A 224,891-nucleotide genomic window follows, 5' to 3' on the forward strand; every position below is an offset into this window, starting at 1 on the left:
GTTCGATGCGAAGGCCGCAGCACTCTCCGTCCTCGAAGCCATCGGCGCACCTGCGTCACGTCTCATGGTCTTCTCCGATCCTCTGCCGGGCTACCACCCGACCCGATCGGGGCAGCTGCGGCTTGGTCCTAAGAACACCCTCGCAAGGTTCGGTGAGCTCCACCCCTCTGTGGCCAAGGCCTATGACCTGCCCGGTCGCACTGCGATCTTCGAAGTCGAGCTCGATGCCGTCCCGCCTGCCAAGAACAAGGGCGCGACCAAGCCAGCCTTAGGTCTGCCCGAGCTGATGCCCGTGCGCCGCGACTTCGCCTTCCTCTACCCGGCCGAGAAACCTGCGAGTGATCTGGTCAAAGCGATCCAGGGCGCGGATAAGGCGCTGATCGACGATGTCCGCCTCTTCGACGTTTATGTCGGCAAGGGCGTCCCTGAAGGCCAGCGCTCCCTCGCCATCGAAGTGGTGCTCCAGCCCAACAAAGAGACCCTGACGGACAAGGACATCGAGGCGGTTTCCGCCAGGATCGTCGCTGCCGCCGAGAAGCAAGGAGGCAGCTTGCGCGGCTGACAAGCTTGCGCTAGCTGCCCCTCCTCAAGCCGCATTAGCTCAGGTGGTAGAGCATCTCATTCGTAATGAGGAGGTCGCTGGTTCGAGTCCGGCATGCGGCACCATTCGCTTCCGGTCGCGCAAAGCGCGATCAAAAGGTCCGGGGGACCTTTTCAAGGAAGCGAATGCCCCGGCAGGGGCTGTCCTCCGCTTCCCCTAGAATAAGTTGTTGTCTGCCTCGCGCGCGAAAGGCGTGGCGACTCTTTACGCGAAGCATTTCCTTGCGGCCGCGTGTCCATCAGCGACCCTCCGTAAGAAGCGGCCCCCATCCCTTAACGCGTTCGTTGACGCCTTCACGCCGCATTCTAGGCAAAATGTGGGGAGAGCAGGCTTTTTGCGGGCGCTCAGCCAAAGCACAGCCCCGATCATGCCTCAGATAGTACTTGAACCGGGCAAATGAGGCAGGGCCTTGGCTAGCGGCCCGACTCTGAAAAAGCCACGTTTTCAGATATCAGTATTTCTCCCGAAAAGAGACAGATTATTTTCTGGTCTATTTTGGAACAGACGCTGAAAACCCAAGAAATACACCGAAAATTCGAAGATATTTCTTTCTAGGTTAACCGCTGTTAGTCAAGTTTATTAGAACGATTTTACGAGACTTCGCCGCAATCTGTGCCCCGGGAACGAACCAATTCCGAGGGGAATGACTATGTGGCGTAAAACACTGCTCACCACCGTCGCCGGCGCCGCCATCGTGGCCAGCCCTGCACTCGCACAAGCAGAAGAGCCGCGCTTTGAACCACGCTTTGGAGACATCCAGGCGTTCAGCGGCGACTTCCACGCCTTCTACCTCGACATCTCTCCCTTCATGGGGGACCTGCAGCCGTTCATGGGTGACATTCAGGCCTTTGGCCGGGACTTCCACCCGTTCCTCGGCGACATCACGCCTTTCTACGGCAGCGTCAGCCCGCTCTGGGGCAATATCGAGCCTTTCTGGGGTGTCGATATCCAGCCCTTCGCCGGTGACCTTCATGCCTTCTGGGGCGACCTGACGGCCTTCCGCCTCGATATCCAACCCTTCATGGGCGACATCCAGCCGTTCTTCGGCGACATCCACGCGTTCGAGGACAACCTCCGCAACATCGGCGACTACTGGGCCGCTGCCGGTCCGGCATGGGGTGAGATCTACGCTGAGTGGACCCGCCTCCGTGACGCTGGTGCCAGCAAGGCCGAGTGGGAAGACTTCGAGCGCAACTATCTCGACCCGTTCTTCGCCGAGGCTGAAGCGGTCTGGGGCGATGCCCTTGGCAGCAAATGGAACGGCACGCTCAAGGACCTGCTCGACGAGTACGGCATCGACCTGCGCCGTGAGCAGAACATGGCCAATGTCGATGGCGCGACGCTGTCGGAGTTTTTCCTCGCCTATTACGACAGCCTGATGGCCACCGCAGGGATCGACATGGTCGATCACTGGATGCCGATGATCAACTGGCGCCCGTCCATTACCCAGGACCAGGGCATGGGTGTCGGTGCCGACATCGGCCTGATCGACGCGCGCATTCTCCCAGAAGAAACCGCGATCGAGTACATCCAGCAGGCTGGCGGTCACGAGGGTGCGCCGAGCATCCACGGCGCTGCAGTCGCGAGCATCATGGCCGCTCGCCATGATGGCCAGGGTGTGATGGGTATCGCACCTGGCGCTACGGTCCACGCCTACAACCCGTTCGATCACACCGGCACGGCAAGCGCGAGCGATGTTGCGCAAGGTGTCCGCGACCTCGCCCACCGCGGCGTTGGCGTCATCAACATGTCCCTCGGTGTCCCGGGCTATACCCTGCACCAGGACATCGCCGACATGCTGACCACGCCGAACCTGTCGAGCGTCGAGGGTCGTGTCGTCATCGTCACCGCGGCTGGTAATGACGGTGTTGCTCAGACCGACGACATCGACTGGGACCACCGCGGCATCAGCCACGAGAGCCTCCTCGTTGTCGGCTCGGTGGGCCTGACGGGTGAGATCTCGAGCTTCTCGAACACGCCGGGCACGGCCTGCATCAACGTTCGCGGCGGTGACTGCGGCGTCGGTGAGCGCCTGATGGACCGCTTCCTGGTTGCACCTGGCGAGCTGATCCTCGTTTCGGACAATGCCGGCGGCACGACCCGCGCTTCGGGCACCTCGTTCGCAGCACCGATGGTCACAGGCACGATCGCGCTCATTCAGGACTACTGGCCCTGGATGAACCGCCACGCTGAAACCACCGCCGACATCATCCTGCAGACCGCCACCGATCTTGGCGAAGCAGGCGTCGACGAAGTCTATGGCCACGGCCTCCTCAACGTCGAAGCGGCCCTGTCGCCGCTCAACTTCAACGACCTCGTCATCTATCTCGATGATGGCGTTAGCGGGTGGAACAACACCGCTGCCGTGGACCTCGCAGCCGCTGCGATCGATCCGGGCCAGCTTGATCTCTGGGAAGCCTCGGGCGCATCGATCTACGCCTACGAGTTCGTCGGAGACACGTTCCGCGACTTCGAAATTCCGCTCTCGACCCTCCTTCACGGCCAGCAGGGCATCTTCGAGAACTACCAGCGTCACGTGCAGCGCCAGATGATGCAGTGGGCCAACAAGTCTTCGCAGCACATGGCTGCAACCCAGACCCTGGCCGCGAACGACTTCTGGTCGCTTGAGTTCACCCAAGACGGCACCACCCAGGGCGGAGGCATGCTGACCTTCACGAGCCAAGACCGCGGCATCCGCATGGTCGCCGGTCTCGGCAACCAGATGCAGGGCCTCTCGACCGTCAACGGCTTCGATGGCGTCAGCGACTATGAAGTCACCACCGGCGGCGCGAACCCGATGCTGGGTCTCGCTTCGGGTGGCGGCTACGCAGCCCTGTCCTTCGAGCTCGACAAAGCGCTGACCATGACCTTCGGGTACACCGGCACGCCGCTGGAGCAGGTCCAAGTCGACCAACGCACGGGCCTCGAGATGGATGGTGATGCTCTCTTCGGCCGCCGCGATGCCCTCGCAGCAACGGCAGAGCTCGCCTTCCAGGCCACCGAGAAACTGCGCGTCGGTGCGGCTGTCACCAGCCTCAACGAAGAGCGCTCGGCGCTTGGCTCGGCTGGCGCAGGTGCCCTTTCGATGACCGAAGACGCCCTGACCACGGGTCTCACCATGTCGGCCGTCTATGACCTAACCAGCCGGATCAGCCTCGCTGCCAGCGCCACGGGTGCCCGCACGAACGAGACGGATACGGCGAACGGTGGCCTTGGCGTTGCCGATCAGGGCCTCGACAGCTCGGCCTTCCAAGTGAAGGCGGACGTCTTCCGTCTCCTCTCGGAGCGTGACCGCCTGACCCTCTCGGCCGCCCAGCCGCTGCGTGTCGAGGACGGTGCCATGCGCTTCACCTCGGTCCAGGTCACCGACCGTACGACCGGCGATACCGGTCTCGCCAGCGACGACTGGCAACTGGGTCAGGGTCCCCGCCATCTCGCCTTCGAGGCCGACTATTCGGTCAGCTCCGAAGACAATCGTTGGCAGCTTGGCGTCTATTCTCGCTTCGACCTTAACGATGTCGATATCCAAGGGCGCTTTAATGAGCTCTCCGCCGGAGCCCGCATTGCGGTGACCTTCTAAGCGGACCTTGAGGGAACGAGGCACATGGTCGGACTGAGAGCCATACGGCGGGGGAAGCGCTGCGTGATCGCGCTCACCCTTGCGTGTGCCCTCGGCCCGGCCATCGCTTTTGAAGGGAAGGCTCCGGAGCAGCCCTCCGAGCCTTCCGCGCTTGAGCAGAGCTTCGATGACCTGATCGCCACGGCCAAGACGTCCATGATGGGCGCTCCGTCCGAGGCCATGACCGCCGCCGAAGCCAGCTACGCCATCGCTTCCAGCATGACTGGCGAGCAGCAGACCGTTGCCATGGCGACGGCACTTTGGCTGAAATCCGAAGCCGCCATGCGGGTTGGCCAGCCAGAAGAGGGCCTGAAGGCCGTTCGCGAAGGTCTGGCGCTTTTGGAGAATGTCGAGGGCGAAACTGTCCTCAAGGCCGACCTCACCCTGTCGCTTGGCCGGCTTGCGGGACGCCTGTCCCAGGCCAAGCTCGCCGTGACGAGCTTCTTTGAGGCCCACGAGCTTTTCGTCGAAGTTGGCAATGCCCGGAAGGAAAGCCTCGCGCTCCAGTCGCTTGGCTCGATCTACCGGGACGCCAAAAGCTACGACAAGGCGATCGAGTTCTTCCGCCGCGCCGCAGAGGTCTATCAGGGCGACGACATTGTCCGCCTGTCGATCGAGAACAATGTCGGCAATATCCTTCGGGATACGGATCGCTACGACGAGGCCCGTCCCTACTTCGACCGGGCCCTCGCGATTGCCGAGGAAATGGGCAGCGACATCCTTGTCGCCCGTGTGCTGACGAACATGGCTCAGCTGGAGCTTGAATCGGGCCGTTATCAGCGCTCCCACGACCATGTGGACCGTGCCGCCAAGCTTCTCCAGACACCCGAAGGGAAGCATTGGGCGCGGTTCGTCCTCGCGACCGATGCCGATCTCGCGCTGATCGCTGGGCAGGATATGTCAGCCCTCGCCTCAATCGAGCAGGCGCTCGACGGCGTTGCCCTTGGCGAGACGACTATGTCCTTCAAGGAGGTCCACGAAACCGCCGCGCGCGTCTACGCAGCCGTTGGCGAGTGGGAGAAAGCCTTCATCCACCAGCGCCACTTCAAGCGTCTGTCGGACGAAGCGCTTTCCATTGCCGCCTCGTCAAACCTTGCTCTTCTGGGTGCTGAATTTCAGTTTGCCGAGCAGGAGCTCGCGATCCAGCGCCTGCGCAATGAAAAGCTCGAAAGCGCCGCGAAGCTGAACGAAGTCGAGGAACGTCAACAGACCCAGCAGTTCATCATCACGAGCGGCAGCCTTGTCATCCTTCTGGTGCTTGGTGTCGTGGCCTTTGTCCTGCGAACCCAGCGCAAGGTCGCCGGCATCAACAACGAGCTTTCCACCACCGTCGAGCAGCTCAGCACCGAGATCGAGCGCCGCGAGAAGATGGAGCAGGACCTCATCGAGGCCAAGGAGAAGGCAGAAGATGCCGACCGGATGAAGTCGGCCTTCCTTGCCACCATGAGCCATGAGCTCCGCACGCCAATGAACGGCATTCTGGGCTTCACGGAAGTCCTTCTCGGCTCCGACCTCAGCGATGAGCAGCGTGAGCAGGTGGAAATCATCGACCAGTCCTCAGGGTCGCTTCTGACGCTGATCAACGATATTCTCGACCTGAGCCAGCTGGAAGCCGGCAAGTTCAACCTGCGTGAGGGCGATTTCGACCCGCGGGTGACGGCAGAGAACGCCGTGAAACTCCTCCGCGCCAAGGCGCAGGAGAAGCATCTCGACCTGGTGGTCTCGATCGGCAGCGACGTTCCGGTCAAGGCCTATGGCGACGAAGACCGCCTGCGCCAGATCCTCCTCAATCTTGTCGGCAACGCCGTGAAGTTCACCGAAAAGGGTGCGGTCTTCCTCGAGGTTACCCGCGGTGAAGCGGAGGGATCCCTGCACTTTGCCGTGCGCGACACGGGCGTCGGCATCCCGCAGGACAAGATCGACATTCTCTTCGACCGCTTCAGCCAGATCGATGGCGAGCTGACGCGCAAGCAGGCGGGCTCCGGCCTTGGCCTTGCCATCTGCAAGGAGCTGACCGCCGCCATGGGTGGCGACATTGGCTGCTCCTCGATCGAAGGCAAAGGCAGCACGTTCTACTTCACCGCGAAGCTTCTGACGGACACGGATGAAGCACCTGCGGACAGGCCGCTCGAAGGCCAGAAGGTCTTCATCCTCGACAGCTTCAACCAACGCCGCGAAGCCATCGTCGACATGGCGAAACGCACAGGCGCAGAGCCCGTCTGCTTCCGCACCCGCGCCGACGCAGCCGCTGGCCTCAAAGAGGTCATGGGCAAAGAGGACGCCCCCGTCGCGGTGCTGATTGGCGACGCCATCGAGCATGACGACACCAGAACCTGGATCGCCAATCTCCAGGTCGAGGGCATCCTCGATGCTTCTAAAACCATCGCCTACGGACTGATCGACCAGCGCCTCGCGGACGTTGCCGAGATCATCCTCGAGCAGCCGATCACGGACCGCAATGTTCGCGCGGCGGTCCTGAACGTCGCTGGCGAGGCCGCACCGAAGCGCGCAGCGACGCCTGCAGGCTCAGCCATGGGCTCAGGCGCTATCGCCACCGTCGATGACACGCTTGCCCAAAAGAAGGTCCTCGTGGTCGACGACGTGGTCGCGAACCGGAAGCTCGTGGAGTGCATCCTCAAGCAGCTGGGCGTCACCTGCGCCTTTGCGGAGAATGGCCAGGAGGCGATCGAGCTCGCCGGGACCGAAACCTTCGGGATTATCCTGATGGATGTCTACATGCCCGTAATGGGCGGCATCGATGCGGCAAGAACCATTTCCAGCGGACATGGCCCCAATGCCAACACCCCGATCTTCGCGCTGACGGCTTCGGCCTCGCTTGAGGAACAGGGCGAGGCGCGCAAAGCGGGAATGCGCGGCATCCTGACGAAACCGCTCGACGTGGCAGCGCTCAAGAAGACCGTGATCAGCTGCCTCAAGGGCGAAGACGCTGCGGGCACGAAGGCGGCCCCCAAAACGGCCTGACCCCAGCTTTTTCCTTGCATTGCGGACGAACCGGCGCCTAGCTGCTGCATCGCAGAAGAGCGACAGCATTTTTACGAAGTTTTGCTCTCCTGCGCGTGGTGTTTCTACGAAAGAGAGAGGTCAATGCGCCGTTTTCCTGCCCTTGAGGGTCTTCCGCCTTACGTCTTCGCCGAAATCAACAGGCTCAAGGCGGCGGCAGCGGCGGCGGGTCAGGACATTCTCGACCTCGGCATGGGCAATCCCGACCTCCAGCCGCCGCGGGTGGTGCTTGAAGCCCTGAGCGAGGCCGTCGAGCGCGAAGACGCGCACCGCTATTCGGATAGCCGCGGCATCCTCGAGCTGAGGCAGGCCAAGGCGCGCTACTATGAGCGGCGCTTCGGCGTGAAGCTTGATCCTGAGACAGAGATCATCGCGACGCTTGGCTCCAAAGAGGGCTTCGCCACCCTCGCGCGGACGATCACCGCGCCGGGCGATACCGCGCTCGTGCCTGCGCCGTGCTACCCGATCCACGCGTTCGCCTTCATCATGGCGTCAGGCGCGGTGACGGGCCTGCCTGCGCATCCGGGTGACGAGCTTCTGCGGGCCGCAGAGGAAGCCATTCGTATGGCTCCCCGGAAGCCCATTGCGATGGTGCTCAACTATCCTTCGAACCCGCTGACCGTCACAGCGGACATCGAGTTCTACCGCGAGGCCGTGGCTTTCGCGAAGAAGCACGACATTCTTCTGTTGTCTGATCTTGCGTACTCGGAGATCTATTTCGGTGACACACCGCCGCCTTCGATCTTCGAGGTGGAGGGTGCCAAAGACATCGCCGTGGAGTTCACCTCCATGTCCAAGACGTTCTCGATGGCTGGCTGGCGCCTGGGCTTTGCAGCCGGCGCCCCCCACGTCATCGGCGCGATGGCCAAGGTGAAGTCTTATCTCGACTATGGCGGCTTTGAACCGATGCAGCACGCCGCCATCCGCGCCCTCGACCATTCCGAAAGCGCAGGCGCAGACGTCCGTGCACGGTACGAATCTCGTCGTGATGCGCTGATAGCAGGCTTCGCCGACGCCGGGGTCGATGTGCCTGCACCCGATGCGACCATGTTCGTCTGGATGCCGCTGCCTGAAGACTTCGAAGGCGGGTCTGTCGCGTTCGCCGAGCATGCACTCAAGACGGTCGGCGTGGCCGTAAGCCCCGGCGTGGGCTTTGGTCCGTCTGGTGAGGATCACATGCGCCTCGCCCTGATTGCCGATGAAGACCGCCTGCGCGAGGCAGCAGGGCGGCTGGCTGGCCTTTATCCCGCCGCCGCCAAGCCCCGCATCGTCAGCAACGGCTAGGCGTCAGCGCCAGGGCACGACCTTGTTCTCTACGTCGTGCCCGACATCCGCGTGGCCGAGAAACGGGATCTCGCCGCACGCACAGTGGGCCCTGACAATTTCCTCTGCCGTCTGACCAAAGTCGATGTCGTTCTCGGGCACCATGTTGATCCGGCCGAGCTTCAGCCCCTTCACGCCAGCCAGCCTCCCGCTGGAAAATGCCGTGAAGAGCATGCGGTCGATCGCGTAGAGATGCTCATCCACCTCTTCAATGATGAGCGTGCGGCCATTGAGGTCCGGGAGGTAAGGCGTCGCCACGAGCGATGCAAGAACAGCAAGGTTCAGAACGACCGCTGGCTCTTCCGCTTGCCCGCTCGACAGGAACATCAGGCACTGTTCGATGGCCTTCTCGCCCCCATCACGAAGAACGTCGCCAAGCATAGAGCCGTGTACGGAATGCCCAATGCCATTCCTATCAAGAGCCGCGAGCAGATAGCCGCCATCGCTATAGCCAAGATAAGTCTTGGCCTCCGCCGCTTCCCCGAGCTGAGGGAGAACCCGGTCGAGGATCCGGCAAGCGCCATACCCTCCGCGTGCAAACCATATGGCATCAAAGCTTGGATCGTTCGCCGCACTGACAAAGGCGTCGGCGCGCGCCTGATCGCTTCCGGCAAAATGGCCCTCCGCAAGGAAACACCGGGGGTCGATGACGAGCTCGACACCCGCCTTCCGGGCGAGCGCCTCGACCTCTTCGGCTGCCTCCTGAGGCAGCGAACGGCTGGGGGCAACGACCGCGACCCGCATCAGCCCTGCTCGACCCGTGCAAGGAGCTCATGAGCGAAAACCGTGAGGCTGTCGTCACGCGCGCCCATGACGACAAGCGCCGAGCCCGCGCCTCCTCTCGGCGTGAAGCCGGAACGCTCCTCCGTATAGTGCGCATCGCGGCCAGCAGCGGCGATGGCCTCGACCATGCGCTCCGCATCATCAGTCTTGGTTACCGTGCCGCCGAAGAATGCAGGGCGCGAAACCGTCAGCCTGTCTTCAGACCTCAGGGCCGAAGCGAAAGCCTCCTCATAAAGAGACCGGAAGCTCTTGAGGGGCCCATAGCCGTGGGGCTGGTAATAGATATCGAGCTGCCCGAAGTGATGTGTCAGTGCACGGATGGATGCCGCGATCTTATCGGGATTATGGGCGAAGTCATCGATGACCGTCACGCCCTTGGCTTCCCCGATTTGCTGGAGCCGGCGCGCAGAACCACGGAAGTCCGACAGCGCCTCGCAGGCCTCGGCCACCGAGACCCCAAGCTCACGCGCCGCAGCGATCGCCGCCAGCGCATTGCCGACGTTGAAGGCGCCAATAAGCGGCATACGGAGCGCCGAAGTCTCCTCACCCGCGACGATGTCCGCCTCGAGCCCTCCGGCAGTGCGCGCGACGTTCCGCGCGAAGATGTCGGCTTCACCCTCAAGGGAGACCGTGACCGCCTTCCCAGGCGGAAGCGCTTTGGCAATCACGCGCACGGGCTCGCTATCGATGCCGAGCACCACCTTGCCGGAACGCTCGGCGAACCCTCCGAAAAGCTCTTTCAGCTCGGCCATAGGCTTGTGGTCTTCGGAGACGTTGAGAACGACGCCTACGGAAGGATCATAGCGAGCAATCGAGCCATCGCTTTCGTCGACCTCGCAGATAAACGGCCCTTCTCCCCGTTGCCAGGCAGAGGCACGGCCTTCCGTATCAAGATTGTTCAGCATGGGCGCGCCGTTCACGACCGAAGGTGCGCACCCTGCCTTGGTGAGGATATGCGCCAGCATGGCGGTCGTGGTGGACTTGCCGCTGGTGCCTGCAATCCCGCAGCTCACGGTGGCCGCGTTGCAGGTCTCCGCCAGAAGCTCCGCCCGGATCATATGGCGAAGGCCCATGGCCCGCGCCGCCTCGACGTCGGGGATGATCGCTTCAACGGCAGAAGAGGTGACGAGGATCTGGTCCTCTGACCTGATGCCTGAGCCGTCCTGCTTGTAGGTCGTGATGCCCGCTTCGTTCAGGCGCTTTTCGACCTCGGGCGCCCTGCCCTGGTCGAAGGCGCGGTCAGACCCCTCGACCGCCGCACCGCCTGCATGAAGGAAGCGCGCGAGGGGCAGCATGCCACTGCCACCAATGCCGCAGAAAAAGTACCGGCGCTCAGCCATCTGGAAACTCCCGTCTGAGCCGTGAGAAAACTTCTCTCAGGATCGCGCGCAAGGTCAATGATCAGGTTAAAAAGCTGCGGCGCCACCGCCTCAGACCGGTCGACATGCCCGGCGCGAAGGGACCGCACCGGCTTGCCGCAAGAAACAGGAAAATGGCGGAGATGGACGGAGAGACTCCAGACCTCGCCTCCCAAGCGACCGACGGGTCGCTGGGCGGCCAGCCCGCCCCATCGGAGGGCCTCTGGCCCGCGAGATTAAAAATGGCGGAGAGAGAGGGATTCGAACCCTCGGAACGCTTGCGCGCTCAACGGTTTTCGAGACCGCCCCGTTCGACCACTCCGGCACCTCTCCACGGGAAGCGGCGTGACTAAAGGAAGGTCATGGCGCTTGGCAAGGGGGATAATCGCTGAATCGTGCCGCATCCGGCGCTTGGAACGACCGTGCTTTTGCGCCTATGGGGAAGGCATGAAGCATTTTCGTCTCGTCGCCAGCGCCCTGACCGTCCTTTTCCTTGCTGCATGTGCGAGTTCGGGGGCCTACAAGGCCGCCGACGGTAGCAAATACGGCTATACGGACCAGCGGGTTGAGACAGGCCGCTACCGCGTCACCTACACGGCGCGCTCCGCGGAAGTGGCCGAGAACGGCGCCCTGAGGCGCGCGGCCGAGATCACGCTTCGGGACAACTACTCCTATTTCACCGTCGTCAGCCGCGATCTTGATCGCCGCAGAACGGGCGGCGGCTCTTCGGTCGGCATTGGCGGTTCCACCGGCTCGCGCAGGACAGGCGTCGGCGTTGGGATCAATGTCCCGCTCGGCGGCGGCGGCGAGGACGTGACCGTCCGGATGGAAATCTCGCTGGGCAAGGGCGACAAGCCCCAAGGCCCGCAAAGCTATGACGCGCGCAGCGTCCTCGACAATCTCCGCGGCTGAACCGCCGCCCTGTTCTTGTAGGGATTAAGACCACCATGGCCATGGCCGATACCTTCGTTCTCTTCGGCGCGACGGGCGATCTCGCACGCCGGATGCTCTTCCCATCCCTCTATTTTCTCCACGCCGAGGGCCATCTCGAAGAGAAGACACGCATCATCGCCTGCGCCCGGTCGGCGCGGGAGAAGCAGGCCTTCCGCGAGGAAGTCGCCGCCATGGTCTGCGAGCGGGCCGATGGCGCGCAAAGCGACGTCGTGGAAGCCTTTACCAAGCGCATCCACTATCTCGCGATCGATGTGACGACGCCCGAGGGCTATGGTGAGCTCGCCGCAGCGATCAGAGCCGATGGCGGGGGCAAGGAGGTGGTCTTCTACCTCTCCACCTCGCCCTCGATCTTCGGCGAGGTCTGCCGGGGTCTCAAGGCACAAGGCCTTTCCGAAGCGCCCCACCGCTGCGTCGTCGAGAAGCCCATCGGCTACGACCTCGAGAGTAACATCCGCATTAACGAGACCGTCGCCCAGTCCTTCTCTGAGGAGCGGACGTTCCGTATCGACCATTATCTTGGCAAGGAGACGGTCCAGAACCTCATCGCCCTCAGATTCGGCAACCGGATCTTCGAGCCGCTCTGGAACTCCGAGACCATCGAAAGCGTCCAGATCTCGATTGCGGAAACCCTGGGCGCGGAAGGTCGTGGCGGTTATTACGACGAGTACGGCGCGATGCGAGACATGATGCAGAACCATCTGGTTCAGCTCCTGTGCCTTGTCGCGATGGAGCCGCCTTCAAGCCTTTCCGCTGAAGCCATCCGCAACGAGAAGGTGAAGGTCCTTCGCAGCCTCGCTCCGATTACAGAAGAAAACGTCGAGGCCAAGACCATTCGGGGTCAGTATACGGAGGGCTTCGACCCGGACGGCGGCAAAGCCGCCTCCTACAAGGCCGATGTCGAGAACGAGGAGACCGACACCGAGACTTACGTCGGCGTCGCGGCGGAGATCCAGAACTGGCGCTGGGCGGGCGTTCCCTTCTACCTCGAGACCGGCAAGCGTATGGCGGAGCGGAAGACCCAGGTGGTCATCGCCTTCAAGCCCGTGCCGCACTCGATCTTTGGCGGTGATGCGAGCAACAATGAGCTGCACATCATCCTTCAGCCTGAAGAGCGCATAACGCTGCAGATCATGAACAAGAAGCCCGGTATCTCCGCAGACGGAATGCCGCTCGAAGAACTTCCGCTGAACCTGTCGCTCGTCGAGCGCAACAATGGCGCCCGCCGGCGCATCGCTTACGAGCAGCTGATCCTCGATGCACTGACCAACAACCCCTCCCTCTTCGTCCAGCGGGACGAGCAGGAAGCGTCGTGGAAATGGATCGACGCCATCGCCAAGGCATGGAGCGACCGGGGCGTCAGCGCCAAGCCCTACCGCGCAGGCACCAATGGTCCGTCTGCAAAGCATGTTCTGACCGAAAGAAACGGGCACAGCTGGTATGAATGATCTCACCACCTTCGACACCCGCGTGACGCTCATCGAGCGGTGTGCTGAACACCTCGCTTCCGCTATCAAAGCCGCCATCGAAAAGAACGGCGTCGCGCGCGTTGCACTCTCAGGCGGCAGCACGCCGGGGCCGGTCTACGAGCTTCTCTCCCGCGACAACAGCGTCGACTGGCCCAAGGTCGAGGTCACTCTGGCTGACGAGCGCCTGACGCCCCCGGGCCACGAAGCCAGCAACGAGACGCTGGTGCGGAAGACCCTTCTCCAGAACGAGGGCGCGAAGGCGAGCTTCTTCCATCTGGACGATCAGCGAGCTGACTTCCCGAAGCTCGATGTCGTCTTTCTTGGCATGGGCCCGGACGGTCACTTCGCCTCGCTGTTTCCCGGCGCGGCGGAGCTCCCTGCCGCCCTCGCTGGCGATGCGCCTGATGTCATGCGCGTCGTCCCTGACCCCATGCCCGCCCACGCACCGTTCGAGCGTGCGACCCTGTCACTCCGCGCGATCCTCGAGACACCGACGCTCCTTCTCGCCATCACCGGCGACGAGAAGCGCGCCGTCTTCGAAGAGGCGCAGCAGCCGGGGCCAGCCGAGGAGCTTCCTATCCGTGCACTCCTCCGTGCCGAGCACCCAAACCTCTCCATCTACTGGGCACACTGAAGATTCCCGAAGGAGGCCATCATGGCACTCACTGTCGCTGATATCGTCCGCCGCATTGAAGAGCGCAGCAAGGACAGCCGCGCCGCCTATCTCGAGAAGATCAAGGCCATGTCCGGCAAGCCCCGGCGCGAAGGTCTCGCCTGCGGCAACCTCGCCCACGGCTTCGCAGCAGCCGAGGCAGGCGACAAGCTCCGCATGCGCACGGGCGGTAAGAACATCGGCATTGTCACCTCCTATAATGACATGCTCTCCGCCCACGCTCCGTTCAAGGACTATCCCGACCAGATCAAGGACGCTGCCCGCAAGGCTGGCGGCACGGCTCAGGTCGCAGGCGGCACCCCCGCCATGTGCGACGGCGTCACCCAAGGGCAAGACGGCATGGAGCTCTCGCTCTTCAGCCGCGATGTCATCGCGATGGCCACCGGCGTTGCCCTGACCCACGATATGTTCGACGCAGCCCTCTGCCTCGGCGTCTGCGACAAGATCATCCCCGGGCTTCTGATGGGTGCATTGAGCTTTGGCCATCTGCCGATCATGATGGTCCCGGCGGGTCCCATGACCTCCGGCCTGCCCAACAAGGAAAAAGCCCGCATCCGCGGCCTCTACGCGCAAGGCAAGATAGGGCGCGACGAGCTTCTCGAAGGCGAGATGGCGTCCTACCACAGCCAGGGGACCTGCACCTTCTACGGCACGGCGAACACCAATCAGATGATGATGGAGATGATGGGCCTGCACCTGCCCTCCGCCGCCTTCGTCAATCCGGGCACGCCACTGAGAGAGGCCCTGACGCGCCGCGTGGCCGAGCACGTCCTGACCATGGATGAGGACCGCGCCCTCGGCCATATCGTCAGTGCAGGGAGCATCGTCAACGGCATCGTCGGCCTTCTGGCGACAGGCGGCTCGACCAACCACACGCTCCACATCCCCGCCCTTGCACGCTCGGCTGGCGTCATCCTCACCTGGCAGGACTTCGCCGACCTCTCCTCGATCGTGCCCCTCCTCGCGCGGGTCTATCCGAACGGCGCGGCCGACGTGAACCACTTCCACGCGTCAGGCGGCATGGCCTTCATCGTGCGGGAGCTCCTCGAGAACGATCTTCTGTGCAATGACGTCATGACGGCGATGGGTCCCGGCATGGAAGCCTACACCCGCGAGCCCTTCCTCGATGGCGACGAGGTCGTCTGGAAGGCTGGCGCCACGAAGAGCCTCAACGAAGATATCCTCCGTCCCGTGAGCAAACCCTTCGCGGCGCAGGGCGGGCTTAAGCTCCTCAAGGGCAATCTTGGGGAGAGCGTCATCAAGGTCTCCGCCGTTGACCCGAAGAACCGCAAGGTCCACGCGCCTGCCGTCGTGTTCGAGGACCAGGACGACTTCCTCACCGCCTTCAAGGCTGGCGAGCTCGAGAAGGACTTCGTCGCCGTCGTCCGCTTCCAGGGTCCCGCCGCCAACGGCATGCCGGAGCTCCACAAGCTCTCGCCTGCTCTGGGCGTTCTTCAGGACAAGGGCTTCAAGGTCGCCCTCCTCACCGACGGCCGCATGTCGGGCGCCAGCGGCAAGACCCCTGCTGCCATCCACGTGACGCCCGAGGCCCTGCGCGATGGCCCCATCGGCAAGGTCCAGGACGGCGACATAATCCTTCTCGATGCGGAGGAAGGGAAACTTGAAGTCGAGGCCGACCTTTCAGGCCGCGAGCAGGCCCGCCACCAGCGCAACAGCCATGACGGCCTCGGCCGCGAGATGTTTGCGCCGCTCAGGGCTGCCGTCAGCCCGGCCAATGAAGGTGCCTGCACCCTCTTCGGTTAGTCCGCTTCCGGACTTTTACGCTTGAGAATGACAAAGGCGAGGATCGCAACCAGCGCTCCCGCCACCACATTCGTCGCGGCGATTGCGAACCATGCGGCCCAGGGCGGACCAAGCGTGGTCGCCAGCCAGACCGCAGGCACGTAGAGGACAAAGCTCCTCAGGATCGTGAAGAAGAGCCCGACCAGCGCCCGGTCGATCGCATTGAACGCAGCGCTCGCATTGATGACGATGCCGTAGCCACCAAGGCTCAGCCCCACCACGACGAGATAGCTCTGGGCGATGTTCTGGACGACGCTATCGTCCGAGAACAGAGCAACCAGCGGCTCTGCCAGGAAGAAAAAGCTTGCCCCAAGCGTCAGGCCGCACAGCACCACGAAGATGAACGTGTCGCGCATCGCAGCGCCTGTCCGCTCCGGCTTCCCCTTGCCCCAGTTCTGCCCTGCCACCGGGCCGATGGCGCTCGACAAAGCCAGCATCGGGATCGTCGTCATGGTCTCGATCCGGGTCGCAACGCCAAAGGCCGCCACCGCCTCGTTGCCATAAGCTGCAAGGAACGCCGTCACCACGCTCATGGAGAAGGGGTTGATCATGTTGCTGCCCGCAGCAGGGGCACCAACCTTCAGGATGTTGCCTGCGGACGTTATGAAGCCCGAAACGCTCGGCAGTTCGAGGGTAAGTAGCTTCTCACGAAAGATCAGCAAGCTGAGCGCTCCGGCGAGCATAGCGATCCGCCCGCCAAGCGCCGCCCATGCCGCACCCTCAACTCCCAGCTCCGGCACGGGCCCCATCCCGAAGATAAAGACCGGGTTCAGCGCGACGTTCACCAGCGCCGAGAGGACCATCATGGCGCTTGGCCCTGTGCTGTCACCATTCGCGCGGATGAGACCCAGCCCCACCATAGGCACAGCTAGCAGCGGTACACCGATGAACCAGATGCGCATGTAGTCGACGATCATATCGAGGACCGCGCCCTCCGCCCCTAAAAGCGCAAAAAGCGGTCGCGCGAGGACGAACCCCGCCGCTGCCACGAGCGACACGATGACCAGGGAGAGGATCAGGCTCTCTGTCGCGAGGCGCTTCACCCGCTCGGTATCGCCCCTGCCGATGGCGCGGCTTGCGACCGACGTCGCACCCGCCGACATGCCGATGGCGAGGCTGGTGATCGTCAGGACGACAGGGAAGGTGAAGCTGATCGCCGCGAGCTCATCGGTACCCAGCTGGCCGAGGAAGTAGGTATCAGCGAGGCTCACCGACAGAACCGCCGCAACCCCCACCACCATAGGCAGGCCAAGCCGGGCCAGGTGCCCTGCGACCGATCCTTCGGTCAGATCACGAGACGCCACGGACGCTGCTCCTCACATGGTTGGAGGCTCTAGGTATGCCTTTTTGAGGACCGAACCAATCAGCGAAGGCTGCATGGCAGTTTTGAGCCTTGGTGTCAGGCCGCTTCCTCGGAGATCCATTTCTTGATCTTGGCGAGGATCGCGTCCTGGCGCAGGGGCTTGGCGACATAGTCGTCCATGCCTGCCTCACGGCAGCGCTTCTTATCCTCTTCCATCGCATGGGCAGTCGCTGCGATGATCGGTACACGGCCAAAGCTGGTCTCGCGCTCATAGGCGCGGATGGCCTTAGTCGCCTCAAGACCGTCCATCTCCGGCATGGAGACATCCATGATGATGAGGTCGGGACGCTCTTCCTTGAACTTCTCGACGGCGATCTTGCCATTGTCGGCAATCTCGATCTCGAAACCGAGACCCGCAATCATGTTGGTCACGACGAGCTGGTTCACGCGATTGTCCTCAGCGATGAGGATTTTCAGGCCGTTGCCAGCAGGCGTCTGGGCCTTCGGCGTATCCTGTTCATCCTTACCCGGAACGGTGGCGTTGCCCTTCTCATCGAGGCGGCCCTTCTCGGTGAGGGTCTTGGCCTGCTCGGTACCGGCCGCGACCATCGCTTCACTGACGGCCCGGACGAGCGGCTCGATGCGGTAGGGTTTGGAGACAAAGGCAGTCAGGCCGTCATCGCGGGTCGGCTGGCCGATCTGGGAGGGCGATGCCATGACGACGATCGGCTTGCGGCTTGTCGCTTCGTCCTCACGCAGAGCATTGCAGAACTCGTCGCCAGTCATATCCGGCAGGTCATAGTCGGAGATGATGATGTCAGGCTGCGGGCTGCGTTTCATGATCTGCAGCGCGCGCTTCGCGTTGGTCGCGGTATCGACCCGCGCACCCCAGGAGCTGACGAGCTCGTCGAGGACATTCCGCGTCTGGTCCTTGGCGTCGATGACGAGGACCGAGAGGCCTTCGAGCGCATCGGACGGCAGGTTGATTTCGACGCCGCTGTCGGCGACCGACATGCGGACCTCGAAGGAGAACGTCGAGCCCTCGCCTTCGATGGATTTCGCCTGGAGCTGCCCACCTGCAAGCTCGATGATCGAGCGCGAGATGGAAAGGCCAAGACCCGTCCCCTCATAGCGGCGTGCGGAGGAACCGTCGGCCTGCTCAAACTTTTCGAAGATGCGCGGCAACTTCTCTTTCGAGATACCGATGCCCGTGTCCGTGACGGCGAGATAGATCCGGGCCTTGCCCTGCTTGACCTGGCCGTCAACGTCGATCCGTACACTGCCTTCTTCGGTGAACTTCACCGCATTGCCGACAAGGTTGGTAATCACCTGGCGGATACGGCCGCCATCACCGACAAAGCTCTCAGGCAGGTCGGGATGATAGCGAACGACGAGCTCGAGCTTTTTCTCTTCAGCTGCGCCCGCGACCAGGGAGACGACATCGTCGATGGCCTCACGCATGTTGAAAGGCGCGTTGACCAGCTTGAACTTGCCCGCCTCGATTTTCGAGAAGTCGAGAATATCGTTGATGATCGTCACGAGGCTGACGCCCGACGACATGATGACATTGGCCAGGTCCTTCTGGCGCGACGACATCTCCGTCTGGAGGAGAAGCTCGGTCATCCCGATCATGCCGTTCATCGGGGTACGGATCTCGTGGCTCATATTGGCCAGGAACTCCGATTTGGCCCGGCTCGCCGCCTTGGCCTTCTCCGTGGAGAGGAAGAGCTGCTCGGTCCGCTCACGGACGGTCTCTTCGAGGGTCGCGTCACGCTGGGCGATCTCGGTCAGCATGGCGTTGAAGTTCTCGCTCAACCGGCCAAGCTCGTCCTCGGACCGCTTGTCGACGCGCTGGCCATAATCCCGCTCGCCGCGCACGGCCTGCATGGCCTCGTTGAGCTTGGAGACAGGTACGGTGACGAAGTTCGCCACCAGCCTTGCGAGGATCCAGCTCACTGCAAAGGCGAAGAGGACGACGACAACGGAGAGCCGCTGGTAACGCGATACCCGCTCCTCCAGACGCTCGCTCGACACCCTTACCTGCAGGGCGCCGATCACTTCGCCGTCCGAGGTGACAGGGGTCTGAACGGCAAAGGCTCCGGGAAGTGATGCGCCAAGCACCCTGTCCACCGGCAGGTCGATCGGCGCGCGCTCAACGCTCAGCGGCAACGCAGGGCTGATGTAACGCCCACGGACGAAACCGTCCTTGTCGACGACGTAGGCGGCCTGGATATCCGAGACGCCCTTCAGGCTCTCAAGGTTCCTGTTGATCGTCAGCTCGTCCTCAAAGACCAGCGCTGCGGAGACATTGGCCGCGGTAACCTCCGCAAAGCCGCGGCGGTCGCGCAGCAGCTCCTTGCGGAAGGTTTGGGTCTCAAGGACCACAAAACCTGCGTAGGATCCGATCAGGACGACCACGGTCGACACCATGATCGCGATCGTCACCTTCCAATAAAGAGGGAGCTTGCCGAGAAACGGAGGGATCACTGGGATGCCTCCTGCGCCATGGCGAGCAGCTGGGCGCTGACGGTCAGCGGATGGTCGATCACCGTCTGGCGGTCGATCACGATCGAGAATCGGCCCGGCGTCTGGCCGATCTCCACCACACCGCCAAGCATCGCAAAGCCCGGCTGGGGCGAAATCGTCAGGACCGGGCGAAGCTTGAGGCCCGCCACCGTCTGGGGATCAGCAAAACCGTTCGAGAAATAGACGAGGTGGCACGGCCGCGCGATCAGGAGCGACGGCGGCACCGCATGAAGGCTTACCGGCTTTTGTCCGACGGTCTTCTCTTCGAGGCTCACGAACCGGCCGAAGGCGGGATCATCATCCCTGAGGCAAATCCTGAAGGTCTGTCCGAACTCAGCGGAAGCGGGCCATGTGGTGAACCGGGCGATCTTGAGGACCACCGAACCGGGGTCGTCCTGGGCGTGGGCGGGCTGGAGGGCGAGGAAAAGCAAGCCGAGCGAAAGGCTTATCCCGCGAAGGACGCGCAAGGCAGCAGGTCCGCTGCGGATATCGCTTCTCATGCCCTTCATAGGTGCCTTCGCCCCTTCCCAGCCGGAACACTAGGGCAAAGTCGGTGAAGCTTTGCCTAAGGGCCTGTGCTTCTTGGTTAATCTGGGGTGAAAGCAGAGAGGCGAAAGCCCTGCAATTTCTATGACCGAAGGAGCGGCTTGCCGCCGATCCTCCTAATTCTGGCGCTGCGGCGTTTACGAATCCGCCATTCCGCTAGCTGTTGGCAAGATGCCCTCGAACGCGCAAAAGCCGATTAACGATAAACACATCCGAGGAGACCCCATGCACAAGAAACTTCTCTCCGCCCTCCTTGTGGGCACCGCCATTCTCATGCCCCTCGACGCTTCGGCGCAGCGGGCCACCAAGGCCAATGCCGAGAAGTTTCTCAGCGAAGCCGAGGAACGCCTGTCGGAGATCGGCGAAGAGGCCTCGCGCATCGCATGGCTCCGGGCGACTTACATCAATTACGACTCGAGCTGGCTCGAAGCGAAGATCAGCGCCGAGTACACCGAACTGGCTGTGGAGCTGGCCAATGAGGCAAGCCGCTATGACCGCATCCGCGGCAAGCTGACCCCTCAGCAGGTCCGCAAGCTCGACATCCTCAAGCAGTCGATCACCCTGCCCGCCCCGACCACCGATGGCGCAGCAGCGAGGCTGGCTGAGATCACCACCCGCCTCGACAATACCTACGCCACCGGCACCATCGAGCTTGACGGCGAGACCATCCCCCAGAACCGCACCGAGACCCTGATGCGTGAGCTGAAGGACCCGGCGAAGCTCGAAGAAGTCTGGACCAAGTGGCGCGAGAATTCGAAGCCCATGAAGGACGACTATATCGCGATGGTCGACATCGCCAATGAGGGCGCGCGCGAACTTGGCTATTCCGACCTCGGACAGATGTGGCGTTCGAATTACGACATGGACCCTGACGCCTTTGCCGAAGAGGTCGACCGCCTCTGGGGCCAGGTGAAGCCGCTCTATGACAATGTCCATTGCGCGGTGAAGTATGAACTCAACGAAGCCTATGGCGACGATGTGGTGCCGCTGGACCAGCCAATCCGTGCTGACCTTCTGGGCAACATGTGGGCCCAGCAATGGGGTTCGATCTACGATCTCGTGAAGCCGTCGGGCATCGAAGCCGAAGGCGTCGACCTCGACAAGCTTCTTCAGGAGGCTGACTACACGCCGCTCAAGATCGTCGAGACGGCGGAAGAGTTCTTCACCTCGCTCGGCTTCGATGAGCTGCCTGAGACGTTCTGGGAGCGCAGCCAGATCACCAAGCCTGCCGACCGTGACGTGGTGTGCCACGCCTCCGCGTGGAACCTCGACGATGTGGACGACATCCGTATCAAGATGTGTACGGAGGTCAATGCCGATGACTTCCAGACCGTGCACCATGAGCTGGGTCACAATATCTATCAGCGTGCTTACAATATTCAGGATCCGCTGTTCCGCAATGACCCGAATGACGGCTTCCACGAGGCCATTGGTGACATGGTCGCCCTGTCGATCACCCCGGCCTACCTCCAGCAGATCGGCCTTCTCGACGAAGCGCCTTCAGACGATGCAGACCTTCCGATCCTGATGCAGAAAGCCCTCGACGGTGTGGCGTTCCTGCCCTTCGGCCTGCTGGTCGACAAATGGCGCTGGCAGGTCTTCTCCGGCGAGCTTCAGCCCGATGAGTGGAACGAGGGTTGGTGGGCCCTGCGCGAAGAGTATCAAGGCATCCGTCCGCCCGCTGAGCGTCCTGCCGATGCCTTCGACCCCGGCGCGAAGTACCATATCCCGGGCAACACGCCTTACATGCGCTACTTCCTTGCCCGCATCCTGCAGTTCCAGTTCTACAAGGCCGCCTGCGAGCAGTCGGGCTGGGAAGGTCCGCTTCACCGCTGCTCCTTCTACGGCAACGAGGAAGTCGGCACGCGGTTCAACGCGATGCTCGAAAAGGGCAATTCGCAAGCCTGGCAGGACAGCCTCGAAGAATTCACCGGCACCCGCGACATGGACGGCTCCGCCATGGTCGAGTATTTCCGTCCGCTGATGGATTACCTCGATGAGGCCAACAAGGACCGCAACTGCGGCTGGTAAAACCCAAGCCGGGTTCGCGACTTAGGCGAGCCCGGCACCGCCACCCCTCGCGCAAACAGGTGGCGATTTTATACAATCCGCATGCGCCATCTCCCCACATATTGAGCTCAGGAACGAACCGGACGTGGCGCTAGGGCGCGCGTCTCTTGGGATGGGGACTACTGATGAAAGCGATCCTTTCGATCGCCGCCTCTGCTGCGGCCATGATGACGGCTGCCCATGCGGCCACTTATACCTACGAGATCAACGGGCAGTTCGCCTCGTCTTGGTCGGTCAGCAACCTCAACGGACGCGCTCCGATTACGGGGGGAACGATCGAGGGGATCATGACCCTCTCCGATGACGGGATGGGCGGCTATGACCTTGTCGACTGGGCCTTCGACGTCACGCAGCCACTGATCCACGTGGACGATCGCGATGTCGACTATGACCCGACCAGCGCCGACATCGCGCCGGGAGCAGCCGGCCAGTTTCCCGGCTATTGGGTGAAGTCCGTCGGCACCAGCGGCGCGAGCATCGCAAGGTTTCCTCAAGGCGTGGTGCCCCAATGGAACAATGCCAGCGTCGCAGGCAGCTACAGCACCATGAGCATGAGCTTCGACTGGACGAGCGTGGGTGACAGTGCACTGAGCGTCGTCATGACGGAGACCTACGGCAACTGCCGACCAGGCTTCACTTTCTCTGGTCCCTTCAGTGCCTGTACCGGCGTCTCGGGCGGTCAGGGCGGCACCTTCGCATTCAGCCTGCAAGGGGACCAGTCCGCCGTGCCCCTGCCCGGCGCAGCAGCACTCATGGCTGGCGGCCTCGCAGCATTTGCCGCACGCCGTCGTAAGACTGTCTGATGACTGAAAGACGAGGCAACCGGTACTGCTATCGGTTGCCTCAGAACATCTGACCTACAACTGATCTGTACCCAGCGTATCACACGCGGAGATATCTCGCGCGCGGTACCCGGTCGTGAACCAGCGCTGGCGTTGCTCGGACGTGCCGTGGGTGAAGCTGTCTGGCACCACCCTGCCGCCAGAGCGGCGCTGGAGCGTATCGTCGCCGATGGCCGCCGCGGCCCCTAGCGCCTCTCTGATATCACCGGGATCAAGCTGGATCTGCGTCCGGCCAGCCCAGACACCGGCGAGGCAATCAGCCATCAGCTCGAGGCGTACGGAATATTCATTGCGGTCCGCCTCGCTCCGGGCGGAAGCCTGCTGGCGGCGCACCTGGTCCGAGATTCCGGTGACGTTCTGGATGTGGTGGCCGACCTCGTGAGCGATGACGTAGGCCTGGGCGAAGTCGCCCGGCGCGCCGAAGCGCTGGCCGAGTTCGTCGAAGAAGCTCGTGTCGATATAGACCTGGCTGTCTGCGGGGCAGTAGAAAGGTCCGACCGCTGACGTTGCCGAGCCGCAGCCGCGAGTCGTCACGCGGCCCGCGAAGAGGTTCAGCACAGGCTCGGGGTAATCGCCTATCCCCTCCTCGCGAAAGACCTCGGTGAAGACATTCTCCGTGGACAGAAGGACAGCGCCGACAAGCTGGTCATATTGCGAGGTTTGGGGCGCGGATGCCCGCTGGGTCCCGCCGCCCGAGCTCAGAGGATTGATGCCGATCGCCTGCAGCGCGAAAAACCCGATCCCCAAGACGACGAGCCCGCCAATCCCGAACCGGCTCATCACCATGCGGATCAGCACGAACATCAGTCCGGCACCGCCGCTGCCCATGCGGCTGCCGCCCTCGCCACGCCGGTTCCTCACATTGCTGGACTGGCCAAAATCATCGAGACGCATGGCGGCTCCTCCTCTTCGCGCGGGGTCTTAACACGCCGGAGGCCAACCCGGTTGCCTCTAACGCAGCAGCTCCTGCCGGATCTTGAGCGACTTCGACGCCACGGAGATCTCCCGCAGGAAGAAGAGGATCCCGAGGAGCAGGAGCCCCATCGTCACGGCAAAGATGAGCGCAATGACGCCAGCCACGCTGAACGGCAGGAACTGTTCAATGAAGAGGAGCGGCACCATCAGGCAGATGAAGAGACCCGACGCCGAGGTCGCATAGATCGCCCGGTTCGACTGGCGCATGCGCTTTCCGAGAGCGATCAGCTCCTCTCGGTGCCGAGCAATCTCATCAGGATCGGTATCATCGACCAGGAGGTCCTCGAGCGTCCGCGCCCTGTCCACGACCCGGCCGAGCCGCGCGGTCATGACATTGAGCATCCCACCGATCGCGACCAGCAGGAAGATCGGGCCGACGGCGAGGGTGATGGCCTCGGTAATGGTGGGCGTGTCCATTCCTCACCCCTGCTGAGGAACTCCGCGGGAGGCAACCCTGTTCTCTCAGTGCAACAACCTGCGGAGGGCCCCATGGCCAACGATAATTACCACGTGACCTCCGGCAATGACGGCGGCTGGGACATCAAGCGCGAGGGCGCGAGCCGTGCCTCGGCGCATTTCGAAAGCCATGACGCCGCCCTCTCCAAGGCGAGAGAAATGGCCGGCCGACAGGGCGTGCGCCTGATCCTCCACGATGAGGAAGGCCAGATCACAGCGAATGAAGCGCCGGAACCGCCCATCGCGGCGAATGATCCGAAACCGCTCCGAAAGCGGGTTTTCGGACGCCTCGGCAGACTCTTCTCGCGTAGCTCGTAACTGCTGAAGGGCATTGACGATTTCCCCGGTTCCGCGAGGCTCCGGGGATGCGTTTTATCCTCGCCGCTCTGACGGCTGCTATCTTCTGGGTTGGCTCTGCGCTGGCGGAGTATCCCGGCGGTCTCGCTGACTATTATGAGGGCGCGCTGACCATCGACGGGACGCCTGTCGCGGTCAGTGTCTCTTTCTCGGAAGCCGACGATGGCGCGCTCACAGCCAAGACAGTGATCGCGGAGTGGATTACCTATGACCTCGACCCCGATCCTGTTCGGCTGACTAAGACAGGCGTTGTGATCGAAGGCTTCTACGGCGGTGACGCTGTGCTGCAGAGGGACGAGCGTTTCGGGCAGCTGGTAGGCACCATCGAGAACGAGACGCGGGATATCCGCCTGCACTTGAAGCCTTTGCCTGCTCCTCCGCCGCCAGCGTTCACTGAAGAAGCCGTGACGTTCACGAGCACCGATGGGGTGGATCTCAAGGGCATTCTCACGGTGCCGAAGTTCGGAAAGCGCCATCCAGCGATCATCCTTTTCCACGGAAGGGGCTGTGGCCGCCGCTCCCTCGGTGAGGCGCGCTTCTACGCAAGACGCGGCATGGCGGCCCTCACCTTCGACAAGCGCGGCAGCGGGGAAAGCGGCGGGAGCTGTCAGGATGCGACCCACGCCCAGACCGTTGCCGACGCAGCCGCAGCCCTCTCCTTCCTCGCGTCCGACCGCAGGATCGACCGCCGCCGGATCGGCTATCGCGGCATCTCCGCAGGCGCATGGACCTCGCAAGCCCTCGCCGAGCGGGCCGCGGAGAAGCGGGCGCTCCCGGACGCAGCCTTTGTCATCACCTGGATCGGGCCCTCGACGTCGATCAGGCAGCAACAGCTCTCCTCGGCGGAGACCTATGGCCGGTTGGCCGGGCTTGGGGACGAGGAGATCGCCCTCGCCCAAGAAGCGGTGCGCCTCCTCACCGACCCGGAAGTCCCTGATGGTGAGGCGGAGGAACGCCTCCTCGCCATCCGGGCGCGCGCAGAAGAAGATGGCTGGCTGAGCGTCATGTTCGCTCCCGATGATTTGCCCGACGGTCCCGGGAAGCTCGGCGCGTCCTTCCTCAAGAAGTTCCGCTACGATCCCGAGGGAGCCTTCGGGGCCCTGGGAGAGACGCCCTATCTCGGCGTCTTTGGCGAGACCGATCAGATCGTGCCGCTCGAGGAGAATCTGGAGGCGCTCAAGGCGGCCTTTGAGGGAAGCGATGCGCTGACCATCGTCACGATCCCGGGCCTTGGGCACCAGATCGAGCATGGCGACCTCGAGGCAGCGTTGCCCGATGGCACCAGCTTCCTGAAGATCGACACCGTCGAGCCGGGCTATCTCATCGCGACTCAAGCCTTTCTCAGGCGGCACGGCTTCATGCCCTTATAGCGTGAACAAGCTTTCGCTTGCGCAGTGCACAAAAATCGGTACGGCCCCGCCATGACCGAACAACTGCGCAACATTGCGATCATCGCCCACGTCGACCACGGCAAGACGACCCTCGTCGACGAAATGCTTCGCCAGTCCGGCACCGTTCAGGCCCACCAGGACATGGCCGAGCGCGCCATGGACTCAGGCGACATCGAGCGTGAGCGCGGCATCACCATTCTCGCGAAAGCCACCTCCGTCCTCTGGGACAAGGGTGAGAACCCCGTCCGCGTGAACATTGTCGACACCCCCGGCCACGCCGATTTCGGCGGCGAGGTGGAGCGTATTCTCTCGATGGTCGACGGCTGTGTCCTGCTGATCGACGCGGCTGAGGGCCCGATGCCCCAGACCAAGTTCGTCCTGTCGAAAGCACTCGCCCTCGGCCTCCGCCCGATCGTCTGCCTCAACAAGGTCGACCGTCCGCAAGCCGATCCCGACGCAGCGCTCGACGCAGCCTTCGACCTCTTCGCAGCGCTCGGCGCTTCGGACGAGCAGCTGGACTTCCCGGTCCTTTACGCATCAGGCCGTGATGGCTGGGCCGATGACGAGGAAGAAGGCAAGCGCGAGAACCTCGATCCCCTCTTCGAGCGGATCATCGCCCATGTCCCGCCACCGCCGGTGGCTGATGATGCTGACGAGAAACCTTTCCGTATGCTGGCGACGACGCTGGAGGCTGACAGCTTCCTCGGCCGCATCCTGACCGGCCGTGTCGAGCAGGGCATCGCGAAGCCGGGCATGACCCTCAAGGCGCTCTCCGCCGACGGCAGCGAGATCGAGCGTGTGCGGATCACCAAGGTCCTCGCATTCCGCGGCCTTGCCCGCCAGCCGATCGAGGAAGCACGTCCGGGCGATATCGTCGCGATTGCCGGCTACCAGAAGGCGTCGGTTGCCGACACGCTTTGCGACCTGCCCGTGACCGAGCCGCTGGACGCCCAGCCGATCGACCCGCCGACGTTGTCGATCCGTGTTGCCCCTAATGACAGCCCGCTGGCTGGCCGTGAAGGTGACAAGGTGCAGAGCCGGGTCATCCGTGAACGCCTCTTCCGCCAGGCCGAAGGCGATGTCGCGATTCAGGTGACTGAAAGCGCCGATGGCGACGCCTATGAAGTCGCAGGCCGCGGTGAGCTGCAGCTCGGCGTCCTCCTTGAGAATATGCGCCGGGAAGGCTTCGAGATGGCTGTCTCGCGTCCGCGCGTCGTGACCCGCAAGGACGAGAGAGGCCAGGTCCTCGAGCCCATCGAGGAAGTGACCATCGACGTCGATGAAGAGCATACTGGCGCGGTCATCGAAACCCTGACCCAGCGCAAGGCTGAGCTTGTCGAGATGAAACCCTCCGGGGGCGGAAAGACGCGGATCATCCTTCACGCACCGGCCCGCGCCCTCATCGGCTATCACTCGCAGTTCCTGACCGATACGCGCGGTTCGGGCGTCATCAACCGCGCCTATCTCGAACATGCTCCGCACAAGGGACAAATCGAGGCGCGCCGTAATGGCGCCCTGATCTCCAACGGGGACGGCGACAGCGTGACCTATGCGCTGTGGAACCTCGAAAGCCGGGGCATCATGTTCATCGGCGGCGGCGAGAAGGTCTATAAAGGCATGATCATTGGCGAGAACGCCAAGCCCGATGACCTCGACGTCAACCCGCTCAAGGCCAAACAGCTGACCAACATCCGCGCTGCAGGCAAGGACGAGGCCGTGCGCCTGACCCCGCCCAAGCGCCTCTCGCTTGAAGAAGCGATCAGCTATATCGGCGATGACGAGCTTGTCGAAGTGACGCCGCAGAACATCCGCCTGCGGAAGATCGAGCTCGAGCCCCACATGCGCAAGCGCCGTGCGAAAGAGGCTGCGGCCTAGGAATAGGTGGTCGCGAGCACAGCTCCGATCGGGACTGATGCGATCAGTCCCGTGAGGGCAGCGCGCGGCCATCCAGCCTTCTCCGAGAGCAACGCTCCGTAGAACCAGCAGCTCATCAACGCGCCAAACACGATCACGAACGGCTCGAAAACGCCGTTCGTGCCGCCCTCACCGAAGAGCCTCGATAGCGGCTCGGAAATGGCCGTCGCAAAACCGATGGCAAAGATTGCATAGAAGCCTGACCGAACCGCGGCGGTGAGCTGCCAGTCAGGCACCCGCGTGATCTTGCCAGCAGCGAACGCGAACATCCCGATGCTGATCGCGGCGAGGAACAGCGGCAGGATCAGCGCGGCGATCTTCCAGACATTCCCATCCTCGGCTGCGGTGCTCACCTCGGTTCCGATGCGGGTCATCGCCCCTCCCCCATCGGCCATGAAGATGGCCGCGCAGAAGAGGCTTGTCAGCGTACTGATGAGAAAGAAGGCGCCCGGCGCAAGGAAGGCTCCACGCCGCCCTTCAGGCTCGATCGCGGGGATCATCCGCCCCAGAACACGGGGCCAAAAAACACAGGCAAGGACGGTAGGCAAAAGCAGCAGAACCGCCAGGGCAAGCTGGGTCGCTGTGCCGTCGATGACGCCGAGGGTGCGCCTGCCGCCGTCTTCGGTGGGCGGATCTTCGTCGATCATAAAAGGATCAGCTGCCTGCGTAGGCTTCCATCATCTGCTCACGGAAGGTGGAGATGATATTCGGCCATTTGCCGAGACGAGCCGAGATATGCTCGCCCGTCACGCCGCCGGTGAGGTCGATGACATAGTCGACGCCGATCTGGTCGGAGCCTTCAAGGACGTAGGCGCGACCGTTCTTGTTGCCGTCATTGAAGCTGTTGACGATGCGGAAGTCGCGGTCGGTGATATCCCGGCGCATTTCGAAATTCGCAAACATGACGAGCTGCTGGCAGGCCTTCGGCCGACCGCCGCATTCGACAGCGCGGACGATGAAGATGACGCCATCGGCGTTGCCCGTGGCCACCGGGTCGCCGGTTTTCGCGTCCTTGCTCATGGTCGGGTTGAGGCCAGCCTCGGCCAGCACCTGTTCGATGTCGGCAGCCGTCATAGCCTCCTTCACCGGGCGCAGGTCCTGCGCCGATGCCGTGCCGACAAGCCCGAAAGCGAGAAGAGAAAGAAGAAGCCCGCGCATGATGTTGCCCCTGAGAATTTGGTAAAAGGAGGTTGCCCCGAAGAGCCGCGGAAGTCCACGCCTGAAGAAAAACGCCTGGAGGTGTCGATCGCGCTGCGTCTCACCCGTCACGTTGGTGAGCCAGGTGATAGGCTCGGCAACGCAAGGAAGGGGTTTTCCCATGCAATATCTGCTGATGATCTTCGAGGACGAGGCGCACATGCAACGCTCGGTCGAGGAGAAGGGCTTTGAAGCCTATATGGCGCCGTGGATGGCCTACACTGAAGAGATGGAGAAGGCTGGCGTCATGGCCGGGGGCAATGCCCTCGAAATGGCGCATACCGCGACGACCGTTTCGGTGCGGGATGGAAAGCGCACCATTCAGGACGGGCCGTTTCTCGACATGAAGGAGCAGCTCGGCGGCTACTATGTGCTCGACGTTCCGGGCCTCGATGAGGCGATCAAGTGGGCTGAAAAATGCCCCGCCGCGAAGTACGGCCATATCGAGCTGCGGCCTATCACGAATTTCGACGACTGATGACGGTGCCGACGGAGAAGCTGGTGGAAGCTGCGGCGCGCGAAGGGCGTGCCCGGCTTCTTGCCATCCTCTCCCGGCGGACCGGGGATCTGGCGGCGGCGGAGGATGCGCTGCAGGCTGCGTTCTTGAAGGCGCTGGAGAGCTGGCCGGAGTTGGGCGTCCCCAGAGTCCCTGATGCCTGGCTGCTGACCGCCGCCCGCAATCACCTTACCGATGGGTTCAGGAAAGAGAGCGTCCGAGCCGGGAAGGAAGAGGCGATCGTCCTCCTCCTCGATGAGCTTGCGGAGGCTTCCGCGAAGGACGGTCTGCCTGAGAGGCGGCTTGAGCTTCTCTATGCCTGCGCCCACCCCGCCATCGATGAGCAGGTCCGCCCGCAGCTTGTTCTCAACACGGTGCTGGGCGTTCCTGCGGAGGACATCGGCCGGTGCTGGCTCGCCTCGAAGAGCGCCATGGCCCAGCGGCTGGTCCGGGCCAAGGCGAAGATCAAAGCATCGGGCATCCCGTTTGCGATCCCCGAGCCCTCGGAGCGCGAAGAGCGGACGGCTTGCGTCCTAGAGGCGATCTACGGAGCGCTCACCATTGGCGGGGAAGGCGGCGCGCTCGCCGAGGAGGCGGCCTACCTTGCGAGCCTGTTGAGCCGCCTCCTGCCCAATGATCCCGAGGCCGCAGCGCTCAGGGCTTTGAGCCTCTTCGTCCTCGCGGTCAGGCCTGAGGAGGGCGAACCCTTCCGCCCACTGAGCGAGCGGGACCCGGAGGGGTGGAATTCCGAAGCCATCAACCTCGCGGACAATATCCTCGTGAACGCGGCAAGGGCGAGAAAGCCCGGCCGCTTCCAGCTTGAAGCGGCCATCAGCTCAGCGCGGATCGCGCAACTAAGGGATGGCAGGGACACATGGGAGCAAGTCCTCCACCTCTACCGTCGCCTCATCGACCTCGCCCCCAGCCTCGCGGCGACGTGCGGTTACGCTGCCGCGTTGATGGAGGCGGGACGGAACGACGAGGCTGCGAGCGTTCTCGCTGGGATGGATCTGGACGGCGAAGACTTTCCGCCCCTGCTCGTGGTGCGCGCAGAGCTGGCGATCAGGCAGAGAGAGCCCCGGCAGGCAAAGGTGTTGCTTGAGAAGGCAGCGCATCTGCGGGCGGGCCATCCCGACGGCGCCCACCTCTCCGCCCGCGCGAGAGACCTTCAATCCTGAGCTGCCACCGGCGCGCCCATCACCACGAGGCCGCTCAGATCCCCGAAATCGTGAGCCAAATTCAGTTTCGCGTGACATCTCCCGTAAGGTTTTGTGGAGACCCCGGGTGGCAGAAGCACCGCCAAGCCAACTTCGACCATTGGAGGTTGCCGCTTCCTCTTGCCGCTTTGCACCCAAGTGGTGCATTGGGTATCGCACAACGCGGAGTGCTCATGTCCGAATCTGTTCGCCAAGTTACCTTCATACCCGGTGAGAACGCGCCGGTTTCCCCGCACCTTCAGGTGTGGAAGTTCACCTGGACCATGGCTGCGTCCATCTCGCAGCGTATTTCCGGCGTCGGCAATGCCATCGGCATGCTGCTCCTGACCGCGTGGATCACGTCCGCCGCGATCTCCGAGAGCGCTTTTGATGCCGTCAGCGGCTTCCTCGGCTCGCCCATCGGGATCGTGCTGCTCGCTGGCTTCACGGCGAGCGTGATGTTCCACATGCTCAACGGCCTTCGCTACCTCGCCATGGATTCAGGCAAGGTGATTTCGAAGGAAGCCGGCAACGTCACCTCCGCGCTGGCCTATATCGGTGCCGTGGTCCTGACCGCCGCGATCCTTTTCGCAGGGTTCAGCTTCGCAGGAGGTGCAAACTGATGGCTTCCGCAGCGACCAAGCATTTCATCCGCCAGCGCTTCACCGCTATGGTGCAGGTCCCCCTCACCGTCTGGCTCGTCATCTCCGTCATCACCATGATCGGCGCAACCCGCGTCGAGATGCTCGAATGGGTCTCGACCTGGTGGGTGGCAGCGCTTCTTGTCACATGGTTCCTGTCCGTGCCGCTCCACATGTCGATCGGTATCGGCGACATCATTGACGACTACATTCACAAGAAAGGCTCGCGCTCGGCGCTCAGCCTTCTCAACTCCATCTACGCACTTGCGATCGGTGTGGTCGGCGTCTTCGCCGTGATTGCCATCGCGTTCATCGCCTAAAACGAGGTACCCTGAGTATGTCCGCGACCATGCCGACTTCTTCCTACGAGATTGTCGATCACGCCTATGACGTTGTTGTTGTCGGCGCTGGCGGTGCTGGCCTGCGCGCCACCCTCGGGGCGGCGGAAGCCGGCCTCAAGACGGCCTGTGTGACCAAGGTCTTCCCGACCCGCTCGCACACCGTCGCAGCGCAAGGGGGCATCTCCGCTTCCCTTGGCAATATGGGCGAGGACGACTGGCGCTGGCACATGTTCGATACCGTGAAGGGTTCGGACTGGCTGGGTGATCAGGATTCGATCGAGTATCTCTGCAAGAACGCTCCGGCTGCCGTTTATGAGCTTGAGCACTGGGGCGTGCCATTCTCGCGGACCGAAGAGGGCAAGATCTACCAGCGCGCCTTTGGCGGCATGACGAAGAACTTCGGCGAAGGCCCGGTGCAGCGCACCTGCGCCGCCGCGGACCGGACCGGTCACGCGATCCTTCACACCCTCTACGGCCAGTCGGTCCGTCAGCAGGCTGAGTTCTTCATCGAGTACTTCGCCCTCGATCTCATCATGGATGGCGGCGAGTGCAAGGGCGTGATGTGCTGGAACCTGGCCGACGGCACGATCCACCGCTTCCGCGCGAAAATGGTGATCCTCGCCACGGGCGGCTATGGCCGCGCCTATTTCTCGGCCACCTCGGCCCACACCTGCACCGGCGATGGCAACGCCATGGTCCTGCGCGCAGGCCTGCCGCTTCAGGACATGGAGTTCGTGCAGTTCCACCCCACCGGCATCTACGGCGCGGGCTGCCTGATCACCGAGGGTGCCCGCGGTGAAGGCGGGTATCTCACCAACTCCGAAGGCGAGCGCTTCATGGAGCGCTATGCTCCGTCTGCGAAGGATCTCGCGTCCCGCGACGTTGTCAGCCGCGCCATGACCATGGAAATCCGTGAGGGCCGCGGCGTCGGCAAGGATGGCGATCACATCCACCTCAACCTCAACCACATCCCGGCGGAAACGCTGGCCGAGCGACTTCCGGGCATCTCCGAGACCGCAAAGATCTTCGCAGGCGCCGACGTCACGAAGGAGCCGATCCCGGTGATCCCGACCGTCCACTACAATATGGGCGGTATCCCGACGAACTATCACGGCGAGGTCCTGACCAAGGTCGACGGCAATGCCGACTCGGTCGTTCCGGGCCTGATGGCCATCGGCGAAGCGGGCTGTGTCTCCGTGCACGGAGCGAACCGTCTTGGTTCGAACTCGCTCATCGACCTCGTGGTCTTCGGACGGGCCGCTGGCCTGCGCTGCAAGGAGATTGTTGATCCGTCCACGCCGGTTCCGGACCTGCCCAACGGCGCAGGCGACAAGTCGCTCGATCGCCTCAACCGCTTCCGTTACGCCGATGGCGGCACCGGCACGGCCGAGCTTCGCCTCGAGATGCAGAAGGTCATGCAGAACAACGCTGCCGTCTTCCGCACCGGCGAGGTCCTGAAAGAAGGCCAGGAGAAGATCCGCAAAGTCTATGGCGGCGGTGACGACATCTCCGTCAGTGACCGGACGATGGTCTGGAACACCGACCTCGTCGAGACGCTGGAGTATGACAACCTCATCGCCCAGGCGATCGTCACCATCGACTCGGCTGCGAACCGCGAGGAAAGCCGCGGCGCCCACGCCCGCGAGGACTTCCCCGAGCGCGACGACGACAAGTGGATGAAGCACACCATCGCCTGGTTCGAGAACGGCGAAAGCGACATCGACTACCGCCCGGTCCACACCTGGACCCTGTCGAACGAGATCAGCTACATCGAGCCGAAAAAGCGGGTGTACTGATCTTTTGCCTCACGCGCCGGTGGCGCTCCGGCGGGGCGGGCCTGACCGGCCCGGACACCCAACTGGGTGCCTTCGAGCGGAGAAGTCGTTTCGGCGCGTAGCTCACATTATAGCCCCGCTTCGGCGGGGCTTTTTCTTTGGTAAGTTGGGTACCCTTGGCGCTCGGCGCCGTTCTCGTTAGTCTCGCAACTCAATCACATGAGGGATGCGCCATGCTCTCCGTCCTGCTTCTTGCTGCTGCCATGACCACCCAGGCTGCCGATACCGGCGATGCCTACCGCGCGTGCGTGGACATCAAGCGCAGCCGAGCTCGCCTCGCCTGCTACGACGAGGCGGCCAGCAAGGATGCGGTCCTGATCGCTGAGGCGGAAGCGGTAGCCGAAGAGGCCCGCCTCGCAGCAGAAGCCGCCGAGGCCGCAGCACAAGCTGCTCGGGTTGAGCAGGCAGCGACGAGCCCGGCACCCATCACCACGCCGGCCCCCAACATCGAAGACGAAGACCTCGCCGCAGCTCAGGCACGCGCCGCTGCCGCGGAACGCCGGGCCCAAGAGGCCGAGAGAGAACTGCAGGAAGCGCGCGCCCGCGCCGACAAGATCGAGCGCGACAACACCCCCATCCCTTCGCAGTTCACCGCTGGCGTCGACGCCATCGGCTTTGGCCCCTCCGGCGAGATGATCCTCCTCCTCGACGATGGCATGGTCTGGCGCCAGATCCGCGCCGACGGGACGATCCCCGAGAAGAACGCGCGCTTCGTGAAGCAGGTGAAGGTGACCCAAGGGGCGCTCGGCAGCTGGCGCATGAAGCTGATGCCGCTCAACAAGACGATCAAGGTGCGCCCGCGGGAAGACTGACCTTTCGCGGCGCCTCCGTGGCTGGTAACCCCTCGCCCGCGGAGTAACCGAAGAGCGCCATGGCCACGCCCCAGATCAGCTGCCCCCTTTGTCAGCACCCTGACAGAAGCCTCGCTGCCAGCTGGAGCGACTGGGAGGCGAGCCTCGATCACCGCGAGGATGGCCCGATGCGCCTCGAGGCTGGAAAGGCCTGCGGCGTGGCAGACGATGCGCCGGACCTGATGGAATGCGAGGCCTGCGGCTCGGTCGGCATGAGCCTCATCCCGACCCGCGACCAGCTGGGCCAATTCTACGCCAGCTACCACATGACCGGCGGTTTCGTGGACAAGGCGAAGAAGAAGGTGGCCCGGGCGAGAAAGCGCCTGAGGCTCCTGAACCTCCTCGCGCCGCGCCCCAAGGACGGCCCACGGCGGTTCCTCGAAATCGGCGCCTCGATCGGCACGGCAGCCGAGGCGGCCCAGCGGTTCGGCTTCGAAGCCCATGCGGTGGAGATCGACAGCGATGCCGTGACGCGCGGCAAGGGCCTCTTCCCGAAGGTCAGCTTCACCGAAGGCCGCCTCGAGGATGTCGATGGAGAAGGCCGCTTCCACCTTCTTTATGGCGCCGAAGTGATCGAGCATGTGCGCGATCCCGGCGCTTTTCTCGACCATTGCCGGAGGCTCCTGGTGCCCGGCGGCATCCTCTACATGACGACGCCGGACTGTGGGCACAGGCTACGGCCGAAACCTCTCCTCGATTGGCATTCTGTAAAGCCGCCTGAGCATATCAACCTCTTCACCAAGAAAGGGATGGCGGCGCTCCTCTCCGCCCATGGCTTTGCGCGGCACATGCTTCCGCCGCACACAAAGCCCGGCATGAGGATCATCGCCTGGCGCGGCTGAGACCTTCGTAGGGGGCGCGATCATTCGCCCTTTGCAACGCAGCCGCGAAAGGCGTATCTGCCCTTCCAAACACAGCGTTATCAGTGCGGAGCCGCATCACCCATGGTCGAACTCACTCTTCCCCGGAACTCCAAGATCAGCGGAGAGGGCAAAAAGTACGAGGGCAAGGCTGGCGACAGCGCCGAGATGCGCACCGTCAACATCTACCGCTACGACCCTGACAGCGGCCAGAACCCGCGGGTCGACAGCTATAAGATCGACGTCAACGGTATTTCGATGGTGCTCGACCTCCTGATCAAGGTGAAGTCGGACCTCGACCCCACCGTCGCCTTCCGCCGCTCCTGCCGCGAGGGCGTCTGCGGTTCGTGTGCCTTCAATATCAACGGCAAGAACGGTCTCGCGTGTACGACCGGTCTCGATGAGCTCGGCTCGGGTGACATCAACATCTACCCGCTGCCGCACATGCCGGTGGTGAAGGACCTCGTGACGGACCTGACGAAGTTCTACGAGCAGCACGCAGCGATCCAGCCCTTCCTCCAGTCGGACGATGTCCCTGAAGAAGAGCACCTGCAGAGCCCTGAAGACCGCGAGCATCTCGACGGTCTTTATGAGTGCATTCTGTGTGCGTCCTGTTCGACGGCCTGCCCCTCCTACTGGTGGAACGGCAACAAGAAAGCCGAAGGCCAGGAAGACCAGGAATATCTCGGCCCGGCGGCGCTCCTTCAGGCCCACCGCTGGATCAAGGACAGCCGCGACGACAAAACTGACGAGCGGCTCGCCCAGCTGGACGACACCTTCAAGCTCTACCGCTGCCACACGATCATGAACTGCGTGCAGGTCTGCCCGAAGGGCCTGAACCCTGCGGCTGCGATCTCTGAGATCAAGCGCATGCTGGTCGAGCGGTCGGGTCAGAAGGTGACCTAAAAGCGCCCGCGCTTTTAGGTCATCCCGGACTTGATCCGGGATCTATCAAGCGCAAACGCGTTAGGCATTGGACAGACAAGGGGGCTACGGCCCCCTTTTTTCTTGTCTGGGCATCGGCCCGCCCCGGGTGGCGTCTTGGGCAAGGAAGGCTTACGGGCGATCGCATGCGCTCGCCTTTTCTCCTCGTGACCCTCGCCGTCATGCTTGGCTGCATCCTTGATGCGTTGGTCAAATATGTGACGCTGGAGACAGCGCTCCTGACGATGACGGCGTGGCGCTTCATCTTTGGCAGCATGATTGCCGGCACCGTTTTCAAGCTCAGCAGGCAGCCCTTGCCATCGCTCAGGGCCTGGCGGTTTCACATGATGCGCGCCGCGATCCAGACGGTGGCGGTGCTCAGCTTCTTCTGGGCACTGACCCAGCTCGGCCTGGCGGAAGCCACCGTGCTCGGGTTCACGGGTGCACTGATGATGCCGTGGGTCGCCAAAGTCATTCTCGGTGAGAAGGTCGCGCCGCTGGCCATTCTTGCGGGACTTCTTGGTTTCGCAGGGGCAGCGATCGCCGTGAGCGCCGCCCCTGACGGAGCGCCCGCCGATGGTAACCGTGTGCTCGGCAGCCTCGCTGCGCTTCTCGCAGCACTCACCTATGCGGTGGCCGTGGTGCTCCTGAGGCTCAGGACACGGAGCGATACGACGGAGGCTCTGGCCCTCTTCAACAACACGCTGCCTGCAGGGATCTTCACGGTTGCGCTTGGTGCGTCGGCGATCATCGGGCAGCCGCTCGCGCCGCTCCTGCTACCGGCCAGCGCCCTGCCCTATGTCATTGCTCTCGGCTTCGTGGGCTTTTCGATCTGGTGGTTCATGTCCTTAGCCTACCGGGATGCCGAGGCGCAGCACCTCGCGCCGTTTGAATATCTCGCGCTGCCGATGAGCGCTGGGCTCGGCTACGTATTCTTTTCAGAGGTGCCGGGCTGGCAGCTTTATATCGGCGCACTGATTATTATCGGTGCCTGCCTCGCCGTTGTCTTCCAAGGCTACTTCAGCAAGACCAAGCGGCCCGTGAGCGACATCCTGACATGACAAAGGGGCCCGGAGGCCCCTTTGCAACTCGCGATCCTTCTTCGGGGATTAGAACGGGTTGAGGTCACGCTTCGGCGTGAACTTGATGTACTCGACCGAGACGCCAGCCCGCGCGCCAATGCCCGAGCGGAGCGGAACGACGGTCACTTCGCCGTTCGACATGGCCTCGCCGCCGACACCGCCGACGAAGTAGACATTTCCGCCGCCACCGGGGAAGCGTTTGAAGATATTCTCCGTAGGCCCCAGATTGTAGACGGGGATGAAGACTTTCGAGGCATCGCCGCCAAGGTCGAAGCCAAGGCTCGGGCCCTGCCAGTAGACCTCCACCGGTGCCGTGTTCGGGCGGTAGAGGAGGCCCTTGCCATAGGTCACGCCGACGCCGACCGCGCCGCCGACTTCCTCACCGGCGATGAAAGCCTGGGGGCGGTCTTCGCGGGCGAAAAGGTTGTCGACCACCTCAGCCATCTCGGCGGAGAACTGGCCGAACGCGTCCTCGGCCTCATCGACAAGGGTCACCTTGCGATAAGTCGGGTACTGAAAGTCCGTGCTGACTTCGGGCCGCGCGACGGGGCTTGCCGCCGTCTCGACGGTCGCCTGATTGCCGACGCTGGAGCACGCGGTGGTGGCGAGAAGCGCTGCGCCGAGGGCTGCTGCGCTGATCATTTTCGTGGGCATGTTGCCTCCCTATCTGCGGCATTCTGGCCGCGGGGTGATACTTGGCGCATCAACAGCCGTGTTGAAGTGTCCTCCCGGAAAGGCGGGATCAACTTGTCTTGAGGGCCCTTAACAGCATGGCCGGATCGGCATTGCCTCCCGACAGCGTAATGGCCGTCGTCCGGCCCTTGGTGGGCACCTTGCCTGTAAGCACCGCCGCCAGCGCCACGGCGCCGCCGGGTTCGACGACTGTCTTGAGCTCGGTGAGTGCAAAGGCCATTGCGGCCAGCGCTTCCTCATCGGTGACCGTGACGGCCTTGGCATCAAGGCTCCTGAGGATCGGCAGGGTCAGGTGCCCGGGGGTCTCCACCAACAGTGCGTCGCAGATGGACCCGCCTCGCCGTGTGTTGGTCTCGAGCTGCTCCGACGCCAGCGAGCGGGCCATGTCGTCAAAGCCTTCAGGCTCCACGACCACGATCTCGCAGTCGGGGTAGGCCTCCCGCACCGCTAATCCCATGCCTGAAGCGAGACCTCCGCCCGAGCAGCAGACGATAAGCTGGCCGATCGGCTCCGCTGCCTGCTCGGTGAGTTCGAGCCCGGCGGTGCCTTGCCCGGCGATGGTCAGGGGGTGGTCGAAGGGCGGGATGAGCTTGGCGCCGCGTTCTTTTGCCAGCCGACCGGCGATCTCTTCTCGGCTTTCGGTTTCGCGGTCGTAGAGGATGACTTCGGCCCCGTCCCGCGCGGTCCGCTCACGCTTCGCCTCGGGAGCGTCGGCGGGCATGACGATGGCGGCAGGGACGTCCGCGAGCTTCGCGGCCCGCGCGACGCCCTGGGCATGGTTGCCCGAGGAATAGGCAACGACGCCGCGCGTCTTCTCCTCCTCGGTCAGGGACAGGACGTGGTTGAGCCCGCCGCGCAGCTTGAAGGAGCCTGTGCCCTGGAGGTTCTCGGCCTTGGCGAGAATCCGCCCGCCTGCCGCTTCGTCCAAGGCAGGCGCGGAGAGGACAGGCGTCCTGACAACGCGGCCTGCGAGGCGTTTCTCGGCGGCCCTGATGTCTTCGATTGTCACGGAGGCGTTGTCAGCCATGCCAGCGGTCCCTAACAGCGCGCGGAATGGCGCAGACACTCGACCAATATCAGGCGCTTCTCAAGAGCGGGAAGCTGCGGGAAGATCCGGCCCAGAGGGAGGCCGCTGAGCTCCTCGGCAGGCTCGAAGACCGTCTGCGTACGGAGAAGCGGCGCAGCCTTCCCTGGCAGCCGCCGCGCGAGGCAGGCGGCATCTACCTCTATGGCGGGGTGGGCGCAGGCAAGACCCTGCTGATGGACCTCTTTGCTGACCATGCGCCTGACCTGCCGACGCGGCGGGTCCACTATCACGTGTTCATGGAGGAGATGCACAGCTTCATCGCAGGCTGGCGTGACATGGGCGAGAGCGAACGCAGGCGGCACCCTGCCCGTGCGCGGCGGTCGAGCCTTGACGATCCAATCCCCCACGCGGCGAAGCAGGCTTTTCAGCAGGCAGAGCTTTTGTGTCTCGACGAGATGCAGGTGACAGACATTGCCGATGCGATGCTCCTCGGGCGTCTCTTCGAGCAGTATTTCACGCGGGGCGGCACGCTGGTCGTGACGTCGAACCGCCATCCCACTGATCTTTACAAGGACGGCATCAATCGCGAGCTGTTCCTGCCCTTCATAAGCATCATCCAAGAGACGCTTGAGGTCCATGAGCTGGCAGCCGCAGAGGACTACCGCCTGTCAGGGCTCCAGAAACACGGGCTCTATTTCTCGCCGCTCGGGCATGAGGCTGACACGGCGATGGACCGGGCGTTCGAAGCACAGCTGATGGGCAAGGATGCTGTTCCTGACAGCCTGACGGTGCACGGACGGACAATCCCTCTCGACAGGACAGCAGGCGATGTTGCGCGGGCGAGCTTCTCGGAGCTTTGCGAGCGGCCTCTGGGCGCAGGGGAGTACCTTACCCTCTCACGGCGCTTCGCGACGGTGTTCCTTGACCGCATCCCGCTGTTGAGCCCTGAGAACGCCGATGCGGCGAGCAGGTTCCGTACACTGATTGATGCACTCTACGACCATCGCTGCAAGCTCGTGTGCTCTGCCGATGCCGAGCCTGACCAGCTTTACGCATCAGGCAAGCTGGCGTTCGAGTTCGAGCGGACGGCAAGCCGGCTCTTCGAGATGCGGTCTGAGGACTACCTCACCCAGTCCCACAGGACGGACGAGGACTAAGCCTAGAACGGCGAGACCAGGAAGAAGGGCAGATCCTCGCCCCGCATGGTGCTCATCATCAGCCAGATGACGAAGACGGCGTAAGCGGCGGCGACGAGCTTCACCAGCCACGCGCCAAGATCCCCCTTGATAATCCGTGACAGGACAAACCCGACGGCAGGCACAAAGTGCAACGCGTGGGTCGAGAAGAAGTGCGCAGCCCTGAGGTCCCCGCCCTCGACCCGCCAGCCGAAAAAGCCCTTGCCGTAGCCTGTGATCGATCCGCCATAATCGTTCATCGGGCTCGTCAGCGGAAAGGCGACGATGATGGTCAGAAGGAAGGTGATCAGGAGGCCCCATCCGATCGACGAGGCGAAGACAGGGTTCGGCATCTCCCGCTGGGCCCTCAGCACACAGAGCCCTTCGGTTAGGGAGCCGATCAGGAGCACGATCGCGAAGAGGCCTGAAAGCGGATAAAGGATCGTGTAAAGACCACCGTCAAAATTGAAGTGCGAGCGGATTCCCTGCGCCCCGGCTGACCACAGCCATGCGGACTCGAAGATGATGGCGATGGCCACAGCCGCGACGGTGGCCTTGAAGGCGAAGCTCTGCCGCGCCTCCTCCCGCATCCAGCGGGTGAAGAAGGCGAGGGTCAGGAGATAGATGCCGAGGGATGTGTTGAACTTGATCGACTTAACCCAGTTGCCCTGGCCGTCGACCAAGCGGTCATCGAAATATTCGAGCCCCATGAAGACCGGCACGCTTGCGAGCAGCAAGAAACCCAGGACCGCATAGACCGGCTGCCGCCTGTAGAGTTCGCGCATCGATCATCCTCCCCCTGCAAGAGGGAAGATGATTTGTCGCAGGCAGTCGCGCAAGCCCTTAGGCTTGCTGGCGCCGCTTCCTGATGAGCGCTGCGCCGCCGAGGAACAGGAGCCCCGCGGCAGGGACCGGGATGGCGGCCGTGTCCATGGCCTCGACCGAGACATTGTCGATCAGCGCCAGGGGCCCAGTTGTGCGGTTGATGATCCGCAGGACCGTCGAGGTGCCAAGCGCCGTGAAGGTCGCAGTGCGGGCGTTGTAACCCTGGCTGCCAAAGATGCCGGACAGACTGAGAGCCTGGCCATCGATCTCGACGGAAATGTCTCCCAGAGCGTTATCGATGCTGAAGGCGTATTCCGCACCGGCCGTCGTGGAGAGGGTCTGGCTGATCGTGCCGAAGGGTGAAGAGGCGGAGAGCGATGTCAGGTCGACAAAGGCCTGACCCGAGCTCGGCTGAATGCCGTCGGTGGTATTCTTGCCCCAGGCGACCTGCGCCTCGGCCGTCCAGCCGGTCATATTTGTGTCGCCAGGATTGATGACGTCATAGCCGGCGACAGTGTTGACGTGGTTGCCATCCTCGAAACCGCCATTGGTCACGATGTTGGCGTGTGCCAGACCGAAGGCTGCGCTTACGGATGCTGCGGCCAGTAGAAGTGATTTCATGAGACGTCCCCCTTGGATCCAAGGGAAACTCGTTCAAATCTAACGAAAAGTCCAACCTCTTTTTACTTTTGGTTTACGTTGTTCCTGAGGCAGGAGTCTCTTTGGCACCTTAGCGGCTGCGATCCAGCACTGGAGAAAAGCCGCCCATAATCATGCGCTTGCCGTCGAAGGGCATGTTGGCGATTTTCTCGTCCTTCATCCGTGGATCGTCCATCGCCGATTTCATCGCCTGATCGCGCACCTCTTTTGAGGGCCATTCGAGCCACGAGAAGATGATCGCCTCGCCCGCCTCGCGCTTCACCGCGAGGGGCATGGACGTAAGCTCTCCGTCCGGCACATCGTCTTCCCAGGCCTCCACATGGCGGAGGCAGCCATGGTCCAGGAAGACCTTCGCGACCGCCTCTGCGTGCTCGATGAACTCCTGCTTCCGCTCCTTTGGAACAGAGGCCACAAATCCGTCCACATACGTCATGTCTGTTCTCCCATATGGGCTGCCTCAAGGGCGGCGATGTCGAGTTTGAGCGTGCGCAGTCATCTCCGAGCCAACCTTGCTTTTCGCGGCCCTGAACCTGCTCAGTTCCCAGAACCTGCGCGGCAGGGCGTCGCGGGTCCAGCAGCCTTGGCAGCCCACGCCTTCGCATGCGCACCCGCCTTCTGGACATTCGGTAAGGTCGCCACTAGCGTCCGGCGCTTTGTGGCAGGGCCCCGAAGGAGCGGCACATCATGGATTTTGAAGCGCTAATCAGGGCTGCGAACGGTTTCGTCTGGAGCCAGTTCTTCCTGCTCCCGCTCCTCCTCGGCACCGGCCTGTTCCTGACGGTCGGCCTCAAGTTCATGACCGTGCGCAAGCTCGGCTATGCTTTCTCGGAGCTCTTCCGTAAGCGGTCGGGCCAGAGCGCGGGCGATGTCTCACCGTTCGCGGCGCTGATGACCGCGCTCTCCTCCACCATCGGTACCGGCAACATCGCAGGCGTCGCGGCCGCTATCGCGATCGGCGGTCCGGGCGCTGTCTTCTGGATGTGGATGACTGCCATCTTCGGCATGGCCACGAAGTATTCCGAGGGCGTCCTTGCCCTCCGCTACCGGGAGAAGGACGCCAATGGCAACTTCGTCGGCGGCCCCATGTATTACATCAAGAATGGCATGGGAAAGGGCTGGGCATGGCTTGGCGCGACCTTCGCCATTTTCGGCGTCCTCGCCTCTTGGGGTACGGGCGCGCTCATCCAGTCGCAGTCGATCTCGGATGCTGTCCGGGAGACCTACGCTGGCAGCCCTGACGGCGCGCTCTACGGCCTGATGCCGGTGATCCTCGCGGTCGTCCTCGCGCTCGGCGCAGCGGCCGTGATCCTTGGCGGCGTGAAGCGAATTGCAGGGGTTGCCTCGAAGCTCGTGCCGATCATGGCGATTGCCTATCTTGGCGCAGGGCTCCTCGTGATCGCCCTCAACTTCGACCAGGTCCCCGAAGCCTTCAGCCGCATCTTCGCCCGCGCCTTCGGTATCGACGCGGCAGGTACTGGCATCTCGATCGGCCTCCTGATGCTCGCCATGCAAAAGGGTGTAGCACGCGGCATCTTCTCGAACGAAGCGGGCCAAGGCTCGGCGCCGATTGCGCACGCGGCAGCCCAGAACAAGGACCCGGTGAACCAGGGCATCATCGCCATGCTCGGCACGGTGATCGACACGCTGATCGTCTGCACGATCACGGCGCTGATCATCCTGACCTCCGGCGTTGTTGGGGACAGCTGCCTGCCTTCGACGATCACCCTGGAAGTCTTCCAAGCCGATGGTCAGCCTGCAGGCTGTGACACTGGCGCGCCGCTGACCGTGGCGGCCTTCGATGCGACGCTGACTGGCATCGGCAAGCACATCGTGACCCTCGGCCTTGTGGTCTTTGGTTTCACGACGATCCTTGGATGGAGCTATTACGGTGAGCGCTGCTGCGCCTACCTCTTCTCCGAGCGTTCGGTGGTGCCGTTCCGGATCTCGTGGATCTTGGTCGTCTTTGTCGGCGCGCTCTCGATCGCCTTCGAGGGCTCGGTGGCGAACATCGTCAACATCTTCTGGCTGGTGGCCGATACGCTGACAGGCCTGATGGCGGCGCCGAACCTCGTGGCGCTGATCGTCCTCAGCCCGGTCATCTTCAAGATGACCAAGGACTACTTTGCGGCGAAGGCGGAAGGCTCAACGGCAGACGCCATTGCCGCAGCGAAGGAGGCCTCCGAAGAGGTCTCGCCGCTCGGCAAGGACTAAGCTGAGGGAAAAAGCGACCTCCGCGTGTTAGTGGAGGTCGACGGTCAGGGGCTGTTTGGCTCGGCGTCGCTCGTGCTTGCGCAGGAGCTCGCGCCTGACGAGCGCCACGTTGCGCTTGTTGGCCTTGAAGGCGACGTCGAAGAGATCGCCCAAGAGCGGGACCGAGCCGATCACCGCATCGAGCGTTGTGTTCATCAGCATGGTCAGGAGCGTCCGCTTGCGCGCACCCGCCCTCGCTGCCTCGGCGATAAGATAGCCCGAGATGCCGAGCGCTGCCGCGTCGCCAACCACCGGGACGAGGCCCAGGATACTGTCGAAGCCGAAACGGATACCGAGGAAGCTGAACCTCGAGTCGAGAAGCGTCGCGATGTGATCAAGCCGCTCGACCTCTTTCGGGAGCGGATCAACGACCTCGGCGCGACCGCGGCCGGAGCTGCGGAACGTCCGTCCCGAAACACCTGGCCGCGCGCTTCTTTCCAGAATGCCCTGCCGCATCAGCATGCTGACCTTAGCGGGTCAGGATGATGTAGACGGCGTGGATGACGCCCGGGATGTAGCCGAGCAGCGTCAGGACGACGTTGATCCAGAACTGGACGCCAAGGCCGACCTGAAGGGCGACGCCGAGCGGCGGGATGAGGATCGAAAGGATGATGCGAAGAATGTCGGCCATGTTTTGCCTCCGTGGGTTTCTCACGGGGACCAACGGGCAGGCTGGCCGCTCTGTTCCTCAAGAAACTTCGCATTTGCGTGGGTGCGCCCCGAAGGGAGCGCCCATCCGGGCCTGATCAGAAGGCGTATTGCCAGCCGATCTGGGCGGTCAGGTCGGTCTCGAGTTGAGGGCCGTTGAGGTTGCGGTAGAGCGGCAGACCGATCTCCGCCGCGATGCGGTGCCCCCGAACAACGCCTTCCTGACCCGCATAGTTCACGCCGAGGAAGACCTCGACGGTCTCCCCTCCGAAATTCGCGGGATCGGCCGTCTGCACAGGCGCAGCGATAAGTGGATCCTGCCCGTCAATGGCGCCTTGAGAGACCCCCTTGAGGCGCAGAAAGCCTGCAAGCGCATGGCTTTGCGCAAAGCCCAGCCAAGCCGTCACCTCGGCCCGGTCGCCAAGGGTGTAACCCTCGTCAATGCGGCCCGAGCGGACGGTCCCTGAGACCTGAGCGCCCCAGGCGATCTTGTCCCTGCGGTCACGGTAGGTGATCCCCGGTTTGAAGTCCGTGGTGCCTGACCCGAGCTGCATCGGGTAGGGAAGCCGCGGTTCCGGCCGCATACCCATCGGCGTCAGGATCTGGTCGGTCTCCTCAATGGAGCCCGTGGGGAAGCTGACCCCGAGATTGAGGTTCAGCTGGAACTCCTCCCGCGCGCCATCGTCGATGCCGATGATCGCAGCGAGGGTCGTATCGCCAAACCCAGCCGTTTCGGTCTCGAAATTGCCAAGCTCGGCCCGGCCCATGCCCCCTTGGAAGGTCACATGGTCCATGGAGTTGGTAAGGTAGCTGCCCATCGCCATGACGTGATGCGGTCGGTGAGGCCAAGCATGGCGCCGACCATATGCATGTCCATGGTCATCTCGAGGGGCACGACCCGCAGCGTCGGCGGCTGCATGGGCTGACCGAAGAAGCGGTTGGGCACCGTCGTGGCGATCTCTTCGGGAGAGAGGGGGTCGTTGCCTTCGCGGTTGCCCTCCATCTCCATGCGCATGAAGCGGTAGGAGACCATGACCTCGCCAGCCTTGTGGCGGTGGTCGGCCATGACGCCGATAGGCGCATGGTCAGCGGCGTGGGGCCCGTCATGGGCGAAGGCGGGGTTGAGGGTCGGCGCGAGGGCCGTCGAAGCAAGCGCGAGGGCTGCGACAGAGAAGCGTTTCATGGGTTGTTCCTACTGGTCGAATGATCGTTCGGTTGGGAGAGATCAGACGATGGCAGGTGGTGCCCTCGAAGGCGGGGCGCGCCAGCTCCAGTCGATGAACGCCCGCCTGGCCGAAGGCGGCAGGCGTGTTTCCGAGCGGAAAACCCGCTTCGGGAGAGACACCGCGCTTCTCAGGAGCGCCTCGGTAACGGCCGGGACGCAGTCGCCGCAGCAAAGTTCGAGGATTTCCTCCTCAGGCTCCTCGCCAAGATCGAAAGGCACCTCAGTGACATGCCCGCCGGAGCAGAGCGTCACCATGGGCGTTTCCGGCGTGAAGGAAAGGCGCAGCTCTCCCCCCGTCAGCCCGACAAGGACCGCCGCGAGAAGAGCAATACGGCGAATGGCGTTCACGGCCCGCTCCCTAGGCGAGGACATTGACCCTGCCTAGGTGCGGTCAGGCCCGTGCGGTGTCGGTCAGGCCTTGCGGAGGCGGCTCCTGACGCTTGCCGCACCGAGCGCGGACAGGAACAGGAGCGCCGCGCCCGGAACCGGGATCTGGGCCTGGGCCGCGATGAAGTCGTCGAGGGAGACCTCCTCACAGCAATCGCCATCGGTTTCGGGGCCCTCGAAGAGGACCAGCCTGACGATCGGGCTCGAGGCGAGGATGCCGAAGAAATAGGGATCGCCTTCCACCGCATTGTCCGGGAAGAGATCGAGCGACGTGGACATGCCGTCGGCAAAGCCGATGACGACTTCGATGGGCCCGGGCGTATCGGGGTCGAAGGACCTGATGTCGAAGCCGAGCGCGGTGTAGCCGAGCTCCGATACGAGCGAATAGGAGAAGACCTCATCATTGCGGCTCTGCCCGAACATCGACTTGTTCGAACCGAAGACCGTCAGCTGGCTGCCAGACGTTCCGGCGAAAAGATCCGGCAGAATCTGGGCGCCGAGAAGATCGTCGCCATTGTTGAAGGCGCTGAAATCCTGAAGCGTCAGCGGCGCGCCGCCAAGGGCCGCAAGGAAGCCCGCCTGGTCCCCCTCATAGGTATTGAAAACGGCTGCGTGGCCGGTGGTGGCCAGCATTCCGGCGCATGCAAGGCCGGTGAGTAGTGAGCGCATGATTTCCCCTCCAATTGCTCTTGCCTGAAAGGTTAACAGGCCAGGACAGGCACCAAGATCACGAGCCGGTGCGCGGCTGCGATTGAGCGGAAATGCGACTGCTGCGCGGTTTGACCGGGAGCAATTGAGTTCGCCGCTTCCCCCGGTTAGACGCGCCGCACAACAGATCACTTCCCAGCCAAGGAGACCCCAATGGCCCGCAACAAGATCGCCCTTATCGGCTCTGGCATGATCGGCGGCACGCTCGCCCACATCGCTGCCCAAAAAGAGCTCGGCGACGTCGTCCTCTTCGACATCGCTGAAGGCATCCCCGAGGGCAAAGGCCTCGACATCGCCCAGTCCGCTCCGGTCGACGGCTATGACAGCCGCCTCAAGGGCACCCAGGACTACAAGGACATCGAAGGCGCCGATGTCTGCATCGTGACCGCTGGCGTCCCGCGCAAGCCGGGCATGAGCCGCGATGACCTCGTCGAGATCAACCTCAAGGTCATGAAGTCGGTGGGTGAAGGCATCGCGAAATACGCACCGAACGCCTTTGTTATCTGCATCACCAACCCGCTCGACGCGATGGTCTGGGCCCTTCAGAAGTTCTCTGGTCTGCCTACGAACAAAGTCGTCGGCATGGCTGGCATCCTGGACAGCTCGCGCTTCCGCATGTTCCTCGCCGAGGAGTTCAATGTCAGTGTCGAGAGCGTCACGGCCTTCGTCCTTGGCGGCCACGGCGACACGATGGTCCCCTCGCTCCGCTACTCGACCGTCGCAGGCGTTTCGCTGCCGGACATGGTCAAGCTCGGCTGGACCACTCAAGAAAAGCTCGACGCCATTGTCGACCGCACCCGCAAGGGCGGCGGCGAGATCGTCGGCTTGCTGAAGACCGGCTCGGCCTACTACGCTCCGGCCGCCTCGGCCATCCAGATGGCTGAGAGCTACCTCAAGGACAAGAAGGTCGTCGTTCCGTGTGCGGCTTACCTCGATGGTGAGTTCGGCGTGAATGACCGCTATGTCGGTGTGCCGATCGTTATCGGTGAGGAAGGTGCCGAGCGCATCCTCGAGATCGAGTTCACCGAAGAAGAAAAGCAGATGTTCGAGCACTCGGTCGCAGCCGTCGAAGACCTCGTCGAGGCCTGCAAGAAGATCGACCCAAGCCTCGCGTAAGGCGTTCAGTTATTGGACGGAAAAGGCCGCCTCCGGGCGGCCTTTTTCTTGTGGCGCCTTCTGTCCGATTGACCTTGCCTCCAGACGAGGCACATTCCCGGGCATGCGTATTCTCGGCACAGCCCTCCTCGCCCTCACCCTGTCCGCCTGTTCAGGTCCCGAGCTACTCAACATCGTTGCGCCCTCGCTCAGCGGTCAGTGGGAGAAGACGACCGATCTCGCCTATGGCGAGCTGGAACGCCACCGGTTCGACATCTACACGCCCACCGAAGACGGCCCGCACCCGGTCCTCATCTACGTTCATGGCGGCTCGTGGAATTCAGGCTCCAAGGATGACTATCCGTGGCTCGGCCGGAGGTTCGCGGCAGAGGGCTATGTCACGGCCGTGATCAACTACCGGCTCGCGCCTGAGTTCGGCTATGAGGACTTCATGGCGGATACGGCGAAGGCCGTTGCGTTCATCCATCAGAATGCGGAGCAATGGGGCGGCGATCCTGAACGCCTGTTCCTTGTCGGGCATTCTGCAGGTGCTTACAATGCCGTGCAGGTGGCGCTCGCGCCGGAGTTCCTCGCAGCCGAGGGCAGCTCTCCTGCCATCATCGACGGCGTTGCAGGCCTTGCGGGACCTTACGACTTCCTCCCTCTCGACGGGCCAGCCACCAAGGCAGCCTTTGGCGTGGCCGAGGACCTCGATGCGACCCAGCCCGTGAACCGGGTCACGGCGGACGCCCCGCCCATGCTGTTCCTTCACGGCGACAAGGACACGGTGGTGAGACCTCGGAACTCGACCCGGATGGAGGAGCTCTTGAAAGCCCAAGGCATCAAGACGCGCTCGGAGATCTATGAAGGCGTCGATCATATCGGCATCATCGTTGCCGTACCGCTGAAGGGGCGTGCGCCAGTGGTGAAGGATATCAACGACTTCTTCGGCCAGACGGACTGACCCCGGACTGCAAACTTGACCCGCGCGGCCAGTGTGCAAACTCCTCTGCCATGAGAGCTCTCCTTCTTGCCGCCGCCGCCAGCCTGTCCTTCGCCCACGCCCAAGGCATCCCCGAGGACGTCAAGGAGACGGCTGACATGCTCATGCGCGCCGGGCTCGAAGACCGGGTCGGCTATGAGACGGTCGAGGACCTGACGACCGAAGTCGGTGCGCGGCTGGGCGGTTCGGAAGCGGAAGCCCGCGCCAGGGACTGGGCCGTGGAGCACCTGAAGGAACTCGGCTTTACCGATGTGCGGGTCGAAGAGTTCACCATGCCCTACTGGGAGCGGCGCTATGAGTATGCGGCGATCGAGAGCCCCTTCCCCCAGGAACTGGAGATCATTGCCCTTGGTAATTCCGTCGGTACACCGAAGGGTGGCCTTTCCGGCGAAGTCGTCCGGTTCGAGACTCTCGATGACCTGATCGAAGCGCCGATGGATGATGCGCTGAAGGGGAAGATCGTGTTCGTCGACGAAGGCATGACCCGCACCCAGGACGGCTCTGGCTACGGCGTGGCTGTCCGTAAGCGTTCGGGCGCTGCCAATGAAGGGTCGAAACGCGGCGCGATCGCAGCGCTCATCCGTTCTGTCGGCACGGACAAACACCGCTTCCCGCATACGGGCGGTATGCGGTATGCGGAAGATGTCGAGCCCATTCCCACGGCGGCCCTGAGCTTCCCTGACGCGGAGCAGCTCACCCGCGCGCTGGAGCGGGGGTCGGTGAAGGTTGGCCTCGACCTTGCCGTGAAGACCAAACGCCAGGTGACGAGCGGCAACGTCATCGCCGATATTAAGGGGCAGACGGACGAAATTGTCGTCATTGGCGGTCACCTTGATAGTTGGGACCTTGGCACCGGCGCCGTCGACGATGGCGCAGGCATCGGCATCACCACCGGCGCAGCCAAGCTGATCCTCGATCATATCGAGGAGACTGGCGAGCAGCCGCTGCGCACGATCCGCCTCATCTATTGGGGTGCTGAAGAGGTCGGCCTCCTTGGTGCGCAAGCCTATGCCGAGCAGCATGCTGACGAAATGGACAAGCACGCCTTTGCTGCCGAGAGCGACTTTGGTGCGCGCAAGATCTGGAAGCTCGACACCCGCTTTGGCGAGGACAAGCTTGGCCTCGCGCGTGAGATGGTCCGTGTACTGCTGCCATTAGGCGTCGCGCCCGGCAACAACATGGCGACAGGCGGTCCTGACGTCACGCCGCTGAGGGCGCGCGGTGTTCCTGTGGTGACCCCGCGCCAGAACGGCTGGGACTATTTCGACCTCCACCACACAGCCGACGACACGTTCGACAAGATTGATCCGGACGAGCTGGCCCAGAACGTCGCGGTCTACGCAGCGATGACTTGGATGGCGGCCAACACCCCCGGCGGATTCCGCGCCGAACCTGCCGCAACCGCATCCGAATAAACCTGTCACAATAGGCAGCTAGGAGGCCGCCATGAAGATCAAAGCTCTCGCCGCCGCCCTCCTCGTCGCTGCCTGCGCCAGCCAGACCTATGAACCGCGGGTTGCCACCGAACTGCCGTTTGGCGGTGCGGAGGTTCCCCGGTCCGGCGCGCGTATGCCTGCAGAGGATGCCGTCCTGACGCGCATCCAGTTCGGCAGCTGCCTCAAGCAGGAAGACCCGGCGCCGATCCTGGGCGCCATGATCGCCCGTCGGCCCGACCTCACGGTGTTCCTCGGCGACAACGTCTATGGCGATGTCCGGGACATGGATGATCCGCTGATGCCTGAGCTCGTCGGCGCCTACCGGACCCTCGGCGCGCGGCGGGATTTCCAGTCACTCCTCTCGGTCAGCCCGGTGTTGAGCACATGGGACGACCATGACTATGGCCGGAATGACCGGGGCGGCGAGTTCCCGCTGAAGGAAAATGCGGAGGTCCTGTTCGAGGAGTTCTGGAACCTGCCCCAGGATGATGTCCGCCGGGCGCGGCAGGGGGTCTATACCTCAGAGACCTTTGGCCCCGAGGGGCAGCGCGTACAGATCATCCTCCTCGACACCCGCTTCTTCCGGAGCGCCCTCACTCGCACCGATGAGCGCAATGCTCCGGGTAAGGAACGGTATATCCCGAGTGACGATCCCGACCAGACGATGCTTGGCACGGTTCAGGAGCGCTGGCTCGGTGAGGTCCTCGAAGAGCCTGCAGATCTTCGCATTCTCGTCACGTCGATCCAGCTCATCGCTGATGGTCATGGCTGGGAGGCCTGGGCCACGATGCCTGAGGCTCGGGACCGTATCTATCGCCAGATTGCTGCGGCGGGTACGGACAATCTCATCGTCATCTCGGGCGACCGGCACCTTGGCGGCTTCTATGAGCGCGAGCTGGCGCCGGGCATGGTGCTTGATGAGATGACCACTTCATCCCTCAACGCGCCACAAAGCACCTGGCGTGAGCGGGATGGCAGGACGTCCCACGAAGCCGGCCCTCACCGCCTCGGCCTTCCGATTTACGAAGAAAACTTCGGTGAGCTGACGATCGATTGGGACGTGAGAGAAGCGACCATGTCCCTTCGCGATATCAGGGGCGAAGAGATCTACACGAGAGCGAAGAGCTTCTGACCGGAAGCCAGAGACCTCCCTCAACCTATTGAAGTTCCACATCTCCTGTGATTGTCTTCCCCCAGGCAGGGAGATTATCATGTTTCGTAGACTTTTCGCGCTCGCCGCGATGGGCGCACTTGGCGCGTGCGCGTCGGTCAGCACGGATACGGTGTTCACGGGTGAAGAGGACAATATCCTCGTCGTCATTCGGGGCGCCAAGCAAAGCGCCTATATCGATGGCTGGGGGTTCCAGAAGGTCAATGTCGACACCCTGCGTTTCTCGAGCGACAGCTTCGACGTAAATGTCGCTGTGGCTTTCAGCCAGAAGATGGCGATCCCGGAAGGCATCGATACGGGCCGGGCCAACTACTACATCACTACGAATGAAGGCCCTGGCGCCTTCGCCTTTACCCGGCGCACAGGTTCGTCACCCACCGTACCGGTTCTCAACTGCTACGCAGACGGAGCAGCCGTCTTTCAGCTGAGGCGCGGCGTCGTGAACGTCATCGACATTGACGATCCCCGCGGCCGGAAAACCGCAGAGCGCATCGAGGAGGAAGTGAAGCCCGCCCTCGCCCAGTACGAGGGGATCACCGCCGAGGTGGTCGCGGCACCAGTGACACATTTCGTGCGCTTCGAAATGGGCTCGAGCGGCGATGTTTATAGCCGGTGCCCCGATAGCGATGAGGTGCTCTCTGTCGTTCCGGCTGCGGAATGGTTCAGGGACAACCCTGAACGAAGCGGCATCACCGTAATCCGCGGCTGACGCTTACCCCTTGGCGGGAAGGTCGGGCATGGCCTGGGCTGGCTCCCAGATCTCGATCTTCACGCCGCCCGGGTCGGTGAACCAGGCGAACTTGCCGTAGCCTTCATCAACAATGTCCGAGACCTCGATCCCATCGGCGATGAGTTTCTCGCGATAGCCTTCGATCCCCTCACAGACGAAATTCAGCATGAAGGGATGACCCGCATCGCCAAGATAGGTCGTGTCCTGATCGAAGAAGCTGACCAGCGACATCTCCTGATGATCGGGGTCGTCAGGCCGCCGCCAGCGCATCTCGACACCGGCATAGCCATCACCGGGGTGGAGCCCCAGGTGCTTCTCGTACCAGGCCTTACGCCCTTGCGGGTCATCCGCCTTGTAGAACACCCCGCCCAGTCCAACGATGCGCGCCATGGTGATCTCCTTGAAAGCTGGAGAACACCACAACGAAAAAGCCCGGCCGTAGCAACGACCGGGCTCAGCAATTTAGCAGTTGAAAGAGGCCTTAGGCGTCTTTCTTGGCCTTGGCTTTTTTCTTGGCGAGAGCCTCGGCCTGACGCTTGGTGTCGACCTTCTCGGCGATACGGGCCGATTTGCCCTGGCGACCGCGGAGATAGTAGAGCTTCGCGCGGCGGACTTTACCGCGGCGGACGACTTCGATCTCTTCGACCAGCGGCGAGTAGATCGGGAAGACGCGCTCGACGCCTTCGCCGAAGCTGATCTTGCGCACGGTGAAGCTCTCATTGATGCCGCCGCCAGAGCGCGAAATACAGACGCCTTCAAACGCCTGGAGACGCTCGCGGTTGCCTTCGCGGATCCGGACCTGGACACGCACGGTGTCGCCCGGGGCAAATTCAGGAACTTCGGGTTTCAGTTCGGCTGCAAGCTCGGCTTCGAGCTGCTGGATGATGTTCATGTCTCGTCCGTCTCTGTATCCGGCGGATTGGACCCCGCCCTCTTCCCCTTTGGGGTGAGCAAGTCGGGTCGTCGCGCGCGCGTCAGGGTCAGGGATTGGTCCCGTCGCCACTGGTCAATTTTCTTGTGGTCGCCCGAGAGAAGCACGTCCGGGATGGACCGCCCCTCGAACTCCCGAGGTCTCGTGAACTGCGGATATTCGAGCAGACCCTGCTCAAAGCTCTCATCGTCCCGCGAAGCCAGCGCGCCCAATATACCGGGAACAAGCCGCACGCAAGCCTCGATCATCGCCATCGCGGCCACTTCTCCGCCTGCGAGAACGAAGTCGCCGATGGAGACTTCCGTCAGGCCGCGGGCGTCGATCACGCGCTGGTCGACCCCTTCGAACCGGCCGCAGACAAAGAGCGCGCCGGGACCCTCGGCCAGCTCGTGAGCAAAAGCCTGATCGAAGGGCCTTCCGCGGGGGCTGAGAAGCAGTTTCGGGCCCGGAATAGCCCCGGCAGCGTCGATGGTTCGCACGAGAACGTCGGCGCGCATGACCATGCCTGGACCGCCGCCGGCAGGGGTGTCGTCCACCGTGCGGTGCTTGTCCTCGGCGAGGTCCCGGGGGTTCCAGACCTCGTAGGACCAGCGCCCGTCCATGAGCCCTCGGCCCAGGACGCCCACGCCGAGCGGTCCCGGAAAGGCGTCGGGGTAGAGGCTGACAATGCCTGCGCGCCAGCTCACCTTGCGGCACTCATCGCGAGACGCATCAGAATATTCTCGGCGATCGCCTGATCGGGGGCGCCGGTCTTCTTGCAGGCGGCTTCGGCCTCGTAGATCGCGGCGGCAGCGCGTTGGAGCTTCGAGAGCGGCCAGGCCTGAAGCTGGCGGGAGACGGCGTCCTGTTCCTGGTAGAAGACAGGTGGCTTGATCTTCTTCATTGCAGCACCCGCCCCCTCGCCCTGTGCCATAGCAGCGGCGGCGGGCATGAGGCGGAGGATGCGGTTCTGGGCGAGCCGGAGAAGCGCGATGACAGACGTGCCGGATGCTTCCGCTTCTGCGAGGGCCGCCGAGAGCTGTTTCACTTGGCCTGACAGCGCGAGGGAGGCGATGGCGAAACTGTCCTCCTGCGGAGCATCGGCGAGGCAGGCGGCTACGTCTTCGGCGGTGATCCTGTCATCGCCGTCCGCGCGGACGGATTTCGGGCCCTTGTAGAGGATGAGCTTCTCGACCTCCTGGCGCAGGAGCCCGCGGTCGTCGCCGAGGGAGGCGGTGAGGACCGCTGCCGCTTCATTGTCGAGGCTGAGGCCTTCCTCCGCACACTGTTCGCGGATGGCGGCCATCGTGTCCCGCGCGCCTTCGGCATAGCAGCCTATGGCGACTGCCTTTTTCGAGGCTTCGGCGGCTTTTCTAAGCCCTGAGCTCTTCTTGAGATCGCCTGCCTCGATGACCACGAGACCTGCTCCGTCGAGTGTCCCAGCGTCGGCGGCCTTGAGGAGCGATTGCACCGCTGAGGTGACCCCTGCGCTGGCGCTCCGCACCCGGACGACCCGGCGCCCGCCAAGGAAGCTCTGAGCGGCGGCCTCATCGGTGAGCTTGGCCGCATCGGCTGCGTCTTCGTCGGACAGGTTGGCGACGCGCCACGGGTCGGAGAGGTCCTCGGCCACCGCTTTGGCGACAAGCTCAGCTCGCTCATGCACCAGCCCCTGCTCAGGTCCATAGATCAGGGCAAGGACGATTCCGTCTCCCGGGGCTTTCAGGAAGCCTTGTACATCCCGTCCCTTCAGCGCCGTCATTCCTGATTGGCCTCCTGGCGCTCGGCCTCCTGCTCCTCGATGCGCTGCTCGCGCTCGGCTTCCTGTTCGAGACGGCGGAGCGGGTCGCGGCCACCTGTTTCCTGGAACAGACCACCATCGGACGTATCGGGCGCACGGCCTTCAGCGTAAAGAGCAGCGTCGATCTCGATCTTGCGGGCAAGGTCGATGACCGCGCGGCGGACGGCGTCCTCACGGGCCACGAGAGAGGCATATTGGCTGGGCACGACAGCGAAAGAGCTGACGCTCTGGAGGTTCTGGCGCCGTCTCGTATTGGTTTCATTGTCCGTATACGACACGGAAGCAATGAGGGTGTAGTTGAACCGGCGGGCGTTGGAGTCGATCGTTACAGAGACTGCCTGGGTTCGTTCGCGAAGCTGCACAGACATGGCGAAGCGCTGCTCGTCAGCAGCCTCAGGCAGACGCCTTGCAAGCACGGTACGCATCTGGTCACGCGGCTCATCGGGACCCCGGATCGCGCCGAGCTCAATCTCTGCCAGCGCGCCGCCAAGAGCACCCTGCCCTCCTGTGGCATAGAGCGGCTTGAACCCGCAGGCCGTCAGCACAAGGAGCGAGAGCGAACCGAGGATCGTGCGCATCAGCCTGCCACCACGTTGACGATCCGCCCCGGCACAACGATCACCTTACGGATGGTCTTGCCTTCGAGGGACCGGGCGATGTCGTCCTGCTCGAGGGCGATCTTCTGGACCTCGTCCTGGGACGCGTCAGGCGAGACCTTGATCTCGCCGCGGCGCTTGCCGTTGACCTGTACGGGCAGGGTCACGACGTCGTCCTCCAAGAGGCTTTCGTCCGCCTTCGGCCACGCGGCATCGGCGCAGAGACCCTCGCCGCCGAGCATGGCCCAGCACTCCTCCGCAAGGTGCGGCATGAAGGGCGCTGTCAGCTGCGTCAGCACACGGAGGGCCTCCGCGGCCACGGGCGCGGCATCGCCGTCGGTCTTGAGACCCTTGAGGGCGCCCAAGAATTCGTAGAGCCGCGCGATGGCCTTGTTGAAGCGGAAATGCTCGATGTCACCCGTGACGCCGTCGATGGTCTTGTGGGTCTTGCGGCGCAGCGCCATCAGCTCATCGGAAAGGTCTGCACCCGGAGCGCCTGTGCTCCTGAGGAGCCCCTCGCCCTTGGCGATGGCCTCATGGACGCGATTGGCAAAGCGCGCAGCACCTTCCGCTCCGGCCTCTGTCCACTCGACATCACGCTCGGGCGGCGAGTCCGAGAGCATGAAGAACCTGACCGCGTCGGCGCCGTAATTGTCCGTCATCGACATCGGATTGACGACGTTCTTCTTAGACTTGGACATTTTTTCGATGGCGCCGATCTTGACCGGTTTACCGCCGTCGACGGTGAAGGCGTCCTTGCCCCTGACCTCGACTTCTTCGGGGAAGAGCCAATTGCCCGCTTCGTCCTTGTACGTTGCGTGCGTCACCATCCCTTGCGTGAAGAGGTTGGTGAAGGGCTCGGACTGCTCCGTGTACCCGCACTCTTGCATCATGCGGGTGAAGTAGCGGGCATAGAGGAGGTGGAGGATCGCATGCTCAATGCCGCCGATATACTGCTGGACCGGGAGCCAGGCATCGGCTTGGGCCTTGTCGACGGGCTCGTCCTCCGGCTGCGAGGCGAACCTTGCGAAGTACCAGGAGGAATCGACGAACGTGTCCATCGTGTCCGTGTCGCGCTTCGCATCCTTGCCGCATTTGGGGCAGGAGACCTCGCGCCAGGCCTTCGCGCAGTCGCGGTCGAGGGGGTTGCCGGGCGTCTTAAATTCCGAAGGGTCGATCTCGGGCAGGCCCACGGGCAGCTGATCGTCAGGGACCGGAACAGTGCCGCAATCCCCGCAGAGGATGATCGGCATCGGGCAGCCCCAATAGCGCTGGCGGCTGAGACCCCAGTCTCGGAGGCGGTAATTCGTGGTGCCCTCGCCCCAGCCCATCTCGGCGATCTTCTCAATCGCGGCAGGAAGCGCTTCGTCCGTAGACTTACCGTTCAGGAACTCTGAATGGATCATGGTGCCGGGGCCGGTATGGGCCTCGGTCCGGCCGTCATCGGTTTCGCAGCTCGGCTCCGCCGTCGCTTTCAGGTCCGTCCCGTGGCCGCCCAAGGGCTGGATCACCGGCTTGACCGGGAGGCCGTATTTCCTAGCAAAATCAAGGTCGCGCTGGTCATGGGCCGGGCAGGCGAAGATCGCGCCGGTGCCGTACTGCATCAGGATGAAGTTGCAGGCATAGACCGGCAGCTCTTCATTCGTGAACGGATGACGGCCCGTGACAGGTAGGCGAACGCCTTTCTTCTCGGCCTTCTCGATATCGGCTTCGGAGGTGCCTTGCGCTGCGCATTCGGTGACGAAAGCGGCAACCTTCGGATCGGTCGATGCGTAATGCTTCGCCAGCGGATGATCGGGCGCGACGCCCAGGAAGCTTGCGCCATAAAGCGTGTCAGGCCGGGTCGTATAAATCGGCAGGTCGTCCTGGGGCAGATCGCTGCCGGAGAGCGGGAAGGCCATCTTCAGGCCTTCGGACTTGCCGATCCAGTTGCGCTGCATCTCCTTCACGTGGGCAGGCCAGCCTTCGAGGCGGCCATCGTCCAGAGCTTCGAGAAGATCGTCTGCACGCTCCGTAATCTTGAAGAACCATGTGGACATGGACTTCTTTTCGACCGGAGCGCCGGAGCGCCAGCCCTTCCCGTCGACCACCTGCTCGTTGGCGAGGACGGTCATCTCGACCGGGTCCCAGTTCACGAGGCTCTCGCGGCGCTCGACGAAGCCCTTCTTCAGGAACTCGAGGAACAGCTTTTGTTGGTGGACGTAGTATTCAGGATCGCAGGTTGCGAACTCCCGGCTCCAGTCGATGGCGAGGCCCATGCGTTTCAGCTGGCTCTTCATCACCTCGATATTGCCGTAGGTCCATTCGCGGGGGTGCCCGCCATTGTCCCGCGCGGCATTCTCCGCAGGCAGACCAAAGGCGTCCCAGCCCATCGGGTGGAGGACGTCGAAGCCCTGCGCTTTCTTGAAGCGCGCGATGACGTCACCCATTGCATAGTTGCGAACGTGGCCGATGTGGATCTTCCCTGAAGGATAGGGAAACATTTCGAGCACGTAGTATTTCGGCTTGCCGCCCTCATCGTGCGCCTTGAAGCATTCTGCTTCGTCCCAGGCCTTCTGCCATTTGGGTTCCGCGGATGCGGGATCGTACCGGACCATGCTCGTCAAAAAACCTTCGGAAATGCGTATGGGTAGGGATGCCTAGGCAGCCCTACCCATAAGGTAAACGGTGGAGAGAAGAAAAGCGCTGCGTGCGCTTAGCCGACAGCGTTGAGACGCAGCTCGCGGGCGCGGGTGAGGATCGCGTTTTCGATCTCCCGCGCGGTGTTGGGATTGCTCGACGCGTCGGACCACTGACCGCCCACGCGGACCTGCTTAAAGACGTTGACCCGGAGAGCATCGGCACGGAGCGCCGTGTCGAGGACCAGCACGTTGACGCGGAAACGCTCGTCGGGAGCCTGCTGGCTGGCGAACCAATCGGTGGTCACGACGCCGGCAACCGGGTCGACCATGGCGATGGGCATGAAGTCGATGGTCTCGAGCGATGCGGTCCAGAGGTAGCGGTTCACCGTGGTGACAGCGGAGGTCTTGTCCGAGGCACCAACCCGCAGGTCACGGCCGCCGCTGGTGTCAGCGCAGGCTGCGAGAATGGCGGCGATGGCCGCGGTGCCGAAAAGCTTGATCAGTCGCTGGGTGTCGGAGCGCACGTGGAAGTCCTTGTTTCGTGGCCGTCAGCTAGCACCGCAGCGTTACCTTTCAAACCCCTTCCCGTCGAAAGGGTTGCATGGAAGCCGCACAACCCGACAATTCGGACAGGAACGGCGGATATACAGCTCTAAGGCCTTTTGTTTTCGCCGCTTTGCGCCAAGTAAGTCGGGTAGTTTTTCGGCGAAGGTCTAGGACGTGCGTGCCTTGCTCCTCAGTGCAGCGGTTCTGGCTGCGTCCACAGCGTGGGCGCAGGATGATCCCGTTGTGGTCGAGGGCGACGTTGTTCTGACTGCCGGCGCAACGGATGACGATGTCGAGACCGATCTCGATGCGCGCATCACCGTCACCGGCACGACCCAGCCTCTTCCTGGTCTTGAGCTCGGCGCCTCGACCGGCGTCAGGATCGACAGCGACCGCAGCTTTAGATTCCCGACCGCTGGCCGGTATACCTCGATCACCGCAGGTGGCGTGCGTGGTTTCGGCGGCGAAAGCTCTGACGTCTATCTCGACAGGGCCTATCTCTTTGCCCGCGGCGGCTTCGGCTCGGTCAGCGTCGGTGCGCAGGAAGGCGTGGCTTCACGGCTTTCGGTGACCTCGCCCAACATCTTCCGGGCGCTGGGCGTCAATGACTGGCGGGCAGACCCGACGGGCCTCAACGACGTCAACACGGTCAATGATTTCTCCGGCTCCGCGCCGAAGATCACCTACATGCCGCCGTCCGGTTTCCTCGGCGGGGTGATCGGCAACGTCCAGATGGGCGTCTCCTACTCCCCGACCCTCGGCACCTGCGAAGGCAATGATTGCGCGCCGGTCGATGGCCTCGGCCTCGACGCGAATGGCAACATGGTCCTCGAAGATCAGCGCTTCCGCGATGTGTCCGAAGCGGCTGTCTACTACCAGAACGGCTTCAGCATTGGCTCCGACCGGCTCATCCTCGGCCTCGGCGCGAGTTTCGTGCAGGCTCAGGAAGAGCAGGCTTCGAGCTTCTCGACGGATGATTTCCTCGAAGATTACAAGGCGCTCGCCCTTGGGCTGAACCTTGCCTATGGCGACATCACGATTGGCGGCTCGGTGAAGACGACCAATGCCGGGCTCGATGAGCAATCGAATGGCCCGAGCGATTACCTCGCCTTCGACGCTGGCATCACCTACACCGCAGGCGACTGGCGGATGATGCTCGGTTACGCCCAGGCGGATGCCGAGCGGGACACGAGCCTCCTGATTGGCCCGCAGCAGGGTATCAATGTGCCCTTCGCCCTCGATCGCAAGACCCAGACGGCCCAGGCCGGACTTGCCTATGTCCTCGGCAAGGGCATCACGCTGGGCGCGGCTGCCCAGTTCGTGGACAGCGACAAGCCTGACATGCTGGGCGGTGACGAAGACACGGCTGCCGTGATGATCGAGAGCTCGATCCGCTTCTAGGAAACTTCGCCCGCGAAGGCGTCGATGGCTCCGAAGCCTTGAAAGGGCGTGCCTTCAAGTTCGGCAGCCTTTTCCTCGTCCATTCCTCCCAGCGCGAAGAGCGGCATCGGTGAGGCTTGCGCGATCGCGACGGCCCGCTCCCGGCCCATAGCCTGCGCTTCTGGATGGCTGCGGGTCGCGAAGATCGGAGAGAGGAAGGCGGCATCGGCCTGCGCTGCGAACGCGGCCACCAGCTCGTCCTCGTCATGGGCGGGCATGGTGAGGAGCCCCGGTGCGCCTGGAAGCTTGTGGTGGCCGTCAGCACCCTCCAGCTGAGCCCGCGCCACTTTAAAGAGATGCCCGCGCTCCTGAACGATCCGACGGACACTGTCCGCAAGGGCGATCCGCTCCTCAGGACCCAAGTGGTCATGGCGGAAGATGAAGGCGAGCGGCTTTTCCAGCGCCGGCAGCGCTGCTGCCAGCTCTTCCACGGGAGGTAGCCTCTCGGCATCGCTGAACAGCGCCAATGCGAAGGGAAGGTCGCATGGTTTCGGCGAGGCGGCGCGGAGACGCCAGGCCGCAGCCGAGAGAGCCATGACACGGTCGGAAAACTCTGCCACGGGGCGCGGCATGGACGCAAAAGACCTGATCCGCAACCGAGACGATGTCCTCGCCGCTATCGCAAAGGCCGCCGAGGAGGCTGGCCGCGAGCCCGGCGACGTGACGCTCACTGCCGTATCGAAGACCTTTGACGCCGAGACGATCCGCCCGCTCCTCGAAGGAGGGCACCGGGTCTTTGGCGAGAACCGTGTGCAGGAAAGCCTGGAGAAATGGCCGGGCCTGCGGGAGAGCTTTCCTGATCTCGAGCTGAGGCTCATCGGCCCCCTTCAGTCGAACAAGGCCGGCGATGCCGTGGCGCTTTTCGACGTCATCGAGACCGTCGATCGCCCGAAGATCGCAAAGGCTCTGGCCAAAGAGATGGAGGCGCAGGGCCGCAAGCTCCCCGTCTTCATTCAGGTGAATACCGGCGAAGAGCCCCAAAAGGCGGGGGTTGCTCCCTCTGAAACCGAGGACTTCTTCAGGGTCTGCCGCGACGAGCATGGTCTCGACGTGCGGGGCCTGATGGCGATCCCGCCAGCGGATGCCGTGCCGGCGCCGCACTTTGCGCTCCTCAAACGACTGGCAGACCGACTTGGCCTTCCTGAGGTCAGCATGGGCATGTCCGGCGACTATGAAGCAGCCGTCTCACTCGGCGCGACCCGTGTTCGGGTCGGCAGCGGCATCTTCGGCGCGCGGGGATGAGCCTTCCCCCTGAGGCCTCTGCATAAATCGCGGGAGTGCCTTGGAACTCTTTCCAAACTTTCGGCGTTCCATCATCAACAGACGGTGAGCGCCGGATTGTGATCGCGCGACTCAACGCCTGAAGGGTTCCATTGCCTCTGTTGCAAAGTTCCCGAAGCGTTTAGGGTCTCCCGGATTCACGCCGGGGACCGATCACCAAGAGTCGGCCCGCATCAGTTCGGGGGAAGTGAGGAATGATGTCGAGAGCTGCCAAGGTTCTTCTGGTTGAGGACGATGAGCTCCTCTGCAGCCATCTCGAGGAGCAGTTCTCCTCACACAGTGAGTTTCAGCTTTCCGTGGCCCGGAGCGGGCAGGAAGCGATCGACCGCCTGACGGACGAACAACATATCGACCTTGTGCTGCTCGATATCGGCCTTCCGGACATGGATGGCCGGGATGCCTGCAAGAAGCTGCGTGAGAAGGGCTTCAAGTCCCCCATCATCATGTTGACGGGTTCCGATGGCGATGACGACGTCATCAATGGCCTTGATTCAGGCGCCAATGATTATGTCACCAAGCCCTTCAAGTTCGCCGTGCTCCTCGCCCGCCTGCGCGCGCACCTGAGGAGCCATGAGCAGTCCGAGGACGCCGTCTTCAAGATCGGCCCCTACGAGTTCAAACCGGCCGTCAAGATGCTGGTCGATACCGAGGACAAGAAGATCAAGCTTACCGAGAAAGAGAGCTCGATCCTCAAATATCTCTACCGCGCTGGTGGCCAGCCGGTGAGCCGCGACATCCTCCTCAACGAGGTCTGGGGCTACAATTCAGGTGTGACGACCCACACGCTGGAAACCCATGTCTACCGCCTGCGCCAGAAGATCGAACCGCGGCCCGGCGAGAACGCGCTGCTCCTCACCGAAAGCGGCGGCTACCGCCTCGCCCTCGAAGAGACGAACTTCGCCTGACCTGACTGCGCACAAGTCTTGAGCCCTGGTGCCCGCCCTTCCATGAGAGGGGCGGCAACACAGGGAGGGCGCCATGTCCGCACCCATCGTCTTTTTCGATATTGCAGGCCCCGATGAGGGCGCACTCAGGGCTTTCTACGAGAAAGTCTTTGGTTGGCCCTGCGGACAGCCGGGCAATTTCATGCCGGGCAATGCGCCCAAGCTCGACGGGACGATCCGGCAGGATCCTGCCGACAAGATGCTCTATGTCGGCGTGCCCGATGTCACGAAAACCCTTGAGCTGATCGAAGCCGAAGGCGGCAAGATCGACGTGCCGCGCTTCGAGGTGCCGGGTACGGTCGTGCTTGGCCTCTTCTCGGACCCGGCGGGTAACCGCAAGGGCCTTGTCGAACTCGACGGTGACGAGCCGAAGATTCCCTAAGCCTCCGAAGGCCCCTTCGCCATGAAGTCGACGTCCGAGGAGCGGATGTGGAGGTCGCGCTGGGGGAACGGAATCTCGATGTTCTCTTCGCGGAAGGCTTCCCAAATCTTGAAGAGGATCTCCGAGCGGACGTTGGCGATCCCGTTGGGCGGATCGGTGATCCAGAACCTCAGGTCGAAGTTCACCGAGTTGTCGCCATACTCCATCATGTTGCAGACGGGCTTCGGCGTCTGCTGCACCCGCGGCGTCGAAAGGGCTGCCTCGACGGCGATCTCCTGCACCCGGCGCATGTCGGGGGTCGAGTAAGAGACTCCGAACGGCGCGTGGCAGCGGACATTCTTGTCATTGTGGGACCAATTGACGACGCCCTCTTCTATGAACTGGGCGTTGGGGATCAGGTGCTCCGTTCCGTCCCTTGTCCTGATCGAGACGTAGCGGCTCTTCATTTCGGTGATCCAGCCAAACGTGTCACCGATCTGGATCGTGTCGCCTGGCTTGATCGACTTGTCCGCAAGGAGGGTGAAGCCAGCGAGGAAGTTGCCGATGATCTTCTGGAGCCCAAGGCCGATGCCGAGGCCGACGGCACCTGAGAAGATCGCGAGGCTGGCGAGGTTGAAACCGATCAGCTGCAGCGCGATGACGAGCGCGATCACCGGCGTGATGAAGTTGATGATCTTAGCGATCAGCGCCTTCAGCGACGGGTTGATCTCGTCGGTCTCCTGCACCCGGTTGACCACGAGGCCGGAGACGAGCCCTGCCAGCTGCATGAAGATCGCGAAGATGACGCCCGCTCGGAGGACGTCGTAGAGCGTCAGCTCTACCGCGCCCCTGTCTTCCGTCGCCGGAGAAATCGTCAGGCTGACCGTCTGCATCCAGGTGAAGACATCGCCGAGAACGCCGAAGGCATCGAGGGCCGCGATCGGCCAGGCGACATAGAAGGCGACCTTCGACCAGAAGGGCGAGCGGATCGCGAGGGTAACGAGCCTGACCACGATCCATGCAGCGAGGAGCGACTGGGCCGCGTCGACGAACTGGTCCGCCTTGCCCATGCCGTCTTCGAGGATGGCAGCGAATATGGTCAGGGCGAGGAATGCCGCGATTGGCGTGGCGAGCGTTGCGACGGCCATCGCCAGTCGTTGGGGCAGCCCCTGGGGCAAGCGCTTCTGCAGATGGCGCTGGATGAAATCCTTGAGCCGGGGACCGAACATGATCGCCGGGATGATCGCGCCGAAGACCAGACCCAGCTGGATCAGCGAGTTTATCGTGAGGAGGTCGGTCCGGACCCAGTTGATGACGTCGCCGAGGACGCGCTGCGCCATGCCGACGTCGACAAGTTCGGCCAGTGCGGAGCCTTCCTCGACAGGTTCCTGCGCCCTCGAGACCAGCTCCTCAGCCTTTTCGTTGGTGGCGTCGACAAGGCTCACCGGCTCTTTGTCCTGCGGCGACCCGTCCGCCTGAGCTTCGGGCCCGGCGGCAGCGGTCCCGCCCTGGGAGTCGTCCGCAGGCTCAGGCTTTTCGCTGGGCACGGGGGCTTGGTCGCTCTGGTTCTGTTCCTGCACGAAGGGACGCAATTCTCTCTGACTTGGGAGGGTTCCCTAGAGAGAAAGTTCGCGCAGCGCCAACCGGTTGGAGCGCGAGAAACATCCGGCCACGATCACAGGGCGGAGAGCGACGAGCCGCGAAGGTCCCGGATGGACGCGACATGCGGCAAGGAGACCCTATTTCCTCTCACAAGAAAGACCTGACAGGCCGAGTCATGACCCATCTGCGTAGCCTCATCGTTTTGCTCCTCGCCGTCGCGCAGATGGTGATCGGGTTCTTCCCCGGCCTCCTCGGCGCGGGGAGCGATGTCGGTGCCATGGTCGAGCCCTACAGAACACCGCTGGTCCCCGCCGGATGGGCGTTCGCGATCTGGGGCCTTCTCTATATCGGCTGCCTCGTCTTTGCGGTGTTTCACCTGATGAACAGGCGTGACGCTTGCGTTGCCAGGGTGGGGTGGCTGGCGGCGCTCAGCTTTCTCGGCACGACCCTCTGGGTGCCTCATCAGCTCACCTACGGGCCCGGCTGGGCCAGCTTCATCGGGCTCGAATGGATCCTGCTGACGAACCTAGCCGCGACCTTCGCAATCAGGCTCGACCCAAGGCGCGGAGCGTTCCGCGGGCTCGCCTATGGCGCGATCATCGCCCTTGCCGGTTGGATCACCGTTGCCTCGCCAGCGGGGCTTTCCCTCGCCCTGGTCTATGAGAACGGCTGGGACCTGGGCGATGACAGGACAGGGGCCGTCTTCCCGATCCTTCTTGCATGGCTGCCCATCGCGTGGGGGCTGACCTGGCTCATCAGAAGCTGGTTCTATGTCGTGCCCATCATGTGGGGCCTGTTCGGTGTCGCCATGGCGAACCAGGCCGAGCAGCAGTTCTTCATCGGCGTCCTCGCCCTCGCGACGAGTTTCGCAGGCCTTACCCTCTTCGCGCGCAAGCACCGGGTCCGCGGCCCAGAGGTGGCATGACAGGCCCCGCCCCTTTTGTTATGGGCCGCCGGTGAGCACGACTGAAAAATCCCCCAAGAAACGCGTCCATGTGAAGACATGGGGCTGTCAGATGAACGTCTATGACAGCGAGCGCATGAGCGGCCTCCTCAAACCTCTCGGCTATGAAGCCGCGGAGACGCCTGAGGATGCCGACCTCGTCATCCTCAACACCTGCCATATCCGCGAGAAGGCGGCGGAGAAGGTCTATTCCGAGCTTGGCCGTCTGAAGGACGTCAAAGCCCGGGGCGGCACGATCGCGGTCGCAGGGTGCGTGGCCCAGGCCGAGGGCGCGGAAATGCGCGAGCGCGCACCGCAGATCGACTTCGTCATCGGCCCGCAAAGCTACCACAAGCTGCCCGAGATCGTCGCCAAGACCGCCCGCCAGACAGGCGAACGTCTCTACACGGACTTCGATGTCGAGGAGAAGTTTGACCGCCTCGCCGAGGGCCGCGAAGCTGAAGGCTACTCCGCCTTTGTCACCGTGCAGGAGGGTTGCGACAAATTTTGCACCTTCTGCGTTGTTCCGTATACCCGCGGCGCAGAAGTCTCGCGCTCTGCTGATGCGATCACGCTCGAATGCCGCCAGCTGGTCCAGCAGGGCGTTCGTGAGGTCACCCTCCTCGGCCAGAACGTCAATGCCTGGCACGGCAAGGCGCCATCGGGCGATGGCCGTGACGAGTGGGGCCTTGGCGAGCTGATCCGGCACCTGGCAAGGATCGACGGGCTCGACCGCATCCGCTTTACGACCTCGCACCCCAAGGACATGGATGATGGGCTCCTCGAAGCTTTCGGCGAAGAGCCGAAGCTCATGCCCTACCTCCACCTGCCCGTGCAGGCGGGGAACGACCGTGTGCTGAAGGCCATGAACCGTGCGCATACGGCGGAAAGCTATATCCGCCAGATCGAGAAGGTCCGCGCGGCGCGTCCCGACATCGCGATCTCCGGCGACATGATCGTCGGCTTCCCCGGCGAGGATGAGGCCGCCTTCGAAGACACGATGGCCCTCGTCCGCGACGTGAACTACGCGAGCTGCTTCAGCTTCAAATATTCCCGCCGCCCCGGCACCCCCGGCGCGACCATGCCCAAGCAGGTGGCCGAGGACATCAAGAACGAGCGCCTCCAGCGGCTGCAGGCCCTCCTCAACGAACAGCGCCACGCCTTTGACCAGGCGCAGGTCGGCCGGACGCTCCCGGTGTTGTTCGAGAAGGCAGGCCGCCTCGAAGGCCAGCTCGTCGGCAAGTCGCCCTATCTCCAGTCCGTGCACGTCATCGCCCCCGGAGCGACGCTCGGCCAGATCGTCCCGGTGCGGATCGAAGAACGTGGTCCGAACAGCCTGAAAGGGGTTCTTGGCCAAGGCGCCGATGACTAGCTCGCGACCCCTGAATGATCCTCGGCCTATCCAACAGGAAGCGCCCTATACGTTTTTTCTGCCGAGTGCGGAGAGTTTGGCGAAGGTCGGCGTCGGCGACCGGGTCCAGCTAATCTTCCCGCCGATTGAACCAGACGGCGAGGTTCCCACGGAACGCATGTGGGTGAAGGTTACGGCCAGAAGCGGCGCTGATCTTGAGGGAGTCTTAGACAATAATCCCGACAAGCTCGTGAGCGTCTCTTTCGGTGATGCCATTGGCTTCAGCGAATGGCATATCATCTCCGTTATGTACGCTGACGGTGAACAGGCCCCATTGCAGGGGCAGTCCGACTCATACTTCAAACTCTGCCTCGTCGACTCCTGTGTGCTCGACGGCTCAAAGCTCATTCATTTTCTGTACCGTGAGGAACCGGATCAGGATTTTACGACGCGTCGAGCCGTAGACAGTGGGTGGCGCATCCGCGGAGACTACCGTGACGAGAGCGATGATGAAATTGATCAGCGTGAAGCTCAAATCGTCGCGTTAGGAAGGGTTCTGAATCGGGACGATACTTGGCTGGAGCTGATCAACGAACCAATCGGTGCCCGCTTCATCAGAGATTGGGAACGGAACACTTTTGTGCCGGAAGGTACATGATGGGAGAAAGCAGTGACCGCCAGCGACACCCTCGCCTTTGACGACGCTAATCTCGTCCGTGACCTTTGCGGGCCGACGGATGCGCACCTGACGCTGATCGAGAACGCGCTCGGCGTCAGGCTTGATCCGCGCGGGAACGAAATCACGATCAATGGCGGCGACCATGCGCGGCTGCAGGCGAAGGCGGTGCTGGAGCAGCTCTATATCCGGCTTGAGAATAGCCAGACCGTGACCCTCGCCGATGTCGAGGGGCTGTTGCGTATCGAACGCTCCCCCACCCCCGTTCGCGCCAAGCGAGAGGCTACAGGCCAGGCGCTGGTCCTCCCCAGACGGACGATTGCGCCGCGCTCGGCATCGCAGGGCCAGTTCATGCGCCAGTTGGCGGAGGATGAGCTTGTCTTTGGCGTGGGGCCAGCGGGTACGGGCAAGACCTATCTCGCGGTGGCCAACGCGGCGTCGATGCTGGTCTCGGGGCAGGTGGAGAAGGTCATCCTGTCGCGGCCCGCTGTTGAGGCAGGCGAGCGGATTGGCTTCCTGCCGGGCGATGAGAAGGAGAAGATGGATCCCTATCTCCGCCCTCTCTACGACGCGCTTTACGATTGTCTGCATACCGACTTTGTCGACCGGAAGATTGCGGCCAAGGAAATCGAGATCGCGCCCCTCGCCTTCATGCGTGGCCGGACGCTGACCCGTTCTGCTGTCATTCTTGACGAGGCCCAAAACGCCACCATCGCTCAGATGAAGATGTTCCTGACCCGCCTCGGCGAGAACTCGCGTATGTGCATCACGGGCGACCCATCCCAGACGGATCTTCCAGATCCGCGCCAGTCAGGGCTCGCAGATGCCCTCAGCCTGCTGACGAAGATTGATGGTGTATCGGTGACCCGGTTCACTGGAGATGACGTCGTCAGGCACAGGCTCGTCGGTGAGATCGTCAGGGCCTATGATGCGCGCGACGCGGTGCGGGTCCCCGGCGCCTGAGCTGCGCTCTGCCCTTGCGCAGAAGCAGGCAAAGGCCGAGCCTTTCTCCAAAATGGAGGATGCCATGACCGACCAACGCCCGCTTGATGTGCCTTGGGACAGGAAGCCTGAACCCGAAGAGGTGATGCATACGGATGGCCTGAGCAGCAAGCGCGCCATCGTCACCGGCGGCTATTCAGGCATCGGTCTTGAGGCAGTGAAAGCCCTCGCCGGTCAAGGCGCCCAGATCATCGTTCCTGCGCGAAGCCGTCAGAAGGCGGAGGAAGCGCTGAGCGGGATCAAAGGTGTCACCGTCGCGGACATGGACCTTGCCGATATCGCCAGCGTCAGGAAGTTCGCTTCGGACATCGGCGGCCAGCCCCTCGACCTCCTCATCAACAATGCGGGGATCATGGTCCCGCCCCTCGAAAGAGTTGGCCCCGGGTGGGAAAGCCAGTTCGGCATCAACCATATGGGTCACTTCGCTCTGACGACGGAGCTTCTTCCTGCGCTCAGGAAAGCTGAGGCGCCGCGGGTCGTTGCCCTCTCCTCCCTCGCACACCGGAGGACCGGGATCATCTGGGATGACCCCCATTTTAACGACCGGCCCTATGACAAGTGGGAAGGGTACGGACAGTCCAAGACCGCCAACGCTCTCTTCGCCCGCGCGCTCGACCAGCGGGAGGAGAGCATCAGCGCTTACTCCGTGCACCCCGGCGGAATCATGACCGACTTGCAGCGTAACATGCCCAAGAAGGAGCAGATCGCCATGGGCTGGCTCAACGAAGACGGCACCATTCCCGAAGCTGTCGCCGCCTTCTTCAAATCTCCTGCGCAGGGGACGGCCACGACCCTTTGGGCGGCGACCTCTCCGATGCTGGAAGGTCATGGCGGGGTCTATTGCGAGGATTGCAACATCGCGGCCCTCGCGCCGGATGATGACCAGGGGTTCTTCGGCGTCAGGAGCTGGGCCTGTTCGGACGACGAGGCCGATAAACTCTGGCACCTCTCCGAAAAGCTGCTTGCAAGCTGACACCACTCCGGCGAGAGGCGCGCGGGTGAACATCGACATCATCATCGCGGACGAGGCCTGGGAGCAGCTGAGCCCCCAGGCCCTCGCCGACCGCAGCTTCTCCGCCGTCAGGGAAGAGACGGGCGACCCGGCCCTTGAGCGGGTGGTCTCGGCGCTTTTCACCTCAGACGCTGAAGTCCAAGCCCTCAACCTCGAGCACCGGGGCAAGGACAAGCCCACAAACGTGCTGTCCTTCCCTTCCGACGAAATTCCCGGCCTGCCTGAAGAGCACCAGCCGCTCGGTGACCTGGCGCTCGCCTACGAGACCTGCGCTCACGAGGCGGAGGAAAAAGGGATCACTGCCGAAGCCCACACGACGCATCTTATCGTTCATGGTCTTTTGCATCTCCTCGGCTATGATCATATCTCGGAGGACGAGGCGGAGATCATGGAAGATCTCGAACGCCGAATTCTCGCGCGTCTCGGGATCGGCGACCCCTATGCCGAACCGGGCCAGTGAATGGAGACGACCATGCCCGACGGCTCTGAGCCGTCTCAGTTTGCCGCCGAAGCGGCGCAGGCTGACAACGACCCCAAAGACCGACAGGAAACCCCCGCTGCAGACCGCGGCGGGTTCAAGCTCGGCACCTTGTTCCGAAAGCGAAACGGTAACGGCCACACCGAAGGCCAGACCCAGGTGAACGGCCAGAACCGTGACCTGAGCGCCACTGAAAAGGCGATGATCGAGCGCGTCCATGCGCTTGAGAGCGTGCGCGTCGGAGACGTCGCGATCCCCCGCGCCGACATTATCGGCATGGATGTCGATGGCTCGATCAGCGATGCGGTGTCCGCCTTCGCATCGGCAGGCCACTCGCGGCTCCCGGTCTATCGTGGCGATCTCGATGACCCGATCGGGTTCATCCATATCAAGGACGTGGTGACGGAGCTCTCCAAAGGTCCGGCGACGGCCGAAGCCGAAGAGGACGCCAAGAGCGACGAGCAGCCCTCGGCGCTCGAGCCTCTCGTCAGGAAGCTTCTCTACGCTCCGCCCTCCATGCCAGTGGCCGATCTTCTTCTCAGGATGCAGGCCCAGCGGATCCACATGGCCCTCGTCATCGACGAGTTTGGCGGTACCGATGGCCTCGTGACCATCGAGGATCTGATCGAGGAGATTGTCGGCGACATTCGCGACGAGCACGACGTGGCCGAGGAAATGCGCCTGCGTCAGACCCAAGGCGGTCGCTGGGACAGCGACGCAAGGGTTGAACTCGATGCTCTGGCTGAACGTCTTGATGTCGACCTGCGGCTTGAAGACGAGGACGCCGACACGCTCGGCGGTCTGGTCTTCAGCCTTTCAGGGAGGGTGCCCCTGCGCGGTGAGGTGATTGTCCATCCTGATGGCCATGAGTTCGAGATCGCCGAAGCTGATCCCCGCCGGGTCCGACGGGTGCTCATCAAGCTCGCGCGCAGCCAGGAGCAGGCACCGGCGTGACGAGGGCTGAGAAGCTCCGCGCGGGGCTCTTATCCATCGCGGAGCTTTCAGGCTGGAACCGGCTCTTGGTGGCGGCTGGCTTTGGCGCGCTGACGGCCATGTCGTTTGCCCCGCTAAGGCTCCTGCCGATGCTGGCGATAGGGCTCTCGGGGCTTACGATCCTGCTTCATGGCTCGCTTTCCAAGAAGAAGCCGCTCTGCTCGGCCTTCTGGACCGGCTCAGCCTTCGGCACCCTCTATTTCGCGGCCGGAATGTTCTGGCTGGCCAATGCCTTTCTTGTTCAGGCAGATGCTTTCGCGTGGTTGATCCCCATCGTCCTGCCGCTCTTCTTCTTCGGTCTTGGGCTGTTTTTCGCCCTGTCAGGGCTTGGCAGTGTCTGGGCCGTCAGGCGGTTCGGGCTGTCTGGCCTGCCGGCGCTCGTGCCCCTGATCCTTCTCCTCGCGGTGACCGAATGGCTGCGCGGGCATATCCTCACGGGGCTCCCCTGGAACCTCTATGCGCAAGGGACCGCCGGGTGGGGCGTCCTCCTCCAGCCGCTCGCAGCGTTTGGGCCTTATGCCTATGGGCTCGTTCTTGTGGCTCTGAGCCTTGTGCCAGCAGCGATCGTTTTGAACCCGTCACGGACGAGGCGAACCGCCACTCTCGGCGCGGCAGGGCTTGGCGCGATCATTCTTTTCGGCGGCCTGAGGCTGACGCTCCTCGCGCCAGAGCTCCGGGACGATACCCAGATCGTCGTCGTCCAGCCGAGCGTTCCCCAGCGGGACAAGCTCGACGCCCAGAAGCGGGTGGAGGGCCTAAGGCGCACCCTCGACATGACCGAGGCGGCCGCAGCACGGCTTGAAGACGGCAAGGCCATCTTCGCGATCTGGCCTGAAAACGCCTACCCGTTCATCGCCCGCATCCCTGAGCTTTCGGGCGCTTTGTCTGATCGGCTGCCCGCCCAGAGCTATGTCGTCACCGGCTCGATCAGGGCGACGGAGGATGGGGGTTTTGCCAACACCTTCCATATGTTCGGGCCGTCCGACGGCGGTGCGCCGCTGGCGGCGACCTATGACAAGCACCGGCTGGTGCCGTTCGGAGAGACCCTCCCGTTCTACTCCGTCTTTGAGGCGCTCGGCATCGAAGCCCTGAGCCCTGTGGGGGATGGAGGGTTCACGCCAGGGACAGGGCCAGCGCGCATCGACGGGGTGCCAGCGCCGTTTGCGCCGCTCATTTGCTATGAAGATGTCTTCCCGGGCACCCTCTATCCCAAGGGCGAGCGGCCCGAATGGCTGGTCGTCGTCACCAATGATGCGTGGTTCGGCGACGCAGCCGGGCCGATGCAACACCTTGATATCGCTCGCATGCGGGCGATCGAGACCGGGCTTCCCATCGCGAGGAGCGCCAATACTGGCATCTCCGCAGTCATCGACAGCGAAGGCCGGGTCCTCGACACCATTCCGCTTTACACCCCCGGAACGATCACCTCGGCGCTGCCTGTTGCGCGGCCCCCTACACTCTATACACGTGCTGGCGACTTGATCTTTTGGGCGATGGTGAGCTTTATCGTATTGATGGTCTGGCGAACCGGCCCACAAGTGGCGATTGAAAAGGTCAACCATACCGCGTCAGGGGAACGATAGACACGTGGATAGCAAGCGCACGACAGCACAGAGTAAGCGCGGCCCTCACCCGATCGACGTCCATGTCGGAAGCCGGGTCCGCCTGCGCCGCATGATGCAGGGCATTTCGCAGGACAAGCTCGGCGAAGAGCTCGGCCTGACCTTTCAGCAGGTCCAGAAGTACGAGAAGGGCGTGAACCGTATCGGTGCCAGCCGTCTCTATGAGATTGCGCGGATCCTTTCGGTCCCGGTTCAGTTCTTCTACGACGATTACGGCGATGGTCCGGAGACGCTGATCGGCTTTGCCGAGACCCAGCGGAACCTGTCGGGCGGCAAGGACGACCGCGCGGATTTCCTTGCGACCCTGTCGACGCCCGAGGGTATGCAGCTCTGCCGCGCCTTCGCGAAGATCAAGGACTACCAGGTCCGTCGGAAGGTCCTCGACCTCGTGAAGACGCTCGGTGACGAGGTCGACGAGGGCTCGGAAAAAGGCTGACGTCTTAACGCCGATCACGCTTCCGCCACTTCGGGAGACAAAGCGGTTGAGACCTCCTAGGGAACCCCTGCCTTTTGAGGCAGTGGAGGTACCTTGATGCTCGATTATCGCCCGCAAAGCCTTGGCTTTTCTGAGCCTTACGCCGAAGCAGACGAAGTCGTCGTTCCCCGCCTGATGCTCGCCGCGAGAAGCGCTGATCGGGCCCATGGCCAAGCGACAAGGGTCGCTTCGACCCTGATCGACGGGATCAGGCACAGGACCCGCGGCGGCGCGAACCTTGATGCGTTTCTGCGCGAATATGGCTTGTCGACCAAGGAAGGCCTCGCCCTCATGGTGATGGCCGAAGCCCTCCTCCGCGTGCCTGACGCCAAGACCCAGGACCGGCTGATCGAGGACAAGATTTCCGCAGGCGACTGGGTCAGCCACGAGAAAAAATCGGACTCCATGTTCGTGGCGGCGGCTGCATGGGGCCTCGGCCTCACCAACCGGGTGATCCGCCCCGGCGAGACCCCGCAGAACACCCTCCAGAACCTCGTGAAGCGCCTCGGCATGCCGACGGTCCGCATGGGCGTCAGGCAGGCGATGGGCTATCTTGGCCACCAGTTTGTCCTTGGGCAGACGATCGAAGAGGCCCTCAAGCGTGCCCGCAAGGAAGAGCGTCAGGGCTACCGCTTCAGCTACGACATGCTCGGCGAGGGTGCACGGACGACCGCCGATGCGGATCGCTACCTCACCGCCTATCACGAGGCGATCGAAGCCATCGGCAAGGCGCCGGGCAATGACGAGCCCGGCGCACGCGGTATTTCGGTGAAGCTTTCGGCGCTCAATCCGAACTATCACCCGCGCCACTGGGACGACGCGGTTGCAGACCTTGCGCCGAAACTGTTCGAGCTTGGCAAGGCTGCAAAGAATTACGACCTCAACATGACCGTGGATGCCGAAGAGGCCGAGCGGCTGGAGATGTCCCTTGATGTCATCCGCCGCGTGTACACGGATGATGCCCTGTCAGGCTGGGATGGCTACGGCCTTGCGATCCAGGCCTACCAGAAGCGCGCCATGGCCGTCTGTCAGTGGGCTGCCGACCTCGCCGAAGAGCGTAGCGGCCGCATGATGGTCCGCCTTGTCAAAGGCGCCTACTGGGACACCGAGATCAAGCTGGCCCAGCAGGCGGGCATCCCGGACTTTCCTGTCTTTACACGGAAGGCTGCGACGGACCTCTCCTATATCGCCTGTGCCTCGAGGCTCCTCGATGTGGCGCCTCGGCTCTATCCGCAGTTCGCAACCCACAATGCCCTCACCTGCGCGACCATCATCGAGATGGCCCACGCGAAGGACAGCCCTCAGGACTTTGAGTTCCAGCGCCTCCACGGCATGGGCGAGAGCCTTTATGAGCAGATCACGGAGGAAGGCATCCTGACTGAGCGCGGCGAGGAGAAGTATCCCTGCCGTATCTACGCACCCGTGGGCGGGCACCGGGACCTTCTCGCCTATCTCGTCCGTAGGCTGCTGGAAAACGGGGCCAACAGTTCCTTTGTGGCCCAGGTCCATGACGATACCGTGGCCGATGACAGGCTGCTGGAGCAGCCTCGCCCACGCCTTGAGCGGCTCGGCGGTTATCGCCATTCGTCGATCAAGCGCCCAACAGAAATCTTCGGTGAGCGAACCAATTCTGCTGGTCTCGCATTCGGCGATTCGGTCGCCTTGACTGATTTGATGCGGGGAATGGATGGCGCCGACCTTGAAGGCCTCAACGTCGCCTCGATCATCGGTGGCGAAGACCGTCCGGGCCCTGAGGAAAGGGACCTTCTGAGCCCCAATGACAGCCAGCCCATCGCGAAGCTTTCCGAAGCTGACGAACGCATGGCCCGCGAGGCGGTGGACGTGTCGGCGCGCGGCTTCCGCGAATGGAACGAAACCCCGCCTGAGGCTCGTGCCCTGGCGCTTGAGCGCGCGGCGGACCTTCTCGAAGTGAACCGCGACAGGCTGATGGCGATCCTCGCCAAGGAAGCCGGCAAGAACCTCGAAGACGGGATTGCCGAGATCCGCGAGGCGGTCGATTTCTGCCGCTTCTATGCCGCCGAAGCGCGACGCCTCTTCCAGCCTCAGCCTCTTCCAGGGCCCGTTGGTGAGGAGAACCAGCTGCGTCTTGAAGGACGCGGCGTCTTTGCCGTTATCTCGCCGTGGAACTTCCCGCTGGCGATCTTCCTTGGACAGACGACTGCGGCCCTCGCCGCAGGCAATGCCGTCGTGACCAAGCCGGCCGAACAGACCCCTCTTATCGCGCAGGAAGCTGTCCGCATCCTGCATGAGGCTGGCATCCCTACTTCTGCCTGCCAGCTCCTCCTCGGCGACGGCAGAGTCGGCAAGGCGATGCTGGATCATGAAAAGATCGCAGGCGTGGTCTTCACCGGCTCCACGGAGGTTGCCAAGCTCATCCAACGTCAGCTTGCGGAGAAACCTGGCCCGATCCTGCCGCTCATCGCGGAAACGGGCGGGGTCAACGCCATGGTGGTCGATGCAACGGCACTGCCCGAGCAGGTCACCGACGATGTGGTCGCCTCGGCCTTCCAGTCCGCAGGCCAGCGATGCTCGGCTCTTCGCGTTCTTTACGTGCAGGAAGATGTCGCTGATACGATGCTCAAGATGATCATTGGGCGGACGAAAACGATGAAGCTTGGCGACCCGGCTCTCGCCACGACCGACATCGGCCCCATCATCGATGAAGAGGCACGGAGCAAGCTCGCCAAATATGCGGGTAGCCGCGAGGGCCTCGTCTACAAAGGCGATGCGCCGAAGGAAGGCACCTTCCTCGCGCCCCATATCTTCGAACTTGGCGATGAGGAAATCCTCGAGCGGGAGCAGTTCGGCCCGATCCTCCACGTCAAACGCTTCAAGGCCGGCGAGTTTGATCGTGTGCTGAAAGAAGTTGCCTCAACAGGCTACGGCCTCACCTTTGGCATCCACACGCGGATCACCGAGGTGGCCCAGCGTCTGGCTGAGGAAGCGCCCGCGGGCAATGTCTACGTCAACAGGAACCAGATCGGCGCCATTGTCGGCTCCCAGCCGTTCGGCGGCATGGGCCTCTCGGGCACGGGCCCCAAGGCGGGCGGCCCGCATTACCTCCTCCGCTTCGCAGAGGAGCGCGTGATCTCCACCAACATCGCGGCGGCAGGGGGCAATGCCTCGCTGATCGCGATGGAGGATACGGAGTAAGCTGGCCTCCTCGCGCCTTCGTGTGGTTTCATCGCGGCGAATTCGGTGCCACAAGCTGGCTCTCGCGTGTTGCAGAGTATCAGTGAGCGCCGGAGGACCGCGATGGACCGGGGGGACCTTGAGAAGCATATAGCCGCGCACCCGGTGAAGGGTGCGCCCGCCCTGATGCGCGAGGCCTTCGAAGCGATGGCCCGGCCCGCCACCGTTGATGTCCCGCAGGGCCGGTGCCCAGGCATCCAAGGCCTGGACGGGCTCCTCTTTGGCGAACATGGCGGCGCCCCGATCCTCTTCCTTCACGGCGGCGGCTTTGTGTTCGGATCACCTGAGAGCCATGCAGGCCTTGCGTCGGTTCTCGCCAAGCATAGTGGCCGCGATGTCCTGGCGCTTCGCTATCCGCTTGCTCCGGAAGCCCTTTGGCCCCGGCAGAAGAATGCCGTCCTCGACGCCATCGACCGCATGTCCGATGCCTATGGCTACGCTCCCGCACTGGCTGGGATCAGCGCAGGCGGCCAGCTGGCGTTGATCGCCGCGACGGAGCGGGTGCTTGAAGCCGTGGTCGCCTTCTCGCCCAACACCGCGCGAGGCGACGCTCGCGCCTCAAGCCGCAGGGCCAACGCCGAGGCTGACCTGATGAACGATCCGGAGATGGATGCGCGCCTCGCAGACATGGCCATCGGCGAGGAAGAAGCGGGTGATCCCGACCAGAACCTCGCCCTGCGCGATCTGTCCCTCCTCCCGCCCTGCTACCTGTCCGTGGGCACGGGCGAGGTCCTCCTCGATGACAGCCTGATCTTCGCCGTCGAGGCTGCGCGGGCAGGTGCGCCCCTCACCCTTTCGACGCGGGAGGGTTTCCACATGGAAGAACTCTTCGCCCCCGTCTTCGCTCCGGGAGAGGCAAGCATCGCCCGCGCTGCCGCATGGCTCAGCAGCGGGAATACTCCGAAGGCCGACTAGTTGAAGAGCGTCAGGATCTGGCTCTGGGACCTGTTGATGATGCCGAGGTTTTGGAGCGCGAGCTGTTCTTGGACCTGCACCGCCTGAAGCCTGCTGGAGGCTTCTTCGAGATCAGCCTCGACAAGTGCTGACACGGCAAGATCAAGTCCGCCGGTCAGGTCGCGAAGATATGTGTCCTGACGGTCGATCAGCCGGTCATAGGCACCAAGCTGGCTCTGGTAGATCGAGAGCCGCGAGCGCACCTCTTCGATGATCTGCATCGAATCTTCCGGAGCCAGACGAATGGCAGAGGGATTGACCAGCGTCAGGAGCTCATAGATCCCTGCGGACGCCCGACGCTCGGCCCCGAACTCAGCATCGGTGAAGTAGGGAAGGTCCGAACCGCTGATCGGCGTGGGCGGCGGAAGCGGGGTTGCCGCCGAGGGCTCCGACGGATCCCCTTCGATGAACTGGATGCCGTCGATGGCCGTGCCATCTTCGCGCCCCCAGATATTGAGCGTGTAGATCCCCGGCGCCGCAATATCGACAAAGACCCGCGCACCGCTCAGCGTGTCCCTGGTCCCCCAGCCGCCGCCATTGGGGATTTGCACGCCGCCCGTGCCGGTCAGCACATTGCCGTCGAAACCCACATGGATACTGTCGCCAGCAGGCGCGACACCGATGCCCCGGACGTTGACGTAGTAGCGTCCCGGCGTGTTCACCTGCACGCGATAGTCAATACGCGGAGCATAGGCGAGAACGTCCGATGGGTCCCTGTAAAGGTCCGTCCGGCTGCCAGGTGAGGCGTCCGCGAAGAAGTCGTCCACTCCATCTTCTTCCCAGACCATGAAGCCTTCGAGTGCGCCTGTCCCGGCGACCCATTCATTGACCAGACCATCGCCCCGACCGATCGCTGTCTCGCGGCTGGTGAAGTTCTCCGCATTGATGACGAACTCGCCGTCCAGCTCTTCAAGGCCATCAAAGAAGCTGTCCCTGAGGAAGTCGCCGCCCGCCAGGCTGAGCGTTCGGAAGTCGAACCCCGAGCCTGAGCGATCGAGCCCGATCACCGATGTGGAGATATCGGACTGGGTGAGAAGGTTCGTACCCTGAAAGCTTGAGGCGTTGATGGTGTCGCGGAACTGCTTGAGGATTTCGCCAAAGACGATGTCCTGTTCCTCGATGGCGATCCCCGTCTGCGCCGTGGGGACGAGGTCGTAGATCTGCTCGACGAGCCGGTTGAGTTCTTCGATGCCTGCATTGGCTGCACCGATCGCGCCCTCCACGACCGTCAGGTTCTCCCGCAAGCCGGAAAGGACGGTGACGTCGCTCCGCGTCTTCTGCGAGACGAGAAAGAAGGCTGGGTTGTCATTGGCTCCCCGGACCTTGAGCCCCGTGGAGATCTGGGCGCGCACATCTTCGCCAGCGCTCTGGACCGCGCGAAGGGTCCTGAGCGCCGTCTGGACTGACGAGATGTTCCCTAGCCCCACCAACGATGAACGCTCCCACGCGGACACAGCTTCCCGGGATTTTATATCGCCCAGAGGGGTGGAGAACTGGTGAAGATACCCCGTCTCGATGCATCGAATGCCTTGCCAGCCTGCCGCACGGGCGACATAAGGATTTCTTTATATGCCGATCCAAGAGGGCCAGCCCGTGACGCGCCAAGACTACATCTTCACCTCGGAGAGTGTTTCCGAGGGCCATCCGGATAAGGTTTCCGACCGCATCTCCGACGCCATCGTTGACCTGCACCTCTCCAAACAGCCCGAGGCCCGCGTGGCTGTGGAGACCCTGACCACCACCAACCGGGTGGTGCTGGCCGGTGAGACGCGCTGTGAGCCGGGCGTCTCGGCCGAAGAAATGATCGAGACGGCGCGCGGCGCCATCAAGGCCATTGGCTATGAGCAGGACGGTTTCCACTGGAAGGACGCATCGATCGAATGCCACGTCCACGGCCAGTCGACCGAGATCGCGATGGGCGTCGATGCCGGTGACGACAAGGACGAGGGCGCTGGCGACCAGGGCATCATGTTCGGCTTCGCCACCGACGAGACCGAGAGCCTGATGCCTGCCCCGATCGCCTTCAGCCACGCCATTGTCGGCGCACTGGCGGATGCTCGGCACAAGGGCAGCGAGGATCGCCTTCTTCCTGACGCGAAGAGCCAGGTCACGGTGAAGTATGAAGGCGGCCGTCCGGTCGGCACGACCTCGGTCGTCGTCTCGACCCAGCACGTCGCCGGCCTGTCCCAGGCCGACGTCCGCGAAATGGTTCGCCCCTATATCGAGAAGTGCCTGCCGGAAGGCTGGATGCCGCCTGAAGACGAGCTCTATGTGAACCCCACAGGCCAGTTCGTGATCGGCGGCCCCGATGGTGACGCTGGCCTCACCGGCCGCAAGATCATCGTCGACACCTATGGCGGCGCAGCGCCCCACGGCGGCGGCGCTTTCTCAGGGAAAGACCCGACGAAGGTGGACCGCTCGGCTGCCTATGCCTGCCGCTATCTCGCCAAGAACGTCGTCGCCGCTGGCCTTGCCAGGCGCTGCGTCCTGCAGGTCAGCTACGCCATCGGCGTCGCCAAGCCACTGTCGCTCTATGTCGACTTCCAGGGCACGGGCGAAGTTGGCGAGGCGGAGCTTGAGAGCAAGCTCCTCGACATCATGGACCTCTCGCCCCGCGGTATCCGCACCCATCTCGGCCTCAACAAGCCGATCTATGAGCGCACCGCTGCCTATGGCCACTTCGGCCGTGAGCCCGACGCCGATGGCGGCTTCTCCTGGGAGAAGACGGACCTCGTCGACGAGCTGAAACGCGCTTTTTGAGCCTGAAAGACTTTACCTCTCCCTGTGGGAGAGGTCGAAGACTGCGCAGCAGGCTTCGGGTGAGGGCAGGCGATCCCATCGGCCGGTCGCCCCTCACCCAAAATCGAAGATTTTGACCTCTCCCACCGGGAGAGGTAGGGCGCTGATCTTCTAGCGAGATGCCCCATGCCCGATAACACCAAACGTCCGTCTGCTGACCGCTCCGAACATCCCGGAGGGCGCCTCTTTGGGCGGAACAAGGACAAGACGCTGAAGCCCCGTCAGGCACGGCTGGTCGAGGAGCTTCTGCCGAAGGTCAGCTTTTCTGCTGAGGACATCGCCGCCCGGATCGAGGCGCATCAGGGGGCCGTTGCCTTCGAGATCGGCTTTGGCGGCGGTGAGCATCTGGCATGGCAAGCCGAGCGGCATCCCGACACGCTTTTCTTCGGCGCGGAGCCGTTTATCAACGGCGTCGCGAAACTCCTTATACAGATCGAAGAAAGGAAGCTGCCGAACGTCCTCGTCCTTGAGGGTGATGCGCGGCCAGCGCTCGAAGCCGTCCCGGACGGTGCGCTCCAGACGCTCTACCTCCTTCAGCCCGACCCCTGGCCGAAGAAGCGTCACCACAAGCGGAGGATGGTCAGCCAGTGGTTCCTCAGCGAGGCTGCCCGCGCCATCAAAAAAGGCGGTGAGCTGAGGATCAGCTCGGACATTGCCGACTATATTCGCTGGACGCTCATGCACTGGCAAATGCTTGAGCGCGAGGGCGGAGCCTTTGATTGGCAAGCTGAGGCAATGTCCGATTGGACCGATCCTGGCGAGGACTGGCCGAAGACCCGTTACATGGCCAAGGGTGAGGCGGCAGGCCGCCCTGTCACTTATCTGACCTTCACGAAGCGCTGATCGGGCGGACGTCAGGCGACGCCACTTCCACGTGGGAGTAAGCCGGAACGTCGGTCATGACCACGCAATTGGGGCCGATCACGCTGTTCCGCCCCACAGTGACCCGTCCTGCGATCACAACGCCAGCACCAATGTTGACCCCACTCTCTATGATCGGCTTTCCTCCGAGGTCGGACAGGCGCGCGACCCCAAAGGTCGTGTTCTGACGGATCGTCACGTCATCGCCAATGCGTAAGGCACCGAGCATCATCCCGCCAAAGTGCTCGATCTTGACCCGGCGACCGACATTGACCGTATAGTCGAGCTTTATTCCGCATACGACATTCACGGCCATGTTCATAATCCGGTAGAGAAGGGTGAGGGGTGCCCTCAAGAGCTTCATCCGGACCGACATTCGCCAGTTGCCGAACCTGTGCCAGAAGAGTGCCCAGAAGCCGTAAGAGAGAAGGCTGCCGTCATTGGTGCGCAGGTCTTCCCGCACCAGGTCCCAGTAGCTGATACTTTTGGGGTTCTGGTTCGTCGCGCCGTCATTGACGGGCGCGGCCTCTTCGGCACGCAAGCCTTTCTCCTGTCGAAGCAAGTCGCGCACAGACTGGGTCCGCCAGTCAGCCGGGAGGGCGCCGACCCTCTCTTCCAACAGCATGCTGAGGTTCAGGACTTGCAGGCTGTCGATCTCTGCCTCGGCCGCGCTGATCCCGGTGTCAGCGTAGTCATCCCCGAGGATCGCGCCGATGGGATCCTGCGGCGCAGTCGGGCTGTCCTTAACGAGTCCCGCCAATTCACGGCGCTTAATCTTTCCCGTCTGTGTACGGGGCAATTCATCTGTCTCTGCAAAGGTCAGAACGCTGCGCGCCGAAAGCTCCATGCTGTTCAGCACCTGCGTTGCTGCATCTTCGAGAGCATCCTTAGGCGGGCCGGAAGCCTCCCGGAGAAGGAGCACCCGCTCACCATAGACGGGATCGCTCAGGCACCCGATGGCGAAGCCCCCCGAAAGTCCGTACTCGGAGGCGAGCGTGGCCTCGATCGCTTCGGGCGACACCTTCTTACCGCCGCAATTGATGAGGTCGTCTGCCCTGCCCCCGAAGAAGAGATATTCATCTTCGACGCGCCCAAGGTCTGAGGTACGGAGCCACCCCTCTTCATCCGTAAGCGGCTCGATCCTGTCCCCTGAAAGCTTACCCAGAGCGAGGTGGGGGCCGCGAATTTCGATCAGCCCACCCTCGCTGAGGCGCACCTCGACGCCGTGAAGCGCTTGCCCGACGCTCTCCAGCATCGCTCCGTCCGTCTGGTCGATCCTGAGAAACGTCGTACGCGACGCTTCGGTGAGGCCGTAATGCTGGGTGATGGAAGCGTTCGGGAACTGATCCCTCACGGCCCGTTTCTCCTCCGCATTCATATATTGCGACCCGATCTCAATGAAGCGGACCTTGGGCCCTGCCTCCGAGAAGAGCTCTTTTCGCTTGAGGAAAATCCGCAGTTGGCTCGGGACGGCGGAGAACGCATCCACCCTTCCTGAAAGCAAATGCTCTGCGAGCTCATTTGGATCGAAACCGGCTTCAGGCAGAACCGCTTCGCCTTCGACAGCAGCGAGTACGCGGCACCGGCCAAAGCCGAAGGAATGGTGGAGAGGGACGCCGATATACTCGCGCGTCCCGCGCTCGATTCCGCTGACGCGGATTAGCCGGTCGACCGTGTTGGCGAGGGCACCTGACGAAATCACGATGGCCTTGGGGAGACCTTCCGTACCCGATGTAAAATTGATAAGCGCAGGCTCGTCACCGGACGCTGGGAAGGCTGGCAAACCCTCACCACCACCGGAAACTGCGCGCACCTCAGAGACCCCAGCGGCCTCGATGCGCTCGGCATCGTCCTTGGACCGGAGCGGAACAGCGATGACTCCCTCCTGGAGAATTTCCGCCAGTTTACGGATGTAATTCAGGCTGTTCTCGGCCACCAAGCCGATACGCGGCTTCATGGGTTGTTCCTCTGTGGCGCAGGCTTCATCAGTGAGCCGACAAAGCACTCCTTCGCAAAGGTACCGAGCGCAATGCCGCCGCTTTGCGGCCTGCCCCTCAAGCCATCGACCAGCCTCATGGCGCCCACGCCCATTAAATGGCCGACCGCCGCGAAGGCCGCATAGAGCCTGCCATGGTTCGAGACGAAGTAATGCCGCCAGCTTTCATACCAGTAGGCCGGCAGGGTCTTCGCCGCAGCGCGCCCAGCCTTGATGCCTGTGGAGACCCCGGCATGGTGCATACACCGCGCACCCGGATGATGGAGCGTCTTCCACCCGGCCTTCGTGATCGCCCGCTGGAAATCGATCTCCTCGAAATAGAGGAAGAACCGGTCGTCCATGAAGGGCACGTCTTCGAGGGCGGAACGCTTGACCAAGAAGGCCGCGCCCGACACCCAAGCTACCTGATAGGGCTCGCCATCCTGCGACGCCCGGCGGTAGCTAGACTGGAACCCGAGCTTCGAGGCGAAGGGGGCGTTCGTGGTCAGCTCGCCCATGAGGCTTGGGAAGACGAAGGCCGAGGCCCGCTCGCTGCCGTCCTCGTTTTCAATCCGTGCTCCGACAATGCCGACCTTATCTTCTGCGAACAGCGCCTCGGTGAGCTTCTGCGCACAATTCTCGGCCAGCAGCGTGTCGGGGTTGAGGAAGAAGACCGCGTCGGGCTGCTCCTCCCGGGCGTAGACGGCGCGCAGGCCCTCATTGTTGCCGCCGGCAAAGCCGGTGTTGCGCTCCGCCTCGATGAGGGAGACCCAGCTTTCCTTGTCTGCGACGGCTTCCTTCAGCATCGCGACCGAACCGTCGCCCGAAGCATTATCAACGATCACCACATCGAGCGTCAGGCCATCGGCCTGCCGCACAGTCTCGAGCCGCTCGAGCGTCGGGAGGATGTACGCGGCGGCGCGGTAGTTGACGATGATGACCGTGACGGAACGCATAGAACTCACATTCGGGGGTGACAGGCGGGTCTCCGCCTCCTAACTAGCAGGAACAGTTTTCGAAACCATTCGAGAGCGGCCCCGCGGGGCCGCTTTTTTGTTGCCCAAAGCTATGACCACTTACGAAGATCGCCTTACCGAAATCTTGGAGCCAGCCATCGAGGCTGCGGGTTTTGAGCCTGTGCGTATCCGCATGACCGGAAGCCGGGAGAAGACCCTCCAGGTGATGGCCGAGCGCCCCGACGGCACGATGTCGGCGGAGGACTGCGCAGCCCTCTCCCGCGCCCTCTCCGAAGTGTTGGAAGAGAAGGATCCGATCGAGGATCCTTACACGCTGGAGGTCTCCTCGCCGGGGATCGATCGGCCATTGACCCGCCTCAAGGATTTTGAGCGCTGGGATGGTTTCGCTGCCAAAATTGAATTGACCCAGGCTGTCGAGAATCAGAAGCGGTTCCGCGGCTATGTCGCAGGGGTCGAGGATGACAATGTCCTCTTCGACATTGAAGGCGAGGACGAGACGGCGCTCATCCCCTTCGAGCTGATCGCCGCTGCCAAGCTCCTGATGACCGACGAGCTGATCACCGAGAGCCTCCGCCGCTCGAAAGCCGCCTTGAAAGAAGGCGACGCCGAGTGGGAGCCGAACCGCGACGGCCCACGGACGAACAAGATCTGATGGCGCGCCCCCTCCCCTCTCACCCGTCTTCCCGGAAAGCCAACGGCTTATCCGGGATCCATGGACTGACCGGCGCACAAGATAATGTGGTGGGTCCATGGGTCCCGGCTCTCCGCTGCGCTGCGGCCGGGATGACGGTGTTCCTGAGCGGTTGCGAATTCCTTGCTCAAGACTCTTGTCTCGACGATGGCGGGGTCTGGGATGCCGAGACGGAGGAGTGCTCCTGCACCTACACCCAACGCGGAACCTACGAAGACGAGCCGTCTACAGAACAACTCGAATGGCGCGACTGGTGCGCCGACAAGTCCAATCTTGAATCAATCCGGAACGCGGCCACCCCCGCGCCGAGCCCATAAGGGAGACTAACCCATGGCCGTCACAGCCAATAAACTTGAACTGATGCAGATCGCCCGTGCTGTGGCGATGGAGAAGTCCATCGACATGGACATCGTCATTGAGGCGATGGAGGATGCGCTCTCCCGTGCGGCGAAGTCCCGCTACGGTCAGGAGACGAACATCCGTGTCGAGATCGACCCAAAAACCGGCGAACAGCGCCTGTGGCGGCTGATGGAGGTCGTGGACGAGGTCGAGAATGACTCGACTGAGATCAACCTCAAGGCGGCCCAGCGTTCGAACCCCGAAGCTGAAGTCGGTGACTTCCTCTCCGATCCCCTGCCGCCAGTGGATTTTGGCCGTGTCGCAGCCCTCGCCGCGAAGCAGACCATCACCCAGCGCATGCGCGATGCCGAGCGTGACAATCAGTATGAAGATTACAAGGATCGCGTTGGCGAGATCATTTCGGGCGTCATCAAGCGCCTCGAATATGGCCACGTCATCGTCGACCTCGGCAAAGGCGAAGCGGTCATCCGCCGCGACCAGCAGATCCCGCGCGAGCCCCTGCGCCAGGGCGACCGCGTCCGCGCTTACATCGCTGACGTCCGCCGTGAGGCTCGTGGCCCGCAGATCTTCCTATCGCGTAACCACCCGCAATTCATGGCAAAACTCTTCGAGCAGGAAGTGCCGGAAGTCTATGACGGCGTGATCGAGATCAAGGCCGTGGCCCGCGATGCAGGCTCCCGCGCCAAGATCGGCGTCTACTCAAACGACAGCAGCATCGACCCCGTCGGCGCCTGTGTCGGTATGCGCGGCAGCCGCGTTCAAGCCGTCGTCGGTGAACTCGCTGGCGAGAAGATCGACATCGTTCCGTGGTCGGAAGACATCGCCACCTTCTGCGTCAACGCGCTTGCCCCGGCTGAGGTCGCCAAGGTCGTCCTCGACGAAGAGCTTGAGCGCATCGAAGTGGTCGTCCCTGACGAGCAGCTCTCCCTCGCCATCGGCCGCCGCGGCCAGAACGTCCGCCTCGCAAGCCAGCTGACCGGCTTCGAGATCGACATCATGACCGAGGAAGAAGAGAGCGAGAAGCGCCAGAAGGAGTATGCGGAGCGTTCCAAGCTCTTCATGGAAGTCCTCGACGTCGACGACATGATCGCCAACCTCCTCGTGGCCGAGGGCTTCGCCCGGGTCGAGGAAGTGGCTTACGTCGACATCAACGAGATCGCCCTGATCGAAGGTTTTGACGATGAAACCGCCGAAGAGCTTCAGGCCCGTGCCCAGGAGTACCTTGAGAAGGAACGTCAGGAGCTCGACGCCAAGCGCACCGAGATGGGTGTCGAAGACGCCATGCTCGAATTCGAACAGCTCGACCTCAAGATGATCGTCGCCCTCGCCGAGGAAGGCGTGAAGTCGGTCGAGGACCTCGCTGGCTGCGTCGCTGACGACCTCACCGGTTGGACCGAGCGGGTCGACGGCGAGAAGAAGCACTATGAGGGCATGCTGGAGAAGTTCCGCATCAAGCCTGACGCTGCTGAAGAGCTGATCGCCGAAGCCCGTGGCCGCATGGGCTGGGACGACGAGGAAGAAGGCGAAGAGGCGGAACAGACCGCCTGATTTTTCCGCTCACAGGGCGTTTCTGATAAAATTGTCCGGAGTTTACAAAGCTCCGGACAATTGAACCTGATGTAAGCAACATCAGGGATTTAGAGGCGTTTTCCTGTGGTTTTCCAACGGTCGCTGATCGGACGGCTGATCGCGGTGGCTTTGATGGCCGCCGTAGGCACGATCACGGTCGTCTCGGTGGTGATCTATTCCATCGCCTACGAGGAAACCGAAGCGGTCCGCATCGAGGCCCTTCTCGACAAGACCGTCGCCCGCGCAGGACAGCAGCGCGCCACCTTCAGCCAGCTTGAAACTGCGCTCCTCGAGAGCCGCGCCACCTTCGAGCGCATCGCCGAAGAGCTGGATGTCGACGCGAGCCAAGACCGGTTCAGGACGCTCTTCCCCTCCTTCTTCGACGGGACGCGACGAAGCTCCGATGCGCTGTATGACGGCGTGACGGATCCCTATGGCCACACCGACATGGGGATGGCGGGGTTCTTTCCTCGCGAGAAAGAACTGAACGGCGAGCGCCTCCTCCACGCCATGGCAGCCTTTGAAACGGTCCGGCGCTTCGGACCGTCGCTGCACGGACAGCTCCCGAATTTCTGGTGGTACTCCCACCACGGCGACATCATCGTCTTCGCTCCGGACCGGCCCGATCAGCTCCGCCCCTATCGCTTCGACCTGCCCGCAGATTTCGATTTCTCCGACCAGGAGATTGCCCAGCTTTCCACTCTCGCGGTGAACCCCCAGCGCACCATGGCCTGCGGCAAGCTCAGCCCGATGGTCTATGAGGCGAGCGGCGCGAACACGGTGCTGACGTCGAGCTGTCAGATCCCGCTCGATACAGAAGATGGGGTCCCCATCGGCTCCTTCGGCGTTACGCTCGCCCTCACCGGCTGGATGAACGAGACCGTCGCCACCGACGACACCGAAGAGTACAGCTTCATGCTGGTCAGCCCGCGCTATGGCCTCCTTGCGCACTCTGATCTCACAACCGGCGGCTCTGCAGAAGAAGTCGCTCGCTTCGCCGAGCGCGAGGGGCTCGCCGAGTTCATCGATCAGCTGCAAGGCAAGGGCGGCGTGATCATGCCCGAGAGCGGCAATTCGCTCGTCACCTACGCCATGATCGATGGTCCTGACTGGGTGCTCGTGGCGGTGAAGGACCGTGCCATCATCGCAGGAGCGGCAGCGTCGGTGGCGTTGCGGGCAACACTCGCCATGGCGGTGACGGCAGCGCTCCTGATGCTGATCATCTGTATTCTAATCTGGAACGTGGTGGCCAAGCCGTTGAGCAGGCTTGCCAACGATGCCGAGCATGACATCACGCCGTCACTTTCCATCAAGGAGCTGACCGCTCGCTCTGACGAAATCGGCCGCCTCGCCAAGTCACTCCAACAGCGTGACGACAGGGTTCAAGGCCTTGTCGAAACCCTCGAAGACAAGGTGGATGAGCGAACGGCAGAGCTCGCCTCGGCGACCCGCCTTGCAGAGTCGGCGAACGACGCGAAGACGGCCTTCCTTGCGACGATGAGTCATGAAATCCGTACACCGATGAACGGTGTCGTCGGCATGGCCGAGGCGCTTGGGCGCACCGAGCTGTCTCAGGAACAGCGCGACTATCTCGCCGTCATGCAGAGCTCTGGCGGGGCGCTCCTTGCACTGATCGACGATATTCTCGACATCTCGAAGATCGAAGCTGGCAAGCTGACGCTGGAGCCGATGCCGGTTCATCCAGCTGAAGTTGTGGACGAGGTGTGCGGCCTTTATCGCGCTGCCGCCGACCGGAAAGACATCGAACTCATCAGCGAGACCGAACAGCTGTCGAGCGAGCCGATCGTCACTGACCAGCTCCGCCTCCGCCAGATCATCTCCAACCTCGTCTCCAATGCCATCAAGTTCACCGAGCAAGGCTTCGTCCGGGTCGAGGCGCGCGCCCTCCGCGATGGCCGGCTGCAGGTGGTGGTCGAGGACACAGGGCCGGGCATCCCTGCGAAAATGCAGGCGACCATCTTCAACAAGTTCGAGCAGGCCGAGACATCAACGACCCGCCGCTTTGGCGGCACGGGTCTTGGCCTCGCCATCTCCCGTGAGCTGAGCCACCTCCTCGGCGGCAGCCTCGAGCTGCAGTCGGAAGAGGGTCGCGGGGCGCGCTTCATCCTGACCATCGCATCCCAAGGCGAGGCTCAGGTGCGCGAGCCGGTCTTCAAGACCCCGGCTGCCAACAGCGATGACGCGGACAAGGCCGTTGCGGGCATGAGGATCCTCGTCGCTGAGGACCTGGCCGTGAACCAGCAGGTCCTGGCTGCCATTTGCCGGCCGCTCGATGTGACGCTCGTAATGGCTGACAATGGCCGCGAAGCGATCGAATTCCTGAAAGAAGAGCGCTTCGACGCCGTGCTGATGGACCTCCGTATGCCGGTCATGGATGGCCTCGAAGCCATGCGCCGGATCAGGGCGGGCGAGGCGGGAGAAGACGCAAAGGGCCTGCCAATCATCGCCCTGACGGCCAACGCGATGCGGGAGCATGTCGAGGAGAGCCTCGCTGCCGGCGCAGATGCTCATGTGGCGAAGCCCGTCTCCCGCCGCGCGCTCACGGCGGCTCTTGCCGCGCATTGCGGCCTGAGCACGCCCGCCGAAGAGCGGATCGCTTACTGATCGCCTTGCGAAGCCTTTGTCTTTGCGCGACAGAGGCCAGCGATGACCGAACTGCCCCCCGTCTCCGCCTATATCAGGACCAAGAACGAAGCCCGCCGCATCGGTGAGGTCGTGCGCGCCGCGAAGAAGGCTGCGCGCGAAGTGATTGTCGTGGACTCAGGCTCCGACGACGGGACGGAAAGGATCGCCGAGGAAGCTGGCGCCATCGTCCACCACGTGCCCTGGCGCGGGAATGGTGGGCAGAAGCGGGCCGCGGAAGACCTCTGCACCCATGACTGGCTCCTCGATCTCGACGCCGACGAGGTGATCGATGACGAGATGGCCGCCTCGATCAGGGCCTTCTTCGAGGATGGCGGCGAGCCTTCGAACCCCGTCTACGGCCTCCGTCAGGTCCATGCCGTCCCCTTTGGCAAGCCCTGGTACGGCACCGATATCATCGTGAAGAACAAGTTCTACGACCGGCGGCAGATCAGGATCCCTGACCACCCCGCGTGGGACCAGCTCGAATACTCCAAGAAGACGAGCCCGCGCCTTGGCGGCTTCATGCTCCACTACATGTTCTCCGACATCGGGGACCTGGCGAAGAAGCAGGAGCGCAACATGACGCGCCGCGCCGCCGGGGTGAAGCAGAAGGCCAAATGGGTGCTGGCCCTGAGGATCGTTTTCAACCTGCCGATCTATTTCCTGAAGCGTTATCTCGGGAAGGCGCTCTTCCGTAAGGGAATCTACGGGTTCGCTTTCTCGATGACGATCGCCTACGGCAGGTGGCTGAAGGACGTGAAACTCTATGAGCGGCACCTCGCCGCCGAACAGGAAGCGAAGGAGGCAGAAGCCTCCTCGAAGACGGAGCCGCAGAATGCTTAATTTCGACGCGCTGAGATCCGCCCGTACACGGACTGAACCCTTCACTTATATCGTGGCCGAAGGCGCGGTGACCTCCGAGGAAGCCGCCAGCGTCCGGGAAGACTATCCTGCGATCGACAAGACCGGCTACCTGCCGCTTTCGAAGCTCGACAGTCAGGGTAAGTTTCAGGAACTGGTCGAAGACCTGCAGTCTCCCGAACTTGCCGAAGTCCTCTCCGAGAAGCTCGGCCTCGACCTTATCGGCAAGCCGCGGATGATCACGGTACGGAAGCTTTCAAAGCTCGGTGATGGCCGGATCCACAACGACTCCGTCTCCAAGATCTGCACCATGCTGATCTATCTCAATGATGGTTGGGACAAGGAAGAAGGCGGCGCTATCCGTGCCCTGAACGGTGAGCACGACATGGATGACTTTGCCGAAGAGGTGGAGCCCTTGGCAGGCAACGTCTTCGCCTTCGCCCGCTCCGAGACGAGTTGGCACGGCCACCCGCCCTTCGCCGGCGAGCGCTACGTCATCCAGACCACCTTCCTGACCAGCCAGGAAGAACTCGACCGCAAGGAAAACAGAGGCGGCATCCAGTTCGCGCTGAAGAAGATCTTCGAACGCTTCCAGGGCGGCAGAGCCTGAACAAGAAATGCCTCTCCCTCGGGAGAGGCCAGCGAGCACGGACGAAGGTCCGGGCAAGCGGGAGAGGGGCGCCCCCTCTCCCCGCGGGTACTAAGCCTAAGCCGCAGCCGCTTCGCTGCGCGGTTGCCAAGCGAAAGCCTTGAAGCCCTCGTCAACCGGGGTCTGGGCGAAGTGGTTGACGTAGTTCGACATCACCTTGTGCGACACGCCGAGAATCACATCGAGCACCGTGCGCTGATCATATCCGTGGGCGAAGAAGGCTTGGGTGTCAGCCTCCGAGACCACACCGCGCTGGCGGACGACCTTGAGGGTGAACTGGCGAAGGGCTTCGAGCTTTTCGTCCGGTAGCGGACGGTTTTCGCGAAGGGCTTCGATCACCTCGTCACGCACGCCTTGCGATTTTGCGATGCCGGTGTGGGCGGGCACACAATAGTGACAGTCGTGCTCGACATTGATCGTCAGCCAGACCGTGTTGCGCTCTTCTGGCGTCAGGGAGCTCGCCTCGAAGAGACCCGCGAGGGTCTGGTAGGCTTCGAGGTGCTGCGGGCTCGTCGCCATCACACCGTAGAGGTTCGGGACGAAACCGAGCTGCTGCTTGGCAGCTTCGAGACGTTGCTTGGCACCTTCGGGTGCGTTGTCCGTAGTCAGAATATCAAACTGAGCCATCATGGCCTCCTTTGTCATGGCGCCTTGTTCGCCATGGGGGCCCAGATGGTGACAGACAGGATGCATGCGATCCTGAAACTCTCTCTTGCGGCCAGGGCAAAACCCCGCCGCAGGAGCGGGGTTTAGTCAAGGAAACCCTTGAGGGCCGGGACGGAGCCAATCAGCTCGCGGACCGTGTCCTCGCCGACATTCTCGACCATGAAGTCCTTCACGACGGGCATCATGTCCTTGGCCTGGTCGACCGACAGGCCTGTTTGCTGGAAGGCCGAGAAGGCCGAAAGCGCTTCGCCAGCCTTGCCGCCGAGGGCACCGGCCGCTGCGCCAAGAAGGCCGCCCATGAGACCGCCCCCTGAAGGGGTGGGGTTCTCGCCGCCAGCGGGGAACTGGTCAGCCAGCGCCTCGGCACCTGCGACCTTGGAGAAAAGCTCGCCCAGCGCGGGCTGGCCTGCGGCCTGGTCCTTGAGAAGACCCAGCAGGACACCGACGCCCTGCTCCGCAGTGGCATCCGCGATACCGAGCTTGTTGGCGACGAGTTTGACGAGTTGTTCGATCATGGAGCGCTCCTTCCCTTGAGACCCCCATTGCCTGCCCCGCCCGGGCCGATCAGGCAACGCCCCCACTGCTTATTGCAGATAGTTATGCAGCCGGACGGATGATGCCTGATGCAAGGTCAGCGCGGTTGGCCTCGCATGACGCCAAGGTGGAGAGCCCATGAACCTGTTCCGTTGTTGCGCGTTTGTCTTCGCAGCCTTCAGCCTCACCAAGCCTGCCTGTGCCCAGGAGATCGGCGTACAGACTGCCCTGACCGCCAAGCCGGTAATCGAGAGGCATGTGGAGGTCAGCTCCGTGCCTGTCGATGAACGGGGCGGAAAGCTCTACTTGAGGGCGCAGGTCGTGGGCATCGAGCGGGAGTTCATCTTCGATACGGGCTCACCTTCGATGATCTCGAAGGAGCTTGCCTCTGAGCTTGGTCTTGAGACGATCGCTGAAAGCACCGGGATCGATGCGAACGGCCAAGCGGTCACGGCGGAGATCGCGGTTCTTGAGAGTGTGCAGCTTGGCGACGCGACGTTCAGGGACGTCCCCGTGCTGATCTTTGATTTCGCGACCATGCCTATGGGCGCATGCGTCTTCGATGGCGGCGTCCTCGGTTCAGAGCTCCTGCCGGGGAGCGCATGGCGCATCGACCTCGACCGCGGTGCGCTCGACATTGCAGCGTCGGCGGAGGCATTCGGAAAGTCGCGCAAGGTCCATAGCGCACCGCTAACGCTTTCCGGTTTTCCGCACATGCCGTTGATCGATTATTCCGTGAACGGCTTTAGCGACAAAGCCCTCTTTGATACGGGCAACGCGGGCTCGCTCATCCTGTTTAAGGAAATCGCGAACGACCGCGAGGTCCGCAAGGCCATCAAGCGCGGCTCTGACCAGCGCGGGCGAGGCTCCGAGGGGGTTTCGGCGGGCGGCATGGGCCCCGAAGTCGAGCTCCGCCGTTTCTCGCTCAAGGACCTCAAGATCGGGAAGCACACGATTGGCAAGGTCACTGCATCGACCCGCCAGGTCCCGCCGACGCTTCTGGGCGCAGGGTTCCTGAGCGAGAACATCGTGACCCTCGACTATCCGGGTGCGACGTTCTCCTGGTCTCCACGGGAGACGCCCGCGCCTTCCAAAGCACATCAGGGCTTCGGCGTGTCCTTTGTCGACACCAAGCCGTTGGTCGTCCAGCTGTTCGAGGGGTCCGTGGCGGCAAAGCGCGGGCTACGCCTCGGCGATGAAGTTCACTCCTTGGACGGACGTTCGCTCGCCGCCGAAACGGACGATGAACGCTGCCAGCATCTCCGATGGCTGATCAATCGACCAACCGACAGGACCTTTTCCTCGGTGACCGTCCTCAGGGACGGCCAGCCGGAGTTGATCGAGCTCGAGTGATCCCGTGAGCGGACGAAGGACTAGTCCCTGAAGTCTGGCTGTTCGCGCTCGAGCTTGCGCATCAGTGCAGGCCAGATGAGCCCGTCAGCAGTCATCATCAGGCCGCCTTTACCGATCATCTCGTTCTTCTGGATCACGGGATCCGCAGTCGGGTAGAGCGGCTTGCCCGAGGACATGGTCGCGATCTGCATCTCGCAGGCCCGCTCGAGGAAATACATCCGCGTAAACGCCTGGGCGACCGTTGCGCCGAGGGTCAGGGTGCCGTGGTTCCTGAGAAGCATAGAGCCTGCATCGCCAAGGTCCTTCTGAAGACGCGGCCGCTCATCATGGTCGAAGGCGACGCCTTCATAGTCGTGGTAGGCAAGGTCACCGATGATCAGCTGGGCGGTCTGGTTGAGAGGCAAGAGCCCCTCCTCCTGGGTCGCCACGGCCGTGCCATTGACCGTGTGGAGATGCATCACCGAATGCGCATCTTCGCGGCCCATATGGACGGCGGAGTGAATGGTGAAACCGGCGGGGTTCACATTGTACTCGCTCTCCTCGACCTTGTTGCCGTCCATGTCGATCTTCACGAGCGAGCTTGCCGTGATCTCCTCGAACAGCATGCCGTAGGGGTTGATGAGGAAATGCTCCTCAGGGCCCGGCACCCGCGCGGAGAGGTGTGTGAAGACGAGGTCGTCCCATCCAAACATCGCCACCAGACGGTAGGCTGCAGCAAGGTCGTTTCGGACCTGGCGCTCTTCTGGAGTCATCGAAGCAGGGTGCGCAGTTGTGGTGCTCATCGAGGTCTCATCCCTTGAGATTATCAGTTTGCGCCCAGCCTACCACGATGGCGCGGCCAGGCCAGCGGTGAGGCTCAGCAACCAAAACTGAAACTTTATTTGCGGTGCGGCGAAGCATCTTTCACGATGGGAACCAACTGTCGCAGCAGTTCCTGAGGGTGAGGGAATGGTCAGGCGCGCACTTGAGATCTTTCTCGCCACGCCGCGAGGCTTCTGCGCGGGCGTTGAGCGGGCTATCGACATCGTCGAGCTGACGCTCCGGAAATACGGCGCACCCGTCTATGTCCGGCACGAGATCGTCCACAATAAGCGGGTCTGCGACACGCTGCGGGCCAAAGGCGCGATTTTCGTCAAGGAAGTCGACGAGATCCCTGTCGGCGCCATCGCCATTACTTCGGCCCACGGCGTCGCAAAGAAGGTGGAGGCCAACGCGGCGCTCCGGCAACTCGACGTGATCGACGCGACCTGCCCCCTTGTCACCAAGGTCCACAAGGAAGGCCAGCGCTATGTCAGCCGCGGCTATGAGGTGATCCTGATCGGCCATCTCGGCCATCCGGAAGTCACGGGCACGCTGGGCCAGATCGACGGCCAGGTGCATGTGGTCGGCACCGAAACTGATGTCGCAGAGCTTGAGGTCTCCGACCCTGAGAAAGTCGCTTTCGTCACCCAAACGACCCTGAGTCTTCGGGACACTCGCGGGATTATCGATGCCCTGAAGACGCGCTTCCCGGCGATCATCGGGCCCGACACGCGGGACATCTGCTACGCCACCCAGAACCGCCAGACGGCCGTTGTGGATCTCGCCAGCCGTGCCGAGCTGCTGCTCATCGTCGGCGCCCAGAACAGCTCCAATTCCAACCGCTTACGCGAGATTGGCGAGGAGGCAGGGCTCCCCTCCTATCTTGTCGCCGACGCCGAGGCGCTCGACCCTCAATGGTTCGAAGGGGTGAGCCGCGTCGGCATCTCCGCCGGTGCGTCAGCGCCCGAGGAGCTCGTCCGCGAAGTGGTGGAGAGGATCGGTGCCTGGCACGATGTGACCGAGCGCCCGCTGGACGGGACGGAGGAGAACATTCACTTCAAGCTCCCCGCTCGACTTGCATCTCTCCAAGAGAAAGCCCAACCCAACCTTTGACAAACCTGTTGCACCGCACACAAGCTTCTTGAGGAGGCTTCTTCATGTCCGTTCCCGTTCGCCAGCAGGCCGCCGTGGCCGCCTACATCGCCAAGCAGAAACTGATGGGACGCAAGCGCTATCCGCTGGTCCTGATGCTGGAACCCCTGTTCCGCTGCAACCTTGCCTGCGCCGGCTGCGGGAAGATCGACTATCCTGCGCCGATTCTGAACCAGCGTTTGACGCCGCAGGAGTGCTGGGACGCTGCCGATGAATGCGGCGCGCCGATGGTCGCGATCCCGGGCGGTGAGCCGCTGATCCACAAGGAGATCGGCGAGATCGTGAAGGGCCTTGTCGAGCGCAAGAAGTTCGTCAGCCTCTGCACCAACGCCCTTCTCCTCGAGAAGAAGCTCGACCTTTTCGAGCCCTCGCCTTTCCTCTTTTTCTCCGTACACCTCGACGGCCTCGAAGAAGAGCATGACAAGGCCGTCTGTCAGGAAGGCGTCTTCAAAAAAGCCATCGCTGCCATCAAAACGGCTCAGGACAAGGGCTTTCAGGTCAATGTCAACGCGACGATCTTCGACGGCTATCCGGTAGATGACCTTGCCGACTATCTTGATTACGCCGCCGAGATCGGCGTCAACGTCACCATGTCGCCTGGTTTCGCTTATGAGCGTGCTCCGGACACCGAGAACTTCCTCAACCGGCAGAAGACCAAGACCTATTTCCGTGAGCTCTTCAAGATCCGCGACGAGCGCGGCTCGAAATGGACGCTGTCGCACTCGGACCTCTATCTCGACTTTCTCGCTGGGAACCAGGAGTTCAAATGCACCCCGTGGGGCATGCCGACGCGCAACGTCTTTGGCTGGCAGAAGCCCTGCTATCTCTTGGGCGAGGGGTATGCCGAGAGCTTCCAGGAGTTGATGGACGAGACCGACTGGGACAGCTACGGCACCGGCGCTTATGAGAAGTGTGCGGACTGTATGGCCCATTGCGGCTACGAGCCGACAGCCGCCGACGTTGCCTTCTCCCAGCCTTGGAAGATGCTACCGCTGGTGATGAACGGCATCAAGACCGAAGGGCCTATGGCGCCTGAGATCGACCTGCGCTCAGCCCGCCCCGCCATCGACGTCCATGAAGAGATCGTGGCTGCGAAGATGGACGAGCTGGCTGCCGAGAAGGCGAAGAAGGACGCGCCTTCGGACAAGGCACGCACCCTGATCAACAACGTCTGAGGCTATTCCTCCGTGGGCGGAGACTGCGGCCTCTGCCTACCGCCGGGAGGCACGGGCGGCACCCAGCGCTCGGGCGGCTCCTCACCGATCAATGGTGCGATTACCTGAATTGCAGAGTCCTCGCCGACGATGAACTGCCTGAACGCGCTCATCAGGATCTGCGGCACCCGCTGTCCGTTCGTCACGTCGTTCAAAAGCGCAGCGACATAGATGTCGTCCATATCGTCATTGAGCCGCGAGATCGAATAGGCCCGGCTCATCAGCGCAAACTCCTGCTTGTCGAGATAGACCACGAGCCCCGCAGCGACGGCCGCATCATAGCTTCCTGTCTGGACGGGGAGGATGTTGAAGCCCCGAGTCATTCCTCCGTAGGCGGCAGGAAGCAGGGACGGATCACCCATCGCCCGCGCGAACTTTTCGTACTGGTCGATATGATAGGCGCGCTGGGCGAGAAGCTGCTCATAATTGACGCGCAGCTCTGAATAGATTGCCGCCTCGGAGCGCTCGATCAGCTCCACCCGGTCCCGCTCGCCCCGGCGTTCGGCGAGATATCCGCCAAGAAAAACACCGAAGACGATGGCGATGAATTCGAGCCCGATGAAAACGAACCCGCGGCTGAGACTTCGTGGTTGCATCCTGCCTCTCCTACCCTATCCCGCGGCTCAGCCTAAAGGAGCCGCGAGACCGGGCAAGATGCGGCTGCAGCCTTACGGCTTGATGAGATACTTCGTACCCGTCGCCTTGGCGTTGTACTTCGCCATCACGTCAGGCTTCAGGACGTCATCGAGGCTGATCTCGCCGGTATAGTCGCTGGCGAAGGTCGTCTTGATCTCCGTCGCAATGCGCATAGCCATGCCCATCCGCTCTTCCGGGCTGATGGTTGCGAGGAAGTTGGTCAGCAGGAACCCACCGACACCCCATGCCATGCCCACCGAAGGCGGTACGCGCACTTCGCCGAGGTCGAGGCGGCCATAGACATACATCTGCTTGTGAACAGATGTTCCGTAGCGGGAATATTCGGTGAGCTTGCGGGACTGCGCGGCTTCCATCGCGGTGATAATCCGGCCCGACAGGTCACCGCCGCCGACCGCGTCGAAGCCGATGATCGCGCCGGTCTCTGCGCAGGCTTCGACGAGATCCGCCATGAAATTGCCGTCCTCGGAATTGAGTGCATAGTCAGCACCCAGATCCTTGAGGATCGCCCGCTGCTCGGGCTTCCTGACGATATTGATGAGCGGGATGCCGTCGGCCTTGCAGATCCGCTGCAGCATCTGGCCGAGGTTCGAGGCAGCCGCCGTGTGGACGAGCGCAGGGGAGCCGTCACGCTTCATGACCTTGGTCATGGAGAGCGCCGTCATCGGATTGACGAAGCTCGAGGCCGCATCGCGGGCCGAGACGCCTTCGGGCATCGGCATGCACATGGCGACGGGCACGCAGCGATACTCCGCGAACATGTCGCCACCTGCTGCCGCCACGAGCTTGCCGACGAGGCCTTCGCCTGCGGCATCACCCGCCGCGACCACGGTGCCAGAGCCTTCATTGCCGACCGGCATGGCCTCATCCATCCGGCCCTGAAGCATCCGCATGGCAAAGTCAGGGATTGGCAGCGACGTGGTGGTCGCATCCACGGACTTCGCCTGGGACGCATCCGTCATGCTGAGGAGCAGCGCGAGATCGGAAGGGTTAATCGGTGCCGCTTCGATCTTGACCAGCACTTGTCCGGCCTCAGGCTTGGGTGTCGGGACCTCTTCGATACGGACCTCGAGGGTGCCGTTCGATTTCGCCTCGGAAACGATCCGGCGCATGGTGGCGGGAATGTCTGCCATGGATTTCCTCCTTGTTTGCCTGAGTGGGTAGGGGAGGAGCGGGCCCGTGGCCAGAGCGGCCTTCAGGCGCGGGCGATGGAGTTGATGAGCGCCCGGCCGTCTTTCCTCAGGACTTCCAGCGCTTTGGACGCCTGCGAGCCGAGCTTCATCAGCTCAGGAAGATCGGCCGGTCGCCCGAGGAGCTTGCCAAGGGTCTTGAGCGTATCAACCGAGCCGTCCTCCTTCACCGAACTCAGGGCAGAAGGCGGGAAGGCCTGGTCCGCAGGGTCGGCAACCACACGTATCACGTAGAGCGGCAGGTGCCTCTGCTGCGCGACCATGGCAACGGCGTGGCTCTCCATATCGACAGCGCTCGCTCCGTAGGCGGAGCCAAGCCGCGCTTTCTCCTCTGCGGAGGTCACCAGATCATCCGATCCCAGAAGGGGAGCGCCATCAGCGGGGCGCGGCAGTTCCTGGCTCAACGGGTGGACGGCAAACCGGTCGCCATCGCGGTTCAGGACTTCCCGCGGCAGGAGGACATCGCCGGTCTGAAGGTGATCCATCAGTGCACCCGCAAGGCCGATCGAGACAAGGCACTCCGCACCGTCAGCCGCCAGCCGCATGGCGCCTGCATAGGCCCTTCCCGCATCGGCGCCGGAAATGGCGACCGGGTGGGTGAGCTTGCCGAGCGCTGCCGCTTCGGACTTCAGGCCACAAACGATGCCAAGCTTCACCGGGCTACATACCCCAGCCCTGGCGCGGATCGTTGGCCTTGCTCATCCGCTCATACCGGGCCTGCGCCCAGAGGGGGAAGAAGGCCGCGTAGCCATGATATTTGAGGTAGAAGACCCTGGGGAAGCCGGTTCCTGTGTAGAGGCCTTCAGCCCACCTGGGGCTATCCTCTTCACGCGGAGCGTTTTGCAGGAAAGCCGAGGCCTTGGCCACTTCGTCGGAGCGCACCTCCCCCGCCGCCATCAGGCCCATCATGGCCCACGCGGTCTGCGAAGGGTTTGAATGCACGATATCCCCGCGCCCGGGCTCTTCGTAGCTTTCAAGGCCCTCACCAAAGCCGCCGTCAGGGCGCTGCTGGGTCTTCAGCCACTGGGCCGCGCGGCGCACCCAAGGCTCGCGCAGGTCGACCCCTGCCTGCTCAAGGCAGACGAGGACGGACCATGTACCGTAGATATAGTTCGCACCCCAACGACCAAACCATGAGCCATCGGGCAGTTGCTCGCTCTTGAGATAGTCGAGGCCCTTTTCGATCGCGCTCTTATAGCGCTCAGGATCAACCTGCGCGAGGCAGCCGATGCAACGCGCCGTGACGTCCACCGTGGGCGGATCAAGAAGCGCACCGTGATCGGCAAAAGGAATGGCGTTCAGGTAGAAGTGCTCGTTTTCAGGCTCAAACGCACCCCAGCCGCCTGATGCCGACTGCATCCCTTCGAGCCATTCGCAGGCCCGCTCGATATTCTCTGCATATCGCTCCGAGCCCTGACGATGCATGGCCATGGCGACCACGGCCGTGTCGTCAACGTCGGGGTAGTCCGGGTTCTCATACTGGAAGGCCCAGCCGCCAGGCCGCACACCAGGGCGCCTCACCGTCCAGTCACCGCGGTGATCGAGGATCTGCTTCGACGCCAGCCAGTCGAGCATCGCGCCAAGCCTTGGGTCATTGCTCGCGCCTGCCTCTAGCAAGGCATGGGACGAAAGCGCGGTGTCCCAGACCGGCGAAACGCAAGGCTGGACGTAGAGCTGGTCACCGCGCCAGACCTTGAGGAGGTCGATCGACTTCCGCGCGATCTTCATGCGCGGATCATCATCCGCATACCCCAGGGTCGCCATCATCATTACGGCGTTGGCCATGGCCGGGTAGATCGCGCCGAGGCCATCCTCGCCGTTCAAATGTCCGACCACGAACTCTTCTGCCTCACGGATCGCGCCGCCACGGAGGCTCTCAGGGATCGTCGGCTCCACCGCATGAAGGATCTTGTCGAGGGCGAGGAAGACATGGCCCACGGCCGTGCCATTGGGGTTCGTCTGCCAGCGCCTCTCCTCATGGGGCGGGGTCACGAACAGCTCGTCGATCTTGACCGAGCAATCCTTCGCGCGCGCCTTCTTCGCCACCAGCACGAGAAGCGGGATCATCACCGTACGGGACCAGTAGGCCACCTTGGAGATGTGGAACGGGAACCACTTTGGCAGCCGCATCACTTCCACAGGAAGCGAAGGCGTACCGCGCCAGGGGATATGGCCGAAAAGCGCCAGGGAGTAGCGCGTGAAGACGTTCGCCCGCGCCGCGCCCCCCTTGCCGAGGATCCAGGTCCGTGCGCGGAGCATCGGCTCGCTCTCGGGGTCTTGGCCGCAGATCTTGAGAGCCCAATAGGCCTTCACCGTGGCCGAAAGATCGCCCGCGCCGCCGCGGAAGAGAGGCCACGCCCCGTTCTCTTTCTGGTCAGCGAGGAGATAGCGCCGGACGCCTTCTTCTTCCTTTGCGTTGCTCTCGCCGAGAAAACGCAGGAGCAGGACGTACTCTGCCGGGATCGTCGCATCAGCCTCGAGCTCGAAGACGAGATGGCCGTCATCCTTCTGGATCCCGAAAAGCTTTTCGGCCTGCTCGCGGATCAGCTCCTGGCGCTCGTTCTCGCGGGGCAGCCCGCTGGTCATCGAAGCCATACCGGCCCCCTCACTCACTCAAAATCCGCGCAGCCCGTTCACCCGACCGGACCGCGCCTTCAATCGTAGCAGGAAGCCCGGTATCGACGAAATCGCCCGCCAGGACGAGGTTTCGAAGCCGGGTCTCCTGCTTGGGTCTCTTCTTTACGTTCTCCGGTGTCTGGAGAAAGGTTGCACGCTTCTCCCGCACCAGACGGCCAGCCTTGTAGGCCAGCGTTTCCGGCAGATCGAGCGCCTTGCGCGTCTCGGACCAGAGCTTGGAGAGGAGGGCCTCTTCAGCCCCTTCCGCGCCCTCGACATGGTCCGCTGCGCTAACCGTCAAGCTGACGATATCGCCCTTGAGGAAGATCCACTGGGTCAGCCCGCCCACGACGCCGACGAGGGGCGGCTTGCCCTCTAGGACCGAAGGATCGTTCACTAGGAAATGGGCGTTGAGGATCGAGGATGTCTCCACCGGAGGGGCGGATTCGGGGAAGATGTCCGCGAGCCTGTGGGCCGGGATGGCGAGGATCACATCATCCTCCGCGCCGAGACTGACCGGCTCACCGCGGGCAAAATGCAGGGCAGTTGCCCGCCCCTCCTCTTCCTCGACCTTACGGAGGAGCGATCCAAACCGGACGGGGCTCCCCGCCTCTTCCAGCTTGGCCAGCGCAGGGTCGATGAGCGCCGGGCCAAGCCCGTACGGCGCGAACATCGGCCTCGCCAGACGACCATTGCGCCAGGCTTCGAGCGCGGTGGCGCGCATCAGCTTGGCGCTTGCCTTCTCAGGCGGCAGGTTCATCACCGCGAGGGACATGGGCTCCCAGAAACGGGTCTTGGCTGGCCCTTCTGCGCCGCAGAGGTCAGCGATGGTGTGACTGTCGCCAGCGCGCAAGATCGCGCCTGCGCCGAGCATCGCTCCGAGACTGACGCCCTTGGGCCTGCGGTCCTTCACAAGCGGCCACCACGGAAGGGCGCCGTCATTCATATGGACCGACCAGCGCTCTCTCGTCTCAACGTCAGCAAACGGAAACTTCGCCTCCGGAGCTTCGCACAGGGCATCAGGCACACCAGCCAGAGCGAGATAGCGCCTCACCGAAATGTTGCCGCTCAGGACCAGATGGTTGCCATTGTCGATGACCCGCCCGAGGCGAGCATCTTCATAGCTACGGCAGCGCCCACCCGCCTGGCCTGACCCTTCATGGACGGTGACCGCTTGCCCCCGCTCCAGAAGGTGGAGCGCGGCGGAGAGCCCTGCGAGCCCTGCGCCGATGATGTGCGTATGGCCGCTCATGCCGTCTGGGGGCGTCCCGGTCCGAAGAAGGCGTAGCGGAGGCCACGGAAGAGCTTGGCGCGCTTGGAAAGAAGCTCCGCATCGGGATCGATCCGCCAGCCAAGCTTCTTCATGCGAAGGAGATAGCCCTCATAAGCACCCATCATCATGAGAGCCGGGCGCAGGGCCTTGCGCTCATGCTCCTCGGCCAGCTTCCGGGCTTCGTTGTAAAGGACCTCCGCCTCAGCGCCGAGCTCCTCGCGGATCGCAGGCAGCTGCTCCGCCTGCGCGACGTCGTCAGGGCTCGCCCCCGCAAGGCCATGCTTCGCCAGAAGCTCTGCGGGAAGATAGAGCCTGCCAATGTCTGCATCTTCTTCGACGTCACGGAGAATGTTCGTAAGCTGAAGAGCATCGCCCAACGCCAGCGCGAACCGGTCCGAGACGTCGCCCTTCCACGCGCCGAAAACCCTGATCGACAGGACCCCCACCGTGCCCGCCACACGCCTTGTGTAGAGCGCCAGCTCCTCTCGCGAGGGAGCAACAATCGGTCCTTCGGCATCCATGGCCATGCCATCGATCATGCCGAGAAACTCATCCTTGGGCAGATCATAGGCTTCCACTGCGGGCAGGAGCGCCTGGCCGACAGCGGACACGGGGCTCCCCCGATAGAGCGCGTCCATCTCCTCGCGCCAACTGTCGAGCGCACGGTGCTTTACATCAGCCGTCCACGGACCATCGGCAACGTCATCAACTTGTCGGCAGAAGGCATAGACTGCGTGCATCCCAGCCCTGCGGTCAGCCGGCAGGATCCCCATCCCGGCAGCAAAGCTCGTTCCCGAGGCCGCAGTGATAAGGCTCGCCTTGCCGCCAGCGTCAGAGCCCGTATACGGCTGGGGCAAGTGATGGCCGATCTCGCTCACGCAGCCCTCCGCGGCAGGATCACGCCCTGCACAAAGCCTGCAGCGCCCGCCTTCAAAAAGTCAGCCTTGGACAGGGCCACCCGACCCGCGATCGGGTCCGCCTCTGCGAGCTTCACCCGAAGGCGCTTGGCCAGCTTCAGGATGACAGCGCTTTCCGCCGCGAGCCGCCGGCTCTTGAGGCCGGAAACCAGTTCTTCTGCCTGCTGATTGAGTTCCGAGCAGACCTCCAGCAAGCGGTCGATCACCCGACGCAAACCCGGGCTCGCCTTGCTGGCCGTGACGTCCTCGACCACAGCATCCTCCTCTGCTAGCCAGTCGGCAGGCAGATAGCTCCGTCCGATCTCGCGGAAGTCCTCCTTCAAATCCTGCAAATGGTTCAGGATCTGAAGCGACGTGCAAAGAGCATCAGATGCTCCGAACAGCGCACGGTCCTCTCCGTGAAGGTCCAGAAGGAACTGACCCACCGGGTTCGCGGAATAACGGCAATAGCCGAGGAGCTCATCAAGGCTCGCGTACCGGTCCTTCCGGCAGTCCTGCTCGAAGGCCACAAGCAGGTCACTGCCACGCTCAAGCGGCACACCCGCCTCAAGCAGCGAGGCGCGCAGGGCCGAAGGCTTCGACAATCCCTCCCCCTCACCGTGAAGCACAGCGCGATAGGCCTTCAGCCTACGCACCTTTTCCTCCGCCAGTAGGTCCGGGTCATCGCCAATATCATCAGCGCCCCGGGCAAAATCGTAATAGGCCTTCACATGGGGCCGGAGCGGCGGAGCGATCAGGAACGAGCCCACGGGGAAGTTCTCGTCGTCTGCGCCCTTGCCGGATGCAGCTTCGATATCCTCGTCCCGGAAGATCTCGGGCATGACCTCACTCCCGGCGCTTCCCTTGCTGCGCCGCACTCTCTACCTCCTTAGGGTCGCAAGGTTCCGGGGTCCAGAAGGGGTCGCTCACGTGCTTGTTCTTACGCTGCTCTCCCTGTCCGTCTGGCTGGTGTTGCTGTTCGGCAGGTCATGGTTCTGGCGCGCCGACCAGGTGCTGCCAGCAGCCGAGCCGCCCGAGGACTGGCCTGCCGTGGCGGTCATCATCCCCGCCCGCGACGAGGCCGAGACCATTGGCCGGGTCGTGCAGCGCCACCGCCAGTCAGGCTATCCCGGCGATCTCCGCATCTTCGTCTGCGATGACCACTCCTCCGACGACACCGCCGAAAAGGCCCTCGCGGCGAAGGGCCAGCATGAGGTTGAGGTCGTCCCTGTGCCCGACCTCCCCGAGGGATGGAGCGGCAAGCTCTGGGCCTTGCAGGCGGGCCTCGACAGGGCGGCCGAAGTCATGCCCGACGCCAGCTACGTCCTCTTCACCGACGCCGACATCAAGACGGAGACCTCGCTCCTCGAAAAGCTCGTGGCTGCGGCGGAGCGGCAGGACCTCGCCCTCACCTCGATCATGGCCGAGCTCAATGCGAAGGCCCGGTGGGGAAAGCTCCTCATCCCGGCCTTCATCTTCTTCTTCCAGAAGCTCTACCCCTTCCCTGCGGTCAACAATGAGAAGCGCCAGATGGCAGCAGCCGCTGGCGGCGTGATGCTCGTCAGGCGTGAGGCACTCGAGGCCATCGGAGGGCTCGACGCGATGTGTGGCGCTCTCATCGACGACTGCACCCTCGCCGCGAAGATCAAGGGCACGGGGCGAAAGATCGGGCTCTACCTCTCCACCTCCTTTGCAGAAGCCATCAGCCTCAGGAGCAATGAGAGCTACAGCTCCATGGAGAAGATGGTCGCCCGCTCCGCCTACACCCAGCTCGGCTACAGCCCACTTGCGCTGGCGGGCACGCTCATCGGCATGGTACTCGTCTATCTCGTCGGGCCTGGGATCTTCCTTACACTGCCTTTCCACGGCCAGGGGACGGCGGCGCTTGTCGGCCTCATCGTCTGGATAGCGATGGCCATCGCGTACTGGCCGACGCTCAAACGCTACGGCGCAAGGAAAGGCCGCGCCTTCGATCTGCCCCTCGCAGCTCTCATCTATGCCTGGTTCACGTGGCTCTCCGCATGGCGGCACTGGCAAGGCAAGGGCGGCCAGTGGAAGGGACGCAGCTACCCTTCCAGCAAGCCTTCCTGACGCAGGAACTCGAGCGCACGCCCGACGCTTTCCTCCGTAGGCCGCGCTTCAAATCCGAGCACTTCTCGCGCGGCACGGGCGTCGAACCGGACAGGCAGGCTCGCCAGTGTCACGCCGCTCGGCACAGCCTGCGGGCGCTGTCCTGTAAAGCGGGCGGTGAACGTCTCCGCCTGGGCCGCAAGCTGCGCCACGACAGGCGGGACCTCGAGCCCGGGCGGATCGATGTGCGCAAGGCTCGCCACGAGGTCCGCATAGTCCTTGAGCTGATAGTCATGGCCCGACAGCAGGTACGATGCGCCAGCATCACCCGCCACGAGCGCAGCGAGCGTCGCCGCCGCGACATCTTCCACATCCACCAGATTGATCCGTCCCCGCATCACCCCGGGCAGGCTTCCCGCCGCGATATCCCGCGTCATGCGCATGGGCGGGGTCAGGCGGTGATCGCCGGGGCCGATCAGTGCCGTCGGCCTGACGATCACCGTCTCGCTGTGCGCAGAGAGTACACCCTGCTCCGCGGCCCGCTTCGACTTCGGATAGGGGCCGATCAAGTCGAGGGGCGGCGGCAGGCTCACCCCGTCGATCACCTGCTCACCCCTGATCCCCCGCCCCATCAGGACCGTATAGGAGGAGACGAGCACAAGCCGCGCGCCCTGTTCCTTGGCAAACAGCGCCGCCATCTCCGCCCCACCCCGGTTGATCTGATCGTAGGCCGAGGGTTTCTTCTGCCAAAGGTCCGTCAGCGCAGCCGTGTGGATCACCCCGTCCACCCGGCCCACCGTCTCCCAGCTCTTGGGGTCGATCACCGATCCGATAACGGAGTACCAGGGCGCATCCTCCTGCGCCCGAAGATCAAGGCTCACCGGCTCATCACCGCGCGCATGGATCAGGCGGCAGAGATGCCGCCCCAGGAAACCTGCCCCGCCTGTGACGAGTATCCGGCTCACGGGGAGGGCTCGCAGACGAGAAGATGCTCCCCCCGCACGGAGCTCGCGACCATCATGCCGCCATCGGTCAGGACCGCTGCCGTCGCGCCTGAGAGCTGCGCGCCCTTGGGGTCGTCATAGAGAAGCTCAATCTCCTCCGTCTCCGGATCTACCAGAACGATCCGCGTCGGCGCGCGGTTCGTATGGCCATAACGATAGAGCCCGAACCGCCAAAGCGAAGGCTGCAATGCCGCGACGATGCCCTCGGAAGAAGCATTGAGGTTGTCCGGCGCACCGGGAAGGTCGATGGTCTCACGGTCGAGATTGATGAGCCGCCTCGCCCGCATCTCAGCGACCCAGATATCGTCAGCCCACGCTGCGATCCCGTTCGCGATTCGAAGACCATCGAGGATCACAGATCGGTCGTAGTCAGTCACCCTTTGAGAGCCGACAAAGGCAAATTCTTCCACATAACCATCTTCCGGATGCCTCAATCGCGTCCAGAAAGAAGGATTGCAGCCTCTGCTGTCGACCGTGATATACTTCTTCGATCCCTTCCCTGATCCACCCACGGAGATCATGTCGTTTGAAGCACAGTGAACCTCGAAGTCGGAGCCCTGTGCCCAGAGCGGTCGGCGTCCCTCGTCTGTAAACCTTCTTGTCTGGTAGACTTGCGTAAGTGTGGTCTTCTCGCCTTGTCGGACCAACACGGCGACACCGTGACCCGAAACGTCAACGCCGTGTGGCAGGAATTGCAGACCAGTTCCTTCGGCCCGTAGCATAGCTCCACCCCGAAGCCGCTGAGGTGTCAGAGGATAGAGATCGCCAGGCTCGTCCGTGAGCCGATCATAGGCAGATATCCAAAGAACGCCATCCTCCGAAAGCGCCAGATCCTCCGCCCCCACCACAGTCTTTCCAGTCTCCACATCGACCAGCTCAACAGTCCGGCAGTCGCTCGCTGCAAATCGCGGCTCACCAATGTCAGCGCCTGCACAGGCCGCGAGGCCGAGGAAGAGCCCGGCCCACCTCATCGCGGCACCTCATAGCCCCAGCGACCGATCCAGCGGGACCAGGCTTCGGCGATACGCTCCGTCGTCTGATCGGCCTTGCGGAAACGGTTCTTCTGGTAGCCTCTGACGCTATCGAGATAGGCAGAGAACGTCGGCGAAGCCTCGTCGAAACCCTCGAGCTCCAGCCCGTCATAGATCGTGCGGAGCGCCTCCATCGGCTCGTCATTGAGCTGGCGATAACTCACCTCGACGAAGTCCGGCGCGCCAAGCCCGGCGGTCTCCTCGGAAAACTGCGACATCATCCGGTCATAGGTTCTGAGGATTGCTCCGTCCACGTCCACATGATCGTAGGACTGGAGGGCCATCACGGGAAAGAGCTTCGCATAGAAGTTCTGCATCGACGGAAAAACGTCGAACGGGTCGCGGTGGATGTGGATGAACTTCGCGCCCGGGAACAACTTCCTCAACTGCGCGGGCCTCGCCGTGTAGACTGGATTCTTGATCAGAAGCCGCTTACCGCCGAACAGCCTGTCGAGCTTGCGCATGAAGAGGGTGAAGGCTCCCTCCCACTGGACAATATCCTCCGTTGACGCATCGTCGAAGAACAACCCTCTGTTCACGAACCAGTCGAACCGCTCCGGGAAATAAATCCCGTGATAGAAACTGAGCGGCGAGAGGTTGGCGAGGGCAATCTCGTCCTCCTGCGGGCTCGTCGGCGTCACCGGCACATTGTCAATATACCGACTATCGGGGAGCTGCCTCTCCAGCATCGGTCGCAACCAACGCCCCAGCGTAAGCATCTCCGACGGAATGCCCGTCGCAACCGGCGGAACATAGCCAAAGCCACCAAGGCTCATCACGTTGTAAAGATGCGTCGTCCCCGACCGCCAATGGCCGAGGAGGAAGATGGGCGGCTCCATCTCTTCCGCTTGCCTGAGAGAGCCCTCCTGCGCCGCCTCCAGCACCGTGAAGGGCGAGCGGCCAAGGACCGAACCCCAGATCGGCGCGAGCTTCGAGGCTGGCACGTCTCCCGCCTCGCGCAGGACCTGCGCCAGCACGGATCGCCGGGCACCGTTCAGCGGATGGGGCATGGAAAGTCCTTCGTCATGAGCCGCTTCAGTGGCCTTAGACCGCTCCTCGTCAGGGAACAAAGATCGCTTTCTGTCCGGAAAGTAATGTTAAGGGAGTGTTCGTGAGCGATTTGAACCCGAACATAGAAGGGGAAAAGTTCCAGGGCCTCTTATGACCACCACCCCCCTCCTAGACCGCGTCGTTTATCCTTCTGACCTCCGCACTTTGGCGAAGTCAGACCTTCGGCAGCTTTGTGATGAGCTTCGTTCGGAGGTGATTGATGCTGTGTCCTGCACGGGCGGGCATCTTGGCTCTGGGCTTGGTGTGGTCGAGCTGACGGCGGCTATCCATTATGTCTACGACACGCCGCGGGACCGGTTGATCTTTGACGTCGGGCACCAGTGCTACCCCCACAAGGTGCTCACCGGACGGCGGGAGCGGATCAGGACCCTGCGCCAGAAGGATGGCCTCTCGGGCTTCACCAAGCGCTCCGAGAGCCCCTACGACCCCTTCGGCGCGGCCCATGCGGCCACCTCGATCTCGGCGGCCCTCGGCATGGCCGTGGCGCGGGACCTCAAGGGGGAGCAGGACCGCAACAGCCCTGACGATGCGGCCACGGGCGGCGGCGCCAAGAATGACGACCGCCGGGTGATCGCGGTGATCGGCGATGGCTCCATGTCGGCGGGCATGGCCTATGAGGCGATGAACAATGCCGGGGACACAGGCGGACAGCTGACCGTCATCCTCAACGACAACGAGATGTCGATCGCCCCGCCGGTGGGGGCCATGTCGGCCTATCTCGCAAGGGCTGCCAGCTCGGGCAGCTATCAGGGCTTCCGCAACCTCGCCAAGCAGCTGACCAAGCGCCTGCCTCCGCGCCTCCGGGACATGGCAGGCAAGGCGGAGGAGTATGGCCGCGCCATGGTGACCGGCGGCGGCACCCTCTTCGAGGAGCTGGGCTTCTATTATGTCGGCCCGATCGACGGGCACAATCTCGACCACCTTCTGCCCGTTCTTGAGAACGTGAAGAACATCACCGACCGGCCCGTGCTGGTCCATGTCGTCACGCAAAAGGGCAAGGGCTACCAGCTCGCCCAGGACAAGGGCGACAAGCTCCACGCGGTCTCGAAGTTCGACGTCATCTCCGGTGAGGAGGTCAAGAAGACCTCGAACGCGCCGAGCTACACAGGCGTCTTCGCAGGCCAGCTGATCGAAGAGGCCAAGAAGAACGAGCGCATCGTCGGCATCACCGCGGCCATGCCGTCCGGCACCGGCATCGACAAGTTCATGAAGGCGTTCCCGGACAGGACCTTCGACGTCGGCATCGCCGAGCAGCACGCGGTGACCTTTGCAGCGGGCTTGGCGGCCGAAGGCATGGTGCCCTTCTGCGCGCTCTACTCGACCTTCCTGCAGCGCGCCTATGACAGCGTCGTCCACGACGTGGCGCTCCAGAACCTGCCCGTGCGCTTTGCCATGGATAGGGCAGGGCTCGTCGGCAATGACGGTGCGACCCATGCGGGGGCCTATGACACGGCCTACTTGGGCTGCTTGCCGAACATGGTGCTGATGGCCTGCGGCGATGAAGCTGAGCTCCAGGCCATGACCCGCACGGCGGCGGAGTTCGACGAGCACCCCATTGGGTTCAGGTTCCCAAGGGGCGAGGGCATGGGCGTCGACATGTACGCGCCCGAAGACGTGCCGCTCCTCGAGATCGGCAAGGGCCGCATCGTGGCCGAGGGCACCAAGGTCTGCCTCCTGAACTTCGGCGGACGTTTGGGTGAATGCATGAAGGCCGCAGACCTCCTCGAGGCCCGCGGGCTCTCCACCACCGTGGCCGATGCCCGGTTCGCCAAGCCCCTGGACGAAGACCTGATCCGCCGCCTCGCCAAGGAGCACGAGGTCCTGATCACCGTCGAGGAAGGCTCGATCGGCGGCTTCGGCTCCTTCGTCCTCGAGTTCCTGAACCGCGACGGCCTCCTCGATGCCGGTGCCCTCAAGGTGCGCACCATGCACCTCCCCGACATCTACCAGGATCAGGCCAGCCCCAAAGAAATGTACGAAGAAGCCCGCCTCCAGGCCGAACACATCACCGAACAGGCCTTGATGGCGTTTGGACAGGCAGCTGCAACCGGCACAGGAAACCTTCGCGCCTGACCTCATTCGCTGGTAGGGGCGACGGTGCCGCTACCAGCTCAACCCGACGCGGCGAGCTGCCGACGAGACTTCCATGCTGCGCACGACCCTTCTCATCGCCCTGACGCTCGCCTCGGCGGCCTGCACCACGAAGCCTCAGCGCCTCGAACCGCAGCCGCAGATCGTCGAGCCCTATGACCCTTGGGAGGGCTATAACCGGCGCGCCCTCAAGGCGAACGCCATCGTCGACGACCTCTATATCGAGCCGGCAGCGGACATTTATCAGTTCCTCGTCCCGGCGCCCGTTCGCAGGAGCGCTGCGAACTTCACCACCAACCTCCTCGCGCCAAGCTGGGTCCTGAATGAAGTCCTGCAGCTCGACTTCAAGGATGCCGGGCACACCACCGCGCGGTTCCTCGTCAACTCCACCGTCGGCGTCGCGGGCCTCTTTGACCCTGCGACCGGATGGGGGCTCGAGGCGCGTCCCGAGGACTTCGGCCAGACCCTTGGCAATTGGGGTGTCCCGCCCGGGCCCTATTTCATTGCGCCGGTGGTTGGCCCGACCAATGCCCGGGGTGTCGTTGGCTCCCTTGCGCGCATTGGCCTGACGCCGGATACCCAGATCCTTTTGCCCGAGGGGCTTGAGTACCGCGTCGGCTTTGTCGGCCAGCGCACCGCCCAGAAGCGGATCGAAGGCGATGCGACCCTCGAGCGGGTCTTCACCGAAGAAGACGGTTACATCCTCCTCCGAAGCCTCTACCTGCAGGAGCAAGGTGCACAGCTTCACGAGGATGGCGACCCCTATGCCAACCTGCCGGACTTCTAATCCCGGACCCGTTTCGTCATGAAAACAGTCTTTCTCGACGCAGGTCTCTGGCGCCTGATGTCCTTTTCGCGTGCCCGCCCGTTTCTCGTGGCGGGCTTCTGGGCGCTAATGACGGCCTTTGCCATCTGGCGGGTGGTCACCGGGATCTCGATCAACACCGACAGCTCGGATATGATCAGCCCCAAGGCGCCATTCCGCGTCGCGGCCACCGAGTTCAAAGCGGCCTTCCCCGATCTTGGCGACCAGGTGGTGGTCGTCGTCCAGTCCGGCACGCCTGACGAAGCTTCGGCCTTCACCGACGAGCTGGCCCAGCGCCTGATCGCGCGAGACGAGGTCTCCGCCCTCCTCGCGCCGCCGTCCGAGCCTTTCTTCAAGGAGAACGGTCTCCTCTTCCTCTCGGTGGAAGAGCTCGAAGACCTTCTTCTGAGGCTCACCAATGCCGCCCCGCTTATCGAGCGGCTCGGGCCAGATCCAACACTCGCCACCCTCTTCGATGCCCTGGCTGAAGCGGCAGAGCAGGGGGACAGCGCGGACCCCGAAACCCTCGATGCGCTCTATGCGCAGCTGACGGAAGTTCTGACGACGGAGGACAAGTCCCTCTCGTGGGAAACGCTCCTCAGCCCCGGTGAGCCTCCCGAGGCGCAAGTTCTTTTCAGCCTCGACCCGGTCCTCGACTACACCAAGCTCAAGCCGGCCAAGGCCGTGAAGGAAGCGATCCTCCAAGAAGCCGACGCGGTGCGCTCCGAAACAGGTCTCGAAGCACGGGTGCTGATCACAGGCGATCCAGTCCTTCGCACCGAAGAGCTGGAGGCGGTCTCCTCAGGCACCGGTCTTGCCCTCGGCCTGTCGGCGATCTTCGTCGCGATCCTCCTGAGCTTCGCCTTCCGCTCCGCACGGCTCGTGGCGGCCACCCTCGTGACCATCGCCGTGTCGGTGATCCTGACAGCAGGCATCGCCGTTGCGCTCTTCGGGCAGCTGAACCTGATCTCCGTGGCGTTCGCCGTCCTTATGGTGGGCCTTGGAGCAGATTTCTCGATCCACCTCCTGATCCACATCCGTGACGAGCGGGCCAAGGGCGTCTCCGAGCGGGCCGCAGGCTACCGGACCTCGCGTATGATCGGCACGGCGCTCATGCTCACCGCCCCAACGACGGCGCTGGCCTTCTTTTCCTTCGCGCCCACCGAGTTCATCGGCATGAATCAGCTCGGCGTCATCGCAGGCTTTGGCGTCATGACCGCGTTTCTCGTGGCCGTGACGCTGCTCCCTGCCGTCGTGAAGATCGGCGATGGCGCGAAGCCCATGGCCGAGCTACCCGAGGACCGCCTGCGCAAGATCGTGCCGCCCGCTGGCCTCATCGTCGGGGGCCTTGGCGTAGCGTCGCTATTCCTTCTGCCCTGGGCCCGTTTTGACGCCGATCCCATGGCCCTCCGCGCCAAGACGGCGCCTTCGGTCATCGCCTTCGACGTGGTGGTCGAGGATGAGAAGGCGACACCCTACCGCCTCAACGTCCTGGCCGAGAGCGAAGACGAACTTCTCGCCCGCGCCGAACGCCTGAAGGCTCCGGCGAGCGTCGACAGCGTCCGCCATCTCTTCTCCTTCGTGCCGGAGGAGCAGGACCTGAAGCTTTCGCTCATCGACGCGGCGAGCGTCGGCCTCGGCTTCGCCCTCATCGCAGGCGGTGACGTCGATGCGGAGTTCGAGCCTGCCTTCGCAAGGCTCATGGTCTCCCTCCGCGACGAGCAGGGGAGCCGCAATGCGGAGAAGCTGCGCACGGTCCTCGAAGGCATGAGCCCCGCCGCCCTGCGCGCCGCCGAGCCTCGGGTCTTCGAATTCTGGCCCCGCCAGCGCGAGGCGCTGCAACAGCAGCTCCGTGCCAACTATGTCAGCGTCGATGATGTCCCCCAGGTAATCCGCGACCGCTACGTCACCGAGGACGGCACCTACCGCCTCGAGATCATGCCGGTCGGCGGCGCCGTCGAACTCGACCAGCGCAGAACCTTCGTGGAGGAGGTGCTCGAAGTCGCCCCCGATGCAGCGGGCAGCGCCCGCACCGCCCTTTCAGCAGGAGACGTCATCGGCCGGGCCATGGTGCAGGCGAGCCTCACTGCCGCAGTGCTCGTCAGCCTCCTCGTCCTCGCGGTGACCCGGTCCTTCGTGGTGCTGCTTCTCCTCCTGATCCCGCTGGTTCTGGCGGGGTCCCTGACCACGGCGACGGGCACGCTCTTCGGCCTGCCCTACAATTTCGCCAATGTGCTGGTCCTGCCGCTGATCATCGGGATCGGGATCGATTCAGGCATCCACCTCGCCTTCCGGGCGGAGAAGACCGGCGATGCGCTGGAGGCGGTCAGGGGCTCGACAGGCCGGGCCGTGCTCTTCTCGGCCCTGACCACCATCGCAAGCTTCGGCAGCCTCATCATCTCCGATCACAGGGGCACGGCGAGCATGGGCGCGCTCCTCACCATCGGAATGCTCTGGGTCCTTGCCACAATGTTGTTTGCCTTACCGCCGCTCGCACAGTTCTTATATGGGCGTAGAAACAAGATTTCCGTGGGGAAGACCGCATGATTACTCGCTTTGCAGCAGCCGCCGTCGCGGCCGTGATGAGCATCTCGACCGCCATCGCAGGCGATCACCCTGAGGCTGAAGAATTTGTCATCGGCCTCGTGACCGACCTCCGCGCCAAGGCCGAGGCCGAGGGTGAAGGCTCCGCCGCTGTCCGCGCGACGCTCGAAGAGAACCTCGCCGCGGAGCAGATCGGCGCCTTCCTCCTCGCAGGCAGCGCCGCGAAGAACGCGACGGACGAAGAGACCGCCACCTATCAGGAGCTCTTTCCCCGCTATATCGCCGCGGCCTACGCTGAAGAGATCGGCCAGCTCACCTCCCGCGAGATCAACGTGAAGGCGAGCCTTGAGCGCCGTCCGGGCGACTACATCGTCCAGTCGGTCCTCGTCGATAAAGCAGGCCGCCCGCGCGCCGACATCGACTGGCGCGTCCGCAAGCTAGAGACCGGCGAGCACAAGCTCCTCGATGTCCTGGTCGAGCGCACCTCTCCCCTCATCACCCGCCGCCAGGCCTTCTCGAGCCGCGTGCGCGATGAGGGCATGGAAGGCCTCCTCACCCACATGCAGGAGACCATCGCCAAGGGCGTGACCATCGAGGAAGAGGCGGAGTAAGCCCTCTCCTCTCGCAATCGAAACAAAGGGCGGCCCTGTGCCGCCCTTTCTCATTGGGCTTGCCACAGCGCCCCTGAGCGGGAAGAGAGCGGCCGATGGACGACGCCGAACAGCATGAGAGACCGCCCCGGGCGGGCAAGCGCGTAAACCCGCGCCGCTGCTCGGCGTCAGGCGAAGAGATCGGCCCCGAGGAGCAGGCCCTGCGCTTTGTCCTCGACCCCGAAGGCCAGCTGACCCTCGACCTCAAGGGCAAGCTTCCGGGCCGCGGCGCATGGGTCAGGGCGCGCCGCGAGGACCTTCTCATGGCGCTCAAGAAGAACGGCTTCAACCGTAGCCTCAAGGGCCCGGCGAAGCTGCCCCAAGAGCACAATGCCGAGAGCTTTGCCGACCAGGTCGGCGAGGCGATCGAAGCGTCAGCTCTCGCAAGACTGGGCCTCGCGCGGAAGTCCGGCCACCTCGTCATCGGCGGCGACCATGTCCGCAAGGCCGCCAAGAAAGGCATCGCTTATCTCACGCCCAATGACGTCAGCGAGCCTGAAACCGCCAAGCTGGCTCAGTTCCTTGCGAAGAGCGAAGCCATTCCCCATCTCCCCCTTCCGGCAGCAAGGCATCCGGTCTCGATCGCCCTCGGACAGGACACGGTGCACGTCCTTCTCTTGAGGGGCGGCCCGTCGGAGGCGGCTCTTTCGGCAGTTATGCTCTGGCGGTCCTTCGCCTGTTAGGCTGCCTGCCGTAACAGCCCGTCTTTTCACGGTTCGGTAGGTAGACCAAAGGGGGCCTGTCGGTTATGGGGGCGCCTCTGGCAGAGGCGACTGTTTGGCGCCGGCCAGACGTTATGGGACCCGCGCCGTTGGTCTCTTCCGACCTTGTCGGGAATGGAATGTTGGAGGCACCGGCCTCCTTTTAAGGATTGTATGAGCGACGACACGCAAGAAAAATCGACCTCGGGACGTAAACCGCTGAGCCTCGGCCGCCGGGAAACCGGTGCCGTGAAGCAAAGCTTCTCCCACGGCCGGACCAAAACGGTGGTGGTTGAGAAGAAGCGTCGCGCGGTCAGCCCTGGCGCTGCGAAAACCGGTGCCACCAAGACCACGGCGAAGAGCTCTGGCCCCAAGCTGGTGAAACCGGCTGAGGGCAAGGCTGCGGCCGAGGCGAAAAGGGTGGTCAAGGAAAGCCCTGCCAAGAAGGGCAAGGTCCTGCGCCAGCTCTCCGACGAGGAGAAGAAGAAGCGTCTCGTCGCCCTGACGAAAGCCAAGAAAGAGCAAGAAGAGCGCGCCAAGCGTCTCGAGGCTGAGCGCAAAGAGCGCGAAAAGCGCGAGGCCGACGAGAAGGCCAAGCTCGAAGCTGCTCGCAAGGCTCAGGAAGAAGAAGAGAAGAAGCGCGCCGAAGAGGCTGAAGCTCGCCGCAAGGCCGAGGAAGAAGCCAAGAAGCTCCTCGAAGCCGAGGAAGCCGAGCGCAAGCGGCGTCAGGAACTGAAGGCCAAGGGCATCTCCGATGCTTCGAAGGACCAGCAGAAGAAGGACGACCGCTCGAACTTCGCCAAAGACGACAACAACCCGCTCTCCGCGCTTGGTGGCCGCATCAAGCAGAAGCGGAACCAGCCGGGTGCGGACAACCGCAACGCCAAGGAAGCGCCGAAGCGCCGCTCGGGTCGCCTGACGATCTCGAAGGCCCTCGAGGATGACGAGCGGCAGCGTTCGCTCGCCTCGGTGAAGCGTGCCCGCGAGCGCGAAAAGGCGCGCCGGGCCAAGCGCGGCAACCAGGCTTCGCAGCAAGCCCGCGAAGTGGTCGTGCCTGACGTCATCACCGTCGCTGAACTCGCAAGCCGTATGGCGATGCGCCAGACGGACCTGATCAAAGAGCTGATGAAGCAGGGCCAGATGGTCACCGGCAACCAGACGCTCGACGCCGACACGGCGCAGATCATCGTCGAAGACCTCGGTCACACGGTGAAGCGCGTCTCGGAAGCTGACGTCGAGGACGGCCTGATCGCGCCTGATGCCGACGATGCGAAGCTTGAAAGCCGTCCGCCGGTCGTGACCATCATGGGCCACGTCGACCACGGCAAGACCTCGCTTCTCGATGCCCTGCGCGGTGCCAACGTCGTGGACGGTGAGGCCGGCGGCATCACCCAGCACATCGGTGCCTACCAGATCACCGACAAGAACAAGAACAAGATCACCTTCCTCGATACCCCGGGCCACGCCGCCTTCACGGCAATGCGGGCACGCGGTGCGAACGTGACGGACATCGTCATCGTGGTGGTCGCGGCCGACGACTCGGTCATGCCGCAGACGGAAGAGGCCATCAGCCACGCCAAGGCTGCAGGCGTTCCGATGATCGTGGCGGTCAACAAGATCGACAAGCCCGGCGTCGACCCGAACAAGGTCAAGACCGACCTCCTCCAGTACGAGGTTCAGGTCGAAAGCATGGGCGGCGAGATCCAGGACGTCGAAGTCTCGGCTCTCAAGAAGACCAACCTCGATGGCCTGATCGAAGCGATCACGCTGCAGTCCGAGCTCCTCGAGCTCAAGGGCAATGCCGACCGCGAAGCCTACGGCACCGTGGTGGAAGCCCAGCTCGACAAGGGCCGCGGCGCAGTTGCAACGCTCCTCGTCCAAGGCGGCACGCTGAAACGCGGCGACATCGTCGTCGTGGGCTCTGAATGGGGCAAGGTCCGCGCGCTCAACAACGACCAGGGCAAGCAGGTGAAGGAAGCCATTCCTTCCCAGCCGATCGAGATCCTCGGCCTCAATGGTGTGCCTGAGCCCGGTGACCAGTTTGCTGTCGTGGAGTCAGAAGCCCGCGCCCGCGAAGTCGCTGAGTACCGCGCCCGCGTGAAGCGTGAGAAAGCCAACGCGCAGAAATCGGGCACCTCGCTCGAGCAGATGATGGCGCAGCTTCAGGACGCCGAGATCAAGGACCTTCCCGTCGTCATCAAAGGCGATGTGCAGGGCTCGGTCGAAGCGATCGTCGGCTCCCTCGAGAAGATGGCCACCGACGAGGTCCGTGTCCGCGTCCTTCACACGGGCGTCGGCGCAATCTCCGAAAGCGACGTCATCCTCGCCGAGGCTTCGGGCGCTCCGGTGATCGGCTTCAACGTCCGCGCCAACAAGCAGGCGCGCGACCAGGCCGAGAATTCGGGCACCGAGATCCGCTACTACTCGGTGATCTACGACCTGATCGACGACATCAAAGGCACCCTCTCGGGCATGCTCGATCCAGAGCTTCGCGAGACGTTCCTTGGCAATGCCGAGATCCTCGAGACCTTCATGGTGTCGAAAGTGGGCCGCGTCGCGGGTTGCCGGGTCACCGAAGGCATGGTCAAGCGCGGCTCGAAAGTCCGCCTGCTCCGCGACAATGTCGTCATCCACGAAGGCGAGCTCTCGCAGCTCAAGCGCTTCAAGGACGACGTGCAGGAAGTCCCCGCCGGTCAGGAATGCGGCATGAGCTTCGCCAACTATGACGACCTCAAAGTTGGCGACTTCATCGAGTGCTTCGACGTCGAACGCATCGAACGGACCCTCGACTAGTCTTCAGGGACCGACACTGAACAAGAAAAAAAGCCGGGCAAAGCGCCCGGCTTTTTCGTGCCTGATCGCCCGATCAGCTGGCGCAGTTCGGCGGCTTCGGCCGCGAGTAGCTCGACGGGATGACACCCTCGATCGAGAAGCCGCCTTCGACAGGGCCGTAGGTCTCGATGTTCATCTTCACCCCATCAAAGCGCTTGTCCGAGGGGAGACGCACCTCCTGCCAGAAGGCGAGGATCTTCCCGACCGACGTCATCCCTTCACTGCGGTACTCCTGCCGGATCGCCCAGTACTGATCCCACTCGTGGAACTTCAGATGGAAGTGACGGTAGACCCCGCCATCGTGCCGGGTCTCACCGAGGAAGCGGGCGTCGAAATACTCCTTGAGCTGGCTTTCGAGGATATCGGGCACGATGGCGGCGGTCTCCACCACGTAGGTTTCGTACCAACCCGCGGTCTCCTCCCCCGCCTCGTCGTTCCAGCCCACGGAAATTTTGGGGCCAGCCCACCAGCGGCCCTCGCCCTCAAGCGCCACGTCGTAGGCGAAGCAGACCTGCAGCGCCTCACTGACCTCCGCCAACGGAAGGGTCTTCACGACCCGCCCAACCGAGGTGTCGAGCCCACCGCTAGGGGTTCGCTGCACCATGGTCAGCTCAAGGCGATTGCCCGAAAGCTGCCTACGGTGCTCACCCTCGAAGGCATCGCTCAGCCAGATCGACGATGTGTTCTTGCCGTCCTTGATGAGCCCGAGCTCATTCTCCGCGACCACCGGCCCGCCCGGTGTCTGACAGGCGGCAAGCAGCAATGCTGCACTAAGCAAAATGAGCGATCGCATCGGCGTTTCCCTTTTTTCGGGGATTGAAACACCGAATCTCGCGAGCGGCCACTGTTTTTGTCAGGCGCTAACACGCATCATCTCAGAGGCCGAAGCCCTCCGCGACGATGCGGGCGATCTCCTGATGCGCAGCGTTGCCGGCGGCTCCGTCAGCCAGAGGCGCATCGACGTAGGCGGCTATGATCACAGGCGGTCGGCCGTCCCCTGTCTCAACGAAGGCGATGTCGGCATAAAGACCGTTGGTGCTCGTCCCGGTCTTATCCCCGACGACCAGGCCCTGCGGGAGCCCCGCGCGCAGGCGCTTGCCGCCTGTTGCACTGTCAATCATCAGCGAACGAACCGTTGCAGCCGCGCGTTGGCTGAACCCTGACTGGAACAACAGTCGGCTCATGAGCGCCGCCATCCCGCTGGGCGTCGTTGTATCCCGCGGATCCCCCGGCCTGCTCTCGTTCAGGTCCGGCTCGTAGCGATCGAGCTGGGTCGAGCCTTCGAACTTTCGGACCTTGGCCGTGAAGCCCTCGGGCCCGCCGATCTGGTCGAGCAGGATGTTGGCGGCCGTGTTGTCGCTCCTGACCACCGCCGCATGGGCAAGGCCAGCGAGGGACATGTACCTGATGCCCTGCTCCCGCCGGGGCTCCACCTCGGGCGACCAGCCGATCAGGGGCACCTCGTCGATGCGCAACGGCTTGGCAGGGTCGAGCCCACCATTGTCGATTTCGTCGTGGATGAAGGCTGCGAGCGGCGCCTTGAACGTCGAGCACATCGCGAAGCGCTCGTTCGGCCTGTTGCTGATGACGGTCGGGTCGCCATCGCGCATCGCGTAGACGCCGACCCGGCCACCAAGGGCGCTTTCAAGAGCTGCGAAACGGCTGGGCGATGCGTGCCCGGTGCCGATGGCCAAGCTCGCTGCGCCTACGGAGAGAAGGACGGAGCGCCGGTCGGGGAGGGTGTCCATGACAGGACGGTGGCAACAATCCGGCAAAGGATCAATCGCGCGGACCAGCCTCATCCTCTGGCGGGACCACAACGATCGTTGCCGCCTCGAAGTCGATAGCCGGGACAGCGTCCTTGGTGAAGGGAACGAGGATCAAGCCGCCCTTGCCCTTGATCTCGACGATGTCACCTGCGCCATAATTGGTCACGGCACGGACTTTACCAAGGCCCTCGCCCTCTTCCGTTTTCGCATCGAGACCGATCAGGTCTTCGACGTAGAAGTCGTCCTCATCGTCAGTCTCGGGAAGAACGTCCCGCGGAACGGAGAGGAGCTTGCCCTTGAAACTCTCGGCAGCTTCGGGCGAGGAAATCTCGGCATCGCGGCAAAGAAAAACCCCGGGCTTCATCTCGCGAAGCTTCTTCGGGGTCAGGCTCGCGCCGCCCTCGGCGCGAAGCGGGCCGTAGCCGAAGAGAGCTTCAGGCTCCTCCGTATACGACCTCAATTTGAAGTCACCGCGCACGCCGTGGGTGCCCGCGAACTGGGCCACCACAACCATGCGCGGCTGGTCTTTCTGAGCCAAAGCCCAGGCTTACTCGGAAGCTTCTTCAGCCGGAGCTTCTTCCGAAGCGCCTTCAGCCTCTGCGGCAGCCTCTGCAGCTGCGGCTTTCTTGGCTTCTTCCTTCTCGCGCTTCTCTTCGATGCGCTCTTTGGCTTTCTGGCCAGGCTCACCTTTTTGCGGGTTGTTGCCGTGCTCCCACTTGATGAGATCAGCAGCGCCAAGGAAACGAGCGACACGATCGGTAGGCTGAGCGCCTTTGTCGAGCCAGTACTTGGCGCGCTCAAGGTCGATCACGACGCGGTTCTCGTCATCCTTTTTGAGGAGGGGGTTGTAATTACCGATCTTCTCGATGAAGCGGCCATCGCGCGGGTTGCGGGCATCGGTGACGACGATGCGGTAGTAAGGACGCTTCTTCGAGCCGCCGCGGGCGAGACGAATTTTGAGAGCCATGGTTCGTTCTTTCTTCTATGGTTCGTAGACTGAGTTCAACTGTTACTTCTTCTTTGGTCCGCCAAGGCCCGGAAGGCCTCCGCCAAGACCAGGGAGACCGGCACCGCCGCCTCCCCCGAGACCGGGCAGGCCACCTGCACTGCCGGGGGGCATCGCCCCGCCGCCAGGCATTCCGCCGCCGAGCATCTGGCCGAGCTGCTGGGCCATGCCCCGCTTGCCGCCTTTGCCCATCTTCTTCATCAGGGTGCTCATGCCCTGGAAACTCTTCAGCAGGCGGTTGACGTCCTGCACCTGAACCCCGGCGCCGGCCGCAACGCGCTTCTTGCGCGAGGCGTTCATCAGCTTGGGGTTCTTGCGTTCCTTCTTCGTCATGGAACGGATGATCGCTTCCTGGCGCGCCAGTTCGTTGCCGCCGAGCGCGTCGTCAGCCATGCCCTTGAGCTTACCCATACCAGGCATCATGCCCATGATGGCGCCCATACCGCCCATCTTCCGCATCTGGACGAACTGGTCAGCGAGGTCGTCGAGATCGAACTCGCCCTTCGCCATTTTCTTGGCGGCCTTTTCGGCCTTCTGCTGATCAATTTCAGCCGAGGCTTTCTCCACGAGGCCGACAATGTCGCCCATGCCGAGAATGCGGCCCGCCATGCGCTCAGGGTCGAAGACGTCGAGGGCGTCGATCTTCTCACCGACACCGGCAAACTTGATCGGCGCGCCCGTGATCTCGCGCATCGAGAGAGCGGCACCGCCGCGGCCGTCGCCATCAAGACGGGTCAGGACAACGCCCGTGACCGGCACGCGCTCCTTGAAACGTTCAGCGGTCTGAACGGCGTCCTGGCCGGTGAGGCTGTCGAGGACGAGGAGGGTCTCGGCAGGATCGGTCGCCCGCGCGATCTCCTGCACCTCGGCCATCAGCTGCTCGTCGATCGACAGGCGGCCCGCCGTGTCAAGCATCACGACATCGAAGCCCTGAAGGCGCGCCGCTTCCATGGCGCGCTTGGCAATCTGAACCGCGGACTGACCCTCGACGATCGGCAGGGTCTTCACCTCGGCCTGCTCGCCCAGCACCTTAAGCTGCTCCATCGCAGCGGGCCGACGCGTGTCGAGGGAGGCCATGAGGACCTTCTTCTTCTCGCGCTTTTGCAGCCTGAGGGCGATCTTCGCCGTGGAGGTCGTCTTACCGGAACCCTGAAGACCAACCATCAGGATCGGAACCGGAGCGGGCCTGTTGAGGTTCAGCTCATGGTCGCCAGCGCCTGCGCCGAGGGTCTCGGCGAGGACGTCGTTGACGATCTTGACGACCTGCTGGCCCGGGGTGACGGACTTCAGGACCTCACGGCCGATGGCCCGTTCCTTGACCTTGGCGACAAAGCCGCGCGCTACGGGCAGCGCGACGTCAGCCTCGATCAGGGCGACCCGGACCTCACGGAGGGCTTCGTTCACATCCTCTTCGGACAGGGCGCCGCGGCCCCGCAGGCGGTCAAAGACGCCGCCCAGTCTCTCCGAAAGTGTGTCGAACATGCCGTCCGTCCCATGCCATGGGCGATTGGACGACCGAGAGGGCGTTACCCCGTCGGAAGGAGCCCCCTGCCCCGTCCTCGTGGATCCTTCGTTTCGAAGGGAGGGGTCGTGCAGGCAGACACGGTCAATCGCCGCTTGTCAGAATTTAGAGGCGGGGAGTGGCACCGAAGTGGGGATAAGTCAACGGGTGGCTTGGCTTCAGCCCTTGGCCGCACCGGTCCTTGCGAGAACGAGCGCGAGGGTGACGCACATCAAGCTCGCGATGAGGAGAGGAAGGCTTCCCTCCTTGCCCAGCGCCAGCTCTCTCCATGCAAAATAGACCGCGTTGGCAAGGCCAAGCAAAAGCAAAATGAAGACAGCTACAAGCCTGCCGCCCTTGCCCTTTTTCTCGCTATCCATTGCGCGTCCCTCCTGTCTCCCGGAGGGAATCTACGCTGTGTCTAAAGGAAGAGCCAGCGCGGGGTGCTGCGCTTGAAGGCTTCGAACTCATCGCCGAACAGCCTGGTGAGCGCCCGCTCCTCAGGGATGATCTGCACCGCCGTGATGACGCCGATGAAAACCGGCACAAGGAGGAGGCTCAGAAGGCTGCCAAGCTTGAGGGCCAGCGCGAGGAGGATCAGCGCCATGCCGACATACATCGGATTGCGGGTCACCTTATAGACGCCATCGGTCACGAGGGCCGAGGCAGCGCCGGGGCGCTCTGGGTGGAAGGTCGTCTTCTGCTGGCGGAACTGGACGAGGGCCCAGACAGCAATCCCGATCCCTGCGAGGGTCAGAAGCCCTGCGACTGCATCCTCAGCAGGCAGACGGAACGTCGCGCCGGGCATGGCCCTGCCGACGAAGTAGATGGCCATGAAGAAGATCGCGAACCAAGCCGGTGGGATCAGGAGCGGCTTCTCGCCTGCAGGGATTTCGTCAGACATCGAACCTTCCCAATTTCTCGTTCTTGTTGAGCTCATCGGCGCGGAACACGCAGCCATTCATCACGCCATAGACACCGGCCGGCAAGGTCTGCGCCGCGATGATCGCTCCGCCGAGGTTGAAGCTCGCATCACTTACGAAGAGGGCATGGGGGCGCATCGCGCCGGTCAGCACCACGGTCTTGGAGGGCCCGCAGCCATCGAGATAGCGCGCCGTCTCCGCCATGGTCGATGTGCCGTGCGTGATGACGATCGCATCTTCCTTGGCCGCTTCGATCCGCTCACAGACGAGCTTCCGGTAAGTCTCGGTCATGTCGAGGCTGTCGATCTGGAAGAGCTGCTCGACCTCGTGGGCGTAGCAGCGCGACTGCTCGAGGATTTCGGGCACCTGGGACTTGCCAGCTCCTGCGAAGGCGATGGTCTCCTGCCGCCAGTCATGCACCTTGTCGAGGGTCCCGCCGGTGGTGAGGATACGGACAGGCTTCATTCGCAGGAGCCCGAGATCTTGCAGGCCCCATGCTGGGCAGCCGATTGAGGATATGATTTGCGTTCGATGCCGCAGACCCTGGCCACATCATCGAACAGGCTTTCGTCCCGGTACGCCCCTTTGCTTCCAAGCCGGGTCGGGTAGCCGCGGTTGAGCGTAAGACAGGCCGGCGTGATGACCTCGCCGCCTACAAGGTCGGAATAGTCCGATGCGTAGCCCTTGAGGCTGAGGCTCGGGTAACTGGTTGCGCAGTCGATCTGGTGGAAAAGCCTCGCACCAATGTCTTTCTTGCCCATGCGGCAGGCGGCCTTGGCTTGCGCGAGACGCTCCGCACCCGGTTTTGTTTCGAAGCCGTGGTCTTCACCACCAAGCCCGTCGAGGATGACATAGGCCCGTGCCCAGCGGCGGCGCTTCGCCAGCTGATTGGCGCGGTCAGCGGCCTCGCAATAGGCGGCGCGGTGCTCGGCCATCCGTTCTTCCTGGCTGCATTCGAGATAGGGGAAGGCGGGCGCGAGGAACGCGGCCGTGAGAAGGCTGATCATGATTTGGCGCCTTTCAGCCTGGTTTCGTCAAGCTCGCCTTCCCAGCGGGCCACGGTCGTCGCGACGGCTGCGTCCCCAGTGACGTTCGTCACGGTACGCATCATGTCGAGGAGCCTGTCGAAGGGGAATATGAGCGCGATGATGAGGATCGCCTGCTCGCTTGTCACACCGAAGCTGGTGAGAACGGCAATGGCGAGGAAAAGGCTGGCCGAGGGAATGCCCGCAGCACCGATCGAGGCCGCCGTGGCCGTGACGGCGATGGCGATATAGTCAGCACCTGACAGGTCGAGGCCCACGGCCTGCGCCGCGAAGAGCGACACAATCCCGAGATAGATCGACGTGCCGTCCATGTTGATCGTCGCCCCAAGCGGCGCGACCGAACCTGCGACTGCGCGACCGACGCCGATGTTTTGGGTCAGGTTGCCGATGGTCACGGGTAGCGTCGCCGACGAGCTGGCCGTCGAGTAGGCCGTCGTCATCGCATCGAGCATACCGCGCAGGAACTTGAAGAAATTGAGCCGTGCAAGGAGCGTCACCAGCCCGCCATAGACGATCAGAATATGAAGGGCGCAGGCGAGGTAGAGCGCAATCGCGAGCTTTCCGAGATTGAAGAGCACCGCGAGCCCTTGGGTCCCGAGCACCCACGCCATGAGCGCGAAGACGCCATAGGGCGCGAGCGCCATGACCCCGCTCGTCAGCTTGAGGATCGCTTCGGCGGCACTCTCGATGGCCTCAGCAAACGGACGGCCCTTCTCACCAGCGGCCAGTGTCCCAATACCCAAAACGATCGAGAAGAAGATCACCGGCAGGATGTCGCCATTGGCCATCGCCGCGATGGGGTTCGCGGGGATAACGTCGAGGATCTGCTGCACGGCTGTGCGCTCGGCAGCTTCCGCCCGCGCGAGCCGATCTGTGATCGCAGACGTTTCGCTCACCGACTGGTAGTCGACACCCTCCCCGGGGTTGAAGATGATCGCCATGCCGATGCCGATGAAGACGGCAATTGACGTGGTGAAGAGATAGAGACCGATGGTCCTGACGCCCAAGGAGCCGAGGCGCTTGGGATCACCGAGGGCGATCATGCCGCTGGTCAGCGTCGTCACGATCAGCGGGATGATGAGCATGCGGATGAGCTTGATGAAGCCATCGCCAATAGGCTTGGCGACGCCTGCCGTCTCACCGAAGAAGAGGCCAACCGCCCCGCCTGCGACGAGGCCCGCCATAACGCGGGCCCAAAGGGGTGCGCCCGTGCGTCCCAGCAGAAAAAGACCGACAAATGCACCAAGAACGGTGCCCCAGAACGCTAGCATCATGTGATCGGCCCTGCCTCTATACGCGCGCGGGAACGTGCCGGGTTGCGGGGCGCGGCGCAAGGTTTGGCGGGTCCGCGGGCCGTTGGCGGTTTTTACTTGCTCGCTGGCGCTCGCGATGGATCCTGGATCGAGTCCAGGATGACCATAATTGCAGGGCCGGCCCTCCGCCCCGTCATCCTGAACTCGATTCAGGATCCATCCCCAAAAAAAAAGAGGCGCCGAAGCGCCCCTTCTCTCATTCATGGTCGAGGAGAACTTACTCCTCATCATACCCAATCAGGCCGAGCTCGCCTGCGAAGTACGCATACTGAAGAGCCAGCCTGCGTGCCGCCTGGTCGAGGTTGGCAGCAGCGCCGTGACCGCCCTCGATGTTCTCGTAGTAGAGGAACTCCTGACCATACTCTTCCATCAGGCGCGCCATCTTACGGGCGTGGCCCGGATGGACGCGGTCGTCCTTGGTGGAGGTGAAGAAGAACGGGCGCGGATATTCAACGTCAGCCTTGAGGTTCTGGTACGGGCTGATCTTCTCGAGGAACGGGCGCTCCTCGGGATTGTCAGGATCGCCATACTCACCGACCCACGACGCACCCGCGAGGAGCTTGTCGTAGCGCAGCATGTCGAGGAGCGGCACGCCGATGCCGATACCCTTGTAAAGATCAGGACGCTGCACCATCGAGACGCCCATCAGAAGACCACCGTTCGAGCCGCCCAAGATACCCAGCTGCTCCTTGGTGGTGATCCCGCGCTCGATCATGTCCTCTGAGATCGCCTGGAAATCATCATAGATGATCTGGCGCTTGCCCTTGAGGCCGGCCTGGTGCCACGCGGGGCCGTACTCGCCACCGCCGCGAATGTTGGTGTTGACGTAGACACCGCCGCGCTCGACCCAGAGCTTGCCGGCCGTTGCGCCATAGCTCGGCAGGATCGGGATTTCGAAGCCGCCATAGCCGTACTGGATGGTCGGCGCGGGACCGTTTTCCAGCGTCTCCTTGAGAGCAATCACCGTATACGGAATCTTCGTGCCGTCAGATGATGTCGCCTCGTAGCGCTTCACCATCATGCCCTCCGCATCGAAGAAGGCCGGCGAGCGGTCGATCTCCTTCGGGCGACGGTTCTCGATCAGGTAGAACGTGTCCGGAGTGATTGGGTTCTCGTAGGTTGCGATCACTGCGCCGGTGGAAGGGTCCATCGTCCTGAGGCCGATGACGCCACCTTCGGGCAGCCTGATGTCGCGGCCACGCCACTTGCCGTTGCGGCGCTCTTCGAAGCGGATCATCCGGCCCGCAATATCGTCGAGAAGGGTGATGACGATATCGTCCTTCGACGTCGCAACCGATTGGACCGCGATTTCGCGGGTCGGCTCAACCAGCACCTGGACCTCTTCCATGGCGCGGCCCATCGCTATGACCGAACCAGTGGTGTAGGTCTCGCCGCCGAACTCCATCGGCTCTTTCAGCTCAATGACGAAATCGCCCGAAGAGAAACCGGAAAGGCTCGCTTTCTTCGGCAGCGGAAGGCGGACTGCCTCCATGTCCTCGTTCAGGACCATCCAGTTGTAGTCGTAGAACGTCTCACCGTGGAAAACGCCGCCGGTGTAGCTCTCGCCGTCCCAAAAGCTGTAGGGATAGGTCCAGATGTCGGTGGTCGCAGCCTCATAGACCTGCGTCGCATCGGCAAGGTCCTGGCCACGCTTCCAGACCTTCACGATCCGCGGATAGCCTGAGTCCGTCAGCGTGCCTTCGCCAAAGTCCGTGCCCACAAGAACCGTGTCGGCATCGAGCCAGGTGACCGAGGACTTGGCTTCGGGGAGCTCGAAACCGCCATCGACGAAGCTGCGGCTGTCGATATCGTACTCCCGCACCACCGCAGCGTCCGAGCCGCCGCGGGAAAGGGTGACGAGGCAGCGGCTGTAGTCAGGCGCCAGGCAGTCGGTGCCTGCGAAGACCCAGTTCTCGCCCTCATCCTCAGCCAGCTTGTCGACGTCGAGAATGACTTCCCAATCGTCGGACTTGGCGAGGTAATCCTTCTGGCTCATCCGGCGCCAGACACCGCGCACGGCGTCCTTGTCCTGCCAGAAATTGTAGGCGTAGCCGCCGCGAAGGGAGACCGAAGGCACCCGGTCATCGGAGGTGAGGATGGCATTGGCCTCGGACAGCATGGGCTCATAGGCCGGGTGGGCCTCAAGCACTGCCAGGGAACGCTCGTTTTGGGCACGAACCCAATCGAGAGCCCACTCGCCCTGCACCTCTTCAAGCCACAGGAACGGGTCGTTCTTCATTACATCTACCTCGCTCTGGGCATGGGCTGCGGTCATGGAAAGCGCGGCAAAGGCCACGCCCGTCAACAAACGTTTCACGGTCGTATCTCCCTGATTGGTCTTGCTTATGAATTACGCCTGAAGACGGCGCCCGAAAGGTTTTGCTGCACCTCGCGCGCATCATAGGCAGCGAGGTTGTCGGCAGGCTTCGGTCCCTTGCCGAGGACAATGAAAGCAATGGCGGTGTAACGCTGGCTCTCGCGGACATCCACGTCATTGAAACCGCGGGTATAATAGGGGAACGGGCCGAAGCCGTAGAAGCCGAAGGCACCATATTGCGGGCCGAGGTCGGTGACACGCAGGCGGCGTTCCGTCTCGGTCTCGTCGCTGACCACGAGGAAATGGTCGTAGCCGTTCTCAAGGGTCACTTCGGCCGCTCGCAGCAAGAGCGCCGTCTCGACCTGCTCACGGGTGGTCAGGCTATTGCCCCGGAAGGAGATCCGGTAGCGGTTCTCCTCGATCTTCTGGTCAGCAAAGCCGTAGCCCTGGCCGTTGGCAGGCTCGAATGGCGTCGGAGAGGCGCAGGCTGCGAGACCTGCAAATGCGAGGGGGAGGAGGAATTTTCTCATCGTGACACTCTGCCTTCTGGTCGCTCGCGCGTCCTGCGATAGGTGATCGCGCAATAAAACACTACCGCAAAGAGGGTGAGACACCCCATGAGCGATTGTATGGATATAGCGACAAAACCAGCCCACGCCCCTGCCGAGCACCCGCCCGTAGCCCTTGGCAAGGTGGGGGTGCTGCTCATCAACCTTGGAACGCCCGAGGCGCTGACCACGGGCGCAGTGCGCAAGTACCTCGCCGAGTTCCTGAGCGACCGGCGGGTGGTCGACTATCCTGCCCTCGTCTGGCAGCCGGTCTTGCGCGGCATCATCCTGAACACCCGGCCGGCCAAGACCAAGAAGGCGTATGCCGAGATCTGGGATCAAGAGACCGGTGAGAGCCCGCTGCGCCGCTACACCCGCGAGCAGGCAGAGAAGCTCGCCGCGCGGATGCCGGAGGGTGTCCATGTTGACTGGGCCATGCGCTACGGCGTCCCCGGGACGGCCGAGACCCTGGACCGGATGCAGGCAGCAGGCTGCGACCGCATCCTGCTCGTACCGCTCTATCCGCAATATTCGGCCACCACGACCGGGACCGCCTGCGATGCGGCTTATGCATGGGCGATGAAGAAGCCGTGGATGCCCGCGTTCCGGACCATGCCGGCTTTCCACGATGATGATGGGCTGATCGAGGCCCTCGCCGACACCTGCCGTCGGCATACCGATGAGACGACCGAGCGGGTGATCCTCTCCTTCCACGGGCTGCCTGAGCGCTACTTCAAACAGGGCGACCCCTATCACTGCCATTGTCAGAAGACCGCGCGCCTGATGCGCGAAAAGCTGGGCTGGACGACCGAGTTCGCCCCTCTCGCCTTCCAGTCGAAGTTCGGTCCAGAGACATGGCTCGGTCCGTCGACGGAAGACCTCGTCGAGGAGGCTGCCAAGGAAGGCCTCAAGAACATCGCCGTGATCACGCCGGGCTTCGTCTCCGACTGCATCGAGACGCTGGAAGAAGTCGGCCTCGGCCTCGCAGAGACCTTCGAGGAGCATGGCGGCGAGAGCCTGAAGGCTATCCCATGCCTTAATAGCTCAGACGCCTTCATCGACCTGCTTGAACGGCTCTGCCTGCGCGAGCTGCAGGGTTGGGTCGCTTCGTAGGCCGATGATCTTCTACACTGCACAGGACTTTAATCTGAACCTACCTGAAGGTCACCGATTCCCCGGGCAAAAATACCGCCTTCTGGAAGAGAAGCTCGTGCGGGACGGAACGCTCGCGCCAGAAATGTTGCGCGAGGCGCCGATCGCTCCAAACGAGGTCATCCTTTCGGTGCACACGGAGGAGTATCTTCGCTCCCTTGAGGACGGCTCCATCGACCCCCGCGCCATGCGCCGGATTGGCTTTCCGTGGTCGGAGCAGATCCCGAGGCGGGGCCGCAGGACCGTCGGCGGTGCCCTCGCCGCCGCAAGGCAGGCCCTCCGCGTTGGTCTCTCGGGCCAGCTTGCAGGCGGCACCCACCATGCCCACCCAGACTTCGGTGCAGGCTTCTGCATCTTCAATGACCAGGCCGTTGTCGCCACTGTCCTCTTAGAAGAAGGGGCCGTCGATCGGGTCGCTGTCATCGACCTCGACGTCCATCAGGGCGACGGCAACGCCGCCGTTCTTCAGCCTAGGGACGACTGCTTCGTCATGGACGTCTTCGGCGAAAAGAACTTCCCCTTCAGGAAGGTACCTTCGGACCTCGACGTCCCGATGCCCGACGCGGCGGAGGATGCCGAGTTCCTGCGCGCGATCGAAGAGCACCTCGACGCCGTGTGGGCTTTCAAGCCCGACCTCGTCCTCTATCAGGCAGGGGTTGATCCCCTGGCCGAAGACAAGCTCGGCAGGCTAAACATCTCGTTTGAGGGCCTGCGCGCCCGGGACGAGATCGTCCTCGAAGGCTGCCGGAAGCGCGGTATCCCCTGCTCCATGGCCATCGGCGGCGGCTACTCCGACCCCATCGAGCACACGGTCAACGCATACGCAGGAACCTACGAAGTCGCCCGCGACGTCTACGGATGGTAGCTAGAGGCGTTTGTTCTGCTCACGGAGCAAAAGGAAAGCGCCGACTAGAAGACCTGTGATAGCCAGCGACACATAGACCACTGCAAAGACCGTTTCGCCCAGAAACCGTAGTGGACCTAGCACGTAGAGAGCGAAGAATAAAAAAGCGGGAGCAAAGATAGCACCCGAAAACGACCTGATCGAAAATCTCTGTCGCCTCTTCCGGTAATCCCGTGTCCGTGGAAGTTTCGCATCATCCGAGGGCATCGCTCAGCGCCTGAACCTGCTCGTCAGTCGTCTCCCAGCTGGTGACAAACCGGCGGGCCTCACCCCCGTATTGGTCGCCGGGCTGGACCCAGTCATAGAACTCCGCCCCTGCCCCGCGCAGCTTTTCCGCTACCGAACCCGGCATACGGACGAACAGCTCGTTGATCTGAGGCTCTACGAGGACCTCGCACTCAGGATGGTCCGTGAAGATGTTCGCGACAGCGCGGCACTGCCGGGCCGAAGTCTCAGCGAGCGAGAGCCAGAGATCATCCGCGAAATAGGCCTGCCACTGGGCAGCGAGGAAGCGCTGCTTGGACATCCCCAGCCCCGCCCGCTTGCAGCGGGCCACCATCTCTTCTTCCCTGGACGGATCGAAGAGCACGACGGCCTCGGCCAGCATGCATCCATTCTTGGTCGCGCCGAAGGAAAGGATGTCGACCCCTGCCTTCCACGTCAGCTCGGCCGGGCTCGCACCACTTGCCCGCACTGCGCCAGCGAAGCGGGCGCCATCCATATGAAGGCCCATGCCATAGCGCCTGGTCGCATCGTTCAGTGTACTAATTTCATCGGGAGAGTAGACCGTCCCCCACTCCGTCGCCTGAGTCAGCGACAGGACCGACGGCGAAACGCGGTGCGCCATGGGGGGGTCATAAGGCAGCATGGCTGCCTCGATTGTCTCAACCGTCATCTTCCCAAAGGCACCGCCCGCCGGGATAACCTTCGCCCCGCCGGTGTAGAACTCAGGCGCGCCGCACTCATCGATCAGCACGTGGGCGTGCTCATGGCAGATGACCCCGCCATAAGGCGCCGTCAGCATGCTGAGCGCCACACCATTTGCCGCCGAGCCGGTAGGGACAAACGCGACCGCGACGTCACGCTCGAAAACTTCAGAGAAAAGCGCCCTCACCCCCTGGCTGGCAGTGTCCGCGCCATAGGCAGGAGCGAAGCCGCCGTCAGCAGAGGTCATGGCCTCCATCACTTCTGGATGGACGCCGCCCCAATTGTCGGAGGTAAAAAGCATCAGATCGACGAGCCCATCAGCTTGCGGCAGAGATCGTCGAGCTGGTCGAGATTGTCATAGCTCAGGACCATCTTGCCCGCTCCGCCCGAACCCTTGCGTGTAATGTCCACGTCGATGCCGAGGCTTTCGCGTAAATCCTGTTCAAGAGCGCGAGTGTCGGCATCCTTCACCGCGCGCTTGACGGCCTTGCCGAGTTTCTCCGTCGACTGATCACCGCCAGAAGCGACGAGCTTCTCCGTGGCACGAACCGAGAGGTCTTCCTTGACCACCCGCTTGGCAAGCTCGATCGGTTTCTCCGCAGAAAGGAGCGCCCGGGCGTGGCCCATGGAGAGCTCGCCCGCCGTCACCATGCCGCGCACCTCGACGGGCAGCGCCACGAGGCGGAGCATGTTGGCGACGTGACTGCGGCTCTTGCCGACGGCCTCGGCAATCTCCCCTGCCCGCTTGCCGTAGCGGTCAGCGAGCAGCTGGTAGCCATCCGCTTCTTCCATCGGATTGAGGTCGACCCGCTGGACGTTCTCAATGAGCGCGATCTCAGCAGAAGCGCCCTCCTCCACATCCTTGATAAGCGCCGGGATTTTATGGAGCCCTGCCCGCTGCGCAGCTCGCCAGCGGCGCTCACCGGCAATGATCGTGTACTGACCGCCGGCCTTAGGCCGCACAAGGATCGGCTGGAGCACGCCTCGGGAACCAACCGACTCGGCAAGGGCCGCGAGCTCTGCCTCGTCAAACTGCTTACGCGGCTGGTCCTTGTCAGGTGCAATGTCAGAGATGTTGATCTCGTCAACACCGCCCCTTGGCTCCGCCTGCGGAACATCACCAAGGATTGCTTCAAGGCCGCGGCCCAGACCCTTCTTCGCCATCACGCAGCCCTTTCCCGGCCGATCACTTCGCTTGCCAATTGGACATAGGCCTGGCTGCCGGCGCAGCGCAGGTCGTAGAGGAGTGCGGGCTTGCCATGAGATGGCGCCTCGGAGATCCGTACATTACGCGGGATCGCCGTCCGGTAGACCTTGTCCCCCAAGTGCGCCCGGACATCGGCCTCGACATCAGCACTGAGATTGTTGCGCTTGTCATACATAGTCAGGACCACCCCCTGCAGCTCCAGCGAAGGGTTGAGTCGTGTACGGACGGTTTCGATGGTGCGCATGATCTGGCTCAAGCCTTCCAGCGCGAAGAACTCGCACTGAAGGGGGATGAGAACAGCATGCGCCGCCGTCATCGCGCCGACGGTCAAAAGCCCGAGGGAAGGGGGGCAGTCGATCAAGACATAGGTCAGCTCGGGTCGGTCCTTCGCCAGCTGATCGATCGCCTCGCTCAGTCGATAGTGTCGCCTCGGATCATCGAGCAGATCGATATCCGCCCCCGCCAGCGTCATCCCGGCAGGCGCTACTTCGAGACGGGGAACGCTCGTCGGCTTGAGCGCTTCGGCGAGGGAAGCGTCACCGAGGAGGACATCATAGGTCGTCGCCTGCCTCTCGCTGACACCGACGCCCAGTCCGGTGGAGGCATTGCCCTGGGGATCGAGATCCAGAATGGCGACATGCTCACCAACGGCAGCGAGGGCCGTGGAGAGGTTGATCGCCGTCGTCGTTTTTCCGACGCCGCCCTTTTGGTTGGCCACGGCCAAGACCCGCGGTTGTTTCATGGCTTCCTCAAAGGCGCGCGTATGACCAGTATGGCCGCATCGCGGTCGGTCTGACTTGCTACGGTTTCAAGCTCAAAAGACCATTGTTCCCGCGCAGCGTCCACTTCTTGTTGTGCACGTTGGCCCTTTGGGAAAATCATCGTGCCGCCAATGGCAAGGAGCGGCGTCGCCAGCTCCAAGAGGCCGGGGAGGGCGGTGACCGCGCGTGCCGTGATGAGGTCGTAAGCTTTCTTTCGGGCAAGAGACTCAACGCGGCCGGAGAGAACCTGACAGCGATCGAGCTGCGCTTTTTGAGCCACCGCTGCCAAAAACGCCGCTTTCTTTCCGACGCTGTCGCACAGTGTCCAGCTGAGCGCGGGACGTCGCTCCTCGCACATGATGGCCATGACCATACCCGGAAAGCCTGCGCCAGAGCCAAAGTCCAACGCATTCTCGGCGTTATCGGGGAGGAGGGGCCAAAGCTGCGCGCTATCGGCGTAGTGCCGCTCCCAGCGATCAGGCAGACTCTTCCGGGCAACCAGATTGGTGTGCACCGATGTTTCTACGAGCGCAGCATCATACGCGCTGAAACGCTCAGCCTCCGCCTCACTAGCATCGATGGAGCGCAGAAAATCCTGACAGCTATCAAGCGGCACGGGAGGACTTCCTGAGCGCCACAGAGAGAAGGGCGAGGGCAGCCGGTGTCATGCCTTCGATCCTACTCGCCTGGCCAAGTGTTGCGGGACGGGTTGTATCAAGCCGCTGCCGAACCTCTGCTGAAAGGGAAGGGAGCCCGGAGTAATCAAAGTCGGTAGGAATCTGGAGAGCTTCATACTTCTGGAAGCCGGCGATATCCTCGGCTTGCCTGTCCAAAAAGCCGGAGTAGGTCGCATCGGCTTCAAGCTTTGCCGCCTCATCGGGTGAAAGATCTGCCAAGCGCGGATGGATCTTCGCGAGATCTGTCATCGAAACCGCCGGTAGTGAGAGGAGATCAAGAACCGAGCGCCTTCGACCGTCCTGCTTCACAGAAAATCCGTGGGCAGCGGCCTCGTTGGGCGTCATCTTCGTCTCTTCAGCCCAGCTGCGCAGCGCCTTCCACGAAGAGTGTTTCACGTGAAACGCCTCAGCGCGCTGCTCGCCCACAAGGCCGAAGGCGGTCCCTAGGGGCGTAAGCCGATCGTCGGCGTTATCGGCACGAAGAGAAAGGCGATACTCTGCTCGCGACGTGAACATCCGATAGGGCTCTGAGACTCCGCGCGAAACAAGATCATCCACGAGAACGCCGATATAGCCTTGGCTACGGCTAATCTCCAGCGGACCGGAGCTCGAGGCAGCACTCGCGCCAGCAACGAGACCTTGCGCGCCGGCCTCCTCATAGCCCGTGGTACCGTTGATCTGACCCGCAAGGTACAATCCAGAGAGCGCACGGAGCTCGAGAGACTTGGTCAGGCTCCGCGGATCGACGAAGTCATACTCGATAGCATAGCCATACTCTTTGACCTCAACGTCGTCGAGACCCTTGATTGTCCGGAGAAAAGCGTCCTGAACGTCCGCGGGAAGCGACGAGGAGATCCCGTTCGGATACACGGTATCGTCCGAAAGGCCCTCGGGCTCCAGGAAGATCTGGTGGCTCGCCTTTTCAGCAAAGCGCACGATCTTATCCTCGATCGACGGGCAATAGCGAGGTCCCTTGCCAGCAATGGCGCCGCTATAGACCGCCGACTTCTCGATGTTTTCAGCGATCACGCGATGTGTGGCGTGATTGGTCTCCGTGATCCCGCACGAGATCTGCTGAACCTCAATTCTGTCTGTCAGAAAGGAAAAGGGGACCGGACGAACATCGGCTGGCTGCATCTCCAATGCGTCCCAGGCGATCGAAGCGAACGCCAAACGCGCCGGGGTGCCCGTTTTCAACCGTCCGAGCGGTAGCTGCATAGCTTCTAGGCGCTCGCCCAACGTGGTGGCAGGGGCCTCGCCCACACGCCCAGCCGGAATTCGCTCTTGTCCTCGATGAATGAGACCCCGCAAGAACGTCCCGGTCGTCAGGACCACGGCGTCAGCCTCAAGCTTCTCGCCGGAAGACAGGATAACACCACAGCAGCGGTCGTCCTTGACGATGAGGTCCTCGACAGCTGCCTCGACAATTTCGAGGTTCTCCTGCTCCGCAAGGAGAGACTGGACCGCAGCTTTATAGAGCTTGCGGTCCGCTTGAGCTCTCGGACCCCGCACGGCAGGGCCGCGGGACGCATTCAGCATTCGAAACTGGATGCCTGAGCGGTCGATCGCCTTGGCCATGATCCCGTCGAGAGCGTCAATCTCTCGAACGAGGTGCCCCTTACCGACACCACCGATGGCCGGGTTGCAGGACATCTCGCCAATAGTGGAGCGCTTGTGGGTCACCAGAATTGCCTCCGCGCCCATACGAGCCGCAGCGGCAGCTGCCTCGCAGCCCGCATGGCCGCCGCCCACAATAATGACCCGTCGTCCTGACTGTTTCACGTGAAACACCTATTTACCGATACAAAAGCTGGAGAAGATATCTCCCAGCACATCGTCTGGCGCAATGCGTCCCGTCAACTCCTCAAGCCGTGTCGCTGCATGACGGATCGTTTCACTTCCCAGTTCTGGCGCTGCCTCAATCGATGCCTCAAAGCCATCGAGAGAGACAAGCGCCGCCCGGATGAGTCCGGCCTGTCTCTCCGAAGCAGCCAGCCCGGGTGCCGCCAGGTCATCAAGGCGCGCCCGGATCTGCAATGACAGGCGCTCGACAGATTGATCATCCAAGCTCGAATAGCCGTCGAGCTCGCCACTCAGGTCGGACTTCGTTCTGACGATGATATCTCCATCACGCCGGTATGACTGGAGCCAGCCGGGGAGATCGCCTGCACCGGACGGGTAGCAGAGGAGGCGCAGGTCAGCCTGTTCCGCGGCGCGGACGGCCAGCCCGATCCCCGTCGCCTCGACAGATGAGCTCGGGTCCTCCCGCACGCCAGCAGTATCGAGGAAAGAGACGAGGTGCCCGTGGAGCTCCACCCGCTCAGAGACCACATCCCGTGTCGTTCCCTCCTCAGGCGACACGATCGCCCTCTCGTCAGCGACCAACCTATTGAATAGGCTGGACTTTCCCGCGTTCGGGGGGCCAAGGATCGCGATGGTCACGCCCTCGGCGACCCGGCGCGCGCGCGCGGCGGTGGCAAGCTGGTCACTCAGGGCGGTGCGCACGTCCCGAACGAGAGGAAGAGCCCTTTCAGCAATCTGAGCAGGCACATCCTCTTCGTCGGGGAAGTCGACCGCTGCTTCAAGCTGCGCCAGCGCCGAGATGAGGAGCCCTCGCCATTCATCGGCCAGCGCCCGGAGCTGACCTGAGTGCCCCGCCAACGCCTGCTTCAATTGAAGCTCGGTCTCCGCTTCCAAAAGGTCGCTCAGCCCTTCGGCCTGGGTGAGATCCATCTTGCCGTTCGCGAAAGCCCGCATGGAAAAGGCACCCGGTCCAGCAGGCTCGATCCCGAGACCCGTCAGAACCTCCGTCAGCCTCCGCTCCACCGCAATCGATCCGTGAAGCTGTAGCTCGGCGACATCTTCGCCGGTAAAGCTGGCGGGACCTGGAAACCAGAGTGCGAGCCCATCGTCGACCTGCGCCCCATCTCCATCACGCACAGTAACGCGGCGCGCGGCGCGCGGCTTGCCCGTGCTGCCGGTCAGCGTTGAGAGAACGCGCCCGGCCTCCGGGCCTGAAATTCTATAGACAGCAACGCCTGAGCGACCGCTCCCCGACGCTTTTGCGAAAATGGTCGCGCTCAACCTTTGTCAGCCGCCTTCATGGCCTGACCGAAAGCTGCCTGCATCGCGTCGAACGATTGGCCGGAGGTCGCCATGGCGCGCTCCCAGAAGCGGACAGGGTCGGACAACGTGTCGATGTTCTCCTGAACCCGGACCTTCAGCGCTTCGGTCACCACCTCGTTGACAGCGGTCAAGTCGGGAAGGCCGAAGAAGGCTCGCGCCTCGGCAGGCGTGCAGTCGATATCAATGGAGATTTTCATGGCTTTGGGAAACGCCTTCGCTGCGTCACTGTCAAGACAAGAAAAAAGCCGCGGACAGTCGCCGCGGCTTCTTGAAAGGCTCTGACAACAGGTTCGTCAGGTGTTCATCGAGTCAAAGAAGTCCTGGTTCGTCTTCACCTGACGGAGCTTCTCCAGGAGGAAGTCGATCGAGTCGTTCGGGTTCATCGGAGAGAGGATCCGGCGGAGAACGAAGATCTTCGCCAGCTCGTCCTTCGGAATGAGGCGGTCCTCGTTCCTCGTGCCCGACTTGGCGATATCGATCGCCGGGAAGACCCGCTTGTCGGCGACCTTCCGGTCAAGGACGATCTCGGAGTTACCCGTGCCCTTGAACTCTTCGAAGACGACCTCGTCCATCCGCGAGCCCGTGTCGATGAGGGCGGTCGCGATAATCGTCAGTGAACCGCCTTCTTCGATGTTCCGTGCGGCACCGAAGAAACGCTTCGGACGCTGGAGCGCGTTGGCATCGACACCGCCGGTCAGCACCTTGCCAGAGCTTGGCACGGTGGCGTTATAGGCGCGGCCGAGGCGCGTGATCGAGTCGAGGAGGATGACCACGTCGCGGCCGTGCTCGACCAGGCGCTTTGCCTTTTCGATCACCATTTCCGAGACTTGCACGTGTCGCGTCGCAGGCTCGTCAAAGGTCGAGGAGACAACCTCTCCGTTCACGGAGCGTTGCATGTCCGTGACCTCCTCAGGGCGCTCGTCGATGAGTAGCACGATGAGGTAGCATTCAGGGTGGTTGGCCGTGATCGCGTGGGCGATGTTCTGGAGGAGCACTGTCTTACCCGTCCGCGGCGGTGCCACGATGAGCGAGCGCTGGCCCTTACCGATCGGCGCGACGATATCGATCACGCGGTTCGAGAGGTCTTTCTTCTCCTTCGACTTCAGCGTCTCTTCGGTGATCACCTCCATGTGGAGGCGCTCGTCCGGGTAGAGAGGCGTCAAGTTGTCGAAGTGGACTTTGAGGCGGGCCTTTTCAGGATCCTCGAAATTGATCTGGTCGAGGCTCGTCAGGGCGAAGTAGCGCTCGCCGTCTTTGGGGCTCCGGATCTCGCCGAAGACCGTATCACCGGTTTTCAGCGTGTGCTTCCGGATCATCTGGGGCGAGACGTAGATATCGTCGGGACCTGCAAGATAGTTCGCGTCAGGTGACCTCAGGAAGCCGAAGCCGTCAGGCAGGATCTCGAGCACACCCGAGCCTTTGATCTCGACTTCCTCGTCGGCCAGCTCTCGGAGAATGGCGAAGAGGAGGTCCTGCTTGCGAAGGGCGGAAGCGTTATCGACGCCGACATCCTCGCCAAAGCTGACGAGGTCCTGCGGTGTCTTTTCCTTGAGCTCGTCAAGGGTGATGCGTTCGGGAAGCATAGAGGGTCCACACGGGAAGAGCGGCCAAGACGGCGCTATGGACTGAAGAAAGGGGAACAACACGGCGAGAACCGCCGCTCCCTTTCAGGTAGTGAAGGGATTTCCGTCCGTCAACTCTGCTGGGTAGCGGCGAAGGCGGCCTTCGCCCAGGCGACACGCTCGGCTGGAGCTCGGAGCTCCTCCGCTACACCGTCGATGGCATCGAGCCGGGCCTTTAGCCCCGCGGCATTGGCAAGCTGGACGGCGAGGCCGGGCCGGCCGTTGAGCTCGAGGAGGAGGGGACCACGGGTCTTATCGATCACGAGGTCGACCCCAAGATAGCCAAGCTCGACTTCAGGATAGCAGCGCGCGCCCATCATCAGCATCTCTTCCCAATCAGGGATTTCGATACCTGCGAGGTCGAGGCCGGTATCGGGGTGGGTGGCGACACAACGGTCATGGTGGACCCCGCCGCAGGTGACCCCCGTCGCGATATCGACGCCGATCCCAACACCGCCGCGGTGGAGATTGGCCTTCCCGTCGCTCTCCGCGGTCGGGAGCCGGACCATCGCCATTGCGGGCACGCCCCGATAGATGATCAGGCGGATGTCCGGCACGCCGCTCGGCGCGACCTTCGAGAAGGTGTCGGAGAAGGTCACAATCTCTTCGATAAGGGCGACGTCACTCAGGCCGCTGAGGGAGTACATGCCCGACAGGATGTTGGAGATGTGCCCGTAAAGCGCTTCGTCGCTGATTGGCTTACCTGACGTTGTTCGCCAGCGTCCGTTGATCCTGTCACCGATAACCAGAATGCCGTTTCCTTGCGAGCCCCGCGCCGGCTTGACGACAAAGCTCTTCCGCTCACCGATCAGTTCTGCGAGACGCCGCACACGGGCGTTGATCTCGATGACACCGAGCTGCTTTGGCGCGGGGACGCCGGCGCGCTCCGCTATCCTTTTGGTTTCCACCTTGTCATCGACGATCCGCATCTTCCTGGGATCATTCATCACACTGACATAGGTGACGTTCCGGCCGTTGATGCCGAGGACGCCTTCACCCGACAACTGACCCAAGGCGAGGAGAGGAGCGGTCATGACTGCGCCTTCCTTTCCTTCGCAATCAGGTCCCTGAACCGCCATAGCTCTGTCAGTCTGTACCCGGAGTAGCGGCCGAGCGCGAGAACACCTGCCGCGATGACGAGCATGAGCTCCGGGAAGGTGAAGACCAAATGCGTCAGCGTCCCCCATTCGAGCATCAGGTGAATGATGACAGCAACCAAAAGGCTTCCGCCCGCCTGCAGGAGCGCATCACGCGCGCCCATCTGCTCCCAGACAACGGCAACGCGCTCGATGGTCATGGTCAGAACGACGATCGGGAAGAGAGATACCGCTGCACCAAGGCCAATCCCGATCCGGTCCGCGAAGAGCAAGACCCCGATCATCAGGAAGATCACGACGATCAGCATCGCCGCCAGCCGGGGTACGAAAAGCAGGTGGAACTGGGCGAGATAGAACCGGACGAGTAACCCGAAACCAATCAGCATCGAGAAGAAAAGAACCCCGTAAACCGCACCCGTCATCTCGAATGCCAGGGCGATAAGCACAGGCATGAACGTCCCGATGGTCGAAAGGCCCACCACCTGCCTCAAGACGACGAGAAGGAGACCTCCGATCGGAATGATGAGGAGAAGCCGGACGATCGCCTGGGTTTCGACAGGCAGGCGCAAAAGGGAGAATGCTGAGAGAAAGCCTTCGCGCTGGACCCCGCTTCTCGCCTGCAGGGCTTGGGTGCCGCTGATCTGCTGAGCGATGAGCGTCACGGAGAGCGCGCTTTCCTCCGCACCAAGAACTCTGAGCGGTGATTCAGCACCCCGGTACCAGACAAGACGGTCACGGGGGTCGATCATGTCACCTTGCGGATCAAAGCTAAGCCACACGTCTCCGTCCCAGACCTCGAGCCAGGAGATGGCGACCGCGCTCCTGTTGTTTTCCGCGAGAAGAAATCCGCGAACCGCCCGCGCATCGACGCCATCAAGAGAAAGGACAAAGGCAGCTGTCTCGATGACATCTGCATCAGAACTCTCTGCGCGAAGGAGGCCATAGGGACTTCGGTCGCTCCGGTCATCACCCAGGCGTTCAAGCAATAGGCGGCTCATCGTTGCTGGTCCTGCAGCGGACGGCACGATGTCTCTCAAGAGACCGCGTGCTGCCAGGATCCTGTCCTGATCTGCAGGCGGATCAATAGGCTCACTCAGCATATCCGGGGGGGCCAGCGCTGCTTCCGAAGCGATCACGTCCAGTCTCAAGATATAGAGGCCACGATAGCGGAGGCCGATCCGATCGGGCGCTTCTGACGTCGACCAGATGGCTGCGCGGTTTCCGCTCTCGCTATCTTGCAAAGCCATACGCAGGCCTGACCCGGCGAACTGTTCTTCCACCGGGGCGAAGCGGCCATCAGCAGGCGGAACAAAAAGCTGGATGCGCGCTGGATCGCCCGCACCCTCCGCCTCTGCGTTGATTTCGATCTGCCAGAGCTGCGTGTCCCTGTCAGGCAGGATGGGAAAGCCAAGGCCGAGCCACCGGACAAGGAAGATGCCGAGGCCGATCGCAACCAGCAAACCGATCAGGAGCTTGAGATGCCAGCTCACTAGTCGATGATGCCGTCGCAGGTTGGTTCATGGCTGAATTTCTGGGCGACATTGACGAGAAACCCTCCATCGGAGAGCAGGTCTCGGCCCACAAGAAGCCGGTAATTCAGGCCCTTGCGGTCCGCGAGATTGACTTCCACCGTACGCAGAACATCGGAGAGGCAAAGCTCGAGCTCGACGACGAGGCGCTCGTCTTCCGTGTCGCCCGCGCTCACAATGTCCACGCGGTCGACCACTTTGCGCTCAAGCGCCGCACTGTCGTCGTCATTGGTGCGCACTTCGAAGCGCACCCAGGGATCGCCGTCTCGCTCGAACTCCTCGATGTTCCGGGCGTCGATCGATGTGGACGTGGCCCCTGTGTCGATCCTCGCCGCAAAGCTGAGTCCCGCATCGGCCAGATGCACGCGCTCCACCTCACCAATGATGCTGAGGCTGCGTTTCTCGGGCACGTCCTCGTCTGTAGCGAAGGAAGACCCCGCTCCTGCGAAGACGATAAATGATGCGATGGCGGTACGACGGAGCAAGAGACACCTCTTTGCGATCTATCGTATGTTAACGACCAACCTCGCCGAGAGTTCCTTCCGGTGGGTCGGGTCAGCAGCTGCGATGCGCTCTACCGACCCCTCCCACACCCCTTCGATCAGGTCAGGGCAATCAGGAGAACGGTGTAGATCAGCACCGCGCCACCGATGAAGTAGGGGTAGTACTTCCCTCCGAGCGAGGCTCTCGCCTGCTCACCGACCCGGTGGAGGAGTTCGGGCCAGGTGTAGCTGACAAAGTCGCCCTGGCTCATCATCACCACGGTCCCGCCGGCCTCTTCCTGCACAGGAAGGTGGCGGAAACGCTCGTTCGACATCAGGCGCAGCCAGTCGATGAGGTTGTCCGTCGGCTTGGCCACCTTGAGTTCGGTGGTCATGACATCCGCGAGGGTCGTCGCCCTTGGGTCCTTATCCTGTGCAACCACCCGGCGCATCAGGTCGCGCTCGGTGAAGATGCCCACCAGATGGCCGCTCTCGTCCACCACCGCGCTGGCACCGAAGTTCTTCTTCGACATCTCCGCGACGGCATCGCTCACGCTCGTCGTGGGGGGAAATTGCAGGGCGGGCTGCTTCTGCTGATATTCCGGGCGTTCGCGGATAATCATGGGCACCTCTCAATCTGTCTCCAACCGAAGAGACAGTGCGTTTTCACAAGAAGGCGCGCTTCTTTTTTGCCGCGCGGCAGACTGTCACCACACGAACGGCTTCAGGATCACCATGAAGACGATGATGGCGAGGAGGCCGAAGGGGGCTTCGTTGATGACGCGCCAGAACTTCTCCGTCCTTGGGCGCTCACCCATCGCGAACTTCTTGCGGCTCGCCGAGAAGAAGCCGTGGAGGCCTGAGAGGGCTATCACTGCGGCGAACTTGACGATGAACCAGCCATCGTTCGCCCATTCCGGCGCAGCGGCGATCAGCAGGAGGCCAAAGACCCACGTTGCGATCATGGCTGGGTTGAGGATCCGCCTGAGGAGCAGCTTCTGTGCATTGATGAGGATGCGCTCACCCTCACCGCCTTTCTCGGCCGCAAACTGGTAGACGAAAAGGCGCGGCAGGTAGAGCATCCCGACCATCCAGGCGACGACCGCGATGATGTGCAGGGCCTTCAGCCAATTGTAGAAGGGGGCGAGCCATTCCATCGCTTGTCTCCTCAGATGCCTTTGATGATCCGCGACAGCTCAGCGACATGCTCTGGCGGCGTTTCGGGAACGAAACCGTGCCCGAGGTTGAAGATATATGGCGTGCCTTCAAACGTGGCGATGAGGCGCTCTGCCTCATCGCGCATGGCTTTGCCGCCTTCCACCACGAGGAGCGGGTCCATCCCGCCCTGGAGGACAGCCTTGGGGCCAAGCTCACGCTTTGCCCAATCCATCGGCATGTGCGTATCAAGCGCGAGGCCATCGAACGCACCGCTCTGGGCAACTTTGAGATAGAGGGGGCCAGAGCCTTTCGGGAAGTAGATGATCGGCACATCGACCTTGGCCTTCACCCGGCGGGCGATCTCGACATTTGGCCTCAGGCAAAGCAGGTCGAAGAGCGGCTCTGGCAGGCCGGCAGCCCAGCTGTCGAAGAGCTTGAGGACATCGGCGCCGGCTTCGGCCTGGCGGATCAGATACTCCGCCGTGGAACTGACCAGCATTTCCATGAGATCAGCCATCGCCTGCGGTTCGCGATAGGCGAACACCCTTGCAGCGGAGGGGTCTTTGGTGCCCCGACCGTTGATCATGTAGGTCGCCACGGTCCATGGAGAGCCCGCAAAACCGATCAGCGTCTTGTTGTCGCCCAGCTCGCGCCGGACGCGCGCCACGGTCTCGTAGATCGGCGACAGGCGGTCCGCCGCGCCCTCTGCGGAAAGTCGAGAGACGAGGGTAGGGCTCAAGGATGGCTCGAGCAGAGGACCCTCGCCCTTCACGAACCGAACGTTCTGACCAAGCGCTCCCGGTATAAGAAGGATGTCCGCAAAGAGGATGGCCGCGTCCATATCGTAGCGGCGCAGCGGTTGGAGGGTGACTTCCGCTGCGTCTTCGGGCGAAAAGCAGAACTCGATGAACCCCGGATGGCGAGAACGGATCTCGCGGTACTCCGGCAGGTAGCGCCCCGCCTGCCGCATGAACCAGAAGGGTGGTCTGTCTGCGGTATGACCACCCAGTACCTTCATCAGGGGTTTCGACCCATTCAAATCCATCATCAAAATCTAGAGTCCGAGTCTTCTGCCGGGGGAAACTGTGGGTAAGCCCAGGGATGACCGGTTGCCAACAGTTTTCACAGGGGCGCACGCCGATGTGGGAAACGACAATTCACAGACCTGAGAGCAAACGACTCAGCGTCAAGGAATAGTTACCGGGAAGTTAACGGCAGCGTTTCGCACGGGCGAAGGGGGAAAGGTTTCCCCGGTGGAAACACGGCATAGCGTGGGGCAAAGGGGGATGATTTTCCGCCCGACCCGATCTATGGGCGTAAGGCTTCAGTTCTTAACAGCCGGTAAACGGATGGCTCACTCGGCGAATGCCGCTCACCAGAAAGCCGCGAGGCGCACTTTCTTCCACGTGCATCTCGTCTCGGATTCGACAGGCGAAACGCTCAGCGCACTGCTGAAGTCGGTGTCTGCGCGTTTTCCCTCGGCCAAGCCGCTTGAACACGTCGCCTCCCTCGTCAGAAGCCAGACACAGCTCGATAGCGTTCTCGCCCGGATCGAACAGGCGCCGGGTCTCGTCCTCTATACCGTGGTGGATAGCGGGATGCGCCGCCGTCTCGAAGTGAAGTGTGCGGAGCTTCAGGTGCCGGCAATCCCGGTGATCGACCCGCTCCTCAATGCCTTCGCCGACTATCTTGGCCTCGAGCAGACCCACCAGGCGGGGATGCAGCACGAGCTCGACGAAGACTATTTCCGCAGGATCGGCGCGATCGATTTCACGCTCGCCCATGATGACGGCCAGAACACTTGGAATCTTGAAGCGTCGGATGTTGTCCTCGTCGGCGTCAGCCGAACCTCCAAGACGCCGACCTGCATGTATCTTGCGAACAAGGGCGTCCGCGCCGCAAACGTTCCGCTGGTTCCCCATGTTGATCCGCCTCCGGAGCTTTCCCAACTCAGAAAGCCCCTGGTCGTGGGTCTCACCGCGAACCCGGACCGCCTGACACAGATCAGGACCTCGCGGCTCTCGAACCTTGGTTCAGAAGACCGGGCGCAAAGCTACACCGACGCCGAAAATGTCCGCGATGAGGTCAGGAAAGCCAAGCGCCTGTTCGTCAAGAACGAATGGCCGGTGATCGATGTGACCAAACGCTCGGTGGAAGAAACCGCCGCAAAAATCCTGACACTGATGTCTATCCGCCGGGGAGGCGAAGGATGACCCCTATCGTGCTTGCATCGGGCAGCGCTTCACGCCGGGCGATCCTGACGGGAGCAGGAATTCCTTTCGAAGTGATCCGCCCGACGGTGGATGAAGAGGCGCTGAAGCCTGGCTTTGCCCACCTCACACCCGCCGAACTGGCCCTCGCCCTTGCAGAAGCAAAGGGGTTGTCCGTCGACGCGCCGGGTGCACTTGTGGTCGGCTCGGACCAGGTTATGGAATTCGACGGCCGCGTCTTTGATAAGCCCAAGTCGCGCGAGGAGCTCAAAGCCCGGCTTCGCGAAATGAGCGGCAAGCCTCACTACCTACGAGGCGGGGTGATCGTTGCGCGGGACGGAGAGGTGATCGAGCGCTTCTCCGCGACATCGACCCTCCTCATGCGGACAATGACGGACGCGGAAATCGACGCCTATGTCACAGCGATCGATGATGATGTACTCGGCACCGTTGGCGGCTATGCCCTCGAAGGCGTCGGCGCACGGATTTTCGAGAAGGTCGAGGGAGACTATTTTGCGATCCTCGGCCTGCCGCTGTTTCCGCTTCTTGAAATCTTCAGGAGGGAGGGGGCGCTGCCATGGTAATGAAGGCGGCCGTTCTCGGGCATCCAGTGAGCCAGAGCCTCAGCCCACGGATCTTTAACGAATGGTTCGATGCTGTCGGGTTTCCAGGGGAGTACGAGGCTATCGATACGCCTCCCGATGCTTTCGAGGAAACCGTCCGAAGGCTGATGGCTGAGGGCTATGCAGGGGTGAATGTCACCCTCCCGCATAAAAATGTAGCAGCGTCCCTAGCAGACTTTCGCAACAAGGCTGTGGAACGCTGTGGAGCTGCGAACCTTCTTCTCTTCCGTTCGGGGAAGATTATTGCTGACAACACCGACGGCGCAGGGTTTGCCCGCTGCCTCGTCCGGCGCGATAAGCCGGGTGCATCCCTGCCATCGAAGGCCGTGGTTCTTGGCGCCGGCGGTGCGGCATCGCCGGTGATCAACCAGCTAACCCCTCAACGGGTGCACATCGCAAACCGGACGAAAGCCAAGGCTGAAGCGCTGGCGGAGAATTTCGGGCCGTCCTGCTCCGCCCATGATTGGGACGAGATTCCTGAGCTGCTTAAAGGGGCAGACCTTCTCGTGAACACCACGAGCCTTGGGATGAAGGGGCAGCCGACGCTCGATATCGACCTCGCTCCCATGTCGCCTGACGCCCTCGTCGTCGACATCGTCTACGCGCCTCTCCAGACGGAGCTTTTGAAGCAGGCGAGGAAGCTCGGGCTCGGGACTTCGAACGGACTGACCATGCTGGTCTATCAGGCTGTGCCCTCGTTCCTTGCTTACACAGGGCTGCGCGCACCGAGCCCCGAGAAGACGCTGCGGGCGCTGGAAGCTGAGAAGCGATGATCAGCGTTGGCCTGACCGGCTCGATCGGCATGGGCAAAAGCACCACGGCGAAGATGTTTGCCGAGGAAGGGGCAGCTGTCTGGGATGCCGACGCAGCGGTGCATCGCCTCTACGCCCCCGGCGGCGCCGCTGTCGCTCCTGTCGGTGAAGCCTTCCCTTCAGCTCTGAGCGAAGAGGGCGGGATCGACCGCGATGCGCTATCCCGCGAAGTCGTCGGCCAGCCTGATCGCCTCAAAGCGCTCGAAGCCGTAGTCCATCCGCTCGTGGCCGAAGACCGGCAGGCCTTTATCGAAAAAGCAAAGGCGAGCGGAGCCGATTTCGTCGTCCTCGATATCCCACTCCTCGTGGAGAATGGCGCGCCGGGTTTCTTCGACGCGGTGGTCGTCTGCACGGCAGATGAAGCGATCCGGCGGGAGCGGGTCCTGGCGCGGCCCGGCATGACCGAAGACAAGCTCGATGCGATTCTCGCAAGGCAGGCACCGGAGGCTGAGCGCCTTCGCCACGCGACCTACACGGTGAGAACGGACAAGGGCCTCGACCATGCGCGGGCCGAGGTTGCGGCGATCATGGCTGATCTTCGGGAAAAGCATGGGCTGGCGCAAAACCCCGAACGCGGGTGATATGCACCATGCCTAGACAAGTCATTTTCGATACCGAAACAACAGGTTTCTCGCACAAGGACGGCGATCGCCTCATCGAGATCGGCGCTGTGGAGATGATCGACGGCAACCTGACGGGCGAGAACTACCACACCCTCGTGAACCCTGAGCGGGATGTCCCGATCGAGGCGTTTCGGGTGCATCAGATCTCGACCGAAATGCTCAAGGACCAGCCGCTGTTTCCGCAAGTGGCCGAGGCTTTCCTCGCGTTTATCGAGGGCGCTGAGCTGATCGCGCACAACGCGCCCTTCGATGTCGGCTTCATCAATTTCGAGCTGACCAGGGCAGGCTTCCCCGAGCTCTCCAACAAGATTACCGACACGGTGCCGATCGCTAGGCGCAAGTTCCCTGGCGCGCCTGCATCGCTCGATGCGCTTTGTGCCCGGTTTGGGATTTCCAAGGCGGAGCGCGAGGAGAAAGGCCACGGGGCGCTTCTCGACTCAGAGCTTCTCGCCAAGGTCTATATCGAGCTCACCGGTGGTCGGCAGGCTGGCCTGTTCGTTTCGGGCCGTTCCTCGAACCGCAACAACGCTGAAGAGCAGGTGCCGGTGAGGTACCAGCGGCCACGACCGCTCGCCTCCCGTCTCACGGACGAAGAGAAGGCAGCACACCAGGCATTTGTTGAGGAACTTGGCGAGCCCATCTGGGCGAAGCTCAACTAAGGATTAGAGGCCGCTCGGCGGATCGATCTTGAGGATGCCGTTCTGCTCGCGGTCCTTGATCACCCGTTTGACCATGTCTTCTGCCACGCTCTCGCTACCAGCCGCGAAGGCGTAGACCATGGCCGTGTCGGCGATGATGTTGATCTGGCGCGGAATGCCGTTGGTCGCGTCGTGGATGCGGTCGATGGCTTCGACGGCGAAAAGCTCGGGATTGCCGCCGGAAGCGGCGATCCGCGAGGCGACATAGTCCCCGGTCTCGGAGCGGTTGAACGCCCGGAGGTGGTAGTGGCTGACGACCCGCTGCCTGAACTGGGCAAGCTGGGGCATGTTGAGAAGCGCGCCGAGCTCGGGCTGGCCGAAAAGGACCAGCTGCAAGACCGGATGACCGCCGGACTGGCGTTCCGCGAGAACTCGGACCCGTTCGAGAAGCCGCGCTTCGAGGAGCTGGGCTTCGTCGATGAAGAGCACGGCCTTACGGCCGGCATTGCGGTTCTGCGCGAGGAACTTATCGAGCTGCGATAGCGATTGGCTGGGCGAGCTGCCCTTCGCTTCGATCCCGAAACCATAGAGGATCCATGCGGCGACATCGCCGTCATAGCCGATGTCACCGGTGAGGGCACCGAAGCGATTGCCGTCCTTGTGACGCCGGGCAAGGTCATGGAGCAGCGTGGTTTTCCCCGCGCCGATTTCGCCCGTGATGACGACCGTGCCGTTGCCTGAGGTCAGACCGTAGGTGAGCATGGTCCGGGCCATCTTGTGGCCATCGGACCAGAACAGCATGTCCGGTTCTGGATGGCTGGCGAAGGGTTTCTTCGCGAGCCCGAAGTGCTTCTCGTACATTCCAACCTCTGGAGCGTTTCGTCAGATCATGCCTGACGAAGCGTTAAAGACTTGCGAGCCCCGCGCGGATGGCTTCCTCGCTAGCCGCTTCGGTCTTGCCCGGAGCTTCCAGCGCGCGCTCGAAGGCGTCGCGTGCCGTTTCGACATCGCCGTTCGCAGCAGCAATCGTTCCGATATGGAAGAGGATTTCGGCATTATCCTGATTAAGCCGCTTGGCAATGTTGCTGTACTGTACGGCTTCTTCGAGCTGGCCGTTCTTGAAATACGCCCATGCAAGGGTGTCCGCGAGGAAAGGCTGCTCGGTTCCCTCGAACCGCATGGCGATCTCGAGCGCGACGGCGGGATCGTCGCCAAGGTCGAGCATCAGGGCAGCGAGGTTGTTTGCGGCGAGGTCGTTGAGCTGGCCGTCATCATAGAGCGACTTCAGCACATCACGTGCGCCAATGCGGTCGTCCTCGGCGAGAAGGCGGTTGGCTTTCAGCGTCCTGAGGGTGCCCGTGGTGGCGGCTGTCGCAATGCCTTCTTCGAGGGCAGCGTTTGCCGCGTCGGCATCCTGAAGAGCGACCTGCGTGTTGTAGACGAGAACATAGCTGTTCTCGACTTCCGGGAAGGCTTGGGTCGCGCTGCTTGCAATGGCAGCAGCCTCAGCCGTGTTCCCGGCATTGGCTTCAAGCTGAACAAGAAGACCGAAGGCTTCGAAGATCTCACCATCGGCGACAACGCCTTCGAGGTAGGTGCGAAGCTCGTCGGTGCGGCCCTGACGGTTCAGGATCTCTGAGCGCAGCTGAACGGTGGCGGCATTGTTGGCGCCTTCCTTGCTGAGGTCATCGAGGGCAGCGATCGCGTCGTCGAAGCGCTCCTGCTGGAGAAGGGAAGTCGCGAGGACCCGGCGGGCAGCCTGATCGTCAGGGTTCGCACGAATGAGCGAGCGGGCCACGACTTCAGCTTCCTCGCTGCGGTTCTGGCTGATCAGCACCGCGGCGCTCTCGCGCTGGACCTGCGGCGTGGCGTTGGCCGTCTGGGCGTAGCGCAGGGTCAGGTCAGCGGCCTCTTCAGCCTTGCCGTTCCTGACCAGCATGCCGCGATAGGCATTAAAGAGCTGGGGCGACAGGCCGAGGCGGTCGATTGCCTGAGAGAGCTGGGCCTCACCGAACGTGGTCCGGCCGTTTGCCTCATAGGCAAGGCCGAGGAGGATAAGGGCCGCTTCCTTGTCCGGCTCTTCGTTAAGGGCCAGGCGGAGGGTCTCGATCGCGCCTTCGCTGTTGTTCTCGGTCAGCTGGATCTTGCCGAGAAGCGTGAGGGCATCGGGGTTCGTTTCGTCTTCGGAAAGAACACCCTCAGCGATCTCGCGCGAGGTTTCGAAGTCCCGCTGGGAGAAAGCGCGCTCGGCCAGCTGCACATTGGCGCGGGAGCGGTTCTCGAGGGTTTGGTCGCTGTCTTCTGCGATGCTGCGGAACTCGGCTTCGCAACGTTCTTCCTGACCAACTTCGCAGAGGTAGGCAGCAACAGCGAAAACCAGATCGTCTTCGGGGTACTCCGTAACGAGCTCACGGAGGCGGGCTTCGGCAACCTCATCACCGTCCTGCTCACGGATGATACCGATGAGGCGACCGACGACAGGGGTCTTTTCGGCGAGAAGCGGAAGGGCGCCTTCGAACTGCTCGCGGGCATCGTCGAGGTCGCGGCGTGCGAGAATGAGGAACTCGCCGTAGCGCTCTTTGTAGAAGCCGTTCTCCGGGCTGACCTCGATCAGGGTCCTGAACGTCTCGCCCATGCCTTCAGGGTCCTGACGGCGTTGGGCTAGGAGGAGCTTCACGACGAGCAGGGCTTCATTGCCCGGATCGGCGCTCAGGCCTTCGTCGATGATGTCCTGGGCCTGCTGGAAGTCCTCGTCGCGGACGTAACGGGCCGCGAGGAGGTTACGGACCTCGGCATTGTCCGGGGCCTGGGAGAGGGCCTGCTCGAGGACCTCGCTGGCGCCGTCGAGATTGTTCTGAAGAACGAGGGCGGCACCCTTCACGGTGAGGGCGTCGAGATTGTCGGGCTCGGCTTCGAGGACCCGGTTTGCGCTCCTGAGCGCTTCGTCGGGCCGGCCGCCGAGAAGGTTGAGGCGTGCGATCTTCGCGATCGCTTCAATATCGTCAGGATCAAGGGTGACGATGCGCTCAAGGAAGCGGAGCTGGTTGCTCAGCTCTTCTTGCTGCTCGGCCACTTCCGCTGCGCCGCGCAGGGCAGCGAGATTGTTGGGGTCGTTCTGCAGCGCGTTCGCGAACTGCAGCTTCGCGCGCTGGAGCTCACCCTCTTCGAGATAGTCCTGTGCGTTCTCGGTGAAGCGCACCGCTTTGTCTTCGCTGCTTTCACAAGCCACGAGGGCGAGAGCTGCCATGGACACGCTAAGAAGTTTCAGAGCTTTCATCGCTGGTACCTGTCTGGTCGGCCGTTCCGTCGGCGAAGGGTCTGCATGAATCGGGCCGAGAGCCGCATTCTAGCCTTCGATTATAAATCCAAAGAGTTCGTTAGAGTTAATCGACAGCTCAACTGAAGTCGTAAGCCCTGCCGGCCTTCTCCCAATCCCCATAGCGGGTTGGCTCGCTTTTCCGGTCCCCGCCGTCAATCTCTTTCGGCACATCAGCGCGGGCGTCGATCGCATCGCGGCGGGCTTTTGCCTCGCGTAGGATCTCGATCTCCATGTCCGACAGCTTTCTGCCGTTGGCGTAGAGAGGGATGCCGTCCTCTGTGGTGGGGACGGGTTCCTCGGTTTCGGTTTGAGGCGCGTCGTTCTCGCTCATGGGAAGTCCTTCCTCTTTATTATCGCGTCGGGGAGCCCACATTTAGGCCTCTGATCCGAAACGTCTCTTGGACCAATGACCGCAAATCTTCGAACCTTCATTCTCATGGCCGCGATGACGGCCCTTTTCGGCGTCATCGGCGCGCTCATTGGCGGGCGCGGCGGCATGGTGCTGGCTTTGGCCTTTGCCGGGCTCAGCAACCTCTTCGCATTCTGGAATGCCGACAAGATCGTCCTCCGGATGTATGGCGCGCGGGAGGTCCTGCCTGACGAGCGCGACCCGAGGCTTCGGCGCTACGCTGAGGGCGTCGCCGGGCTCGCGGGCCGTGCAGGTATGCCGATGCCCAAGGTCTATATCATCGACCAGGCCCAGCCGAACGCCTTTGCCACAGGCCGCAGCCCTGAAAAGGCTGCAGTCGCTGCGACCCGGGGGCTGCTCGACATGCTCACCGAAGAGGAGGTTCTCGGCGTGATGGCCCATGAGCTCGCGCATGTGCAGAACCGCGATACCCTGACCATGACGATGACAGCGACCCTTGCGGGCGCGATCTCGGCCCTTGCCAACTTCGCCTTTTTCTTCGGCGGAAGGCGGGAGGGGGCGAACCCGTTCGCCCTCATCGCGATCATGCTGGTGGCGCCGATTGCGGCGAGCCTCGTCCAGATGGCGATCAGCCGGACCCGTGAGTTCGAGGCTGACAAGCGCGGTGCGGAGATTTGCGGGCGGCCAGACTGGCTCGCCTCGGCGCTTGCCAAGATTTCCGGCGGCGCGGCGAAGATCCCCATGCCGCCAGCCGAGCGCGTCCCTGCCTCTGGCCAGATGATGATCGTCAATCCGCTGTCAGGCCGCGGTGCTGCCAATCTTTTTTCGACCCACCCGCCAATCGAGGCACGGATCGAGAAGCTCATGGGAATGGGCGGCGGCATGCAGGCTTCGCCCTGGGAGGCGTCTAAGCCCACCCCGCGCCAGCCTAAGGGCCCTTGGGGCTAAGTCTTATTCAGGCTTGGTCGTTTCGTCCTCGGAAGAGCTCTCTTCAGGCTCATCAGACTTGTCGCCTTCGCTCGGTTCCTCGTCCCTAGCGGTACGGGGAGCGGGGTTCTTCATCGTGGGCGCAGCCTTTGGCGGGGCCACCGGGTTGAGACCTGTCGAGAGACTGTCAGGGGACGCGCTCTCGCCCCGCAGATTGTCGTCGATCGAGAGGACAGCGATCACGACCTCGGCGCCGACCCTCAGGAGGAGGAGCGCCACAAAGAACCTCAGCGGAATGAAGACGAGGAACTGCCACAGGTTCGGCCAGAAGGCCTTGGCGAACATCATGTAGACCGCCGAGCCGAGCCCAAAGAGCGTGGTCACCACGAGAAGGAACAGGAGCACGTAATAGACGAACTTCACGAGGCCCCGGCCAAGGTGCTCCTCGAAGCTCAGGAAACGGCCGACAAGCTCGGACATGATGCTCTCCTCTTGATCTTCCGGCGCGCTAGCCGTTCCCGCTGCTTCGCGAAAGAGGAGAAGCGGCCCCATTCGCGTGATGAAGCAGGAGTGGACCCTAGTGAGCTTCTTCCCAGTTGGGAGCAGCGTTGGCCTCGACTTCGAGCGGGACAGAGAACTCGGCCGCCGGGTGGGGGGCGTTCATCATGACGTCGCGGACGATTTCGCAGACCTTGTCCGCTTCCTTTTCCGGGCATTCGAGCACCAGCTCGTCATGGACCTGAAGGAGCATCTTCGCTTTGAGCCCAGCCTTCTCAAGCGCTGGGGGGACACGGACCATCGCCCGCTTGACGATATCGGCAGCGGTGCCTTGGATCGGTGCATTGATGGCTTGGCGTTCGGCGAAGGCGCGCATGTTGGGCTGCTTCGCGGTGATGCCCTGAATATGGGCCCTCCGTCCAAAGACGGTTTCGGTGTAGCCAAGCTCACGTGCCGAGGCGATGGTCTCGTCCATGTACCGACGGATGCCGGGGAACTTGGCAAAGTAGCCGTCGATATAGTCCTTGGCGACACCCCGCTCGATACCGAGGCGCGAGGAGAGGCCAAAGGCCGAGATGCCGTAGATGATCCCGAAATTGATCGTTTTGGCTGAGCGCCGAAGATCGGACGTCACCTCATCAAGGGGTACACCGAAGACTTCTGATGCCGTCAGAGCGTGCACGTCGATGCCTTCATTGAAGGCTCGCGCCAGTTCCGGGACATCGCCAATATGAGCAAGGAGCCTGAGCTCGATCTGGGAGTAGTCGGCGGAGACGATGAGGTTGCCCTTCTCCGCAATGAAGGCCTTCCTGATCTTTCGGCCTTCTTCTGTCCGTATAGGAATGTTCTGAAGGTTCGGGTCGTTCGACGAGAGCCTGCCCGTCGTCGTCGTGGCGAGGGAGAAACTCGTATGCACACGGCCGGTCTCGGGATGGATCGCGGCGACCAGCGCATCAGCGTAGGTGGACTTGAGCTTCGACATCTGCCGCCAGCCAAGGACAGCCTTGGGTACCTCATGACCTTCAGCAGCAAGCTCGTCGAGAAGGTCAGCGCTCGTTGACCATGCACCGGTTTTGGTCTTCTTGCCGCCCGGCAGGCCGAGCTTGCCGAAGAGGATCTCGCCGATTTGCTTGGGGCTGCCGAGGTTGAATTTCTCGCCAGCTGCTTCGTGGGCCTGGTCCTCAAACATCGCCATCTTCTGGGCGAATTCGGAGGAGAGGCGGGAGAGCTCTTCGCGGTCGACCTTGATGCCCTCGCGCTCCATGTTCGCGATGACAGGGACGAGGGGACGCTCGATCCGTTCGTAGACAGAGAGAAGACTGTCACCAATCAGCTTACCCTTCAGGGTCTGCCCGAGGCGCTGGGTCACGTCTGCGTCTTCGGCGGCGTACTTCGTGGCGTCAGGGATCGGAATCTGGTCGAAGGTCTTCTGGGCCTTGCCCTTGCCTGCAAGCTCCGTAAACGGAATGCAGCCATGGCTGAGGTGCTTCTCGGCCAGCTCGTCCATGCCGTGACCGTTCTGCCCGTTCTCAAGGACATAGGACATCAGCATGGTGTCATCGCAGGGGCTGAGCGTCGCGCCGTGGCGGTTCAGGATGACGAGGTCATATTTGAGGTTCTGGCCGACCTTCATAACCGATAGGTCGTTGAAGATTGGCTCCAGCGCATCGAGCACTTCATTGGTATCGAGCTGCTTCTCGCCTTCGCTGTCGCCAAGGTCGAGGCCGTCCGTACCATGAAGAAGCGGGATATAGATCGCATCTCCCGGCGCTGCGGCGAGGCAGATGCCGACCAGCCGAGCGCGCATGGCATTGAGGCTGTCGGTCTCGGTGTCGACGGCGAGGGTGCCATAGTCCTGCGCGCGAGATATGAAGGCTTCGAGCTCATCCATCTTGAAGATCGCCTTGTAGGCGGAGGGGTCGATGGGGCTGTCAGCAGCGGGCGCTGCGCCCGGTGTGGCTTTCGGCTCGGAAATTCCGCCATCGTCGCGGACACGCCTTGTCAGCGTGCTGAATTCCATCTCCTCCAGAAAGGCGACGAGCCTGCCATGGTCGAAGGGGGCGAGGCCGAACTCCTCGGGGCCCTCGATATCTTTCATGTGAGCGTCGAGGGTGACGAGCTTCTTCGAAATGCGCGCGGCGTCGGCGTTCTCGATGATCGTTTCGCGGCGCTTCTTCTGCTTAATCTCCTCGGCGCGCTCGAGAAGCTCTTCAAGCGTTCCGTACTCGTCAAGAAGCGTCGCTGCAGTCTTGGGGCCAATACCGGGAACGCCGGGGACATTGTCCGTGGAATCGCCCATCAGCGCCTGGAGGTCGATCATCTTTTCAGGGCCGACACCGAACTTTTCGATCACGCCATCGGTGTCGATGATCTTGTTCTTCATCGGGTCGAACATCACGACCTTGTCGGTGACCAGCTGGGTCAGGTCCTTGTCCGAGGAGACGATGACGACCTCGGCGCCCCTCTCCGACGCCTCGCGGGCGTAGGTGGCGATGATGTCGTCCGCCTCGAAGCCCTCTTCCTCCTTGCACGGAAGGCCGAAGGCGCGGGTGGCGTCGCGGATAACGGAGAATTGCGGGCGCAGGTCCTCGGGCGGCTCGTCCCGGTTCGCCTTATAATCCGCATAGAGATCGTTGCGGAAGGAATAGCTTGAATGATCGAAGATCACCGCGAAGTGGGTTGGCGTGCCGATATGCTCGACGGCGTCGTTGGACGCATCGGAGAGAAGCTTCCACAGCATGTTGCAGAAGCCCGACACTGCGCCAATCGGCATGCCGTCCGACTTCCGCGTCAGGGGCGGCAGCGCGTGGAAAGCGCGGAAGATATAGGCGGAGCCGTCGATCAGATAGAGGCGGCTGTCTTCGTTCAGGGGAGCGTGCTTCGGCATGGCCCGGGCTTAGGCCGGAGCGGGGGGCCTGTCACCGCCCCTCTCTCATCGCAGCTGTGGTCCCAGGGGGCTCACGCCACCCCCTGCTCGCGACCGCCGACAACCTTCAGGCCGTGGCCGCGAAGGATCTCGCGCTCTTCCTCGACGCTGAAGCGCTCGAGGATGAACTTGGCGAGCTTGGGCTGGATCTCGTTCCGCCATTTCGAGCCGTTGAAGACGCCGTAATGGCCCGCGCCCTTCTGGACGTGGTCGAGCTGGTCCTTTTGCGGAATGTTCGAGCAGAGGTCGTGGGCAGCCTGGGTCTGGCCGATGCCGGAGATGTCGTCGAGTTCGCCTTCAACGGTCATCAGGCCGATGTCGGTGATCTTCGAGGGATCCACGATCTTGCCGTTATGGGTGAAGAGCCCGCGCGGCAGGAGATATTCCTGGAACACGTCGTGGATCGTCTGGAGGTAGAACTCCGCGGTCATGTCACAGACGGCGAGATACTCGTCGTAGAAGACCTCGTGCTTCTTCGCCGCGAAATCCTCACCGGAGAGGATGTTGCCGTAATAGTCGAAGCTGGCATTCACGTGGCGCTCCATGTTCATGGACATGAAGCTGAAGAGCTGGATGAAGCCCGGATAGACCTTGCGCGTCATGCCGCCATAGGGGGCAGGCACGGTCTGGATCATGTTCTCCTCGAACCACTCGAACGCCTTCTGCTCGGCGAGAATGTTCGTGACCGTGGGGGATTTTCTCGCGTCGATCGGAGAGCCCATGAAGGTCATGGTGCGCGGGCGGCAGGGATCGTTTTCCTCGGCCATGATCGAGCAGGCGGCGAGGAGCGGTGGGCCCGGCTGGCAGACGGCCATGGTGTGGGCACCCGGACCGATCATGCGGATGAACTCGATCAGGTAGTCGATATATGTGTTGAGGTCGAAACGACCGAAGAGGACAGGCACGTCTCGGGCATCGGTCCAGTCGGTGATGAAGACCTCATGGCCCGGCAGCATGGCTTCGACCGTGCCGCGCAGGAGGGTCGCATAGTGACCCGACATCGGCGCAACGATGAGGACGCGGGGCTGGGGCTCGTAACCCTTGATGCCCGCAAGAACGGCAGGGTCGCGGCGGAAGCGGATGAGGCGGCCAAACGGCTTCTCAAGCACGGTTTCGACGGTGATCGGGACTTCGGTGCCATCGATCGTCGTCGTGTCGAGGCGCCATTCGGGCTTGGCGTAGCGGCGGGTCGCCATTTCGAAGACATTGTGCCCCGCGATATAGGCGCGGCTTCCCCAGCTATCGCGGAAGAGATTGGCAGGACTATCGACGACGCTCGCAGCCGCACGGGCCGCCTGCCGGACAGGCGCCATCAGCTGGTGCGCCGCTTCATAAGCCGAGTAGATCATAATGCTTCCCGAATGCCGTCCCTAAGACCCGTGCGATGCAACACGAGACCACAGAATTTAGCAAGAACCGTATACGAAACGTATCGAAGCCTACAGGAACGCCTTCAACCTCTTCGCAAAGACGTCAGGGGCGATGCTGTCATTAAACGCTCTGATCGGTCTGCCGTTCTCGTCCGTGAGGAAGAACATCGACTGGTGATCGACGGTGTAGCCGACCGCGCTGTCCTCCAGAGGTACCTTGGCGGCAAAGACGCGCATCCTTTTCATGGCTGCTTCGATGGCTTCTTCGTCGCCTGTGAGGCCGAGGATACGCTCGTCAAAGGAGAGATGCTGGACGAGGCGCGCTTGCGTGTCGCGCTCGGGGTCGACCGTGATGAAGAGTGGCTGGAGCCCGCTTGCATCCTTGCCCATCTCCTCGAGGGTCGCGGTCAGCACGCCAAGCGCTGCGGGGCAAACGTCGGGGCAGCTCGTGAAGCCGAAGTATATAAGCATCGGTTTGCCTTCGAAACGTTCGTCGGTGGCGTCCTCGCCATACATATCCACGAGGTCGAACTCGGCTGAGAAGGCTTCGTTGAGGGTGATCTCACCGGCTATCGGTCGCTCGTCGGCGCAGCTTGCGAGCAGAGCTGCTGCGCAAAGACCGGCAATGAGGTGCTTCATAGTGTCCATGGGCCTAACTCTCCGTCGGTGATGGGCGCTAAGGAGCCTTTGATGACACCGCACGCTTTCGACAACCCGTCTGTTCTTCGTCAGGGGACACTGACCGGCCTCAGGTGGTTCGCCGTGATCGGCCAGATGGTCGTTCTCGTCACCGTCCATTTCGGCTTCGGCTTCGAGCTCCCCTTGGCGCCCGTCCTGCTCGCCGTCGCGGCGGCGGTCTGGATCAACCTCTACGCGACCTTGAGCTTCAGCCCCGCACGACCTCTGTCGCACAGGGAAATCGTGGCGTTCCTGAGCTTCGATACGCTCCAGATTTCAGCGATCCTCTTCCTCACCGGCGGGGTCCAGAACCCCTTCGCCCTGTGGCTGATCATGCAGGCCATGCTGGCGGCGAGTTCGGTCCCGAGGCGCATGGCGCTTGGCGTGATCGCTTTGGTCGTGGCCTGTTACACGGTGCTGTCGATCTGGCATTATCCGCTGCCCTGGCGCACCGAAGACGGCTTCAGCCTGCCGCAGATCTACAATATCGGTATCTGGATCGCCCTCGTGATGGGGGTCGGGTTCACCTCGGCCTATGCCTACCGGGTGGCGCGGGAGCGGACGAAGCTCACCGAAGCCCTGTCGGCCACGCAAATGGCCTTGAGCCGCGAGGAACGCCTGACGGCCCTCGATGGGCTGGCGGCGGCAGCGGCGCATGAGCTCGGCACCCCTCTTGGGACGATCCAGGTCACTGCACGGGAGATGGAGCGCGAGTTGCCCGATGGCCCCCTCAAGGAAGATGCGAGCCTTCTCATCTCCCAGACCCAGCGCTGCCAGCGCATCCTGCAACGCCTCTCCGAGGCGGGGCAGGCCGGGGACATGGTGCATAACGTCATCTCCCTCGATGCTCTTCTGCGCGAGGCGGCGAGGCCGTTCATGCAGGACGAGGAGGATCGGGTGAGCTTCCGTTTCGATCCCGAAAGCGGCGCGCTCCCCGAAAAGCTACAGCGCCGCCCTGAGATCATTTACGGCCTCAGGAACCTGATCGAGAACGCCAACAAATACGCAAGCTCCCACGTGGAGATCTCGGCCATGTGGCGCGACGGACAGCTCGACGTAACGATCAGCGATGATGGCCCGGGCATTCCCCACGAGACCATGATGCGCCTCGGCGAGCCCTATCCTGGCTCAAGTGGCAGGCGTGAGAACGCAAAAGGCGGGCTTGGCCTTGGCTTCTTCATCGCCAAGACGCTGTTGGAACGCACCGGTGGTGTCCTGCGTTTCGGGAACAATCAGGACCGCACCGGCGCATGGGTCACCGTGTCCTGGCCGCTGGCCGAATTGTCCGAAGGAACTAAATCACGGGAAAACACGCTTCTTGGAGAGGCTTACGCAACATGAGTGAAACTGCACCAGCGACCATTCCCGGCGACGCGAGCTGCCTGATCGTCGATGACGACCAGCCGTTCCGCACGCGGCTCGGCCGGGCCATGGAAAAGCGCGGCTTCGAGGTGACCCTCGCCGAAGGGGTGCTCGAGGCGAAATCTGCCATCAGGAACAAGGCCCCCGCTTTCGCGGTGGTCGACCTGCGGCTTGAGGACGGGGACGGCATCGATGTCGTGAACTTCCTCCATGAAGAGCGCGCGGACAGCCGTGCCGTCATGCTGACCGGCTATGGCAACATCACGACGGCTGTCGCTGCGGTGAAGGCCGGCGCCATCGACTATCTCGCCAAGCCCGCCGACGCCGACGATGTCCAGAAGGCGCTCCTCCAGCGTGAAGGCGCCATGCCTGAGCCGCCGGAAAACCCGATGTCCGCCGACCGGGTGCGTTGGGAGCATATCCAGCGGGTCTACGAGCTCTGCGGGCACAATGTGTCCGAGACGGCGCGCCGCCTCGGCATGCACCGCCGGACGCTGCAGCGGATCCTAGCGAAACGCGCGCCCCAGTAAGGTCGCGACCAAGATCAAAAAAAGGCCGCCTGAGCTGATCGCTCGGCGGCCTTTTTTGTTTCTTGGGTCCGGTGCCCTTCTTGCCTATTGGGCAGCGAGGCCGGTCTTGGCCCATTCGCGGTGCTCGGTGTCGAGCTCGTAGGCGGCGATGGCGGCGAGGGTCATGATGTCCCCGACCTGCACCCCCGTCTGGACGATCTGTACAGGCTTCGAGAGGCCGATGAGCACTGGCCCGATCACCGTCGCGCCGCCGATCTCGGAGACGAGCTTCGAAGCAATGCCCCCTGAGTGCAGGCCCGGTGTGATCAGGAGGTTCGCGTCACCCGTCAGCCTGCTGAAGGGATAGATATCGCGGAGGCGTTCGTTGAGCGCCATGCGCGGGGTCATCTCGCCTTCATACTCAAAGTCGATCTCTGGCCGCTGGTCGAGGACGCGGACGGCGTCGGAGATACGGCGCATGTGCTCGGTGTTCGGATTGCCGAAGTTCGAGTGGCTGACAAAAGCAACTCGCGGTTCGAAGCCGAGCTGGCGAACAGCGTGCGCTGACTGAACAGCGATGTCTGCAAGTTCCTCCGACGTCGGATACTCGGCAATGGCAGTGTCAGCCATGAAGACTGTCCGGCCCTTCGCGAGGATCACCGACATACCGATCAGGCGTTCACCCGGGCGCGGGTCGAGGGCAAATTGCACGTTGCGGAGGGCGACATTATAGTGGCGGGTGACGCCGGTCACCATGCCGTCAGCATGACCGCAGGCGAGCATGCAGGCACCAAAGGCGTTCCGGTCCTGATTGACGAGGCGGCGGCAATCCCGCTCGAGATAGCCGTGACGCTGGAGCCTTCCGTAGAGATAGTCGGTATACCGCTTGGTCTGCGCGGACTCCCGGGCGTTCCAGATCTCGATCTCGTGTTTGCCGGTCAGGCCCAGCTTGTCCATCGAGCGGCGGACCATGTCCTCGCGCCCGATGAGGATGGCCTGTCCGAGGTTCTGCTGCTGGAAGTTATAGGCGGCGCGGATGACCGCTTCCTCCTCACCCTCGGCGAAGACGATACGCTTGGTCTCGGACGAGCGGACCGACGCATAGACTTTCTGGAGAAACGCCGCAGACGGATCAAGCCGGGTGGCCAGCTGCTGCTGGTAGGCGTCGAAGTCCGTGATCGGCTTACGCGCCACGCCGGTCTCGCAGGCTGCCTTGGCCACGGCAGGCGGGATGCGGGAGATGAGACGCGGATCGAACGGCGTCGGGATGATGTAGCCGGGACCGTACTGGAGCCGCGTGCCATAGGCGTTGGCGACCTCGTCAGGAACATCCTCCCGGGCGAGGTCAGCAAGAGCGCGGGCGCACGCGGCCTTCATCTCCTCGTTGATCGTCCGTGCACGCACATCGAGCGCACCGCGGAAGATATAGGGGAAACCGAGGACGTTGTTCACCTGGTTGGGATAGTCCGAGCGCCCCGTCGCCATGATGGCGTCACCGCGCACTTCGGCCACCTGCTCAGGGGTGATTTCAGGGGTCGGATTGGCCATGGCGAAGATGATCGGGTTCGAAGCCATCGAACGGACCATCTCCTTGGTGAAGGCCCCTGCCGCGGAGAGCCCGATAGCAACATCTGCGCCGTCCATGGCATCCGCAAGGGTTTCTTTGTCCGTGTCCACCGCATGAGCCGACTGCCATTGGTTCATCGGCTTGTCGCGGCCTGGCTTGAGGACGCCCGACCGGTCGCACATGAGGACGTTTTCGTGCTTGACGCCAAGGGTCTTCAGTAGGCTGACGACCGAGATTGCCGACGAGCCCGCGCCCGAAACTGCGACCTTAATCTCACCCATCTTCCGCCCGGTGATGTCGCAGGCGTTGATGAGGCCAGCCGCCGCGATGATCGCAGTGCCGTGCTGGTCATCGTGGAAGACGGGAATGTCCATCAGCTCCTTCAGTCTCTCTTCAATGTAGAAACTGTCAGGGGCCTGAATATCCTCCAGATTGATGCCGCCGAAGGATGGGCCGAGGTGCTTCACCGCGTTGATGAAAGCATCAGGGTCCTCGGTGTCGACCTCGAGGTCGATCGAGTCGATGTCCGCGAACCGTTTGAAGAGGACCGACTTGCCCTCCATCACCGGCTTCGATGCCAGCGCGCCGAGATTGCCAAGGCCGAGAATTGCTGTGCCGTTCGAGATGACACCGACCATGTTCCCGCGGGTCGTCAGCTCATAGGAGCTGTCCGGGTCCTCCGCAATTTTCTTCACGGGCACGGCCACGCCAGGCGAATAGGCAAGGGAGAGATCCCTCTGCGTCGCCATCGGCTTTGTCGGCGTAACCTCTAGCTTGCCCGGCTTCCCCTTGCGGTGAAAATCAAGCGCTTCCTCGTCGGTGAACTTTGTCGTTGTATCGTCGGCCATCTGCGCGCCTTAGCTCCGGTTGTGTTAAGGCACCAGCCACGTCGGTTCCGGCGGTTCAACCGAAAACTTCACAAGGGCGCGCCGCGGGGCCTCCCCTCCGAGGTGGAGGAGTTCTGCTCGATGGAAGGTGAAAAGGATGACGGCGAGATTTTCACGCAGATCGTCAGGGTTCTGATCAAAGCCGTCCTTTACATCAATCGCGGTCCCCGGGGCGGGAGAGCGCACGAAATCGGCGGCTTGTGCCTGCCCTGTCCGCTTGACCGCCTCGTCGTGGAGAGGGCCGTCCGTCAGGGTCTCGGCGACGCCCGCGAGCCGGAGCTGGGTCCGGTGCCTAGTGTCATAGACATGGATGGCTGCCGCAGCATTCGCTTCAAGCTCGGCGACCTTCTTGGCGCGCCGGTCGGTGTAGATGATGAGCTGCCTCTCCTCGCGGATGAGGCGCCTCAGGACGACGGTCCGCATCCGCGGAGCGCCGTGGGGATCGGAGGTCCCAAGGGTCGGCCAATGAAAAGGCGATTTGGCGTCGGCAGAGCCGCGACCGAGCTGGTCGAGGATGAACTTCGGCAAGTCGTTGAGGTCGCTTGGAAACATCGAGAGTGAGCCCGTTCACAGCCGCTGACCCGTTCATCTAGCGTCCGGCGGGCCAGCGAATAGTCTCTGGACAAGGTCGCCCTGCGTGAGGAACGTAAGGCTTTAGGGAGTGGGCAAGATGAGCAGCAATCGCAGGGCGGCTGATCCTTTTGACGAAACTGGGCACCGCGGGCGCAGGGGCGGTGGCCTTCTCAAGGGCGCAAGCGGGCTTATCGCTCTCATCGCTACGGCGGCGGGTTTGTCCTATCTCTTCGGCGACGAGATCCAGGCCTTCGTGGAAGAGGTGGACGCGGAGCGGCGCGCCGCTAATGAGACCTTCAAGACCATGGGCTCCGATGAGCTGAGCAAGCTCCCTCCTGATCGGTACGAAATGGCTGGCTTCAAAGTCTATTTCGACACCGGCTCGGACACCCTGTCAGACTATTCCAAACGCCGCATCTCGGAGGCTTACGAGGCGTCGGCGAAGGCTTGCGAGGGCGACCTCCATATTCGTGCCGTGGGCCACGACGACCAGCGTTCAGAGGAGCAGGCAGCGTACTATCTGGGTTGGGACCGCGCTGAGGCCGTCGCGCGCCACCTTTATGACGAGGTCGGCATGTGGGGGGTGGTTTCCTATGGGTCGGTCGGGAACCGGGCGCCTGATGTCCGGTCCGAGGGGCCTCTCGCCTGGGCTCAGAACAGGAGGGTCGTTGGTCAGACCTTCTGCGACACGCGGTGGCCGCGGTCTGAAATTCTCGGCGAGAAGTCCCCAAGGAAGCTGCTCGTCGATGAAGAGGAAAAAGCCAAGCGCCGTGCGCCGCCGTTCTGGGAGACCTACAGCTTCTCGGTCTATTTCGGCCACGGCTCATCGGAACCCCAGGTGCCGGAGCGGTTCACGATCGAAAAGTCGATGCTGAGCGCGTGGGAAGCGTGCGAAGGCGCTCTTTCCATCGAGCTTGAGGGCCATGATGATTTCTTTGGCGACCGCTTCTCGTCCTTGGACATCAGCCGGGAGCGGGCATCGCGGGTGGCCGACGTGATGGTCGAAGACCTCTGGGCAACCCAGAAGGGCGATATCCGCAGAGCGGGCTATGGGCGTGAGCAGCCTAAGTTCAAAGGCATCGATAGTGAAACGGCAGCGCTCCACAGGCGGGTCGATGCGAAGCTCTACTGCAACGCGGCCCGCGCAAATGCTGCGCGGCCCGAGCCCCAGGACTTCGGGCTTTCCCTCGTGTTTTCGGAAGACCAGCAATCGCTTTCTGCCCTCGACACGGCGCGGATATCGAGCCGTGCCAAGCGCGCGCGGGCGGTCTGCGCGGGTACGCTCTATGCCGATGCGACCCTGTCCTCAGGTCCCGGTGGCGATGATGGCGAGCAGAACCGGACCCGGCGCGAGGCATCTCTCAAGAGAACGCTTGAGGGAAGCGGTGGTTTCGATGCCGAGACGTTGGAGGTTGCGGTCTCTGGAAGCGAGGCCGCGAGCGATGCTGCCAGGGCCGAGATAGCCTTTCGCTGCGAGGCCTGATCGGCCTTCTGGAATGCGGCTTGATCCGGGGCCCGCGAGCGGCCATCTCCCGGTCATGTTCATTCGCACCGAAGACACGCCGAACCCGAATTCGCTGAAGTTCCTGCCTGACCAGCCTGTGCTGGGACCGGGCGAGCTGGGCATGGATTTCCCCACGCCCGGGGCGGCGAAGATCTCGCCTCTCGCAGCGGCGCTGTTCGATGTGGACGGGGTGGTCTCGGTCTATCTGGGCGCGGATTTCGTGACGGTGTCGAAGGACCAGACGGTCGATTGGGAGCCTTTGAAGCCGGCGCTTCTCGGCACCATTGCGGACTTTCTCGCCGCCGGCATCCCGGTCGTAGACCAGCGCGCCAGCACGGCCGCTGAGGGTGTGACGTCGGTCGAGGACTATAAAGGCGAGGATCGCGAAGTGGTCGAGCAAATCATCGAGCTCCTCGACACCCGCGTCCGTCCCGCCGTGGCGCAGGATGGCGGCGATATCATCTTCCACCGCTTCGAACCCGGTGACGGCATCGTCTTCCTCACGATGCAAGGTGCCTGCGCGGGCTGCCCTAGCTCAACCATGACGCTGAAGAGCGGCATCGAGAACCTCCTCAAGCACTACGTCCCCGAGGTGCAATCCGTCGAAGCCGTCGCCTGAGCCAGCCTTGGCCAGCCTCGTCATCGACACATGCCTAAAGGCCCTGACGCTTGGTGTGAGGCTCGAGGACGGCACGACCGTTTCGGTATCGGACCGGATTGGTATCGGCCATGCCGAGCGGATTGGGCCAGCCTTTCGGCACGTTCTTTTCGAGGCCAGGATTGAGCCCGAAGCGATCAAGCGGATCGGGGTCACTGTTGGCCCCGGCTCCTTCATGGGCCAGCGGGTCGGGATCTCCTTCGCAAAGGGCCTCGCCCTCGGAAGCGGCGCGGAGACAGTGGGCGTGACGACCCTCGAAGCCATCGCAGCAACGGCTGGTTTTCCTGTGGCGGTGTCGGTCGATGCGCGGCGCGGCGAAGCCTACGTCCAGGCCTTCGGCGCAGACGGTACGCCTGAGGACGAGCTCCGGCTGATCCCCTATACGGAAGCGCTGGCGTGGCTTTCCGGCCGCGACAGGGTGGCGGGCAATGGCGCTGCGGCTTGCGGTTTCGAAGGCGACGTCCTGCCGATTGAGACCCCTTTGGCGGAGGCGATGCTCGACCTGATCGAGACGCTTCCTTCAGGGGCGATCCAGACCCTCTACCTCCGTGACGCGGATGCCAAGCCGCCCTCCAAGCCCGCCCTGTGAGCATCCGTCGCGCGACCGAAGACGACGCCGTGTTGCTCGCGAAGCTGCACGGGACAGTGTTTCCCGACGGCCCGTGGGACGAGGCTTTCTGGCGAGGTGCTATCGCCAGCTCTCATGATCTCATCCTCGTCCTTGAGGACCGCGCTTTCATCGCGCTGCGCCTGATCGGGCCCGAAGCTGAAATCCTGACCGTCGGCACGACGCTGCCCGGAAAAGGCGACGGCATGGCCCTTGTTGAGGAAGCCAAGCTGCGGGCGCTGGCCGCGGGCGCTCAGAGGTTGTTTCTCGAGGTGAGCATCGCCAATAAGGCGGCGCTCGGCCTTTACGGAAAAGCGGGGTTCGCCCGCGTCGGAAATCGGCCGAACTATTACAGCGACGGGTCAGACGCGGCGATCATGCGCTTCGACCTCGCCCAAGGAGATGAATGATGGACCGCCTGGAGAAGATCTGCGCCGAGAAAGGCCTCCGCATGACCGACCAGAGGCGTGTCATCACAAGGGTCATTTCGGCTGCGGACGATCATCCGGATGTCGAGGAGATCCATCGCCGGGCCATGGAGATCGACAACCGCATCTCGATCGCCACGGTCTACCGGACCATGCGCCTCCTCGAGGAGTATGACGTGGTCCAGCGCCACGACTTCCAAGACGGCCAGGGACGGGCGCGGTACGAAGAAGCCTCAAACGACCACCATGACCACCTGATCAACGTGAAGACGGGTGAGGTGATCGAGTTCATGAACGAGGAGATCGAGCGCCTTCAGGAGCGGATCGCCAAGGAGCACGGCTTCCGCCTCGTCGATCACCGGCTCGAGCTTTACGGTGTGCCCCTCGGAGAGGATGACTAGGGTCCAGACCTCTAGCCCTCGATAAGGCTCTCCGCGATAAGTGCGAAGCGTTCCTGACCCCAGAAGGGCTCTGTCTTGCCTGATCGGTCGATGACGGCGAACGGCACGCCGAACACCTGATCCTTCGAGATCCACGCCCGGTCTTCTGCCCGGTGCGCTTCGGTGTCGGTGCCGCCGCCAAGCTCGACGCCTGCTTCCTCGGCGCATTCCTGGAGGACGCTCTCATCGGCGATATCCGCGCTCCGGCCCCAGCGGGCGTCGGAGAGCGCGATGGCGAAATCGAGCCCCTTGCCCTGCTCTCGCGCCTGATAGAACGCGGCGATGCCCGCTGCGTAGTCCGGTTCAGGCCGAAGAGGCGGCGCGATCGCCAGACCTGCGCGCAATGTCATTCGCGGCGCGTCCTGCAGGATGTAGCGGAGCTTCGGCTTTGAATCGGTGGGATTGAGAAATGCCGTGCCCTCGGGCGGCCCTTCGAAGACATGCACGCTCAGATCCGCCCGTTCCGCGAGGCGCTCTTGCCGCACAATGTGCAGGCCGAGGCGTGAGTAAGGGCTCCGCGGATGGAAGTAGATACGCAGGTCGGTCATCGGGCTCTCCTTTGTTGGGTAGTACCTAGCTTTGAGGGCCGAAGGTCAATGTTTATGCGCTGTCTGAAAGGTCGCCTGTGTCCAGGATCGCTACGGTATGACCAGTATCCAAGTCGGTATGGCCGCGCAGTGCGTGGTCAGAAGCGCTGGTAAAGAAACTCGTGATCGGCATGGTCGCCGACCATGTAGTCATACTCCTTGATCTTCCGAAAACCGTAACGGGCGTAAAGCTTCTGGGCGCCGAGGTTCTCCGAGAAGACGCTGAGATAGAGCTGGTCATACCGCTCCTCGAGCCATGAAAGAGCGATCTCCAGCATATCGATGCCAAGCCCGTGCCCCTGATGCGGCTCGTCGACATAAAGCCTGCCAAGCTCGCCCGCGCTGTCTGGCATGTCGTCCACCGGGAGGGTGCAGGGCCCGGCGACAGCGTAGCCCGCTGCCTCGCCAGCTTCCGTCTCGGCCAGCCACGCTGCGCCGCCATCTTCGAAGAGCTGCCGGTAGGCCCCGGGCGAATGGGACTTGGCGAGGAAGGTTGCGAGGTCCTTCGGGTCATAGAGATGCGCAAACGTCTGCCTGAACGTCTCCGCCCCCACTTTCGCGAGGGTCTCGGCGTCTGCAGGGCCAGCGGGTCGGATCGTGAAACGGGGAGCCATCCCGGCTCTTTTCGTCGCACGTTGCGCGAGCGCAAGCCCCTGCTTCACCTGCTGCGCAGCGCTGTTGTTGCGGGTAAGAAGCGTGGTTAGCTCCCAAAGGAGATCAAAGAGGTAGAGGCGATGCAGGTCGAACTCGACGAACGGGTCCCGCGGGGCGGAAGCAGCCTGATGACAGTCTTCGGACTGCCGGGCGCTGCAGTAGGCTTTCTCTTCTGGGTGGTAGTCGACCGGATCGAGGGGTCGCAAACCCTTCCGCCGCTGCTCGTGGCGCTGGCCCTCGGTATCTCGCTTGCGGGGGGCACCTACCTCCTGACGGTTCTCAAGGGGCAGACCGTTCGCGCCGTCGTTGCAGCGATCGGCGTGGGCATCCTGACGGCGGCGCTCTTCTACATGGCGAGCCATTACCAGGGCTGGGCGATGTCGGAGGGGGTGCTGCCCTTCCTCGCCAATGTCCTGATTGTCGTCGTGCTGCTGCCTTTCCTGAGGGCCTCGGCCAAGGGAAACAGCTTCTTCGACTATCGCCCGCTCTTCGCAGACGCATGGTCGATCCCGGCGATTGTCGGCGTCGCGCAGGCTTTCGTTCTGGTCGGCGCAGCGCTGGCCGCGCTCGTCGCCGCGCTCTTTGCGTTCATAGGGCTCGATTTCGTGCGGGACCTCATGGGCGAGCCCTGGTTCTTCATGACCTATGCAGGCCTCCTTCAGGGCGTCGCCGTCGGTGTCGTCAGGCAGCGGGAGAGTGCGGTCCTCGCCGTTCGGTCGATCATGATGGCGCTCTTGCGCGTCGCATCGCCGGTTTTCGCGGCCTGCCTGACCATCTTCCTCGCTGCGGTGATGATCCGCGGCTTCGGCTCGCTCCTTGATGGGTTGAGCCCTGTGGCGACCCTGACCTGCGCAGCGGCTGTGGCGATCGTCATGATCAACGCCATCGTCGCTGATGAGGGTCGGCCCCAGACGCCTCTCTTTGCGGCGACCTCGCGGCTCTTTGGAGTTCTCCTGATCTTCGTGATGGCGCTTGCGGTCTATGGCCTCGCCATGCGCATCGGGGCGGAAGGGTTCACGCCTAACAGGATCGTAGCCCTTCTCGCAGTGACGGTGATCGGGCTTTACGCGCCGATCTACGCGGCGGCAGCGCTCAGCGAGAGCTGGGTGATCTTGCGCCAAGGCAACATTGCCATGTCGGGGGTGCTTCTGGTGGTCGCTGTCTTCATCCAGACGCCGCTCTTCCAGCCGCACAGCTGGTCGGTCGCCTCGCAGCTCGCGATCATGGAGGAGGCCCCGGGCGAGGTCTCGCCCTCGGATCTCATCTATCTCCGCGATGATCTCGGTGACGAGGGCAAGGCTGCCTTTGAAGAGCTGAAGGCCGGGCAAGGCGAGCTTTCCGACATGGCGAGGCATATCGGTGAGCGGCCGGGCTATCGCCTGCCGACCCTCGAAGATGCCGGCGATATCGGTTCGATCATTGCCGGGCCTCATGACATGGAGATCCCCGAGACCCTCCTCGAGGCGATCCGTGCCAAGGTGCTGATCGGCGAGGAAGCCATCGTGACCATGCCTGCCGCAGGCGAAGCCATCATCTTCAAGTACCCGAAGGAGCGGGGGTACATGACGTTCCTCCTCTTCCGGCAGACGGAAGGGCAGTGGCAGGAGCTTGACCAGCAGGGCATCTATTTCCGCAGCGATGAGGAGCGCGATGCCTTCCTCGAAGAAGCCCGCGCAGGCCGGGTCGGGTTCGAGACGAAGAGCTTCCGGGTGCCTGTCGTGGGCGACAAGGTCCTCACCAGCGCGGCGGATCGGCTCAAGCCCTATGAAGTGACGGAGGACCCGGCTAACTGACCCCTCCGTCAGTCCAAGGAGTCCCCATGTCCGAAGCGCCCAAGGCCGAGAAACGTCCGCTCGAAACCGTCCAGCACGGCGAGACGCGGATCGATCCCTACCACTGGATGCGCGACGACAATTGGCAGGAAGTCCTGCGCGATCCCACCGTCCTCAAGGACGATGTGCGCGAGCATCTCGAGGCGGAGAATGCCTACTATAAAGCGCAAACGGACCATCTCGAGAAGCTGCGGGATCTTCTGTTCCAGGAGATGCGTGGGCGGATCAAGGAGAATGACAGCTCCGTTCCGATGCGCGACGGGCCTTACGAATACTATGCCCGCTACCGCGAAGGTGGTCAGTACCCTGTCTATGCCCGCCGCACTGAAGAGGGCGCTGACGAAGAAATCATGCTCGACGGCGACAAGGAGGGGGAAGGCAAGGACTTCTACTCCATCGGAGGCGTCGATGTCTCGTGGGACCATGAGCTCTTGGCGGTCTCCACCGATACACTGGGTTCGGAATATTACGACATTCGTGTCCGCAACCTGAAGACAGGCGAGGAGCTCCCCGACCAGATCGGCTCCACCGACGGAAGTGTCGTCTGGGCCAAGGACAACAAAAGCTTCTTCTATGTCGAGCGCGACGATCACCAGCGCCCCAAGCGTGTAAAGCACCACCTGCTCGGCGATGATCCGTCGGGTGACCGTCTCGTCTACGAAGAAGAGAGCGACGAGATGTTTCTCTCGATCGGCGAGACGGCGTCCGATGCCTATATGGTGATCTCGCTCGGTAACGGGAACACGTCCGAAGAGCACCTCGTGCCGCTGGATGCGCCGGAGACTGCGCCGAAGCTGGTCGAGGCGCGAAAGTCAGGCGTTCTCTACAGCGTCGATCACAAGGACGACACGCTCTTCATTCATACGAATGCAGATGATGCGGTGGACTTCAAGATTGTCACCGCGCCGGAGGAGTCGCCTGGCCGGGAGAACTGGAAGGATTGGCTTCCTCACACGCCGGGGACTTACGTTGCAGGTGTGGAGCTCTTCAAGGACTGGATCGTCCGTGAGGAGAGGTTCGACGCCAAGCCCCGCATCATCGTTGGCCGCTATGACCGCACCGGCGAGCATGAGCTGAGCCAGGACGAAGACGCCTTCTCCCTGAGCCTTATCGGCTGGGGCGAGTTCGAAACCGACACGATCCGCTATGCCTACGAAAGCCCGGCGCAACCAGCGCAGGTCTTCGACTATGACATGGCCACCCGCGTCCGTACACTGAGAAAGACGCAGGAGATCCCGTCAGGTCACAATGCCGATGCCTATGTGGTTGATCGCATCGACGCGAAGGCGAGGGACGGAGAGAGCATTCCCCTCGTCACGATCCGCAGGAAGGACATCGCACCCAACGGCGACCTGCCGGTAGTCCTTTACGGCTATGGTTCGTACGGGATCTATATTGATGACGATTTCTCAAGCCACGTGCTGAGCTTCGTCGATCGGGGCGCTGTCTTCGCCGTGGCGCATATCCGGGGCGGCTCGGCCAAGGGGCGCCAATGGTATCTCGACGGCAAGCTTGAGAAGAAAGAGAACACGTTCCGCGATTTCAACGACTGTGCTCAAGCCCTGATCGATGAAGGGATCACCAAGCGCGGGCGTATCGTCGGATACGGAGGATCAGCTGGCGGCCTCCTCGTCGGTGCAGCGGTCAATCTCGATCCTGGCCTTTACGGAGGGATCATCGGCGCGGTGCCGTTCATCGATGTCGTCAACACGATCTCTGACGGCAGCCTCCCGCTTACCCCGCCCGAATGGGAGGAGTGGGGCAATCCGATCACGGACAAAGCGGCCTTCGCGACGATCAGCGCCTATTCGCCTTACGATAATATCCGCGCGGGCGAGACCTACCCGCCTGTCCTCGCGACCGGAGGGCTCACCGATTACCGGGTCACCTATTGGGAGCCGGCCAAGTGGATCGCGCGCCTGCGGGATGAGGCTGAGGGCGGGCCGTTCCTCCTCCGCATGAACATGACGGCAGGCCATGGCGGCTCTGCGGCGCGGTTCGAGCGGATCAAGGAGCGGGCGGCGGACTATGCCTTCGCCCTCGACATTCTCGGGCTCGCGGAAGCGGAGCCTGATCGCGGGCTCTGACGGGCTGATAACCGCGCTTCGCTTCGGGCAGGCGCGGGCCTAAGTTAACACCAAGGATCAAGGAGAACCCCATGCTTCTGACACTTCTCGCCTCGACGGCGCTTTATGCGCAGGAAGTCCCCAAAGGCGTCCCGCACCCTTTTGATGCCGAGACGATTGTTGATCTCGATCATCCGTGGGCCATGACGTTCCTCCCTGACGGCAACATGCTCGTCACGGAAAAGGATGGCAGACTTCTCTGGGTCAGCGCCGATGGCGGCACGACGATGGAGATCAGCGGCGTCCCTGAGGTCGATTTCGGCGGCCAGGGCGGTCTTGGGGATGTTATCCTCGGCCCGAACTTCGCAGACGACGGCATGGTCTACCTCTCCTACGTGGAGAAGACCCGAGGCCGTAAGCGCGGCGCAGCCGTGGGTCGCGGCACCCTCGACACGTCGACCGGCGCGATTTCCGACTTCGAAGTGATCTGGCGTCAGAACCCGACCACCACGGGCCGGGGTCACTATGGTCACCGCCTCCACTTCTCCCCTGACGGCGAATATCTCTTCATCAGCTCGGGCGACCGGCAGAAGTTCGACCCGGCCCAGGACATGACGATGAACCTCGGCAAGATCCTGCGGGTCTTCCCAGACGGCTCGATCCCGGAGGACAATCCCTTCTACGACCAGGGCGGCGTGACGGCGGAGATCTGGACCATCGGTATGCGGAACCCGCTGGGTATCGACTTCGACGCCGAGGGTACCCTCTGGGAAATCGAGATGGGCCCGCGCCACGGCGATGAATTCCAGAAGATCGAGAAGGGCGAGAATTACGGCTACCCGACCGTTTCGAATGGCGACCATTATTCAGGTGATCCGATCCCTGACCATTCCGAGGGCGACGGCTTCCGCGCACCGGATGAGTATTGGGTGCCTGCGATCAGCCCCTCATCGCTCCTGATCTACCAAGGCGACGAGTTTCCTGCGTGGAAAGGCGAAGCGCTTATCGGCGGTCTCTCTTCTGAGGCTCTCGTGAAGGTGACCTTCGACTGTGCCGAGGAAGGCCGCGATATCTGCGAAGAGGAACGCTACGACATGGACTACCGCGTCCGCGGTGTCGTCCAAGGGCCTGACGGCCTCGTCTACCTCATCGAGGATGGCGGCGAGCGCGGCGGCGAAGGCCGTATTATCAAGCTGACGCCGAAGGATTGATCGGCTAGGCGGGAACTTCTGTTTTCAGGAGTTCCCCCCGATGCCGCTCGATCTACCCCGTAGTGTGAGAACCGATTGGACCCGCGAGGAAATCGCGGGTCTTTTTGATCTTCCGTTCTCGGAGCTTCTGTTCCGTGCGGCGAACATCCACCGCGAAACCTTCGACCCGACCGAGATCGAAGCGGCGCAGCTCCTCTCGATCAAGACCGGCGGCTGTCCCGAGGATTGCGGCTATTGCAGCCAGTCAGCGAAGTTCGACACGGGGCTGAAGGCTTCCAAGCTGATGGCCACGGATGAGGTCCTGGCCGACGCGAAGCGCGCGAAGGAAAATGGCGCGACACGCTTCTGCATGGGTGCGGCGTGGCGCTCGCCCAAGGAACGGGACATGCCTGCGTTGACGGAGATGATCCGCGGCGTGAAGGAGATGGGGCTTGAGACCTGCATGACCCTCGGCATGCTGACGGAGACCCAAGCCGTGGCACTCAAGGAAGCGGGCCTCGATTTCTACAACCACAATATCGACACCTCGGAAGAGCACTATTCCGAAGTCATCACCACACGGACCTTCAAGGATCGCCTCGAGACGCTGGAGGCCGTCAGGAAGTCAGGGATGCAAACCTGTTGCGGCGGTATCCTCGGCCTTGGTGAGACCCGCGCCGACCGGGTGAGCTTTGTCCACACTCTCGCCACCTTGCCCGAGCATCCCGGCAGCGTGCCGATCAACGCACTGGTCCAGATCGAAGGGACGCCCTTGGCCATGGCCGAGCCCGTCGAGCCGATTGAACTTGTGCGCACCATTGCCGTCTGCCGGATCACCATGCCGGAAAGCGTCGTGAGGCTCTCGGCAGGACGCGAAGAGATGTCCGATGAGACCCAGGCGCTGGCGTTCCTCGCGGGGGCCAACTCCATCTTCGTCGGCGACGCCCTCCTGACGACGCCGAACCCCGAGCCAAAGAGCGACGCCGCGCTCTTCCAGAAGCTCGGCCTCAAGCCAGCGCAAAGCAGTCTTGCGCAGGGCTGAGACGGTTCTTACCTTCCTGTCAGGTTGAAGCGGCCTTTTAGGGAGAGGGACGGCAATGGATATCTTTCACGGCGCACCGATCGGAGTCTTTGGCTTCGTCATTCTGATCATCCTGATCGGATCGTTCTTTTCCTTCATGAAGGTTCGTTCGAACAACGAAACGATCAAGGCACTGGCGCAGTCAGGCCAGCCGATCGACCCCAAGCTCCTCGCTCATCTTGGGCGGGAGGACGGCAACAGCCGCGGCGGTATGCTGGTCGCCGGCGTCATCGTCCTGTTCGTGGCCGCAGGCCTTTACTTCTTCGGGCAGCAGATCGGCGCCGCGACGGGGGACGAAGAGGTTGGCCCGGTCTTCCTCGGCATCGCGACGCTTGTCGGGTTTGTCGGCGGCGGCCTACTGCTCACAGGCCTCGCTCTCGCGGTGTTCCGCAAGAAGGACGACGACGCCTGATTGGTCTACCGCGCGGGTCCTGCTACCCTTCCGGAAAAACCGGGAGGAGTGACCCATGCGGCAGTACACGACCTTCGAGCAGTTCTGGCCCCATTACCTGCGTGAGCACGCCAAGCCGGGCACGCGTCTCTACCATTACATCGGCACAGGCCTCGGCCTGATCGCGATTGCCGCGGCGGTGGTCACGGGCAACTGGCTTCTGATCCTCCTCGTGCCGCTCCTTGGCTACGGCTTCGCTTGGGTCAGCCATGCCTTCGTGGAGCGGAACAAGCCTGCGACCTTCACCTACCCGTTCTGGTCGCTGATGAGCGACTACCGGATGTTTTTCCTGGCCATGACAGGACGGCTGAAGCCTGAGCTCCAGAAGGCTGGCGTCAGCGATGCTTCTCCAGCGGACGGGCTTCGTTCTTCACCCAATCAATAAACGCCTTCACGTCGGGCAGGGCGGCTTTCGCCTCCGGGTAGACGACCCAATAAGCAAAGTCCGTAGGCGTTTCGTGACCGAAAGGAACCACGAGACGCGCGGCCTCTAGGTCTGCGACGGCGAGCGCGTAGCGGGCAAGGGCGACGCCTTTCCCGGCGACGGCGGCCTCGATCACCAGCGATGACTGGTTGAAGCGCGGGCCCCGCTCGCCGCCAGCTTCGACCCCTGCAGCGCGCAGCCACATGGCCCAGCTGGCCACGCCGTCGCGCTCGCTGTCGTCGTGGATCAGCGTGTGGTTCGCGAGATCCTCGGGCTTCTCCAGCGGTGCTTCCTCGGTGGGAAGGCCCGGCGCGCAGACCGGCACGATGCTCTCCGTCAGGAGGCGCTCTGCCATCAGGCCTTCATAATTGCCTCTCCCGAAGCGGATGGCGACGTCGACATCGGCGGTGGCGAAATCCACCACCTCCATATCGGCGTGGACATAGACATCGAGGTCGGGCCGCTGCTCCTGGAACTGGTCGAGGCGCGGCACCAGCCATTTCGAGGCAAAGGACGGCGCTACGGAGACGGTGATCTTTGATGGGCCAGTGCCTGCCTGCATCAGTCTCGTTCCGGTAGCGAGACGGTCGAAACCCTCTCGCATGTGCGGCAGTGCAGCGATGCCAGCTTCTGTCAGCTGCAGCCCCTTGGGGTCGCGCTTGAAGAGCGGGCTGCCGAGCCAGCCTTCGAGGATCCGCATCTGCTGGCTGATCGCGCCGGGGGTCACGGACAGCTCATCAGCTGCGCGAGAAAAACTAAGGTGCCTGGCCGCCGCTTCGAAAGCGCGGAGGGCGTTGAGGGGAGGAAGCTTGCGCATAAATCGTAGCCCTTGAGGAAACCTAACGCGATACCCGACGAACAATCGTTTGCCTTGCCGGTCTGGCGGGCACACATAGGCGCTTCGAACGAGATTGAATAGGTTTTCTAATCATGCGGTACTTCCCGGCCTTTATGGACCTTCAGGGGCAGACGGTGCTGATCAGCGGAGGAGGCGAACTGGCCGTGCGCAAAGCGCGGCTGCTTCTTCCCTCCGGCGCGCGGATCGTGGCCTATCATGCCTCCGAGGACGGTCCCCTTGCTCGTGAGCTCTCTGACCGTCTTATTCTCCGCACCGAGCCAATAAGTGACACCGCCTTTAGAGAAAATATCAGGCTGGTGGTCGCGGCAACCGGTGACGAGGCCGAGGACGAGCGCGTCGCCAAGCTTGGCCGCGCCCACGGGGTGCCGGTCAACGCCGTGGACATGCCCCACCTCTGCGATGTGGTGATCCCCTCGATCGTCGAGCGAGGCGACCTCGTGATCGGCATTTCGACAGGCGGTGCAACCCCAGTTCTGGGGCGCAGGCTGCGGGAGAAGCTGGAAGCGATGCTGCCTGCGCGCCTCGGCGAGGTGATCGCCTTCGCCAAGGAGCGGCGCGGCCGGGTGGCTGAAGCCCTCGAGCCGCAGAAGCGCCGGGCCTTTTGGGAGCGGTTCTTCTCGGGCGCAGCGAGCGATGCCGTTCTCTCCCGCGATGAGACCCGTGCTGAAGCGCTCTTCTCGGAGGAGCTGCGCGGCGAGACGCCGGGCCATGTGCATATCGTTGGCGCGGGTCCGGGTGACCCTGAGCTCCTGACGCTGAAGGCACTGCGTGTCTGTCAGGAGGCTGATGTTATTCTCCACGATGCGCTGGTCTCTGACGAAGTCCTCGCGCTTTGCCGCCGGGATGCAGAGCGCATTTATGTGGGCAAGAAGCGCGCGAACCATGCGCTGCCCCAACCTGAAATCGGTGCACTGATGGTAGAGCTCGCCCAAGCGGGCAAGCGTGTCGTCCGCCTCAAGGGCGGTGACCCCTTCATTTTCGGCCGCGGGGGCGAGGAGTTGGAAGTGCTCGAAGCCGCCGGAGTCGAAGCATCGGTCATTCCCGGCATCACAGCAGCCACGGGTTGCGCCGCGCGGGCCGAGCTGCCGCTCACCCACCGGGGCCTCAGCCAGTCGGTAACGTTCGTCACCGCAGAAGCCGGTGGCGGCGGTGCGCCGGATATCGACTGGAAGGCACTGGCCTCCGTAGGCGGAACGATTGCCGTTTATATGGGCGTCCGGCGCGCAGGCGATGTTGCAGCCGACCTGATGCGCGGCGGGCTCGATGCCTCGACCCCCGCAGCGGTGATTGCCAACGGAACGCTGCCGACCGAACGGATTATTCGCGCGGACCTCGCAACGCTAGGCGAGGCGGCCGATCAGATCTCCGCACCCGGACTTCTTGTGATTGGTGATGTCGCCGCGAAGGCGAAGGGCGAAGAGCTCCTTTCGCTGGCAAGGCAGGAGATTGCAGCATGAGCGCCGACGTCGTGAAGATCGCCACCGGCGGCGTCAAGAAGGGGAAGAACCAGGGCCTGAAAGTGGTCACGGCCAATGACCTCTTCACCGGCGCGGTCATCTATTGGTCCAAGGGTGATCTTTGGACGGAGGACCTGTCTGACGCACTCGCGGTGGAGGGTTCCGATGCCCTCACCGCACTTGAGAAGGCTTTCGCTGACGAAAAAGCGGCGGTCGGTCCCTACCTTATGGATGTCGAGCCGGACCTCAGCCCGTCAGGGCGCGGACGGCTTCGCGAGACGATCCGCGACCGCGGCCCGACCATCCATCCCGAGTTCGGCCGTCAGGCGGAGGAACGCTGACCCATGTACCGCTATGACGACATCGACCGCGCCATCGTGCGCGACCGGGTATCCGAGTTCCGCCGTCAGGTCGAACGCAGGGTCTCAGGCGCGATCACCGAGGACGAGTTCAAGCCGCTCAGGCTGATGAATGGTCTCTATCTACAGCTCCATGCCTATATGCTGCGGGTAGCCGTTCCCTACGGTACGCTGAACCCTGATCAATTGCGGGTGCTGGCCTCGATCGCCCGGGATTATGATAAGGGCTACGCGCATGTCAGCACACGGCAGAACTTCCAGTTCAACTGGCCGAAGCTCGCCGACACGCCGGATATTCTCGAACGCCTCGCAGAGGCCGAGATGCACGCCATCCAGACGAGCGGCAACTGCATCAGGAACACGACGACCGATCACTTCGCAGGCGCTGCCCAGGGCGAGGTCGAAGACCCGCGCATCACCTGTGAGGTGATCCGTCAGTGGTCGACCTTCCACCCGGAATTCACCTTCCTGCCAAGGAAATTCAAGATCGCCGTGAGCGCGACGGAGCATGACCGTGCCGCGATCCAGGTCCATGACATTGGTCTCCAGCTCGTGAAGAACGATGCTGGCGAGCCGGGCTACAAGGTGCTTGTGGGTGGTGGCCAAGGCCGAACGCCCATGATCGGCGAATGGCTGCACGATTTTCTTCCGCAGGCAGAGCTTCTGTCCTACCTCGAAGCGATCTTGCGCGTCTACAATGTCTACGGACGCCGGGACAATATGTACAAGGCGCGGATCAAGATCCTCGTCAGCGAGATGGGTCTCGACGATTTTCGCGCCGCTGTGGAGCGGGAGTTCGAGCACTTCCGCGCCATGGGCCCCGGCGGATCGATCGACTTGCCCGAAGAAGAGCGCGCGCGGATTGCGGGCTATTTCGCACCGCCTGCCTTGCCTGAGCGGGCAGGGGCGAGCGAAGCCTTCGACAATGCTTTGGCGTCAGACAAGGATTTCGCCCGTTGGGTCAGGCACAACCTCCATCCGCACAAGGAAGAAGGTTATGTCTCAGCGACCGTCTCGCTGAAGCCTACGGGTGCGCCTCCGGGCGACATCACGGACACGCAACTCGAGGTCCTTGCGGACATCGCAGAGCGCTTTGGCTATAGCGACGTCAGGACGACCCATGAGCAGAATATGGTCCTTCCGCATCTGGCGCTTGATGATCTTTATGCAGTCTATCAGGAGCTTGATGATGCAGGCCTCGCGACCGCCAATGCGGGGCTTTTGTCCGACATCATTGCCTGCCCGGGGCTCGACTATTGCAACCTCGCCAACACGCGCTCGATCCCGGTGGCGAACCGTATCCAGGAGCGCTTCGAAGACATCGACGCGCAATCGGAGATCGGTGAGCTGAAGATCAAGATCTCCGGCTGCATCAATGCCTGCGGGCACCACCATGTGGGCCATATCGGGATTCTTGGCGTCGATAAGAAAGGGGAGGAGTTCTACCAGCTGACCCTCGGCGGCTCGGCCGATGAGAGAGCGTCGATCGGCGAGGTCGTCGGGCGTGGTCTTTCTACGGACGAAGTGGTTGATGCCGTCGAGCGCGTGATCAGTCGCTATCTCGATCTCCGTCAGTCAGCAGACGAACGCTTCATCGATGCCTATCGCCGCCTCGGCGCGGAACCTTTCAAGGAGGCGCTCTATGCCGAAGCTGCTTGATCTTAGGGCCGGCGACATCGCTGAAGCGCCAGAGGCCGATCTTGCGCTGGCCAATGATATTGATCTGATGACGGAAGAGCTTGCTCTTGAAGGCGTATCGTCTCTCCGGCTGGAGCTTCCTGCTTTCAAGGATGGGCGCGCCTTTACCCAAGTGCGCGTGCTGCGGGAGCGCCACGGTTTCACTGGAGAGATCCGCGTGGCGGGCCACGTCATCCCCGACCAGGCATTGATGCTCCATCGTCTGGGTGCGGATAAGGTCGAGATCACCGACGAAAGCCGCGCCGAAGACTTCCGCGCGACTCTCTCTTCCTACCGGTTCGCGTATCAGCGCCCGGTTCGGGAAGAGCCGGCCTTTGCGCTCAGGCGGGGCAAGGCATGACCACGCACCTCGCGGTTGTCCCGGCCGCTGAGACACCAGAGGACTGCGCCCGGCGCCTCGCCCGTGAGTTTCACGGCGCGGATGCCGAGGCGATCCTCGATCATGCCATCCGCCATGCCTTCACGGAGGAGATCGCGCTCGTCAGCTCCTTCGGTGCGGAGTCCGCTGTGCTCCTCCATCTGGCGAGCAGGGTCGATCCGTCCGTACCCGTGGTGTTCCTCGATACCCAGAAGCATTTCGCCCAGACCTTGAGCTACCGACGGAAGCTGGCGTCAAAGCTTGGCCTGACGGACGTCCGGGACATTCGGCCGGATGGGGGCGAGGCGGCTGAAATCGATCCGCATGGCGACCTCTGGCGCCGGGATACCGATGCCTGCTGTGACTTGAGGAAAGTCCGTCCCCTGAAGACCGCGCTTGACGGGTTCGGAGCCTGGGTCACGGGACGCAAGGCGTTTCATGGCGGGGAGCGTGTGAGCCTTCCGGCGTTCGAATGGAACGGGAAGCACTTCAAAGTAAACCCGCTGGTCAGCTGGTCCCGGGACGACGTGGCGTCTTACATGGAGCTGCACGAGATCCCGCAGCATCCCCTGGTCGAGCAGGGTTATCCCTCGATCGGCTGCTGGCCATGCACCCGGCCGGTGGGCGACGGCGAAGATGTCCGGGCTGGCCGCTGGTCGTCGTCGGACAAGGCCGAATGCGGCATCCACGTCCGCTAGGCGCATCTCCATCGCAGGTTGCGAAAAGGGCAGTCGGCGCCTAGCTCTCCTCCCATGGCATCACGCTTTTCACAGACATCCAAAGGCCCTTCCCAGCGCCAGCTGCGCGCGGGGGAGCTGATCCGGCACGAACTCGCCCAGGCGCTCCAGCGCGGCGAAGTCCATGAGCAGACCCTCGAAGGGCTCAACATCACCGTCACCGAGGTTCAGGCCTCGCCCGATCTCAAGCACGCCAACGTCTTCGTCACGACCCTAGGCGGGATCGATGTCGACGGTGCTGTGGAGAAGTTGAACGCTGCGGCACCGAAGATCCGTCACGCGCTCGGCCCGAAGCTGGCTCTCAAGTTCCTGCCTGAACTGAGGTTCCGCAAGGACGAAAGCTTCGATCACGCAGATCGCATCTCGGAGTTGCTGCGCGATCCGCGGTGACATTCTGCGACAGAATAAATGCCAGGCGGCCCTAGCGCTCACCCCTTCGAATTGTTAACGTAGGGTGCAAAGAGACACGTTCTGCGCGATGGGCTCGCGTGAGGGCATTTGGAGGGTGGCATGTTTTTCCGGCGTAAGAAGGACGACGATTCGGATCTCCAGCAGGAGTTCGAGGCTGTGAAAGCTTCGGTCGAGGGCACGCTGCCCGACGCCGTTGAAGAAGAGCCGGTAACCGGCCTCACGCCGATTGCAAGCGCGCCGCTGGTTTCGAGCGAAGCCACCATCCGCCTGTTCCCGGGCTTTGAGCACGAGGATTTCGAGGTCGGTTTCGCTGCCGAAAGCGCTGAGCCGAGCCTTGTCATGCGCTGGAAGGATGGCGGCAGCTGGTTCACCATGCCGGCCATGTTCAACCGCGCCGTGCTCTCCTCGATGGATGAACGCGAAAGCGCCAACGACCTGCCGCGCCTCCTGCGCAGCTACGGCTATGATGTTGAGCCGCGCGCCTAACGGGCACGCCAGCGCTTGACGAAAGAGGGTCTGGGGCATAGCCCCCGGCCCTTTCTTTTTGTCTGGAGACGAGGCGCATGGCGCGGCGGAAAAAGGGCCGGAAGGTCCACGGCTGGCTTATTCTCGACAAGGGCTACGATGTCGGCAGCACCGAGGCAGTGTCCCGGATGCGCTGGTTCGCCGATGCCCAGAAAGCAGGCCATGCGGGCACGCTCGATCCGTTGGCGACGGGTATCCTGCCGATTGCGTTCGGCGAGGCGACGAAGACCGTCCCCTTCGTGCAGGACGGGCTCAAGACCTACCGCTTCACCGCGCGGTGGGGTGTTCGGACCACCACCGATGACCTCGAGGGCGAAGTCGCTGAGGAGTCAGATGTCCGCCCTGACCGCGCAGCTATCGAGGCGATCCTTCCTGACTTTACGGGGACCATCGAGCAGGTTCCGCCGCAATTCTCGGCGATCTTGGTGAATGGTGAGCGCGCCTATGACCTCGCCCGCGACGGGGAAGAGGTGAAGCTGAAGCCCCGCGAGGTGGATATTGAAGACCTGCGCCTCGTCGAGATGCCTGACGCGGACCACGCGGTCTTCGAGGCGGTGGTGGGCAAAGGCACCTATGTGCGGGCGCTCGTCAGGGACATGGCGGAGAAGCTTGGCACGGTCGCCCACGTCTCGGCGTTGAGGCGTACGGCGGTGGGGCCCTTCACGGAGGATCAGGCGATCACGGCAGAAGAGGTCACCGGCGTTGCCGATGATGTGCGCCTGACGCCTGAGCAGCGTGACCATGAGCGCTTCGATGGCTGCCTCGTACCGATTGGTGAGGCGATGGCTGAGTATCCCAAAGAGAAGGTCGCCCCCTTCGAAGCATCGCGTCTCCGTTCAGGGCAGGGGATCGTTTTGACCCCGAACCGGGCGAAGGTACTGCGCGCCGGTCACTCCGGCGAGCTCGAAACCGTGCTCGCCGAGAGCGATGAGGGCGAGGTCGCGCTTTGCCGTCTCGACGGCCTGACGCTCGCGCCTCAGAAAGTCTTCCAACTCGGCTGATCAGTCCTCGCTGTCGTCCTTTTTGGCTTCGGAGTCCTTAGCCTCCTCGGCCTTCTCGACGGTGGCCTGCGTCCGCGCCTCGTCGTCGGTGCGGAAGTCGCGGTAGCGGTCCATGGTGCTGTCGTCTTGCATGGGAAGTTCGCGCATTGGGGGCTCTCCTTAGTTGCTGCGGTCGATGAATTTGATGAAGCGGCTCTTCGACCCGTCCTCGGTCTCCTCCTGAAGGAGGGCGGCGAGGGACTTGTCGTCAAAGTGATCGAAGAAGGTGTCCCAGCTGACGGTCTCGAGATCGTCCTCGTCCTGGAACTTGATCCTGAGGATCACACCTCTCTGGCTGTCGTTGAGCGTTTCGCCCACGAAAGCAGGCTCGCCGCCTCTCGCTTCCGCCCAGGAGCGGATCTTGTCGTGGTCGGTGGTGGTCATGGCTTCGGACATGAGCGTGCCTCCTTTTGCCCCACGGACACGGTGGGGAGGGGCAGCGTTCCGCCGTTGAAGCCCGGGGAGAGTTCCTTCACGTAGGCGCGGACTTGTCGAATGAAGGGACGTCAGATGATGAGGCTGTTGTTGTTGGGAGTGGGGGCTGTGGCGCTGGCTGCCTGTGGCTCCGAAGACGAAACCAAAAGTGCGTACCCGGACAAGGATCCCTTCCCGTCGACCTATCAGCCCTACCCATCGGAAAACCTGATCATCGTCGGCGCGACGATCCTGACCGGCACCGGTGAGAAGATCGAGAACGGCGTTGTCACGGTCATGAACGGTGAGATCGCCTCGGTCGGCCCGGCGGCGAACATCCGCGAACCGAAGGGCTTCACCAAGATCGACGCGACGGGAAAGATCATCACACCGGGCATCATCGACCTTCACAGCCACCTTGGCGTCTATCCCAGCCCGTCCAACCGTTCGACCTCGGACGGTAACGAAGCGACCTCGCCGAACACGGCAGGCGTCTGGGCAGAGCACTCGATCTACCCCCAGGACCCGGGTTTCGGCCGCGCGCTGGCCGGGGGCGTGACGAGCCTTCACGTGATGCCGGGCTCTGCCAACCTCTTCGGCGGCCGAACCGTGACCCTGAAGAACGTTCCCTCACGGACGGTTCAGGGCATGAAGTTCCCAGATGCGCCCTACGGCATCAAGATGGCCTGCGGCGAGAACCCCAAACGGGTCTATGCGAGCCGCGGCCCTGCAACCCGCATGGGTAATTTCAAGGGCTACCGCGAGGCATGGATCGGCGCGAAAGCCTACAAGCAGGAATGGGACGGGTACGCACGAAAAGTCGCTGACGGCGAAGGCGGTAAGGCTCCCTCGCGTGACCTTTCCAAGGAAACCCTAGCGGGCGTCCTCGATGGCGATATCATCGTCCATATGCACTGCTACCGCGGTGACGAGATGGTCAACGTCCTCGATATGGCCGAGGAGTTCGGCTACAAGGTCGGCACGTTCCACCACGCCATCGAAGCCTACAAGGTCGCTGACTATCTTGCAGAAAACGAGGTATGCGCAGCAGTTTGGGCGGACTGGTGGGGCTTCAAGTTCGAAGCCTACGACTCCGTTCGGGCCAATGCAGCGCTCGTCGCAAACCAACCGGGCGGCTGTGTGGTGATCCACTCCGATGATGGTGTCGGCATCCAGCGCCTCAACCAGGAAGCCGCCAAGGCGATGGCTGACGGCCGCAAGATCGGCATCGATTTCAAGCCGGAAGAAGTGATCACCTGGATCACCGCCAACCCTGCGAAAGCCGCCGGTATCATTGATGAGACCGGCACGCTCGAAGCGGGCAAGGATGCGGACTTTGTGATCTGGGATACCGATCCTTTCTCCGTCTACGCACGACCGGAGCAGGTCTATGTCGATGGCGCCCTGATGTTTGACCGCGAGGACACTGCGAACCAGCCGGTCTTCGATTTCGAGCTTGGCCAAGCCGGTCGGGAGGACGTGTAATGTTTTTGAAAACCCTTCTCTCCGCCGCCGCCGCCCTGACCTTGGGCGCGGCAGCCTTCGCCCAGACGAACACGGTCGCCATCACCAACGGTGAGCTTCATATGACGTCTGCTGATGGTGACGTCGTTATGGACGGTACCATCCTGATCCGCGGTGGCCGTATCGTTGGTGTTGGTCAGGACCTCGATGTCCCTGACAGTGCCGAAGTGATCGACGCAGGCGGTATGCCTGTGACGCCCGGCTTCTTCGTCTCCATGTCGGCCATCGGTCTCAACGAGATTGGCGCCGTCCGCGAGGCCAACGATCAAGGCACGGACAATATGGCGCTCTCCGCCGCGCTTGATGCACGGGACGGCTACAATGCCGATAGCTCCGTCATCGACGTGACCCGGGCTGGCGGCATCACCCGGGCCTATACGACACCTTCCGCAGGCGGAACGCTGTTTGGCGGCTGCGGCATGGTGATCTCGATGGAGCGCGGCTTTGACGCCATCGTCGAGCCTTGCGCTGCGCAGGTCGCAACCCTTGGCGAAAGCGCCGCGGGCCAGACGGGCGGCAGCAGGCAGGGGGCCATGGCCACCTTCCGCCGCGCCCTTGAAGATGCCATCGCGTATGATGACGATCCCGAGGCTTACGCGGCATCGGGCGCTGAGAACCGACTGTCGGTAGAGGACGCCAGCGCCCTCGTCCCAGCAGCGATGGGTGATCAGCTGATGATGATCAGCGTGCACGGTGCTTCCGACATCCGCCGGGTGCTGGAGCTTGTCGAGCGCTATGATCTCGATGTCGTGCTGGTCGGCGCGACCGAAGCATGGCGGGTGGCCGATGAGCTGGCCGAGGCGGAGGTTCCTGTGCTGATCAATCCGCTGGCGAACCTGCCTCAGTCCTTCGAGCGGATGGGCGCGACCCTCACGGCGGCGCAGAAGCTGTCGGACGCAGGGGTTACCGTCGCCTTCTACGACGCGGGCATCGGGTACACGCACAATGCTCGCCTCCTGCCTCAGCTTGCAGGCAATGCAGTGGCGAACGGCATGGACTACGCCGCTGCGATGCGGGCCGTGACTCTCACGCCTGCGGAGATGTTCGGTCTTGGCCGGAGCCTTGGGACGCTCGAGCGCGGCAAGCTGGCTGATGTCGTGATCTGGGATGGCGACCCCTTCGAAGTGACGAGCCGTCCTTCGCGGGTCTTCATCGAAGGCGAGGAGAAAAGCCTCGAGAACCGCCAGTCGCGTCTTGAAGAGCGGTACAAGGACCTCTCGCGCGGCGACAAGCCGTTCCAGTACCGGAACCGCTAAGCCTCACGCTCCGTCTGCGGATTACCACTGCAGGCGGAGCTACTCCTCTTCGTGGAAGCCTGCTTCGATCAGGTCTTTCACCGCGGTGAGAGACTCTTCAGCGTCAGGGCCTTCCGCATAAAGATCGACGCTCGACCCTTTCCCAGCCCCGAGCATGAGAAGCGCCATTAAGGAGCGGGCACCAACGGTGGTGCCACCTTTCGAAAGGGTGATCCGGCTTTCGAACGGCGCTGCCGTCTCGCAGATCTTGGCAGCGGCCCTCGCATGGAGGCCGCGCATGTTGACGATCGTGACGGTTGCCGAGGCGGTGCTCACGCAGCGCCCTCTTCGCCTTTCAGGACCCAGGACGCGACGGAGATGTATTTCCGGCCGGCCTCATGGGCATCGCGGACAGCGTCCTCGATCGAGGTCATCTGGCGGTAGGCTTCAGGCGCGAGCTTGATCAGCATGGGGAGGTTCACCCCGGCGATCACTTCGCTCTGGGCCTCTTCCATCACAGCGATGGCAAGGTTCGAGGGCGTGCCGCCAAACATGTCGGTGAGGATGACCGAGCCCCTGTCGCCGCCCGCTTCCTTGGCCGCGCGCACGATATCCCGGCGGCGCTTCTCCATATCATCGTCAGCGCCAATGCAGACAGCGCGCATTCCTGGCTGGGGCCCCACCACATGCAGGGCAGCCTGCAAGAGTTCCTTGGCGAGGTTGCCGTGGGTCACGATCACGATGCCGATCATCGGGCGGTTCTCCTTAACCGTCGGGTCCTGGTTCAAATCCGCACCACAATGACTGGCCGGATGCAAGAGACCTGAGCGCCAGTCTCAGGCCAGCTGCGGTGATGTGCTCAGGATCTGCAGGCACTTCGCGCGCGTTGTCGAGGGCTGGCTCGCTCTCATCATACTCCGTGGGGCCGAGCTTCACGAGGAAGTCGATGCCCATGGGCGGCGCCTCGCGCACCTCGGCGATGCCCATGCCGCGCAAATGGAGGAGGGGCCCGGTCGCAGGGGGCTCGGCCCATCCGCCGCCGTCGAACTTGACGAGATCATCCGCGATCAGCCCGGTCCGCTGGTAGGGGCAGTGGGCGATCAGCTCGGCGGCGAGCTTCGACTTACCGCACCCCGGCGGCCCGACGAGCATGACCCCGCGCAAGGGGCTTTCTTCGTCGAGGGCGATGCCGAGGGCTGTTCCGTGAAGTCCGCTCAAAAACCGCCCCCGGTATGGACCGGGAGTTCAATGTGGAAGCGCGCCCCTGCTGGCGAGGTGTCAAAGTCAGGGTCGCGGGGCGGCAGATTCTCGCACCAGATCCGGCCGCCATGGCTCTCGACGATCTGGCGCGCGATGGCGAGGCCGAGGCCTGAGTTCGAGCCAAACGTCGCCCCTTGCGGGCGCGAGGTATAGAAACGGTCGAAGATGCTCTCGAGGTTCTCAGCCGGCACGCCGGGTCCTTCATCGCTCACGGTGACAAGCAGCGAAGACTGGCCCGAACCGGGGGCCTTCTCAAGCGCGACTGTCACTGCGCCTGAACCCGGAGAGAAGCTGACGGCATTGTCGATGAGGTTCCTGACGACCCGGCCAAGAGCTGCGGGGGCGGCGAAGATGCCCTGCTTGCCGTCCGTTTCGTCCCAGAAATTGACCACGGGACCTCCCGCGTCCGTCACTGCGCGGTAGCTTCCAGCAACGTCGCCGACGAGCTTCGAAGCGCTGATCGCGTGGCGGGTCTCGGTCGCGAGCTGCGCATCGAGGCGGCTGGCTGACGAGATGTCGGAGATCAGCCGGTCCATGCGCTCGACGTCGAGGGCGATCACTTCCATCAGGCGCGCGCGCTGCTCGTCCGTCTTGCACTTGTCGACAGTTTCGATGGCGCTCTTGATCGAGGTGAGGGGGTTCTTGAGTTCGTGGGAGACGTCGGCGGCGAAGCTGTCGATCGACTCGATCCTGTCCACGAGGGCCTGGGTCATGGCCTTGAAGGCGCGGGAGAGGCGGCCAACATCGTCGCGCCGCGCGTCATAGTCAGGCAGCTCCACCTGACCCGCGCGGCCTACCGAGGCCCGCACCTTCTCAGCTGCGATCGCCAGCTGACGCAGGGGATGCGTGACCGCTGCGGTCAGGCCAAGGGCGCAGAAATTGGCAAGCCCGAGGGTCAGGACGATGATCGGCAGGAGAGCGCCGCGGACCCTCTTCGAGACGACGTCGATCCCTTGGCTCTCGGCCACGACAAGACCGCGGGTCGCACCACCTTCCACCACTGGGATGGCAATGGATGCGACGAGCTTGCCCTGGGGGTCGTAGCGCAGGTTCTTCCCAGAGCCCGGTGCGCCATTGAAGATCGCAACGACCTCGTCCTCGATCGTCATATCGGTAATCCGACCCCGGAGCGGCCACTCGAAGAGCACCTTTTCGACCCAGCCCGTCATTGTCTCACCCACGCCGCCCGACATGGAGGTCAGGGGAAGGGCGTCGGGGATCGGGACAGCAGCCGGAGAGGGATCATTCTTCGGTACGTTTTCGGCAACGAAACGAGGAAGGCCGCTCTCGGACCGGAAGAGTGAGACCCGGCCGTCAAAGCCTGCTGTGGCTTCGCCGAGGACGAGGGTCGCCTTGATCGGATCATCGAGGCAACTGCCGCCGCCGCAGGCCGCCAGCGCATCGCCGGAGACGGCTGCTCGGGCGAGGACGGCCTGGCGTTCGACCATCTCGACCCGGGCCGTAAGAAGCCCGTCGCGATAGGCGCTGATCGCCATGGCGCCGAAGGTCAGAAGGATGATCCCGAGCGTGTTGCCGATGAGCAGCGCGCCGCCGAAGCGCCCGCCAAGCCGTGCAGGCTTGGCCAGCTTGATCCTCGTCGCCTTCGGAAAAGCAGCCCGCGGTGCTTCCGCAGCCTCGGCCCCCCGCGTGACGTCAGTCGCTCTTATACTTGTAGCCGACGCCATAGAGGGTCTCGATCCCGTCGAAGCTTGGGTCCAACTGCCTGAATTTCTTGCGGATACGCTTGATGTGGCTGTCGATCGTGCGGTCATCGACATAGACCTGGTCATCGTAGGCCGCGTCCATCAGCGCATCGCGCGACTTCACGAAGCCGGGGCGCTGGGCGAGGGAGTGAAGGATCAGGAACTCGGTGACGGTCAGGGTGACCCCTTCGCCCTTCCAGCTGCAGGCATGCTGCGGCGGGTCGAGGGTGAGCGAGCCCCTGCGGATGATCTGGTCGGCATCGTCGCGGCCTGAGGTTGGCGCGGAGGTCGTGCGCCTGAGGACCGCCTTGACCCGCTCGAGCAGGAGGCGCTGGCTGAACGGCTTTTTGACATAGTCGTCGGCACCCATGGTGAGGCCGAGCATTTCGTCGATCTCTTCGTCCTTGGAGGTCAGGAAGATGAAGGGGACGGAGCTCTCGGCGCGCAGGCGGCGGAGGAGCTCGACGCCATCCATGCGGGGCATCTTCACGTCGGACAGGACAAGGTCAGGCGACTTGGCGAGAATACCGTCGAGCGCTGATGCGCCATCGGTGAAGGTCGTGACGCCGTAGCCCTCGCTCTCGAGCGCTATCGAAACAGACGTCAGGATGTTCTCGTCGTCGTCAATCAGGGCGATCGACGCCATGCGCTCTCTCCCACACTGGCCCCGCAGGAGAACTACCAGCGAAAGGTGGGTGATAGACTAACGTTGCCGTTGGCGTTTGATCCGCCTTTTCATCTGTCGAGATTGCGTGCGCCGTTTAGAACATCCTTAGATTGTGCCGTTTAGGCTCCTTTTAGCCTCGAGAAGGAGCGTGCCCATGAGCGCCACCGCCATCCGTGATGAAACCAGCTTTGCCGATCTTCCGATCGAGAGGGACCGTGATCAGTTCCTCCGTGAGCTGATAAGGGAGCTTTCAGGTGTCCTCGAGAGAACCGTTGGCCTTGAGGACGCAGAGGGCTTCATTGCCATGGTCGGCGACCGGCTGGGCCACGTCATGAATGACGAATACAAAGCGGCGCTCGGCAAGGAGACACTCTCGCGGCGTGAAATCGCAAAGGCGCTTGTCGATCTCAAGGACCGGATCAAGGGCGGCTTCTCCGTCGAGCGGATCGAAGGTGACGCCATCGTCCTCGTCAATGACCGCTGCCCCTTTGGCCGGTATGTCCATGACCGGCCATCGCTCTGCATGATGACATCGAACGTGTTCGGACGGATCGCAGCGGAGAATGAAAGCTTCGCAGAGGTGACGATCACGGAAGCCATTGCACGAGGCGATAGCCGCTGCCGGGTCGTGGTCTCGTTTGGAACCAGCGCCGAAGGGAACCACGAAAGCCGTTCCTACTATGCCGCTGATTGACGAGCGCGTCCTCTCAGACCTGTTCGTAGGCGGACAGACGGCCCAGGTGGTGACTGACGACGCCATGAAGGTCCTCTTGGCCAACAAGGCAGCGGCGAGGCAGTTCGGCCTGAAGGCAAGGGACCCTCTTCCTACGGCAGACCCTGAGGCCCTGTCCCGCGCGATGGCCGAGGCTTCGGGGACGGACCGGTGGCATGTCGTCAAGACCTGCGATCATCAGGGCGAGCGTATCGACCTTCACGTCCGCCGCCTGAGGTCCAGCCGCAGCGGGAAGCTGTTTGCTATCAAGCTCAGCCGCACCGGCCGTGAGCGTCAGGCCTTCCTTGAGCTGAAGAAAGCTGACCGGCGCGCTCAGGAGAGCTTCGCCCAGGCGCGGGCCGAGGCCCTGCGGAACCAGTTCCTGACGTCGGTCAACCATGAACTCCGCACACCCCTGACCTCCATCCTCGGAACCCTTGATCTCGTCACGTCCGGTGCCTTGGGGCCCATGGACGCCCGCGCCAGGGGCATTCTCGAAAATGCCGCTGTGAGCGCGCGATCGCTCTTGAAGCTGGTGAATGATCTTCTTGATGCGGAGCAGATGCAGGCAGGTGCATTCCACGTCGACCTGCAGCCGACAAGCCTTGGCGCGGTCGTCCGTGACGCGGTCGGTGCTGCGGCAGGCTATCCGAGGGCGGGGAATGTGTCGGTCCTGATCGAGGACACAGCCGAAGGCGACGTCGTCGCCGATCCCGACAGGCTGAAGCAGATCATTCTCAACCTGCTCTCCAACGCACTCAAATTCTCGCCGCCGGGAGGGATTGTCCGCGTCAGGACGGAACGGCTGAGCGCGCACGTCCGGCTGACGGTCGCCGATGAAGGCCCAGGCATCCCGGCAGCCTTCCACCCCCAGGTCTTCCAACGGTTTGCGCAGGCCGAGCCCGGTCGCCGTGGCCAGACGGCCAGCACAGGCATCGGCCTTGCGGTGGTGCGGGAGCTGACACGGTCCTTCGGCGGGGAGGTCTCTTTCGACACAGGCGCAGGCACGGGCACCCGCTTCCATGTGGATCTCCGGCCTGCAGGGAATGAGCGCGCAGGCCTCGTCAGGGTGGGCGGCTGAAGATATAGCCTTATCCTATAGGGCCGACACAGGGCCATTGGAGAGGCACACCGATGCAGGGACGATCCCAGGACATCACACTCAGGCAGCTGCGCTACCTCGTGGCGCTGAAGGGTGGGGGTGGCTTCAGGAAGGGCGCTGACCTCGCGGGGATCAGCCAGCCCAGCTTCTCCGCCCAGATCAAACTGCTCGAGCAGACCCTCGGCGTCAGGGTCGCCGAGCGGGGCAATGGCAGCTTCGCCATGACGCCGATCGGGCGTGAGCTGGTGGCGAACGCTGTCGACATCCTCGACCGGGTCGATGGCCTCGTGAAGATGTCCGAAAGCGGCCCGCTGACAGGGGTTCTGCGCCTTGGCGTCAAGGCAACGCTTGGCCCTTACCTCATGCCCGGGGTGGTCAGGCAGCTGCACAAGACCCACCCGTCCCTGCGTCTCTTCGTGCGCGAAGGCCCGCCCGTGGACTTGGAGCGGGAGCTGACCGATGGCCTCCACGACGTGGTGCTGGCCCAGCTTCCCTTGGGTAGCGCTGACGTCCAGTCGATCAGGCTCTTCCGCGAAGGTCTCTTTCTGGCCGTGGCCACTGATCACCCCCTCGCAGGGCGCGAGACGTTCGAGCCGTCCGACCTGTCGGGCCTCGACGTCCTCTCGCTAAGCCCCCGCTATCACCTCCATGACCAGGTCCTGAGGCTGTGCGAGGAAAACGGCGCGCGGTTGCGGCGGGACTATGAGGGGACGAGCCTTGATGCCCTGCGCCAGATGGTGGGCATGGGGCTGGGCGTGACCTTCCTGCCTGCTCTTTATGTGAACTCGGAGGTGCGGGGTGCTGGCGACGTGGCGGTTTTGAAGCCGAAACGAAGCCAGCTCGCCAGATCCGTGGGGCTTGCATGGCGGCGGGGATCGTCGCTGACCGAGGCCTATGAGGCGATCGCCGAATCTGTCCGCAGCGTGGTTGGCGGCGGTACATGGGGCGTAACGCCCGAGGCCTGAGCCGATGGGCACTGATAGTTTCAGGCTATAGGGATTGCCAAATCTACTCCTGAATTCATATCAGCCTCATCGGAAGTTCACCGGCTGCGGCAGAGAAACCTGTCCCCACTGTCTGCCGCCACCCTCCCCAAGGTGATCTTCCGTCTGTTAGCGGTTGGGGAGTTGAGGAGTGAACATGATCCTTGCCTCCCTTGCCGCCATTATCCTGAGCGAAGCACCTGTCCCCTTTGACTTCGCCCCGGACCTCCGCGGAGACCCATTCGCCGATGGCTCCGCTCCGGCACTGGCTTTGCCCGACCCTGATGGGCTCCCTATCCCCCTCGCATTGACGGGCAAGCCGGTGCCGGCGCTTCCTTTCGAACTATCCGAGAGCGCCTCCTCGGATGAAGATTGGCCGCGGCCGGAAGACGCCTCTGCACGGACGCCTTACGCAGAGGATCTCTACCGCCGCGAATGCCCTGCGGCGTCGGGGATTGTCCTCGGAAAGCTTCCCCCGAACCCTGGTTACCAGGGGTCATCGGACGTGGTTTTCCTTCACAGCCAGGACATTCCCGACGCCTGCGGCGGCAAACGGCTCAGGGACGTAGCGCGTCGATAAAGCCCGCCATCGCGACGTCGCGCTCGGACAGACCGTCAGCGTCATGGGTCGTCAGTGTGATCTCCACACGGTTGTAGACATTGAACCATTCAGGATGGTGGTCATGCTTGTCGGCATAGATCGCCACCCGGCTCATAAAGCCCCATGCCTCGTTGAAATCTGAGAACTGGAGCTTGGTCTCCGCGGCGTCCTTGCCGTCCGCCGGTGACCAGGCAGGGTGGTTGTCGAAGAAGGCTTTGCGGGCGTCTGCCGAGAGTTTTTGAACCATCACCGCCAGCTAGCGCCGGAGGGCGGGCTGGCCAATCGCCAGATGACAGTTTCGTCCGCCTTATTAACCGTGCTTGATCGAAGCCGTGGAATAGCGGAGAAGACATCCCGTCGAGGATCGTTCATCACGACGGGGCTGATTTGCTGAAACTGACCATCCGCCTGGCGGCCTTCGCCATTGTGCTCGCAGCGCTCGGGACGACCAGCGCGCGGGCTGAGTACAGCCTTTGCAACAAGACAAGCTTCGCGCTGTCGGCGGCCCTGGGGTTTGTCGAGGAGGACAACCTCCTGACCCGCGGCTGGTGGCGCCTGCGCCCCGGCGAATGCAAGACGGTGATCTCCGAAGGGATCGAGGCGGGACGCTACTATGTCTACGCCGAGGCTATCCCGGGCCACCGTGGCGAGCTCAAGACCTGGTCTGGCGAGACCCCGCTCTGCGTTCAGAACGACAGCCTCTTCACCCTGCGGGACCAGTCGGTCTGCAAGGAGGACCCCAAGCGGTCCCGTGACTTCAACGGCGTCGATGTCACCTCCGAGGATGGCGGCAACTTCACCACCGATTTCACCGACGAGAACAATTTCACCACCTACCAGGCGCAGGTCGCGGGTGTGCAGCGGCTCCTGTCCGACGTCGGCTTCGACATCGGCGCGATCGATGGCCAGTTCGGCGCGACCACGAAGTCGGCGCTCCGCCAGTATCGCCGCTCGCGCAATCTCGGTCAGGACGGTGTCATCGACGATCAGGTGATCGACGCGCTGATCACCGAAGCGAACAATGAAGACGCCAAGCTCGGCTTCTTCTTCTGCAACGAAACTCTCCTTCCGGTCTGGGCAGCGTTTGCTCAGCCCACCGATGATCGCGAAGGCTATCGCTCTTCGGGCTGGTGGCTCTTGGAGCCTGACAGCTGCGCCAAGGTGCGCCGGGGCGAGCTCGCGGCTGAGCCTTACTACGTCTACGGAATCATGCAGGCAGAGGACCAGGAGCTGGTCCTCGCAGGTGGCGACACGACGTTCTGCGTCTCCGCGGTCCAGTTCGATGCAGGCTCTGACCTCGCCTGCGAAGCATCAGGCTTCGACGAGGCAAGCTTCCGCCGTATCGACACGGGCGGGGAGCGGGCATGGACCTTCGTCTTCCGCGCTGAGCAGTTCAATCAGGACCTTGTCAGGACTGAAGAACCTGCCGCCGAAGTGATCGCCGACGAAGAACCGTCCGAGCAGTGACGATCCCTGGAAAGGCCTCGTTTGCAGGCGTCACGGACTGGGTCTTCGATCTCGACAACACGCTCTACCCCGCGAGCTGTAATCTCTTCGCGGAGATCGACCAGCGCATGACGGGGTTCATCGAGACGCTGCTCGATCTTGACTATGACAGTGCACGGAAGATTCAGAAGGGTCTCTATGTCGAGCACGGCACGACCCTCGCGGGGCTGATGCGCGAGCATGACGTGGATCCTCACCGCTTCATGGAGCATGTTCACGAGATCGACCTCAGCAAGCTCACGGTCGAGGACGGCCTGCGTGCGGCACTCGAAGCACTGCCGGGCCGCAAGTTCGTCCACACGAACGGAAGTGTTCGGCATGCGGAGAATGTGCTTGGCGCGCTTGGGTTGACCGGCGTCATGGACGATGTGTTCGATGTCGAAATGGGCGGCTGGATCCCTAAGCCTTACCGGCAGAACTATGACCTCAGTCGCCAGCATTTCGGCCTCGACCCGGCAAAAGCTGCGATGTTCGAGGACATGGCGGTGAACCTCGAAGTGCCCCACGCCGACGGCATGACCACGGTGCTCGTGACCACGGATGCGCCCTGGATTGCTGACGAGCCGGCCGAGAAACGCCCTGGTGCGTCTGCCGATGCTGAGCATGTCCACCACACCACGGGCGATCTGGTGGCATTCCTCCGGGACATTGCTGGCTGACGGACAAGGTGCCGCCTCCCTCTCCCCTCGCGAGAGGGAGTTGAGCGCTGAAGGCGATCGACGGTGAGGGCCTTCAGCGCGCCGCCCTTCAAGCCCTCACGCGAAATCGGAGATTTCGACCTCTCCCGGAGGGAGAGGTGAGCCTCCTCCCAATCCGCAATCCGCAGATTGAGCGTTTCGGTTCTGGCCTAGCGGGATCGTTCCCGCTATTAGCGCCCGATGGACATGAACCAAGCCCGCCAGCTCATCGATGCAGGCTTCGACGCAGCTTCCAGCGTCGATGAAGCCGACCTCAAATCCGCCGTTACTCATGCCCTCAAGGGCCTCGACGATGGCAGCTACCGCGTCGCCTCCAAGGGCGATGATGGTCAGTGGACGGTGCATCAGTGGCTGAAGAAAGCGGTGCTTCTCTCCTTCCGGCTGACGCCCAACGGCACGATCCCCGGCGGTCCCGGCGGCGGCAACTGGTTCGATAAAGTCCCGTCCAAATTCGAAGGCTGGGACGATGCAGCCTTCGCCGACGCAGGCTTCCGCGCCGTCCCGCCAGCAGCCGTCCGGCGCGGCAGCTTTGTCGCCAAGGGCGCGGTGCTCATGCCGTCTTACATCAATATCGGCGCCTATGTCGGTGAACGGACGATGGTTGATACCTGGTCGACCATCGGTTCCTGCGCGCAAGTGGGCGCGGACTGCCATATCTCCGGCGGCGTCGGGATCGGCGGTGTCCTCGAGCCGCTTCAGGCCGAGCCCGTGATCATCGAAGACAATGTCTTCATCGGTGCCCGCTCGGAAGTCGCCGAGGGCGTCATCGTCCGCGAGGGCGCGGTGATCTCGATGGGCGTCTTCCTCGGTGCCTCGACCAAGATCGTCGACCGCGCGACCGGCAATGTCTCCTACGGCGAAGTTCCGCCCTACGCTGTGGTGGTCCCTGGCACCCTGCCGGGCTCATCGCCCGAGGCGCCTTCGCTGGCCTGCGCCGTGATCGTGAAGACCGTTGATGAGCGCACCCGCTCGAAGACGGGCATCAACGAGATTCTGCGCGGCTGATCAATCCCGGGTGGTGCGTTCCGTTTAGACCGCCCTGTCAAGTCTTGTTCCAAGAGTCCTGTTTCGATAACGAAACAGGAGATACCGGAGTCCCTGTTCGTGAGTCAGACGGATTTTCTTACCCCTTGGCGCGATGTGATGGTGGAGCTGGTCCGCGGTGACCAGCCGGACCTTTCCATGCGCCAGTGGGCTCTCCTTCTGACGGTCTACCTCACGCCGGGACCGCACACCGTGCGTCGCCTCTCCGAAGACCTCGAGGTCCCGAAGCCGGCGATCAGCCGCGCGCTCGATGCGCTGTCGATCCACGGCCTCGTGAAGCGCGAGCGCGATGAGGCAGACCGCCGGGTGGTGCTGGTTCGCAAGACGCCGGACGGCTCTGAGTTCATCGACCGCTTCGCTTCGGCGGTGGATGCCAGCGAGCGTTCCTCGGACCTCGGCTACTACTGATCCAAGCTGCCAGCCGGCCAAGAAAAAGCCGCCCCGGTACGGGCGGCTTTTGTGTTTTCGGCCGAGGGTGACGGGTCGGCTTAGCCGTCGTCTTCCATCGTGTTGACCTCTTGGTCAGGCAGCTCGGTCTCGCCCGGGCCCGGCGCTTCGAAGTCAACGCCGTCAGCGGCTTCTGCAGCAGCCTCTTCCATCGGCGCTTCTTCGGCAGCCGGCGGGACGCATTCGGGGACCTCGATCGGGTTGTCCGAAAGCGAGCCCAGATAGAGGAGAATGTCAGCGCGCTTGTTATCCTTGCGGATCGCCTGGTTCATGTTGGTGCCCGGCACATAGGCGGAGCTGTTGTAGAGGTACTGGTCGAGCTTGTCGTAGGTCCAATCGCCACCGAGAGCCTTCAGCGCACCGGAGTAATCGCCATAGCCATCGACGCTTGCGACTTCGCGGCCAAGGACGTTCCAGAGCTTCGGACCGGTGAGGTTCGCGCCGCCTGCGTCAAAGCTGTGGCACGCTGCGCAGACGCCTGCGCTGCGCTGGCCGCGGGTGGCGTCGGCTTCGGCAAGGAGGCAGCCCAGGGAGACCTGCACCTCTTCGACCTGTGCACCGCCGGAAACGGCGAGTTCGGCGTAGGGCTGGTAAGCGAGGCCGAACGGATTGTCCTCTTCGTACTCGTGGCCATGGTGGCCACCGAACACGACGCCCATGGTGTTCACGACCACTGGCAGGCCGATGAAGAGAAGCAGGACGATCAGCACGACAGCTGCGAGTTTGTTACTGAACAGGGAGTCTTTCATGGTACGGCCCGGACCTTGTATCGTGTCTCAAAAGGGCGGATCCCGCCCCCATTTGCGCCGCACATAGCCCCCAAGTCCTCCAATCGCAACGCGCCGATTGGTCCATTTACAAAGGAACACCAGCCTTGGCGAAGATTGCGTACCAGGGAGAGCCCGGCGCCTTCAGTGAATTATGCTGCGCAGCCTTTGCAGCAGGTTACGAACCCGTGCCTTTTCCGACCTTCGACACGGTCTTCCAAGCGGTGAACTCCGGCGAGGTCCAGGCGGCGATGGTCCCGGTGGAGAACTCGCTCGCGGGCAGGGTGGATGATGTCTACCGCCTTCTGCCCGACCGTGATCTCGCGGCGGTGGCGGAGCATTTCCTGCCTGTTCACATGCAGCTGATGACCCTTCCTGGCGCGGACCGTTCGAAGCTGAGGATCGTCAGGTCCCACCCGATGGCGCTGAGCCAGTGCCGGAAGACGATCAGGCGGCTGGGCCTCATCCCTGATGCTGCGCGGGATACAGCTGGCGCGGCGCGGGAGCTTCGCGATTCCCAGGATCCCGAGGTCGCGGTTATCGCGCCCCGCGGCGCCGCCGACCGCTACGGCCTCGAAATCATCGAAAGTGACTGCCAGGACGCCGACCGCAACGTCACCCGCTTCCTGCGCCTGCTTCCCGAGGCGGAGGTGAGCTGGCCTGCCCCCGGTGCTGTGCCGATGCTGACAAGCTTTGTCTTCCGCGTCCGCAACATCCCGGCCGCACTCTACAAGGCGCTCGGCGGTTTCGCGACCAACGGCGTCAACATGACCAAGCTCGAAAGCTATCAGGAAGACCACAGCTTCGAAGCCACCCGCTTCCAGGCCGAGGCCCAGGGCCATCCCGATGACCCGGCCATGAAGCGCGCCCTCGAAGAGCTCGAATACTTCACCTCCGACCGCAAGATCATCGGCGTCTTCAACGCCGACCCCTACCGCATCAGCCGCCAGATCGGGTGAGGCTGCGCCCCGCGTAAGGGAAAACCCTACCGTTGCGCAGGGTCAAAGTTCTCGTGGGGGATCGGCGCTCTTCTTCCTTCGTAGCTGATGCGGAGGCGAGATGTCGGAGGTTGAGCGTAAGGTCGTACGGCCGCGGTCGTTCCCTGAGAGCGGGCCGATTGCAGTAGCAGCGGCCGCAAATGAACGGGGTGGCCGCGCCGTTGCGAGGGGGTGCCAGCTGGCGCGGGAGCTTCGCCGCGATCTTGCCTTCGTCCAGATCATTGACGGCACAGCTTTTCGTGAGCGCCGGTCTACGGAGCTTTCTGACCTTGAGACACGGACGGGCGAGGCTCCTGGCCTGTCGGGTCTCGAGGTGGCTGTCGCCGCCTATCCCGGGCACCATGTGGATCATGAGTATGGCAGGGCGGTCACGCTTTGCGATCATCTGGGCGATGTGGGTGCAGGCCTGGTCGTCATCGGAACCCGCGACATCGGGGCGAAGAACAAGCCTCTTTCAGGCAGCATGACCCAGCGGCTTCTTCAGTACACGCCGTGCCCTGTCCTGGTCGCGCAGAATGCGGCACCGGAACCCTATCACAAGGTGGTCGTCGCCGCCGATTTCTCGGAAGTATCGGAGAGCCTGATCCGCCAAGCGCTGGATCTCGCGCCGGAAGCCAGCATCGAAGTTCTCACGGCCATCGGCGCCAAGGATGATCCCGACGAGGTTCTCAAGGAATTCCGTATGCTCACCGATGCTGCGGCGTTCTCGGAGGATGCGCGCCGCAGGCTGTCCTTCAGGACGATCCCCGGGCACGCGAAGAAGATCCTGGCCAGTGAAATCGCGCGCCTTGCGCCTGACCTTCTCGTCCTCGGAACGCGCGGACGCAGCGCCGTGGCGCAGCTGATCCTCGGCAGCGTGTCGAGCGCCTTCGCCGACAATCCCCCTTGCGATCTCCTCCTCATCCGAAGCGCAGGCCAACACTAGTGAAAGGATATGCCATGACCTTCCAGAACATTCTTCTCGTTGCAGGACCTGATGCTGACCTTGACGGCGCACGGGCGCTCATCCCGCAAGCCAGGGGCCGCGGCGCGACGGTCAGCAGCCTCGGCGTTGTCTCGCGGATGCCCACTGCGGGCGCTGCATCAATTGTCTCCGACGCGGCACGCGGACTGGAGGCGCGGTACGCTGAGCAACTTGGCGAGACCCTTTCCGCCATGGCGGAGCCTGCCTCTCCGCCCCGCATCGGCTACCCGGCGGAAGATGCTGCGCACGTTGCGGCCGAGAAGGGCGCGGACCTCATCGTCACGCCCGGTATCGGCTCCGAGAGTGCAGAGAGCCTTTTTGGTTCTTCAGGAAAAAAGCTCCTCCGGAAGAGCAGTGCGCCTGTTCTTATCCTCCGTAAGGGGATCACTGACGGCAATATCGGGCTAGCCCTCGAGGCGCCGGTCGACGAAGGGGATGCGATCAGCAATCTCAATGACCACCTTGTCGACGAGGCTGTGAAAGCTGCGAAGCTCGTTGGCAAATCGGAGGTGCAGCTCTTCCACGTTTGGACCTCCGGGGGTGCGGAGATCTTCGAGCACCCGCGGGTTGGCCTTTCGCCCGAGGCGGTCAGGCGCTCCGTAGACGCATGGGAGGAGAACCGTCGCGACTGGCTGTTCCGCTATGCTCAGGAAGCGACCGAGCGCTACAAGTCCGAGGGGATCAGCTTCCATGCCCGGCTCCTGATGGGCCCACTTCACAGCGCGCTGCCGGACGCTATCAAGGACTACTCCGTAAGCCTCATGGTCTTAGGGACCGCGAACCGGAAAGGTCTCGCGGGGCTCTTTATCGGCAACACGGCGGAGTGGCTGATCGACAGGATCGAGACGAGCCTCCTCGTAGTGAAGCCGCAGGACACCGCGGAGCTTCTGAGGGAGCTGGCGCTCCGCCGCTGAGCTCCCGTGACAGTCGTGCCTTGGCGCGCTACCCGTCCGGGCATGACCCATGTGACCCATCTTGAATGCTCGATGACCGGCGAGCGCTATGTCGCCGGTGAACCCCACGGCCTGTCGAAGGTCGGACGTCCGATCCTCGTCCGCTACGACCTCGATCAGGTGAAACGGGACCTCACCAAGGAGCAGCTCGCTCAGAGGACGGAAGGGTTCTGGCGCTACCGGGAGCTGCTTCCTGTCGAGAAGGCCGAGAACCGGGTGAGCCTCGGTGAGGTGGTGACGCCGATCCTGCCCTTGCGCCGTATGCAGAAGAAAGTGGGTGCGACGGGCGATCTGCTCGTCAAGGACGAGGGACGGCTTCCTACGGGCTCGTTCAAGGCGCGGGGTCTCGCGCTCGCTGTGTCGATGGCGAAAGAGTTCGGCATCGAGCATATGGCGATGCCGACCAACGGGAACGCTGGAGCCGCGCTGGCCGCCTACGCCTCGGCGGCGGGGATCAGGACGACCGTGTTCTGCCCGGACGATACGCCGAAGGTGAATGTCGACGAGATCGCCTTTCAGGGCGCGGACGTTCGTCTCGTCAACGGCCTTATCAATGATTGCGGCAAGATCGTCGGGGAAGGCAAGGAGGCGGTAGGCTGGTTTGACGTCAGCACACTGAAAGAGCCCTACCGTATCGAGGGCAAGAAGACGATGGGGCTGGAGCTGGCCGAGCAGCTCGGCTGGACGCTGCCCGATGTCATCTTCTACCCCACCGGCGGCGGCACAGGCCTGATCGGCATGTGGAAGGCTTTCGATGAGCTCGAACAGATCGGCTTCATCGGCCCCGAACGTCCGAAGATGGTGGCGGTGCAAGCCACGGGCTGCGCTCCCATCGTCAAGGCTTTCGAGGAAGGCGAGGAGCACGCGCCGGTCTGGCAGGACGCCTGGACGGCTGCTGCGGGTATCCGGGTGCCCGTGGCGGTAGGGGACTTCCTGATCCTCCGTGCCGTGAGGGAGTCGGGGGGCTTCGCGATGGCTGTCGAGGAAGAGGATATCTTCGCAAGCTGGGCCGAAGTGGCGCGAGAGGAAGGTTTCCTCCTTTGCCCTGAAGGCGCCGCGACTTACGCCGCCTACAGACGGTCGCTGGACGAAGGCCTGATCAAGCCGACGGACCGGGCGCTCCTCTTCAATTGCGCAACAGGTCTCAAGTACCCGATGACGGCGGAGGTTGGCCGGCTCGATCGCAGCACGCCGATAGACTACAGCCAGTTCAAGGCTTGAGTTCTCGACTGAGGTCAACCCTTGGCAACATCGTGTCGGTGTGCGCAGCTTGTCTCAGCAAGTCACTGAGGGCACAGGATGCGCTACTCCGCTGATAACGTAGAGCACGCGAAGAGTGAAGACGGCCGCATATCCGTTTACATCGATAAGTATCACCGGTCTGCTGCAGGAATCTTCCCAAATACAACGGTGTATCTTGTTCCTAGCAAGATAGAGAGAGCGCTGATCATCACGACGATCCACCCCGAGAGCTGGGGGGATCTATGGCGAATGGAAGCGGATAACTTGAACAAGCCAGGTGCCTTTCATCATTTGGTGGAGACGCTTTCTCGCAATAATATCAACATTCTTCCCTTTGAAAGCACGTCGGAGCAATTCCAACCGAACGGTGGAGCGCTCTTTCGATCGACATTCATCATCGACCTCAAAGACTACAAGGATGACGTCGATAAAGACTCCGAGGGGCGTAATCAGGTGATGAAGCCATACCTCGTCCCTTACGCTCTCAGGACAACCCTGGCGCTGGCCTGCCAAGACCTTTTGCGACCAAACGATACCGATAGTGATTGGGGCATCACAATCGAACGTATGCGGTATTTCTTTGACCACAAGTCATTGCGTAGCGAGTACGAAGAGAAGGTTTGGAAGAACAAAAGCCTCTCCTTCTCGAAAAGTGACCTGCGGTCACTTTTGCCTCACCTGGATGTCTCAGGCGACATTTCCTACTTCACGATAAGCGACACCGAGAACAAGTACATCAAGATATTCTTCCTCGATGGAAGTGCAGACCCGACAGTTGCACTCCGTATACAGCACGATGAACGCCTTGGTGTTGTTTCAGAGATGACGTCATTGCTGGAGCGTAGAGGAGCCAACATCGAAAGTACCTATAATCGCCTACAGAAGATGGGGGACCGAGCCTATTGGAACGTCCTTTTTGATGTGGCGGAGCAGGAAAAAGTCTACGGCATCATTGAGCAGTTTTCTCATCTCGACAGTGTGCTGAGCATCGATATCAAGCGGACGCATAACGTCGACCGGAAGAAGTTGTTTGAGAAATTCGACAGCTTTCCCAAGGTCCGCCTGGTCAATGCAACGCCGCCGCAGGCACCAAACGGACGAAAGAGCAAGGCTGATGCAGAGGGGTTAAGGCTCGAGCCTGTTTGGGAAGGTAAGGACTTCAGTTTCGATCCAAGGCAAGCCTTCGTCGCTATGCCATTCAGAGAGGACTTCCAAACGCTCTTTGATGAAGTGCTCGTGCCATGTGCGAAAGAGGCCGGCTTCGATGCCGTTCACGCAGATGTACCGAAGCAGGTTCGTCGAGGCGAGAAGCTTTTCGACCGCATACTGAGAATGATTCACGAGTCAGCGTTTGTTATTGCCGATGTCACAGGGGCGAACCCGAACGTTATTTATGAGCTTGCCGTCGCACAGACGATCGGGAGAGACGTCATTCTGATCTGCGACGAGGATAAGTCTGGCCCTGAGGACCATGATGCCTTCGCTCAGATCCCGTTCGATCTGAAGAATTTCGAGATCATCTTCTATCGCTTCGCCTATCGAAACCAACTGCTCGGCAAGATGGCAAAACGCATGGATGCTATGGGGCTTGGCTCAAGGGAAGTCGGGCGCAGCTAGTGGTCTCGCGCTTCAGCCTGTTCCACCAACGCTTCGAGGGCTGATTGCTGGCGTTCGAGGACGTCGGAGAGGCGGGCGATGGTTTGTTGATCGCGCTCGCGTTCGGCCTTCAGGAGGTCGAGTTCTTCTTCGAGATCGCGGCGGATCCTGACACGCATTTGCTCGAAGGCGGCGCGGGCGACGCCTGAGCCGGGGACGAAGTCCATGGCGACCTCGGCGAAGGAGCGGTACCAGCTCTTGCGCTCGCGATCATCCGTTCCGTTCACGGAGGGCCTCCACTCTCGCAATCAGAGCGCTTGACCGGTCCATCACGCGGTCCGCCGCTTCACGGGCTTCGGTGCCGCCAAGGACGGTGCCTTTGACGGCTCGCTTCTCGGCCTTGAGCCAATCCTTGTAGTCGGGGCCCAGGAGCTCTGCATCGGACATGCCTTTGATGTCGCGCCCGTTCCATGCGACGATCTCCTTGGACTTATCATCCGTAGGCGTCGTCATTTCTCGTTGTCGAGCCAGTGCTTGATCAGCTGGTGCGCGATGGCCATGGGCGGAGGACATTGGATTTCGTGGTCGCCATCCATCACCGCCTGCGCTTCGTCGCGGTCAAACCAGCGGGCGGCTTCGATTTCGTCAGGGTCTAGCGTCAGTTCGCGGCCTGAGACCTCGGCGATGAACCCCATCATCAGCGAGGACGGAAACGGCCAAGGCTGGCTGAAGAGGTAGCGCATGGAGGTGGCCTGAAGGCCTGCCTCTTCGAAGAGCTCCCGCTCGCCGCATTGCTCGAGGGTTTCCCCGGGCTCAAGATAGCCGGCGAAGGCGCTCATGAAGTTCTCGGGGAAGTGCGGGCCACGGCCAAGGCAGATGCTGTCGCCATGGACGGGCAGGACGATCGCCACGGGATCGGTGCGCGGAAAATGTTCCGCACCCGTCTTTGTGTTAACGCGCTTGAAACCGCCCTCGCGGCTTTCGGTCCGGTCGCCGTCCCGCGCGCAGTAGCGGTGGTTCTGGTGCCACTGGAGGAGCCACGCAGCTTGGCCGGCAGCTGAAACCTCCTGGGGCGGAAGATAGGGTGCGCACTTTCTGAGCGTTGCGTACTCCGCGACATCGGAGAAAGGCGGCTTCTCAGCACCCGAAGCGTCCGCCGCGAAGATCGGCGCGCCATCCCAGAGGCCGAGAAAGACCACTTCCTTGTCCATCGGCAGTGATTTGAGCGCTGGCATCGCCAGCCACTGGATTTCCGATGTCGTCGGCTGGCGGTCGATTAAAAGCTCGCCCCGCCAGAACAGCATGAGCCGCGCCTTGGGGTCTTCACGCTGGGCCTTCAGCCATGTCTCGTTCTTGCGGAGCACCCCCGCCCGGTCGAGCGGGTTCTGGCAGAAGGCGTTGGGATTGCCGTGCAGCATTTAGTCGTCCTGAAGGCAGCGTTTGGGATGCATACCGTTGACCATGCCGATGAAAGGGGGGTGAACGGAGTAGCCAAGGAGGCGCTGCATCGCTTCGTCCCGGCTCTTCACCATCTCCTTGGGGACGGCGAGGAAATAGTTCTCCTGGGTCCGGCACCAGGGCTCGCAATATTGCGCGGTGAAGGCGAGGCGCGGCTTGTCCGTCTCGTTTCCGCCGCCGCCGTGCCAGGTGGTCCCGAGGAAGAGAACGCAGGAGCCTTCAGGCATCACGGCTTTGACGACCTTGGCATCCGCAGGCGGTGCGCCCGGCCCCCATTTGTGGCTGCCCGGATAAACGACCGTCGCGCCATTATCCTCGGTGAAGGCGTCGATGGCCCAGATCGTGGCGGCGCCGAGATGGGGGCGGGGCCTTGGCCAGTGGTAGAAGGCATCGTCGTGGTGGATCGGCTGGGCCACTTCGCCGGGGAGGATGTTGATCCCCTGGCCCTGGCTGAGAAGGAAGTTCGGCCTCATGACCCGGTCGAGGACGGCCATCACCAGCGGGTGGGCGATCATCGGGTCAGCGGCATAGATCTTGCCTGGAACGCCATAGACACGCTGGGTCTTATCGCCTTCGAAATTATTCCTGCCCGTGCGGGTCAGGTGGGGCATGATCTCTTCGCGATAGGTGTCGAGCTGTTCCTTAGAGATGATGCTCTCAAGGATGACGTAGCCGTTCTCGTTCAACTCTGCCGCGAGGGCGTCGACCTGCTTGTCGTCGGCCGAGCCGATCCCCGCGGTCGATTTGAACGTGCCCGCGAGGTCGGCGTCGAGATAGTCGAGGGTGAGATTGCCAGTCTTCTGGTTCACCGCTGTTTCCTCCGTGATCTTTTTGGGAGGGAGGGTGCCACGCGCGGGCCTGCGCTCCAAGCTCTAGCCGAGGAGAGGTTTCAGGGCGTCGAGGTAGCTTTCGAACGCTGCCCGTCCATCCTTGGTCAGGTGGATCGTCGTCAGGGGGCGGCGGCCCTCGAAGCTCTTCTCCTGGGTGACGTAGCCTGCGTCCTCGAGCTTCCTGAGATGGGTCGAGAGGTTCCCGCCGGTGGCGCCGGTGGTGTCCTTCAGCTCGTTGAAGGTCGCAGGGCTCGCCTGGGAGAGATACGCCATGATCCCAAGCCGCAAGCGGCCGTGGATGGCGTCGTCCAGCTTCCCGGCGTCGAACTCCTCGCTCATGCTTCCTCTGGCAGCGATTTGGGCTCGGCGAGCAACAGCCGGATGCCGGGGACGAGGCTGACGGCAATGACGGCCGCAGCGCCGAACAGGTAGACTTCAGGGCGACCGGCAAGGATCGGAATGACGCCGACGGAGGCCATCGCCATATAGGCAGGGGTCTTCAGCCACCTCGCTCCAGACAGGCTAGCCGTGGTGTAGAGCGCTATGCCGTATCCGGTGAAAGCGACGGCAAGGATGTAGTCGAAGGCGACGACACTCACCTGCCCGGTCGCTGTCCCAAAAAGGATGCCCGCGAAGAAGATCCCTATGGTGAAGCCCGCGATCATCCAGCTAGCAGCCTCTGCCTTGTTGCCAGCTGCGCCCCGGCCTGGCTTGCGCTTCAGGGATCTGAGGAGGAGCGGCATCCCTACGGCGATAGCGATGCCGAAAGCGATCCAGATGAAGGCGATTGTCACCGGAGGCAGGCCGAAGCGGCCATCCAGCACCATCCACTGGCCGGCATAGGCGAGGGGGATCAACGTTCCGAAGAAGACGAAGAAGCGGCCGCCGAGAAGTGGCGCGGAGCTTCCTGCTTCGGCCATATCTCGCATGAAGGCGAGGTCGTCGCGGGTCTGCTCGTTCATCACTGGCTCCTGTCCTTGGCAGAATAGTTTGTAATTCAAACCATCGGATATTGCAACCCCTGTTTCCCGTCGGGCGAACGGTCTAGACGATGCTTATGAGCCGCCTTGCCGTCTTCTCTCTCGCTGCCCTCGCGCTCGCATCCTGTGCCGAGGAGCTGCTGGTCGCGCCCTCCGCGCCGGGGCTTGAGGGTGCGCTGACCGATGGCCGCTGGGAGCATCGCCAGAGGACGGCGGCCACTTTCTGGCCCCCGACGGTCGGCGAGACGCGGTTCTCCGAAATGATCGACTTCACCTGTGTCGAAGGCGCCAAGGGTCAGGTCCGGGTCGTGATTACCGGCGATACCGAGAAGACCGGCCTATGGATCGCGGGCGAGCGCATGAGCGAAAAGACCGTGGTGGTCGAAACCGCCCGGGGCTCGACGGATCTCGCATTCTCGGCAGGTGAGCTGATGCTGCCTTTCAGGGTGGTGCGAACCGATGCTGACTGGCTCCAGCCGCTGAAGACCCCTGGTACGCGGGTGGCGATCAATGCCTATGGCGACCGCATCTACCGCTTTGACGTGACCGAGAAGCTGAGCCGGACCCTCAGCCGTTGCGGGAGCCCCCAATGAGACGACCGCTTTTCCTGATCCCGTGCGGCATCCTCGCGGTGCTGGCGATCTTCATCATCATCCTCTGGACGCCGGACACCGACCGCGAGGCCATGAAGGCGAAGTATGGCGGCGAGGCTGCGCGGTATTCCCTGACCGATAGCGGTATGGAGGTGCACTACCGGGTCTCAGGGCCTGAAGATGCGCCGGCCCTCATCCTGATCCACGGCACCTCGTCGAGCCTCCACACATGGGAGCCGCTGAGGGCTCTCCTCGATGACCGCTACCGCGTGGTGGCGTATGACCAGCCAGGACACGGCCTGACAGGCCCGCACCCTGAGCATGACTATACCTACCCCGGTATGGCCGCAGGTCTCGATGCGGTTTTCGAGGCCGAGAGCATCGAACGAGCGGTCCTGATCGGCAATTCGATGGGCGGCTGGGTCGCCTGGGTCGATGCCCTCGAGAACCCTGAGCGGGTCGAGGCCCTCGTGCTGATCGACGCGCTGGGCATACCGGAGACCGTCGATCCCCACGCCAATCCTGCTTTCGGGATCGCCCAGTCGGCAGCTGGCAGGCTGGCGATGCGCAAGGTGACACCGCGCGGTGTGGTGGCGTCCTCGATCGAGGCGACGGTGGCCGATCCCAAGCTTGTCGATGATGCGATGATCGACCGCTATTGGGAGCTCCTGCGCCTTCCAGGCAACCGTCGCGCCGCCGGTGAGCAGTTCATAAGCCCCCGGGCCGAGCGGTCGGATAAGCTCTCCCAGATCGAGCAGCCAACCCTGATCATCTGGGGTGAGGAGGATGCGCTGATCTTTCCGCTGGCTGCAGACGAGTTCGAGCGCAGAATCCCGAACGCCCGTTCGGTGACCTATGCCGATGTTGGCCATCTGCCGATGGAGGAAGCGCCTGCGCGCACGGCCCGGGACATCTCCGAATTTCTCGAAGCGAATCTTGCCGGTGCCCCCCTTGCGCCCATCGGTTCGGCCAGCGATATACCCCTCTAGGAGAGCCGCGCGGACGTTGCCCTCGCCAACCCGGTCAGGTCCGGAAGGAAGCAGCCGTAACGAGTTTCCGCAGCGGGTCGCGTCGGCTTTCCGCCTTATTCCCAGCTTCGCAGGTCCCCATGCTTGAGCAGATCTTCGTCACGCTCGCAGCGGTCCTGACGACCGCGAGCTTCATCCCCCAGGCGGTCAAAGTGCTCCAGACCAAGGAGACCGAAGGCCTGTCGGCGACCATGTACACGATGTTCACCGTCGGGGTCGGCTTCTGGCTCCTCTACGGCATCGTCGTGGGCTCCTGGCAGATCATCATCGCCAACACGATCACCCTGACCCTCGCCAGCATCATCCTCTTCATGAAGCTGCGCGCGGTCTTCGGCGCCTCTCCAAAACCCTAGCCTTTCTGCGGGTCCCAGCTCCGCAATGTGCGAAATACGCGCCTCCATGTAAAAAATACCTTGCATAAAGTTCGCTGATGCGCACATTGAGAGGGAGCGGAACTTGAAGGAGGGAAAGCTCATGGTGATGCGTGAAAAGGTGACGGCGGGGGTGCTGGCGGTCCTGGTTGTCCTCGCGGTCTGGTTCGGGTTCGAGATCATGGCGCGGGGCATCGAAGCCTCCACCGGGTGGCAGATGCTCGTCGCGGTCCTTGTCTTCGTCATGCTGTCCGGCGGGATCGCAGCGGTGATCGCGCTGTCCGGGCGCTCGAAGACCCAGCAAGTGGATGAGCGGGACAACCGTATCGCCCTCCAGGCCCAGAGCCTGAGGGGCTTTCTCTACCTCGCCCTGTCGTTTCTCGTCCTTGGGCTCGCCATCGGGAACGGCGACTTCGGCCTGGCGAACAGGCTGTTCCTTGCCATCCTCGGCATCGAGATCGTCAGCGGTCTCGGCATGCTCATTCTCTACCGCATCAGCGCCTGAAGGGAGGCGGACCCATGTCTTTCGGTGAAAAAAGCAACTTCGCGATCCTCGTGGCGCTCTTGGTGAGCCTTGCGCTTTACGGCGCGCACCTGACGGGCTTTGGCCTCAGGATCGGGGCCTTCTCCTCGATCCTCGGCGCCGTGATCGGCTTCATCGTGCTGGCGGTAATCGGGCACATCATCATCGCCATCGCAGGCGGGAAAGGCTCGGACCTCAGCGATGAGCGCGACCGGGACGTTGATCTCAAGACCGACCGGTTGAGCGAGTTGACCCTGACCGCTGTGATCCTTGGGCTGATCGCCTACGGCATCGCGCAGGATGACATGCTGCTCGCCAATATCGCCTTCTTCGGCCTCTTTGGCGGGGCGCTGGTGAAAGCCATCGCCAAGCTTGTCCTCTACCGGATGGCGGCATGAGCAAGGCGAAGAGCCGGCTGCAGAACAGGGTGCGGGAGCTACGCTTTTTCGCAAACGAAATGACCCAGGCCGAGCTCGCGGAGAAGGTCGGAGTCACCCGCCAGACGATCGCAGCCATTGAGAAGAACAAATACGCGCCGTCTCTCGAGACAGCGTTTCTCATCGCCGAAGCCTTCGGAAAACCGATCGGTGATGTCTTCAGCTTCGGGCCCAAGGAGGGCTAGAACCATGGGACTTTTACGACCGTCGCTGCTCGGTTTCGGCTGGGCATCGTTTGTGGGGAGCGTCGCAGACGCCCTCATCCTCAGCCACCATCTCATCCTGTCGGTCAGCGGCGAGAGCGCCATGATGGCTTCGGTCAGGGACCATATCCTGGATCATCTGCCGTTCCTCGCCTGGCTGATCCCGCTCGCGCAATGGATCCTGCCTGAGGGATGGGCGGACTGGCTCTTTGCGCTGCCTGCGGTGGGCTATTTCCCGGTGCGGATCCTCTTCAGCATCGTCACTGGCACCCTCGCGCTCCGTTGGGCGGCGCGGATCAAGGCGGCTAGAAGCTGACCCTGCGGTTGAGATTGCACCGGACGAAGGCCCAGTCGATGCGGCTGAAATAGCGGTGCCAGGGCTTGGGCGCGATGAAGCCGATCTTCTCGCCATCGGGCCACAGGGGAACCACGGTTCCCTTGAGCCCCGCCCGCACGGCGGCGTCGGCATAGCCTTCGAGAAGAGCTCTCCGCCTTGCGTCGCCTTCTCTTGCGAAGGTCTCGTCGAGGGGGACGAGGATCATGTCCTGCCCCTGCTCGTTGATATGCGCACACGCGAAAGAGCCCATGATCGCCTCACCGATTGCTCGCTCAGGGCACAATTGTGGCCAATTTCCGGCGCCCTTGGCCATAGTCTCGCCGAATGTGGCAAACGAACCGTTGCTACGGGGTGCTGAACCCCTTTCGCGGCGCGTCCCATGAGGGTTAAGAGAGGCAGTGACTGACGCTGTCCCCTACCAGGTTCTCGCCCGGAAATACCGGCCTACCAGCTTCGATGACCTGCTCGGTCATGACGTGATGATCCGTACCCTCAGGAATGCGTTCGAGGCGGGCCGGATCGCCCACGCCTTCATCCTGACCGGCGTGCGCGGGGTCGGGAAGACCACCACCGCCAGGATCATGGCGCGGGCGCTCAACTACGAGACCGACGAGATCGACCGGCCCACCGTCGATATCAAGGAAGAGGGCCGCCACTGCCGCGCCATTGCGGAAGGCCGCCATCCTGATGTCATCGAGATGGACGCTGCGAGCCGGACGGGCGTCGACGATATCCGTGAGCTGATCGAGGGCGTGCGCTATGCGCCGACCGTGGGCCGCTACAAGGTCTACATCGTGGACGAGGTCCACATGCTCTCGAAGAACGCGTTCAACGCGTTCCTCAAGACCCTCGAAGAGCCCCCGGCCCATGTGAAGTTCATCTTCGCCACCACCGAGATCAGGAAGGTGCCGGTCACGGTGCTCTCCCGTTGCCAGCGGTTCGATTTGGCGCGGTTCGATGCGGTGCAGCTGTCGGGCTACCTAAAAGACATCGCGGAGAAGGAAGGCGTCCCCGCCGAGGATGAGGCCCTGATGCTGCTCGCGCGGGCGGCCCAGGGTTCGGTCAGGGACAGTTTGAGCCTCCTTGATCAGGCGATCCTCTCGCGAGAGGGAGACGCGATCGAGGCGGAAGCCGTGCGCCGGATGATCGGCCTTGCCGACCGGGGCTACAGCTGGGGCCTCTTCGAGGCAGTGCTCAAGGGTGAGAGCCAACAGGCGCTGGAGCTGTTTCGCCATCAATATGATTATGGCGCGGACCCTGCCGAGGTCATCCGTGACCTTCTCGACGTCTGCCATCTGACCACCCGCACCAAGGCCGCAGGGCCTGAGGCGGCGTCCGATGGCCCAGGCGGATCGACCGATGCCGCGGCCGCGCAAAGGCTCGCGGGCGCGCTCTCCATGCCAGCGCTGACCCGCTGCTGGTCGCTGTTGATGACGGCGCTTAGTGAGACCCAAGGCGCGCCGGATCCTGCGGCGGCAGCCGAAGTGGGCCTTATACGTCTAGCCTATGCAGCGACCCTCCCGACCCCCGCGGAGGTGCTGGCTGGCGCGCCCCTCAAGGAGGCGCCGGGAAAGCCTGAGGCGGCGCGCGAAGCGCCGGAGCGGCCCCCAGCGCCTGAACCTGAAAAGCACCAGCTGCCGACGAGCCTCAAGGAGATCGCAGCGCTCGCGGGGGCTCATGGTGACCTCCTCCTGAGGCAGGAGATCGATCAGAAGCTGCGGCTTGTCGCCTTCGAAGGGACGAAGCTCACCGTGGCTGTCGAGGCCGGAGCGCGGGCAGGGCTGCCCGGGCGTCTCCAGAAGGCACTGATCGAATGGACCGGCACCACCTGGGACGTCGAACCGGGTGACCCGATGGCCGCTGAACCTACCTTGAAAGAGGCGCGCGAGAAGGCCATCGAGGAGCATCCGCTGGTCAAGGAAGCCCTCAAGACCTTTCCCGGCGCCACCATTTCCCAGATCCGCCCCATCGGCGGTAAGGAGTAGACTGATGAAAAACTTCGCCGACATGATGAAGCAGGCGCAGAACCTCCAGAAACAGATGCAGGACGCGCAGGAAAGCCTCGCCGCTCTCGAAGCAGAAGGGGTCGCTGGCGGCGGTCTCGTCCGTGTCCAGATGAACGGCAAGGGCTATGCCCGCAAGGTCGAGATCGATCCGAAGATGTTCTCTGAAGAGGACAAGGAAGTGCTCGAGGATCTGATCACCGCCGCAGTCAATGACGCCAAGGCGAAGCTCGAAGAGCAGTCTGCGGAGAAAATGAAAGAAATGACCGCCGGGCTGCCCCTACCGCCGGGTATGAAGCTGCCTTTTTAGGGACTGAAGAGCAGGTCACTCATGCTTCATGCCGCAGGGCTCTTCGTCTATCTTCTGGCGACTTATCTTCTCGGGCGCCTCGTAGGCCGATCTTTGGATTGGTTGGGCGAATTATCTGCGTGGCTTCCGTTACTGGCATTAATCGTGGGTATGGCGCTCCTTGTCTTTCCGGGCCTGCTAATTCTCGATTTCCTAGTGGCCGGTGTGCTTCCCGGAGATAGAGCGAATGCGTTGGAGCCACTTGTTTTCTTCGGAGGTGTTCTCGGTCAGGTCATGTTCTTTCTCCGTGGTGAGCGTGATGAGCGCAGCCCGCTTCACGCAGGGAGACGCTGATGCCTAGAACTACCGCAGGACCCGAGCTCGACCATCTCATCAGCCTTCTGAGCAAGCTGCCGGGCTATGGCCCGCGTTCGGCAACGCGGGCGGCGCTGCATATGCTGAGGAAGCGCGACGCGGTCATGCGGCCGCTGGCTGACGCTCTCTCAAAAGTAGCGGAGACAGTGAAGGCGTGCTCCGTCTGCGGAAACTGGGATGCGTCCGATCCGTGTACGATCTGCTCTGATGAGGCGCGTGACCGATCGGTGATCTGCGTGGTGCAGGACGTCTCCGATGTCTGGGCGCTGGAGAGAGCGCGGGCGCACCGGGGGCTCTACCATATCCTTGGCGGCGTCATCTCGCCGCTCGACGGTATCGGCCCTGATGATTTGCGCATCGACAGCCTCTCCGAACGAGCGTCGGAGATAGAGGTGCGGGAGATCATTCTGGGCATGTCGGCCACCGTCGATGGTCAGACTACGGCGCATTACGTCACCGAGCGGCTCGAGGGCCGGGGCCTCACCATCACCCGGATGGCCCACGGCGTGCCCGTCGGCGGCGAGCTTGATGTCCTCGACGAAGGCACCCTCGCAGCGGCGCTCAAGGCACGGCGGCCCTTTTAGGTTTTCGGTCACACGATTTCCGCTAAGTGGGACCTCGAGAGGAGCCCCTATGACCAAGAAGCGCCGCGCTTTCATGTGCATGGGCGCCTTTGCGCTTCCTTATGCGAAGAAGGCGATCACGTCGCTTCTTGAGGGCTCGCTTGAGCCTGTGGCGATGGTGATCCTGACCGACGGTCCAGACGATGTCGCCGCCGTCGAGGCGGCGCTGGCGGACGAGACGATCCCGGAGCAGCATTCGGTTCGAGTCGTTGGCGAGGAAGAGTGCGCGGCTGTGGCCGAAGAGCGCTGGGCCGACTGGCCGGCGCTCCGGCAGTTCCGGGCGGGTCACCCTTGCTGGCGCAAGATCTCTGATCCGCTCCTCTTCTCGGAAGGCTCCGAGGAGATCATCGTCCTCGACCCCGATCTTTATTTCCCTGGTCCCTTCAGTTTCGAGCCGACGCCGGAGGAGGGGATCCTCCTCATGTGGCAACGGAACAATTGCCTTGGGCCAGTGCCTGCCGTCTGGCGTGCGTTTGAGAAGGGCTACCGCCTCGCGCACCATGTCGATATCGGTGCGGCGCAGCTGCGGGCAGACACGATCGACTATCAATGGTTCTCGGACTTCGTGACTGATCTTCAGACGGAGGAGTTCACCCGGTTCATGCATATAGAGGCTGTCTTTTGGGCGGCCCTCGCGATGAAGGTGGGCGGCGGTTACTATGACAAGGACCGCTGGTTCTGCTGGCAGCGCGGGCAGATCAAGCGGGTGGCTATCCGCCTCGGGATGCCGGGGCCGATGTCCCTCGGTTTCGAACCCATTGAGGCGTCGAAATGCTCGCATCTTTCAGGGCCATCCAAATGGTGGATGGCTGAGCTCGTCAAGCAAGGGAAGCTCCGTGAGCGGAGCGAAGAGCTTGCTGATCCCTCGCCGGTCACCCCGTTCGTCGAGCTGACGAAGGACGACTTCGCCAAGGAGCAGCGGGTCAAGGGGTTGGCGCGGAAGCTCGGGTACCAAAAGTTCGTCGGCAACTGATCGAGACGCGAGCGCTCAAAGAAAAAGGCGGCCCTTGGGCCGCCTTTTTTGTTTCGATGGATCCTGGATCAAGTCCAGGATGACGGTGGCGCTGCTTAGTAGCGGTACTCTTCCGACTTGAAGGGCCCCGCTTGCGGCACGCCGATATAGTCAGCCTGGTCTTTCGTCAGCTCGCTGAGGTCCGCGCCGACATGGGCGAGGTGGAGGGCCGCGACTTTCTCGTCGAGGTGCTTGGGCAGGACGTAGACTTCGTTCTTGTACTTGCCGTCTTCATTGTTCGCCCAGAGCTCGATCTGCGCGAGGGTCTGGTTGGTGAAGGACGCGGACATCACGAAGCTCGGGTGGCCCGTGGCGTTGCCGAGGTTCACGAGGCGGCCCTGTGAGAGAAGGATGATCCGCTTGTCGTCCTTGATGTGGACCATATCGACCTGGTCCTTGATATTCGTCCACGGATAGTTCTTCAGCGCATCGACCTGGATCTCGTTATCGAAGTGGCCGATATTGCAGATGATCGCCATGTCCTTGGCTTCACGCATGTGATCCGCAGTCAGGACGTCCTTGTTGCCCGTGGCAGTCACGACGATGTCCGAACGCTTGATGGCGTCTTCCATGGTGGCGACTTCGTAACCGTCCATTGCGGCCTGAAGAGCGCAGATCGGGTCGATCTCAGTGACAACGACGCGGCAGCCTGCGCCGCGAAGCGAAGCAGCCGAGCCCTTGCCGACATCGCCGTAGCCAGCGACGGTGGCGACCTTGCCGGCCATCATGACGTCCGTACCCCGACGGATCGCATCGACGAGCGATTCCTTACAGCCATACTTGTTGTCGAACTTCGACTTGGTGACCGAGTCGTTGACGTTGATGGCGGGGAAAGGAAGGGTGCCTTCCTTGGCGCGCTGGTAGAGGCGCATAACGCCGGTGGTGGTCTCTTCGGTGACGCCTTTGATCGAGGCTTTGACGCGGGAGTAGAAACCCGGGTCGCGGGCGAGGCGCTTCTTGATCGTCGAGACGAAGGCTTCTTCTTCTTCGTTCTGCGGGTTCTCAAGAACCGAAGGATCGGTCTCAGCCTGCGCGCCGATGAGGATGAGCATGGTTGCGTCGCCGCCATCGTCGAGGATCATGTTGGCAAGGGAGCCGTCCTGCCATTCCCAGATGCGGTCGCAGAAGTCCCAATACTCTTCCAGCGTCTCACCCTTGTGGGCGAAGACCGGCGTGCCAGAGGCCGCGATGGCGGCAGCGGCGTGATCTTGCGTCGAGTAGATGTTGCAGCTCACCCAACGGACCTCGGCGCCGAGCGCTTCGAGGGTGCGGATCAGGACCGCAGTCTGGATGGTCATGTGCAGCGAGCCAGCGATCTTGGCGCCCTTGAGAGGCTTCGCCTCGCCGTACTCGGCTCGGGTCGCCATCAGGCCCGGCATCTCGTGCTCGGCAATTGCAATTTCCTTCTCACCGAACTCGGCGAGGCTGATGTCCTTGACGGCGTAATCCTGTGCCATGGGGTCTCTCCATTCCGTGCAGGCCCTGACGCCTGCCTTGTCCTGAGGGCGCGGGTAGCAAAGGCACAGGAGGATATAAAGCTTTCTTTATATGACCTGCCCGGGCCATCGCAGCCAGGGACGGGACAGGGCGCAGGGCCGCCCTAAATGCCGAGGCTGGAGGAGTCCCCCATGACCCAAGCGACCCCGCCGCAAGGCGCCTATGACCTTTATGACCGCTATTGCCACGGGCAGATCGACAGGCGGGCCTTCTTCGACGGGCTGGGGCGCTATGCCGTGGGCGGGCTGACGGTAGCGGGGATGGCCGCCTCGCTGATGCCGAACTATGCGAAGGCACAGCAGGTCGACCCCGGCGATCCCTCGATTGCGACGGAGCGCTACAGCTTTGAGGCAGGCGGGAAAACCATTGAGGGGCTCATGGCGCACCCTAAGCGTGGGGACCGGTTCCCTGCGGTGCTGGTTGTTCATGAGAACCGCGGACTCAACCCCTATATCGAGGACGTGGCGCGGCGCCTCGCCAAGTCGGGCTACCTGGCCTTGGCGCCTGACGCGCTGTCACCGCTTGGCGGTTATCCGGGTAATGATGATGATGGCCGGGCGATGCAGCGCCAGCGGGACCGCGGTGAGATGCTGGACGAGTTCGCCACCGCTGCGCGGCTTCTGGCTACGCACCGTAAGAGTACCGGCAAGGTTGGCGCTGTTGGCTTTTGCTTCGGCGGCGCGGTCTGCAACAGGCTGGCGATTGAGGTCGAAGAACTCGCAGCCTCGGTGCCCTATTATGGCGGTTGGCCAGCGGTGGAGGATGCCGAGAAGGTTGGCTGTCCACTGATGATCCATCTGGGTGGCCTCGATGAGCGGGTGAATGCGGGCTGGCCGCCTTATGAGGCTGCGCTGCTGTCAGCGGGGAAGGAATATTCCGTCCACGTCTATGACGGCGTCAATCACGGCTTCCACAATGATTCGACAAGCCGCTATGCCGAGGAGGAAGCGGAGCTCTCCTGGCGCAGGACGCTGGCGTTCTTCGGGACCTACCTCGCTTAGGCGTCCGATCCTTTGTAAATCGCGCTGAGGCCTTCCCTATACGAAGGATAGTGGAGGTCCCCGACGAGTGCCTTGAGGCGGTCGTTCTTGAGCCGCTTGTTCTCGGCATAGAAGCTGCGCGCCATGGGGGAGAGTTCGTCCTCGATATCCTCGAAGCGGACTTCCGGCGGGGGCTCGATGCCGAGGAGCTCTGCTGCGTAGGTGATGGGCTCGGCGGGAGGCGTCGGAAGATCGTCGGTAAAATTGACGATGCCCGGCGTGGCGCTCGCATCGATCAGAGCTTTCAGTCCCCTGACGATGTCGTCGCGGTGGATGCGATTGAAGACCTGTCCCGGTTTGATCAGCCTGCGGGAAAGGCCTGCCCGAGCGCCCGGTGTGTCGCCTCGCAGACTGTCCACGGCACTGCGCCCGGGGCCGTAAATGCCTGCTAGGCGGCAGAGGGTGAGGTCGGCGCGGGTTTCGTCAGCGAGCGCTTGCCAGCCCTTCTCGGCAGCCAGCCTGTCGCGCCCCCGCTCAGTGCCGGGATTGCAGCGTGTCTCTTCGTCCACCCACTCGCCGCCAAAATCTCCGTAGACGCCGGATGAGCTGAGATAGAGGAGCTTCGTATCCGACATGAACGGCCGGAACGGCACGGCGCTGAGCGCTGGGCAGGTGCCGTCCTTCGGTGCCGTGCTGATGACCACAAGGTCCGCTGTCTCGAAAGGCTCTTCGGGCAAAGGCGCAGGCGCTTCCCAGACGAGCGGCCTGATGCCGCCCGCCGTCATGGTCATCGCCTTGGCGCGGTCCCGGGTGGTGCCGGTGACCTGCCAGCCCTCGCATGCCAGTTCCTCCGCAAGCGGACGGGCCGTGTAGCCAAGCCCCAGGAAGACAGCCTCAGCCATTCTGCTTCAGTTCCGCTATCAGCGCGTCGATCCCGTCCTCGAGAAGGTCAAGAACCTCCTCGAAGCCCTGATCGCCGCCATAATAGGGGTCAGGGACATCGCGATCCAGCAGCATACGGACGTCCGCTGTCCAGTCAGGTAAGCGCCTGTCCTCGATATCGGCGAGGTTCGAGGCATCCATGGCGAGGATGTGGCTGAAGGTATAGCCATCGCCATCGTCGATCTTCCGGGCCCTGATCGGTGAGAGGTCGTATCCCCTCGCCGCAGCCGCCTTCATCATGCGTGGGTCAGGCAGGGCGCCTTCGTGCCAGCCGCCCGTGCCAGCGCTATCGATCGCCACGTCCAGCCCAGCCTCTGCCGCCCGTTTGCGGAAGACGCCTTCCGCTGCGGGAGAGCGGCAGATGTTGCCGAGGCAGACGAAGAGGACGCTGGTCATGCAGCCTTGTGCTCTTCGATCCAGGCGTCGATCACTTCCTCAAGAACACTGAGCGGCACGGCCCCGTGGCCGAGCACGGCATCGTGGAAGAGCCGCACGTCGAAATCATCGCCCAGCTGCTCCTCAGCCTTTGCCCGGAGCTGACGGATCTTCAGCTCACCGATTTTATAGGCCAGCGCTTGGCCCGGCCAGGTGATGTAGCGGTCGACCTCGCGGATGATATTGACCTCCGACAGTCCTGTGTTCTCCAGCATGAAGTCGATCGCTTCCTGCCGGGTCCAGCCCTTGGAGTGCATACCTGTATCGACGACAAGGCGGCAGGCGCGCCACATCTCATACGAGAGGCGGCCAAAATTGGTCTCCGGGGTGTCGTAGAACCCGACTTCCATGCCGAGCCGCTCGGAGTAAAGACCCCAACCTTCCGTAAACGCCGTAAAACCGCCAAAGCGGCGGAAGGGCGGCAGGTCCAATTCCTGGCTCAGCGCGATCTGGTGGTGGTGGCCCGGCACCGCCTCGTGCAGCGTCAGCGCTTCCAGCTCGTAAAGCGGACGGCTCTCAAGCTTTGTCGTGTTGATCCAGTAGGTCCCGGCGCGCGTGCCGTCAGCGGCGGGGCCCGAGTAATAGGCCGTGGTCGTCCCTTCTGCGACATCGAGCGGAATGGGCAGGATGTCGTAGGGCATGCGCGGGAGGACGGTGAAGAGGTTCACCATCTGGCCATCCATCCGCTTGGCAATGGTCGACGCCTTCGAGACACGCTCCTCAGCGGTCTTGGGATAGTACTCTTCCGACGTCCGAAGGTGCTCCTGGAAGGCGGAGAGCTCGTCGAAGCCAGCCTGGCCAGCAACCTCGGTCATCTCCGCCCTGATCCGCGCAACCTCTGACAGGCCGATCTCGTGAATCTCGTCCGGCGTCATGTCGGTGGTGGTATAGCTCCGTGCACGGTAGGCGTAGAAAGCATCACCGCCGGGCAGGCTGCCAACGCCTGCGGTCTGGCGGCAGGCTGGGGTGTAGGTCTCTTCGTAGAAGGTGCCGAAGCGTTCATAGGCCGGAACGATCCCCTCACGGATGGTTGTCACGGCCCGGGCGCGGTCGTCATCGCTGACCCGGGTGTTGCCAACGAGCGGTTGGTAGAAGACGGACGTCTCGGGATCCTCGACGATGTGGGTGCGGTAGGTGCGCTCGAACCCCTGGAGTGCCTCACAGGGCTGGGTCCAGCCTTCGGAGATGCCTTCTTCGAGGCGGGCGATCACCGAGTCCATCACACCCGGCATGGCGTCGAGGCGATCAAGATAGCTGTCCACGTCCTCGTCGCGGCGCAGGCGTGCTCTCTCTGCGACGCGAGCGAGGCTGAGGTGCGGTGCGGAGTAGGTGGTGAACATGAGATAGCGGCCTGGGTGCTCGCTCGCCTCGATGTCCCCAGCGATCTCGGAGCTCAAGAGCCGGTGGTTGAGGCGCTCTTCATCGGTCAAGGCCGAGGTGTCGATGGCGTCCAGCCGCGCTTCAAGAGCGCGCCGGGCTTCGATCCCCTCCCAATAGCCTTCGAGGGAATAATCCGACAGGCGGCCCCGTCCGCTCTCTTCGCCAAGCTGCTCGGCAAGGATTGGGCTCTCCTCGAGGGACAGCGCCCAGTGATCGTCCATGACGCTGCGGAAATCCCGCGACGCCGTGCTTTCGGTGGCTTCGGTCTCCGCAGCGGGGCCATCGGGCGAGGGCTCCTGGGCACAGGCGGCGAGAGCGAGGGTGGCGGCGGTGATGGTCAGGCGCTTGAGCATGGCGAGGCCTTAACGGCTCTCAACTGTTTTTGCACGTCCGCCTCCTGCAGAGTGCCGCCCCGCGCGATGGCGTGCTAGTGATGAGAGACCGTGACGCTGCTCCTCGATGATGCCCCCAAGACCCGGCTTCGGGTGAAGGTCCTGCTGCCGATGCCGGCAGGAGATGGGTACGACTATGCCGTGCCCGAGGGGATGGAGCTTTCGCCCGGGGACATCGTGACCGTGCCGCTCGGGCCGCGTCAGGTGACTGGTGTCGTCTGGACCGATGCTTCCGATCCGAACGTGCCCGACGCCAAGCTGAAGGCGATCATTGAGCGCTATGACGTGCCGCCATTGGCGCCGCAGCTTCTGGCGTTCGTGGACTGGGCCGCGCGCTATTATATGGTGCGGCGTGGGGCGTTGCTGCGAATGGTGCTGCGGGGGGAGCAGGGGCTCTCCGATGTGCGCGGCAAGACAGGGTTTCGGAAAGCTCCGCTGCCTGACGATGTGCGCCTGACGGCAAAGCGGATGGCCGTGCTGGAGGCGGCGGGTGAGGCGCCGCTGACGGCGAAGGACTTGGCTGAGCGCGCGGGTGTCACCGAAGCGGTGGTGCGCGGCCTCGCCAATGCCGGGGCCTTGGAGCGGACGGTGTTTGACCCCGACCCGCCCTTCGATGCACCGCAGTATGGCCTCCCCGGACGTGCGCTATCGCCAGAGCAGTCTGCGGGTGCTGGGGAACTCCGTGAGCTGATTGCTGAGGGTGCAGGCACGGCGCTGATCGACGGGGTCACGGGCTCCGGCAAAACGGAGGTCTATCTCGAAGCGGTGGCCGAGGCGTTGAGGGCCGACCCTACGGCGCAAGTGCTGGTCATGCTGCCCGAGATCGCACTGACCTTGCCCTTTCTCGCGCGGCTTGAGGACCGGTTCGGTGTGCCGCCTGCGCACTGGCATTCTGATGTTTCCTCCGCCCAAAGACGAAGGGTTTGGAAGAGGGTCCTCGACGGCTCCTGCCGGCTTGTGGTGGGCGCGCGGTCAGCGCTGTTCCTACCCTGGCAGAACCTGAAGCTGATCATCGTCGATGAGGAGCATGACCCTGCCTACAAGCAGCAAGACGGCATCCTTTATCATGCCCGCGACATGGCTGTGGCGATGGGCGCGCGTCAGCGTTTTCCAGTGGTCCTCGCCTCGGCGACGCCGTCGCTGGAGACGGTGCTCAACTGCGAAGACGGACGCTACAGACGGGTGGAGCTGCCGAGCAGGTTCGGTCCTGCGGTGCTGCCGGAAATCCGTGTGCTGGATATGCGCGGCGAGGGGTCGGAAAGCGGGCGCTGGCTTGCGCCAAAAGCTGTCGGCGCGATCAATGAGACGCTGGCGAAGAAGCAGCAGGTTCTCCTCTACCTCAACCGCAGAGGCTATGCGCCAGTCACCCTTTGCCGCCGTTGCGGCGAACGGATGACGGCGCCCGACAGCGACACGTGGCTTGTCGAACATAAGTACACGAACCGTCTGGTCTGCCACCAGACGGGCTTCTCCATGCCCAAGCCTGACAAGTGTCCGCACTGTGACGCGGAGGGTACGCTTGCGCCCTGCGGACCAGGCGTGGAACGGGTGGCCGAGGAGGCGCAGGAGCGCTGGCCCGATGCCCGGGTGGAGATTTTCTCATCAGATACGGTGGATCGTCCGGGGTCAGCGAAGGACCTCCTGAAACGCATGACGGCAGGTGAGATCGATATCCTCGTCGCGACCCAGGCGGCAGCGAAGGGGCATAACTTCCCTGCACTGACTTTAGTGGTGGCTGTTGATGCAGACCTCGGCCTCTCAGGCGGCGACTTGCGCGCGGCAGAGCGGACCTACCAAGTGCTTAGCCAGGTCTCAGGTCGCGCGGGCCGCGCGGCGGACAAGGGCCGTGTGCTCCTCCAGTCCTACCAGCCCCAGCACCCAGTCGCCGCGGCGCTCTCATCTGGTCTTCGCGATGATTTTCTGAATGCGGAGCTTCTCTCGCGGGAGGAGATCGGCATGCCGCCCTTTGGCAGGCTGGCCGGGATCATCCTCTCAGCCCAGGAAGAGCCCAAGCTGATGGAGGATGCGCGCGCGCTGGCCCAGGCTGTTCCCCATGCGGACGGTATCGAGGTGTGGGGCCCTGCCCCCGCCCCCTTCTACCGCCTGCGCGGGGTCTATCGTCAGCGGTTCCTCGTGCGGGGGACGAAGCGCTCGAACCTCCAGGCGTTTATTTCGGACTGGCTGGGTGCCGTCAAACCGAAGAACGCCGTCAGGAGGGTCGTGGACATCGACCCCTATAATTTCTTCTGATCCCTACCAGGGGATCTCTTTCCCGGCGTAATCGAGGAAGGCAGCTTTGTCCGCAGGCTGAAGGCCATCGATGACCTTGGCGAGGCCCTTGGCGCTTTCCTCCGGCGAAATGTTGCCATTGGGGCCGCCCATATCGGTCCTGACCCAGCCGGGGTGCAGCGTGCCAACTGCGATGCCCTCACCCTTGAGCTCAAAGGCTCCCGCGGACATGACCATGTTGAGTGCCGTCTTGGACGCCCGGTAGGCAACAGCGCCTCCCGAAGCATCCTCGATCGAGCCCATCTTCGACGTGATCGCGACCATCTTCTTACCTTCGCCCTTGCGGACGTGGGGTAGGAAAGCCTGAAGCGTCTTGAGGGATCCCGTGACGTTGACATTGAGGGTATAGTTCAGCTCGTCAGCAGACAGAGCTTCAAAGCTCTGCTCCGAACGTGACCGTCCGTAAACGCCAGCATTGGCGATGACGATATCGACCGGCTCTTCGATGCTGTTGGCCACCGCATCGAGCTGGCCTTGGTTGGTCGTATCAAGCGCGTGCACCGTGACGTCGCCAGAGACGGCCTTGAGATCACGTGCCTCCTCCGGCGTTCGGCAGCAGGCATGAACCTTCGCGCCTTCGCCAGCATAGTGGCGGACAAACTCGAGCCCGATGCCCCTGTTGGCACCTGTGATGAGAACTGTGGTCATGGCAAAGCGCTCCGAATGCGAGCGCGTCATTTAGGGTGCCTAACGCTTTCAGCAACGGTGTGCCGCCTCGCCGGCTGAGACGGTTCCTTGCGCGCGATGGCGTTGCCGCTCATCTTCGTCGCGGGCGAGGAGAGAGCGATGACCGATACCAAGCGCGCGATGATCGGCCTCGACGATATCTTTGGGGACCTGTTTGGCCTGAATATCAAAGGTATGCGGAGTATCGTGGACGTCTGGATCAAGCCAGCGACCTACGCGAAAGCCGCCCGTGATGAGGGCTGGGAAGGGCGTTACACCCCATCGATCCGGCTCTGGCTGTCCATGATGGCTGTGGGTTCGTTCCTGCAGTTTCTGTGGATCAGCGATGATGCACCCATAACCAAGGTCTTTGCCGAAGGATTTAGGGACGCGGGTCTGAGCGCTCCTGAGGGCATTACGCTTACGGAGCTGGGCCAGGAAGCGGCGGTCTGGACCTACGGGCTTATGCCTGTCGTCCAACTCGTGTTCCTGATGTTCCTCGCGGTGTTCTGGCGCTTATGGGGAGCGCCTACGACGGTCGGTCTGCGTGTCCGCTACTTGCTCGGCGTTATGATCCCGTCCGGCTCGCTGATGCTTGCGATCCTGCCGGTCCTCGCCGTCATGCCCGAGGCTTACATGACCGCCTACGGATTGTTGCTCGCAGTTCTTGCTGCGCTCGTCGATTGGCAAACGTCTGCGCGAGGCTTCATCACCGCGAAGGCGCGCGGAGGAAAGCTCCTTCGCGCGCTGGCCCTCGCAGTGATGATCTTCGTCGTGAATGTCGGCGTCAGCATCATCGTCCAGGTGGCTGGCGTGATCATTGTCGCCAACAAATATGGCCTGAGCCCCGCCTAGAGTAGCTCAACCCCGACAGCGGTCGCTTCGCCGCCGCCGATGCAGATGCCTGCTGCGCCGCGGGACAGGCCGCGATGCTTGAGGGCGTTGACGAGGCCAGAGACAATCCGTGCACCGCTCGCGCCAATCGGGTGGCCGAGGGCGCAGGCGCCGCCATTGACGTTCATGCGGTTGTGCTTGATGCCGAGCTCTTCCATCGCTGCCATCGGGACCACGGCGAAGGCTTCGTTGACTTCGAAGAGGTCATAGTCCGACTGCGAGGTGCCTTCGGCATCGAAGAGGTTCTGGAGGGCGCCCACCGGAGCCGTGGTGAACCATGCAGGCTCCTGGGCATGGCTCGTCATGCCAGTGAGCTTGGCGATCGGCGACAGGCCGCGTGCATCGGCTTCACTCTTCCGCATAAGGACGAGAGCCGCCGCGCCGTCGGAGATTGAGCTGGCGTTCGCTGCCGTGACCGTGCCGCCATCCCGGCGGAAGGCAGGCTTGAGGGTCGGGATCTTCTCCGGGCGGGCTTTGAAGGGCTGTTCGTCCTTGGTGTAGGTGGCGGAGCCCGAACGGCTCTCAACCGTCACGCCGACGATTTCGTCCGTAAACTGCTCTTCGGAAGCGGCAATCGCCCGGTCGAGGCTGGCGATCGCGTATTCGTCCTGCGCTTCGCGGGAGAACTCGTATTTATCAGCACACAGCTCAGCGAACGTACCCATCAGGCCGCCTTCGTAGGCATCCTCGAGGCCGTCGAAGAACATGTGGTCGATGACCTGACCGTGACCCATCCGGTAGCCCGAGCGCGCCTTTGGCAGGAGGTAGGGGGCGTTAGACATGGACTCCATGCCGCCAGCCACGCCGATCTTCACCGACCCGGCTGCGATCGCCTGGGCCAGCATCATGATCGTCTTCATGCCCGAGCCGCACATCTTGTTGACGGTGGTGCAGGGGACGGAGGTCGGCAGGCCTGCGTGGATGGCCGCCTGCCGCGCCGGGGCCTGGCCCTGACCAGCGGGAAGGACACAGCCCATCAGGACTTCGTCGATTTCCGAGCCTTCGACCCCGGCGCGATCGACCGCGCCCTTGATGGCCGCCGCACCAAGGCGGCTCGCAGGAAGGGAGGAAAGCTCACCCTGCAGACCGCCCATGGGCGTTCTGGCATGAGAAACAATGACAATCGGGTCGTCTTGAGGAAGGAGCATGGCCGTCACCTGTTTATCGGTTTCGGCCTGCGTCTAGCGCGCCTATGAGGCTCGCGTCACCCGCGGTTGGTGCTCACATCCTTGCGCGGACGCCAGGCGAGGGCCATCGACAGGGCCATGACGGCGAGGAGGGGCCAGCTCGGCGCGCCGTCTGCCTCGACAGCAGCGGCAGCAGGAGCTGCAACGGCTGCTTCCGCTGCCGTAGAGAGCATAATCAACCCAACCATCATGCACTGCACATAGCACGTTCTGGCAAGCATTTCTTCACCTTTCGCGTCACAACGGCGCGATGGCCGTTCGCTGTTGCGAAAAGGACGCTGCAAGCGAGGTGCCAGCGGTCAGCCGCCGCAGACGGAGCAGCCGGGATCACGGGGAAGCCCCACCCTGCGGACTTCTCCTGTCCTGAGGTCAGCTGTGAGCATATGGCCGGAGAGAATGGGCTGAACGTCGCATAGAAACTTGATCGTTTCGATAGCCGCAAGACTTCCAACTGCGCCGACAACGGGCCCAAGGACACCATCACGATCGCAGAGGCCATCCTCTTCGGCGTCCTCTGGCACAAGGCAGGCGTAGCAGGCCGAATTCGCGTCAGACGGGTCAAAGAGGGTCACTTGTCCCTCAAAACGGGACGCTGCGGAGGAGAGGAGCGGGATCTTCGCCTCCCGGGAGAGCCGGT

At 62.9% G+C, this 224,891-nt stretch carries 226 protein-coding genes, 2 tRNA genes and 1 other RNA gene (2 of these 229 cut by a window edge); 121 read left to right on the top strand and 108 right to left on the bottom strand.

Annotated features, from left to right (window positions below; translation table 11 throughout):
* The 5 genes from pheT to HK107_RS04670 form a co-directional block, all read left to right on the top strand.
* A protein-coding gene (pheT, locus tag HK107_RS04650; RefSeq protein ID WP_173197179.1) for a phenylalanine--tRNA ligase subunit beta crosses the window boundary here: on the top strand, positions 1-562 show its 3' portion. The gene continues 1,817 nt to the left of window position 1, outside the view; 562 of the gene's 2,379 nt are visible here — the last part of the coding sequence; its start codon lies off the left edge, out of view; it ends in the stop codon at positions 560-562.
* A 28-nt stretch (positions 563-590) separates the two neighbouring features.
* Positions 591-666 (top strand) — tRNA-Thr (locus tag HK107_RS04655).
* 584 nt (positions 667-1,250) lie between these two features.
* Positions 1,251-4,181, top strand: coding sequence for a S8 family peptidase (locus HK107_RS04660; protein WP_173197181.1), 2,931 nt, complete (start codon positions 1,251-1,253; stop codon positions 4,179-4,181).
* A 24-nt stretch (positions 4,182-4,205) separates the two neighbouring features.
* Entirely contained in the window at positions 4,206-7,202 is a 2,997-nt protein-coding gene (locus HK107_RS04665) for a tetratricopeptide repeat-containing hybrid sensor histidine kinase/response regulator (RefSeq protein ID WP_173197183.1), read from the top strand.
* Positions 7,203-7,325: 123 nt separating this feature from the next.
* Complete coding sequence (locus HK107_RS04670) at positions 7,326-8,525, top strand: aminotransferase class I/II-fold pyridoxal phosphate-dependent enzyme (protein ID WP_173197185.1); 1,200 nt, start codon at positions 7,326-7,328, stop codon at positions 8,523-8,525.
* Between the two features lie 3 nt (positions 8,526-8,528).
* On the opposite strand, the gene HK107_RS04675 is transcribed toward HK107_RS04670, so the two are convergent.
* The 3 genes from HK107_RS04675 to HK107_RS04685 form a co-directional block, all read right to left on the bottom strand.
* Positions 8,529-9,308 carry an LD-carboxypeptidase gene (locus tag HK107_RS04675; protein WP_173197187.1) on the bottom strand — a complete coding sequence of 260 codons (780 nt, stop codon included), beginning with the start codon at positions 9,306-9,308 and terminating at the stop codon, positions 8,529-8,531.
* Positions 9,308-10,687: a Mur ligase family protein gene (locus HK107_RS04680; protein WP_173197189.1), complete on the bottom strand. Its 1,380-nt coding sequence runs from the start codon at positions 10,685-10,687 to the stop codon at positions 9,308-9,310. Before HK107_RS04680 ends, HK107_RS04675 begins: the two co-directional genes overlap by 1 nt.
* Before the next feature lie 261 nt (positions 10,688-10,948).
* Positions 10,949-11,038 (bottom strand) — tRNA-Ser (locus tag HK107_RS04685).
* Positions 11,039-11,152: 114 nt separating this feature from the next.
* On the opposite strand from HK107_RS04685, the gene HK107_RS04690 reads away from it, so the two are divergent.
* The 4 genes from HK107_RS04690 to edd are packed head-to-tail and all read left to right on the top strand — an operon-like array spanning position 11,153 to position 15,562.
* On the top strand, positions 11,153-11,617 hold the full coding sequence (locus HK107_RS04690; protein ID WP_173197191.1) for a CC0125/CC1285 family lipoprotein: 465 nt from the start codon (positions 11,153-11,155) through the stop codon (positions 11,615-11,617).
* A 41-nt stretch (positions 11,618-11,658) separates the two neighbouring features.
* A complete protein-coding gene (gene zwf, locus HK107_RS04695; RefSeq protein WP_173197193.1) occupies positions 11,659-13,104 on the top strand; it encodes a glucose-6-phosphate dehydrogenase in 1,446 nt (481 codons plus the stop codon).
* Positions 13,097-13,759 carry a 6-phosphogluconolactonase gene (locus HK107_RS04700; RefSeq protein WP_173197195.1) on the top strand — a complete coding sequence of 221 codons (663 nt, stop codon included), beginning with the start codon at positions 13,097-13,099 and terminating at the stop codon, positions 13,757-13,759. Before zwf ends, HK107_RS04700 begins: the two co-directional genes overlap by 8 nt.
* A gap of 21 nt (positions 13,760-13,780) precedes the next feature.
* The gene (gene edd, locus HK107_RS04705; protein WP_173197197.1) at positions 13,781-15,562 is read left to right on the top strand and encodes a phosphogluconate dehydratase; all 1,782 of its coding nucleotides are present in this window, start codon (positions 13,781-13,783) and stop codon (positions 15,560-15,562) included.
* Here the strand turns inward: edd and HK107_RS04710 are convergent.
* From HK107_RS04710 to HK107_RS04720, 3 genes are all read right to left on the bottom strand, one after another.
* Positions 15,559-16,905 carry an MATE family efflux transporter gene (locus HK107_RS04710; RefSeq protein WP_173197199.1) on the bottom strand — a complete coding sequence of 449 codons (1,347 nt, stop codon included), beginning with the start codon at positions 16,903-16,905 and terminating at the stop codon, positions 15,559-15,561. The two genes, edd and HK107_RS04710, sit on opposite strands and share 4 nt — an antisense overlap.
* A 95-nt stretch (positions 16,906-17,000) precedes the next feature.
* On the bottom strand, positions 17,001-19,391 hold the full coding sequence (locus HK107_RS04715) for a response regulator (RefSeq protein WP_173197201.1): 2,391 nt from the start codon (positions 19,389-19,391) through the stop codon (positions 17,001-17,003).
* On the bottom strand, positions 19,388-19,939 hold the full coding sequence (locus tag HK107_RS04720) for a YfiR family protein (protein WP_173197203.1): 552 nt from the start codon (positions 19,937-19,939) through the stop codon (positions 19,388-19,390). The genes HK107_RS04715 and HK107_RS04720 overlap by 4 nt, the downstream gene beginning before the upstream one ends.
* Positions 19,940-20,201: 262 nt before the next feature.
* On the opposite strand from HK107_RS04720, the gene HK107_RS04725 reads away from it, so the two are divergent.
* Both HK107_RS04725 and HK107_RS04730 read left to right on the top strand, forming a co-directional pair.
* Positions 20,202-22,007: a M2 family metallopeptidase gene (locus tag HK107_RS04725; protein ID WP_173197205.1), complete on the top strand. Its 1,806-nt coding sequence runs from the start codon at positions 20,202-20,204 to the stop codon at positions 22,005-22,007.
* Positions 22,008-22,171: 164 nt separating this feature from the next.
* Complete coding sequence (locus HK107_RS04730) at positions 22,172-22,849, top strand: hypothetical protein (RefSeq protein ID WP_173197207.1); 678 nt, start codon at positions 22,172-22,174, stop codon at positions 22,847-22,849.
* Between the two features lie 54 nt (positions 22,850-22,903).
* Here HK107_RS04730 and ypfJ read toward each other — a convergent pair whose 3' ends face one another.
* A complete protein-coding gene (gene ypfJ / locus HK107_RS04735) occupies positions 22,904-23,782 on the bottom strand; it encodes a KPN_02809 family neutral zinc metallopeptidase (RefSeq protein ID WP_173197209.1) in 879 nt (292 codons plus the stop codon).
* 57 nt (positions 23,783-23,839) lie between these two features.
* The gene (locus HK107_RS04740) at positions 23,840-24,280 is read right to left on the bottom strand and encodes a DUF2721 domain-containing protein (RefSeq protein WP_173197211.1); all 441 of its coding nucleotides are present in this window, start codon (positions 24,278-24,280) and stop codon (positions 23,840-23,842) included.
* A gap of 72 nt (positions 24,281-24,352) precedes the next feature.
* On the opposite strand from HK107_RS04740, the gene HK107_RS04745 reads away from it, so the two are divergent.
* Genes HK107_RS04745 through typA form a run of 3 tightly spaced genes read left to right on the top strand, consistent with a single transcriptional unit; the run spans position 24,353 to position 27,942 of the window.
* Positions 24,353-24,637: a DUF2188 domain-containing protein gene (locus HK107_RS04745; RefSeq protein ID WP_173197213.1), complete on the top strand. Its 285-nt coding sequence runs from the start codon at positions 24,353-24,355 to the stop codon at positions 24,635-24,637.
* 47 nt (positions 24,638-24,684) lie between these two features.
* Positions 24,685-26,046 (top strand): alpha/beta hydrolase family protein, encoded by a 1,362-nt coding sequence (locus tag HK107_RS04750; protein ID WP_173197215.1) that lies wholly within the window; start codon positions 24,685-24,687, stop codon positions 26,044-26,046.
* A 51-nt stretch (positions 26,047-26,097) separates the two neighbouring features.
* Positions 26,098-27,942, top strand: a complete 1,845-nt coding sequence (gene typA, locus HK107_RS04755) for a translational GTPase TypA (RefSeq protein ID WP_173197217.1) — start codon at positions 26,098-26,100, stop codon at positions 27,940-27,942.
* Here typA and HK107_RS04760 read toward each other — a convergent pair.
* Positions 27,939-28,628 carry a hypothetical protein gene (locus HK107_RS04760; protein WP_173197219.1) on the bottom strand — a complete coding sequence of 230 codons (690 nt, stop codon included), beginning with the start codon at positions 28,626-28,628 and terminating at the stop codon, positions 27,939-27,941. The two genes, typA and HK107_RS04760, sit on opposite strands and share 4 nt — an antisense overlap.
* Before the next feature lie 7 nt (positions 28,629-28,635).
* Positions 28,636-29,139: a YbjN domain-containing protein gene (locus tag HK107_RS04765; protein ID WP_173197221.1), complete on the bottom strand. Its 504-nt coding sequence runs from the start codon at positions 29,137-29,139 to the stop codon at positions 28,636-28,638.
* A 160-nt stretch (positions 29,140-29,299) separates the two neighbouring features.
* Here HK107_RS04765 and HK107_RS04770 point away from each other — a divergent pair, with 160 nt between their 5' ends.
* The 9 genes from HK107_RS04770 to HK107_RS04810 all read left to right on the top strand — a co-directional run bounded on the left by HK107_RS04770 (position 29,300) and on the right by HK107_RS04810 (position 37,383).
* The gene (locus tag HK107_RS04770) at positions 29,300-29,656 is read left to right on the top strand and encodes a YciI family protein (RefSeq protein ID WP_173197223.1); all 357 of its coding nucleotides are present in this window, start codon (positions 29,300-29,302) and stop codon (positions 29,654-29,656) included.
* On the top strand, positions 29,656-30,852 hold the full coding sequence (locus HK107_RS04775) for an RNA polymerase sigma factor (protein WP_173197225.1): 1,197 nt from the start codon (positions 29,656-29,658) through the stop codon (positions 30,850-30,852). The genes HK107_RS04770 and HK107_RS04775 overlap by 1 nt, the downstream gene beginning before the upstream one ends.
* Positions 30,853-31,064: 212 nt before the next feature.
* Complete coding sequence (gene sdhC, locus HK107_RS04780) at positions 31,065-31,493, top strand: succinate dehydrogenase, cytochrome b556 subunit (RefSeq protein WP_173197227.1); 429 nt, start codon at positions 31,065-31,067, stop codon at positions 31,491-31,493.
* A complete protein-coding gene (gene sdhD, locus HK107_RS04785) occupies positions 31,493-31,831 on the top strand; it encodes a succinate dehydrogenase, hydrophobic membrane anchor protein (RefSeq protein ID WP_173197229.1) in 339 nt (112 codons plus the stop codon). The genes sdhC and sdhD overlap by 1 nt, the downstream gene beginning before the upstream one ends.
* A 17-nt stretch (positions 31,832-31,848) precedes the next feature.
* On the top strand, positions 31,849-33,648 hold the full coding sequence (gene sdhA, locus HK107_RS04790) for a succinate dehydrogenase flavoprotein subunit (protein WP_173197231.1): 1,800 nt from the start codon (positions 31,849-31,851) through the stop codon (positions 33,646-33,648).
* A 212-nt stretch (positions 33,649-33,860) separates the two neighbouring features.
* On the top strand, positions 33,861-34,499 hold the full coding sequence (locus HK107_RS04795; RefSeq protein WP_173197233.1) for a hypothetical protein: 639 nt from the start codon (positions 33,861-33,863) through the stop codon (positions 34,497-34,499).
* Between the two features lie 59 nt (positions 34,500-34,558).
* Complete coding sequence (locus tag HK107_RS04800; protein ID WP_173197235.1) at positions 34,559-35,380, top strand: class I SAM-dependent methyltransferase; 822 nt, start codon at positions 34,559-34,561, stop codon at positions 35,378-35,380.
* 102 nt (positions 35,381-35,482) lie between these two features.
* Positions 35,483-36,304 (top strand): succinate dehydrogenase iron-sulfur subunit, encoded by an 822-nt coding sequence (locus tag HK107_RS04805; protein ID WP_173197238.1) that lies wholly within the window; start codon positions 35,483-35,485, stop codon positions 36,302-36,304.
* A 164-nt stretch (positions 36,305-36,468) separates the two neighbouring features.
* Positions 36,469-37,383 (top strand): DMT family transporter, encoded by a 915-nt coding sequence (locus HK107_RS04810; RefSeq protein ID WP_173197240.1) that lies wholly within the window; start codon positions 36,469-36,471, stop codon positions 37,381-37,383.
* 48 nt (positions 37,384-37,431) lie between these two features.
* On the opposite strand, the gene HK107_RS04815 is transcribed toward HK107_RS04810, so the two are convergent.
* Together HK107_RS04815 and HK107_RS04820 are read right to left on the bottom strand one after the other, a co-directional pair.
* Positions 37,432-38,058 (bottom strand): EipA family protein, encoded by a 627-nt coding sequence (locus tag HK107_RS04815; protein WP_233061133.1) that lies wholly within the window; start codon positions 38,056-38,058, stop codon positions 37,432-37,434.
* Between the two features lie 88 nt (positions 38,059-38,146).
* The gene (locus HK107_RS04820) at positions 38,147-39,124 is read right to left on the bottom strand and encodes a threonine ammonia-lyase (RefSeq protein ID WP_173197242.1); all 978 of its coding nucleotides are present in this window, start codon (positions 39,122-39,124) and stop codon (positions 38,147-38,149) included.
* Between the two features lie 26 nt (positions 39,125-39,150).
* Between HK107_RS04820 and zapE the strand changes: the two genes are divergently transcribed.
* Positions 39,151-40,281 carry a cell division protein ZapE gene (zapE, locus tag HK107_RS04825; RefSeq protein WP_173197244.1) on the top strand — a complete coding sequence of 377 codons (1,131 nt, stop codon included), beginning with the start codon at positions 39,151-39,153 and terminating at the stop codon, positions 40,279-40,281.
* Positions 40,282-40,283: 2 nt separating this feature from the next.
* Here zapE and HK107_RS04830 read toward each other — a convergent pair whose 3' ends face one another.
* The 3 genes from HK107_RS04830 to HK107_RS04840 form a co-directional block, all read right to left on the bottom strand.
* The gene (locus HK107_RS04830) at positions 40,284-41,084 is read right to left on the bottom strand and encodes a hypothetical protein (RefSeq protein ID WP_173197246.1); all 801 of its coding nucleotides are present in this window, start codon (positions 41,082-41,084) and stop codon (positions 40,284-40,286) included.
* A gap of 58 nt (positions 41,085-41,142) precedes the next feature.
* A complete protein-coding gene (locus HK107_RS04835; RefSeq protein ID WP_173197248.1) occupies positions 41,143-41,745 on the bottom strand; it encodes a DUF642 domain-containing protein in 603 nt (200 codons plus the stop codon).
* Between the two features lie 109 nt (positions 41,746-41,854).
* Positions 41,855-42,217: a DUF1428 domain-containing protein gene (locus HK107_RS04840; protein ID WP_173197250.1), complete on the bottom strand. Its 363-nt coding sequence runs from the start codon at positions 42,215-42,217 to the stop codon at positions 41,855-41,857.
* Positions 42,218-42,468: 251 nt separating this feature from the next.
* Between HK107_RS04840 and HK107_RS04845 the strand changes: the two genes are divergently transcribed.
* Entirely contained in the window at positions 42,469-43,995 is a 1,527-nt protein-coding gene (locus HK107_RS04845; protein ID WP_173197252.1) for an alanine/glycine:cation symporter family protein, read from the top strand.
* 27 nt (positions 43,996-44,022) lie between these two features.
* Here HK107_RS04845 and HK107_RS04850 read toward each other — a convergent pair whose 3' ends face one another.
* From HK107_RS04850 to HK107_RS04870, 6 genes are all read right to left on the bottom strand, one after another.
* A complete protein-coding gene (locus HK107_RS04850) occupies positions 44,023-44,490 on the bottom strand; it encodes a DUF4112 domain-containing protein (protein WP_173198759.1) in 468 nt (155 codons plus the stop codon).
* A gap of 13 nt (positions 44,491-44,503) precedes the next feature.
* Positions 44,504-44,665 carry a YqaE/Pmp3 family membrane protein gene (locus tag HK107_RS04855; RefSeq protein ID WP_173197254.1) on the bottom strand — a complete coding sequence of 54 codons (162 nt, stop codon included), beginning with the start codon at positions 44,663-44,665 and terminating at the stop codon, positions 44,504-44,506.
* Between the two features lie 115 nt (positions 44,666-44,780).
* On the bottom strand, positions 44,781-45,500 hold the full coding sequence (locus HK107_RS04860) for a hypothetical protein (protein ID WP_198912295.1): 720 nt from the start codon (positions 45,498-45,500) through the stop codon (positions 44,781-44,783).
* Positions 45,464-45,865: a hypothetical protein gene (locus HK107_RS15495; RefSeq protein ID WP_198912296.1), complete on the bottom strand. Its 402-nt coding sequence runs from the start codon at positions 45,863-45,865 to the stop codon at positions 45,464-45,466. The genes HK107_RS04860 and HK107_RS15495 overlap by 37 nt, the downstream gene beginning before the upstream one ends.
* Positions 45,866-45,907: 42 nt before the next feature.
* The gene (locus tag HK107_RS04865) at positions 45,908-46,255 is read right to left on the bottom strand and encodes a hypothetical protein (protein ID WP_173197256.1); all 348 of its coding nucleotides are present in this window, start codon (positions 46,253-46,255) and stop codon (positions 45,908-45,910) included.
* 63 nt (positions 46,256-46,318) lie between these two features.
* On the bottom strand, positions 46,319-46,963 hold the full coding sequence (locus HK107_RS04870) for a hypothetical protein (RefSeq protein ID WP_173197260.1): 645 nt from the start codon (positions 46,961-46,963) through the stop codon (positions 46,319-46,321).
* A gap of 192 nt (positions 46,964-47,155) precedes the next feature.
* Here HK107_RS04870 and mdh point away from each other — a divergent pair, with 192 nt between their 5' ends.
* The 5 genes from mdh (at position 47,156) to HK107_RS04895 (ending at position 52,416) form a co-directional block, all read left to right on the top strand.
* Positions 47,156-48,118, top strand: a complete 963-nt coding sequence (gene mdh / locus HK107_RS04875) for a malate dehydrogenase (RefSeq protein ID WP_173197262.1) — start codon at positions 47,156-47,158, stop codon at positions 48,116-48,118.
* Positions 48,119-48,221: 103 nt separating this feature from the next.
* Positions 48,222-49,061, top strand: coding sequence for an alpha/beta hydrolase (locus HK107_RS04880; RefSeq protein WP_173197264.1), 840 nt, complete (start codon positions 48,222-48,224; stop codon positions 49,059-49,061).
* A gap of 50 nt (positions 49,062-49,111) precedes the next feature.
* Positions 49,112-50,515 (top strand): M28 family peptidase, encoded by a 1,404-nt coding sequence (locus HK107_RS04885; protein WP_173197266.1) that lies wholly within the window; start codon positions 49,112-49,114, stop codon positions 50,513-50,515.
* A gap of 31 nt (positions 50,516-50,546) precedes the next feature.
* The gene (locus HK107_RS04890) at positions 50,547-51,668 is read left to right on the top strand and encodes an alkaline phosphatase D family protein (protein WP_173197268.1); all 1,122 of its coding nucleotides are present in this window, start codon (positions 50,547-50,549) and stop codon (positions 51,666-51,668) included.
* 79 nt (positions 51,669-51,747) lie between these two features.
* Positions 51,748-52,416, top strand: a complete 669-nt coding sequence (locus HK107_RS04895; RefSeq protein WP_173197270.1) for a hypothetical protein — start codon at positions 51,748-51,750, stop codon at positions 52,414-52,416.
* Between the two features lie 3 nt (positions 52,417-52,419).
* Here the strand turns inward: HK107_RS04895 and HK107_RS04900 are convergent, their stop codons facing one another.
* The 7 genes from HK107_RS04900 to HK107_RS04930 all read right to left on the bottom strand — a co-directional run bounded on the left by HK107_RS04900 (position 52,420) and on the right by HK107_RS04930 (position 58,886).
* Positions 52,420-52,827: a VOC family protein gene (locus tag HK107_RS04900; RefSeq protein WP_173197272.1), complete on the bottom strand. Its 408-nt coding sequence runs from the start codon at positions 52,825-52,827 to the stop codon at positions 52,420-52,422.
* Between the two features lie 91 nt (positions 52,828-52,918).
* Positions 52,919-53,329: a 50S ribosomal protein L19 gene (gene rplS / locus HK107_RS04905; protein ID WP_173197274.1), complete on the bottom strand. Its 411-nt coding sequence runs from the start codon at positions 53,327-53,329 to the stop codon at positions 52,919-52,921.
* Positions 53,326-54,054 (bottom strand): tRNA (guanosine(37)-N1)-methyltransferase TrmD, encoded by a 729-nt coding sequence (gene trmD, locus HK107_RS04910; protein WP_173197276.1) that lies wholly within the window; start codon positions 54,052-54,054, stop codon positions 53,326-53,328. The genes rplS and trmD overlap by 4 nt, the downstream gene beginning before the upstream one ends.
* Entirely contained in the window at positions 54,051-55,106 is a 1,056-nt protein-coding gene (holA, locus tag HK107_RS04915) for a DNA polymerase III subunit delta (RefSeq protein ID WP_173197278.1), read from the bottom strand. Before holA ends, trmD begins: the two co-directional genes overlap by 4 nt.
* A complete protein-coding gene (lptE, locus tag HK107_RS04920; protein WP_173197280.1) occupies positions 55,103-55,723 on the bottom strand; it encodes an LPS assembly lipoprotein LptE in 621 nt (206 codons plus the stop codon). The genes holA and lptE overlap by 4 nt, the downstream gene beginning before the upstream one ends.
* Positions 55,723-58,338 (bottom strand): leucine--tRNA ligase, encoded by a 2,616-nt coding sequence (gene leuS, locus HK107_RS04925; protein WP_173197282.1) that lies wholly within the window; start codon positions 58,336-58,338, stop codon positions 55,723-55,725. Before leuS ends, lptE begins: the two co-directional genes overlap by 1 nt.
* Positions 58,339-58,436: 98 nt before the next feature.
* A complete protein-coding gene (locus tag HK107_RS04930) occupies positions 58,437-58,886 on the bottom strand; it encodes a DUF3576 domain-containing protein (RefSeq protein ID WP_173197284.1) in 450 nt (149 codons plus the stop codon).
* A 196-nt stretch (positions 58,887-59,082) separates the two neighbouring features.
* Here HK107_RS04930 and HK107_RS04935 point away from each other — a divergent pair, with 196 nt between their 5' ends.
* Positions 59,083-60,309 (top strand): porin, encoded by a 1,227-nt coding sequence (locus HK107_RS04935; RefSeq protein WP_173197286.1) that lies wholly within the window; start codon positions 59,083-59,085, stop codon positions 60,307-60,309.
* Here the strand turns inward: HK107_RS04935 and HK107_RS15960 are convergent.
* Positions 60,306-60,908 carry a thiamine phosphate synthase gene (locus tag HK107_RS15960; RefSeq protein ID WP_173197288.1) on the bottom strand — a complete coding sequence of 201 codons (603 nt, stop codon included), beginning with the start codon at positions 60,906-60,908 and terminating at the stop codon, positions 60,306-60,308. The two genes, HK107_RS04935 and HK107_RS15960, sit on opposite strands and share 4 nt — an antisense overlap.
* A gap of 10 nt (positions 60,909-60,918) precedes the next feature.
* On the opposite strand from HK107_RS15960, the gene HK107_RS04945 reads away from it, so the two are divergent.
* From HK107_RS04945 to HK107_RS04955, 3 genes are all read left to right on the top strand, one after another.
* Complete coding sequence (locus tag HK107_RS04945; protein ID WP_173197290.1) at positions 60,919-61,590, top strand: YggS family pyridoxal phosphate-dependent enzyme; 672 nt, start codon at positions 60,919-60,921, stop codon at positions 61,588-61,590.
* Positions 61,591-61,826: 236 nt separating this feature from the next.
* Positions 61,827-62,534 carry a response regulator transcription factor gene (locus HK107_RS04950; RefSeq protein ID WP_173198761.1) on the top strand — a complete coding sequence of 236 codons (708 nt, stop codon included), beginning with the start codon at positions 61,827-61,829 and terminating at the stop codon, positions 62,532-62,534.
* Between the two features lie 73 nt (positions 62,535-62,607).
* The gene (locus tag HK107_RS04955; RefSeq protein ID WP_173197292.1) at positions 62,608-62,955 is read left to right on the top strand and encodes a VOC family protein; all 348 of its coding nucleotides are present in this window, start codon (positions 62,608-62,610) and stop codon (positions 62,953-62,955) included.
* Here the strand turns inward: HK107_RS04955 and HK107_RS15965 are convergent.
* Positions 62,952-64,514: a mechanosensitive ion channel family protein gene (locus tag HK107_RS15965; RefSeq protein ID WP_332871488.1), complete on the bottom strand. Its 1,563-nt coding sequence runs from the start codon at positions 64,512-64,514 to the stop codon at positions 62,952-62,954. The two genes, HK107_RS04955 and HK107_RS15965, sit on opposite strands and share 4 nt — an antisense overlap.
* Before the next feature lie 197 nt (positions 64,515-64,711).
* Between HK107_RS15965 and HK107_RS15625 the strand changes: the two genes are divergently transcribed.
* The 11 genes from HK107_RS15625 to HK107_RS05010 all read left to right on the top strand — a co-directional run bounded on the left by HK107_RS15625 (position 64,712) and on the right by HK107_RS05010 (position 77,216).
* On the top strand, positions 64,712-65,461 hold the full coding sequence (locus tag HK107_RS15625) for a hypothetical protein (protein WP_233061136.1): 750 nt from the start codon (positions 64,712-64,714) through the stop codon (positions 65,459-65,461).
* Positions 65,462-65,492: 31 nt separating this feature from the next.
* On the top strand, positions 65,493-66,851 hold the full coding sequence (gene miaB / locus HK107_RS04965; RefSeq protein ID WP_332871489.1) for a tRNA (N6-isopentenyl adenosine(37)-C2)-methylthiotransferase MiaB: 1,359 nt from the start codon (positions 65,493-65,495) through the stop codon (positions 66,849-66,851).
* Positions 66,852-66,927: 76 nt separating this feature from the next.
* Positions 66,928-67,488, top strand: a complete 561-nt coding sequence (locus tag HK107_RS04970; RefSeq protein ID WP_233061138.1) for an immunity protein Imm33 domain-containing protein — start codon at positions 66,928-66,930, stop codon at positions 67,486-67,488.
* A 12-nt stretch (positions 67,489-67,500) separates the two neighbouring features.
* Complete coding sequence (locus tag HK107_RS04975) at positions 67,501-68,469, top strand: PhoH family protein (RefSeq protein WP_173197298.1); 969 nt, start codon at positions 67,501-67,503, stop codon at positions 68,467-68,469.
* A 64-nt stretch (positions 68,470-68,533) separates the two neighbouring features.
* The gene (locus HK107_RS04980; protein WP_173197300.1) at positions 68,534-69,481 is read left to right on the top strand and encodes an SDR family NAD(P)-dependent oxidoreductase; all 948 of its coding nucleotides are present in this window, start codon (positions 68,534-68,536) and stop codon (positions 69,479-69,481) included.
* Between the two features lie 25 nt (positions 69,482-69,506).
* The gene (gene ybeY / locus HK107_RS04985) at positions 69,507-69,980 is read left to right on the top strand and encodes an rRNA maturation RNase YbeY (protein WP_198912298.1); all 474 of its coding nucleotides are present in this window, start codon (positions 69,507-69,509) and stop codon (positions 69,978-69,980) included.
* A 12-nt stretch (positions 69,981-69,992) separates the two neighbouring features.
* Positions 69,993-70,952, top strand: a complete 960-nt coding sequence (locus HK107_RS04990) for a hemolysin family protein (RefSeq protein ID WP_173197302.1) — start codon at positions 69,993-69,995, stop codon at positions 70,950-70,952.
* A complete protein-coding gene (gene lnt / locus HK107_RS04995; RefSeq protein ID WP_173197304.1) occupies positions 70,949-72,574 on the top strand; it encodes an apolipoprotein N-acyltransferase in 1,626 nt (541 codons plus the stop codon). Before HK107_RS04990 ends, lnt begins: the two co-directional genes overlap by 4 nt.
* A gap of 4 nt (positions 72,575-72,578) precedes the next feature.
* A complete protein-coding gene (locus HK107_RS05000) occupies positions 72,579-73,049 on the top strand; it encodes a helix-turn-helix domain-containing protein (protein WP_332871490.1) in 471 nt (156 codons plus the stop codon).
* A gap of 96 nt (positions 73,050-73,145) precedes the next feature.
* Positions 73,146-76,262: a bifunctional proline dehydrogenase/L-glutamate gamma-semialdehyde dehydrogenase PutA gene (putA, locus tag HK107_RS05005; protein ID WP_173197305.1), complete on the top strand. Its 3,117-nt coding sequence runs from the start codon at positions 73,146-73,148 to the stop codon at positions 76,260-76,262.
* 102 nt (positions 76,263-76,364) lie between these two features.
* Positions 76,365-77,216, top strand: a complete 852-nt coding sequence (locus tag HK107_RS05010; RefSeq protein ID WP_173197306.1) for an alpha/beta hydrolase — start codon at positions 76,365-76,367, stop codon at positions 77,214-77,216.
* Here the strand turns inward: HK107_RS05010 and HK107_RS05015 are convergent.
* Positions 77,213-78,682, bottom strand: coding sequence for a flagellin N-terminal helical domain-containing protein (locus HK107_RS05015; RefSeq protein WP_173197307.1), 1,470 nt, complete (start codon positions 78,680-78,682; stop codon positions 77,213-77,215). The genes HK107_RS05010 and HK107_RS05015 overlap by 4 nt on opposite strands.
* 142 nt (positions 78,683-78,824) lie before the next feature.
* Here HK107_RS05015 and metK point away from each other — a divergent pair, with 142 nt between their 5' ends.
* Together metK and trmB are read left to right on the top strand one after the other, a co-directional pair.
* Positions 78,825-80,015 (top strand): methionine adenosyltransferase, encoded by a 1,191-nt coding sequence (gene metK / locus HK107_RS05020; RefSeq protein WP_198912299.1) that lies wholly within the window; start codon positions 78,825-78,827, stop codon positions 80,013-80,015.
* A 165-nt stretch (positions 80,016-80,180) separates the two neighbouring features.
* Positions 80,181-80,897 (top strand): tRNA (guanine(46)-N(7))-methyltransferase TrmB, encoded by a 717-nt coding sequence (gene trmB, locus HK107_RS05025; protein ID WP_173197308.1) that lies wholly within the window; start codon positions 80,181-80,183, stop codon positions 80,895-80,897.
* Here the strand turns inward: trmB and HK107_RS05030 are convergent.
* Positions 80,884-82,872, bottom strand: coding sequence for an AMP-binding protein (locus HK107_RS05030; protein WP_173197309.1), 1,989 nt, complete (start codon positions 82,870-82,872; stop codon positions 80,884-80,886). The two genes, trmB and HK107_RS05030, sit on opposite strands and share 14 nt — an antisense overlap.
* On the bottom strand, positions 82,869-83,846 hold the full coding sequence (locus tag HK107_RS05035) for a glycosyltransferase family 2 protein (RefSeq protein WP_173197310.1): 978 nt from the start codon (positions 83,844-83,846) through the stop codon (positions 82,869-82,871). The genes HK107_RS05030 and HK107_RS05035 overlap by 4 nt, the downstream gene beginning before the upstream one ends.
* A 112-nt stretch (positions 83,847-83,958) precedes the next feature.
* Here HK107_RS05035 and rimP point away from each other — a divergent pair, with 112 nt between their 5' ends.
* From rimP to HK107_RS05060, 5 genes are all read left to right on the top strand, one after another.
* Positions 83,959-84,519 carry a ribosome maturation factor RimP gene (rimP, locus tag HK107_RS05040; protein ID WP_173197312.1) on the top strand — a complete coding sequence of 187 codons (561 nt, stop codon included), beginning with the start codon at positions 83,959-83,961 and terminating at the stop codon, positions 84,517-84,519.
* 369 nt (positions 84,520-84,888) lie between these two features.
* Positions 84,889-86,466, top strand: coding sequence for a transcription termination factor NusA (nusA, locus tag HK107_RS05045; protein ID WP_173197314.1), 1,578 nt, complete (start codon positions 84,889-84,891; stop codon positions 86,464-86,466).
* A 105-nt stretch (positions 86,467-86,571) separates the two neighbouring features.
* A complete protein-coding gene (locus tag HK107_RS15970; protein ID WP_173197316.1) occupies positions 86,572-89,112 on the top strand; it encodes an ATP-binding protein in 2,541 nt (846 codons plus the stop codon).
* A gap of 42 nt (positions 89,113-89,154) precedes the next feature.
* Entirely contained in the window at positions 89,155-89,976 is an 822-nt protein-coding gene (locus HK107_RS05055) for a glycosyltransferase family 2 protein (RefSeq protein ID WP_173197318.1), read from the top strand.
* Positions 89,969-90,604 (top strand): 2OG-Fe(II) oxygenase, encoded by a 636-nt coding sequence (locus HK107_RS05060; RefSeq protein WP_198912300.1) that lies wholly within the window; start codon positions 89,969-89,971, stop codon positions 90,602-90,604. The genes HK107_RS05055 and HK107_RS05060 overlap by 8 nt, the downstream gene beginning before the upstream one ends.
* A 96-nt stretch (positions 90,605-90,700) precedes the next feature.
* On the opposite strand, the gene HK107_RS05065 is transcribed toward HK107_RS05060, so the two are convergent.
* Positions 90,701-91,270 (bottom strand): carboxymuconolactone decarboxylase family protein, encoded by a 570-nt coding sequence (locus tag HK107_RS05065; protein ID WP_173197320.1) that lies wholly within the window; start codon positions 91,268-91,270, stop codon positions 90,701-90,703.
* Between the two features lie 122 nt (positions 91,271-91,392).
* Positions 91,393-91,824, bottom strand: a complete 432-nt coding sequence (locus HK107_RS05070) for a DUF2780 domain-containing protein (RefSeq protein WP_173197321.1) — start codon at positions 91,822-91,824, stop codon at positions 91,393-91,395.
* Positions 91,825-91,981: 157 nt separating this feature from the next.
* Between HK107_RS05070 and HK107_RS05075 the strand changes: the two genes are divergently transcribed.
* Positions 91,982-93,196, top strand: a complete 1,215-nt coding sequence (locus tag HK107_RS05075; protein WP_173197323.1) for an aspartyl protease family protein — start codon at positions 91,982-91,984, stop codon at positions 93,194-93,196.
* 20 nt (positions 93,197-93,216) lie between these two features.
* On the opposite strand, the gene HK107_RS05080 is transcribed toward HK107_RS05075, so the two are convergent.
* Positions 93,217-93,978 (bottom strand): class II aldolase/adducin family protein, encoded by a 762-nt coding sequence (locus HK107_RS05080; protein WP_173197326.1) that lies wholly within the window; start codon positions 93,976-93,978, stop codon positions 93,217-93,219.
* Positions 93,979-94,144: 166 nt separating this feature from the next.
* Between HK107_RS05080 and ispH the strand changes: the two genes are divergently transcribed.
* Positions 94,145-95,110, top strand: coding sequence for a 4-hydroxy-3-methylbut-2-enyl diphosphate reductase (ispH, locus tag HK107_RS05085; RefSeq protein WP_173197328.1), 966 nt, complete (start codon positions 94,145-94,147; stop codon positions 95,108-95,110).
* Between the two features lie 44 nt (positions 95,111-95,154).
* Positions 95,155-96,324 carry an adenosyl-hopene transferase HpnH gene (hpnH, locus tag HK107_RS05090; protein WP_173197331.1) on the top strand — a complete coding sequence of 390 codons (1,170 nt, stop codon included), beginning with the start codon at positions 95,155-95,157 and terminating at the stop codon, positions 96,322-96,324.
* A gap of 2 nt (positions 96,325-96,326) precedes the next feature.
* Here the strand turns inward: hpnH and HK107_RS05095 are convergent, their stop codons facing one another.
* The 7 genes from HK107_RS05095 to hpnC form a co-directional block, all read right to left on the bottom strand.
* Positions 96,327-96,959: a hypothetical protein gene (locus tag HK107_RS05095; protein ID WP_173197333.1), complete on the bottom strand. Its 633-nt coding sequence runs from the start codon at positions 96,957-96,959 to the stop codon at positions 96,327-96,329.
* Between the two features lie 72 nt (positions 96,960-97,031).
* Positions 97,032-98,150 carry a zinc-binding dehydrogenase gene (locus HK107_RS05100; protein WP_173197335.1) on the bottom strand — a complete coding sequence of 373 codons (1,119 nt, stop codon included), beginning with the start codon at positions 98,148-98,150 and terminating at the stop codon, positions 97,032-97,034.
* A 62-nt stretch (positions 98,151-98,212) separates the two neighbouring features.
* Complete coding sequence (locus tag HK107_RS05105) at positions 98,213-98,863, bottom strand: phosphorylase family protein (RefSeq protein WP_173197337.1); 651 nt, start codon at positions 98,861-98,863, stop codon at positions 98,213-98,215.
* 4 nt (positions 98,864-98,867) lie between these two features.
* Positions 98,868-100,802, bottom strand: coding sequence for a squalene--hopene cyclase (shc, locus tag HK107_RS05110; protein WP_173197339.1), 1,935 nt, complete (start codon positions 100,800-100,802; stop codon positions 98,868-98,870).
* Between the two features lie 10 nt (positions 100,803-100,812).
* Positions 100,813-102,075: a hydroxysqualene dehydroxylase HpnE gene (hpnE, locus tag HK107_RS05115; protein ID WP_173197340.1), complete on the bottom strand. Its 1,263-nt coding sequence runs from the start codon at positions 102,073-102,075 to the stop codon at positions 100,813-100,815.
* Entirely contained in the window at positions 102,072-102,974 is a 903-nt protein-coding gene (locus tag HK107_RS05120) for a squalene/phytoene synthase family protein (protein WP_173197341.1), read from the bottom strand. The genes hpnE and HK107_RS05120 overlap by 4 nt, the downstream gene beginning before the upstream one ends.
* Positions 102,971-103,834, bottom strand: coding sequence for a squalene synthase HpnC (hpnC, locus tag HK107_RS05125; RefSeq protein WP_173197342.1), 864 nt, complete (start codon positions 103,832-103,834; stop codon positions 102,971-102,973). The genes HK107_RS05120 and hpnC overlap by 4 nt, the downstream gene beginning before the upstream one ends.
* A gap of 88 nt (positions 103,835-103,922) precedes the next feature.
* On the opposite strand from hpnC, the gene HK107_RS05130 reads away from it, so the two are divergent.
* Positions 103,923-105,083 (top strand): glycosyltransferase, encoded by a 1,161-nt coding sequence (locus HK107_RS05130; protein ID WP_198912301.1) that lies wholly within the window; start codon positions 103,923-103,925, stop codon positions 105,081-105,083.
* On the opposite strand, the gene HK107_RS05135 is transcribed toward HK107_RS05130, so the two are convergent.
* Genes HK107_RS05135 through HK107_RS05145 form a run of 3 tightly spaced genes read right to left on the bottom strand, consistent with a single transcriptional unit; the run spans position 105,059 to position 108,107 of the window.
* On the bottom strand, positions 105,059-106,027 hold the full coding sequence (locus HK107_RS05135) for an NAD-dependent epimerase/dehydratase family protein (protein WP_173197344.1): 969 nt from the start codon (positions 106,025-106,027) through the stop codon (positions 105,059-105,061). The two genes, HK107_RS05130 and HK107_RS05135, sit on opposite strands and share 25 nt — an antisense overlap.
* Positions 106,024-107,037, bottom strand: coding sequence for a hypothetical protein (locus HK107_RS05140; RefSeq protein ID WP_173197345.1), 1,014 nt, complete (start codon positions 107,035-107,037; stop codon positions 106,024-106,026). The genes HK107_RS05135 and HK107_RS05140 overlap by 4 nt, the downstream gene beginning before the upstream one ends.
* Positions 107,034-108,107 (bottom strand): sulfotransferase family protein, encoded by a 1,074-nt coding sequence (locus HK107_RS05145; RefSeq protein ID WP_173197347.1) that lies wholly within the window; start codon positions 108,105-108,107, stop codon positions 107,034-107,036. The genes HK107_RS05140 and HK107_RS05145 overlap by 4 nt, the downstream gene beginning before the upstream one ends.
* Positions 108,108-108,258: 151 nt before the next feature.
* Here HK107_RS05145 and dxs point away from each other — a divergent pair, with 151 nt between their 5' ends.
* From dxs to infB, 6 genes are all read left to right on the top strand, one after another.
* Positions 108,259-110,241, top strand: a complete 1,983-nt coding sequence (gene dxs / locus HK107_RS05150; protein WP_173197348.1) for a 1-deoxy-D-xylulose-5-phosphate synthase — start codon at positions 108,259-108,261, stop codon at positions 110,239-110,241.
* Between the two features lie 73 nt (positions 110,242-110,314).
* Positions 110,315-111,046 carry an MlaA family lipoprotein gene (locus HK107_RS05155; RefSeq protein ID WP_173197349.1) on the top strand — a complete coding sequence of 244 codons (732 nt, stop codon included), beginning with the start codon at positions 110,315-110,317 and terminating at the stop codon, positions 111,044-111,046.
* Between the two features lie 18 nt (positions 111,047-111,064).
* Entirely contained in the window at positions 111,065-113,611 is a 2,547-nt protein-coding gene (locus HK107_RS05160) for an MMPL family transporter (RefSeq protein ID WP_173197350.1), read from the top strand.
* The gene (locus HK107_RS05165; RefSeq protein ID WP_173197351.1) at positions 113,608-114,219 is read left to right on the top strand and encodes a Tgt2/MlaC family protein; all 612 of its coding nucleotides are present in this window, start codon (positions 113,608-113,610) and stop codon (positions 114,217-114,219) included. Before HK107_RS05160 ends, HK107_RS05165 begins: the two co-directional genes overlap by 4 nt.
* A 95-nt stretch (positions 114,220-114,314) precedes the next feature.
* On the top strand, positions 114,315-114,941 hold the full coding sequence (locus HK107_RS05170) for a DUF448 domain-containing protein (protein WP_173197352.1): 627 nt from the start codon (positions 114,315-114,317) through the stop codon (positions 114,939-114,941).
* Positions 114,942-115,133: 192 nt separating this feature from the next.
* Positions 115,134-117,752, top strand: coding sequence for a translation initiation factor IF-2 (infB, locus tag HK107_RS05175; RefSeq protein ID WP_173197353.1), 2,619 nt, complete (start codon positions 115,134-115,136; stop codon positions 117,750-117,752).
* Between the two features lie 73 nt (positions 117,753-117,825).
* Here infB and HK107_RS05180 read toward each other — a convergent pair whose 3' ends face one another.
* The 12 genes from HK107_RS05180 to HK107_RS05235 form a co-directional block, all read right to left on the bottom strand.
* Complete coding sequence (locus HK107_RS05180; RefSeq protein ID WP_173197355.1) at positions 117,826-118,584, bottom strand: hypothetical protein; 759 nt, start codon at positions 118,582-118,584, stop codon at positions 117,826-117,828.
* Positions 118,585-118,666: 82 nt separating this feature from the next.
* On the bottom strand, positions 118,667-119,539 hold the full coding sequence (bla, locus tag HK107_RS05185) for a class A beta-lactamase (protein ID WP_173197357.1): 873 nt from the start codon (positions 119,537-119,539) through the stop codon (positions 118,667-118,669).
* A gap of 31 nt (positions 119,540-119,570) precedes the next feature.
* On the bottom strand, positions 119,571-120,098 hold the full coding sequence (gene rimM, locus HK107_RS05190) for a ribosome maturation factor RimM (protein ID WP_173197359.1): 528 nt from the start codon (positions 120,096-120,098) through the stop codon (positions 119,571-119,573).
* A 9-nt stretch (positions 120,099-120,107) separates the two neighbouring features.
* The gene (rpsP, locus tag HK107_RS16060; RefSeq protein WP_173197361.1) at positions 120,108-120,527 is read right to left on the bottom strand and encodes a 30S ribosomal protein S16; all 420 of its coding nucleotides are present in this window, start codon (positions 120,525-120,527) and stop codon (positions 120,108-120,110) included.
* A 42-nt stretch (positions 120,528-120,569) separates the two neighbouring features.
* On the bottom strand, positions 120,570-122,048 hold the full coding sequence (ffh, locus tag HK107_RS05200; protein WP_173197363.1) for a signal recognition particle protein: 1,479 nt from the start codon (positions 122,046-122,048) through the stop codon (positions 120,570-120,572).
* Between the two features lie 198 nt (positions 122,049-122,246).
* The gene (locus tag HK107_RS05205) at positions 122,247-122,447 is read right to left on the bottom strand and encodes a hypothetical protein (RefSeq protein ID WP_173197365.1); all 201 of its coding nucleotides are present in this window, start codon (positions 122,445-122,447) and stop codon (positions 122,247-122,249) included.
* A 41-nt stretch (positions 122,448-122,488) separates the two neighbouring features.
* Complete coding sequence (locus HK107_RS05210) at positions 122,489-122,971, bottom strand: methyltransferase family protein (protein ID WP_198912302.1); 483 nt, start codon at positions 122,969-122,971, stop codon at positions 122,489-122,491.
* The gene (locus tag HK107_RS05215) at positions 122,964-123,455 is read right to left on the bottom strand and encodes an asparaginase domain-containing protein (protein WP_173197366.1); all 492 of its coding nucleotides are present in this window, start codon (positions 123,453-123,455) and stop codon (positions 122,964-122,966) included. The genes HK107_RS05210 and HK107_RS05215 overlap by 8 nt, the downstream gene beginning before the upstream one ends.
* Positions 123,452-123,997, bottom strand: coding sequence for a hypothetical protein (locus tag HK107_RS05220; RefSeq protein WP_173197367.1), 546 nt, complete (start codon positions 123,995-123,997; stop codon positions 123,452-123,454). The genes HK107_RS05215 and HK107_RS05220 overlap by 4 nt, the downstream gene beginning before the upstream one ends.
* A complete protein-coding gene (locus HK107_RS05225) occupies positions 123,994-125,310 on the bottom strand; it encodes a dicarboxylate/amino acid:cation symporter (protein WP_198912303.1) in 1,317 nt (438 codons plus the stop codon). The genes HK107_RS05220 and HK107_RS05225 overlap by 4 nt, the downstream gene beginning before the upstream one ends.
* Before the next feature lie 256 nt (positions 125,311-125,566).
* Positions 125,567-127,666: a prolyl oligopeptidase family serine peptidase gene (locus HK107_RS05230; protein ID WP_173197368.1), complete on the bottom strand. Its 2,100-nt coding sequence runs from the start codon at positions 127,664-127,666 to the stop codon at positions 125,567-125,569.
* A 26-nt stretch (positions 127,667-127,692) separates the two neighbouring features.
* A complete protein-coding gene (locus HK107_RS05235) occupies positions 127,693-128,196 on the bottom strand; it encodes a CC0125/CC1285 family lipoprotein (RefSeq protein ID WP_173197369.1) in 504 nt (167 codons plus the stop codon).
* Positions 128,197-128,283: 87 nt separating this feature from the next.
* Here HK107_RS05235 and hemH point away from each other — a divergent pair, with 87 nt between their 5' ends.
* Both hemH and HK107_RS05245 read left to right on the top strand, forming a co-directional pair.
* Positions 128,284-129,327: a ferrochelatase gene (hemH, locus tag HK107_RS05240; RefSeq protein WP_233061140.1), complete on the top strand. Its 1,044-nt coding sequence runs from the start codon at positions 128,284-128,286 to the stop codon at positions 129,325-129,327.
* A gap of 4 nt (positions 129,328-129,331) precedes the next feature.
* Positions 129,332-130,231: a histone deacetylase family protein gene (locus HK107_RS05245; protein ID WP_173197370.1), complete on the top strand. Its 900-nt coding sequence runs from the start codon at positions 129,332-129,334 to the stop codon at positions 130,229-130,231.
* Positions 130,232-130,463: 232 nt separating this feature from the next.
* Here the strand turns inward: HK107_RS05245 and HK107_RS05250 are convergent, their stop codons facing one another.
* The 14 genes from HK107_RS05250 to hemE all read right to left on the bottom strand — a co-directional run bounded on the left by HK107_RS05250 (position 130,464) and on the right by hemE (position 143,901).
* Positions 130,464-131,498, bottom strand: a complete 1,035-nt coding sequence (locus tag HK107_RS05250; protein WP_173197371.1) for a threonine aldolase family protein — start codon at positions 131,496-131,498, stop codon at positions 130,464-130,466.
* Positions 131,498-132,361, bottom strand: a complete 864-nt coding sequence (locus tag HK107_RS05255) for a ParB/RepB/Spo0J family partition protein (RefSeq protein WP_173197373.1) — start codon at positions 132,359-132,361, stop codon at positions 131,498-131,500. The genes HK107_RS05250 and HK107_RS05255 overlap by 1 nt, the downstream gene beginning before the upstream one ends.
* The gene (locus tag HK107_RS05260; protein ID WP_173197376.1) at positions 132,361-133,146 is read right to left on the bottom strand and encodes a ParA family protein; all 786 of its coding nucleotides are present in this window, start codon (positions 133,144-133,146) and stop codon (positions 132,361-132,363) included. Before HK107_RS05260 ends, HK107_RS05255 begins: the two co-directional genes overlap by 1 nt.
* Positions 133,143-133,781: a 16S rRNA (guanine(527)-N(7))-methyltransferase RsmG gene (rsmG, locus tag HK107_RS05265; protein WP_173197378.1), complete on the bottom strand. Its 639-nt coding sequence runs from the start codon at positions 133,779-133,781 to the stop codon at positions 133,143-133,145. The genes HK107_RS05260 and rsmG overlap by 4 nt, the downstream gene beginning before the upstream one ends.
* A complete protein-coding gene (gene mnmG / locus HK107_RS05270; protein WP_332871491.1) occupies positions 133,771-135,633 on the bottom strand; it encodes a tRNA uridine-5-carboxymethylaminomethyl(34) synthesis enzyme MnmG in 1,863 nt (620 codons plus the stop codon). The genes rsmG and mnmG overlap by 11 nt, the downstream gene beginning before the upstream one ends.
* Positions 135,634-136,926, bottom strand: coding sequence for a tRNA uridine-5-carboxymethylaminomethyl(34) synthesis GTPase MnmE (gene mnmE, locus HK107_RS05275; RefSeq protein ID WP_173197380.1), 1,293 nt, complete (start codon positions 136,924-136,926; stop codon positions 135,634-135,636).
* Positions 136,923-137,165, bottom strand: coding sequence for a DUF6489 family protein (locus HK107_RS05280; RefSeq protein WP_173197382.1), 243 nt, complete (start codon positions 137,163-137,165; stop codon positions 136,923-136,925). The genes mnmE and HK107_RS05280 overlap by 4 nt, the downstream gene beginning before the upstream one ends.
* A gap of 96 nt (positions 137,166-137,261) precedes the next feature.
* The gene (rho, locus tag HK107_RS05285) at positions 137,262-138,551 is read right to left on the bottom strand and encodes a transcription termination factor Rho (RefSeq protein WP_173197384.1); all 1,290 of its coding nucleotides are present in this window, start codon (positions 138,549-138,551) and stop codon (positions 137,262-137,264) included.
* A gap of 110 nt (positions 138,552-138,661) precedes the next feature.
* The gene (locus HK107_RS05290; RefSeq protein ID WP_173197386.1) at positions 138,662-139,624 is read right to left on the bottom strand and encodes an alpha-L-glutamate ligase-like protein; all 963 of its coding nucleotides are present in this window, start codon (positions 139,622-139,624) and stop codon (positions 138,662-138,664) included.
* Entirely contained in the window at positions 139,621-141,177 is a 1,557-nt protein-coding gene (locus tag HK107_RS05295; protein WP_173197388.1) for a UUP1 family membrane protein, read from the bottom strand. The genes HK107_RS05290 and HK107_RS05295 overlap by 4 nt, the downstream gene beginning before the upstream one ends.
* Positions 141,177-141,701 carry an ATP-dependent zinc protease family protein gene (locus HK107_RS05300; protein WP_173197390.1) on the bottom strand — a complete coding sequence of 175 codons (525 nt, stop codon included), beginning with the start codon at positions 141,699-141,701 and terminating at the stop codon, positions 141,177-141,179. The genes HK107_RS05295 and HK107_RS05300 overlap by 1 nt, the downstream gene beginning before the upstream one ends.
* A 116-nt stretch (positions 141,702-141,817) precedes the next feature.
* Entirely contained in the window at positions 141,818-142,321 is a 504-nt protein-coding gene (locus tag HK107_RS05305; protein ID WP_269815573.1) for a CBS domain-containing protein, read from the bottom strand.
* A gap of 84 nt (positions 142,322-142,405) precedes the next feature.
* On the bottom strand, positions 142,406-142,855 hold the full coding sequence (locus tag HK107_RS05310) for a CopD family protein (protein ID WP_173197394.1): 450 nt from the start codon (positions 142,853-142,855) through the stop codon (positions 142,406-142,408).
* An 11-nt stretch (positions 142,856-142,866) separates the two neighbouring features.
* A complete protein-coding gene (gene hemE / locus HK107_RS05315) occupies positions 142,867-143,901 on the bottom strand; it encodes a uroporphyrinogen decarboxylase (protein ID WP_233061142.1) in 1,035 nt (344 codons plus the stop codon).
* 304 nt (positions 143,902-144,205) lie between these two features.
* Here hemE and HK107_RS05320 point away from each other — a divergent pair, with 304 nt between their 5' ends.
* The 5 genes from HK107_RS05320 to dnaQ are packed head-to-tail and all read left to right on the top strand — an operon-like array spanning position 144,206 to position 147,783.
* Positions 144,206-145,069, top strand: a complete 864-nt coding sequence (locus HK107_RS05320; RefSeq protein WP_173197398.1) for a pyruvate, water dikinase regulatory protein — start codon at positions 144,206-144,208, stop codon at positions 145,067-145,069.
* A complete protein-coding gene (locus tag HK107_RS05325; RefSeq protein WP_173197400.1) occupies positions 145,066-145,650 on the top strand; it encodes a Maf family protein in 585 nt (194 codons plus the stop codon). Before HK107_RS05320 ends, HK107_RS05325 begins: the two co-directional genes overlap by 4 nt.
* Positions 145,644-146,462: a shikimate dehydrogenase gene (aroE, locus tag HK107_RS05330; RefSeq protein WP_173197402.1), complete on the top strand. Its 819-nt coding sequence runs from the start codon at positions 145,644-145,646 to the stop codon at positions 146,460-146,462. The genes HK107_RS05325 and aroE overlap by 7 nt, the downstream gene beginning before the upstream one ends.
* Positions 146,459-147,082 (top strand): dephospho-CoA kinase, encoded by a 624-nt coding sequence (coaE, locus tag HK107_RS05335; RefSeq protein ID WP_173197404.1) that lies wholly within the window; start codon positions 146,459-146,461, stop codon positions 147,080-147,082. The genes aroE and coaE overlap by 4 nt, the downstream gene beginning before the upstream one ends.
* Before the next feature lie 8 nt (positions 147,083-147,090).
* Positions 147,091-147,783, top strand: a complete 693-nt coding sequence (gene dnaQ, locus HK107_RS05340) for a DNA polymerase III subunit epsilon (RefSeq protein ID WP_173197406.1) — start codon at positions 147,091-147,093, stop codon at positions 147,781-147,783.
* A 3-nt stretch (positions 147,784-147,786) separates the two neighbouring features.
* Here dnaQ and HK107_RS05345 read toward each other — a convergent pair whose 3' ends face one another.
* The 3 genes from HK107_RS05345 to HK107_RS15500 all read right to left on the bottom strand — a co-directional run bounded on the left by HK107_RS05345 (position 147,787) and on the right by HK107_RS15500 (position 151,412).
* Positions 147,787-148,623 carry an ExeA family protein gene (locus tag HK107_RS05345; RefSeq protein ID WP_173197408.1) on the bottom strand — a complete coding sequence of 279 codons (837 nt, stop codon included), beginning with the start codon at positions 148,621-148,623 and terminating at the stop codon, positions 147,787-147,789.
* Positions 148,624-148,666: 43 nt separating this feature from the next.
* On the bottom strand, positions 148,667-151,009 hold the full coding sequence (locus HK107_RS05350) for a tetratricopeptide repeat protein (protein WP_173197410.1): 2,343 nt from the start codon (positions 151,007-151,009) through the stop codon (positions 148,667-148,669).
* A gap of 148 nt (positions 151,010-151,157) precedes the next feature.
* A complete protein-coding gene (locus HK107_RS15500; RefSeq protein WP_198912304.1) occupies positions 151,158-151,412 on the bottom strand; it encodes a DUF1674 domain-containing protein in 255 nt (84 codons plus the stop codon).
* Positions 151,413-151,487: 75 nt separating this feature from the next.
* On the opposite strand from HK107_RS15500, the gene htpX reads away from it, so the two are divergent.
* Positions 151,488-152,399: a zinc metalloprotease HtpX gene (gene htpX / locus HK107_RS05360; RefSeq protein ID WP_173197412.1), complete on the top strand. Its 912-nt coding sequence runs from the start codon at positions 151,488-151,490 to the stop codon at positions 152,397-152,399.
* Between the two features lie 3 nt (positions 152,400-152,402).
* On the opposite strand, the gene HK107_RS05365 is transcribed toward htpX, so the two are convergent.
* The 4 genes from HK107_RS05365 to HK107_RS05380 form a co-directional block, all read right to left on the bottom strand.
* Complete coding sequence (locus HK107_RS05365; protein ID WP_173197414.1) at positions 152,403-152,858, bottom strand: DUF4282 domain-containing protein; 456 nt, start codon at positions 152,856-152,858, stop codon at positions 152,403-152,405.
* Between the two features lie 97 nt (positions 152,859-152,955).
* Complete coding sequence (polA, locus tag HK107_RS05370; RefSeq protein WP_173197416.1) at positions 152,956-155,763, bottom strand: DNA polymerase I; 2,808 nt, start codon at positions 155,761-155,763, stop codon at positions 152,956-152,958.
* Between the two features lie 71 nt (positions 155,764-155,834).
* A complete protein-coding gene (locus HK107_RS05375; RefSeq protein ID WP_173197418.1) occupies positions 155,835-157,151 on the bottom strand; it encodes a polyhydroxyalkanoate depolymerase in 1,317 nt (438 codons plus the stop codon).
* Between the two features lie 90 nt (positions 157,152-157,241).
* Positions 157,242-157,820 (bottom strand): SCO family protein, encoded by a 579-nt coding sequence (locus HK107_RS05380; RefSeq protein ID WP_173197420.1) that lies wholly within the window; start codon positions 157,818-157,820, stop codon positions 157,242-157,244.
* A 42-nt stretch (positions 157,821-157,862) separates the two neighbouring features.
* Between HK107_RS05380 and HK107_RS05385 the strand changes: the two genes are divergently transcribed.
* Together HK107_RS05385 and HK107_RS05390 are read left to right on the top strand one after the other, a co-directional pair.
* The gene (locus HK107_RS05385; RefSeq protein ID WP_173197422.1) at positions 157,863-159,191 is read left to right on the top strand and encodes an ActS/PrrB/RegB family redox-sensitive histidine kinase; all 1,329 of its coding nucleotides are present in this window, start codon (positions 157,863-157,865) and stop codon (positions 159,189-159,191) included.
* Positions 159,188-159,742 carry an ActR/PrrA/RegA family redox response regulator transcription factor gene (locus HK107_RS05390; RefSeq protein WP_173197424.1) on the top strand — a complete coding sequence of 185 codons (555 nt, stop codon included), beginning with the start codon at positions 159,188-159,190 and terminating at the stop codon, positions 159,740-159,742. Before HK107_RS05385 ends, HK107_RS05390 begins: the two co-directional genes overlap by 4 nt.
* A gap of 84 nt (positions 159,743-159,826) precedes the next feature.
* Here HK107_RS05390 and HK107_RS05395 read toward each other — a convergent pair whose 3' ends face one another.
* Together HK107_RS05395 and HK107_RS05400 are read right to left on the bottom strand one after the other, a co-directional pair.
* Positions 159,827-162,136, bottom strand: a complete 2,310-nt coding sequence (locus HK107_RS05395; RefSeq protein WP_173197426.1) for an NADP-dependent malic enzyme — start codon at positions 162,134-162,136, stop codon at positions 159,827-159,829.
* A gap of 24 nt (positions 162,137-162,160) precedes the next feature.
* A complete protein-coding gene (locus tag HK107_RS05400) occupies positions 162,161-162,703 on the bottom strand; it encodes a pyridoxamine 5'-phosphate oxidase family protein (RefSeq protein WP_173197428.1) in 543 nt (180 codons plus the stop codon).
* Positions 162,704-162,845: 142 nt separating this feature from the next.
* Between HK107_RS05400 and HK107_RS05405 the strand changes: the two genes are divergently transcribed.
* From HK107_RS05405 to HK107_RS05425, 5 genes are read left to right on the top strand one after another with little or no spacing between them, the layout of a single operon-like run.
* A complete protein-coding gene (locus HK107_RS05405; protein WP_173197430.1) occupies positions 162,846-164,231 on the top strand; it encodes an OmpA family protein in 1,386 nt (461 codons plus the stop codon).
* A 55-nt stretch (positions 164,232-164,286) separates the two neighbouring features.
* Complete coding sequence (locus HK107_RS05410; protein ID WP_173197432.1) at positions 164,287-164,871, top strand: NifU family protein; 585 nt, start codon at positions 164,287-164,289, stop codon at positions 164,869-164,871.
* A 7-nt stretch (positions 164,872-164,878) separates the two neighbouring features.
* Positions 164,879-165,499: a tRNA (adenosine(37)-N6)-threonylcarbamoyltransferase complex dimerization subunit type 1 TsaB gene (tsaB, locus tag HK107_RS05415; RefSeq protein ID WP_173197434.1), complete on the top strand. Its 621-nt coding sequence runs from the start codon at positions 164,879-164,881 to the stop codon at positions 165,497-165,499.
* Positions 165,496-165,927: a GNAT family N-acetyltransferase gene (locus tag HK107_RS15815; protein ID WP_173197436.1), complete on the top strand. Its 432-nt coding sequence runs from the start codon at positions 165,496-165,498 to the stop codon at positions 165,925-165,927. Before tsaB ends, HK107_RS15815 begins: the two co-directional genes overlap by 4 nt.
* Positions 165,927-166,346, top strand: coding sequence for a Fur family transcriptional regulator (locus tag HK107_RS05425; protein ID WP_173198792.1), 420 nt, complete (start codon positions 165,927-165,929; stop codon positions 166,344-166,346). Before HK107_RS15815 ends, HK107_RS05425 begins: the two co-directional genes overlap by 1 nt.
* 11 nt (positions 166,347-166,357) lie before the next feature.
* Here HK107_RS05425 and HK107_RS05430 read toward each other — a convergent pair whose 3' ends face one another.
* Both HK107_RS05430 and HK107_RS05435 read right to left on the bottom strand, forming a co-directional pair.
* Positions 166,358-166,933: a DsbA family protein gene (locus tag HK107_RS05430; protein ID WP_173197438.1), complete on the bottom strand. Its 576-nt coding sequence runs from the start codon at positions 166,931-166,933 to the stop codon at positions 166,358-166,360.
* Between the two features lie 137 nt (positions 166,934-167,070).
* Positions 167,071-167,586, bottom strand: a complete 516-nt coding sequence (locus HK107_RS05435; protein ID WP_173197440.1) for a GNAT family N-acetyltransferase — start codon at positions 167,584-167,586, stop codon at positions 167,071-167,073.
* Between the two features lie 120 nt (positions 167,587-167,706).
* Here HK107_RS05435 and HK107_RS05440 point away from each other — a divergent pair, with 120 nt between their 5' ends.
* The 6 genes from HK107_RS05440 to HK107_RS05465 all read left to right on the top strand — a co-directional run bounded on the left by HK107_RS05440 (position 167,707) and on the right by HK107_RS05465 (position 174,631).
* Complete coding sequence (locus tag HK107_RS05440) at positions 167,707-169,419, top strand: DUF4153 domain-containing protein (RefSeq protein ID WP_173197442.1); 1,713 nt, start codon at positions 167,707-167,709, stop codon at positions 169,417-169,419.
* Positions 169,420-169,445: 26 nt separating this feature from the next.
* The gene (locus HK107_RS05445) at positions 169,446-171,545 is read left to right on the top strand and encodes a S9 family peptidase (protein WP_173197444.1); all 2,100 of its coding nucleotides are present in this window, start codon (positions 169,446-169,448) and stop codon (positions 171,543-171,545) included.
* Between the two features lie 71 nt (positions 171,546-171,616).
* Positions 171,617-172,735: a PQQ-dependent sugar dehydrogenase gene (locus tag HK107_RS05450; RefSeq protein WP_173197446.1), complete on the top strand. Its 1,119-nt coding sequence runs from the start codon at positions 171,617-171,619 to the stop codon at positions 172,733-172,735.
* Positions 172,736-172,775: 40 nt separating this feature from the next.
* Positions 172,776-173,756 (top strand): biotin synthase BioB, encoded by a 981-nt coding sequence (gene bioB, locus HK107_RS05455; RefSeq protein WP_173197448.1) that lies wholly within the window; start codon positions 172,776-172,778, stop codon positions 173,754-173,756.
* Between the two features lie 55 nt (positions 173,757-173,811).
* Complete coding sequence (locus tag HK107_RS05460) at positions 173,812-174,207, top strand: hypothetical protein (RefSeq protein WP_173197450.1); 396 nt, start codon at positions 173,812-173,814, stop codon at positions 174,205-174,207.
* A 55-nt stretch (positions 174,208-174,262) separates the two neighbouring features.
* Positions 174,263-174,631, top strand: coding sequence for a DUF962 domain-containing protein (locus tag HK107_RS05465; RefSeq protein WP_173197452.1), 369 nt, complete (start codon positions 174,263-174,265; stop codon positions 174,629-174,631).
* Here HK107_RS05465 and gcvA read toward each other — a convergent pair.
* Complete coding sequence (gene gcvA / locus HK107_RS05470) at positions 174,582-175,487, bottom strand: transcriptional regulator GcvA (protein ID WP_173197454.1); 906 nt, start codon at positions 175,485-175,487, stop codon at positions 174,582-174,584. The genes HK107_RS05465 and gcvA overlap by 50 nt on opposite strands.
* Before the next feature lie 113 nt (positions 175,488-175,600).
* Between gcvA and cysG the strand changes: the two genes are divergently transcribed.
* The 8 genes from cysG (at position 175,601) to truB (ending at position 182,075) form a co-directional block, all read left to right on the top strand.
* Complete coding sequence (cysG, locus tag HK107_RS05475; RefSeq protein ID WP_173197456.1) at positions 175,601-176,986, top strand: siroheme synthase CysG; 1,386 nt, start codon at positions 175,601-175,603, stop codon at positions 176,984-176,986.
* Positions 176,983-177,327, top strand: coding sequence for a DUF2849 domain-containing protein (locus HK107_RS05480; protein ID WP_173197458.1), 345 nt, complete (start codon positions 176,983-176,985; stop codon positions 177,325-177,327). The genes cysG and HK107_RS05480 overlap by 4 nt, the downstream gene beginning before the upstream one ends.
* Before the next feature lie 3 nt (positions 177,328-177,330).
* Positions 177,331-179,004 (top strand): nitrite/sulfite reductase, encoded by a 1,674-nt coding sequence (locus tag HK107_RS05485; RefSeq protein ID WP_173197460.1) that lies wholly within the window; start codon positions 177,331-177,333, stop codon positions 179,002-179,004.
* Positions 178,988-179,383 (top strand): DUF934 domain-containing protein, encoded by a 396-nt coding sequence (locus tag HK107_RS05490; protein WP_173197462.1) that lies wholly within the window; start codon positions 178,988-178,990, stop codon positions 179,381-179,383. Before HK107_RS05485 ends, HK107_RS05490 begins: the two co-directional genes overlap by 17 nt.
* Positions 179,380-180,099: a phosphoadenylyl-sulfate reductase gene (locus HK107_RS05495; RefSeq protein ID WP_173197464.1), complete on the top strand. Its 720-nt coding sequence runs from the start codon at positions 179,380-179,382 to the stop codon at positions 180,097-180,099. Before HK107_RS05490 ends, HK107_RS05495 begins: the two co-directional genes overlap by 4 nt.
* 54 nt (positions 180,100-180,153) lie before the next feature.
* Positions 180,154-180,528 carry a 30S ribosome-binding factor RbfA gene (gene rbfA, locus HK107_RS05500; RefSeq protein WP_173197466.1) on the top strand — a complete coding sequence of 125 codons (375 nt, stop codon included), beginning with the start codon at positions 180,154-180,156 and terminating at the stop codon, positions 180,526-180,528.
* Positions 180,529-180,648: 120 nt separating this feature from the next.
* On the top strand, positions 180,649-181,035 hold the full coding sequence (locus tag HK107_RS05505; RefSeq protein ID WP_173197468.1) for a hypothetical protein: 387 nt from the start codon (positions 180,649-180,651) through the stop codon (positions 181,033-181,035).
* A gap of 77 nt (positions 181,036-181,112) precedes the next feature.
* The gene (truB, locus tag HK107_RS05510) at positions 181,113-182,075 is read left to right on the top strand and encodes a tRNA pseudouridine(55) synthase TruB (protein WP_173197470.1); all 963 of its coding nucleotides are present in this window, start codon (positions 181,113-181,115) and stop codon (positions 182,073-182,075) included.
* On the opposite strand, the gene HK107_RS05515 is transcribed toward truB, so the two are convergent.
* On the bottom strand, positions 182,076-182,222 hold the full coding sequence (locus tag HK107_RS05515) for a hypothetical protein (protein WP_173197472.1): 147 nt from the start codon (positions 182,220-182,222) through the stop codon (positions 182,076-182,078).
* Between the two features lie 12 nt (positions 182,223-182,234).
* A complete protein-coding gene (locus HK107_RS05520) occupies positions 182,235-182,510 on the bottom strand; it encodes a hypothetical protein (RefSeq protein WP_173197474.1) in 276 nt (91 codons plus the stop codon).
* A 99-nt stretch (positions 182,511-182,609) separates the two neighbouring features.
* Here HK107_RS05520 and HK107_RS05525 point away from each other — a divergent pair, with 99 nt between their 5' ends.
* Both HK107_RS05525 and HK107_RS05530 read left to right on the top strand, forming a co-directional pair.
* Positions 182,610-184,013, top strand: a complete 1,404-nt coding sequence (locus HK107_RS05525) for an amidohydrolase (protein ID WP_456299595.1) — start codon at positions 182,610-182,612, stop codon at positions 184,011-184,013.
* Positions 184,013-185,308, top strand: coding sequence for an amidohydrolase family protein (locus tag HK107_RS05530; protein WP_173197476.1), 1,296 nt, complete (start codon positions 184,013-184,015; stop codon positions 185,306-185,308). Before HK107_RS05525 ends, HK107_RS05530 begins: the two co-directional genes overlap by 1 nt.
* Before the next feature lie 39 nt (positions 185,309-185,347).
* Here the strand turns inward: HK107_RS05530 and HK107_RS05535 are convergent, their stop codons facing one another.
* From HK107_RS05535 to HK107_RS05555, 5 genes are read right to left on the bottom strand one after another with little or no spacing between them, the layout of a single operon-like run.
* On the bottom strand, positions 185,348-185,623 hold the full coding sequence (locus tag HK107_RS05535) for an HPr family phosphocarrier protein (protein ID WP_198912307.1): 276 nt from the start codon (positions 185,621-185,623) through the stop codon (positions 185,348-185,350).
* On the bottom strand, positions 185,620-186,039 hold the full coding sequence (locus HK107_RS05540) for a PTS sugar transporter subunit IIA (RefSeq protein ID WP_173197478.1): 420 nt from the start codon (positions 186,037-186,039) through the stop codon (positions 185,620-185,622). The genes HK107_RS05535 and HK107_RS05540 overlap by 4 nt, the downstream gene beginning before the upstream one ends.
* A gap of 13 nt (positions 186,040-186,052) precedes the next feature.
* Positions 186,053-186,505, bottom strand: a complete 453-nt coding sequence (locus HK107_RS05545) for a hypothetical protein (protein ID WP_173197480.1) — start codon at positions 186,503-186,505, stop codon at positions 186,053-186,055.
* Positions 186,502-188,232 (bottom strand): sensor histidine kinase, encoded by a 1,731-nt coding sequence (locus HK107_RS05550; protein ID WP_173197482.1) that lies wholly within the window; start codon positions 188,230-188,232, stop codon positions 186,502-186,504. The genes HK107_RS05545 and HK107_RS05550 overlap by 4 nt, the downstream gene beginning before the upstream one ends.
* Positions 188,201-188,896, bottom strand: coding sequence for a response regulator transcription factor (locus HK107_RS05555; protein ID WP_173197484.1), 696 nt, complete (start codon positions 188,894-188,896; stop codon positions 188,201-188,203). The genes HK107_RS05550 and HK107_RS05555 overlap by 32 nt, the downstream gene beginning before the upstream one ends.
* A gap of 175 nt (positions 188,897-189,071) precedes the next feature.
* Between HK107_RS05555 and HK107_RS05560 the strand changes: the two genes are divergently transcribed.
* From HK107_RS05560 to HK107_RS05575, 4 genes are all read left to right on the top strand, one after another.
* On the top strand, positions 189,072-189,611 hold the full coding sequence (locus HK107_RS05560; protein ID WP_173197486.1) for a methanogen output domain 1-containing protein: 540 nt from the start codon (positions 189,072-189,074) through the stop codon (positions 189,609-189,611).
* Complete coding sequence (locus HK107_RS05565; RefSeq protein ID WP_173197488.1) at positions 189,598-190,710, top strand: sensor histidine kinase; 1,113 nt, start codon at positions 189,598-189,600, stop codon at positions 190,708-190,710. Before HK107_RS05560 ends, HK107_RS05565 begins: the two co-directional genes overlap by 14 nt.
* Before the next feature lie 53 nt (positions 190,711-190,763).
* Entirely contained in the window at positions 190,764-191,696 is a 933-nt protein-coding gene (locus HK107_RS05570) for a hydrogen peroxide-inducible genes activator (RefSeq protein WP_173197490.1), read from the top strand.
* A gap of 175 nt (positions 191,697-191,871) precedes the next feature.
* A complete protein-coding gene (locus tag HK107_RS05575) occupies positions 191,872-192,294 on the top strand; it encodes a hypothetical protein (protein ID WP_173197509.1) in 423 nt (140 codons plus the stop codon).
* On the opposite strand, the gene HK107_RS05580 is transcribed toward HK107_RS05575, so the two are convergent.
* A complete protein-coding gene (locus HK107_RS05580; protein ID WP_173197511.1) occupies positions 192,272-192,562 on the bottom strand; it encodes a 4a-hydroxytetrahydrobiopterin dehydratase in 291 nt (96 codons plus the stop codon). The genes HK107_RS05575 and HK107_RS05580 overlap by 23 nt on opposite strands.
* Positions 192,563-192,702: 140 nt before the next feature.
* On the opposite strand from HK107_RS05580, the gene HK107_RS05585 reads away from it, so the two are divergent.
* The 4 genes from HK107_RS05585 (at position 192,703) to HK107_RS05600 (ending at position 195,971) form a co-directional block, all read left to right on the top strand.
* Positions 192,703-193,782, top strand: a complete 1,080-nt coding sequence (locus HK107_RS05585) for a DUF1036 domain-containing protein (protein ID WP_173197514.1) — start codon at positions 192,703-192,705, stop codon at positions 193,780-193,782.
* Positions 193,779-194,480: a pyrimidine 5'-nucleotidase gene (locus HK107_RS05590; protein WP_173197516.1), complete on the top strand. Its 702-nt coding sequence runs from the start codon at positions 193,779-193,781 to the stop codon at positions 194,478-194,480. The genes HK107_RS05585 and HK107_RS05590 overlap by 4 nt, the downstream gene beginning before the upstream one ends.
* A 219-nt stretch (positions 194,481-194,699) precedes the next feature.
* Positions 194,700-195,524, top strand: coding sequence for a 2,3,4,5-tetrahydropyridine-2,6-dicarboxylate N-succinyltransferase (gene dapD, locus HK107_RS05595; RefSeq protein ID WP_198912308.1), 825 nt, complete (start codon positions 194,700-194,702; stop codon positions 195,522-195,524).
* Positions 195,525-195,623: 99 nt separating this feature from the next.
* Entirely contained in the window at positions 195,624-195,971 is a 348-nt protein-coding gene (locus HK107_RS05600; protein ID WP_332871492.1) for a MarR family winged helix-turn-helix transcriptional regulator, read from the top strand.
* Between the two features lie 80 nt (positions 195,972-196,051).
* On the opposite strand, the gene HK107_RS05605 is transcribed toward HK107_RS05600, so the two are convergent.
* Positions 196,052-196,759, bottom strand: a complete 708-nt coding sequence (locus HK107_RS05605; protein ID WP_173197520.1) for a c-type cytochrome — start codon at positions 196,757-196,759, stop codon at positions 196,052-196,054.
* A 125-nt stretch (positions 196,760-196,884) separates the two neighbouring features.
* Here HK107_RS05605 and HK107_RS05610 point away from each other — a divergent pair, with 125 nt between their 5' ends.
* The 5 genes from HK107_RS05610 to HK107_RS05630 all read left to right on the top strand — a co-directional run bounded on the left by HK107_RS05610 (position 196,885) and on the right by HK107_RS05630 (position 202,551).
* Positions 196,885-197,736: a prephenate dehydratase gene (locus tag HK107_RS05610; protein ID WP_173197521.1), complete on the top strand. Its 852-nt coding sequence runs from the start codon at positions 196,885-196,887 to the stop codon at positions 197,734-197,736.
* Between the two features lie 100 nt (positions 197,737-197,836).
* Positions 197,837-198,700, top strand: a complete 864-nt coding sequence (locus tag HK107_RS05615; protein ID WP_173197522.1) for a universal stress protein — start codon at positions 197,837-197,839, stop codon at positions 198,698-198,700.
* A gap of 14 nt (positions 198,701-198,714) precedes the next feature.
* Positions 198,715-199,653 (top strand): universal stress protein, encoded by a 939-nt coding sequence (locus HK107_RS05620; protein WP_173197523.1) that lies wholly within the window; start codon positions 198,715-198,717, stop codon positions 199,651-199,653.
* Positions 199,654-199,695: 42 nt separating this feature from the next.
* Complete coding sequence (locus HK107_RS05625) at positions 199,696-200,913, top strand: threonine synthase (RefSeq protein ID WP_173198800.1); 1,218 nt, start codon at positions 199,696-199,698, stop codon at positions 200,911-200,913.
* 78 nt (positions 200,914-200,991) lie between these two features.
* Positions 200,992-202,551, top strand: coding sequence for a hypothetical protein (locus HK107_RS05630; protein WP_173197524.1), 1,560 nt, complete (start codon positions 200,992-200,994; stop codon positions 202,549-202,551).
* Here the strand turns inward: HK107_RS05630 and HK107_RS05635 are convergent.
* The 6 genes from HK107_RS05635 to HK107_RS05660 form a co-directional block, all read right to left on the bottom strand.
* Positions 202,548-202,817, bottom strand: coding sequence for a hypothetical protein (locus tag HK107_RS05635; RefSeq protein ID WP_173197525.1), 270 nt, complete (start codon positions 202,815-202,817; stop codon positions 202,548-202,550). The two genes, HK107_RS05630 and HK107_RS05635, sit on opposite strands and share 4 nt — an antisense overlap.
* Positions 202,801-203,043: a hypothetical protein gene (locus HK107_RS05640; protein WP_173197526.1), complete on the bottom strand. Its 243-nt coding sequence runs from the start codon at positions 203,041-203,043 to the stop codon at positions 202,801-202,803. The genes HK107_RS05635 and HK107_RS05640 overlap by 17 nt, the downstream gene beginning before the upstream one ends.
* Positions 203,040-203,948, bottom strand: a complete 909-nt coding sequence (gene nudC / locus HK107_RS05645; RefSeq protein ID WP_173197527.1) for an NAD(+) diphosphatase — start codon at positions 203,946-203,948, stop codon at positions 203,040-203,042. The genes HK107_RS05640 and nudC overlap by 4 nt, the downstream gene beginning before the upstream one ends.
* Positions 203,949-204,797 carry a phytanoyl-CoA dioxygenase family protein gene (locus HK107_RS05650; RefSeq protein WP_173197528.1) on the bottom strand — a complete coding sequence of 283 codons (849 nt, stop codon included), beginning with the start codon at positions 204,795-204,797 and terminating at the stop codon, positions 203,949-203,951.
* 63 nt (positions 204,798-204,860) lie between these two features.
* Positions 204,861-205,157 (bottom strand): winged helix-turn-helix domain-containing protein, encoded by a 297-nt coding sequence (locus HK107_RS05655; RefSeq protein WP_173197530.1) that lies wholly within the window; start codon positions 205,155-205,157, stop codon positions 204,861-204,863.
* On the bottom strand, positions 205,154-205,780 hold the full coding sequence (locus tag HK107_RS05660) for a hypothetical protein (RefSeq protein WP_173197532.1): 627 nt from the start codon (positions 205,778-205,780) through the stop codon (positions 205,154-205,156). Before HK107_RS05660 ends, HK107_RS05655 begins: the two co-directional genes overlap by 4 nt.
* Positions 205,781-205,875: 95 nt before the next feature.
* Here HK107_RS05660 and HK107_RS05665 point away from each other — a divergent pair, with 95 nt between their 5' ends.
* The 8 genes from HK107_RS05665 to HK107_RS05700 all read left to right on the top strand — a co-directional run bounded on the left by HK107_RS05665 (position 205,876) and on the right by HK107_RS05700 (position 209,269).
* Positions 205,876-206,391 (top strand): hypothetical protein, encoded by a 516-nt coding sequence (locus tag HK107_RS05665; protein WP_173197534.1) that lies wholly within the window; start codon positions 205,876-205,878, stop codon positions 206,389-206,391.
* Positions 206,388-207,380 (top strand): alpha/beta fold hydrolase, encoded by a 993-nt coding sequence (locus tag HK107_RS05670; RefSeq protein ID WP_173197536.1) that lies wholly within the window; start codon positions 206,388-206,390, stop codon positions 207,378-207,380. The genes HK107_RS05665 and HK107_RS05670 overlap by 4 nt, the downstream gene beginning before the upstream one ends.
* Positions 207,377-207,478, top strand: an RNA gene (gene ffs / locus HK107_RS05675) — signal recognition particle sRNA small type. Before HK107_RS05670 ends, ffs begins: the two co-directional genes overlap by 4 nt.
* 21 nt (positions 207,479-207,499) lie before the next feature.
* Positions 207,500-207,772 carry a SemiSWEET transporter gene (locus HK107_RS05680; RefSeq protein ID WP_173197538.1) on the top strand — a complete coding sequence of 91 codons (273 nt, stop codon included), beginning with the start codon at positions 207,500-207,502 and terminating at the stop codon, positions 207,770-207,772.
* A 121-nt stretch (positions 207,773-207,893) separates the two neighbouring features.
* Entirely contained in the window at positions 207,894-208,295 is a 402-nt protein-coding gene (locus tag HK107_RS05685; protein WP_173197540.1) for a hypothetical protein, read from the top strand.
* A 14-nt stretch (positions 208,296-208,309) separates the two neighbouring features.
* The gene (locus HK107_RS05690; RefSeq protein ID WP_173197542.1) at positions 208,310-208,711 is read left to right on the top strand and encodes a hypothetical protein; all 402 of its coding nucleotides are present in this window, start codon (positions 208,310-208,312) and stop codon (positions 208,709-208,711) included.
* Complete coding sequence (locus HK107_RS05695; protein WP_173197544.1) at positions 208,708-208,935, top strand: helix-turn-helix transcriptional regulator; 228 nt, start codon at positions 208,708-208,710, stop codon at positions 208,933-208,935. The genes HK107_RS05690 and HK107_RS05695 overlap by 4 nt, the downstream gene beginning before the upstream one ends.
* Positions 208,936-208,939: 4 nt before the next feature.
* Positions 208,940-209,269 carry a hypothetical protein gene (locus HK107_RS05700; RefSeq protein WP_173197546.1) on the top strand — a complete coding sequence of 110 codons (330 nt, stop codon included), beginning with the start codon at positions 208,940-208,942 and terminating at the stop codon, positions 209,267-209,269.
* Here the strand turns inward: HK107_RS05700 and HK107_RS05705 are convergent.
* Entirely contained in the window at positions 209,259-209,540 is a 282-nt protein-coding gene (locus HK107_RS05705) for a hypothetical protein (RefSeq protein ID WP_173197548.1), read from the bottom strand. The genes HK107_RS05700 and HK107_RS05705 overlap by 11 nt on opposite strands.
* A 148-nt stretch (positions 209,541-209,688) precedes the next feature.
* Between HK107_RS05705 and HK107_RS05710 the strand changes: the two genes are divergently transcribed.
* The 4 genes from HK107_RS05710 (at position 209,689) to HK107_RS05725 (ending at position 213,553) form a co-directional block, all read left to right on the top strand.
* Entirely contained in the window at positions 209,689-211,275 is a 1,587-nt protein-coding gene (locus tag HK107_RS05710) for a DNA polymerase III subunit gamma/tau (protein WP_173197550.1), read from the top strand.
* A 4-nt stretch (positions 211,276-211,279) separates the two neighbouring features.
* A complete protein-coding gene (locus HK107_RS05715; RefSeq protein WP_173197552.1) occupies positions 211,280-211,603 on the top strand; it encodes a YbaB/EbfC family nucleoid-associated protein in 324 nt (107 codons plus the stop codon).
* A 332-nt stretch (positions 211,604-211,935) separates the two neighbouring features.
* Positions 211,936-212,541, top strand: coding sequence for a recombination mediator RecR (recR, locus tag HK107_RS05720; protein ID WP_173197554.1), 606 nt, complete (start codon positions 211,936-211,938; stop codon positions 212,539-212,541).
* A gap of 49 nt (positions 212,542-212,590) precedes the next feature.
* Complete coding sequence (locus tag HK107_RS05725) at positions 212,591-213,553, top strand: hypothetical protein (RefSeq protein ID WP_173197556.1); 963 nt, start codon at positions 212,591-212,593, stop codon at positions 213,551-213,553.
* Positions 213,554-213,648: 95 nt separating this feature from the next.
* Here the strand turns inward: HK107_RS05725 and ahcY are convergent, their stop codons facing one another.
* Positions 213,649-215,049 carry an adenosylhomocysteinase gene (gene ahcY, locus HK107_RS05730; RefSeq protein WP_173197558.1) on the bottom strand — a complete coding sequence of 467 codons (1,401 nt, stop codon included), beginning with the start codon at positions 215,047-215,049 and terminating at the stop codon, positions 213,649-213,651.
* A gap of 171 nt (positions 215,050-215,220) precedes the next feature.
* Here ahcY and HK107_RS05735 point away from each other — a divergent pair, with 171 nt between their 5' ends.
* Positions 215,221-216,090 carry a dienelactone hydrolase family protein gene (locus tag HK107_RS05735; RefSeq protein WP_173197560.1) on the top strand — a complete coding sequence of 290 codons (870 nt, stop codon included), beginning with the start codon at positions 215,221-215,223 and terminating at the stop codon, positions 216,088-216,090.
* On the opposite strand, the gene HK107_RS05740 is transcribed toward HK107_RS05735, so the two are convergent.
* From HK107_RS05740 to HK107_RS05750, 3 genes are read right to left on the bottom strand one after another with little or no spacing between them, the layout of a single operon-like run.
* Entirely contained in the window at positions 216,087-216,971 is an 885-nt protein-coding gene (locus HK107_RS05740) for an SDR family oxidoreductase (protein ID WP_173197562.1), read from the bottom strand. The two genes, HK107_RS05735 and HK107_RS05740, sit on opposite strands and share 4 nt — an antisense overlap.
* Complete coding sequence (locus HK107_RS05745) at positions 216,964-217,407, bottom strand: low molecular weight protein-tyrosine-phosphatase (RefSeq protein ID WP_173197564.1); 444 nt, start codon at positions 217,405-217,407, stop codon at positions 216,964-216,966. The genes HK107_RS05740 and HK107_RS05745 overlap by 8 nt, the downstream gene beginning before the upstream one ends.
* Positions 217,404-219,179, bottom strand: a complete 1,776-nt coding sequence (locus tag HK107_RS05750; RefSeq protein WP_173197566.1) for a DUF885 domain-containing protein — start codon at positions 219,177-219,179, stop codon at positions 217,404-217,406. Before HK107_RS05750 ends, HK107_RS05745 begins: the two co-directional genes overlap by 4 nt.
* A 90-nt stretch (positions 219,180-219,269) precedes the next feature.
* On the opposite strand from HK107_RS05750, the gene HK107_RS05755 reads away from it, so the two are divergent.
* Positions 219,270-221,468: a primosomal protein N' gene (locus HK107_RS05755; protein ID WP_332871494.1), complete on the top strand. Its 2,199-nt coding sequence runs from the start codon at positions 219,270-219,272 to the stop codon at positions 221,466-221,468.
* A 3-nt stretch (positions 221,469-221,471) separates the two neighbouring features.
* On the opposite strand, the gene HK107_RS05760 is transcribed toward HK107_RS05755, so the two are convergent.
* Entirely contained in the window at positions 221,472-222,155 is a 684-nt protein-coding gene (locus HK107_RS05760; RefSeq protein WP_173197568.1) for an SDR family oxidoreductase, read from the bottom strand.
* A gap of 138 nt (positions 222,156-222,293) precedes the next feature.
* Between HK107_RS05760 and HK107_RS05765 the strand changes: the two genes are divergently transcribed.
* Entirely contained in the window at positions 222,294-223,028 is a 735-nt protein-coding gene (locus HK107_RS05765; protein WP_173197570.1) for a hypothetical protein, read from the top strand.
* On the opposite strand, the gene HK107_RS05770 is transcribed toward HK107_RS05765, so the two are convergent.
* From HK107_RS05770 to HK107_RS05780, 3 genes are all read right to left on the bottom strand, one after another.
* Entirely contained in the window at positions 223,025-224,215 is a 1,191-nt protein-coding gene (locus HK107_RS05770) for an acetyl-CoA C-acyltransferase (RefSeq protein WP_173197572.1), read from the bottom strand. The genes HK107_RS05765 and HK107_RS05770 overlap by 4 nt on opposite strands.
* A gap of 56 nt (positions 224,216-224,271) precedes the next feature.
* On the bottom strand, positions 224,272-224,475 hold the full coding sequence (locus HK107_RS05775; RefSeq protein ID WP_173197574.1) for a hypothetical protein: 204 nt from the start codon (positions 224,473-224,475) through the stop codon (positions 224,272-224,274).
* Between the two features lie 78 nt (positions 224,476-224,553).
* Positions 224,554-224,891 carry the final stretch of a HesA/MoeB/ThiF family protein gene (locus HK107_RS05780; protein WP_173197576.1) on the bottom strand. Its footprint extends 388 nt past the window's final position, so 338 of the gene's 726 nt are visible here — the last part of the coding sequence; its start codon lies off the right edge, out of view; it ends in the stop codon at positions 224,554-224,556.

Source organism: Parvularcula mediterranea (assembly GCF_013085255.1).
In the GTDB taxonomy this organism is placed as follows: domain Bacteria; phylum Pseudomonadota; class Alphaproteobacteria; order Caulobacterales; family Parvularculaceae; genus Parvularcula; species Parvularcula mediterranea.

Bases quoted from the DNA above. Each gene is read 5' to 3' on its own strand.
- sdhA (WP_173197231.1), top strand. From the start codon at position 31,849: ATGTCCGCGACCATGCCGACTTCTTCCTACGAGATTGTCGATCACGCC.
- HK107_RS04675 (WP_173197187.1), bottom strand. From the start codon at position 9,308: ATGCGGGTCGCGGTCGTTGCCCCCAGCCGTTCGCTGCCTCAGGAGGCA.
- ahcY (WP_173197558.1), bottom strand. From the start codon at position 215,049: ATGGCACAGGATTACGCCGTCAAGGACATCAGCCTCGCCGAGTTCGGT.
- HK107_RS05625 (WP_173198800.1), top strand. From the start codon at position 199,696: ATGACCCATGTGACCCATCTTGAATGCTCGATGACCGGCGAGCGCTAT.
- HK107_RS05010 (WP_173197306.1), top strand. From the start codon at position 76,365: ATGGACCGGGGGGACCTTGAGAAGCATATAGCCGCGCACCCGGTGAAG.
- dapD (WP_198912308.1), top strand. From the start codon at position 194,700: ATGGACATGAACCAAGCCCGCCAGCTCATCGATGCAGGCTTCGACGCA.
- HK107_RS05530 (WP_173197476.1), top strand. From the start codon at position 184,013: ATGTTTTTGAAAACCCTTCTCTCCGCCGCCGCCGCCCTGACCTTGGGC.
- HK107_RS05320 (WP_173197398.1), top strand. From the start codon at position 144,206: ATGGCTCACTCGGCGAATGCCGCTCACCAGAAAGCCGCGAGGCGCACT.
- HK107_RS05575 (WP_173197509.1), top strand. From the start codon at position 191,872: ATGATCCTTGCCTCCCTTGCCGCCATTATCCTGAGCGAAGCACCTGTC.
- rimP (WP_173197312.1), top strand. From the start codon at position 83,959: ATGACCACTTACGAAGATCGCCTTACCGAAATCTTGGAGCCAGCCATC.
- HK107_RS05155 (WP_173197349.1), top strand. From the start codon at position 110,315: ATGCTGCGCACGACCCTTCTCATCGCCCTGACGCTCGCCTCGGCGGCC.
- HK107_RS05030 (WP_173197309.1), bottom strand. From the start codon at position 82,872: ATGAAGCCGCGTATCGGCTTGGTGGCCGAGAACAGCCTGAATTACATC.
- HK107_RS04730 (WP_173197207.1), top strand. From the start codon at position 22,172: ATGAAAGCGATCCTTTCGATCGCCGCCTCTGCTGCGGCCATGATGACG.
- ypfJ (WP_173197209.1), bottom strand. From the start codon at position 23,782: ATGCGTCTCGATGATTTTGGCCAGTCCAGCAATGTGAGGAACCGGCGT.
- HK107_RS05750 (WP_173197566.1), bottom strand. From the start codon at position 219,179: ATGCTCAAGCGCCTGACCATCACCGCCGCCACCCTCGCTCTCGCCGCC.
- polA (WP_173197416.1), bottom strand. From the start codon at position 155,763: ATGCCGAAGCACGCTCCCCTGAACGAAGACAGCCGCCTCTATCTGATC.
- HK107_RS05410 (WP_173197432.1), top strand. From the start codon at position 164,287: ATGTTCATTCGCACCGAAGACACGCCGAACCCGAATTCGCTGAAGTTC.
- HK107_RS05700 (WP_173197546.1), top strand. From the start codon at position 208,940: ATGGGACTTTTACGACCGTCGCTGCTCGGTTTCGGCTGGGCATCGTTT.
- HK107_RS05520 (WP_173197474.1), bottom strand. From the start codon at position 182,510: ATGTCCGAAGCCATGACCACCACCGACCACGACAAGATCCGCTCCTGG.
- HK107_RS05665 (WP_173197534.1), top strand. From the start codon at position 205,876: ATGAGCCGCCTTGCCGTCTTCTCTCTCGCTGCCCTCGCGCTCGCATCC.
- HK107_RS05775 (WP_173197574.1), bottom strand. From the start codon at position 224,475: ATGCTTGCCAGAACGTGCTATGTGCAGTGCATGATGGTTGGGTTGATT.
- HK107_RS04855 (WP_173197254.1), bottom strand. From the start codon at position 44,665: ATGGCCGACATTCTTCGCATCATCCTTTCGATCCTCATCCCGCCGCTC.
- typA (WP_173197217.1), top strand. From the start codon at position 26,098: ATGACCGAACAACTGCGCAACATTGCGATCATCGCCCACGTCGACCAC.
- HK107_RS05605 (WP_173197520.1), bottom strand. From the start codon at position 196,759: ATGAAAGACTCCCTGTTCAGTAACAAACTCGCAGCTGTCGTGCTGATC.
- HK107_RS05375 (WP_173197418.1), bottom strand. From the start codon at position 157,151: ATGATCTACTCGGCTTATGAAGCGGCGCACCAGCTGATGGCGCCTGTC.
- HK107_RS04945 (WP_173197290.1), top strand. From the start codon at position 60,919: ATGGACGCAAAAGACCTGATCCGCAACCGAGACGATGTCCTCGCCGCT.
- ispH (WP_173197328.1), top strand. From the start codon at position 94,145: ATGGTCAGGCGCGCACTTGAGATCTTTCTCGCCACGCCGCGAGGCTTC.
- HK107_RS04725 (WP_173197205.1), top strand. From the start codon at position 20,202: ATGCACAAGAAACTTCTCTCCGCCCTCCTTGTGGGCACCGCCATTCTC.
- HK107_RS04740 (WP_173197211.1), bottom strand. From the start codon at position 24,280: ATGGACACGCCCACCATTACCGAGGCCATCACCCTCGCCGTCGGCCCG.
- rplS (WP_173197274.1), bottom strand. From the start codon at position 53,329: ATGAACATCATCCAGCAGCTCGAAGCCGAGCTTGCAGCCGAACTGAAA.
- HK107_RS05705 (WP_173197548.1), bottom strand. From the start codon at position 209,540: ATGGGCTCTTTCGCGTGTGCGCATATCAACGAGCAGGGGCAGGACATG.
- HK107_RS04795 (WP_173197233.1), top strand. From the start codon at position 33,861: ATGCTCTCCGTCCTGCTTCTTGCTGCTGCCATGACCACCCAGGCTGCC.
- HK107_RS05450 (WP_173197446.1), top strand. From the start codon at position 171,617: ATGCTTCTGACACTTCTCGCCTCGACGGCGCTTTATGCGCAGGAAGTC.
- HK107_RS05630 (WP_173197524.1), top strand. From the start codon at position 200,992: ATGCGCTACTCCGCTGATAACGTAGAGCACGCGAAGAGTGAAGACGGC.
- HK107_RS05380 (WP_173197420.1), bottom strand. From the start codon at position 157,820: ATGGACACTATGAAGCACCTCATTGCCGGTCTTTGCGCAGCAGCTCTG.
- HK107_RS04680 (WP_173197189.1), bottom strand. From the start codon at position 10,687: ATGGCTGAGCGCCGGTACTTTTTCTGCGGCATTGGTGGCAGTGGCATG.
- HK107_RS05345 (WP_173197408.1), bottom strand. From the start codon at position 148,623: ATGTACGAGAAGCACTTCGGGCTCGCGAAGAAACCCTTCGCCAGCCAT.
- HK107_RS05245 (WP_173197370.1), top strand. From the start codon at position 129,332: ATGATCTTCTACACTGCACAGGACTTTAATCTGAACCTACCTGAAGGT.
- HK107_RS05460 (WP_173197450.1), top strand. From the start codon at position 173,812: ATGGATATCTTTCACGGCGCACCGATCGGAGTCTTTGGCTTCGTCATT.
- coaE (WP_173197404.1), top strand. From the start codon at position 146,459: ATGATCAGCGTTGGCCTGACCGGCTCGATCGGCATGGGCAAAAGCACC.
- HK107_RS05160 (WP_173197350.1), top strand. From the start codon at position 111,065: ATGAAAACAGTCTTTCTCGACGCAGGTCTCTGGCGCCTGATGTCCTTT.
- leuS (WP_173197282.1), bottom strand. From the start codon at position 58,338: ATGGTCCGGTACGATCCCGCATCCGCGGAACCCAAATGGCAGAAGGCC.
- HK107_RS04670 (WP_173197185.1), top strand. From the start codon at position 7,326: ATGCGCCGTTTTCCTGCCCTTGAGGGTCTTCCGCCTTACGTCTTCGCC.
- HK107_RS05080 (WP_173197326.1), bottom strand. From the start codon at position 93,978: ATGAGCACCACAACTGCGCACCCTGCTTCGATGACTCCAGAAGAGCGC.
- HK107_RS05075 (WP_173197323.1), top strand. From the start codon at position 91,982: ATGAACCTGTTCCGTTGTTGCGCGTTTGTCTTCGCAGCCTTCAGCCTC.
- HK107_RS04890 (WP_173197268.1), top strand. From the start codon at position 50,547: ATGAAGATCAAAGCTCTCGCCGCCGCCCTCCTCGTCGCTGCCTGCGCC.
- HK107_RS05145 (WP_173197347.1), bottom strand. From the start codon at position 108,107: ATGCCCCATCCGCTGAACGGTGCCCGGCGATCCGTGCTGGCGCAGGTC.
- HK107_RS05405 (WP_173197430.1), top strand. From the start codon at position 162,846: ATGAGCAGCAATCGCAGGGCGGCTGATCCTTTTGACGAAACTGGGCAC.
- HK107_RS05055 (WP_173197318.1), top strand. From the start codon at position 89,155: ATGACCGAACTGCCCCCCGTCTCCGCCTATATCAGGACCAAGAACGAA.
- zwf (WP_173197193.1), top strand. From the start codon at position 11,659: ATGGCCGATACCTTCGTTCTCTTCGGCGCGACGGGCGATCTCGCACGC.
- hpnH (WP_173197331.1), top strand. From the start codon at position 95,155: ATGTCCGTTCCCGTTCGCCAGCAGGCCGCCGTGGCCGCCTACATCGCC.
- bla (WP_173197357.1), bottom strand. From the start codon at position 119,539: ATGGACACCCTCCCCGACCGGCGCTCCGTCCTTCTCTCCGTAGGCGCA.
- HK107_RS05490 (WP_173197462.1), top strand. From the start codon at position 178,988: ATGCCGAAGCTGCTTGATCTTAGGGCCGGCGACATCGCTGAAGCGCCA.
- HK107_RS05100 (WP_173197335.1), bottom strand. From the start codon at position 98,150: ATGGCAGACATTCCCGCCACCATGCGCCGGATCGTTTCCGAGGCGAAA.
- HK107_RS04840 (WP_173197250.1), bottom strand. From the start codon at position 42,217: ATGACGTATGTGGACGGATTTGTGGCCTCTGTTCCAAAGGAGCGGAAG.
- HK107_RS05225 (WP_198912303.1), bottom strand. From the start codon at position 125,310: ATGATGCTAGCGTTCTGGGGCACCGTTCTTGGTGCATTTGTCGGTCTT.
- HK107_RS05540 (WP_173197478.1), bottom strand. From the start codon at position 186,039: ATGATCGGCATCGTGATCGTGACCCACGGCAACCTCGCCAAGGAACTC.
- HK107_RS04860 (WP_198912295.1), bottom strand. From the start codon at position 45,500: ATGGGCAGCTACCTTACCAACTCCATGGACCATGTGACCTTCCAAGGG.
- HK107_RS04885 (WP_173197266.1), top strand. From the start codon at position 49,112: ATGAGAGCTCTCCTTCTTGCCGCCGCCGCCAGCCTGTCCTTCGCCCAC.
- gcvA (WP_173197454.1), bottom strand. From the start codon at position 175,487: ATGCGCAAGCTTCCTCCCCTCAACGCCCTCCGCGCTTTCGAAGCGGCG.
- HK107_RS05615 (WP_173197522.1), top strand. From the start codon at position 197,837: ATGTCGGAGGTTGAGCGTAAGGTCGTACGGCCGCGGTCGTTCCCTGAG.
- HK107_RS05580 (WP_173197511.1), bottom strand. From the start codon at position 192,562: ATGGTTCAAAAACTCTCGGCAGACGCCCGCAAAGCCTTCTTCGACAAC.
- HK107_RS04770 (WP_173197223.1), top strand. From the start codon at position 29,300: ATGCAATATCTGCTGATGATCTTCGAGGACGAGGCGCACATGCAACGC.
- HK107_RS05495 (WP_173197464.1), top strand. From the start codon at position 179,380: ATGACCACGCACCTCGCGGTTGTCCCGGCCGCTGAGACACCAGAGGAC.
- HK107_RS04815 (WP_233061133.1), bottom strand. From the start codon at position 38,058: ATGCCCACGAAAATGATCAGCGCAGCAGCCCTCGGCGCAGCGCTTCTC.
- HK107_RS05695 (WP_173197544.1), top strand. From the start codon at position 208,708: ATGAGCAAGGCGAAGAGCCGGCTGCAGAACAGGGTGCGGGAGCTACGC.
- HK107_RS05680 (WP_173197538.1), top strand. From the start codon at position 207,500: ATGCTTGAGCAGATCTTCGTCACGCTCGCAGCGGTCCTGACGACCGCG.
- HK107_RS05715 (WP_173197552.1), top strand. From the start codon at position 211,280: ATGAAAAACTTCGCCGACATGATGAAGCAGGCGCAGAACCTCCAGAAA.
- HK107_RS05035 (WP_173197310.1), bottom strand. From the start codon at position 83,846: ATGCGTTCCGTCACGGTCATCATCGTCAACTACCGCGCCGCCGCGTAC.
- HK107_RS04980 (WP_173197300.1), top strand. From the start codon at position 68,534: ATGACCGACCAACGCCCGCTTGATGTGCCTTGGGACAGGAAGCCTGAA.
- HK107_RS05170 (WP_173197352.1), top strand. From the start codon at position 114,315: ATGGACGACGCCGAACAGCATGAGAGACCGCCCCGGGCGGGCAAGCGC.
- dnaQ (WP_173197406.1), top strand. From the start codon at position 147,091: ATGCCTAGACAAGTCATTTTCGATACCGAAACAACAGGTTTCTCGCAC.
- hpnE (WP_173197340.1), bottom strand. From the start codon at position 102,075: ATGAGCGGCCATACGCACATCATCGGCGCAGGGCTCGCAGGGCTCTCC.
- HK107_RS05305 (WP_269815573.1), bottom strand. From the start codon at position 142,321: ATGATTATCCGCGAACGCCCGGAATATCAGCAGAAGCAGCCCGCCCTG.
- HK107_RS05740 (WP_173197562.1), bottom strand. From the start codon at position 216,971: ATGGCTGAGGCTGTCTTCCTGGGGCTTGGCTACACGGCCCGTCCGCTT.
- HK107_RS05465 (WP_173197452.1), top strand. From the start codon at position 174,263: ATGCGGCAGTACACGACCTTCGAGCAGTTCTGGCCCCATTACCTGCGT.
- hemE (WP_233061142.1), bottom strand. From the start codon at position 143,901: ATGGATTTGAATGGGTCGAAACCCCTGATGAAGGTACTGGGTGGTCAT.
- hpnC (WP_173197342.1), bottom strand. From the start codon at position 103,834: ATGCCCGAGATCTTCCGGGACGAGGATATCGAAGCTGCATCCGGCAAG.
- HK107_RS05480 (WP_173197458.1), top strand. From the start codon at position 176,983: ATGAGCGCCGACGTCGTGAAGATCGCCACCGGCGGCGTCAAGAAGGGG.
- zapE (WP_173197244.1), top strand. From the start codon at position 39,151: ATGGCGCAGACACTCGACCAATATCAGGCGCTTCTCAAGAGCGGGAAG.
- HK107_RS04830 (WP_173197246.1), bottom strand. From the start codon at position 41,084: ATGCGCGAACTCTACAGGCGGCAGCCGGTCTATGCGGTCCTGGGTTTC.
- HK107_RS05395 (WP_173197426.1), bottom strand. From the start codon at position 162,136: ATGGCCGACGATACAACGACAAAGTTCACCGACGAGGAAGCGCTTGAT.
- HK107_RS05765 (WP_173197570.1), top strand. From the start codon at position 222,294: ATGACCGATACCAAGCGCGCGATGATCGGCCTCGACGATATCTTTGGG.
- HK107_RS04665 (WP_173197183.1), top strand. From the start codon at position 4,206: ATGGTCGGACTGAGAGCCATACGGCGGGGGAAGCGCTGCGTGATCGCG.
- mdh (WP_173197262.1), top strand. From the start codon at position 47,156: ATGGCCCGCAACAAGATCGCCCTTATCGGCTCTGGCATGATCGGCGGC.
- HK107_RS05280 (WP_173197382.1), bottom strand. From the start codon at position 137,165: ATGAAAATCTCCATTGATATCGACTGCACGCCTGCCGAGGCGCGAGCC.
- HK107_RS04805 (WP_173197238.1), top strand. From the start codon at position 35,483: ATGGTCGAACTCACTCTTCCCCGGAACTCCAAGATCAGCGGAGAGGGC.
- bioB (WP_173197448.1), top strand. From the start codon at position 172,776: ATGCCGCTCGATCTACCCCGTAGTGTGAGAACCGATTGGACCCGCGAG.
- HK107_RS05655 (WP_173197530.1), bottom strand. From the start codon at position 205,157: ATGAGCGAGGAGTTCGACGCCGGGAAGCTGGACGACGCCATCCACGGC.
- HK107_RS05290 (WP_173197386.1), bottom strand. From the start codon at position 139,624: ATGACCGCTCCTCTCCTCGCCTTGGGTCAGTTGTCGGGTGAAGGCGTC.
- HK107_RS05210 (WP_198912302.1), bottom strand. From the start codon at position 122,971: ATGTCTGACGAAATCCCTGCAGGCGAGAAGCCGCTCCTGATCCCACCG.
- aroE (WP_173197402.1), top strand. From the start codon at position 145,644: ATGGTAATGAAGGCGGCCGTTCTCGGGCATCCAGTGAGCCAGAGCCTC.
- HK107_RS05725 (WP_173197556.1), top strand. From the start codon at position 212,591: ATGACCAAGAAGCGCCGCGCTTTCATGTGCATGGGCGCCTTTGCGCTT.
- HK107_RS04745 (WP_173197213.1), top strand. From the start codon at position 24,353: ATGGCCAACGATAATTACCACGTGACCTCCGGCAATGACGGCGGCTGG.
- HK107_RS04880 (WP_173197264.1), top strand. From the start codon at position 48,222: ATGCGTATTCTCGGCACAGCCCTCCTCGCCCTCACCCTGTCCGCCTGT.
- HK107_RS04955 (WP_173197292.1), top strand. From the start codon at position 62,608: ATGTCCGCACCCATCGTCTTTTTCGATATTGCAGGCCCCGATGAGGGC.
- HK107_RS05770 (WP_173197572.1), bottom strand. From the start codon at position 224,215: ATGCTCCTTCCTCAAGACGACCCGATTGTCATTGTTTCTCATGCCAGA.
- HK107_RS05390 (WP_173197424.1), top strand. From the start codon at position 159,188: ATGAGTGAAACTGCACCAGCGACCATTCCCGGCGACGCGAGCTGCCTG.
- rpsP (WP_173197361.1), bottom strand. From the start codon at position 120,527: ATGGCTCTCAAAATTCGTCTCGCCCGCGGCGGCTCGAAGAAGCGTCCT.
- HK107_RS05365 (WP_173197414.1), bottom strand. From the start codon at position 152,858: ATGTCCGAGCTTGTCGGCCGTTTCCTGAGCTTCGAGGAGCACCTTGGC.
- rho (WP_173197384.1), bottom strand. From the start codon at position 138,551: ATGCTTCCCGAACGCATCACCCTTGACGAGCTCAAGGAAAAGACACCG.
- HK107_RS04990 (WP_173197302.1), top strand. From the start codon at position 69,993: ATGCCCGACGGCTCTGAGCCGTCTCAGTTTGCCGCCGAAGCGGCGCAG.
- HK107_RS04660 (WP_173197181.1), top strand. From the start codon at position 1,251: ATGTGGCGTAAAACACTGCTCACCACCGTCGCCGGCGCCGCCATCGTG.
- holA (WP_173197278.1), bottom strand. From the start codon at position 55,106: ATGACGGCGCTGAAGGGACGGGATGTACAAGGCTTCCTGAAAGCCCCG.
- rbfA (WP_173197466.1), top strand. From the start codon at position 180,154: ATGGCATCACGCTTTTCACAGACATCCAAAGGCCCTTCCCAGCGCCAG.
- HK107_RS05430 (WP_173197438.1), bottom strand. From the start codon at position 166,933: ATGACCGACCTGCGTATCTACTTCCATCCGCGGAGCCCTTACTCACGC.
- HK107_RS05385 (WP_173197422.1), top strand. From the start codon at position 157,863: ATGACACCGCACGCTTTCGACAACCCGTCTGTTCTTCGTCAGGGGACA.
- HK107_RS04775 (WP_173197225.1), top strand. From the start codon at position 29,656: ATGACGGTGCCGACGGAGAAGCTGGTGGAAGCTGCGGCGCGCGAAGGG.
- HK107_RS05260 (WP_173197376.1), bottom strand. From the start codon at position 133,146: ATGAAACAACCGCGGGTCTTGGCCGTGGCCAACCAAAAGGGCGGCGTC.
- HK107_RS05095 (WP_173197333.1), bottom strand. From the start codon at position 96,959: ATGCAACCACGAAGTCTCAGCCGCGGGTTCGTTTTCATCGGGCTCGAA.
- HK107_RS05505 (WP_173197468.1), top strand. From the start codon at position 180,649: ATGTTTTTCCGGCGTAAGAAGGACGACGATTCGGATCTCCAGCAGGAG.
- HK107_RS04900 (WP_173197272.1), bottom strand. From the start codon at position 52,827: ATGGCGCGCATCGTTGGACTGGGCGGGGTGTTCTACAAGGCGGATGAC.
- HK107_RS05555 (WP_173197484.1), bottom strand. From the start codon at position 188,896: ATGGCGTCGATCGCCCTGATTGACGACGACGAGAACATCCTGACGTCT.
- dxs (WP_173197348.1), top strand. From the start codon at position 108,259: ATGACCACCACCCCCCTCCTAGACCGCGTCGTTTATCCTTCTGACCTC.
- HK107_RS05525 (WP_456299595.1), top strand. From the start codon at position 182,610: ATGAAGGGACGTCAGATGATGAGGCTGTTGTTGTTGGGAGTGGGGGCT.
- htpX (WP_173197412.1), top strand. From the start codon at position 151,488: ATGACCGCAAATCTTCGAACCTTCATTCTCATGGCCGCGATGACGGCC.
- HK107_RS05485 (WP_173197460.1), top strand. From the start codon at position 177,331: ATGTACCGCTATGACGACATCGACCGCGCCATCGTGCGCGACCGGGTA.
- HK107_RS04895 (WP_173197270.1), top strand. From the start codon at position 51,748: ATGTTTCGTAGACTTTTCGCGCTCGCCGCGATGGGCGCACTTGGCGCG.
- HK107_RS05235 (WP_173197369.1), bottom strand. From the start codon at position 128,196: ATGAGAAAATTCCTCCTCCCCCTCGCATTTGCAGGTCTCGCAGCCTGC.
- sdhD (WP_173197229.1), top strand. From the start codon at position 31,493: ATGGCTTCCGCAGCGACCAAGCATTTCATCCGCCAGCGCTTCACCGCT.
- HK107_RS05215 (WP_173197366.1), bottom strand. From the start codon at position 123,455: ATGAAGCCTGTCCGTATCCTCACCACCGGCGGGACCCTCGACAAGGTG.
- HK107_RS04690 (WP_173197191.1), top strand. From the start codon at position 11,153: ATGAAGCATTTTCGTCTCGTCGCCAGCGCCCTGACCGTCCTTTTCCTT.
- HK107_RS05620 (WP_173197523.1), top strand. From the start codon at position 198,715: ATGACCTTCCAGAACATTCTTCTCGTTGCAGGACCTGATGCTGACCTT.
- HK107_RS05180 (WP_173197355.1), bottom strand. From the start codon at position 118,584: ATGCGATCGCTCATTTTGCTTAGTGCAGCATTGCTGCTTGCCGCCTGT.
- HK107_RS05255 (WP_173197373.1), bottom strand. From the start codon at position 132,361: ATGGCGAAGAAGGGTCTGGGCCGCGGCCTTGAAGCAATCCTTGGTGAT.
- lptE (WP_173197280.1), bottom strand. From the start codon at position 55,723: ATGCGCACGATCCTCGGTTCGCTCTCGCTCCTTGTGCTGACGGCCTGC.
- HK107_RS05140 (WP_173197345.1), bottom strand. From the start codon at position 107,037: ATGAGGTGGGCCGGGCTCTTCCTCGGCCTCGCGGCCTGTGCAGGCGCT.
- HK107_RS04870 (WP_173197260.1), bottom strand. From the start codon at position 46,963: ATGCGCTCACTACTCACCGGCCTTGCATGCGCCGGAATGCTGGCCACC.
- HK107_RS04820 (WP_173197242.1), bottom strand. From the start codon at position 39,124: ATGGCTGACAACGCCTCCGTGACAATCGAAGACATCAGGGCCGCCGAG.
- HK107_RS15500 (WP_198912304.1), bottom strand. From the start codon at position 151,412: ATGAGCGAGAACGACGCGCCTCAAACCGAAACCGAGGAACCCGTCCCC.
- HK107_RS04835 (WP_173197248.1), bottom strand. From the start codon at position 41,745: ATGAAATCACTTCTACTGGCCGCAGCATCCGTAAGCGCAGCCTTCGGT.
- HK107_RS05640 (WP_173197526.1), bottom strand. From the start codon at position 203,043: ATGACGACGCCTACGGATGATAAGTCCAAGGAGATCGTCGCATGGAAC.
- HK107_RS05070 (WP_173197321.1), bottom strand. From the start codon at position 91,824: ATGATCGAACAACTCGTCAAACTCGTCGCCAACAAGCTCGGTATCGCG.
- nudC (WP_173197527.1), bottom strand. From the start codon at position 203,948: ATGCTGCACGGCAATCCCAACGCCTTCTGCCAGAACCCGCTCGACCGG.
- HK107_RS04845 (WP_173197252.1), top strand. From the start codon at position 42,469: ATGGATTTTGAAGCGCTAATCAGGGCTGCGAACGGTTTCGTCTGGAGC.
- infB (WP_173197353.1), top strand. From the start codon at position 115,134: ATGAGCGACGACACGCAAGAAAAATCGACCTCGGGACGTAAACCGCTG.
- HK107_RS05350 (WP_173197410.1), bottom strand. From the start codon at position 151,009: ATGGCAGCTCTCGCCCTCGTGGCTTGTGAAAGCAGCGAAGACAAAGCG.
- HK107_RS05745 (WP_173197564.1), bottom strand. From the start codon at position 217,407: ATGACCAGCGTCCTCTTCGTCTGCCTCGGCAACATCTGCCGCTCTCCC.
- edd (WP_173197197.1), top strand. From the start codon at position 13,781: ATGGCACTCACTGTCGCTGATATCGTCCGCCGCATTGAAGAGCGCAGC.
- HK107_RS05685 (WP_173197540.1), top strand. From the start codon at position 207,894: ATGGTGATGCGTGAAAAGGTGACGGCGGGGGTGCTGGCGGTCCTGGTT.
- HK107_RS15625 (WP_233061136.1), top strand. From the start codon at position 64,712: ATGACCCATCTGCGTAGCCTCATCGTTTTGCTCCTCGCCGTCGCGCAG.
- HK107_RS05445 (WP_173197444.1), top strand. From the start codon at position 169,446: ATGTCCGAAGCGCCCAAGGCCGAGAAACGTCCGCTCGAAACCGTCCAG.
- HK107_RS05250 (WP_173197371.1), bottom strand. From the start codon at position 131,498: ATGCTTTTTACCTCCGACAATTGGGGCGGCGTCCATCCAGAAGTGATG.
- putA (WP_173197305.1), top strand. From the start codon at position 73,146: ATGCTCGATTATCGCCCGCAAAGCCTTGGCTTTTCTGAGCCTTACGCC.
- HK107_RS05425 (WP_173198792.1), top strand. From the start codon at position 165,927: ATGGACCGCCTGGAGAAGATCTGCGCCGAGAAAGGCCTCCGCATGACC.
- HK107_RS04765 (WP_173197221.1), bottom strand. From the start codon at position 29,139: ATGCGCGGGCTTCTTCTTTCTCTTCTCGCTTTCGGGCTTGTCGGCACG.
- recR (WP_173197554.1), top strand. From the start codon at position 211,936: ATGCCTAGAACTACCGCAGGACCCGAGCTCGACCATCTCATCAGCCTT.
- HK107_RS05735 (WP_173197560.1), top strand. From the start codon at position 215,221: ATGACCCAAGCGACCCCGCCGCAAGGCGCCTATGACCTTTATGACCGC.
- HK107_RS05760 (WP_173197568.1), bottom strand. From the start codon at position 222,155: ATGACCACAGTTCTCATCACAGGTGCCAACAGGGGCATCGGGCTCGAG.
- cysG (WP_173197456.1), top strand. From the start codon at position 175,601: ATGCGGTACTTCCCGGCCTTTATGGACCTTCAGGGGCAGACGGTGCTG.
- HK107_RS04750 (WP_173197215.1), top strand. From the start codon at position 24,685: ATGCGTTTTATCCTCGCCGCTCTGACGGCTGCTATCTTCTGGGTTGGC.
- HK107_RS05515 (WP_173197472.1), bottom strand. From the start codon at position 182,222: ATGCGCGAACTTCCCATGCAAGACGACAGCACCATGGACCGCTACCGC.
- HK107_RS05550 (WP_173197482.1), bottom strand. From the start codon at position 188,232: ATGGCGTCGGCTACAAGTATAAGAGCGACTGACGTCACGCGGGGGGCC.
- shc (WP_173197339.1), bottom strand. From the start codon at position 100,802: ATGGCTTCGATGACCAGCGGGCTGCCCCGCGAGAACGAGCGCCAGGAG.
- HK107_RS05660 (WP_173197532.1), bottom strand. From the start codon at position 205,780: ATGAACGAGCAGACCCGCGACGACCTCGCCTTCATGCGAGATATGGCC.
- HK107_RS05435 (WP_173197440.1), bottom strand. From the start codon at position 167,586: ATGGCTCCCCGTTTCACGATCCGACCCGCTGGCCCTGCAGACGCCGAG.
- HK107_RS04810 (WP_173197240.1), top strand. From the start codon at position 36,469: ATGCGCTCGCCTTTTCTCCTCGTGACCCTCGCCGTCATGCTTGGCTGC.
- HK107_RS05570 (WP_173197490.1), top strand. From the start codon at position 190,764: ATGCAGGGACGATCCCAGGACATCACACTCAGGCAGCTGCGCTACCTC.
- HK107_RS05325 (WP_173197400.1), top strand. From the start codon at position 145,066: ATGACCCCTATCGTGCTTGCATCGGGCAGCGCTTCACGCCGGGCGATC.
- HK107_RS05220 (WP_173197367.1), bottom strand. From the start codon at position 123,997: ATGATCAGCCTTCTCACGGCCGCGTTCCTCGCGCCCGCCTTCCCCTAT.
- truB (WP_173197470.1), top strand. From the start codon at position 181,113: ATGGCGCGGCGGAAAAAGGGCCGGAAGGTCCACGGCTGGCTTATTCTC.
- HK107_RS04760 (WP_173197219.1), bottom strand. From the start codon at position 28,628: ATGATCGACGAAGATCCGCCCACCGAAGACGGCGGCAGGCGCACCCTC.
- HK107_RS05440 (WP_173197442.1), top strand. From the start codon at position 167,707: ATGCAGGTCGAACTCGACGAACGGGTCCCGCGGGGCGGAAGCAGCCTG.
- metK (WP_198912299.1), top strand. From the start codon at position 78,825: ATGCCGATCCAAGAGGGCCAGCCCGTGACGCGCCAAGACTACATCTTC.
- HK107_RS04950 (WP_173198761.1), top strand. From the start codon at position 61,827: ATGTCGAGAGCTGCCAAGGTTCTTCTGGTTGAGGACGATGAGCTCCTC.
- HK107_RS15495 (WP_198912296.1), bottom strand. From the start codon at position 45,865: ATGAAACGCTTCTCTGTCGCAGCCCTCGCGCTTGCTTCGACGGCCCTC.
- trmB (WP_173197308.1), top strand. From the start codon at position 80,181: ATGCCCGATAACACCAAACGTCCGTCTGCTGACCGCTCCGAACATCCC.
- HK107_RS05690 (WP_173197542.1), top strand. From the start codon at position 208,310: ATGTCTTTCGGTGAAAAAAGCAACTTCGCGATCCTCGTGGCGCTCTTG.
- hemH (WP_233061140.1), top strand. From the start codon at position 128,284: ATGAGCGATTGTATGGATATAGCGACAAAACCAGCCCACGCCCCTGCC.
- HK107_RS05560 (WP_173197486.1), top strand. From the start codon at position 189,072: ATGAGCGCCACCGCCATCCGTGATGAAACCAGCTTTGCCGATCTTCCG.
- HK107_RS05310 (WP_173197394.1), bottom strand. From the start codon at position 142,855: ATGGAATGGCTCGCCCCCTTCTACAATTGGCTGAAGGCCCTGCACATC.
- sdhC (WP_173197227.1), top strand. From the start codon at position 31,065: ATGTCCGAATCTGTTCGCCAAGTTACCTTCATACCCGGTGAGAACGCG.
- HK107_RS05165 (WP_173197351.1), top strand. From the start codon at position 113,608: ATGATTACTCGCTTTGCAGCAGCCGCCGTCGCGGCCGTGATGAGCATC.
- HK107_RS05205 (WP_173197365.1), bottom strand. From the start codon at position 122,447: ATGGATAGCGAGAAAAAGGGCAAGGGCGGCAGGCTTGTAGCTGTCTTC.
- HK107_RS05670 (WP_173197536.1), top strand. From the start codon at position 206,388: ATGAGACGACCGCTTTTCCTGATCCCGTGCGGCATCCTCGCGGTGCTG.
- HK107_RS05565 (WP_173197488.1), top strand. From the start codon at position 189,598: ATGCCGCTGATTGACGAGCGCGTCCTCTCAGACCTGTTCGTAGGCGGA.
- ffh (WP_173197363.1), bottom strand. From the start codon at position 122,048: ATGTTCGACACACTTTCGGAGAGACTGGGCGGCGTCTTTGACCGCCTG.
- HK107_RS05065 (WP_173197320.1), bottom strand. From the start codon at position 91,270: ATGGCTCAGTTTGATATTCTGACTACGGACAACGCACCCGAAGGTGCC.
- HK107_RS04700 (WP_173197195.1), top strand. From the start codon at position 13,097: ATGAATGATCTCACCACCTTCGACACCCGCGTGACGCTCATCGAGCGG.
- HK107_RS04800 (WP_173197235.1), top strand. From the start codon at position 34,559: ATGGCCACGCCCCAGATCAGCTGCCCCCTTTGTCAGCACCCTGACAGA.
- HK107_RS05060 (WP_198912300.1), top strand. From the start codon at position 89,969: ATGCTTAATTTCGACGCGCTGAGATCCGCCCGTACACGGACTGAACCC.
- HK107_RS04850 (WP_173198759.1), bottom strand. From the start codon at position 44,490: ATGCGGCAGGGCATTCTGGAAAGAAGCGCGCGGCCAGGTGTTTCGGGA.
- HK107_RS04720 (WP_173197203.1), bottom strand. From the start codon at position 19,939: ATGAAGGGCATGAGAAGCGATATCCGCAGCGGACCTGCTGCCTTGCGC.
- nusA (WP_173197314.1), top strand. From the start codon at position 84,889: ATGGCCGTCACAGCCAATAAACTTGAACTGATGCAGATCGCCCGTGCT.